Below are 227,375 nucleotides of genomic sequence, written 5' to 3'. Positions count from 1 at the left end.
TCGCCAGGCCGAGGAGATCGGCCAGATCGAGGACCTGCAGGCCGCCATCGTCGACCTCGGCCTGCCCGGACTGGATGGACTGAGCGTGATCGAGCGCTGGCGCGGCAATGGCCGCAGCTTTCCGGTGCTGGTGCTGACCGCGCGCGGGCGCTGGCACGACAAGCTGGCTGGCTTCGATGCCGGTGCCGACGACTACCTGACCAAACCGTTCCAGGCCGACGAACTGGTGCTGCGGCTGCGCGCCCTGATCCGCCGCAGCCACGGCCACGCAAGCCCCCGCCTGCACTGCGGCCCGCTGCAGCTGGACGTCAACGCCGGTCGTTTCGAGCTGGACGGCAAACCGTTGCCGCTCAGTCCGCAGGAGTTCCGGCTGCTCAGCTACTTCATCCATCACAGCGGCCAGGTGATCGGCCGTGATCGCCTCGGAGAACAGGTGTTCGACGGCGGCCATGACCCGGACTCCAACGCACTGGACGTGCTGCTCGGACGTGTGCGCCGCAAGCTCGGCATCGACCTGATCCAGACCGTGCGCGGCCAGGGCTGGCGGCTGGCCGCGCCGTGAGCCGGCAACCATCGCTGCGACGGCGCCTGCTGCTGGCCGGCGGCGTCGGCCTGCTGCTGGTCTCGCTGCTGGCCAGCGCGCTGCTGGGCGAGCTGTTCAAGCGCAGTGCGCGTGACCGCCTCGACCACGAACTGCAGCAGGACATGCTGACCCTGCTGGCGCAGGCCGAAGTGGATGCGGACGGACAGCTGCGCCTGCGCCAGGAACCCAATGACGCACGCTTCCAGCGCGTGTTCTCCGGTGCCTACTGGCAGATCGCCGGGGCCGATGGCCGCGTGTTGCTGCAGTCGCGCTCGCTGTGGGATGAAACCCTGCCGGCGCCGGTTGCCGGGCCGGCCACCCGCAACCTGGCCGGGCCGCTGCAGCAATCCCTGCGCGCACGCGTGCAGCAGGTGCGCCTGCCACGCGCCAGCGAACCGTTCGTAGCCGTGGTCGCCACCGATCGCAGCACACTGGATGCGGATGTTGCCGCGTTCCGCAACCGCACCGCCATCGCCTTGGGCGTACTGGTTGCGGCGTGGCTGGCGGTGCTGGCCAGCCAGGTGCACTTCGGCCTGCGCCCACTGCATCGCCTCGGTGCGCAGCTGGAACAGGTACGGCGCGGTGATGTGCAGCACATCGACACGCAGGAGCTGGGCGCGGAGGTCGCACCGCTGGGGGAAGAACTCAATGCACTGCTGGACCACCAGCAACGCATGGTCGCGCGTGCGCGCACCAGTGCACAGGATCTGGCGCATGCGATGAAAACCCCGCTGAGCGTGCTGGCCACCGAAGCTGACGGCGACGGCGCGGACTGGCGGGCGACCGTGCGCGAGCAGAGTGCGCGCATGCAGGCCAGTGTCGACCGTTACCTGGCTGCAGGACTGGCCGCCGACCATCGCCAGCGCACCGACGTGGCGGCCGTCGCACAGGCGATGTGCCGGCTGATGGCACGCGTGCATGGCGAACGTGGCATCGCGTTCACGGCGGCGGGCATCGATCCGACGCTGCAGTTCGCCGGTGCCAGCGCGGATCTGGAGGAGATGCTGGGCAACCTGCTGGACAATGCCGGGCGCTGGGCACAACGGCAGGTCCAGGTCAGCGCGGAAGCCGACGACGGCCAGTTGCGCATTGGGGTCCGCGACGACGGCCCCGGCCTGGCTGCAGACGCGCTGGAACGGGTCACCCAGCGTGGCGTGCGGCTGGATGAGCGTGTGGGCAGCAGTGGATTGGGGTTGGCGATCGTGGGCGATATCGCCGCCAGTTATGGCGGACGCGTGGCGCTGGAAAATGCGCAGCCGGGCCTGCGCGCGACGTTGTGGTTGCCGGTGGGGTGAAGCGACCAACCTGACGGTGGGTAGTGCCGGCCGCTGGCCGGCAACCACGTAGGCACCGGGAATTCCCTGCGGAAGCCGGCCAGCGGCCGGCTCTACCGAGCGTCAATCCGGCCGGTCGCCGTGCTCCCGTAGGTGTCGACCTTGGTCGACACGCAGCAAGCATCAACGGTGGTGCATCCACCAGCAATCAATTGCGTCCAGCACGATGTGGATGATCAGACCGATGCCGAACAACCGCGTTTTCTTCGGCACGCACAGCCCGGCATAGACCGCAATGGCCGGTGCGGTGTGCAGCGGATGGAAACCAATGCTGCAGCGGTTCGGTGCATAGATCGGGTCGGCCAGCAGATGGTCCAGGTCGATGATCCAGCCCAGCAGCATCAACAACCACGCCGAGGCGAAGCGCTTGCGCCAGAACAACCATGCCAGCAACGCTGGCACGGCGGCATGCAGGAACAGGTGGAAGATCGCGCGCGCGCTCATCGGGGCCGGTAGCGCCGGGCCTATGCCCGGCATTCCCGTTTACCTCAGACCAACGGCTCGTCGGAGAGGTAGGTATAACCGGTCAGGCCGGCTTCCAGCGCCTCCGACAGCTCCTGCGCGCGTTCCGGCGACAGCTGCGCTGCAGCCACGCGCTGCGCATAGGTCGCCCGCAGTTCGTCCAGGCGGTAACCCACGTAATCCAGCATCACGTCGGTGGTGTCGCCGCGGCGCTGCTGGGTAATGGCATAGCCATCGGCATCGGCCAGCACTTCCACCGCGTCGGTATCGCCGAACAGGTTATGGATGTCGCCCAGGATTTCCTGGTACGCGCCGACCATGAAGAAGCCGATGCGGTAGCTCTCGCCCGGCTTCATCTTGTGCAGCGGCAGCGAGCTGTCCAGGCTCTCGTTCTCGACATAGGTTTCTACCATGCCATCCGAGTCGCAGGTCATGTCAGCGATGATGCCGCGGCGGTCCGGGGTCTCGTCCAGGCGCTCGATCGGCACGATCGGGAACACCTGGTCGATCGCCCACACGTCCGGGATCGATTCGAACACGCTGAAGTTGACGAAGTACTTGTCGACCAGGCGCTCGTTCAGTTCGTCCAGCACCGGGCGATGGCTCTTCTCGTCATAGCTCAGGCGCGCACGCACGCCGTGGGCGATGGCGTAGAACAGATCGTCGATGCGCGCACGCTGTGGCAGGTCGATCTGGCCCAGCGCGTAGCTGGCCAGGCCTTCGGCATGGAAATGCTGGGCTTCCTGGAACAGTTCCACCGCCGGGCGCACGTCCAGCTCGTCGTGGATCTCGCGCAGGTGGCGGATCGCTGCCGGCTCGTCATCGTGCTGGTCCGGCACGCGGCCTTCCTGCGCTTCTTCTACTTCCGACACATTGGCGATCAGTACCGCGTGGTGCGCGGTCATCGCGCGGCCGCACTCGGTGACGATGCGCGGCGGGGTCAGGCCGAACTCTTCGCAGGCATTGGCCAGCGGCTGCACGATGTTGCTGGCGTAGGAATGCAGGCCGTAGTTGATCGAGCAGAAGCTGCGCGAACGGGTGCCTTCATAGTCCACGCCCAGGCCACCGCCCACATCGACGTGGGTGATCTTCGCGCCCAGGCGCGACAGCTCCACGAAGTAGCGGGTGGCTTCGCGCATGCCGTTGGCGATGTCGCGCACGTTGGAGATCTGCGAGCCCATGTGGAAGTGCAGCAGGTTCAGGCAGTCGGCGTACTCGGTGTCACGCAGCGACTTCCACAGGTCCAGCAGCTGGCGCGGCGACAGGCCGAACTTGGCCTTGTCGCCACCGCTGTTCTGCCACTTGCCGGCGCCCAGCGAGGCCAGGCGCATGCGCACGCCCAGGCCCGGCTTCACGTCCAGCGCCTTGGACTCTTCCAGCACCAGCTTCAGCTCGGACGGCTTCTCGATGACGATGAAGGTCTGCAGGCCCAGCTTGCGGCCGATCAGGGCCAGGCGGATGTACTCGCGGTCCTTGTAGCCGTTGCAGACGATCAGCCCGCCCGGGCGCGACAGCGCCAGCACGGCCATCAGCTCGGGCTTGCTGCCCGCTTCCAGGCCGAAGCCCTCGCCGTGGTGGCTGGCCAGGGTGCCGGCCACGCCGCGGGTCTGGTTGACCTTGATCGGGTACACGGCGGTGTAGCCGCCGCTGTACTCCCAGTCCTGCTGGGCCTGGGCGAAGGCGGCCTGCAGCTTGCCCAGGCGCTGGCCGAGGATGTCCGGGAAGCGCACCAGCAGCGGCAGCTTGGCGCCCGCCGCGCGCGCCGCATCGACCACCTTGGGCAGCGACACCACCGGGCCGTCCGCCCCGGTCGGTCTCACCACCATGTGCCCGGCCTGATCCACGTCGAAGTAACCGTCCGCCCAATGCGGGATCGAGTAGGTCTTGCGGGCTTGGTCGAGGGACCAATCGGTCATTTCAGTCGGCCTTGTTGGCAATAAAAGGGGGGGCATGATAACGCCTATGTGCCCACAGGTTCGTTATCATGCGCGCCCGCGCCCGTGACAGGTTCCAACCTGAACGGGCCGATCCGTCCGGATGTGGCATCTGTGCCACGCGGCCCCGCCCGCCAGCCCGGCTCCACCCCTCCGAACAGGACCGTTTTCCAATGACTGACAGCAACAACTGGTACATCGAACACTTCGAGCGCACCGGCTCGGCCATCGGCTACCGCATCACCGGCAAGCTGGACGAGGTGCAGTCGCCGTTCCAGAAGATCGAGATCTTCCAGACCACCGACTGGGGCAACCTGATGACCATCGACGGGGCCATCATGTTGACCAGCAAGGACAACTTCTTCTACCACGAGATGATCAGCCACCCGGTGCTGTTCACCCACGCCGCGCCCAAGCGCGTGGTGATCATCGGTGGCGGCGACTGCGGCACCCTGCGCGAAGTGCTCAAGCACACCAGCGTTGAGAGCGTGACCCAGTGCGATATCGACGAGCAGGTCACCGTGATGGCGCGCAAGCACTTCCCGGAACTGTGCGACTCCAACGACGACGCCCGCGCCGAGCTGCTGTTCGACGACGGCGTGGCCTACATGGCCAACTGCCCGGCCGGCAGCGTGGACGTGGTGATCGTGGACTCGACCGACCCGGTCGGGCCGGGTGAAGGCCTGTTCAACAAGGCCTTCTACGAGAGCTGCTTCAAGGCCCTGAAGGACGACGGCATCCTGGTGCAGCAGTCCGAGTCGCCGCTGATGCAGCTGGAGCTGATCAACGAAATGCGCACCGAGATGGGCAAGGCCGGCTTCGGTTCGTTCAAGACCCTGCCGTTCCCGCAGCCGTGCTACCCCACCGGCTGGTGGAGCGTGACCATGGCGCGCAAGGGCGACAGCAGCTTCGACTTCCGCCAGGCCGACTCGGCCGCCAAGACCTTCAACACCCTGTACTACACCGCCGCGCTGCACACCGGCGTGCTGGTGACCCCGCCGTTCGTGCAGGCTGCACTGAAGTAAGGCGTGCCGACCAACGGTCGGCACCCACCAAGGCAAAAGAAAAACCCGCGCTGGCGACAGCGCGGGTTTTTTCATGTTCCGGTAGTGCCGGCCGCTGGCCGGCAACCTCATGTAACGATCAAAGCGCCCAGATACCGGCGATCACCGCCACCACCAGGCCCCACTTGATCAGCTGGTAGGCCACCACGCTGCGCTCGCGCAGTGCCTTGGCCTTCAGGCGCACCTTGTAGACGCTGCCGAATGCCTTGTTGACGCCACCGGTCGGGTCACCCGGCAGGTTCGGCGAGGCGCCGCCGGCCAGCAGCGTGGCCGCCACCGCGCGGTTGAACAGCCCCGGCAAGCCGAAGCGCAGCGGGCGGGCGATGTCGCAGAACAGGATCACGCGGTCCTGCTGCGTCTCGTTGTGTGCATGGTGGATGTAGGTCTCGTCGAACATCATCCACTCGCCGTCGCGCCAGCTCTTCTTGATGCCGTCCACTTCGATGTAGCAGGCATCGTCGTTGGGCGTGCTCAGGCCCAGGTGCAGGCGCAGCGAGCCGGCGAACGGGTCGCGGTGCGGGCGCAGCTCACTGCCCGGCGGCAGCTGCGCGAACATCGCCGCACGCACATCCGGGATCGACTCGATCAGCGCCGTGGTCTTCGGGCACAGCGTCTTCGCCGACGGGTGCGACGGGCCGTACCACTTCAGGTAGAAGCGCTTCCAGCCACGGCGGAAGAACGAATTGAAGCCGGCATCGTTGAACGTGCTGGAGGCGGCGATCTTCTGCGCGTCGCGCAGCGCCAGCGCCTCGTCGCGGATCATCTGCCAGTTCTGGCGCAGCGGCTCCAGCTGCGGAAACTCCTTGCCCGGGTCCAGGAACGGCGTGGTCGGCACCTTCGAGAACATGTACATGACCACGTTGATCGGGGCCATGAAACTGGAGTGGTCCAGCAGCTGGCGCGACCAGCGCGCGCGGACCTTGCCACGGAAGTGGATGTACAGCACGCAGGCTACGAACAGCGCTGCAATGACGATTTTGATGATCAAAGCACTTTCCTCCAGCCGCGGCCGGAACGGGAAACGGGGCGATGCACGGCCAGGCGGCCAGCACCGATGGGGAACGCGGCAGGGGACGGGGACGTGCCGGAGGGGGGCGGCCGCCGATGTCGCGGGTTAACAGCTTATGGTCGGCAGGCCGTGCGCCGGGGTCAAGTTGCCCGTGCGCCGCGTTCAGCCGGTTGTGGACGAGGCGCAGGGCTGAGCGCGCAAGCGGTTGATACTAAAGGCCAACTGGAATAAGTGAGACAGAATTGTCCGATTCTGCGCGACGAACTGTTCCAGCCACGGCCCCGACATTTCTCCGACAAATCGTGGAATAGCGAACTGGCGAGTACTAAAATTAACGAAAACTTAGTAACTCCCTGTAACACCGGTTCGCTTGACGCTTTGCGCCACCCACCGGGTCGTCCGAGACCCCGACATGCATCTTCCTGCCCTGCCCCCCTCCTCCTGCGGCGATGACGCCGCCTCCCCGCTGCTGCTCAAGCGCGGCGAACGTTTCCTGGCCCCCGACGTCTACCGCACCTGCCTGGACGGGCGCGAGGCGGTCATCAAGGACTACTCCCGCTACCGCGGCACTCCCGTTTCGCTGATCGCGCGGCTGATGGTGCGCCGCGAGGCCCGCATGCTGCAGCGCCTCGGCGGCTGGAAGCATGCCCCCGCGCTGCTCGGCACCTTGGGCGGCCTGGCGCTGGGCATGGAGTTCATCCCCGGCCAGACCCTGAGCACCGCGCAGGCCGTGGGCAATGAAGTGTTCGAGCAGCTGCAGCACGCGCTCAGCCGCCTGCACGCCGCCGGCATCACCCACAACGACCTGCATGGCACCAACGTGGTGGTCAGCGGCGGCGTGCCGGTGCTGCTGGATTTCACCTCGGCCTGGCGCGCCCCGCGCTGGCTGCGCCGCAATCCACTGAGCCGGCAGATGCGCCGCAGCGACATGAAGAACCTGCTGAAGATCCGCCAGCGCGTAACCGGCCAGGCCCCGAGTGCCGCGCAGGCTGCACTGGTGGCCGACCCGGGCTGGGTGGCCGCGGTGCGGCAGGGCTGGAAGCGGTTCTACAAGTGGGCGAAGCGCCGGTAAGCGCTGTTCGCCCTGCATTGCTTGCGCGACTGCTGTTTGCCCCTGCATTTGCCCCGGACCACACGCCCGATGTGCTCTGCGATACTCGTCGGCACGCCACTCGCAAGGACGCTGGGGATGCCGACACCTGAACACACCCGCCTGCTGACTGCAGCCGCAAGATCCATACTGCGCCCCTTGGGCTGCGTGCAGAAAGGCCGTTCACGCACCTGGCTTGACGACCAGGGCTGGTGGGTCGGCGTGGTCGAATTCCAGCCTTCAGCATGGGACAGAGGCAGCTATCTCAATGTCGGCGCCTGCTGGCTCTGGGACGAGCAGGATTACCTGTCCTTCGATGAGGGCGGCCGCGTCGCCGGATTCGAGCGCTTCACCGATGCCGTGAGCTTTGCCTCGGTCGCGCAGGCACTGGCCAAGCAGGCCGCAGCCGAGGTGCTGGCCCTGCGTGACCGCTTTCCCACCCCGGGGCACGTGCGTACATTGATGAGCCGTCACCCCAATCCGGGCATCCGCGAACACATCTATGCGGGCATCACTGCCGGGCTCGCGGGCGCTTACGACGAGGGTCGCAGGCACTTGGCACTAGCCGCTACGGAAACCCACCCAGCGCCATGGGTCGATGTGCTGAAGCAACGCTGTGCCGAACTCATGCCGCTGCTGCAACCTGATGGCGGCTTCGAGGCAGAGATCGCCGCCACCGTGACGCGCACCCGCCGTGCGCTCGGTCTGCCGGAGTGGCGGTCGTCACCCCTCATTCCGCCGGGCTGATCACACCGGGAGGGCTCTTCATCGCATACGGGTGTTCGCGCCGCCCGATCCCGGCTGTAGACTCGAGCTTGCTCGACTCAACAACAAAGGGGTCAAGCATCCCGTCGCCCAGACTCCGCAGCGGTCCAGCCCCCCCCCCCCCGCGCTGCAGTCGGCCGCCCCCACCCCTACTTACAACGCGTCCGCGTCCAGTTCACCGGTACGAATACGCACCACGCTGCCCAAGTCGTACACGAACACCTTGCCGTCACCAATCTTGCCGGTGCCGGCGGCCTTCACGATGGCCTCAACCACCGCCTCCACCTGGTCATCGGTCACCGCCACTTCCAGCTTCACCTTCGGCAGGAAATCGACCACATACTCCGCGCCACGGTACAGCTCGGTGTGGCCCTTCTGGCGACCAAAGCCCTTCACTTCCGTCACCGTGATCCCGGTAACCCCACGCTCGGCCAGCGCTTCGCGCACGTCGTCGAGCTTGAACGGCTTGATCACCGCCATGACCATCTTCATCGTCTATCTCCTGTCTTCCCGCGTGGAGGATAGCGCCTGAACGCGGCCCGTGCGAAGCCGCTGCGGCCTGTCCGGGCAGTGGGTGCCAGCAGTATCCTTGTGCCCGAATGGCCTGCCCGCGCCGGATGCACGGGCCCACCCCCACGGAGCACCCCATGATCGACCTGAATCAAATCGATGACCTCGCCCGTCGCCTCAGCGACCTGGTGCCGCCGGGCCTGCGCGAATCGCGCGAGGAACTGCAGGCCACCTTCAAGAGCGCGCTGCAGGCCGGCCTGGCCAAGCTCGACCTGGTCACCCGCGAGGAGTTCGAAGTGCAGCGCGCCGTGCTGCTGAAGACGCGCCAGAAGCTGGACGCGCTGGAAACCGCCGTGCGCGAGCTGGAAGGGCGCGGCGCCGCAGAATGAAAAAAGGAGGCGCACCGCGCCTCCCGTTTACAGATTATTTCCCGGATGGGGCCTTGCAGCAAGGCCCACCGGGCGCCCTAGACTCGCCGGCCTGTCGATCCGGCAGGACAAGCAGGGGCAGCAGCGATGGCGCAGGACACCGAATGGACACCCGTTTCGCATGACACCTGCGACCAGGTCGCCGGGCCGTTCTATCACGGCACCCGCGCTGATCTGGCGGTGGGCGAGTTGCTGAGTGCGGGCTTCCGCTCCAACTATCGCGACAGTGTGGTGATGAACCACATCTACTTCACCACGATTGCCAAGGGCGCCGGGCTGGCTGCCGAGATGGCTCGCGGTGAAGGGCGACCGCGCGTGTATGTGGTGGAGCCGACCGGGCCGTTTGAAGACGATCCGAATGTGACCAACAAGAAGTTTCCCGGGAACCCGACGCGGTCGTATCGGAGTGCGCAGCCGTTGCGGGTTGTGGGAGAGATTGTGGAGTGGGAGCTCTACGACGCGGAGTTCATTCGGCAGTTGAAGGCGTTTGTTGCTTCGGGGAGTGGGGAGATCATCAATTGATGGCCTGCTGGCGCTGGGCGTTGCGCACTTCTTCTTCGGCTTCATAGATGTCCAGCCCGAGCTCGATGCCGCGCTCACCCAAGGCGAGCAGCGCGCGAGGCGAAAGCGAGACACCACCGTTGCTGCTGCCCATGAAAAGACCGCAGAACAGGTCAGGCCGGAACCGTGCCAATGACTGCCATACGGCGAGATCGCCGGTGAGCTGATCGAGGATCTCGAAGATCTGAGCGCCCAGATCTTCAGGCTCACGACGCTCCGCATCAAGCTGCCAGCTGCCAGTCCTGGCGATACGCACGGTGCCTGATTGGCTGCCTTTAAGTTCCTGGCCCTTGTGATGCGATGCGGTCGGGGTCGCCCCGAGCAAGGCACTGACTTCTTCGGGCAGGAGGCTGTCTCCGAAGAATCTGAGGGTTACCAGGGAATGATCCAATGCTGTCATGGGAATCCAGTTGTCCTTTCGGAATTTCTTCCAATCCACACGTCTCATCGACGTTAGATCAGTTACCCGCCATCAACCCTGAATGAATTATTAGACGACTAGCTAACGAAACCTTCAATGCCGCGATCAGAAAAGCGATCCCGGCCAAAGCAGTGCAGAGATATTTGCGCCGCCGATCGCGTGAGCTTATAGGTCAAATCAAACGGCTTCTCGTATATGTCCGACGCAATTTTCAACATATTTGCACCTGACTCACTGCCGCGCGACGGATTCTTTATCCCCATGATCATCAAACCGTTGGCCATGAATATATTCTTCTGCTGGGATGTAGCGAGTCCGCCAGGGTGCGGATCTGAGAGCAGCTCAATGTCTTTCAAATATACTTTCGATATGATATCTGCGAGACGAAGGTACTCATCGACGGCAATATCCCCTCTAGCACATGCATTGAATAGTTTGCCGACGAATTCTGGCTTTTTCTCTGAATCAAGTCTATCAATCAGGTCGAGGATAGCTGTTCCCGCCGCCTCGGTACCGCCCTTTTTTCGGGATATATCGTCAATGACGCGATCCCTCTCCTCTTTTGATGTCTGTCCAATAACCTTAAGAAATTTATATATCTTTGCAGCGAAAATCCTGCCCCTGATTGATGTAAACGCATCATTAGCCTTCATTATTAAGCCAAAGAAAGGGATGTCTTTGGCAAGCCCATCATCGAGAAGGGAGTCGATAGCGACCTCCCCAACCTCCAGGGTGAGGTCAATTAAAGACGGGCTTTTCATTGACTCTACAACAGATGTTTCAATGGTCGCTGGAAGATTGGTCATAGCCTTCTAGAATTTTAGTTAAGCCGCGCCGCGAAGCGGCGTCGGCCTGAACGAATTGTTAGCCGATTTGCTCAATCCACATGTTCGCTTGCCGCTTGCCATTCAACCAATCCGCATAGGTAATCATCCTTTTCCAAGACTGATCATTATCCAACTGCTGGATGCGAGCACTCGACTCATGGGCATTGGAAACCTCAACGAATCTTCTGGCTTGATTGGTGAAACCACGTCGAATCTTCATTGGGCGCCCCATATAGCCGCCCCTCTGATCATCGTCAGCGACAAAAAGAACCCTATCTTCACCATCCGCATTAAAAGTAGGGTCACGAAAAACATCGCCCAGCTTGTGAACTACGTGGCGCTCAGCCTCAATGTAAGACTTGGGCAGGTACCAGATCTTGTACCCAAACACCTTTTCGCCACCAAGCCCTTCTATCAGCTTATCGACATTCATCTCGCAACACGACTGTCGACACCAAAGCTCGGGGATAACATCAACGAATATTGGCGCCCCCCTGCTGATTGACTTGCAAAAGTCTCGAACTTTCGCATCTATTTGCCCCGGGGTTGTCAGCCCATCAAGCTCCATCAATTGCTCCTCTCGGCCAATTATCTAATAGACGATCCCAGGGTCCGGCTATACAGCTTATCCGCAAAACAGCGCATGGCGGCCATTCACCTTAATGCAGTTCGATCCTAGACCGACCATGCGCAGCTGACAAGCCAGCGCGTACCCGGACCCGGCGGTGGGCTCATTGACCGAGCCAATGTCGGTTATTTTTCGCATGACGCCCTGTGGCCAGATGCGGACACTCGCAACCACGCCCAGCCACGAAGCGGTTTGGCCCTGAGAGAATGTTCGAGCCGGCCCCTACTTGAACATGTCCTAAAAGTCCTAGTCTTCATGCTGCCGCTTCCACGAGGAGAGTAAGCAGAGGCTCATCCCACTACGCATGGCAACCACCTGGAACCCTACAAGTTCTTTCTTCGTGACACGCTACTGCAAGGCGATTACCGGCTAGCGCCTTTGGTCTCTGGAGCAGCTCCAAGCCGCAACTAAGCATCTACTTCAGCGATTCGTCATTCCCGCCTTTCCGCCTGGATATGGATAGACGAAACACCGGAAACCAAGGAATGGCTGGACCAAGCATCCAGCTCTTCTGCAATTGAGCCACTCAAGAGCCATCCGCGGCCGGTGGATTGAGCCGATGCCAGGGCAAGAACCACAAATTCAGGCCACGATTGCGCGGCATGACGGGAGCAGGCACTCACCATAAAGCCGCCCTTTTGATAGGGCTCGGCGTGGAGATTGCTGACTTCAAGACCAGCTTGCTCAAACATCCGCGCCGCGACCTTGAGAGCCGCCTGCTGCGATGTGCAATTGGTGAACAAGCGCCAGTACAACTCCATGAGTCCACAATCTTCCAGAAGGCCCTCTGGGCTCGGTTGCGCTACTTATAGCAGAAGGCGCGTGCGACCTTTCCGCTCTTGCCACCCGAGGTGCCAGCCTCAAGGAACAGCTGGGGCCTGAGAATCGAGAAGTCCTTGATCGGTCCTCCATGTTCCTGTCGCGCGCCCACATCAATGCGCAGGCTGCGCCTTCAGCGTGCTTGAACCCCTGCGCAACAGATACAGCACCACCAGGAATGGCCACAGCGAGTTGATCGATGAAAACACACGCTGGGTCAGCCCCCTGAACCCCTCCGGGTCCGCGCCCACCACGTTCAACCAGAGATAGACGATGCCCCCGATGCTCACCAACGAGGTCACGGCGTAAGCCCTTCGGTTGGCCGACCACGCGCTCAATTCGATGTGCGACATTGCCGGTGCAATGATGTTGGCGATACCGATGGTGTAGAAGCCGTGCATCGGATGGCCCATGGGCCAGAGCCCGTTGGTCAGCATGGAGATACCAAAGATCATCCAGCAGATCGCGCCTAGGGCAATCCGGCGGCCGGACTCCCGCCATATCCCGATGGCAAACGCTGCGAAGCCCACACCGGAGCCGATAGCCGCGATCCTGCCGCAGATGCTTGCAAGCATTGGCGCCTGCAGCAGCTCGCTGGCGTGCTGTGCAAGCGGGTTGTAGCCCGGCGCAAACACGGCGGCAACGCTGGTCCAGAACAGGAACCACGGAAGCGGGACCAGACCCGCGCAGAGAAGCAGTCGGCTGCGGCGTGACATGTGCAGTGGTCCTTGTTTGGCCTGCGCCAGTGAGTGGAATCCAGTCGAACGCTGCCGAACCTTCCTACTGCGGGCAGGACGATCTTGAGTGACTACAGCAGTAGTCAGACTGCGCGCGGCACTCGGTAGGTTCAATAGGCAAGAAGTCATTTAAACCATCCAGCCGGTGTCGCAGCGGTTCGGTTGCATTCGCGATCACACATGCCCAATGGGCGAGTGCTGTCGCGTTTGCCGCGCCTGGCATCTCTGGCCGAAGGTTCTGACGACTCCGTTCCAGAAGTGCCGCTGCGCCAAGCACGCCAAGGCTCTCGCCGCTTTCCTCGCTATGCGACAATGCCAAAAGCGTCTCGGGTTTTGGCGGCATTGCCCCCTACCCCTTGGCATTCCCAACTACGTCAGGCAACTCTGGTATCGCCACCGAAAACGGGTGGCCGGGCCTCGAAAACCCGAGCTATTAGGATGTTGTTTGCACTTGCCAGCCGGCATCACCTTGCGTGGTGTCGGCTGGCATTCCGTCTGCCAGCTATGGCGGGCGGGGCGTGGGGGCCTTGTGCCCGCCGGTTTCTTCCTAATAGCCCGGTTTTCGAGCCACGCTCTGCCCGCCACCCTTATCGGTGGCGGCGTCCGCCTGCTTGCACGGAGCCCGCCATGACCACGCCGCACTCCCCTCCCCCGCGCCCGATCCAGGAAGCGCCCTCGGCCGCCCCGGCCCTGGATCCCAACAGCCTCATCGCCATCCTGCACGCCATCGGTGCGGGCGCTGCGGCAGACGGCCAGCCCTGGCCCGAGCGGCACCATCTACGCAGCCGGCAGATGCAGTTGTCCGACGCCGACTGCGCCCTCACCGGCCAGCGCATCGTGCAGGAGATCCTGCTGGCGGCCGAGCGCACGCGCCAGAACGGCGAGCCCGAACAGTACGTCGGCGACCGGGTGATGGAGGGGTTGGTGATGGCCGACCTGGCGCTGACCGCCTTCATCCACGAGCGGATGCGCCCCAAGGACTGAGCGCGCCTATGGCGCTGACCTTTCTGCCTGTGTGCGGGGTGACGAATGAAGAAGCACGGCCTTGCCGCTGCAGCGGTGTGCGTCGCGGTGATCGGCGCGATGTGGGTGGAGTGGCCCGAGCCCGCGGGCGATCAGGTGTGGGCCTACCAGAAGCTGCAGCCAGCCGATTACCGTCTGCTGCACAGTGATGCGCGCGGCTTCGTGACCGCGAAGGCCCACGAGGGCTTTGAACTGCACGCGCGCCATGCCGGGGCGACGTCCTTCGAGATCCGGTGCAAGGGCGTGCTGGTGATGGACGTGGAGAACGCGCCCTCACGCGTGCTGATTCGCATGCCTGCCGATGCACGGTGGCGGGCGCCGGATATCGAACGCCTGCGCAGCAGCTTCGAGCGCTGGCTGGATCTGCACCAGAGCCAAGGGCGATTGCTGGTGGAAAGTGCGGGGCCTTCGTGGGTTGAGGCGCGGTTTGGGCGCTTCAATGGGCTGGTGCTGGATGAGCAGCGGTGTCTGTCTGGGACCCCAGGCCGCCATTGACCGCCCCCCCTAACCGGCCCATTCGCAACAGATGTCTGGAGGAAGCGGCGCCTCCTGGGACTTACCCGCGCCAAAGGCGATGGTCCTGCCACCCAGTCGCAGCCCCGATGCTTCTCGTTCGGACTTCGGTCGTCAGGCCAGCCGAGAGGTGGGTATCGACACGTTCATGCCAATCCCTGAAATCAGCGGTCGTCGCTTCCAGAAGTCTGCGAAGCAGGAGCAACAGAAAGAAGCAACGATTCGGTGCGTATGGCGCCTCGCGCTCAGACCATCCTGCCGACCGTGGGCGAACTGCCGAAACACCGAGCTCCTTGTTCCATAACCTACTGTGGTGTGCAACGACGTTTCGCGCCACGCTGGTGACATGCAGCCAGTTTGCGAAGACTGGCGCGGCCAGCAGCATCTCACCCGCAACAGCCTTCTGTTCTCTGGAGTGCAGCGCTTTGTAGAAACGAGAAAGCGAGCCGAGCGACATGACTTCTGTCGCCATCCAGATCGGTACTCTGGGGAATGCGGGTGAGGCGTACTTGTCCTTGTAGTGCCGAATAAACGCCTCCTTGGAGCGCGTCACTTCACTTTCGACGCCGCCGAGCCAATCCGCATACTCCTGCCCGGTGAATGCCAGATTACGCGGCTCCAAGTGGCCGAAGGCGCCATAGGCATGGGCAAAGTGATACGTGAGCACGGTCCGCGTTGCGACCTCGATATGGCCAATGGCCTCCATTACCAGGTCTCGAAGGGCCCTATCGAATTCATAGAGACTGACCGCTTCTTCGAATGTCGCTTGAGCTCGGAAGCTGTCGCTACCGGGCACACGCTGTGTGTAGAGATACCCCATGAGGCGGTAGTAGCCAACACGCTGCAGATAGCGTTTGGCATTGGCGGCGTCGCCGATGGCCAGCCCGCGCTGCTGGAGGAGATCCAACTGCTCCTGAATCGACAGGGGTGGTTTGCGGTAGTGAGTCATCCTGACTCCAATCAGCGGGCAAAAAAAACCCGCCAATTTGAGCATGTCGCGAACTGGCGCGTCAGAGGCTTGGCGGGTGTGTTGGGTGAATTTTAGCGCCCCTTTTGCTTACCTTCAAGTAAATGTCTGTAGTTCCGGTGAAATGTAAATGCCTGTACGAAAAGCACTTCATAGGGAATTCTCTTGGAATTCCGCAGTCTCCCGGGCGCAGATCCAGTGAGGTGAAAGGCCGGCCCGGGCGAGCGGCAACGGCCTATTCCCCGGCGTTGTTCCACGTCATACCGGTTGAGTTCCGACACTCGATCGCGAACACCGGCCGCTACGAAGCGCACAGGCGCACCCCAACGGTCTGCCGGAATCCCCCTAGCCGCTTCACCAGCAATTCCCGATAGCCCAAGCGGAACGCCCGCCGCACCATCAAGCGCCCTTCCGCAGGAAACCACACATGAGCCTGGCGCTGGTCCACAGCCGTGCCCGCGCCGGGGTCGATGCCCCGCTGGTGCGGGTGGAGGTGCATCTCTCTGGCGGCCTGCCTGCCACCCAGATTGTCGGACTGGCCGAGACCAGCGTGCGCGAATCGCGCGAGCGCGTGCGTGCCGCCTTGCTCTGTGCGCGCTTCGACTTCCCACAGCGGCGCATCACCCTGAACCTCGCGCCCGCCGACCTGCCCAAAGAAGGTGGGCGTTACGACCTGGCGATCGCACTGGGCATTCTGGCGGCCAGCGGCCAGGTCGATCCGCAGTCGCTGCTTCAGTACGAATTCCTGGGCGAGTTGGGCCTGACCGGCGAGCTGCGCCCGGTGGCCGGCGCGCTGCCGGCGGCGATTGCAGCGGCTGACGCTGGGCGCATTCTGGTGGTGCCGCCAGGGAATGCCGCAGAGGCTGCGTTGGCCGAACACGCTGATGTGCGTGTGGCGCGTACGCTGCTGGAATGCTGCGCAGGGCTGGGCAATCCGCGCCTGCTGCCGCCCGTGGAGCGCGTGGACACGACGCCGTTGCCACTGCCCGATCTGGCCGACGTGCGCGGGCAGGCGCATGCGCGGCGTGCGTTGGAAGTGGCTGCGGCCGGTGGGCACCATCTGCTGTTGATCGGCAGCCCTGGCTGCGGCAAGACGCTGTTGGCCTCGCGCCTACCCAGCCTGTTGCCGGATACAGAGGAGGGTGAGGCGCTGCAGCTGGCCGCGATTGCCTCAGTGAGCGGTGAGGGGCTGGATCCGCGGCGCTGGCGACAGCGTCCGTTCCGGGCGCCGCACCACAGCGCGAGTGCGGCGGCGCTGGTGGGTGGGGGCTGTCATCTACACCGGATGGCGAGACTCAACATTGATTGCCGAGAATGGCCGCGGTCGGAAGTAAGGAATGCCCCCCCACTGCAACCATTTGATTCACAAAGACATCGCCACAGCCAGGTGAGGCGGCGCCCCCAAAGTTTGCTCAACTCCGCGTCGCGTCGATTTCAGACTACTGAGCAGGATGGGAGGCAGGCGACAAGCCGGCCTCCACATTCACTGGCCTACAAAGCAGTCATGACTGAGAGTGGAAGTGCTCGGGATAGAGAATGAGCATGAACTTGCTCTTCTCCCCGTCGGCAACGACGCGGTGCAGTAGCGTCGGGTCAAGGTCATCCGACTTGTCGATCAGTTGCTTCAGCAGTGACAGATTCTCCAGCTGCCACTTATTGAGCTTTCCGTACCACTCGGCCAAATACTGATGATCGTGATCGTCCACAAATTGTAGACAGCGAGCTACTAGCCCAGTGATCATGTCAGAGACCTGTACTAGCGGCTCTTCTTTCGAGTCAACAAATCGAAAGCGGACAGGGTCATCCGATCGCCCTGGGCTCTTGTCAAAGATCTCCTTCACGTTCGTTTCCATATCCATGACAACATTGTCCTGGCGTCTGGTGCTCACGGTGTAATCATAGAATGGAGTGAATGCGTCGATCAGCATAGCCTCCTCGCCATCCTCTCCCGTCGCCTGAACGAAGATCATCTCATCGATGCCGCGACTCGCATCCAGCAATTCCAAGAGCCGTTCAACTGCCGGCCTGAGACCAACCTCCTCTAGCTCCTCCTCATGATCCGGCGAAATGAGGAGGGAACTGACCCGCTCGGCAAGCGCGTCAATGAATGAAGCGGTCTTTCCTTCCAGATCCGGGTAGCCGAAGGAATGAGCCAAGTCCAAGAATGAGGCTCGATCCATTCTGATAACTCGATACAGCGTATCTTTGAACTGGTTGGGCTCATCTAGAGAGCGCAACTGGAAGTTCGCCCCACTCTCATGGCACCAAATTAGGCAGTCGTCCACAATGTCGATGAACGCCCAGTATTCAAGGTTTATGTTGAAGAAGTGCAGATGCAGATCTGAGCTTATCAACCACCGCAGCAAGGGGCCAATTCGCTCGGACTTCAGGCATGAGTCAAAGTCGCCCTTGGCAATGCTATTGAACTTAACTTCTTTGACGCTCTTATCTAGGTTGAGTGAATCGATCAGCGCCGGAAAGTCCGCAGAAGATGTCGCGTTGTAGTGCACCACACCACCAAGCACGAAGTTTCGACCTACCGGGACCTTTCGCTGCGTATCTTTATCGATGTTATAGGCTCGCCGCTCTGGGTCTATCCACAGCTTGCGATGATTGTTCGACTCGTCGTAGTAAAACGTTGCCACAACTTCCCCCTCTCTTTCCTTAGAATTGTGTTTCGCGATTCAGCCTAATTGACCATCACCCCATTCCCTGCGCTGCGCAAGAAACGACTTGGGAGCGGCCTGTGAGATAACTTACTGCTCCGCCCCAACAACCTGTGGCGTCGTCCACTCGTCTTCCAGGCGGGCGGAGAACTGCTCAAACGTTTCGTCGAAGACCCGCTGCTCTCTAAAGACACCACTGTCGAAGAATGATCGAAGTTCAGCTCTGGACCTCTCCACCTGATGATCGCTTACCCCCGCCACGTCAGCGAGCCTCAAACAAGTGATCTCCTGCGTAATGACCGTAATGAGAACTGCGATCTCCATGCCTCGATTCCGATCAGTGTGCAAGTCCGATGGTATGTTCGCCTCGTGAACGACCATGTTTCGCACGCGGTTGATGTGCACGACGCGCTTCTTCGCCTCGTCATTCTTAAGGTCAACGAGGCCAATCGAGGCTAGGAACTCTGTTGTTTTGTGTACAGCTGAAACTTCAAAGATGCTGGAGATCTTGTTCTTGTACGAGATCAGTTCGCGATCAACGAAAGACTCCTCAAGAACTGCCTCAATACTCCTACTGACCTCGCTGATCCGCTTCTTGGCTTCTGAAGACCTCTTTGGTATGCCGGTCTTTGCCCAGCGCGTACTGATCGCATCGAAAGCAGAACTTGCGTACAGCATCTGTCCAATCAGGTCTCGCACCCTCTTTGAATTGACCATGGCCCACAGGGCAGGCGTCAGCCCCTGCGCCGCAATTTGGTCAATCTGTGGCCATGTGGTCCCGTTACAGAGGAAGTAGTTTCCTCCAACAACGCGTTCACCATAGTGACTCGACTCGGTCCCCGTTATCATGCCAGGTGTGAGAACCTGCCTACCGGTTAGGAAGGACAACAGTAGGGCGAGATCACCAAAGCCGCCGTCATCGGCGCCAGTCTCAAGCAGATTAGGCGCGTGCGATAGATTTCCTACAAGACTCACGGTGGCGGTCTTGACTATCGCGCCTGGTACGGCATCAGTTTTGACCACGACGGGACGATGATTTTCATCGTAGGTGAACACCGTACGTCCGTGACGCGTCAGTTGCGACTGCGCTTCAACGTCTGCTTGTGTGATGTGAAACTCGTATGGGCCAAACCTATGCGCCCCAGGCTGATCAAATCCGTGGTCAAAGTTGTAGAGTTCTACGGTCGGCCTTTCGTCCATGGGAATCCTTCCTTCAGTGGCTTATCGAGAAATCGATATCGGCAAGCTCCGGGCGATTTTTAGCCCCAGGAATTTGCCTACGACCAAAGTCGAGTCCCTGATCTAGTCTGCAGCCGACCGCTATAGCAGTGATTGGTTCAATACGGGCTATTGAACAACACAGTGAAACCCATTAGGAGGCGATCGGCGCGGCCCTTCGTTCGTATCGCGGTAGCAGTGCCAGAGGCCGATCCGCGTAAGCGTCGTGGAATCCTTCTGCGGACAATACTTCCGCAAGAAGTCGAACGTAATTGACGTTGGTCCCTAAGGGCCCCAGCGCCGTACCGATCGCAGCGACGACGGCGTCAGGTGACGAGTCCGAGCACCAATGGCGAGCGCACCAGGGTCTCTACGTTTAGGTGGCCACAAGTCCCTGAAGAGGCTGCCGTCCATCTGAGCCAGGATGTGACGGCCAGCTCTCCAGATCGAGCGTCTCGCATCGCAGTCAGAGCAGGGCTGACACTTACCGACAGACGGCGACGGAGTGGGCCGGAGATACATCTAAAGACCTGAGACCGCCGACGGTGCAGACTCCATTTCGGAGAGATAGGGGGCTTCGAGCCCCCTATCTTTTGATCAAAGGAGGTCTTCAGTCATCCAAGTCGACACCGACAGATTCAACAACGATCTCGATCTCGGTTGCGCCACCATTTTTTGGCTTGACAGTGACCTCAACAGTCGCGGTGACGACCACACCAGTGACTTCCTGCTGCTCACTCTCGTCTTCGATACTGAAGATCGTACCGTCGCCCTTCGCTTTCACGACGTACCGATCGTTCTCAAAGTCCGATTCGTCGCGATCAATCTCAGACTCGTCGATCTCAATATTGATCAGCGCTCCTTCACCGCTGTCAATCTTGACCCCCTTCCATTCGCCGTTTCGCACTTCCTCTTCGATAGCGTCCTTGATTGCGTCCAGCAGGGTTCCCATGGTCAACCTCATGTAAGCGGATGGATGTAACTATTCAGCTACAAGATGAGTAGCGCTGACAGCATATCGCCTTGTTGCGGTATTAGTGGCCAAGCCCCTTGCCAGTTGCGAGCGTCACGCGTTCCGCCCGGTGTTCGGCTGAAGGGAACGAGCTCCCGTGCCATCACCCATGTTCGCGAAGAGTCCTCTGCCAGTTGGTGATCGGCGCTGATGCTTCCGAAACGATCCCAACGCGAGGGAGCATCGCGTCTCTCGATCTTGTCTCCAGGGCTGCGTTTGAGGCGCACGCCCTTCCACGCCACCGTCGCCCAAACGGGGATCTGAGCAACTTGCTGGCCAGTGTGAGCGCATAGCCCGATCAGCGCACGCGCTTGGCGGTTCCCTGCCATACGTCCAACTGATGATCACCGCAATGTTCGCGGACATGCCGACAACAGCCGTAGCCGCAACGCCCGTCATCGACTGAACGCTAGAAGCGAGCACCGCCGCCGGCAGCCAGGCCTGGAAAATGCCCCTAAGTAGCTGCCACTGCCCATGGCGCGCGGTACGTCGCCGCCATGCAGAACGTGAACATGAGCTCCGTCGGCAGCCACGGTGAAGCTACGCCCTTGTTTTTCATGGTTTTTCCTGAGCGCGGCATCTCAAATGAATGCAGTCTCATCCCATGACACGGGCCTGGGAGACCATGACCAACCCCAGCCGCAGCCCAAAAATTGCCAACTTTCGTCCATCAGATGGTCAGTTAGGCTCATACAGCGTGGCAAATGAATCGAAATTAGATCAAAATTGACCAATTGATGGAGGAATGGCTATGGCCGCGAAGAACAGTAAACGCGTCCTTGATGAGCAATTTGAATATGTACTGGACGTCTGCCGGGCCGCGGTGCAGACCGGCGAAGAAATACCGAAGCATCAGGTCCGCCGCCTGCTCGACTACTTCAATCAGTCCGGCGACGTAGACCAGGCCCGCGATCTGCAGAAGTTGTTCGACAACGCCGCCAAGGGTGTATCGGGCGCTCCGCGCCGGCTCGTCCGCTCGCGAGCCAATCTTCAAGGGGAAGTCCTAGGCAAAGCGGTAAGGCCCCCATTGGACAAGGAGACCTCTGCTCCGCTGGCAGACATCATCTGGCCAGACGACCTGCCCACATCCGGACCGGTGCTCACCAAAGAGCTCCAGCTCTTGGCGGACAACTTTGTTAAAGAATGGCATTTATCCGATGCCTTGCTGGAAGTAGGCGTTCTGCCCACTCGAAGCGCCCTGATCTATGGTGAACCAGGCACTGGCAAGACCCATCTTGCGTTGTGGATCTCCCAGCAACTTGGGATGCCGGTGGTGCTTGCCCGATTGGATGGGATGATCTCCTCGTTCCTTGGAACCACCTCTCGAAATATCGGCAACCTCTTTGATTTTGCAGAGCGCTACCAGTGCGTCTTGCTTCTTGATGAGTTCGATGCCGTTGCCAAGCTACGCGACGACCCACATGAGATGGGTGAGATCAAACGCGTGGTCAACACAATCCTCCAGCGCCTGGACCTGAGACGCGAGGTGGGAGTGACGATCGGCATAACCAACCATGAGCAATTGCTCGATCCCGCGGTCTGGCGCAGATTCCAGATTCAGATCCGGATGCCCAAGCCATCCTTGGAGGGCCGAGCTGCGATCTTGAAGCGCTACCTGCCGCCGTTCGTTCTTCCGGCACCAGAAGAACGTTTCCTAGCTTGGCTGACCACCGAAATGTCCGGTGCGGACATTCAATCTTTTGTCGATTCTTATAAGCGGCTCAAAGTTGTCATAGACAGGGATTTGACTTTAGTTGAACTTTGCAGAATCGCGGCCGATATGCACAATGATCGAATCAGTCAGGAACAGAAGCGGATTCTGTCCCTGACCGACGCTCAGGTGGCTAGAGCTTTGGCTGCGGCCCCTGACGCGGATGGAGACATACAGTCCCTCTCGGTGATCTTCGGGAAGTCCCGAAGCACGATCAAGAGGTGGTTGGACGGCTGATGGAACAGGGGGAAGGAAATGGCATCGCCAGTACAGGTAGTTTTGGACGCGGGTAGTTACGTAAAGGAATTCAGGAAACCGGCAGGGGGCTCCAAGAAGGACGTCTTTGCCGGGAAAGATGATGACTTCCAGGAACACAGGGATCGTCTCGTTCGCCAGGTACGAAGCCTGGCTTCCTCCAAGGGTGCCTTTGAGCGCTCCTCGATTGCTGTAGCGGCTGTCGAATTGAAGCCTGTTGCTCTAGCCAAGAGCAACAGGCCCAAGCAGTTGTTTGATCCCGGTCAGCTTCCCTCTATGGGGACGGCCAGACAGGCAGAGGTGCTGATTCAAGTCACCCCCACGTCTTTGCTTTCACTGGCATCGCGCATCGGCGAGGCGGATGACACCGTGCCAATGAAGCAGAAGGTCGATCCCAAGACAAATCGCAGAGTCGAAGTTCCCAACCCAAGCCAACTGCGTTGCGACGTTGGCGTGGTCGAGAATGTTGTTCTCTGGGATTCAGAGCGACGGCTTTCCCTCCCACTATCAGATATGGCCAACTGGTTCCGTGGATCTGGCACGCCATTGAGCTTGGTGGTACGACTTTTCCGATTCCAAGGCCATGAAGGCAGCGATTTGCTGCACACCGAGTTCAATCGCCTTCAAGATGCCCTGCGAGATTTGGGGTACACGACCGAGCTTGACGCAGACCCACGAGGCAATCCGTTCCGGCAGGACGTCTTGCTCGTCAAAGGCAGCAAGAAGTCGACTGGCGCGTCGGCTAAGCGTTGGATCGAGCGTCTCCCTAAGGTCGTCGATCTCCTATCTCATTGCGCGATTGTCCGCTCGATTCATGTGCCTGCGCGCATTACCAATAGCGTTGGACCTGGGAGTCCACCTCCACCTCCACCGCTTCTGCCATCCTTGCCAACTCTTCCGCCTGCGATCCTTGCACCAACTTCAGGTGCCAGCTACCCGGTAGTTGGAGTAATTGACGGTGGCATCTGCCCCAGCCTGAACGCTTGGGTTGAGCAAAGCGACCGTTTTCTGATGCCATCAGATATTGATCGTCGGCACGGCACCGAAATCGCGGGTTTGCTTGTGATGGGCCAGCAGCTTAACGGTGCTGAGGTCTGCCCCGAGCCGGACGGCTGCTCGATCATTGACATCTGCCTGATTCCGTCTGAACAAGGCGGCATGTTTGGTGTTTATTACGAGAACAGTGCGAACTTCTTCCGAAAGGTTGAAGGCGCAGTTCTGGCTGCCAAGAGGGCACACAACGCACGGGTGTTCAACTTCAGTCTGAACCTTTCAGTGCCATCAAGTAGCGAGTCCGACTACTGCTACGAGACGGAATGGCTAGACCGCATTGCATGGAAACACGATGTAGTGTTCGTGATCTCCGCGGGCAACTTGCCTTCCGGTGGTAGTCGCACCGAGTGGCCTGCCGACAGTGTCAGAGCCCTGAGTGTCTTGGCACAGCGCCTCACGGTCGACGAAGCAATTCGTGCCCCGGCCGACTCTCTCGCCAACATCTCCGTCTCGGCTATCAATCCGCCGCGCGTTTCCGGAAAAGTACCTGGGGCACTAGCGTCTTACTCACGCCGTGGGCCGTCCAGGTTTGGGGGACTCAAGCCGGACGTCGCTCACTTTGGAGGATGCTCGGGATCTCCAAGCGGCCTGCAATCGATCGCACAAGGCGGTATCGTCAAAGATGTCAGCGGAACCAGCTTCGCCGCGCCGCTGGTGGCCAAAACCATGGCGCGCTACTGCCAGCTGGTTGAGGGAAACATCTCGCGCGAGTTGATGATGGGCCTTGTCATTCATCACTCGCAGATTCCCGATCTGTACTCAAAGGCTCCGCTCTCCGATCAGGCCAAGGACCTCATCGGCTTTGGCGTTCCGCTTGCTGCTGAACCCGCCATCGCAGGCAAGGATTCGAGTATCACGCTGATCTTTGAGACGTCGATCCTCAAGGGCCAGCGCATGGATTTCAAGTTCGCATGGCCCAAGTCGCTCGTCAAAAAGGGGAAGTGTCGTGGCCGCGGTCGATTGACTCTTGTCTCCCGGCCGGCCGTCAACGGCGGCGATGGTGACGAGTTTGCGCGGACTCAGCTCGATGCGCACCTCAATCAGCTCGACCTCAACGGCAAGAGCAAGGGCGGAAAGTTTTCTATCGCCCTCCCTGACGCCCTTAGAGGGCAGAATGGCAAGGCCTTTGAGTCTGTCCAACGGCGCCATCAGATGAAGTGGGGGCCGGTCAAGGTCTACGAGTTCGACAGCCCTTCCGGCGTTGGCGAATCCTCCGAATGGCGACTACAGGTTGAGTCCCTGGAACGGGCCGCGGGCGAGACGCCGGAGTACGGCATCCAGTTCGTGGCCATCCTGACAATCGAGGACATCAAGGGTGATGCACCTGTTTTTGATGATCTTCGCCAGGATCTTGTGAGCCGATCAGTCCAGTTGTCTGACCTACGGGTTGCTGGTCGTACACGCGCACGACGCACAGGTCGATCCCCGTAAGACAGCGAAGATAGGGAAGTCAATTGAATGGCACGTTCACAAGTCCATCTACTGGATGTCGGTAGCTCGCAGTATGGCGACTGCATTCTTTGCAAGATCGCCGACAAATGGATTCTTATCGATGGTGGGCATCGTGCGGACATTCATGGGTCCATTTCCCACAAGTCCATCCCCGCCCAGATCAGAGAGATCATGGGGTTGGCCGATGATGACGCGATTCATCTGGACTTGCTGGTCGTATCGCACACGCATGCAGACCACATCGGATGCCTTCCCGAGCTAGTAGATGAATCGCTCAAGGCCAGCTGGGCATTGCTTACAGCCCCGGATCTTGCATGGCCTGACATAGAGCCTGCTGACGCAGACATCAGCACGGAGGGGGCGCGTGTGTATGCGATCCTGCGGGAGGAATACTGTCACTACACAGACAGCGCCTCCTTTGAGGAGGCACTCGCCGACGCCAGTAGCCTGCAACGACGCTATCGCGGGATGATCGAGAAGCTACGCGGTGACGGAACTCATGTTGTGCTTCATGGCGAAGACAACCTTGGCGCGCTTGAGGCTGCCTTTAGCGATGTTGGTATGTCGGTTATCGGACCAAGTCCGGCCGGCATGGCGGCTTGCGCCCATTTCCTCGAAGCCGCGGGTCGTGACTTCCTGGCTGAAGCCGACGCTGTCCTTGCAGACGGGACCAAAACGCGCTGGCTGTATCAGAACATGATGGACGCCTGGCGCGAGAATCTCCAACCAGACGGCCTGTTCGGTCCGGTTGTGAACATGCAGAGCTCGGTTATCGCCTTCGATGATGGCGATCACTCATTCCTGTTCATGGGTGACTCCCAACTGGAGCGCCCCGATGTTCCTGGCCAAGCAATCAAGGACGAAGTTGCCGCGATCAGAGCTGAACTCACCCGACGGAGTCGTCTGAAGCCATTCAGCTTCATCAAGGCTGGTCACCATGGCAGCCACAACTCTATCGGACCGGGTGTTCTTGGCGACCTGGGCAAGGGGGCGCTGAACTTTGGACTATGCACCGGCTCAGACAGCCGACATCATCCCAGCGCGAAGTTCTTGCAAGCTCTTACCGATCACTCCGAGGATGTCGTGCTGGGGCGCACTGACACCAACGGCAAGGTTGCATTTTTCTTTGATGACGGGAGAGCCGACATCAATGTCGAACGTGGCGAGCTCAACGACCGTTCTTCGCCGGAAGGGCAAGGCGCTGAGTCCATCGAACCAGCCAGGAGTCCCGCCCCGCCAACCCTGCCGCCCTATCCGATGCCGCCGTCACAAGAGGCCCCAGCCCCCACCATTACCCCTGTTCCCGTTACAACGGGCACACCCGGCCCGATCGAGATCCGAGTGCCCTACAGCCCAGCTGCAGGGCTGAACATTTCGATCCAGATCAAGATCGAACCATCCCTCCCCGCTGCCCAAGCCGACATCTCACCGGCTGCGTTTCAACTCGCAGGTGGACGGTCCCTGCCCAAGCTCCTCTTCCTGACCCACTCCACGGCACTCAGCCGAAATGTAGGCCAGGCATGCGTCGATAAGGCCCTGGCAGAACTAGCCACTAGGGGGCATACGGTTCTGGACGTAAGTAGCTACCTGGCAATTGACCCAGATTTGGCAGCGGCCAAGACCAGAGATGCCTTCAACGCCGATCCAAGGCTTGAGGGTGTTGTGATTCTCGGAGGCTATGACGTAATCCCCGCAGCCGCCGTGGATGTATACCCTGCGGGGCTCTCGGAAGAGGAGAGGCTAAAGGATGCCGATCACTTCACGGTATGGACCGACAATTTCTATGGCGACGTCGATGACGATGGGCTGCCGGAGAAGCCGGTAAGTCGTATACCTGACGGAAAATCAGCCGAACTACTCTTGGCCGCGCTGGCGGCGTCCCCCGCACCCAAGTCCGACAGTGGGCGGCGCCATGGGGTCTACAACCTCAAACGCCCTTTCGCCAAAGAAGTCTTCAAATTAATCCCGGGACAGGGCCATTCTCATCCGTCCTCCCCGTACTCGGTCGCAGATCGTTCACCCTCCTCGGGCGACTACCTCTATTTCATGCTCCATGGCCATCGTGACGATGCCAGCCGTTTTTGGGGAGAGACAGACCACAGGAAGCCCGTGGAAGCGCTCCAGATCAGCGATCTTAAGCTGAACCCAGGAGCGGTGGTCTTCACAGGGTGCTGCTGGGGAGCCCTGCCGGTCCAGGAGATCGCCCGAGGGTACTCTGGCGGCCAGGTAACCCCAAGAACGGCCAGCAACTCCATTGCCTTGGCTTGCCTGAATCAGGGGGCACTTGCGTACGTTGGCTGTACGGGTGTTCACTATTCACCCACCCTGCCGCCCTATGATGTAGGCGGCGGCGGAATTCACAGAAGCTTCTGGCATAGTGTCAGTAGCGGCAGCCCCCCTTCCAAAGCGCTCTTTGAAGCAAAAAAGGCGATGACCGTGCAACTGAGAGCTCACTCAGGCGAGACCCGGTTGCAGATTCTGGACATGAAGCATTTCCACCAATTTTGCTTGCTCGGCCTAGGATGGTAGGAGGAACCATGAGCGGAATCGATCCCGTGGTGCAAGACATCATTAGAAGCAAGATCCCAAATGCGCACATCGTTGATACCGATGTCATTTCGCCTGCCCAGTCGGCCGGGGCTCGAAAGGCTGTCAAAGCCGAAGCAATGATCGCCAAGTGGAGCTCACCTCAGTTCATCCAGCAAGCATTCGCTGAAGCTGATGGCGCCCCTTACAACACGACCCGCCACGTCATAGATTTCGCTGTGATTGAAGTCGATGACGACTTTGATGCTGGCTCGAAGCGTCGCCAGACGGTGATTGTTGACAAGACCGCTGGCGAGATCATCGCTGTTTCCGGCTAACTGGTCTTTGGGCAACTTGGTATTCGAGAACGGGCCCATTGGGCCCGTTCTTGCATCTCAGGGATGTCGGCACAGCACGCGGTTCGAGCAGCAACCGGCCCTTCCCCAGCACCCGTTGGAATGGCGCCCAACGTCCGCAGACCTGTCTGAAAGACTGAATCAGAACGCTGGCAGGCTGTACACCACCAAGGAGATGTAGAACATGGGAATAGCCAAGGCGATGGCTTTCGATAGGCCCTGGTCAGATGTATCCAACCTGCCTCCTGAGGCTCACTGCGAGCCTGAAGGAGCGCCATTTGAACCGGCCAAGTTCTGGCTCGAGCGTGCGGCCCCCGCGGATCAACAAACTGCAGTTGCTGCATGGTGGTACAGCCGATACTGCGATCCTGCATACGAGACCCCCTACGATGGGCGAGAGGGTGGGTACTTCTTTGTCCACGGTGGACCATTCGATCCTTCTGACATCCTCTGGGACAAGTTTGGAGGAGTAGCCGCCGACAAGGTGATTGAGGCTGTGATTGGCCAACTGCACACCGAAGTCGGCGATGCCTGGGCACCGCTACGATGGGGCAATCCCTATGAGTACGACGAGGACTACGATGTCATCCAGCCCTCTGAGAGGTCCGCCCCCCGGGATCGATTGACGAAGGCGTTGCTGGAGGGGCAGAAGCTGCAGACCCTTAGCGGCGATGCCGCAACCAAAGCGCTCCTCAACAGGCTGGCATTCTCCCACTTGTTCTCTGCCTTTGAGACCTATCTATGGGAAACCATGGTCTATTGGCTGGAGGCCGACCTCGACTCCAGCGGCCGAATTCTTGATCGTCTTCCAGAATTTGCCAACAAAGACTTGAAGGGCAAAGAAGCTCGAGCCTTCATTGAGAAGGGTAAGGAGAACATCAAGGGATACATGCAACGCCTGCCATGGCATCGCTGGTCGGACGTTAGGCCACTGCTGCAGATAGGCCTTGACGTTCCCGTTCCAGAGTTCAAGTCCTTCTCCGCCGATGTAAGGATCCGGCACGACATCGTGCATAGAAACGGAATGACCAACGAGGGCGATCAGGTTGATGTCACAGAGCAGATGCTCAGCGAGTTCGGCGCCCGCATCAATGCTTACGCAGAGCAGCTCGAGGGGGCCTTGGAGAAGAAGGAGGGAGACTTCTGAGCGCCCGCGGTACTGGCCCGACGCAACGACCAGTCACGGCCTCGACATCAGCATTGTGGCAACTGAGAACCACTGCTCTGAAGACCCTATACGCCAGCGTGGAGCGCATCTGTCAGTCGGGGTAGCGCCTCGAAAGCTTCTGCCAGATGCCCCCCCTGGTCCGCATGGAGAGCACCGGTGCTGGATGTCTAGAACAGTTTTCAGGCGCGAGGAAACCTGTGCTGACGATCAACAAGGATGATTGGGACTACACATTGAAGAACAACATTCGTTTTGACCTATCCAACTACTTGATCCACTTCTTCCGCGACATCGACATGGAAAGCTCCAACGCCATTGTCTTGCCGGAGCACATGGGCTGGCCCACGATCATTGAAGGACAGTCGATCCCAGCCATCCTGATGCTGAGGTCAGTCCTGCGCAACGGTCGCCTGTGGGCCACATGGTCTTTCAGAAATGGCATTCGCACGATATATGGCCCGCACCCGGCCGTGTGTATGACGGAAATGCCCATCGCAGCCTTCATTGAGGCCAGTCGTACGCGCCACGCCCGCGGTGAAGCAATGGGTGAGGTCGCCCTGGTCTTCCCCAAGTCGAGAATGAGATCGTTAGGCGCACGCCCAGTAATCTACGGCCTCAGCCGAGAGCTTTCGATTCTGCCCAAGAGCAACGCTTGGTCACCGCGACTACTACCTTCGGAGGCTCTGCCATTCGCTGAGCAGTACCGATATGTCACTGACGGCTCCAGCGTGGACTGGACGCACGAAAGAGAGTGGCGCTGGCCTTGTAGAGTTCCTGACTATCTCGCCACCGATGACTCCGTGAGGACCTGGTACGACATCCCCGGGTTGAACGTCTACGAAGAGAACATTGTCGGCATGGGTGCAATCGTCAAGACGCGCGCACACGCCAATCTCATCATCAGCGACATGGTTGCATTGGTCCTGTCCGGCCAGGCACGCGAGTGGTCCTTCGATTTCATTATTGTTTCAGATGAGCTTCACGATGCAGCTGACCTTCGTGATCACGATGAACTTCAGGCTGCGGTTGACGCGGCGAAGATCGATATCAATCAATACTTCAAGTTCGATCCTGACGAAGCCGCCCGCGTCAAAGAGGAATTCGACCAGCTCCAGCAGCAAGTCGAAGAATCGGCCCCAGATCTGGAGCCAGGAGAGCAGGGAGGATGCTGGCTGTGGCTCCATGATGGCATATCGGATCTATCAAGGCTGCTCGTGGCCAGCGGTCGAGTCAAGGTCTCAAGAAATGGCAGATATCTCGCCAGTCTGCCGAAGTTCTCGACTGACAGGGATCTGCGTCAGCGTCAGGATATGACGGCGCGTCTGGCCGAGCTTGTGAGAGCGCGGTTTGGCGTTGAATGTAGCTACTTTTCAGTGTCAGGCTCATTCAACCCGGATAGGGAGCCCTTCCACGCGGGAGAACACAGCAACAGAATTAGCTTCTACAACGCAACTTGGATGTACAAGTAGCAAGCTCACCAAGAACAGCGTTCTACCGGAGGAGCCATGCCAGTTCCCTCATCCAAGATTGAGCAACCTGGACTCCGAGCTCCTTCCCAACCATTGAGATGCCGCGCCGCATCTCAGTTGAGCCCCCACGGGAGGTACAGGCCCGGTAAGTGTCTTCCTGGATGTATGCATCAACGGTAGTCACTTTCTAGTCGCTTCGCGTATGCATTGACACAGTCCGACCCTGCCTGACGTCCAAGAGAATGTCGAGCGTTCGCGTGGCGATTCGGGCTGCCTGACCTGACACAACGTCCCCTTCCGTCCCTGCCTCAGAGTGCTGCGGCCAGAATTTCAAGGCACATGAGAGGTGATCGAGACTGCCCGCAAGGAGTACGTGGCACACCAGTGACCTCAAAGTGCGATCTGATTTACCCGGAAATCCGCACGCTGTACACGGAGAGGACGCTCCGGCCTTCAAACGCCAAACTGCACTCCCGCGCCGTGGAGGCAGAGCTCGGGTGGTTGACTACAGGAGTGACACGCTCGTCAGGGCTTGGCCATTTCGCCAATGGTTGAGCCCGATCGTCGGGAGTTTCCTTACATCCAAAGAATGACAAGGGTCATCCTTTGCCCAGTTGCGGACCTGCGGCCATGGTCGACGATTGTCCTCAGGCGACGTCCGCGTTCCTAGTGGTCTGTGCCTCATGATCTCGGTGCTTCGTGGCCGCAGGACTCGGTCTAAATTTGAGAGACACGGTGCCGCTACCAAAGGAGCCGCACTCCCTGATGCTCTTGAATGACCGACTTCACGCTCTATCCTGCTGATGATCGAAACTGGTTCATCCGTCACATCGATGGCTTCGTTAAGCCACACCTGGGAACCACCTCGGCCTCTGTCCAGTGTGAATTGGCGCCGATCCCCGCGGAATGGACTGAAGAGCCTTCTGAGCTCAGCCCCTCGAAGGTGGCCCACCTGTTCGGTCGCCGCAATCCGGAGACCATCATCACAACGATCTTGGTCGGCGCGATCCCATCAGTGCTAATTGGCCTCGTTTTCAGACAGGGTGCCTACGTTGGATCCCTGCCGGCGGTGGATCTGTCACTCAATAGCGCGTTGCAGAAGGCTGAGGCCTCAGACCTCCATGGCTACGATAGCGAGTCTGCAGCCAGCCGCGCAGTTCATGCCTGCACCGAGGTTGGCCGCACAAAGAGGGGCCATCCTGTAGTCACGCTCACTGAAGAGCAGCTTTATCTATCCGGGGGTGCCCGTCTTCATAGCGAGTTCCTGGTAGTTAGGGATGACAGCGATCCCAACCCGGGAAACCATGTTGAGTTCGTCATTCCGCGCGTAGTCATCTACCGGACGTACTACGGCTTCAGCACCAAGATGGCCAATCTCTTCACTCAGGGACAGTGGAGTGACGTCGACTCGGAAGCCGTATTCAAAGGAGACTTTGCGGGCAACAAGACGGGAGTGAACCTAGAGACTGGTGCTTGGCACATCGTACTGGCCTTGGGCATGAGCGAAGACGACGCCCATCAGACCGCGCTTCTGTACTTCGATGACTATGCTAAAGCTGAGGCAAACCGCCTGAGCAACCCGATGACCCTGGCAATGGAGCGAGTCCAGGTCACTGGCGGTGCCGACGCTCATTGGTACACGAATGCTCGCTTGCCACTGGATCCAGCTAGGGGGCCTTACACTGGCACTGTGTCTGGCTACTTCCTGGCCCCTCGGCGCGACGGTAGCTTTCGGGGCAAAGTCTTTCTGGTGCGCGCGATTCACTGCCTCAACTTCCCGCAGGGGCTGCCTCCTATTGGCCATATTCTGGTCAATAACAATGATCCCGGCTTGGAGAAGGAGGTCGTTGACGTTCCGCAGACGTGGCCGAGCAAGCCAAAGAACAAGAAGCGCCCTGGAAACATGCCCAACGTGGACAACCACGATGCTTCCACCAGGAAGCCTGGATTCAAGCTTCCCTCGTCCAACTTCCTGATCATCCCACGGCCAGAAAGCTTCCCACTGATCAAGGACAAGAGCACGACTCGGTCCGGCCAGAGGAAGCGCAACTATGAGCAGCCAAGCCCACAAGGATCGAGCGGAAACGCGAACGGACGCGGGGAGTCGCAAAGTGCTCATGAGGGTGAGCTTGAGAAGCGCGCTCCATACCCGTTGTTCGCGGCGCTGATCGAGGCCATGGCGGCGCTAAAGGCGGAAGGGCACATCAGTAATGCGGCGCCAATCGACCCCTCCACCCATGAAGAGCGCGTCATGGTGGGAGGTCGTGAATGCTGGAACTTTCTAAGCGAGGCGCAGCGCTTGGCGCTGGAGACCCATGACATGGGGCAATCAGACGAGCCCTATTGGCCCACACGGTGTTGGCAGTACGTCGTGTCGGGAGGCTCTCCCTATAAGGCATTGGAGCGTGCTGCTCTTGTGCTGCGCGTGGACCTACCCAATGGAAAGACTGGGATCTGGTTCGAGATCGAAACCAGAGAGGCAGAGAGCTACACGTCTGCATTGGTGATTCACGAGACTGGAGACATCCGCAGGGCCGTTAAGGACGGCTTGGACATCATTTGCAGCGCCAAGGGCGTGTCGCTTTCCAAGCATTTCCGGATGAAGGGGAAGGTATGCCACTGCCACCCCCACTACATGGAAAAGCAGGACGACAGCCTGGTCAAAGCAGATGATCTGCAAACGGTAGTACCCGCAGAGCCACCGGCGACACTAGATGAGGGGCAAAGCCATGGGGTCGAATGCCTCGCCAAAAAGACACCCAAGACAGCAGGGGCAACTGAGGAGACGATTGCTTCGGCCAAGAAGGCGTGGAGCATGGGGCCGTTGATCGCTTTCTTTAACGGCGTCACTGCAGATGTTGAGGGAACAAGCCGACCCTAAAGCGCGTCCACTCGTCCTACATCCCTCCACTGCCTAAATCCTGCGCTTGTACCAGACCGGGCGTGTAGCTGTAGGGCCCCAAGACATGCAACGGCGCGATCATGGCGCCCTACGAAAGGACATCGATCTCCATGGCCGATCAGGTAGTAGTGCTACTGCCACAGTCACTGCTGGTGACCGACACGATCCGTGCGACCTTCCACTCCCGCCCAATGAAGCAACAGGGGGGGTATCGCAACGTGTGGAGCACAACCCTTCCCCTGGGTAGACCGGGGCCGTTACCTGCCGACTGTGCATCTCAATGCGTACTACACTTGATCCAAGACAAGCGACTTGGCTGCCCTTGCGCCCTCACTTGGATGCGCGCATTTGTGCGCATTGTTAGCATAATTGCCCTTAACGAGCAGATTTACGCGCAAATGGAGCCGATGCCAATCCAGTCCCCTGGCGAGATCGTTGAGGCGCTGGGCCAACGAGTCAAAGCACGTCGACTCGCCGCAAACGTCTCGCAAGCTTCTTTGGCTGACAAGGCGGGCATCTCCCGGCGTGCCTTGGTGCAGCTCGAAAGTGGTCAAGGATCAACCTTGCACACGCTAGTTAGCGTGCTCAAGGCACTGGGTTTGGATCACCAACTCAACCACGTCGCCCCATCCCCGCTAGTCAGCCCGATGGCCATGCTGAAGGCGAAGCGATCACGTAGCCGCGCAGGCTGATCGGCTCAACCTTCGCCTCGTCCGATCCGGCACCATCAACCTCACATGCCGCCTGCAAGCAATACGAAGCTGTCGGTAGGAAACGGAGGCCTCCCACCTCTCTGGAGCAGTTCATCGCGTCCAAGTGAATCCCAGGAACCTCTATCTTGTTGGTCGGTGCTTTCAGACCGGCTCTCATTGCCCTAACCGGCGCTAGTTCGGCATATAGCTGCAGTTGGGCGTAGCATCGAGCGTGTTCCGCGAGAGCATGGCCTCATGAACGAATCCTTCTCGAGTGAAGACCCGAGGCTTGCAGGACCAGCCCTGAGGTCGTTCACGCAGATCGCTGACTCCTGGTCACTGACAGCTCTGGAGCAGTCTGCGCTCCTAGGCCAACCCGTATCGACCGCCTTCACCGCTGTGGCGGCAGAGGAAGGTGGCGACCGTTGGCGCGAGACGTTGAAGCGAGTGAGTTACCTGGTTGGGATCTATCAGTTGCTGCACACGATCTTTAGCAATCCGCAGCAAGCGGACAGCTGGGTCCGACGCCCAAACAGGGGGATGCTGTTCAAAGGTGACAGTGCTCTGCATCTCATGTGCAGCGGCCGCCTCGCGGACTTGGCGGCGGTTCGCCAGCACTTGGAAGTCGAAGGGCTTGGTCTCGGCTAGTCGCACGTGCATTTCTGGTCGAATGTGCAACTGTAGAGGCGACTTGGGGACCGCTCGGATCAGTGATCAGAAGAACGTCCTCGGCTCAGCCCATCCCCGAAATGCTAGATCTACGGCACATTGGCCAACTATGTACACCTTTGCGCGCAGGCGGGCGTGCATCGTCAGGTACGTCATCCCCGAAAAGACAAAGCCCCCGGTAGCAAGCTACCGAGGGCAAATTCTAAGGCTTACGGAGGACGTGTCATTGCCCATCCCGCCTGCTGCAGCTAGCGCCTAAGGTACGCTCGGTACCGAGGAATCACATGCAGTCTTGAGAGTCGATTGTTCCCGACAGGCGCAAAGTTACGGTACCGCTACGTGGGTGTCAAGCAATTGCTTGCTCATCCCTGTCGGGAATCGGTCCCGTGTTAGCTGCCAATTCAGGCATCCCCTCAACAGGCACTGCCGCCAATTCCTGCCCCGCCGACACAGGCATACCCATCGATCCATTCACTTTTGTGAAAGATCCTGCATGGACGCCCAGGCACTTAGCCGCGGCAATGCGAACAGCCAACAAAACAGCGGGCGGCAGTGTCCCCTTGTCGACTACGCGCTTACCGTTCTGCCCTCTGTGAGCGCGTACCAACTCCAGACGCTCAATGGACATGGTGTAGACCATGTCGCACTTTGCCCACCGAGCCCCCGGCTGGTCGCGCAAGCCCTTCGGTAGATACATACGGTTGATGTCTACGTGATGGGCGCAAACAGTGTTGGGGGCGGTCATGCTGATCGGCACGATGTTCACAAGCGTCGGCCGGGTGTCAATCTTGTTGTTCACAACAATGACCGGACGCTTCTTGATCATCTCCCCATGCATGTACTCCGACGGGAACTCGCACATGAAGATCTCGCCAGGTTTAGGGTGGTAGGTAAGTCCCACAATGCTCAGCCCTTTAGATATGTCGTCACTTTACCTAAACAATTGGGCCGCGCCATGGAAAATTCTGTGGATAAGTGCGGTTAGCTTCAATCAGGGTGAGCTTGACACCAGCCGGAAACGGGAAGTTCTACGGCGCAACGGGCGTCATACACGCAAGCGGAACCAATGCAATAGACATGCCCCCACCTTGGCCCAGCAATGAGTTGAACGACTTAGCCAGGGGCCTCCGGAGGACTTCTTGTTAGCCGCGGTCATCAACAGCAGTGAGCGTTCGTCAGTCACGTAACACTCCAATCTAAACCAAGGCTCACTCTCCAGCAGCCGGCAGGCACGCCGGCAAGACTGTTCACTACCTGCCTGCCCAGAGATCCTGCTTGAACTCGATGCAGGCCGCTCGCAGAACGCGGGCCGGGTCGCTGGCAAGCGCGTCGGCCAGCCGGGCAAAATCCAGCAACGCGTGCGGCGACAGAAACCACTCCACCGCTCCCCATCCAGGACTTCGATTCAGACCATTGGACTCGCGTTGGAAAGGGCCAAAGTCGCGTAATGCGATCAGGATCTCGGCCAAGAGTTCCAAGGGCCGAACATCACGGTCGAACTGCCAGGTCGGATCGCGATAGCAGGGGGCCGGATGACGGACTTACACCCCCAACAGCCGACCTTCGTGATGCAGCTGGCTTACCGACAGCTTTTCGTCGCCTGACAGCGCCGCAAGGCCAGCACTTACATCGGAGGCAGTGAACCACTCCGCGGAACGATCTTCGCGCTGGGCTGCAGCATCAAGCAGAATCCGCTGGGCCGGTTCGGACACCCGCCACACCGATCCGAGCACGCAATCGCCCCAATGCCAGTGCTAGTCCATCGTCATTGCTTAGATAGGGAGAGCCGAAGAGCGGAATCTCAACCCACATATCTTCCTGCCCTGGATGGACATATGCGCCGTGGTCATCCAGCAACAAGGCTCTCCCACAGTCCGGCGAAACGAACCTGAGATCCTTCGTCTTGCCAGACCATTCCACGTACCGCAGGTTCGCAAACCACGCCGGTGCGCGATCTTCGGAAACCAGTAGAGCTGCAATGGTTCTAAAGCGCTCTTCCGGGACCGTTGTAAAGACCACAAGCTGATCGAAGCACAAGCGCGCCTCTTCCAGAAATTGGTATAGCCCAGGCCTAGGAATCTGGCTGATGGCATTGGAGATGAGCGTTCCTTCAAGGTCCAAGGCCAAGATGGTCGGCTTCATGGCACTACCTCGTGACGGCGCGTGCAACCACCTTGCGCCTTCGCAACAGGGCTGTCTATCGCGTGAGCCTACTGGTACGCATCCCCCGTGAGCCTACTGGTACGCTTTTGCCGTGAGCCTGCTGGTGCAGAACAGCACGGCTCGATCTCAAATGCCTTGGGAGCACTTGAATCACACCTCGCTGGTCAGCAACTGAAACGGCAACCACCGCGCTTCGGCAGACCGTCAGGGCACACCATGACCCATGGGTTCCGCCTTGCCCCCGCCAGGTAAGCACGCCTCCCGCGCGCAGCGACCGGGGGGGCTGCATGGAACGCCCACGCTACTAAGCCTAGGCCTGTTCCACTCAAATATTGCGCTTGGCCCACTCCAAGACGACACCCTTCATCTCTGGCCGCACTTTGATTGCACCGTCCCTAGTCTGGATATTGCCTTCCGAGTCCACAGAAATAATGTGTCGCTTCAAATGCGCTGAATCGAACTGATAGACCAAACGCAGGACTTCCACCAGATCCGCATTGGAAGCTCCACTGGGATCGGTAACATGCTGGAGAAGATCACTCAGCTTCAGCGCATCATGCTTAATCCTCACCCTGGCGGGGTGTTTGGGTGGCATGGATACCTGCCATCCGTAGTGAGTGCGCACGAAACTAACCCAGGTACTCAACGTCGCCCGTGCACCAGGCACCTTGGATAAGTACGCCACGAGTTCAGCCTGGCTGAAGGGGCCAGAGATCTGCCCGTCCACGCAAAAGGCCTGTGCGACAGACAGGTACTGAGCTGTGGTTCGCGCCGGCTTTCCTGCAAGAGCTTGTCTGTACTGCCGCAACAATGACTCCCAAGGCTTGCCTGCTGCCTCCTTCAATCCACGCTCAATGCGGGCCAGATCACGACCCTGGCTTCGAGCGGATTGGTCAATCTCAATACCGTAGTGCTCGCAGATGAAGCGCTGTGCATTCAGGTGCTTACGCAACTCTCCGCTATCGAATATGCGCAGCAGATCGCTCGCTATGAGAGGCTGGCGAACGTCATCGTCCAAGTCAATCTTGCGGAAGAACACGGCCGCGACTGCCGCCCTTTCAGGCAATGCTGCGGTTGCAACGCTCCTGGACAGCAGCCACTCCCCATAGGCACGATAGAGTTCGGCCAGCCAAGGGCGCTCGAGCATGCCCGCATTCAAGCTCACCCTCTTACGCAACCTTGCCTTGATGGAGCAGTCCTCGCAGCGTGCGGCGCCAGCACCTTTTACCGTGCACTGACAATCCGGGCACGGATGAACCTTCTCCTCAATACAAGCTGCACATAGTGGTGTTCCTTCGGCAGTAGTGACGGCGACCTTTCTCGACCTCCGGCAGCTGGAACAGGTTGCGTGAGTGCCAGCGGTGCGGCACTTCGGACAAGCTTTTGTGCCCTCTGGGAGGTGCGAAGCACCGGACAACCGCTGGCTTGGTTCCTTGCAGATATCACAAGGAACCGCGGGCACGAAATAGGGATAGCAGGACAAGCACGCAACTACCGTCTCAGTCACAGTCACGTCCCCGCAGGGGCCAGGGCTGGTTACCGTGACCAAGCGAGCGTCAGGTGCGGGTCTACCGCACCTCGAGCAGCAGCGCTCGGAGCGATCACACTCCCCGCACGAGGGAACATGTAACTCTGACTTGTGATAGACCACCGAGCCCGTGCAGGTGGGACACTGGGCTCTCACGAAGTGGCGCTTGTAACAGGTTCCGCAGTAGTCCTGACCCCGATGTACCCGCTTGGCCTTATCGATGCGGTGACCGCAACCGAACCCGTCGCAGGTCCTTCGCCCGTGCTTGTCAGTACTCATACTCTTCTTCCAATCATCTTGAATAACAGATCTGCCCTCAACTCTTGCCAGCCAGGAGTTCGAGACCTCTGTGCATCTACAACAGTCTTTACTTCCTTTCGACCCGCCGCAAAGCGCCTGTTGACTCGACCAGGAACCAGCAGGGCTACCACGGAGTGGAGCCACCCAGGCATCTCCTGCCGGAAGCATCTCTGGGTGACGTGATAATCGGCGGCGACCTGCCCAATCGTCCGTGCATCCGCTGCTAGGAGGCAGTCGAGCAGCTTCATATCTGCATGCCTTGCTTCAACCCTTTTTTTCTCCACTCTTGGGTGCTCATCACCCGCCTGGTCCTCGCGTCGCCCGTGCCCGCAAAAGGCGGATAGCAACACGTCCGCACCCCAAAGTAGCTGGCTCCCTCTACACCGAAAATTGCACGGCTCAAACCAATCAGACGGTCCAACCAGGGCATTGAAGAGCAAAGCTTGGCTGGCTGTCGGCGCCGCGCGCACTGGTGAGCACACGGTCAGATCTCCGCTACAGCTCCAGCACAGCCGAAGGTCAAAGTCCTGACGATGAGGCTGGACCACAGCACCGCAATGAGGACAGGCGTCCATAAGCAGACGATCGTGGAAAGGACAGACCGTCCAGAAGGACAGTCGCCACTGCCTCAAGAATCCACCGCGCTCGCCAAGGCAGTCAGGACAGAACGCCTGGCCATGCAGTCGGCGGGTCCGGTGATACAAGCCTATACAGTCGATCCAGTGATAGACACCTTTCGTTCGGACCTCACTCCTGCGGGTTACTTCGGCCCAACGGGACAGTGTCAACTCATCCAGTAGCTCGGGGGAATGGCCCGATGAGACACATAGCGCATCCATGAACTCCGATCCAGCGCACACATCCAGATCCCGGTTCCAGACAGACGAGCGGGGCAGGATAAGCCTGGTGAACCTGTCAGCTGAGCTCCCCTGCGCGATTGCCTGCCGCATAAGGTAGCTGGTCAGCAGTTCGCCGGGAATTGGCCGACTCCATGAGGCGCACATGACTAGAGCTCGGCGGCCACCGCTTTGCTGTCCGTCGCACTAACTGCACTACGGATAGTCTCCTCCGTGATGCATTCCTCGCCTGTCCTAATGGCGATCGTTGCTGCTTCTCGAAGCAATTTGACAGTACCACCAATGGCCACGCCGCCTAGATCGAACAGCAAAGCCGACAGGTTCTCTGATGCGAGATTGGAGGGATTCGCCAAGGGCAACAGCAACTCATAGGTATTGAGGAAGCTTCGATAAGGCACCTCCAGTTCCCACCGCGGCATCGCCACCGACGTAAATCGTGACTGCATCTGCGGGTCGTGTGACAGCGCGTGAAGCGCAGCCTCAGTACCCGCTGCAGCTATGCTCAGATTCAGGTCATTGCTCAGCTTGCGCAAACCAGCAAGGATGTCCGCCGCCCCCTTTCTGGCCAGCGCGACGTCATTGAATTCATCAATTGCCAGAACCCGGGTCCCGCGGGAGCGCAGGACGGCAACGACCATCGCATACTTCACATGTGCCGGATCGCTCTTACGATGCGTGGTTGCGCAGCGACCAAGAATCTCTGACCAAATCTGGGAGAGATCAGGCGTTGCTGGCATCGCGATCCGAATCACTGGAGCGCACATGGTCCCATCCGGGCGCGCCTTCATTTGGTGGCGCAGCTGGAACTGCCGCAAGAGTGCCGTTTTTCCGTTATCACCTCGAGCAAGGATGAGCCGGCAGGGCGGTCGTTGCGTGATCGGATAGACGACAAGTTGATCAAGATCGTCCAGCACCGACTTTGCTCTGGTGTAGGCAATCCAGCGATCAGCACGGCATACGGCGATCCGCTCTTCGACCGAGCCCCGCATGTAGGGGATGACCTTCTCATGAAGGTGGACGTAAGTGCTCATCAGTCAATTTCTCCGATCTCAAACACTTCTGCCGGCTGGGAGAAGATGCCCCGATCCGGGGCGGTCCGAGACGGCGCTGGTGCCTCAGGGGACTGCTCAGGAGCCTTCGTCTCCGGCCTGGTCTTGGGCCGCTTTTCGCTCTGGCGCCTGGCTGCTTTGGTCCTGGCCACGGATTCATCGATCAACTGGCGATTGGCCTCAATGCTCCGGAAGATCAGGTCTTCGTCGACCGCAGCTTTACCTTCCGCACGGACTCGTTTAGTGGCCTCTCTCAGTTCACCGGCCGACACCGGCGGGAGCCCGACGTTGCGATACGGAATGGGGATGTAGTTACCGACCACCGGGTCCAGGAAGTAGATGGCACTGACGTTACGTGGATCCCTCGCAAATACGAACTTCCTGGCTCGGTCGGGATTGTCAGGGTCTTTGGCGCCGATGTAGCTGTCCAAGATCGGGTCGTAGTAATAGACGTGATCGATGCGAACACCGTACCGCTGGACCGTGGAACTGAAGTAGGGAAGGAAATCCATACGGATGCGATCAGGATTAGACGGCAGCATACGTCCAATGCCGGGCTTGGTACCGCCGAGGATTGCCTCTTCCCAGACTCGCATGGGAGACGAGCCATTGAGCTGGCTATGCGGGCGCTGGTGGTAGATGTTGACGATAAAGCGAACCAAGTACTGCTCCACCTCCCTCAAGGTCAGAGCCGACTCCTTCTCCGAGTCATAGCCTTTTCGCTGCTGGGTGTTGGAGAAGGTCGCGCCAGGGATGTTCCTCATCTCTGTGGCAACCGTGCCCATGTAGCGTTCGATGTGGCCGCCGTAGTGAGGCTTCTTCACCGGTCGCCACTGCATGTCGATGTGATTTGCCTGACAGCCACGGTTGGCAGCCTTGCACTTGAACTCACGTGCATTGTCAGCGTGCAGCGTGCCAATTTGGCCCCAGATCGGCCAGTCTCCCTCAACCCCCAATTCGCGCAGGTAGTCACTTTTGGTGTTCATGCCATGAGAGATGCACATTGCAACCGAGGTCGCCGATGGCGCATCAAGCGTCACATAGAGCCCCACGACGGCCCGACTGAACACGTCGATGGCCAACGTCAGGTACGGACGACCGATCGGCTTCCGGTGCATCTCGTCTACCACGATGACATCTAGCGGGGTGTGGTCGATCTGAACAACGGCCATCGGGAAGTCTGCGCCCGGGAACGCGCCCATGATTGGCTCGAAGCCGTCCCGCGCCTTGTCCTTCTGCCCCCTGCGGCGAAGGGCGCTCGCGGGCCTCAGGTCAGCGATTCGATTTCGGATCGTGTTCTCGTGCGGCGGATCGATTTTCGCCGTGCGGCACCGCTTTAACACCTCCAGGACCACTGCTGCCGGTGTGCGGCGCTGCTTGGTCAGGTACACATCCTCGATCGCTGAGGAGATCACCAGCTCCTGATCCGCCGACAGATATCGTCCGCCTTTATTGGGCCCGGGCTTGCGGGGAACCAGTGACGCAACGTGCTGGTGGTTGAGGTAGATGGCAATCCACTTGTAAAGGGTGGACGTCTTGACGCCGATTCGCAGCCCGGCTGCGGCTACATCACGCTTGGTCCGGTGCGGGTTGTTGATCAGCGGCTTGATCGCCTCAAATCGGCGCTGTGCAACTGCCCAATCCTTTTCGGAGTAGTGGTGTACCGAGTAGTTCGGGCTACCATCCGGCGCCTCTGCCTCGATCACCCGGGACATGGTCTCTACACGCAGGCGCGTCGACTGACCGGTCTCGATGTCTTCTGCCAGTACGCTGTTCAGGTCCAGAGAGTGGGTGATGCGATAGTGGCGCTGGCCGACCATCACCTCCATCCCCGGGGAGATCTCAAAAAAGTTGGATGCGGTCATCTTCTACTCCCGCAGTTCGATAGGACTGAACATGCTCAACGGCTTCTGGAGATCGATCGTGAAGTCACCTCGAGCCACCATTTGCCAAAGAGCAGGGATGGACAGCGCCTGCTCGTCCTTGGGCCAATAGGCGGCGGCCAACAGGGCCTGGGGCGTGGTGGGGCCCAGTGCCGTCGCGGTATAGCGGAGCTGCGCCTGGCGAACTAGGAGAGGCTCCATTGCCCTGAAGATGCGTAGGAACTTGGCATTGGCCAGGTACGGGGTGCGGATGTGGCGCTCGGTCACGATCTTGAACTGCCAGTCCCGCTGGCTGCAGTAAGCCACGGCGGCTTTGAACCGCGGGCGCAAGGCATGCCATTCGGAGCGGAGGACCTCCAGCGGCTTGACCTCGTAAACCACGACCGGGGTGCGCTCACGGTCGTATTCAGCCAGCGCATCCGGGGTGTAGGGCCTTACCCGGCCATCGTGAATATGGGTCAGGGTGAACGGCTGCTCGCGAACGGTCAGTACCTGCGGGTCGAAGTCCAAGACCAAAAAGAGGTCTCGCTCGAGGGAGGACTCAAAGCCCGCAACGCCGCCTGGCTCCAAATTGACCTTCCCAGTCAAGGCGCGCCGACTATTTTTCAATCTTCGGACAGGCCCGGTTGAATCGAGTCTATTCATCTTCTGTGCTCTGCAATCCGGTCTCGCGGATCGGTGTAGACAGTCCGATCCTTCGATGTTGAGCTTAGCCGGGCTACGCGGCGGTGAAGGACTCTAACCGGCCCTCTGAGGCCCGTGGTTCCAGTCATCTGCTGGAAGTGACAGGGGCAATCCGCCCTGCCCCGGCGAGATCTCGCTGGCCCATCACGGCGTGCTGTTCCTGGATGAGCTACCAGAGTGGAACCGCAGTGCGTTGGAAACCCTGCGAGAGCCGCTGGAATCCGGCCACATCCGCATCGCCCGCGCGGCACGCAGCGTGCAGTATCCGGCGCGATTCCAGCTGGTGGCGGCGATGAATCCCTGCCCCTGTGGCTGGGCCGGCGACCGCAGTAACCGCTGCCTGTGCAGTGATGAGCGCATCAACCGCTACCGTGCGCGGGTTTCTGGCCCGCTGCTGGACCGCATCGACCTGCATATCAGTGTGACGCGCATGGATGCCGTGGAGCTGCGGGAGAGCACGCCACTGGGTGAGCCCAGTGCTGCGGTACGTGCACGGGTGGAAGCCGCCCATGCCCGGCAGCAGGCGCGTGGCGGGCTCAATGCGCATCTGCCGCCAGCGGCGCTGCGAGCCTGTACCCGACTCAGCGAGGCAGATCAGGACATGCTGGAGCAGGCCATCGAGCGTCTGCAGCTTTCCGCACGTGCGATGCACCGGATTCTGCGCGTGGCGCGCACGATTGCGGATCTGGCGGGTTGTGAAACGATCCACACGGCGCATCTGGCTGAGGCGATTGGCTATCGGCAGTTGGATCGGGGAAAGCCTTAGAAATGACGGTCGGGTTGGCTATTGGTAGAGTCGACCGTTGGTCGACTCTCGCGCGAAGCGCGGCCTTCTGAGAGGTAGATGCGAAGAGCGGTCGACTAACAGTCGACCCCACCAAGGGCAGGCATCAGGCTGCCGAATGCAACCGTCCCCGCTTCGCCAGCAGCGCCACCCGACGGCTGACCAGCGCGTGCAGCTCCGCCAGCTCCGACGCCCGGCCAGCCGTCATGTTGTCGCCGAACAGCACCCGCGACAGCCCCGCCGCGTCGCTGTCCTCCGGGTGCTGCCAGCGGTCGCGATATACCTTCTGGCACACCAGCCAGGCCTGCGGCAGCCCACCGCCGGGTAGCGGGCGGACCACGCGTTCGTAGACGTGCCAGAAGTGGTACTCGGCCTGCAGGTCGATCACAGGCGCCACGGACGGCGCCTGCCGGGGCCGTCCTGGGCCTCGGATGCCGAACAGCGGGGTTCGCGGGTTGTACTGAGCCATGCCGACAGCATGACCCAGCAACATTGTGGGAACCTTGCGTCGCCGCCAGAAAATCCCTGTTGATTGCGCAAGGCGGGCTTCCGGACGGGCTTCGGGGTCAGAGCCCTTTGCTGCGCAAAGGGATCTGACCCCGATCACGGGATGGCTGCGGGGTCGGATCCCTTTGCGCAGCAAAGGGCTCTGACCCCGCCCTCATCGCCTCAGAACGCCATCGAGGTACTGAACATCAGCTGCCGTGGCGCGCTGCGCTGCAGGGTCTGGTAATCCCCCGAGAACGACGAGCCGGCGATGGTGGCGGTGCCGATGTTGTGGCGGTTGAACAGATTGCTCACGTCCAGCCGCAGCTCCAGACCGGGCACGGCGCTGTCCGCACCGAAGCGGTAAGCGGCGTAGGTGTTGACCTGCCAGAACGTGGGCACGCGGATGTCGTTCTCGTAGGTGAAGGGCTGGCGCAGGTACGAGGTGCTGGTTGCACCAAAGCGCCAGTCACCGAACTGGGCGGACAGGTCGCTGACCAGCGAGATCTGCGGGTAGCCCGGCTGAGCATTGCCCCTGATCGGGTACACCGTGTCGCCCACCACGAAATCGCTGTCGTAGTACGAACGGGCCACGGCCACGCCCTGGTAGAACTGCAGGTGGTCGGTCAGGTCGGCGGTGATGCCAAGGTCGGCGCCGATCACGTGCATCTTCGGCATCAGCCGCACGGTGTTGATCTGCGCGAACTGAGTGCCGATGGCCGCCGACAGCAGGCGATTGCGGATGTCGTTGTAGAACACGTCGCCGGTGATCGTCAGCCGATCGAAGCGATGCGATGCACCCACGGTGAGGATCCAGTTCTTCTCCGGGCGCAACGTGCCGGCCACGCGGTCGAACTCTTCCTGGTCGGTGATGGTCCACGCCGAGGCGGTGTAACCGATGTTGCCGCGCTGAGCGACGCGATAGCCGTTCATGGTATTGGCCAGGTCGATGAAGGCATCGGTGGATTCGGTGGGGCTCCAGAACAGCGAGACGTGCGGCAGGAAGTTGCTCTTCGCGCGCAGCGTGCCGTTCACCGGCCGGTCCTTGGCATCGCCGAGGCCGCCGCCGCGGGTGCGGAAGTCCACGGCCTTGAAACCAACGCCCAGCTTCAGCGTGTCGTTCAACACGATGTCGTCCTGCAGGTAGAACTGGCGCGAGCGGGTCACCCAGCTCGATGCGTTGTCGGTCTTGAACGCGGGGCCGTACACATCGAACGGGCCGGTGGCCTTCAGCGGCGGGCCCTCGCCCAGCAGTGGCTGCGGGTACCACTCGGTCTTGGCCGCAGCCTTGCTCTTCTCCTGCCAGAAGCCGGCGGTGAAGGTGTGCGCGCCGGTCTCGAACTGCAGGTTGACCATGCCACCCAGCCGGTTGAGGCGCGGTGTCTGCACCTGTTCGGAGAACGGCGCACCGTTGGGCGATGGCACGGTCGGGTCGGTCAGCGTGGCCTGGGTGTGGCTGTTGGCGTTGTACAGCTGCACGTTGCCACTCAGCGCCGGGGTGATCTGGAAGCGATGGTTGATCGATGACACGCGGTCGCGGGTGATCTGGCCGGTGTCGTACGGAATCAGTTCGGAAAGCTCGCCGCAGGTGTAGGCGCCGCAGGACTTGTCTGCATTCTCCGGCGAGGCCACGTACCAGGCCCACGCATAATCCGGGTAGAAGATGTCGGCCTTCCAGCCCAGCTTGCGGATCATGTCGAAGGAGATGTTGTTGTAGCCCCAGACCTTGGCCTTGCTGTCGGACAGGAACACGGTGACATCGCCCCAGGCGACGTCCTGCTGCAGCTTCAGGTCGCCGCGCAGGAAGTTCTGCGTGCCCTCGCCCTGGTACTTGTCGGCAGACACGCGCTGCAGGTCGACCAGTACTTTCGGGCCCTGCTCGCCGAGCTGGCCGCTCTGCCCGGATACGGTGGTGACCAACGTGCTGTTGCTGCCCACGCCCTGCTTCACGCGCAGGCTGGGCGTGTCCTGCAGGTCACGCAGGCGGTACTCCAGGCTGCCGCCGTTGACGCTGCTGGAGAACACGCTGACCGGTGCGCCACCGGGGCCGACCGTGATCGCGCCGATGCCATCGGGCACGCCCACGTTCACCACGCTGGTGCCGGTAAGCGAGAGGAAGCCGTTGTCGTTCAGCGGCACGCCCTCGAAGGTGATGCCCATTTCATTCATGCGGAAGCCGCGCACGAACAGGCTGGTGGCCGAGATATCCAGGCCCAGCCCGTCGGTGGCGGTGTAGCTGGCGCCCGGCACCTGCTTGAGCATGGCCAAGCCGTTGTTGCCGGTGACCATCGCGTCCAGGTCTTCGGCCTTGATGATGTAGCGGTTGGGGCCGACCACCTGGGTCGGTGCCACGGCCGCACCGCGCGGTGTGGCGATAACCTGCAGGGCATTGAGCGTGGTGGGCGTGTCGAGCGCGGTGGCGTGCGTTTCTGCGGCATGCGCTGGCGCGGTGATGGCGGCGATGATGGCCAGGGCGAGGCGCGTCGTGGGTGGGGTGTTCATGGGCAGATCCAGGTGCAGGGAGAGAGCGGCGCAGGCGCACGCCCAGCGCGTTGCAGCACCGGTGTCGGCGCCCTGGCTGGCGGTGCGATTGCGTTGAGAGGGTGACGGCGCGGTGCGCGCCGGTCAGCAGACGAAGACGATCATCTGCCGCAGGATTCGATGGCGTGATTTCGACGTGCGAAATTCTTGCATCGCACTGGCGCATCCGCCATTGCACCGTGGTACAGCGCAGATGGTGATGGGGATGTATGGGCTATACGCAGGTATACATCCAAGCCAGGCTAGCGAGCAGTCGTGGACTGCTTCCACTCATCGATCAGAGCCACAACGGCAGCATGCAGCTGGGCGGCATCAAGCTCATACGCATGGCGATCTACATCTTCGTCGCAATACATGTCAGCAGCACAGAAGATGCTGGACAGGCACGTTGAAAGCGCTATGTCATCCAAAGCCGGCAAGTCGAGATCCCGCTCGATCTTCCATAGCTCGATGTAGGACTCGGAGAAAACTTGCGCCGACAACCGCTCGTTGGCGAAGGACTGAGCAAACATCATCAAAGTCCAGCTCATGATGTGCGTCCGATCATTGCAGGACGAAGCGCTCAATGGCACGTGCCACGCCTTCGTCGGCATTGCTGGTGGTCCCGAACCGCGCGACCGCCTTCACTGCGTCGATGGCATTGCCCATCGCCACGCTGGTGCCGGCGTACTGCAGCATGGTCAGGTCGTTCTCCTGGTCACCGATGGCCATCACGTTGGCGCGGTCGATGCCCAGGTGCTCGGCCAGCTTCTGCAGGCTCGGCCCCTTGCCTGCACGGTGGTCGAACACTTCCAGGAAGAACGGCGCGCTCTTCAGTACCGCGAAACGTTCGGTCAGCTCGCTGGGCAGGCGCGCGATGGCGGCATCCAGCACATCCGGCGCGTCGATCATCATCAGCTTGATGAAGGACATCGACGGATCCATGTCCTCCACGCGACGATACGACAGCGGCATCCGCGAAAGATGCGAGTCGGCTACGGTGTAGTAGCTGATGTCCTGGTTGGGCGTGTACATGCGCTGGCTGTCCAGCGCCTGGAAGTGCACGCCGAGGTCGCGGGCCACCTGCTCGCAGAACAGGAAGTCGTCGAAGCTGAGCGGATATTCGACCACGGTTTCGCGCGTGCCGATCCGCTGCACCAGGCCGCCATTGCAGGCGATGCAGTAGTCGTCGTTGCCGGTGATGCCCAGCTCGTGCAGGTACGGCGCCAGGCCCGGAACCGGGCGGCCACTGGTCAGCACGATGTGCACGCCCAGCGCCCGCGCCTGCGCGATGGCCTTCCTGGCGCGGGAGGTGAGCTGGTGCGACGGGTCCAGCAGCGTGCCATCCATGTCGATGGCGACCAGTTCGATGGTCGATTGCCGGCGGCCCATGTCCATTGCGTTCAACTCGTGCGGGGCACGCCAGTTTACCCCCTCATGCCCGGTTCACCTCTTTGCCCACGTTGGCCGGGATACTGCAGGAGCCTGTGCGTCCCCCACCGCAGGACGGCCCCTTGACCGCCCTTCCCTGGAGAACCTTGCGACGCATGACCTACCGTGCCCCTGAAACCAATGACAGCGCGCCCCTGGCCCAGCAGATCGAGCAGATGATCGACGAACTGCCCGGCGACCAGGTGAGCGTCGGCACCCTGCTCAGCGCGCTGGGCGATGAGGGCCTGCTGCTGATCGTGATCCTGCTCTCGGCCATCTTCATCATTCCGGTGTCGATTCCCGGGCTGAGTACGGTGTTTGGCGCCTCGATCCTGCTGATCGGCCTGAGCCGGGTGCGCAACCGCCCGCTGTGGGTGCCACAGAAGCTGGCCCGCCGCGAGATCGCCACCGACAAGCTGAAGACCAACCTCGGCCGTGCGCTGAAATGGGTGCACCGCATGGAGCGGCTGTCGCGGCCGATGCGGCTGGCGGTGATGGTGCGCTCGAAGAAGATGATGCGCCTGAACAACCTGATGCTGGTGTTCGCGACCCTGCTGTTGATGGCGCCGGCCGGGCCGATACCCTTCAGCAACACGCTGCCGGCGCTGGCGCTGATGTCCTTCGCCATCGGTTTCATCCAGCGCGATGGCGCGGCGGTGGCGGCCGGTTATGGCTTCGTGGTGGCCACAGTGGTGTATTTCGGCGTGCTGCTGGGCGGCGTTGGGTTTGCTGCCGAGTCGGTGTTCAGCGGGTTCCGCAGCGGTACTGCGGAACTGTAGAGCCGAGCCCACGCTCGGCTGCTCTTCGACCTGTACGCGAAACCCCGCGCTGCGCGCGTAAGCCGAGCATGGCTCGGCTCTACAGAACTACCTGGCCGACACCCGCCACACCACGTCGCCCACGTCGTCGGCCACCAGCAGCGCGCCCTCGGCGTCCATGGCCATGCCCACCGGTGCGCCCATCAGGGTCTTCTCGTCCTTTGAGGCGAAGCCGCTCACCACGGTCTGCGGGCGCCCGGTCGGCTTGCCGTCCTTGAACGGTACATACACCACTTCGTAGCCGCTCAGCGGCGAGCGGTCCCAGCTGCCGTGCTCGCCGATGAAGGCGCCGCCGTGGTACTGCGCCGGCAGTGCCTGTCCGGTGTAGAACAACAGGCCCAGGGGTGCCACGTGCGAGCCGATGGCGTAGTCCGGCACGATTGCCTTGGCCACCAGGTCCGGTCGCTGCGGCTGCACGCGTTCGTCCACGTGCTGCCCGTAGTAGCTGTAAGGCCAGCCGTAGAAGCCATCTTCCTTCACCGAGGTGAGGTAGTCAGGCACCAGGTCGGCACCGATCTCGTCGCGTTCGTTTGCTACCGCCCACAGCTTCCCGGTACTCGGCTCCCAGTCCAGCCCGGTCGGGTTGCGGATGCCCGAGGCGTAGATGCGGCTGCCGCGGGTGGCCACGTCCACTTCCAGCACCACCGCACGGCGGTATTCGACGGCCAGGCCGTTCTCGGTGATGTTGCTGTTGGAGCCCACGCCCACATACAGCTTGCGGCCATCACGGCTGGCCAGCAGTTCCTTGGTCCAGTGGTGGTTGATGGTGCTGGGCAGGTCGGTGAACTCGCGGCCCTTGTCCGACATGCGAGTTTCGCCGGGCACGTAGTGGTACTGCATGATGTTGCCGGTGTTGGCCACGTACAGCGTGTCGCCGATCAGCTGGATGCCGAACGGCGAATGCAGGCCCTCGATGTAGACATGCTGGGTCCACGTGCTCGTTCCCGGCGTGCGGCGCAGCAGGGTGACCCGGTTCCCGCCCTTGCCGGCCTTGCCCGAGCGCGCTTTGACCTTGCCGGCAATCCACTGCTTGGGCGTGGTGACCGGTTCTTCGCCGGGGCCGTTGCCTTCCACCACCAGTACATCGCCATTGGGCAGGGTCAGCAGGCGCCGCGGATGCTGCAGGTTGGCGGCGATGCGCTCGATCTTCAGGCCCTCGGCCACCGTGGGGGTCTGTCCATCAGACCAGCCGACGCCCTTGGGCACCTGCATCGGCGGCATCAGGAAGTTGGCCGGCTTGGGCAGCGGCGGCTGCGGGCCCGACTGGTCGGCGGGATGGTATTCAGCCTTGCCGGCGCAGGCCGACAGCATCACGGCCAGCGCCAGAGAGCCCACGGTGGGCAGGATGTGCTTAGCCATGACGACCTCCCTGCAGCACCGGCGGCTGCAGTGACAGCAGGATCAGGCCCAGGGCGATCAGGGCCACGGTCAACGCCGACAGGATCGTGCCCGGCACCGCAACGGCGTACGCATCGCGGCTGTGCACGAAGGCGTTCCAGATGGCCAGCACCACCGCGACCAGGTTGAGGAAGAAGTCGATGCGGTCGATGCGGGTGGCGGTGCCGTTGCGGCGCCAGACCGCGAAGAGGTTGATCAGGCGCGGCACGATGGCGATCAGCAGGCCGAAGGTGATCAGCCAGGCAGCGGCCTTGCCCCACATCACCTCGGCGCTGTTGAGATAGATCGCGTCGAAGATCAGTGCGCCGACGAAGAAGCCGAAAGGTATCGGGTTCAACAGGCTGAACAGCGTGGTGCCGAGGCCGCGATGGGCCTGGGCGAGCGGATTGACCATCATCGTGCTCCGTGCGGAAGGGTGCACGGGCTGTAGTAGCACAGCGCGATGTGAGGACGCGCGATGATGCCCCGGCGGGGCTGCCACACCCTCCGCGCAGGCACCGCGCTAAGTGGATTCGTCCTCGCGCACCTCGTGGAAGGGCAGCATCGTCTCGAAGCCGAATTCGTGTTCCATGCTGGTGCGGACCAGGCCGCCGATGGCGTAGCGGCTGGTGTTGGCATGCACGTCTATGCCACCGGGCCGCCACTCGGTGCGCAGATGCAGCGTCTCTGCGCGTCGCATGACGATCCGTTCCTCCTGCAGCAGCGCGCGACGATGCTTCTTCATCAACAGGCGCAGCGGTTTCACCGTGGTGATGCCGAAGGCTGCCAGCTCGGGCAGCAACTCGCTGATATCGGCATCGTCGCCATAGTCGTGGCTGCGCGTATGCACGGACAGCACCACCTTGCGGATGGCGGCAACCGAGAGCGGAGTCTGGTCCGCGTGCGCACGGGCACGCTGGCGTGCGTTCTTCATGTGTGACTTCACTTGTATGTGATTACCCACGTTTCCCGTACCTCGAAGCAAGCGCGCGAAGATGGCGTGAAGGTATTCGCGTGACCTGTCATAACTTGACGTACTAAGCGTTTGTGACGCAATTGGCACATTCGCACATTGCGGGTGTGAAGAGGTAGGGGGTTCTTCGTTGTGTCGCGTTTGGCTCGTTGCGATGGGGCAGTTCCGCCCCGCCGTCCTGCCATGCCGATTCACAACAGAAGGATTCGTGTATGAAGCGACATACGCAACGCACCGCGCCACCGCGCTCCGCGCGGCTGGCCCTCGCCACTGCTTTGGTACTGGGCAGCCTGGCCGTCACCGCCCAGGCCCAACAGGCCGATCCACTGGCGGCAATCCAGTGGCACCTGCTCAACACCGGGCAGACGGTCCCGGCTGACACGCTGCCGGTGGCCGGCAACGATCTGAACGTGGATGGCCTGTTCCGCAACGGCATCCGCGGCCAGGGCGTCACCATCGCCATCGTCGATGACGGCCTGCAGATCGCGCATCCGGACCTGGCGGCCAACGTGGCCGCGGTGGCCGGCAAGAACTTCACCAATGGCTCGAACAACCCCACCCCGACCAACCCGGATGTCGACAACCACGGCACCATGGTCGGTGGCATCGCCGGCGCGGTGGGCGCCAACAACCTGGGCGTGCGCGGCGTAGCCCCGGCGGCGACGTTGAAGGGCTTCAACCCGATTTCGCGCTCGGCCCTGGGCAACCAGCAGAGCAACATCGAGTACGCCTGGTGGGACGGCGCGGAATCAGCCGACGTGCAGGTGTTCAACAACAGCTGGGGCGCCGGCCCGGGCAATCCGAACCTGCCGCTGGCGTACAGCGAAAACACGATTCGTTCGTACGAGCAGGCACTGTCGGGCACGCGCGGTGGCCGCGGCGGCATCTACGTGAAGTCGGCCGGCAACAACTTCAACAATGCCTCGATCAGCCAGACCCAGGATGTCTGCACCACCGACACCAAGAACCGCAACACCGGCTGCGTGCCGGCCGGCCGCGATCCGCGCAACAACCTGTTCAACGTGATCACCGTGGGCGCGGTGCGCGCCGATGGCGTGCGCTCGTCGTATTCCTCCACCGGCTCGGCGCTGTGGGTGTCGGCCTTTGGCGGTGAGTACGGCCTGCAGGCGCAGTACGCGCCCGGCCTGGTGGCACGCGCGTACGACCCGGCGATCGTCACCACCGATGTGACCGGGTGCGCGCAGGGCAGCAACAAGAACACCAACCGCCAGAACACCCTGGACAGCAACCTGTCGGCCATCGACAGCACCTGCAACTACACCGCCAAGATGAACGGCACCTCGGCATCGGCGCCGATGGTATCGGGCGTGGCGGCACTGGTGCTGGAAGCCAATCCGAACCTGTCCTATCGCGATGTGAAGTACATCCTGGCCACCACCGCCACGCGCAACCACCCGAACCAGCCGGCGGTGACGCTGGCCGACGGGCGCACGCTGGTGCCGGGCTGGACGGTGAATGCCGCCGGCCGTGCCTACAGCAACTGGTATGGCTTCGGCGTGGTCAACGCTGCACGTGCAGTGCAGGTGGCCGAGAACTTCCAGTCGCTCGGTGCGCTGGTCGACAGCGGCTGGCGCACCACCACGCGTACCGTGGCCATCGGCAATACCTCGGCCGCCGCCGCACGCCTGACCTTCCAGTTGGCCAACGGCGCGCGCAACATCGAAAGCGTGCAGCTGGGATTCCGGGTCAACCACCGCAACACGCGCCAGCTGCAGTTCGTGCTGGTGTCGCCCAGCGGCACCCGCAGCGTGGTGCAACCGGCGTTCACCGCGATCGGTTCGGGCACGGGTGGCGCGCAGAGCAATTTCACCAGCTGGGACCTGCTGTCCAGCAATGCCTTCCTGGATGAGAATGCCAGCGGCACCTGGACGCTGGAAGTGACCGACATGGGGCAGGCCGCGACCGCAACTTCGCGCGGCAACCTCGAATTCTTCAAGATCCGCGTTCTGGGGCACTGATGATGAAGACCACCATTCTGTTGAGCACGCTCGCCTTCGCGGCGATGACCTCCCCTGCCTGGGCACAGAGCTCGGGGCAGACCCCTCCGGCCAGGACCCTGTCGACCGTGGATGCGCAGGAACTGAAGGCGTCCGCTACCGGCCGCGCGTTCGATGTGGGCGGCACGCGTTTCCAGCTGTCCCCCTCGGCCACGGTGAAGCAGGCCAGCGGCGGCCAGTTCACGATCACCCCGCAGGCGGCGGCGACCACCAGCTCGCGTACCAAGCGTTCGCTGGATGGCGCAGCGGCGGCACCTGCTGATGCCGGTGCCGGCAAGTTCGCGGCGGCGGTCTCCCGTGACGGCGCGCCGGTGGTGGCGACGTCGCGGGTCAAGGTGTTCTTCACCGATGCAGCCTCGGCCCAGCGCGCAGCCGCCGCCACTGGCGGTACCGTGGTGAAGGTCTCCAAGGCTTCAGGCCAGGCCATCGTGGAGTACCCGTCGGTGAACGCGGCGCTGGATGCGACCACCAGGCTGCTGTCCACCGCCGGTATCCGCGCCACCGAGCCGGACGTGGTGCAGTGGGAAGAGACCAAGTAAGGCGTTGAGTGGTGCCCCTGGCCGGTTGGCTCTCCTGGCCGGCCGGGGGATTGATGTCAGGGTGTGCCGACCAACGGTCGGCACCCACCGGACTCATGCATCACGTGTCGACCAAGGTCGGCACCCACCGCGGTAGAGGTGGCGTCAGCGGGCGGCGAGTGTGCCGCTGTGCTTGAGGTGGCAGCTGGCCAGTGCGTCGTTACCTGCCGCTGGATGGGCCGGTTCCAGCAGCAGGCGCTGCACGTCGGAGAACAGCTTGTCCACCGGCATGCCGTACGGCGCGAACAGGCGCAGGCGGCCCTTGCGGTCGAACACGTAGCCACCGGCGATGTGGCTCATGGTGTAGGTCTCCGGCACCTGGCCGGGCTCTTTTTCGTAGAACGCCTTGAAGTCACTGGCCATCGCCGCCAGCTGTGCTTCGTTGCCGACCAGCGCGATTGCCTTGGGATCGAAGGCTTCCACATAGGTGCGCGCAACCTCCGGCGTATCACGCGCCGGGTCGACGCTGACGAACACCACCTGCAGCTGGTCGGCATCCCTGCCCATCAGGTGCTTGACCTGGCTCAGCTCGACCATGGTGGTCGGGCACACGTCCGGGCAGCTGGTGAAGCCGAAGAACAGATAGGTCACCTGGCCCTGCAGGTCCTTCGGGCCACGCACGGTGCCGTGGCTGTCGGGCATCGACCACTGTTGGCCAAGTTCTTCGCAGGCAATGTCCTTGGAATAGAAGTCCATGCGCGACTGCGCACTGCAGCCGGCCAGCAGGCCGAGCAGCAGGCCTGCGGCCAGCCGCAGGCCACGATGGGGGAGCGCAATGCCTTTCACGGTTCGCAGGCTCAGTTGATCATCATGTGGTAGTGCATGCTCCAGATGATCCAGACCGACAGCGCGACGACGATGAACAGGATCACCAGGGTGAACACGAAGCTGGCCAGGTTCCACCCGCCTTCGGACTTGCGGTCCATGTGCAGGAAATAGACCAGCTGCACCAGGATCTGTGCCACCGCCAAGCCGACCAGCAGGAACAGCGTGAGCGGCCGCGACAGCACCGGGTTCATCACCAGCGCGAACGGCACCACGGTCAGCAGCGCGCACAGCACGAAACCGATCAGGTAGGACTTGGTGGAGCCGTGCGCATTGCCGGCGCGCGAGGTTTCGACGTGGGCCATGTCAGAAGGCTCCGATCAGGTAGACGAAGGTGAAGACGCAGATCCACACCAGGTCCAGGAAGTGCCAGAACAGGCTCAGGCACGAAACGCGGGTGATGTTGGTCGGGGTCAGGCCACGGCGGTAGACCTGGTGCATGACCACCGCCATCCAGATCAGGCCGCTGGCGACGTGCAGGCCGTGGGTGGCGACCAGCGCAAAGAACGCCGACAGGTAGGCACTGGTGCTCGGGCCTGCGCCTTCGTGGATCAGGTGCGAGAACTCGTAGATTTCCATGCCGATGAACGAGGCACCGAGCACGAAGGTCACGCCCAGCCAGCGCAGCACCGCCGACGCATCGTGGCGATGCATCGCCAGCACGGCCTGGCCGTAGGTGATGCTGGACACCAGCAGCAGGAAGGTCTCGGCCATCACGAACGGCAACGAGAACAGCTCCTTGCCGGTGGGGCCGCCGGCATAGGCGGTGCTGAGCACCGCATACGAGGCGAACAGCGAACCGAACAGCACCAGGTCGGACATGAGGTAGACCCACATGCCGAACACCTTCATGCCGCCCTGCTCGTGGCTGTGGTCGTGCTCGTGGTGGTCCTCGTGCGCCTGCGTGTCGCTGGCCAGCTCGGGGCGGGTCAACAGGTTCATGCGCGTACCTCCTTCAGCTTGGCAAGGTTGGCCGCTTCAGTGCGCGCCACCTCTTCGGAACTGACGTAGTAGTCCACGTCCTCGTCGTAGGACCGCACGATCAGGGTGACGATCATCGCGATGAAGCTGACCGCGGCCATCCACCAGATGTGCCAGACCAGGGCGAAGCACAGCACCAGGATCCAGATGTTGAGGATCAGTGGCACGCCGGTGTTCTTCGGCATGTGGATCGGCGCGTACTTCTTCGGCGGCGGCGGCAGGCCGCGCTTCTTCGCTTCATGGAAGGCGTCCAGCTCGTCGGCCTTGGGCACCACGGCGAAGTTGTAGAACGGCGGCGGCGACGGCGTGGCCCATTCCAGCGTGCGTGCGTTCCACGGGTCGCCGGTCAGGTCCAGGTTGCGCTTGCGGTCGCGCACGCTCACGTAGATCTGCACCAGCATCAGGATGATGCCCACGAACACGAACAGCGCGCCGATGAAGGCGGCGATCAGGTACGGCGTCCACGCCGGGTTGTCGTACTGGTTCATGCGGCGGGTCATGCCCATGAAGCCCAGCATGTACAGCGGCATGAAGGCCAGGTAGAAGCCGATCACCCAGCACGCGAACGACCACTTGCCCAGGCGCTCGTTGAGGGTGAAGCCGAACACCTTCGGGAACCAGTAGGCGAAGCCGGCCAGGTAGCCGAACAGCGCACCACCGATGATGGTGTTGTGGAAGTGCGCGACCAGGAACAGGCTGTTGTGCAGCAGGAAGTCCGCGCCCGGAATGGCCAGCAGCACGCCGGTCATGCCACCGATGGTGAAGGTGACCAGGAAGGCAATGGTCCACAGCATCGGCACACTGAACTCAACGCGGCCACCGTACATGGTGAACAGCCAGGTAAAGATCTTCACGCCGGTGGGAATGGCGATGATCATCGTCATGATGCCGAAGAAGGCGTTGACGCTGGCACCGGAACCCATGGTGAAGAAGTGGTGCAACCAGACGATGAACGACAGGATTCCGATCGCCAGCGTTGCACCGACCATCGACTTGTAGCCGAACAGCTTCTTGCGCGCGAACGTGGCGGTGACTTCAGAGAAGATGCCGAACGCCGGCAGCACCAGGATGTACACCTCCGGATGGCCCCAGGCCCACACCAGGTTCACGTACATCATCGGGTTGCCACCCAGCGTGTTGGTGTAGAAGTTGAAGTCCAGGTAGCGGTCCAGGGTGAGCGCGCCCAGCGCGACGGTCAGGATCGGGAAGGCGGCGATGATGATCACGCTGGTGACCAGCACGGTCCAGGTGAACACCGGCATCTTCATCAGAGTCATGCCCGGCGCACGCATGCGCAGGATGGTGATGAACAGGTTGACGCCGGTCAGCAAGGTGCCGATGCCCGAAGCCTGCAATGCCCAGATGTAGTAGTCCACGCCCACGCCTGGACTGAACTCGATGCCCGACAACGGCGGATAGGCGACCCAGCCGGTCATGGCGAACTCGCCAACGCCGAGCGAGATCATCATCAGCGCGGCGCCGACCACGAAGATCCAGAAGCTGAAAGCGTTGAGGAACGGGAACGCCATGTCGCGCGCGCCGATCTGCAGCGGCACGATGATGTTCATCAGGCCGACAACAAACGGAGTGGCCACGAAGAAGATCATGATCACGCCGTGTGCGGTGAAGATCTGGTCGTAGTGCTCCGGTGGCAGGAAGCCGTCACTGCCCGGCCCGGCCGCGGCCAGCTGCGCGCGCATCATCAGCGCGTCGGCGAAGCCACGCACCAGCATGACCAGCGCCACCACCACGTACATGATGCCGATCTTCTTGTGGTCCACGGTGGTGAACCAGTCACGCCACAGCGGGCCCCACAGCTTGAAGTACGTCACCGCGCCAAGCAGCGCGAGACCACCCAGCACCATCGCCGCCAATGTGACCACGACGATCGGCTCGTGCAGCGGCACGGCCTCCCACGTCAATTTACCCAACATGTTCGTTACTCCTGGGAAACCTGGGCACCGCCGGCAGCGCCCGCCGGGGTAGCCGCAGCGGTGTTCTCACCGACGCCGATGAACTGGTCGATGACCTTCTTGAACAGCAACGGTTCAACACTGGAGAAGTGCTGCACCGGTGCGTTCTTCGACGGCGCGGCCAGCGCCTTGAACTGGTTGAAATCCAGCGCCTGTGGCGCGCTGCGTACCTCGGCCACCCAGCGCTCGAAGTCCTCGTTGCTGCTGGCGGTGGCAATGAACTTCATGTTCGAGAAGCCATGCCCGCTGTAGTTGCCGGACATGCCACGGAACTGGCCAGGCTCGTTGGCGATCAGGTGCAGCTGCGTGCGCATGCCCGCCATCGCGTAGATCTGCCCACCCAGCTGCGGGATGAAGAAGGTATTCATCGTCGAGTTGGAGGTGATGTTGAACGCCAGCGGGCGGTTGGCCGGGAAGTTGAGCTGGTTGACCGTGGCGATGCCCAGGTCCGGGTATACGAACACCCATTTCCAGTCGGTGGCGATCACGTCCACGTGCAGCGGTTCACCGGCCACGTCCAGCGGCTTGTACGGGTCCAGTTCGTGGGTCGACTTCCACACGATCACCGCCAGGCCGGCAATGATCAGCAGCGGCACGCCCCAGACCACGATCTCCACCTTGGTGGAGTGCGACCAGTCCGGCGTGTATTTCGCTTGGGTGTTGCCGGCGCGGAAGCGCCAGGCGAATACGAAGGTCAGCACAATGGCCGGTATCACCACGATCAGCATCAGGCCGATGCAGATCAGGATCAGGTCGCGCTGGGCGAGCCCGACCATGCCCTTCGAATCCAGCAGCACCCAGTCACAGCCCGACAGGCCGACGCAGGCCAGGGCGACCAGCGCCAGGCGGATGCGGTTCCAGCAGATATTCATTGGAGGTCAACCCTGTTGAAGAAGCGCGCTTGACCGGCTCGCCTGCGCGCAGCGCCCGGGCGTGGAGCGGCTACACTGTGGGTACGAGGTCGCCTACAAGAAGGCGAACCACTCCAATCAAGCCCATACAAGATACATCATTGTATGGACCTGTGCACCTGCACGTATGGAAAAACCTGACCGATGACGCCACCTGCCGCCGGCCGCCGCCTGAAACACCCCAATCGCACCTGGGTTCGCCCCTTCCGCGAGGGCGCAGGCCCGCTGTACCTGCAGATTGCCCAGCAGGTGCGCGAGGCGGTGGATGACGGCGTGCTGCGCCCGGGCGACCGCCTGCCGCCGCAGCGCGACCTGGCCCAGCAGGTGGGCGTGGACCTGACCACGGTTACCCGGGCGTTCGCCGAGCTGCGCCAGGCCGGCCTGCTCGACGCGCAGGGCGCCGGCGGCACCTTCATCGCGCTGTCGGCCGGCAACCGCAGCACCTCGGTGGACCTGAGCATGAACATCCCGCCGCTGCTGGGCAGTGCGCCGTTCGCGCAGGGTATGGAGGCCGGTTTCCAGCACGTGGGCCAGCAGCTGGGCCAGGGCGAACTGATGAGCTACCACGTCGGCGCCGGTACCCGCGAGGACCGCGCCGCCGCGGTGCAGTGGCTGGCGCCGATGCTGGGCACGGTGGGCGCCGACCAGGTGGTGATCTGTCCCGGTGCGCAGACCGCGCTGTGTGCACTGATCCTGGCCTGCACCCAGCCGGGCGAGCTGATTGCCGCCGAGCAGCTGACCTACCCGGGCCTGCTGGCCGCCGCGCGCGTGCTGCAGCGGGGTGTGGTGCCGGTGGCGATGGACGCCGAAGGCATGCTGCCCGATGCGCTGGAAGAAGCCTGCCAGCTGCGCCGCCCGCGCCTGCTGTACCTGGTACCGACCATCCAGAACCCGACCACGGCAACGATGTCGGCACAACGCCGGCAGGCCCTGTTGGCGGTCGCCAAGCGCCACGATCTGACCGTGATCGAAGACGATCCCTACTGGTTGCTGGCCGGGGACGCCGCACCGCCGCTGGCCGCCCACCGCGACGCCGGCTGCCCGGTGTATTACATCTCCACCCTGTCCAAGTGCCTGGCACCGGGCCTGCGCACCGCCTACCTGGTGGTGCCGGCCGGCGAACCGATGGAACCGGTGCTGGACGCCCTGCGTGCGATCGCGCTGATGCCGACCCAGTCGATGGTGGCGGTGGCCTCGCAGTGGATCCGCAGCGGCAAGGCCCAGGACATGGTGCAGCGCTTCCAGCAGGAGCTGCGCGAGCGCCAGGCGATTGCTGCGCAGTACTTGCCGTCCCGTGCCCAGGCCCATCCAGCCGGCCTGCATGTGTGGCTGCCGCTGCCGCCACGGCTGGACCAGTACCGGCTGATCCAGGCCGCGCAGGAACAGGGGCTGGGCATCGCCAGTTCCGACGCCTTCAGCGTGGAAGAACCGCCTCCGGGCAACGCGATCCGCCTGTCACTGGGCGGCGCGGTTGACCAGGGTGCGCTCGCCGGGGCGCTGGCCAAGCTGAATGAAATCCTGTCTGAAGCCCCCGAGGCCCGGCACAACGCCATCGTCTGAACCGGACGCATGGCGCCATATCCATACAAGATGATATTTTGTATGCAATGTATGGATGAAGGGACGTGCCTCGATGCGCGCGGAGAAACTGAAGTTCCACCTGGTGATGGCCGGCTGCGGTGGCTTTGTGGTGCTGATGCTGGCCGCGCTGGCCTGGGTCTGCCTGCAGCCGCAGACCGTGGATGTGCAGGCCGCCGAACGCCACGCCATCGAGCAATGCGTGCAGCGCAGCGAGGATCCGTCGCGTAGCGAGATCCAGCGCCGGGCGCAGGCCGATTCCTGCCGCGAGATGCGCAAGCAGTACGTACACAAGTTCGGCGGGGACGCGTCCTGATGGGCGCAGCCGCGCCGCGTCGCCGCTGGTTGCTGCCGACGATGATCGCCCTCGCCTGCCTGTTCATGGCCGGCGTGGCGGCGGCGCTGTGGCAGTACTTCGGCTACAGCGCGCAGTCCACGTACACCGAACAGGCCATCGTCTTCGACGACTCGCAGCTGCGCCTGCCGGCCGATCTGGCCGGTAATACCGGCCGCATCCGCGTGGTGCATTTCTGGGACCCGGCCTGCGGCGTGTGCAACCGCGAGACCGGTGCGCACCTGAGCTACCTGATCAGCATGTACCGCCGCGCCGGCATCGACTTCTACGCGATCCGTCGCCCTGGCACGCAGGGCGAACTGCCCGAGCCGCTGCGCAACAAGGTGATCAACCTGCCGACCATCGATGGCATCGAGCACATTCCGGCCAGCCCTGCCGTGGCGATCTGGGACCGGCAGGGCCATCTGGCCTACGCCGGGCCGTACAGCATCGGCATGGTCTGCAACTCGGCCAACAGTTTCGTCGAACCGCTGCTGGACAGACTGGTGCGCGGCGAATCCGTGCGCCCGAAAGGACTGCTTGCCGTGGGCTGTTACTGCCCGTGGCAGGCCAAGCGCTGAGGACGCGCAATGATATCACTGGCTCTGGGTGGCGTGGCCGCCGCAAACAACAACGGCGGTCACCTGTCCGAACCGACCGATGGTTATGGACAGGCTCCCGCCGTTGGAAGCAACGATACGCCCCGACATGCTCCGTACATGCCGCGACCGGATGTCGCAGCGCGCGAATGGGTGCAGGACGTGCTCGCGCACAACGGGCCGATCTACCTGCGCATCGTCAATTCGCTGGAACGCACGGTGCGTCGCGGTGGTCTTGCACCGGGGCAACGACTGCCCTCGCAGCGCGCGTTGGCGCAGCAGCTCGGCGTCGACCTCACGACCGTGACGCGGGCGTTCGATGAAGCGCGCAAACGCGGCCTGATCGAAGCACGCGGACCACAAGGCAGTTTCATCGCACCGCCCAAGGCCGGCTTCGATCAGGTGGTGGACCTGAGCATGAACGTGCCGCCGGTGCCCGATGCCGATGCGCTGGCCGAGACGCTGCGCCGCGGTGCCGCCGCCGTGCTTGCGCGCAGCAATGCACCGAACCTGATGACCTACCACCTGGGCGGCGGCAATCCCACCGACCGCCACGCGGCAGCGCGCTGGCTGCAACCGATGCTGGGCGCGGTGGAGGATGCCAGCCTGTTGCTGACCGAAGGCGCGCAGGTGGCGCTTGCCGCGATCCTGGTCAGCCAGGGCCGCGACGGTGATGCGATCCTCTGCGATGCGCTGGTCTATCCGGGCCTGCTGCAGGCCGCAGCGGCGCTTGGCCGGCGGCTGTTGCCGGTGGACTGCGACGAACACGGCATGTGCCCCGATGCGCTGGCCCGGCTGGCACGCGAAAGCGGCGCGCGGTTGGTCTATCTCAACCCCACCTGCCAGAACCCGACCGCGCTGACCCTGCCGCTGCAGCGGCGCGAAGCGCTGGCGCGTGTTCTGGAGAGGGAAGGCCTGCTGGCGATCGAAGACGATCCTTACTGGCACCTCGCCGAGGATGCACCGACACCGCTGGCGGCGCTGGCACCGCGCCATGTGTTCTACGTGGCGACGCTGTCGAAGGTGATCAGCCCGGGCCTGCGCACCGCCTTCGTGCGCTGCCCGAGTGCCGCGCATGCCGAGGCGATGACCGCCGCGCTGCGGGCGACGCGGCTGATGGGCCATCCATTGGTGTCGGCGCTGGCCAGCCAACTGTTGCTTGATGGTTCGGCACAATCGCTGCTGGCGCAGGTGCGTGCCGAGGCGCGCGAGCGCGTGCGCATGGCCCGCTGCCTGCTGGCGCCGTCGCTGCTGCTGCGCGCTGAAGGCCTGCACGCCTGGTGCAGGGTACCAGCGCCATGGACCGACGCCACGCTGGTGCGTACCGCGCAGCTGCAGGGGCTGGCCATCGCTCCTTCATCGGCGTTCTGTCCGCCCGGGGTGCAGCATCAGCACGGCGTGCGGCTGTCGTTGGGGCTGGCGGCGGACCGACGGCAGCTGGAGAGCGCGTTGCGGCGGATTGACCGGTTGTTGTTGTCGGACGCGCTGCCGGCGATCGAGCGGTAGCCCTGGTAGTGCCGGCCGCTGGCCGGCAACGGCGTGCACGGATCATGAGGTTGCCGGCCAGCGGCCGGCACTACCCCAATGCCACCAGCGCCTGTACCAGCGCATCCATCTGCGCCGGCCGGGTGAACACCGAGGGCGTCACCCGCACGCAGGCGCCGGAGTCCAACCCGTCACGATGCGTGGTGAACACGCGATGCTCGTCCAGCAGGCGCTTCTGAAGCGCGATGTTGTCAGCCACGCTGGTGCGCCCGCGCAGGCGGAAGCTGGCCAATGCGCTGGCCAGCGCCGGATCAGGCGACGACAGCACTTCGATATGCGCCATCTGCCGCGCAGGGACGGTCCAGCGCTCGCGCAGGTAGCGCAGGCGCGCCTGCTTGTTGGCCGCGCCGATGCGCTGGTGCAGCGCGATCGCTTCCGGCAGCGCCAGGTAAGCGGCGAAGTTGACCGTGCCGGTGTGCACACGGCTGCCCACGCGGCCATCGTCGGTCTCGCCCATGTACGGGTCCAGGTCCGCAACGCGGCCCTTGCGCACATACATCGCGCCGACGCCGACCGGCGCACCGATCCACTTGTGCAGGTTGATGCCAACGAAATCGGCCTTGAGCTGCGGCACCGCGTAGTCGATCTGGCCAAACCCGTGTGCGGCATCAACGATCACGTCGATGCCGCGTGCGCGCGCACGTTCGGCGATTTCGGCCACCGGCAGCACCAGTCCATGGCGATGGCTGACCTGGGTCAGCAGCACCAGTTTCAGGCGAGGCAGCCGCGCGAACGTGGCCTCGTAGGCCTGCAGGATCTGCGTATGGTCGGGCACTGCCGGCAGCGCGATGCGCTCGGCCTGCACGCCGCGGCGCTGCTGCAGCCAGCGCATCGCGCCGATCATGCTGTCGTAGTCGATATCGGCGTACAGCACCTGGTCGCCGGGCTGCAGGCGGTTGTAGCCGCCGATCAGCGCCAGCATCGCCTCGGTGGCACCGCGGGTCAGTGCGATCTCGTCGGCGCCCACGCCCAGCAGTTCGGCCACCTGCCGCTGCACCGCCATGTACTGCGCCGGGAACTCACGGCGGCCATACCAGGCATTGCCTCGGTTCACTTCCGCGGTGTGGCGCTGGTAGCTGGCCAGCGTCTGGCGGCCCATCGCGCCCCAGTAGCCGTTCTCCAGATGGTTCACTTCGTCGGTGACATCGAAGTGGCTGGCCACGGCGGCCCAGTAGTTTTCATCGCGGGCCAGCACGTCCGGCGCCACGGTCGTTGCGGGAATCTGCATGGACGCAGCGTAACGCGTGGCAGCCATGGCCGGCAGTGAAGAAAGTGCGGCTGCGGCCGGCAGCAAGGTGCCGGCACGCAACAGGGAGCGGCGGGCCGGGTCCATCAGAAGCTCAGCCGGTACTGTGCGTACAGGTTGGCGCCGTCGGTGTCGTACGGCGCGTTGCGCGAGTAGACCAGGCCGCGACTGGCCTGGAAGGTGGCTTCGTCCGGATAGCGGTCGAATACGTTGTCGGCACCCACACGCAGGCTGTGATGTTCGTTGATGCGATAGCCGACGGCCAGGTCGAGGAAGCTCATCGCGCCGAAGCGCTGGTAGATATCGCCCACTGCATTGCCGCTGGAATCGGTCCAGGCGCCGTAGTAGCGCATGCGTGCCATCAGCGACCAGGCGCCGATGTCCCAGCTTCCGGTCAGGCTGCCCTTGTGCTCGGGCAGGCGATCCTCGAACAGCACGCGCTGGGTCTCGTTGGTGGCCACCGAGGTGCTGCCGTTGTCCACGCGGGTGCGGTTGTAGTTGTAGGCCAGGGTCAGCGTCATGCGGCCTGCGCCGAGATCGCGCAGGTAGTTGCCGACCACGTCCACGCCGGTAGTGGTGGTATCGAAGTCGTTGGTGAAATAGTTCACCGAGGTATAGCCCAGCGGATTGGGCGTACCGGCCGGAATGGCGAAACTGGCCGACTGGCTGAAGCGGTCGCTGAGCTTGATCTGGTAGACATCCACCGAGCCGGACAGGCCCAGGTCGGTGCGCCAGGTCAGGCCCAGCGACGCGGTACGCGATTGTTCCGGCTTCAGCGGCCTGGCGCCGAGCAGCTGCGCCAGCGGATCGTTCGGCGACAGACGGCCACTGGTGAAGATCTGCAGCGTGCGCGTATCCAACCCCTGGGTGGTGCTGGTGGTATTGAGCTGCGCCGGCGTCGGCGCACGGAAGCCGCTGGACACGGTACCGCGCAGGGCTACGTCCGGGGTGATCGCGAAGCGCGCCGAGAGCTTGCCGTCCAGCGTGCTGCCGAAGCTGGAGAAGTCCTCGTAGCGGCCGGCTGCACCGATGCTCCAGCGCTCGCCCAGCGGTACTTCCATGTCCACGTAGGCGGCCTTGCTGCGCTGGCTCCACTGCCCGGCCTGGCTGGCCGAGAAGCCGGGCGCGCCATTGGAATTGGCCTCCAGGCCCGCCGCAGCGCCCGGACCCACCGCGTACGAGGCCGGGTCGCCGGCATGCACCTGGTAGGTCTCCTGGCGGAACTCGCCACCGAAGGCGACGTTGACCGGCTGGGACAGCGCGGCCACGTCCCACTCGTAGTTGAAGTCTGCGTTGGCGTTCTTCTCGGTCTGGGTTAGGCGGCCAAGATCGAACGCGGTCGGGCTGGCCGGGCCGAGCGAGGCATTGATCGAGTTCTTCAGGCTGTAGTCGATGGCGTTGCGGCCATACGAGGCGCTGACATCCCAGCGCAGCTTGGGCGTGATCTCGCCGCGCAGGCCACCGACCAGCTGCAGGTCGTTCTGGACGTTGCCGTACTGCGGGCTGAAGCCGACCGGATACAGCGAGCGCAGGTTCCAGCCCGGGAAGATGGCGGTGGTGCGGTACGCGCCGGTGGTGGTGTCCGGGTTGCGCCAGTTGAAATCACTGACGCCATCGCTGTGGCTGTACAGGCCGAAGGCATAGAGCTCCAGCGTCTCGCTGGCATTGGCCTTCACGTTGAAGCCGACGCGGCGGCTTTCCAGCTCCGGCTGGCCCCAGCGCTGCACCGGATTGGGCACGTCCAGCTCCGGATGTGCAGCCTGGAAGGTGATCGCGTCCGGGCGCTGGCGCGTGCGCGAGGTGGCGCCGGAGTTGGACGATTCGGCGAACAGCACCAGGCTGCCATAGTCGCCCAGCGACCAGCCGGTGCGCGCACTGAAGTCGCGCGAGGCACCGTCGCCCTGCGCGTACTGCGAATAGCCGGCGGTGATCTCGCTACCCGGGCCATCCTCGAGGATGATGTTGATGACACCGGCGATGGCGTCCGAGCCGTACTGCGCCGACGCGCCATCGCGCAGCACCTCGATGCGCTTGATCGCACTGGTGGGAATCTGTGCCAGATCAGCGGCCTGCGCACCGCGGTTGCCGAGCAGCGCGCTGCGATGGAAGCGGCGACCGTTGACCAGCACCAGGGTCTGGTCCGGCGACAGGCCACGCAGGGTGGCCGGACGCACGAACACCTGGCCGTCCGCCATCGGCAGGCGCTGCACCACGAATGATGGCACCAGCTGCGCCAGCACGTCCTTCAGGTCGGTGGATTCGACGGACCTGATGTCTTCCTTGCTGAACACGTCCACCGGCGCCAGCGTTTCGAACTGGGTGCGGTTGGACGCGCGGGTACCGGTGACCAGCATCGCGTCGAGCTGGGTGGGCACGGCGCGGCTGCCGCCGGCGGCATCGACCGCATCGGCCTCCGCTGCAATCGCGCCTCCTGCGCTGGCCATGCAAAGGGCAAGGAGGATGGAACGCGAAAGCTTCGAACGATGCACGGCAGGGCTCCGGGAGGACGCGACAGGGCCAGCACCTGCGGGGGTAGCGCAGGCCTGGACAAGGCGCGCAGTCTCGGCGCGATCTGTGAAGGAGGCATGACGTCAGTGCGACAGCTTGAATCCGCACAGGCGCAAGAACTGCTAAACGCCGCGCCTGCCGATCCGCTACTGTGCCGGCATTGGATCCGGGGAACGGCAGGATGAGCGCGACAGGCAAGGCATTGTGGTACATCGAAACCCACGCGGACCGGCCACTGGCGCTGGCCGACATTGCCGCTGCGGCGGGCCTGTCGCCATTCCATCTGTCGCGCCTGTTCCAGGCCCGCACCGGCACCTCGGTGGTGCGCTACCTGCGCGGGCGCCGCCTGACCGCTGCCGCGCAGCAGTTGGCCAGCGGCGCCGGCGACATCCTGGAGGTGGCGCTGGGTGCCGGCTATACCACCCATGCCGCCTTCACGCGTGCCTTCAGCGAACAGTTCGGACAGACGCCGGAGCGCGTACGCGAACAGGGCACCGATGGGCTGGCGCTGGTGCAGGCGATCCGCATGGACGAGGCCCCGTCCGCCTGCATTGAAGCCCCCCGCCTGCTCGAGACGCCCGCGTTCCAGGTGGCCGGCATCGGCGTGCGGCATACCCGCGACAGTGGCGGCGCGATTCCCGGCCAGTGGGCGCAACTCAACCGCGAATGGCCGATGCCGGCGCCGATCAGCTTCGGCGTGTGCTGCAACAGTGATGACAAGGGTGGCTTCGATTACATCGCGGCACTGCCGGTAAGCACGGTGCCGAGCGTGCCTGCGCGCTGGCAACGCGTGGACATCCCGGCGCGCCGCTACCTGGTGGCCTGGCACAGCGGGCACATCTCGGCCATCCGCTCGACCTGGTTCTGGTTGCTGGATCATTATCTTCCTGCTTCCAACCTGAGCCTCGCCGATGCGCCGGATCTGGAGCGGTACGACGCCCGGTTCGACGAGCACACCGGCCAGGGCGGCGTGGAAATCTGGCTGCCCGTCGACGACCGTCCCCACTGACAAGGAGTTGAAGATGCGCATGACCGCTGCTGTGCTGGGAGCGATGCTGATGGCGTTCACAAGCACCGGCGCCGCTCGCGAAAGCGGGGTGGCCGGCGAGCGCCACGGCACAACGACGCTGGCCAGCGCGGCCGTGCGCGACGCAGAGCGCCGCGACGCCTTGCGCTACACGGTCTGGTATCCGGCACCTGCAGGCAGCCGGGAAACCGCGCTGACCATCGGTCCACCCGACGCGCCGCTGTTCGACGTCGGCCGGTCGTCCAAGGATGCGCCGGTCGCCGGTGATCGCCTGCCGACCTTGCTGCTCTCCCATGGCAACGGCGGCAGCGCGCGCATGATGGGCTGGCTGGGCACCGCGTTGGCGCGGGCAGGCTATCTGGTGATCGCAGTCGATCATCCGGGCAACAACGGCGTTGACAGCATGACCCTGCCCGGCAGCGTACTGACCTGGCTGCGCGCCGATGACCTGCGTGCCGCACTGGCGGCTGTGCAGGCCGATCCGGTGCTGGGCCCGCATGTCGATCCTGAGCGCCTGGGGGTCGCCGGATTCTCGGCCGGCGGCTACACCGCACTGGTGGCGGCCGGTGCGCGACCGGACCTGCAGCGACTGCTGGCCTTCTGCACGGCGCATCCGGATGACGGCGTCTGCCGGCCCCAGCAGGAAGCGGCCACGCACACGATGGAGGCGCGTGTTGCCGCTGCGGCGTCGCCCGAGCTGTCGCCGTGGATGTCCCACGCCAACGACGCGCGCGCCATTCCCGGCGTGCGCGCGGTGTTCCTGCTGGCACCGGCAATCGTGCAGGCCTTTGCGCCCGAGCAGCTCTCCTCGCTGGAACAGCCCGTGTCGATCGTACTGGGCGAGGCTGACACGGTTGCGCCACCGCAGAGCAATGGCGAGGCTGCGCGTGCGGTGATTGCGGGCGCTGCACTGCAGGCGCTGCCCGGTGTCGGCCATTACGATTTCCTCGCCGCATGCACCCCGACCGGACAGCGGCGGCTGCAGGACCTGTGCAGGACGTCGGTGCCGAAGGCGCAGACCCACGCGCAGGCAGTGGACGCAGCAATACGATTCTTCAACCATTCACTGCGCTAGTGGCCGCCGGGCAGGCCCCAGCGTTACAGTGAGCGCGTCCATGGAGAATCGGTCATGCGCCTGCTTCACCTCACCCTGCCGGTGTCCGACGTCGCCACCGTCGCCGCGTATTTCCACGATGTGCTGCAGCAGCGCGTGGTCGGCAACCATGTGCACATCGGCTGGAGCACGATCGAACTGCAGGCGGCGGGTGATCACCCCATCGGTGGCGTGCACCTGGCCTTCAACGTACCGGACAACCGCTTCAGCGAGGCGATGGCCTGGTTGCGCGAACGTACCCCGCTGCAACGTAATCCTGAGGGCCTGGATTACTTTGCGCTGGAGAGCAGCTGGCAGTCGCAGTCGGTGTACTTCACCGGTCCCGATGGCCTGATCCTCGAGTTGATCGGCCGGCGCCGTCTGCCAGTCAGCACGCGCGCTGGCGCTTTCCATGGCAGCGAGCTGACCTGCCTGAGCGAGGTTGGCCTGCCCAGCCACGATGTCGATGCGGTGCGCGAACAGTGCAGCCAGCGCTTCGGCCTGCAGCCGATCAGCCCGCCTTCGCCGCAGTTCGCACCGGTGGGCGACGACGAGGGCCTGCTGATCATCGTCGCCGCCGACCGTCGTTGGTTCCCCGAGCAGAAAGACCTGCCCAATGCGCAGGGCGTGCAGTTGCAGGTGGGTGATGTGAGCGGCAGCGGCGAGCTGCGCGATGCGGCGCTGGGCTGGCGGGTGTGGGCGGCCTGAGCTACCAGCTGCCCGAAGCGCCGCCACCGCCGCTGCGACCACCGCCACCGGACCAGCCGCCGGAACTGCTCGAGGACGAACTCGACGACGAGGTGCTGGACGAGGAACGGTAGCCTTGGGACGACCTTTGTCCGCTGCGTGCTTTTTCGCCGGGCAGCAGGGTGAACACCCAGATGAAGTACAGGAACAGCGTGCTTGCGCAGGACACGATCGTCGCCAACACGCGTGCGTTCTCGTCGCCGGCCCGGTCGATGGCCAGCAGCGCGCCCAGCGCATAGCCGCCGGTCAACAGCACCAGCACCACCAGGCGCACGGCGAAGCTGTTGCGGTTCTTCCGCCAGCGCGCGCGGCCGGCCTGCACCAGGAAGAACACCAGCATGGCAGCAATGGCGACCGCCAGGTTCAGCAACGTGTGCAGGGCAAGGCTGGGCGGCAACTGACCACGAACCAGCATCACCATGAAGAAACCGATACTGAGGGCCAACATGCCGGACAGCACGATGCGCACACCACGGCTGCGACGCCAGCACCACCCCAGCAGCGCCGCCACCGGTACGGCCGGTAACAGCACGAAGAACAGCGCAGGCAGCACATGCCGCGGCAGCAGCAGCGTCGCCGAAACCAACCCAGCGGCCATCACTGCCGTTACCAGCAACGGTCTGCCCCAGGCAGGCAATGTCGGCCAATTCGGCCTGGGCATTGCCGCATTGGCTGCCAGTGCCTTGCGCCGCCGCTCACGGCGCTTACCGCTGAACTCGGCCTCGGTCCTGGTGGCCAGCAGGCGTGGCGGTGATCGCCACAGACCGGCCAGGAACCCCACCAGCAACGTCAGGGCAACGACCGAATCCCCTGTACGCCAATCCGCTGGCAACAGGTTGCGTGCGGATGAATCCTGCTCGGGCCGCAGCGGCTCGCCATCGATCAGCGCCACCAGCACCCTGCTGCCGTCCAGCACGCCCTGGTCCAGGTCTCCTTCGCGCAGGCGCGGCACGATCGCCTTGTCGATGATGCGCGCGGCATAGGCATCGGGAATGGTGCCTTCCAGGCCATAGCCGGTCTGGATGCGTACGCGCCTGTCCTGCACCGCCACCAGCAGCAACACCCCGTCATCGACACCGGCGCGGCCCAGCTGCCACTGGTCGAAGACACGCTGTGCATAGGCTTCGATGCCGTCATCGCCAACACTGGGCACCACCAGCACCTGCAGTTGCGCGCCTTTGCGTGCCTGCAGCTGCAATGCCTGCTCGCGCAGCGTGGCGCGGGTGCTGGCGGACAGTGCGTTGGCGGTGTCCACCACCGGGTCGTCCAGTGCCGGAATCGGGGCCGCCGCCAGCACTGGCAGCGGCAGCAGGCAGAGCAGCAGTGCCAGCCCTACCCACTGCCATGCGTTGCGCCACGGCAGCACCCGGCTCATGTGGACGCCGTGCCTTGCAATGGCGGTGCTGTGCATCATGCGAAACGGCATCCGTGTATGTCCTTGCCCCATGAACGGAAAAGCCGGCCGGATTACCCCGGCCGGCCTCCTATACCACACACTTCTTCACACGCAGCGGTCAACGGCCCATGGCCACCCGCTGCTGCTCGTCCTGCACGTGTTGCTGCGAAGGCTCATGCTTGGCCAGCATTGCAGCGCTGGTCTCCTGCAGGCTCGGTGCCGCCTGGGTCATGTCCACCGCAGTACGGAAGCCGGGAACGGTGCCCACGACGAAGGCCTTGCCATCCTGCACGGTGACGCCCTGCAGCTTTTCCGGCGAATCGATGCCGGCGGCCTTGGCCTGGGCGGTCACATGCGCGCTCATCTCGTTGGAGATCATGCCCGGCATGTGGCCACGGATCGCATTGTGCAGCGGCGTATCCGGATGCGCCTTGTCGCCCAGCTGCGGCCCCTTCGGCGCCGCCTCGGCATGGCTGCGGCCTTCGGCCAGCTTGCCCAGCGTCGCCGGACCCGCCACGCCGTCGGCGGAGAGCCCGTGCTGCTTCTGGTAGGCGATCAGTGCGTCCCTGGTATTGGCACCGAACTTGCCGTCCTCGCTCAGCGGATTGCCTTGGCCGTCGCGCACGCCCAGGCGGTTGAGTTCCTTCTGCAGCGCAGTCACTTCCTCGCCCTTGGCCCCCTGGCGCAGCACACCGTTGTGGTCGGCGTCATGCGAATGGCCACCCTTGCCGGTTTCCTTCAGCTTGCCGTGGTCCCAGAAGTCCTGCGGGCTGATCAGCTTGCCGTGCGGATCCTTCAACTGGTAATGCACGTGCTGGGCATACTGACCCGCACCGCCCGGGCCACGCCCGCCCATGGTACCGATCGGCTCACCCGCCTTGATCGGCTGGCCTTCCTTCACCTGGGTCGACTGCAGGTGCAGGATCTCGTGCGAGTTGCCCTGTGCATCCCTGATCTTCACCGTACCGTAGTCGCCACCGACGAACGTCACCGTTCCGGAGATCGGCGCGTTGACGGTCGGGTGCTGCAGATTACGGCCGTGCTGGCCGCCGACATAGTTGAAGTCGGTGCCACCGTGCGGCTTGTGCGCGCGGTGTTCGCCGAACTCACCGGTAATGTGCGGCTTGACCCCGTTCTGCGGGGGCAGCATCACCTGCATCGTCTGCTCGAAGTTGCGGGTCTGGCCTTCGGCATGCGCCGCTGCCGGCTTGGCCTGCGCGTGCGTGGCCGCAGCTACGGCGGGGGCCGCGTGGCTGCCCTGGGACTGGCCGTGGGTCAGTCCCAGGCGCTGCTCCACGAACCGCTCGTACTTGTCCACGTACGGCATCACCTTCTTTTCAGACAGGGCGAGGCCGCCGTAATCGCGGGTCGGGCCGTCGTGATGGTACTTGTAGATGTACTCCTCACCCTGGCCGCGCTTGTGCGCCAGCGTGCGGTTATCGATGTAATGGTCAACCAGTGCATCGGACTGTGCGCCGACGTCGAAGCGGTTGCGGTTGTTGAGGTGGTAGTGGTTGCCGGTCTTGTCGATGAACTGGCCCAGGCCCGAGGCCGAGGTGGTGCCAGCGGCGGCATCGGGGTTGAAACCCGATTCAACGCGGGCGATGGCCAGTACGTGCGCCGTTTCGCGTGGGGTCAGTCCCTTCTCGCGCGCCGACTCGATGATCGTGTCGATCACCCGTGACTGTACTTCCGGGGTCGCATCGCCCCACCGGCGGGAGTTGCCATGCAGGCGGCCGTCGCTCTGGTCGATCGGCTCGCGGTAGTGGCTCCACGATTTGATGCGGTCACTGCTGTAGGCCGCCCCGCGGGGCTGGACCATGTCCTGGTAGATGTCTGCCATGTCTGTGCTATCCATTCTATGAAAAAGGGAATTTCCTTAAGGGGTACTGCTCCTGGTACTTCTGGTACTGCGGTACTGCAGTGCTGCGTTCACAGCGCGCGTGCGACGTCCTGCCGCTGCGCTCAGTCTTCGATGTAGTTCACCTCCGGGTGCTTGATGCCGAGCGAGTCGATCAACTTCTCGTACTCGTCGTTGTTGGGCTCCTGCTCCTCGCCTTCCGCGCCGCGCAGCGGCGGTGTGCTGTGGGTCAACTGGCGGCCACTGGCGTCGTACAGGTAGTACCACTCGCAGAAGCTGCAGCCGAACGGCAGTTCACCGTACTGCACGACGAAGTACGGCGTACCGCTGCGGTCCTGCACGCAGGCCAGGCCAACGGCGGTATAGCCGTCCATCTCCTTGGGCGCAGCAATGGCCTGGCGTGCGCCGTCCTTTTCGATTTCCAGCGTGGTCAGCCGGGAAGCGTCCGTGTCTTGGGTGGGCTGGGCCGCCAGGTGCAGGCGGGTGCCTTGGCAATCGATATGCATGCCGGTCTCGTCGCGCGTAAGAGAGGTGGAATGGTCCGCAACGGCAGCCGCAGGCGCGGCCGGCGTCGCTGCCGGGTCAGTGGAAGCAGGGGCCGCCGGTGCAGCCGCGTCAGGGCCGCTGCAGGCAGCAAGCATCAGGGCCAGTACGGGGGCAACGGGAGACAGACGCATGCGGGGCTCCTTGGGTGAATCACACGACCGCTCGCAGGCGGTCGCTCAGGGATCAGATCGATTCGTCCTCACGCTTGACCAGTTGCCAGCACGGCTTCTGGGCAAAGGTGTAGATCTGCTGGTCACTGGTATCGGGAGTGCGCATCTGCACCTGTACCTGGCCATCGGGCAGGCGGGTGACCTGCATCTCGCGGCCCTGGCGCTGCAGCGTGGCCGGGTCCGGCATCACCGGCCATTCGACCTTGGCAAGCGGCACCTTCTCCTCCACCTTGCGTGGCTCCGGCTCGGCTTCGCTGTCGATGTGGCTGTCCAGCAGCGGATCGGCAGTGGACGTTTCCTGCAGCGCGATCTCGTTGCCGAAATGCTTGAGGAAGTCGTCGAAGACCGGATGGGGGCAGCTGGCAGAAGCCTCTGCCGGGGCCGCGGCAACCGGCGTGGCCGGCGTCGTGGCGGTGGCCGTGCTGGTCGGAGCCGGTACGGCGGCGTCAGCGGGGGCTGCCTGGGGCGCAGGCTTGCAGCCGGACAGCGCAAGCCCCAGGGCAAGCGCAAGCAGGGCAACGGGGCGGAGCTGGTTCACGGGATCCTCCTGATTCCGGGCGGTCGCGCGCGGTTCCGGCGCGGTAGGGAGGCAAGGATAGCCATGCCTCGGTCAATTCAGTTTCAACATCCGCTGTCAGGAATATCCCGACATGTCGAATTGTGACCAATATCACACTAATACTGAAATCAACGTCATCGCAGCCGCCGTTAGACTACGCCGCACACGCTTCGACCCTGGCCCCATGCGCGCATTCCTGCTTGCCCTCTCCCTGCTGCTGCCAACGCTGTGGCCTGGTGGTGCGGCCGCGCTGGAGGTCCGGGAAGGCGATCTGCTGTTCGTCACCGCCGGCCATGCCGGCCTGAGCGCGGCCATCGACGATGCCACCGGCAAGCAGGGCGCACCCAGCTTCGATCACGTGGCCCTGGTCGCTGCGGCGCCAGACGGCTGGGAGGTACTGCATGCGGATGAGAAAGGCTCGCGCCGGCAGACGCTGGATCAGTTCCGCGAGGACGCCCGAGGCAAGCAGCGGCAGGTCGTGGTCTATCGGCTGCGCGCATCGCAGCAGGCTGCCATCAAGGATGCGATCGCGACCGCACGCATGATGCTGGGCAAGCCCTACAACACGTCGTATGTGTTGAATGAGGACAGCTACTACTGTTCGGATTTCATCGAACGTGCGTTCCGTGCGCACCATGTGTTCGCACTGCAGCCGATGAACTTCCGCAACCCGAAGACCGGGCAGATCGCACGGCACTGGGTCGATCTCTACCGCGCCATGGGCATGGAGGTGCCGCAGGATCAGCCGGGCACCAACCCGAACGACATGTCAGCAGCGCCGGTGCTGCAACGCATTGGCGTGCTGGAATAAGCGAAGCCCCGCACGGGGCGGGGCTTCGCGCATCACAGGAAGTGGGTACCGAAGTCACTCCTCCTCGTCCTGCCCACCCTGTTGCTGGTTGCGCTGGTTGCGCTGCTGCTGTTCCTGCTGCTGTTGCTGCTGCTGGTCGCGGCCACGCCCCTGCTGCTGATCCTGCTGGTTCTGCTGGCCCTGCTGCTTCTGGTTCGGGTTCTGGTTCTGCTGTGCCATGTCCGATCTCCAAAGCCACACGCGGAATGCGGTGGACGGGACCATCGTCTGCAGCGAAGAGTTAATCGCGCGTTGGTGGGCGGCTACATTGGTGTGTACGCGCGTGAATGAACGGGCAAAGCCCCTTGCGGCACAAGCCGATGAAGGATTCATATGGGTTCGGCATGTGCTCATGCCGTCAGCGCGACTGCGCGCATTCATGGCGTGCTCTGCTGGAAACACGCGCTGAACGGAGCTGGCGTCCTGCTCGCGCACGGACGCCAGCCCTGCACTCACGGCATCACCGGCGGCACATACGCCAGGGTCATGCCCAGCAGCCACAACAGGCCCAGCACCAGCGGGATGTGCACCAGCAACTGGATGAAGGTGAAGCCCACGATGTCGCGTGCCTTCAGCCCCAGCACGCCCAGCAATGGCAGCATCCAGAACGGGTTGATCAGGTTCGGCAGCGCTTCGGCCGCGTTGTAGACCTGCACTGCCCAGCCCAGGTGCGCCTTCAGCTCGTTGGCGGCCTGCATCACGTACGGCGCCTCGATGATCCACTTGCCGCCACCGGACGGCACGAAGAAGCCCAGCACCGCCGAGTAGATGCCCATCACCAGCGCGAAGCTATCGGTGCTGGCCACGTGCACGAACAGGCTCGACAGCCGGTGCGCCAGGGTCTGCCCGTCACCACCGGCGGCGTGGGTGAGGATCATCGCGATACCGCCGTACAGCGGGAACTGGATCAGCACGCCGGTGGTGCTCGGCACCGCCTTGGCCACCGCGTTGAGGAAGCTGCGCGGGCGCCAGTGCAGCAGCAGGCCCAGCGAAATGAAAAGGAAGTTGTAGGTGTTGAGGTTGGCGATGGCAGTGACCACCGGCTTGTTGGCGAACTCGTTGAACAGCCAGCCGAACGCCAGCAGCGAGAGCAGCACGGTCAGCAGCGGGCTGTATTCCAGCCATTCGCCCGGGCGCGTGCGTCGCTGCAGCGGTTCCGGCTCGGCCTGCGCAGCGCCGGGAAATTCCTCGGCAGTACGCGCACTGCCGGCCGCAGGCGCGGTCAGCCAGGCGATCAGCAGCGAGACAAGGATCAGCACTGCGGTCAGGGCGATCGACTGCCACAGAAAGATGGTTTCGGTGAACGGCAATACGCCGGTGATCTCCACCAGGCCCGGCGGCATGCTGGCCGGGTTGGCCTGCAACTGTGCGGCCGACGAGCTCAGCCCCATCGCCCACACTGCGCCCAGGCCGAGATAGGCCGACGCACCGGCGGCGCGGTAGTCCATGCGCAGTTCGGTACGGCGGGCCAGCGCGCGCACCAGCAGGCCGCCGAACACCAGCGAGAAGCCCCAGCTGAGCAGCGAGGCGAGCATGCTGACCAGGCCCACGTACACCACCGCACCGCGACCGGTGCGCGGCACCCGGGCCAGGAAATCGATGAAGCGTGCGACCACCGGCGCGGTCGCCACGGCGTAGCCGCCGATGACCACGAAGGCCATCTGCATGGTGAAGGGGATCAGGCTCCAGAAGCCGTCACCAAAGGCGCTGGCGGTGGCCTGAGGGGTCGAACCGAAGCCCATCGCGGCCAGCGCGACAATGACCACGCCCAGCACCGCGAACACATACGCATCGGGGAACCACTTTTCCGCCCAGGCGGCCGAGCGCAGCGCTGCGCGCGCCATCCAGCCGTCCTGTACTGCTGCCGTCGAGGCCATCGCCTACCCTCCCAGGTTCGATGGACCGATTCTGGGCGGTGGGGTGTGGGCTGTCTGCCACCTATTGGTCGTAGGTGGCGGTAGTGCCGGCCGCTGGCCGGCAAACTCGGGATCGCGCACGGGTGCAGCCGGCCAGCGGCCGGCTCTACCAACCCCTGGGGTCAACGCAGCGCCAGGTCCACGGCGATACCGGCAAACAGCGCGGCGCCGACCCAGTTGTTGTGCAGGAACGCCTTGAAACACGGGCCGCGCTCGCGGTTGCGGCAGATCCAGAATTCGTACACCACCAGCAAGGTGGCCATGGCCACGCCGGCCAGGTAGTAGCCACCCAGCCCGCCGCGCACGCCAACCAGCGCCATGGTGGCCAGGAACAGCGCGTACAGCACGCCCTGGATGACCAGATCGAGATCACCGAACAGGATCGCGGTGGAGTGCGAGCCCATCTTCAGGTCGTCCTCGCGGTCGACCATGGCATACCAGGTGTCGTAGGCGGTGGACCACAGGATGTTGCCGGCATACAGCAGCCAGCCCAGCATCGGCACCTCGCCCTGCACGGCGGCGAACGCCATCGGGATGCCCCAGCCGAACGACATGCCCAGGTAGACCTGCGGCAGATGGGTGTAGCGCTTCAGGTACGGATAGCTGGCGGCCAGGAACACGCCGATGAAGCTCAGGCCGATGGTCAGCCCGTTCAGGGTCAGCACCAGGCCGAAGGCCACCAGCATCAGTACGGCGAACAGCGCCAGCGCGGCGCGACCGCTGATCGCGCCGGTGGCCAGCGGCCGCGCCTTGGTGCGCTCCACATGCGGGTCGAGCCAGCGGTCAGCGTAGTCGTTGATGACGCAACCGGCCGAGCGGGTCAGCCACACGCCGGCGGTGAACACGAACAGCGTCCACAGCGGCGGCAGGCCGCCGGCAGCCAGCCATAACGCCCACCACGTGGGCCACAGCAGCAGCAACGTGCCGATCGGGCGATCAGCGCGCATCAGACTCCAGTAATGCCGCCAACGCGGCGTCGCCGGCGACTGCGGCGAAGTGAGGGGGGTATCAGCCATGGCGATAGGATACTCCTGCCCCTCTGGCAGGGCTTTGCCGGTGGGGGGAGATTTGTTCGACGAAACTGGATAGAATGCCGGTCCCGCACCGCCTCATGGCGCTGCGATGCCCGCCCCGGCACTGGCCGACGGCGCGGCGGTTCTACAACGCGCCCGTAGCTCAGCCGGATAGAGTAGTGGCTTCCGAAGCCATTGGTCGGGGGTTCGAATCCCTCCGGGCGCGCCATTTTTCCTTCGTTGCCTGGCCGGCGCGCCGCCAGAAATGTCAGGGAATGAACGTTGCCGAGCGATGCTCGCAACCGGCAGTATCCTGTACCACGATGGAGTAATTCGCGCCCGCGCTGGATGCGCCGGGCAGGAACAGGCCATCACCATCGAACAGAACGCTCTGCTGTTCATCCTGCCCGATCGACAGCCCGATCGCTCCCGGTGTGATTTCCTCAAGGATCACGTTGTAAGGCCGCCAGGCATCCTCGCCTGTGCGCCTCATCTCTGCGCGAGCGGTCCTTGGGTTCAACCTGCGTCTCTCATCCACCCACAGCTGAAGCGGCTGATCAGCATTGTGGGTGACCTGGAAGCGCCCGTAGGTCAGTCCGTCGACGCTCTCGGTGCCGACGTAGGTGAAATGGGCCGGCGGACACTTCGTGGTGCGGTTCGGATGCGCCGCACAGGATGTCAGTGCAACCACGAGGCAAAAGGCGTTCAGGTGCTTCATGGCTTCGAGGCCTGACGTGGGTGGTTGTCGCGGCGGTGTTCGGCAGTGAGGGCAACCAGCACTACGCCCCAGAGCGGCGTGAGCAGCACGACGCTCATCACCGTCAGCGAAACCGGTACCTGCCAGAGCAGCGATGGGCTGAATCCGCTGAATCTATAGGCTTCCAGTACAAGCACCACGACCTGGGCCAGAAGGCCCGCGAGCAGCCCCAAGCCAGCCCCCTTGGCAAGCCGCCTGATCGTAAGGCGGCCCGCGGCGGGAACCCGTGCGCAGATTCCCAGCAACAAAAGGCTGACGGCATACAGCCAGAAGAAAACCTGATGTGAGTCGAAGGCGTAAAGCGCCCTGCCCACAAAGTGCAGGAACAGCCAGAGTGCTCCACACGACACCGCGTAGGCCAGCCCGTACCGAAGAATCTGCCTGGCTTTCATCTTGTACCTCTCCGAGGGCGTGCAGCCCGATCGCGTTCTTTTGTGGAGGAGTGCGGGAGCTCATGCACCTTGCCTCCCGCTTGGCACCCTACTCGCGCAAGGCATCGCGCAGCGCTCGAGAGTACCTGCCTGCCTCCAGCGTTCGCAGCTGGGCCAGTGGAATCCGATACCTCCTGAACAATGCGGCCAGTTCCCAGACGTCCTCCTCCAGTACCGCATCTGGATCCAGGGATAGATAGATGACATCCCCTCTGCCGACCACATTCCCGATGCAGCCGATTCGACCGCGCACCCGAGGCGCTCTACGTCTCGTCGCCCGAAGGCGGGTAAATTTCCACCGCCAAACCGAGGCCCAAAGTTGTGACTCTGGTGAGAACTGCACGATCCAGTTCAAATCCGCCAAGTCCGCCCACAAAGATGCTGATATAGAATTCTGCCCTCCCTCCCGTATCTGTGATGTGGCCAATGAACTCACGCTTGTTTATCAGAAAATCGCACCAACGGGAGATCTCCTCATCCAACTCGACATTCACCTTCCTCGCGAGAGGAATAGATAGATAGGTAAATTCATAGAGCTGCTGATCCTCACCCTGCCGAGCTGGTCTAGGCTCGCCTGCACTGCGGGCAAAGCGGGACTCCAAACCAATTTCCTCCCTAATGGATTCAGCAGAAACAGAGGGATGGAAAAACCTAAGTGAAATATTCACCAAAAGACCACTCACGCATCACCTCCCAAAACCATAATCACTAATATTCCCCTCTATTCTACCTTTGCCGTCCTGCGTCCCAACCCAAATATCGCCATTTGGGGCTATACCAGTCCAGTGCGTCGGGCTAGCAGCGGAACCTTCCTTAATGGTTTCAACGGCACCATGATCAAGCCCGAAGGATTTTTTGGCCGTGTCTATAGGGAGTGTTCCTACTGGACAGTTCGTAGGCTTGGATCGCGCACCGTCCTTTTTCTTGCTGAAGTAGAGGTTGGCGAGAGCATCCACGATTACTGGCAAACTTACCGTCGCACCAATGAAAGCATCGATTGGCGAGTGGATCGGACTCATATCAATGTATGGCGCAGGAGCTTGCCCTTCCCCATAGCCCGGGAGGTCAGGATTCCACTGCTGGTAACCACTTCCAGGCCGATACGCTGGAGGTGGCAATCGCATAGCCCGAGCTGCACCGGACTGTAAGCCAAGACGATCCAAAGCAGACGCAGGGTTCCCACTCACATATGAATAAGTACTGATGCCTCCAACCAAACCAATCGGATCACTCTGCGAGTACCGCCCCACCATTGGTTCATACTCACGCTGGTAGTTGTAGAACAACCCACTCGCATCCGTGGCCTGCTGGCCCGGGAAGCGCAGCGCCAGTTCAAACGCCACACCATCGCCATCTGGATCGGCACTTGGGATCTGGTTGCCGAACACTTCGCTCTTGTTGCTCCACTCCCAGATCGCCACATCACGCACCGGATCGATCACCACGCGCGGCGTACCCAGATGATCCGGCTGCACGTAGGTCAGTTCCGGCACGCCGGCGCTCGGCACGTTGATCAGCGCTACCGGATAGTTGTCCAGCCAGATGGCCTGCTGCTGCGCCTGGCCCGTGGCCGAGTAGTTGCCCAGCCACTGCCCCGCCTCGTCGTACAAGGTGATCTGAGCCGCGCCACCAGCCGGGGTGCGCAGCACGCGCTCACCGCGATGGTTGTAACCGTAGCTCTCCAGTGTGGCGTTACCCTGCTTCACCGCGTTCATGCGGTTGGCATCGTTGTAGGTGAACGCCTTGCTGCCAATACTGGTGGTATTGCCCGCTGCGTCATGGCTGCGTGCCTCGCCATCCACAGCAGTCAGGCGATGGCTGGTTGCGGGATAGGTGTAGCTGGCGGCGCCTGCCGAGGTGGTCAGCGCGGTGCGATTGCCGGTGGCGTCGTAGGCATAGGTTTCAATCGGCGTGCCTGTCGTCCCGTCCTGGGTCTGGGTCAGGCGACCCAGCGCGTCGTAGGCGTACTTGGCCAGCACCGTCGAGCCTGTGCCGTTCTTCAGCTCGGTGATCGAACCGACCGGGTCATAGCCGTAGCCCAGTGACAGGCCACCTGCGGCCGGGTCGTGTACCGCCTGCGGGCGGTAATCCAGATCCAGCGGACGCTGCAGCTGGCGGCCGTTGCCGTAGGTCCAGCCGGTCGCCGGGCCGAAGGCCGCATAGGTCACGTTGTTCACCACGATCTGGCGTGCCTGGCCGGGCCGGGTCAGGCCGATCTGGCTGATGCGGCCCTGGGTATCGCGCACGTAGTCGGCCACGCTGCCGTCGGGGTAGGTCAACGCAGTCAGGCGCCCCGACTTGCTGTAGGCATAGCGCAGGGTGGTGGCCACACCATTGACGGTCTGCACCTTGCGGGTGACCTGGCCGAAGCGGTCATGGCAGTACTGGGTGCTGCCATTGGCGTGCAGCACCTGCCCCAGACGTCCCTTGGCAAAGCGTTCGTCGGCGGCACAGGCGGCCGGCGCCACGTCATAGCTATAGCCGATATCCAGATTGGGGTCCGGGTAGGCGATACCGATCAGGCGGTTGAGTGCATCGTAGTGATAGGTGGCGGTGACGCCACGCGCATCGGTAGCCGTCTTGCGATTGCCGGCGGCGTCCACGGTGAAGCTGCTGGCGCCACTGTCCGGGCTGACTTGCCCGGTCAGATCACCGAAACCGTTATAGGCATAAGTGGTGTGCAGACCTTTCGGGTCGGTGACCTGGGTGACCTGATCCAGCGCGTTGTACTGGCTGCGGATCTCCGCCGCCACGCCGCCGACGTCCTGCAGAGTCTGCGCCAGGCGGTTCAGCGGGTCGTACTGCTGGCTGGTCACGCGCTGCAGGGCGTCGGTGATCGTCTGCGGGTTGCCGTTGGCATCGTAGGCAAAGCCGGTGGCGTGGTTGCCCGCATCCTTCAGCGCGGTCAGCTGGCCAAGCGTGTTGAACGTCCGCGCCAGAGTACGGCGCAGGGTGCCGCCTGCATCCAGCGTGTCTTCCTTGAGGCGGTTGCCGGCGTTGTCCAGCGCATAGTGAATGGTGTTGCCCGCACTGTCCGCGATGTCCGTCAGCCGCTGGGCGGCGTCATAGACATAGGTAACGCTGCTGCCGTCAGGCTCGGTGATCTGTTGCACCTGGCCGGTCGGCCAGTAGCTGATCTGGGTCACCCGGTCCTCGGCTGTGGTGGCACCGCGCACGGTGACCGAGGTCGGCCAGCCGCGCGCATGGTAGGTGTAATCGGTGACCACGCCGTTGGCATCCTTGACCGACAACGGCCGCCCGAACGCGTCGTAGGCCAAGGTCTCGACCGTCTGGCCCAGCGCATTGGTCACGCTGCGCAGGTCGCCCTTGCGATAACTGCAGGCACCATTGGCCGCGCATCCCGCGTCGTCCGCGGTGTAGTAGGCATAGGTGGAGACATCCGCCACATCACTGCGTGGGCCATCCACGCTACGCAGCAGTCCCACCAGCGGGCACTCCGGCCCTTCGGCCTCACAGTAGGTCTGCGTGGTGATGCGGGTATCACCGGTCACCCTGTCGCGCACGGTGATGGTGGTTGGCTGGAGGCGCACATTGCGTGCGACGCGGACCTCACGGTTACCGACGGTCTGCTGCACCAGCCGATTGCTGTCCATGGCCACGCGCGTTTCGCTGATGCGCTGGTCCGGAGTACCGGCCGCTTCGGTGGTGGTGGTCACACTGACAGCACCTGCGACAGCGTCGCTGGCCTCCGCATAGGCGTAGTTGGTAACAACGCCACGGCGATCGGTCACCGACTGAAGCCGACGCCGGAAATCGGTGCCCTCAGGCAGATAGGTGCGACTGATGCTGCCGTTGCTCTCGGTGATGCCATTGACCTTGCGCGGAAGGCCGCTGGTACCGCTGGCGGTCAAGGCGTAGGTGCTCTGCTTGCCCAGTGCGTCGGTGACGATGGTGGTGCCTGCCGGCGTGTACTCCAGGCGCACGCCATCAATGCCCACGTCGGCTTGACTGCAATCGCCGGAATGGCGGCTGCAGGTAACCCGCCCCTTGGCGTCGTAGCCGTACCAGCTGTAGCGCCGGGTGTCTTCGGCGGTCACGCCGGTCAGGTAGCCCGGGAAGCGGGCGTCCTCATAGTGATACGTACGGCTGGCACCGTCGGCATAGGTCGCAGTGATCAATTCCCCGGCCGGGGAATAGGCGTAGCTCACCACAGGCTGGCCGGCGATCACCAGGGCCGAGATCAGCGAATCGTCACCCGGCGCGAGATACTGGACGTCCACGCGCCGACCGGTTGAATGGGTGATGCTGAGCAGGCGGCCACGGCTGTCGTGTGCATAGGTCAGCGAAGTACCGTCTTCGAGATCACGGCGCTGCATCAAGCCATCAGCATCAAAATAAATGCGCTCTCCGGCACGTGAAAGTTGCCAGTTGGTGCCCTGCTGGACCGCACGATCGCCGCTTCCGTCCATGGCTTCGTAGCTTGCCCCCACTTTCTGGAATGCGGTCTGCCCGCCATCGGCGCCGATCAGCCCAACTTTCAGTTCGGAGCTGGGAGGGAAGGTGGAATCGTCTACGCCTGCGGTAAGCCGCAGATTGTGGGAATGGGTCCAGCCCGTACCCAACGCGCCGCCCGCCGTGCTCGTCAGGGAGTGATAGTGGCGTTGAAAGCTCACCCATCCAAGGTTGAAATCCGGCTCAGGCTGGGATTTATCGCCAGTGGTCGGATCACACGGGTTACCAACAGGACACTGCTGCGGCGGCAGCGGCCCGCTTGTGTAGGAGAGCATGGGCGACATGTGCGGCTCGTCCTGCTGGACCAGAGAGCACATCTGCAGGGCCTCATTCCACGTCAGGGACGGTCGATTCGGACAAAGCGCCGTTCTGGCCCGGCGCACACGCTCCCACCCCACTATCGACGAGCATTCTTGAGTGCTCTGATGATAGAAGTTCAAGGTGTAATGGAAATCCTTCTCCTCGTTGGTGACGCTACCGTCGTCGCCCCTGCCAAGTCCAAGGAGCTCCACCCAAGGATCCTCCGTGAGTGAAGTCGCCGGGCACTGCGGGTCGCTGACGCGGGTAGCGAGGATCACGCTACGAATCTGATCTTCGGATGAGTACTCCTGCCCTGAGTGGATGTAGACCCAGTCGGTAGTAACGATCTTCTCGGGTCTCACCCGGTAATCGTAGATGACCTTCTTTCCAAGGACGCGTTGGCGTTTGACATGCCAATCGAAGGGTTTGTCCTTTTCGTACTGGGAAAAGAGCGACTTGATGTCCTTCTGCACCGCCGCTTCGGTAGCTCGCGGCTGGCCCATCGACAGGTAGCTCTCCCATTTCTTCTGCACCTCCTGCGCCTGCGCAGCCCAAGGAGCCAAGCTCCCCAGCGCGATCATCGCCAGTGCGGCACACGAAATGGTCTTCAGTCGTTCCAACATCCCTGTTCTCCTTCCTGGACAAACACAGCACCGGCAGGAACGAGAACGTGGGGCGGTTGCCTCACCACGTCATGCTTCGGATCGTCCCTGGTCCGGAATGCGGTCTGACCGCATGGAGGACGTTATCTCCGATGTCGTTTACACATTCAAGTCAGAAACTGTGGAGTGGGTCGGATTTCAGAGTTTTCTGATTCAGGGGGGGGGGAGCGTGTCGGAAACTCAGCCGAGCGTGGGCTCGGCTCTACAAGGCGAATGCCTCCAGAAACAGAAACGCCGGGCATCGCCCGGCATTTCCGTCACAGCATGGAAGGGATGAATCTCAGTATTTACCGTCGAACGCGAAGATCGGCTTGCGCGTCTTCCACGCACCAGCAGTAAAGTCCGGGAACTCCAGCGTCTGGAAGCTGTTGGCAATCGACTGCTCGCTCAGCGGCGTGATCGCACTCCAGGTCACCGCGTCGTAGATGTCGATCGGCATCGGTGCCTTGGCCTTCAGCGCTTCAACAAAGGCATGGATGACGAACCAGTCCATGCCACCATGGCCGGCACTGGCGGCGGTGTCGGCATTCTGTTTCCACAGCGGGTGCTCGTACGCGTCCTGGTATTTCTTGAACTCTTCCCACTGGTGCGGCGGGCTGCGGCCTTCGATGTGGATCGAATGGTTGACGTCCATCCACAGGCCCTTGGTGCCCTGCACGCGGAAGCCCATCGAATACGGGCGCGGCAGCGAGGTGTCGTGCTGCAGCAGGATGGTCTCGCCGTTCTCGCAGGCCAGCGTGGTGGTGACGATATCGCCGAGCTTGAACTTCACCTTGGTGCTGGGGTGGGTGCTGCCGCCACTCTTGGCCACGGTGTATTCGTGCAGGCCGCGTGCCTTGGTCGCGAAGGCGTTGATGTGGGTGAAGCGGTTGCCACGGTTGATGCCGGTATACATCGCGCAAGGGCCGATACCGTGGCTGGGATACAGCTCGCCGTTGCGCTGCACCGAATGCTCGGTGCGCCAGCGAGCTTCGCTCCAGCCCTTCGGACCGAACTCCACGCCGCTGTCGTAGGGCTGGTTGGGGTCGCCGGAATTGAACTTCACGCCGCGCAGGTCGTGCTGGTAGCCGGCCTGCAGATGCACCAGTTCGCCGAACAGGCCCTGGCGCACCATCTGCAGCGCGGCCATCACGTCGCGGCGGTAGCAGACGTTCTCCAGCAGCATGTACGGGGTGCCGGTGCTCAGCTGGGTCTTCAGCACGTCCCAGTGGTCCTGCAGCGTGATGCCGGCCACCACTTCACAGCCCACGGCCACGCCGGCCTGCATGGCGGCAATCGCCATCGGTGCGTGGTACTCCCACGGCGTGGCGATGATCACGCCATCGATGCCCTTCTGTTCCAGCAGGCGCTTCCACGCGTTGGTATCACGATCCTGGCCATAGGTCTTCGGCGCGGGCTTGCCGGCCTTCGCCACCATCTCTGTGGCACGGCCCAGCATGATCGGCTCGACGTCGCACAGGGCAACCACTTCGACGTCGTCGCGGCGCACCAGCTCCTTCAGCAGCACCAGCCCGCGCATGCCGGTACCGATCATGGCCAGGCGCACCTTGCGCCCGCGTGCCCATGCCGGGGTCTGCGGCAGCAGGCTGCTGGCGGCGACAGCGGCACTGGCCGCGATGAATTCCCTACGCTTCATGGCAGACATCTCTCCTCTTGGCAGCGTGCCGGCCGCAGCCGGCACGCCAGGTCACGCAAACGGAATTACTTGAACCGGTAGCCGATGGTCACACTGTAACCACGGCCGAAGATGGTGGCGTAGTCACTGGAGTCACCCAGGAAGCTGTTCGGATCGTAGAACGGCAGGCGGTTGAACAGGTTCTTGACGGTGAAGCTCAGGTTCCACGCATCGTCCGGGCGCCAGGTGACGCTCATGTTGGCGGTCCACCACGACGGTGCACCATCGCACTTGCTCTTCTGCAGGGCCAGGTAGCCGCCGGTGCAGGTTTCCTTGTTGTTGCTCTCTTCGTCGATCTGGTCGGTAGCCCACTTGGTGCCACCCACGTAGTTGACGAACATGCTGGTGGTCACCTGCTTGTACGTCCAGTCTGCATTGAGCGTGGCACGCAGGCGCGGGTTGTTGTAGTAGCCCACCACGTCGCCGTAGTACCAGCCGTTCTCCGCGTCCATGTAGAAGCGGTTGCGGTTGGCGATGGTGGCGGCCAGGCCGATGTTCAGGTTGCCCCAGTCGCCCAGCGAGAAGCGGCTGCGCGCGTCGATGTCGAAGCCGTCGATCAGCGTCTTGCCGCGGTTCTTGTACTGGCCGACCACGCTGGCCACGTTGCCGGCGGAGTAGCCCGGCAGGGTGGCCGGGCAGCTCACGCCGCTGGCCGGATCGGCGCACATTGCCGCCAGCTGCGCCAGGTTGGCGCGGTCGCTGTCGGTGATCGGCGAGCGCGACATCGAGATGATGTCTTCCATGCGGCGATAGTCCGGCGCGACGATTTCATTGTTGCGGTAGATGAACCAGTAGTCGGCCGACACCGACAGCCAGCTCGCCGGCTCGTAGACGAAGCCGAGGGTGGCGATCTTCGCCTTCTCCGGCTTCAGATCCTTGTTCGGCTGGGTCATGCGCGCCACGGTACGGCTGCAATCGACGTTCAGCAGGGTCTTGCCGAGATCGACGTCACCCGGCCGCTGCGACTTCAGCAGCAGGTTCGCGATCGCGTTGGTCTCGTTGCAGCGCAGCTCGTCACGGAAGCCGCCGAGCTGGGCGAATACGCCGCCGTTGCCGGACTCGGCCAGGCTCGGTGCGCGGAAGCCGGTGGAATAGGTGCCGCGCAGCATCAGCTGGTCGAACGCCTGGTACTTGAAGCCGATCTTCGGCGCGATGTTGGCGCTGAAGTTCGGGTACTTGTCCACGCGCACCGCCGCATCCAGTTCCAGCTTGTCGGTGATCGGTGCCACGGTCTCGGCAAACAGCGCGTAGGTGTTGCGCTTGCCGTCGAACCACGAGCCGCCCTGCTGGGTGATCAGGCCATTGGCCGCATCGGCATTGCCCGGGGTGTAGAAGGTCTCACGGCTGGCGTTGAAGCCGAACGCGGCGCGCATCTCGCCTGCCGGCAGCTGGAACAGCGGTCCTTCGATCTTGCCGTCCAGGGTATGCAGGCGGGTCCACGACTGGATGTCGAAGGTCGGGAACGCTTCACGGATCAACGCGGCGTTGGCTTCGCTGATCTCGCCGAACTTGTACGCCGGGTGGTCGGAGATGATCACCCGACCGGTACCAGGATCGATCGTGTACGGCCCGAACGCCTTCTCGAAGCCCTTGGTGTTGACGTTGATCGTCTGGTAGGTGGTGGAGTGGGTACCGGCGCTGGCGAAGGCGGTTTCCCAGTTCCAGTCGCCCCGGTTGCCACGCGCACCGGCCAGCACGCGGTAGCTCTTGTCGGTATTGCGCTGGCCGAAGTAGTTCGGGCCGGCATCCTGCAGCAGGTAGTTCAGGCCGACCACGCCGCCCATCATGGCCTTTAACTGCGGGCTGGCGTGGTTGTACTCGTTGTTCGGGCCCAGGAACGGGTACAGGAACTGGTTGACGGTGTTGCCGGTGTTGCGCGAGAACCAGCTGGTCGGGTTGCCAGTCGTGGTGCCATAGGTGCGCGGCGTGCCGCCGTTGGCGCGCAGGTCGATGTCGGTATAGGTCGCCTCGGCGAAGATCTCGGTGTTGTCACCGACCAGGAAGGTGCCGTTGAGGTAGGCGGTGTTGCGCTCGGACTTGGCGCCGGCATCGATCTCGTTGTTCATCCAGGTTTCCCAGACGCAACGCGGGCCGGCCGCTTCACTGGTCAGCACGTTCCTGCAGCCCGGCGCGGCTTCCTGCACGCGGCGGCCGGTGACCGGATCGAAGGCGAAGTAGGTGCCCGGGTTGAACTCGCCCGGCCTGCTGCCCACGCCCAGGCGCAGGTTGTTGAGGTAGTTCGGGTTGTTGACGTAGTACTGGTCTGGACGCTTGTCGTAGAAATCGCTCAGCGGAATCGCGTCGCGACGGTACATGTTGACCGCGCCATAGATATTGAAGCGGTTCTCGGCCAGGTCACCGAAGCCGGCGGTGATGCTGGCCTGGCGCTCACCGTAGGAATCGATGCGCGAGGAGGTGTCGTTGGTGAAGCTGATCTCGGCACCCTGGAAGTTGCGCTTGGTGATCACGTTGATCACGCCGGCCACCGCGTCGGTACCGTACACCGCCGAGGCGCCGTCGGTCAGTACTTCCATGCGCTCGATGGCCGCCGCCGGGATCGCATCGATGTTGACGAACTGGGTCTGGAACCCGGCCGGTGCGCCGTAGTACGACAGGCGGCGACCGTTCAGCAGCACCAGTGTGCCCTGTGCGCCCAACCCGCGCAGGTTGGCCTGCGAGGCACCATCGGAACCGGTGAACAGCGAGCGCGCATCCTGCTGCGCGGGGCGCGCGGCCGGCAGGTTGTCGAGCACCTGCAGCAGCGTGCGCGCACCCATGTTCTGGATGTCCTGCTTGCTGATCACCTGCACCGGCGAGGCGGTTTCAACGTCGGTGCGACGAATGTTGGAGCCGGTGACCTCGATACGGGCGAGGTCGGTGGCGTTGTCCTTGCTCTCCTGGGCGAAGGCAGGAGCAGCAAGCGAGAACAGCGCGCCGGCAATGGCCAGCGTCAGCGGAGCGATCGGGCGGCAGGGGGGGCGGTGGTGGCGGGCGGGCAACATCGGGGTTCTCTCCTGGCAGGGGTGCGGCGCAACTGAGTGAGCGCGTGGGCGTTCGGCGGGCAAAACGCTCCCGGGCCACGGCCATGAGGGCCGTAGTCGGGATGGGGCGGGGGAGGAGCGGTGTTACGTGGGGGTCATGGGGCGACGATGCTGGCGGAGTCGCCCTCCTGGCCGATCAGTACGGCGTTGGCCCAGTTGGCACAGACCTGGGCGGGTTGGCTGCCCTGCGCACCCAGCGTGCGCAGGCTCAGGGTGGAAAGGCCACGGATGTCCAGCTCCGGCTTGACCACGCCGGGCGCCTTCACCAGGCCGCTGTCGTACAGCAGGCGGTTGTCGCCCCATACCTGGAACTGCAGGCCGCCGGCGTTGCGGCAGGCGTCGTCGATGCCGAGGTCGGCACGCAGCAGGTGCCAGCCGCCCTGCAGGCGCAGGTCGATGCGGCTGTTGGCGCCGACTCCCAGGCCACGGCGGAACTGCAGGCCGTTCATGCGCATGCCGGCGTCGCCACGGAAGGACTGGTCGGTACGCAGCTGGCTGGCCAGCGCGGCCGGCACCGGCAGCTCGGAGAGATAGCGCTGCCGGGCCGGTCGCTCCGGTTCCTGGTGTTCGAGGATGTGGAAGGTGGACAGTGCGATCGGGCCGACGTCGCGCGGCTGCAGTGCATCGAACGCGCGGGCGCTGCCCTGGGCGGCGGTCACCATCGGGTCGGTGCTGCTGGCGCTGTCGCCTTCGGGGTTCTGCACGCTCAGTACGCGGAAGCGCAGCAGGCGGCCGGCATGGGCCGGGAAGTCGATGCGTTGCACGCCTTCCTTCAGCTGCAGGCGGCCACGGGCGATCGGCTCGCCCCACTCGCCATTGCTGTCGCCCAGGTACACCTCGTAATCGCGCACCTGGCCGTGCTTCCAGTTCTTGTCGTTGCGCGGCGCGATGTCGATGCCATCGATCATCCTGCGTTCGCCGAAGCCGATCACCCACTCGTGCGCGCCAGTGCGCACGGCCTGGTTGCGCACGCTGCGGAACCAGGTGTTGGGATCGTCATCGAAGGCGTTCTCCAGCGCATGGCCGGGCTCCTCGGCCGGGCGGTTGACCATCAGCAGGCTGTCTGCGGGCAGTTCGCGGCCGAGTACCGGCGCGGCCGGATAGGCATCGTCGGCGGCCGCAGCGGCCGCCGCGAAGTCCAGCTGCAGCTGCAGCGGCTGGCGGATGTCCTGGACAGCGGTACGCACGTGCAGCGTGCCACGGCGCTCCTTGGCATCGAAGTACCAGCCTTCAGCCGCACCGTTGAACGCCGCCGCATCGGCCAGCGCTGGCAACGCGCGGCCACCGGCCTGCACTGCACGTGGCGCCTGCCGGCTGAGCACGCGCAGGCCATAACGACGCTGCGCCAGCTGGCCGTTGTACTGGCCCTGCACCGCATCGATCTGCACCTGCACCGGGCCACTGCCCAGTGCAGGCGCCTGCACGCGGATTACCTGCGTGCTCGACTCACCCTGCTGGTAACGGCGCGTGTTGCCATCGTCTTCGTACAACGTGTACTGCGAGTCGCCCTGCGGGTACAGGTCGAAGGTCACTTCATCGAGCGGCTTTTCGCCGTCGAACAGCATCGACGGGTACATCGGCAGGATCGCACCGGCGCGCACGAACACCGGCAGCGTGGCCAGGTCCACCTGGCGGTCCAGCTGGCGGCCGTCGGCACCGGCCTGCACGCGACGGCCGTCCCAGTAGTCGATCCACCCCCCGGCCGGCAGGTGGATGTCGCGGCGCCAGCCACGGCTGGCGGCCTGGCTGCGGTACACCGGCGCCACCAGCAGGTCGCGGCCGAGCAGGAACTGGTACTTGTAGGTTTCATCCTGTGCATGCGGGTCGCGCGGGTAGTCCCACATCAGCCCCCGCACTGGCGGTGCGCCGGTCTGCGCGGCCTCGTGCACCAGCCCGTACATGTACGGGGTCAGGCGCATCTTCAACTTCAGGTAGTCGCGGTTGATGCTGCGGTACGGCTCGTCGTACCACCACGGGTGCTTGCGCGCGTTCGACGACCAGCCGCTCATGCCCATCAGCACCGGGGTGAACGCCTTCCACTGCAGGTCGCGGGTGAAGGTCTCGGCGCTGCCGCCGAAGATTGCATCGACGTCGCCACTGGCGTACGCCATGCCGGACAGGCCCGAACCTACCAGGGTCGGCACGTGCCAGCGGATGTAATCCCAGCTGCTGCTCTGGTCGCCGGTCCACGCTACGGCGTAGCGCTGGATACCGGCCCAGCCCATCACCGTCCACAGGAACGGGCGCGAATCGGAGTTGTCGAGGATGCCGTTGAACGCCTGGCGGTTGGCATCCATCGCGAACTGGTAGCCCTTGCCGGTCCAGGCCACGTCCAGCTTCTGCACGCGGCTGCCGGCCTTGCCGACTTCCCAGGCGATCTTGTCGACGCCGTTCTCGGTCCACAGGCCGGTGCGGAAGCCGTAGCCGGCGAGCCCCTTCACCGTTTCCGGCAACTGCTTGTAGCCGCAGCCGTAGCCATCATTGGGCAGGATCCAGCCACCGGGCATGTCGTGGGCGCGGTACTGCTTGGCCACGCTGTCGATCACATCCGGCGTGGTGCCGGTCGGGCCGTCGCTCCAGCCTTCGGGCACGGTGCCGGGCTTCTTGCTGTTGTCGCTGTCGTTGTAGCAGTCGGCATCGCCATAGGACAGCGCCCAGCGCGCCACCATGTTCGGGCGGCCGGTCAGCTGGGTGTAACGCTCGATCAGCTTGGGCAGGTCCGCGCCGACGAAGTAGTAGGCATCGAAGCGGTCTTCGCGATGCAGCAGCGTGGCCTGGTCGGGCTGGCGCAGGTCGTAGCTGCCATCGCTCCAGGTATTGCGCAGCATGCCCCAGCCACGGCTGCTCAGCAGCATGGGTGCCGGGCTGGGGCGGTCGCCCTCTTCCCAGCCGCCGGAATAGGACACCTCCAGCTCGCGGCCCTTGAACTGATAGCGGCCGTTCTGCTGGCCGCCACCGAAGTAGCCCTCATCGGCCTGCGAGGACAGCACCTGCACGCTCTGCGTGGCCTCCAGGTCCAGCGGCTGCAGTTCCTGCCACAGCGCGGTGGGCTGGCCGTTGTCCAGGCGTTCCAGGCGCAGGCGCAGCGGTTGCCGCTGCACATGCAGGACCAGTGCGTCGGTACGCACGCGGATTTCCTGCGCGTCTTCTTCCAGCTGCGCCTGCACGTTCGCCTTGGGCTGCGGCAGCACGATCGGTGCGGCCTTGTCGCCGGCGCCGGTCAACGTGCCGTTGCGGCCGGCCTGCACGCGGATGATGTCGGTCGCCGGCAGTTCAATGCGGATGCGCGCGCCCTTGTCGGTCTGCAGGTCCCAGCCCTGCACGCCATCGCGGCTGGCGCTGGCGCTGACCAATCGCAGGTTTCCGACCGGCTCGGCCCGGGCCGTCATGGACGCCAGCATCAAGGCCGGCAACAGGGCCAGCATCAGCGGCGAGCGACGTACGCAGTTTTCCACGCGGACTCCCAACCCGTTCACCGGGCGTTTCGAAAGCGATTGGGCCGACTCTAGGGCAGCGATTCGAAAGATGTCAACAAATTGAAAGGAAAAAGGAAGATATATTCCATTGAAACGAAAGTTGTTGCGTCGCAATACTTTGTGTAAGCGCTTGCAGTCGCCTGTTAAGCATTGTGCGATACGGCATTTGACCCGTCCTTTCGTTTTCATGGTCATTCCGCGACTGGGAAAGCCACTCGGCCATTTTCTTTCTTTTTACTTTCGATGTTTGACATTTCGAAAGAAAACACAGATGGTGCGCTGGCCCAACTGGAACCTCCGAATGGACGTCACCCTGCTTTCCGATGTGTCCGCCTGGCAGCGCCTTGGCGGAGCCGATACCGCAATCGAAATCGCCCAGCAGCCTGCGCTGTGGGAAGCACTCGCACAGGACCTGTCGCGTGCCCGCGACCGCCTGCAGGCCTTCCTCGGCGACAGCCTCAACGATCCCAACCAGCGCGTGCTGTTCACCGGCGCCGGCAGTTCCGGCTTCATCGCCGAGATGGTGGCCGACGCGATCAACGCACAGTGGGCGGCCGAGGTGCGCGTGGTGCACACCACCAGCCTGCTGACCCACCCGGCGCTGTACCTGCAGCGTGACCGCCCGACCCTGCTGGTGTCGTTCGGCCGCAGTGGCTCCAGCCCGGAAAGCGTGGCAGCGGTGGATCGCGTGCGCAGCGACGTGGACGACGCGCGCTTCCTCGACATCACCTGCAACGCCGATGGCGAACTGGCCCGCCGTGGCGCCGGCCGTGGCGATACGTGCACCCTGCTGATGCCATCGGCCAGCTGCGACCGTGCCTTCGCCATGACCAGCAGCCTGACCTGCATGCTGCTGGCGGCACTGACGGTGTTTGATCGCTCGCCGTGGGATGCGCGCGTGGCGCGCCTGAAGCAGATCGCCGCGCTGGCCCGCGAAGGGCAGGCGCAGTGGGACGCACCAGTGGCAACGCTTGCGCAGCGCCCGTTCAACCGCGTGATCTACCTTGGCAGCGGCCCGCTGGAAGCGCTGGCCCGCGAGTGTGCACTGAAGGTGCTGGAGCTGACCGCTGGCCGCGTTCTGGCGCTGGCCAACACGCCACTGGGCTTCCGTCACGGTCCCAAGTCGACGCTGGATGGCAACACCCTGGTGGTGGTGCTGCGCAGCGTGCAGCCGCTCGCGCGCCGCTACGAGCAGGACCTGCTGGACGAACTGCGCCGCGATGGCGTGGCCGGGCAGGTGCTGGCGATCGGTCCACATTCGGACATCGGCGCCGATGACGATTACACCCTCACCGTACCGGCGCTGGACGATCCGTGGCTGGCACCGGTGTGGCTGGGCTTCGCGCAGCTGTTCGCGCTGCAGCGCTCGGCCGCGCTGGGACTGACCCCGGACAACCCGTTCCCGGACGGCACCGTCAACCGCGTCGTCAAGGGCGTCACCATCCACCATGGCTGAGCTGATCGCCCACGCCTGCTATGGCATCGACATCGGCGGCACCAAGATCGAGCTGGTGGCGTGCGATGCGGCGATGCAGGTCACCTGGCGCCGCCGCGTGGCCACGCCGCAGGGCGACTACGATGGTTTCCTGCAGGCCGTGGTGACGCTGGTGGCCGAGGCCGACGCCGCGCTGGGCCGGAATGATGCGGCCATCGGCATTGCCCTGCCCGGCGTGCGTGACCGCCGCAGCGGCCGCCAGCTCAGCGCGAACGTGCCCGCACTGACCGGTCAATGCGTGGCGCAGGATCTGCAGGCGCGGCTGCAACGCTCGCTGCATTTCGGCAATGACCTGCAGTGCTTTGCCCTGTCGGAAGCGCACGGCGGCGCCGCCGATGGCTACCCCAGCATGTTCGGCGCCATCCTCGGCACCGGTGCCGGCGGTGGCTTCTGCCTGCAGGGCCGGCTGCTGTCCGGCTTCAACGGCCTGGCCGGCGAATGGGGCCACTGGAGCGTGCCCGGCCATCTGCTGCAGCGCCATGGCCTGCCGCTGCTGGACTGCGGCTGCGGCCTGCAGGGCTGCGTTGAGCGCTATGTGTCCGGCAGCGGATTGGCCATGATCGAGCGCCACCTCGGAGGCAGCGCCGTCGACGCCAGTGCGGTGATCACGCTGGCCGAAACCGGCGATGCCCGCGCGCGCAAGGCGCTGGACATCCATCGTGACCTGCTCGGCCACAGCCTGGCCGCGCTGGTGCTGGCACTGGACCCGCACGTGATCGTGCTCGGCGGCGGACTCTCGCAGTACGCGCCGCTGTACCAGCAGCTGCCGGCCGCCATCGCCACCCATCTGTTCAATGGCGTGCAGGTCCCGCCGATCGTGCCGCCACGGTTCGGCGATGCCGGTGGCGCACGTGGTGCCGCCCTGCTCGCCTGCCAACCCTCGTTTTCCTGATCTCCGGAGCCTGACCATGTCCCCGTTGCAGACCCTGCTTGCTTCCCACCGCGCCGGCGCCAACGTCGGCCTGTACAGCGTCTGCTGCAGCAACGAGCAGGTGCTGCGCGCGGCCATGCACGTCGCCCTGGCGCATGGCACCGTGCTGCTGATCGAGGCCACCTCCAACCAGGTCGACCAGTTCGGCGGCTACACCGGCATGACCCCGCCGCAGTACCGCGACTACGTGGGCACGCTGGCCGATGAAGAAGGCTTCCCGCGCGAGCGGCTGATGCTGGGCGGCGACCACCTCGGCCCGAATGCCTGGCAGAAGCGCCCGGCGGCCGAAGCGATGACCCACGCGCGCGTGCTGATCGAAGCCTACGTCGCCGCCGGTTTCCACAAGATCCATCTGGATTGCAGCATGTCCTGCGCCGATGATCCGGTGCCGCTGCCCGATGCCATCGTCGCTGCGCGCTCGGCCGAGCTGGCCGAAATCGCCGAACGCACCGCCGCCGAACATGGCCTGCCGCCGCCGGTCTACGTGATCGGTACCGAAGTGCCGATTCCCGGAGGCGAAGCCTCGCTGGCCGAGGGCCTGCAGGTGACCACGCCGGCCGCCGCCGCGCAGACCCTGGCCATCCACCGGCAGGCCTTCGATACCTCGCAGCTGCGCGATGCGTGGCAGCGTGTGATCGCGATGGTGGTGCAGCCGGGCGTGGACTTCGACCACAGCAGCGTGCACGAGTACGACGCCGCGGCTGCCAGTACGCTGGCCGATTTCCTCGAACAGCAGCCACGCATCGTGTTCGAAGCGCACTCCACCGACTACCAGCGCGAGAGCGGCCTGCACGCGCTGGTGCGCGACCACTTCGCCATCCTCAAGGTCGGGCCCGCGGCCACCTTCGCCTACCGCGAAGCGCTGTTCGCGCTGGCCGCGATCGAGGCCGAACTGCTGCCGGCGGCACAGTGCTCGCGCCTGCCGCAGGTGCTGGACGAGGTGATGGTGGCGCAGCCGAAGTACTGGCAGTCCTACTACCAGGGCGATGACGCCGCGCTGCGCCTGCTGCGCAGCTACTCCTTCAGCGACCGCTGCCGTTACTACTGGGGCGAGCCCGCGCTGGTGCAGGCGGTGCAGACCCTGTTCGCCAACCTGGAACAGCACGCGCCGCCACTGGTGCTGCTCAGCCAGTACCTGCCGGAGCAGTACCGCGCCGTGCGTGAGGGCACGCTGGCCAACACCCCCACCGCGCTGGTGCAGCACCGCATCGGCCTGTGCCTGGGCGAGTACGCGCGCGCCTGCAGCGCCAACCAGGCCGGAACCCGCACGCAGAACGCAGGTTCGGCTGCCGCAGTTGCTGCGAACGGCTAATCTCTACCTTTCCCCGCGAAACCGAGAATGGCCATGCGCAACACCCGCTCCCGCCGGCAACAGATCCTGCAGCTGCTGATCGAGCACGGCTCGGTGCAGGTGGCCGATCTGGTCGAGCGTTTCGGCGTGTCGGCGGTGACCATCCGTGCCGACCTGACCCACTTCGAGTCGCAGGGGCTGGCCAACCGCACCCACGGCGGCGCCACCCTGGTGCGCACGCCGCCGCAGGAACAGGACATCCATGAGAAGGACGCGCTGAACCTGCCGTTGAAGGAATCGATCGGTGCGCGCGCTGCGCGCCTGGTGCAGCCGGGCGACAACATCATCATCGATTCCGGCTCGACCACGATGACGCTGGCCCGCCACCTGCGCGCGCATCGCGACGTGACGGTGATGACCAATGGCCTGAACATCGCCTGGGAACTGGCCAATGCCGCAGGCATCACCGTGCTGCTGACCGGTGGCCTGCTGCGCCAGCAGTCGCTGTCGCTGCAGGGCAGCCAGGCCGAGGCCAGCCTCAACTCGTACAGCTTCGACACCCTGTTCCTTGGCGTGGATGGCCTGGACCTGCAGTTCGGCCTGACCACCCACGACGAGGCCGAAGCCCGCCTCAACCACCGCATGGTCGAGCGCGCGCGCCGCATCGTGGTGCTGACCGACGCCTCCAAGTTCGGCCGTGTCAGCCTGCACCGCATCGCCCGCCTCGACCAGATCCACGCCATCATCACCGACGCCGGCATCGACGAGGCAACCCGCGAAGGGCTGCAGCGGCTGGGTATCGAAGTGATCATTGCCGAGCCTCCCGCATGACCGACATCCGTTCCCTGCATGGCCGCATCCTCACCCCGCTGGGCTGGCGGCGTGGCCAGGTACACTTCGATTCACACGTGCGCCAGCTGCAGGTGGATGACCACAGTGGTGCTGACGACCTGCAGCTGCCGGTCATCCTGCCCGGCTTCATCGACCTGCATGTGCACGGCGCGGCCGGGGTGGACCTGATGCAGGGCGGCGACGTGGCGCGCACCATCGCGCGCACCCATCTGCGCTTCGGTACCACCACGCTGCTGGCAACCACCATGACCGCCGGCCTGGATGAGATCGAGCACGCGCTGCAGGGCGTGGCTGCGACGATGGCGGCGCCCGATGCCGACGCCGCCAGCATCGTCGGCGTGCATCTGGAAGGACCGTTCATCAGCCCGCAGCGGCTCGGTGCACAGCCCAACCGTACGATCGAGGCGACGCTGGCGCTGGTGCAGCAACTGCACGCACTGGCGCCGATCCGGGTGATGACGCTGGCACCGGAAATCGGCGATCACACCGCACTGATTCCCGCGCTTTCGGCGATGGGCATCCGCGTGCAGCTCGGCCACAGCGCCGGCACCTACGAGGAAGGCGTAGCCGCGCTGCAGGCCGGCGCCTCCGGCTTCACCCATCTGTTCAATGGCATGACCGGTGTCGACCATTACCGACCCGGCATCGCCGCAGCGGCGCTGGCGCATGCACAGTACGCCGAGATCATTCCCGACCTGCAGCACATCCATCCCGGCGTGATCCGCCTGGCCGCGCGCGCGATCCCGCGCCTGTATGCGGTGACCGACGCGACGGCCGCCACCGGCATGCCCGACGGCGAGTACGCGCTGGGCGAGCAGCGCGTGCACAAGTGCGGCGGCTGCGTGCGCCTGGCGACCGGTTCACTGGCCGGCAGCGCGCTGACCATGGACCAGGCGCTGCGCAACCTGGTGCGCGTCGGCCTGGAGCTGGCCGACGCCTCGCAACGTGTTTCCACCTTCCCGGCCGACTATCTGGGCCTGGGCGATCGCGGCCGCATTGCGCCCGACGCCCGCGCCGACCTGGTGGTACTGGACACCGAACTGCGCCTGCGGCAGGTGGTCATTGGTGGGCGCGTGATCGATCTGACCTGACGCAAGCGATGCGGCCCGGATGCCGCGCGGGCTCCCTGTAGAGCCGAGCCATGCTCGGCTCACCGCACGAAGCGCGGCATGGGGAACCTCGATATCGGAACGGAAAGCAGCCGAGCATGGCTCGGCTCTACAGAATGCACTCTGCGACGAACCGCCGCCTGGCCTGGCCCGGCGCTACCACAGGAACTGCCGATGACTGCAAGCACCGCTCCGCGCTGGCCCGTACGTTACCTGCTCTTCATCGGCGGCCTCGGTGGACTGCTGTACGGCATCGACATCGGCATCATCGCCGGCGCCTTGCCCTATCTTGAAGCCACCGCCAGCCACGCCTGGCAGCTCAGCAGCCAGCAGCTCGGCTTCGTGGTGGCCGCGGTACTGCTGGGCAGCGTGCTGTCCTCGCTGTTCGCCGGCATGATCGCCGACCTGATCGGCCGCCGCGGCGCGATGCTGCTGGCCGGCCTGCTGTTCACCGCCTCGATTCCGATCATGGCACTGGCCTCCGGTTACACGCCGCTGCTGCTGGGCCGCCTGCTGCAGGGCATCAGTGGCGGTTTGATCGGTGTAGTGATTCCGCTGTACCTGGCTGAAGTGCTCAGCCCCGAGCGACGCGGGCGCGGCGCGGCGATGTTCCAGCTGCTGCTGACCATCGGCCTGGTGCTGGCCGCGCTGATCGGGCTGTACCACGCACATGCGGTGGATGCCGCCGCCGAGACCGTGCGCTCGCTGCCGCTGGCACAGCAGGCGCAGGAGCTGTTCACGGTGAAGGACCACGCCTGGCGCACCATCTTCTGGACCTGCCTGGCGCCGGGCCTGCTGTTCTGCGCCGGCATCTTCTGGCTGTCCGAATCACCACGCTGGCTGGTGCGCCGGGGCCGCATCGATGAAGCCCGCCGCAGCCTGCAGCGCGTACTGCCCGCTGCCGATGTGGAGCCCACCCTTGCGCAGATCCAGGCGCCGGAATCGAGCAGCAGCGACAGCAAGCGCGACCCGCTGCTCAGCCGCCGCTACGTGGTGCCGTTCCTGCTCGCCTGCGTGGTGCTGGCCTGCACCCAGGCCACCGGCATCAACTCGGTGCTGGCCTACGCGGTGAACATCCTCAACCAGGCCGGCCTGTCCGGTTCAGTGGCCAACGGCGCCGACGTGGCGATCAAGCTGCTGAATGCGGTGATGACCGTGGTCGCGTTGCTGCTGGTCGACCGCAAGGGCCGCAAGTTCCTGCTGATGCTCGGCAGCGGTGGTATCTGCGTGGCCCTGCTGGCCGCGGCCACGCTGTTCTTCCAGGCCGAGCGCGGTCGCGCTGATGTGCAGCCGCAGTTGCAGGCGGCGGTCAACGGCGATGGCCTGCAGCTGGTGCTGGATGAAGCCCAGTGGCAGCGCCTCGGTGCTGGCATCGACAGCGAGGGCCGGCCGCTGCAGCTGACCGTGTCGTACGCCTACGGCGACTTCACCAATGTGCGCGCCGTGCGCAGCGACAACCTGATTGATCGCGAACTGCGTATCGACCGCACCGGCACCGTACAGCCAGACAGCGTGATCGGCGCATTCTTCCGCACGCTGCATCTGAACCCGTTCGCCGACCCGGCCAGTGCCGCGCAGGCGCCGCTGCGCATTGAACAGGCGCGCATCGGCCCGGTGCCGCCACCGGCACACGGCTGGGCCGTGGCCGCCTGCATCCTGGTGTTCGTCGCGTTCTTCGCGGTCGGCCCCGGCGTGTGCGTGTGGCTGGCACTGTCGGAGCTGATGCCGAACCGCATCCGTTCCAATGGCATGAGCATCGCGCTGCTGATCAACCAGTTCGTGTCGACCACCATCGCCGCCATCTTCCTGCCCACGGTGGGCCACTACGGCTACGCCAGCATGTTCGTGTTCTGGGCGGCGTGCACCTTCGTGTTCTTCTTGGTAGCCGCGTTCTGGCTGCCGGAGACCAAGGGCAAGTCGCTGGAGGAGATCGAGGCACGGTTCGCCCGGTAGCGGTCGACCTTGGTCGACCTCCGCGCGTAACGCGGTGGTGTTGGCGCGCCCGTCACTGACCGGTGATGTGCTTCGCCAACGCCTGTGCCTCGGCAATGCTCGGCAGCCCGCTCAGCATCATCGATTCACCGAACGGGCCTTTCACCGTCGCCACCATCAGCACGCGGCCGTCCACGCTGAGCGCCGCGCGCTGGCCCACCAGTGCTGCCGTGCCATCGTGGATGCGCTGGTGCGCTTCGGGTCGATAGCGGATCTGCAGGCCAGGTTGCTTGTCCTGATCCAGCACGTAGCGCACATCGGCAATGTCGGCGCTGCCGGCGATCGGCGGCTCGCGCAGGGCCAGGGTTTCGCCCTGCCACTGCGCCTGCCTGCCCTTGCCGTCCGCATCGACCGCGCTCAGGCGTACATCCACACCCACGCGCGGTACGTGTCCCTCGACCGCCTGCACCGCGGGCGTGGCACCCGGCGTGCATCCGGCCATGGCCAGTGCCGCGCCCAGCAACAACGCAAGCACCGTTCTCACTTCAGCTTCCGCAGCTTGAACGCCACCAGCACCTGCAGCAGGCCGTACAGCAGGCTGCCAATGCCGATCCACAGCGTGGTCACCGCCACGCCCGCGTACGGGTTGGCCGCGAACAGCAGGCCCAGCACCACCGCCAGCACGCCGCTGAGAATCAGCAGCCACTCACCCTGGATCTGCTTGCGCACGCGGATCGCGAACACGATGCGATAGATGCCGGCCACCAGCAGCCACGCCGCCAGGAACAGCACCAGCACGCTGGCCGTGGCCAGCGGATTGATGACCGCCAGGATGCCGAAACCCAGCGAGGCGATGGCATACAGTGCCAGCCAGCCACGCGACGCGCCGCTGCCGCCGCTGACCAGTGCGAACAGGCTGATGACGCCTTCAACGATGGCCATCACGCCCAGCGTCCACGCCAATGCCATGGCGGCGGACAGCGGCCAGCCGATGGCGATGATGCCGAAGCCCAGCGCAACCAGCCCATACAGCAGCAGGATCCACCAGCTGCGACCCACCGCCGACAACAAGGGAGACAAGGGGGAATTCATGGCTACTCCTTCAGTCCAGTACCGGCCTCATCCTAGCCCCCGGCGATGAAGAGAGCGATCACGGCACGCGCGCGCAGACCCACACGCGCACTTCTTCTGCGCCTGTGCAGCGCAGTGTCTCGGCGATTTCCACCACCGTGCTGCCGGTAGTCATCACGTCGTCGACCACGGTCAGGCGCGTGGGCACCGGCCCATCGACATCGAACGCATCGAACAGGTTTTCCCTGCGTTGCTCGGCCGTTCGTTCGGACTGCGGTGCGGTATGCCGCCGCCGGTACAGCCCATGCCAGACCGGCAACGGCAGCAGCCGGCACAGCTCGGCGGCCTGGTTGTAGCCGCGTTGGCGCAGGCGGCGGCGGTGCAGGGGTACCGGCGCCAGTGGTGGGCATGACCAGGCGGGCGGTGCCCGCTGCATCAACTGCGCCAGCAGGCGGCCAGCCGCCAGGTCCTGATGGAACTTGTAGCGCACCAACAGTTGGTCCACTGGCGGCAGGTACAACAGGCTGGCATGGGTGGCCGTCTGCGGTGGCGCTTCCTCGCGGCAGCTGCCGCAGACGATCAGGGCGGCGTCCGGCAGCGGCAGCGCGCAACGCAGGCAGGCGCGGCCGGCCCAGGGTAGTTCGGCGAGGCAGGCGCGGCATAGGTCAAGGCCATCATGGCCTGGGTCGTCACAGACCAGGCAGCGCAATGGCAGCAGCAGGCGAAGCACGGCCTGCAGGCTCCAGGCGGCGGGGGTAAAGGCAGGCATACGTTGCAGCGTGAGCACCTCGATGGCGCGATGCCATCGGCGGTGTTCCCAGTGGGCCGTAGGAACTTTCACCGCTCTACCGGATCACTTCATCTCGTGGGCGCCGGCGCGGCATCCACCCGCGTGCGGTACACCATGTACGGCGCCTGCCGCCGATCAACGCCGCCATTGAATCCGGCTTGGCGGTGCAGCTGGTTGGCGGTGAAGTACAGATAGCCGTCCGGCCCCATCGACAACGTATCCGGCCACAGGATGCGCGGGTCGTGAACCACGGTCGTCCATCGCCCTTGCGCGTCGCGGGCATGGATCGCGTTGTGCTCGTAGTCGCTGGCATACAACCGCCCGTTGGCGTCCATCTCCATGCCATCGGAGGCGCCCTTGTCGCCGTGGTCGACCACTGCGGCCGCCAGTTCCGCTTCACTCACCTTCGGATCGCGCAGCAGCGCGGTCGGCGCGCTGTACAGATGACGGCTGGACAAGGGCGTGTAGAACAGCGTGGCGCCATCGGGCGACAGGGCGATGCCATCGGCGGCCACGGTGAACGGCTGGGTCGAACCATCCGCGTTGCGCAGCCGCATCTGCTGCCCTTCCACGATCGGTACGAAGGTCGGGTCGGCTGACGTGGACACATGCCCGATCAGGCGCTTGGTGGCGCTACCGGTAGCGAGGTCGATCACGATGATGCCACCGATACCGCTCAGCGACGAGTCGGTCACGTCGGCCACGCCCTCGCGGCCGACCCGGAAGTCGAAGCGCACATTGTTGACGTAGGTGCGCGCGTCGATGACGTTGGCCGGGAACACCAGTGTCCTGGCCACGGTATTGGTAGCCAGATCGATCGCCACCAGCTTGGCGCCACCGGCCTGCGGTGCGGAGAATGCGGGCGCTGCAGTGTCCAACACCCACAGCCGGCCCTGGCCATCGGCCACCACGCTCTGCACGCTGATGAAGTGTGCAGCCGGGTCGGCTCCGTCCGCGCTGTTGATGCGCGCATCCGGATAGGGAACGGCGCGGCCGTCGCGCCATTCGGCCACGCTGCAGCTCACGTCATCGCCCCAGCGCGGGAAGTTGACGAAGATGCGCCCGGTTTCAGATACCGCCACGCTGGTGGGCATGGCACCCTCGAAACGCGCCACCGGTTCGAGGGTACCGATGCTGCGCTCGCTGGGCAGCATGGGCGCGCCGGACATCGCCAGCGCGGGGGAACTGGCCAGGGCCAGGACGGCAGCCGCCAGGCTGCGGATACGACAGTTAATCATGTTGCTCTCGATGCGGGTCCGGGTGCAGCCCCGGCGTGGACGCATCTTCTGCGGCGCACGCGGCATCGGGTAGACGGTGCAGCGCGGAATCAGCTTCACTACAGGAGTGAAGATTCGAGATGATTGGTTCTGTTGATCAAGGCAATCAGTGAGGCCTGTCAGCTGGCTCTGCTTTCGGCACCATCAACAGCTCCGCCAACCCACGATAGATCGGCACCCGGCACACCAGCCCGGACACGCCGCGCGCGATCAGCACCGTGGCCAGGATCGGCAGGAGCAGATCACCACTGTCGGTCAGCTCCAGCGAGATCACCGCCGAGGTCAGCGGGGCCTGGGTGACGCCGGTCAGGTAGGCACACATGCCCAGCAGCACGAACGCACGCGGATCCACGCCCGGCATCAACATCGCCAGGTTATGCCCAAGACCGGCACCGACCGCCAGCGCCGGCGAGAACAGGCCGCCGGGGATGCCCGCCACGTAGGACGCCAGATTCGCCAGCAGCTTCATCAGACCGAACTCGTGGCCCACCATCGCCTGCCCCTGCACGAGGCTGCGCGCCTGTTCGTAGCCGGTGCCGAATGCGCCTTCTCCGAACGCCAGGGCCAGCAGCACCACCACCAGCCCGCAGCCTGCGGCCAGCAACACGGGATGCCGCTGCCGCAGTTGCCCGAGCCAACGGGGGCGGCCCGCCGCACTGGCCAACACCGCGCGCGCGAACAATCCGCCCAGCAATCCGGCCACTGCGCCGCACAGCAGGATCGCCAGCCAGCCCTGGCCGAGCGGCAGGCGCGCGCTCACATGGCCGAAATAGGTGTAGTTGCCCAACAGACCGAGCGATACCACGCCACCGACGATCACTGCGGTCAACAGGGTACCGGAGAAGCGATGTTCGAAACGGCCACTGAGCTCCTCGATGGCGAACACGATGCCGGCCAGCGGTGTATTGAATGCCGCGGCGATGCCCGCTGCACCACCCGCCAGCAGGAAGTGCGAGAGTTCGCGCGGATCCTTGAAGCCGAACCAGCGGCCGAACAGGTACATCAGGCTGGCACCCACATGCACGGTCGGGCCCTCGCGACCAACGGACGCGCCACCGAGCAGGGACAGCGAGGTCAGCAGCAGCTTGCCCGCCGAGACCGCGGGCGACAGGTTGGTCTTGCGGAAGGACTCGTCCGACCTGTCCAGTGCGGCAATGACCTGCGGAATGCCACTGCCGCGGGTGGGTTTGAGCGCACCCGCGGTCAGCCAGGCCAGCAACGCGAAGATGCCGGGTGTGAGCAGCAGGGCCCACCACGGCGAGTGCGCGGTGATGCGCTGGAACAGATGGAAGGCCGCGTCGCTGGCCTTGGCAAACAGGATGGCCACCAGCGCTACGGCCACAGCACCGCCCCAGAGCGCGGCACGGCGGCGCCAGGCCTCACTGAGAACCAGCGCGGTGATGCGGCCGCGGAGGCGATTGAGATCGGTCATGCAGGACAGTCTGGATGCGGCGGGTGCGAGCGGACAGCGGCTACTGTGGCTGAAGGCCTTGCAGGATGCGGTGAAATGCCCCGATACGGGTCGTCCCGACTGCCTGCCCCGTGCGTACATCGCTGGACGCGCAGGCGCTCCCGCCACCGGCGCTTTTGCACCCCGCACTTCCAGTACGCCGCGCGCGACCCGTTCGCGCACACGCTGGGCGTAGAAGGCATCGGCAATGCCGGGGTGGCGCTGCGGGTCCAGCGGACATCGCCTTCCCCTCGATGCAGGCGATGTTTCGGAACTGTCCGTCGCAGTGGGAACGCAGTTGCGCATCGATCCGGGCGATTGCCTTCGTCGGTCAGCGCGGCGGTGCTTTGCCGCTACTGGTCGGTGAGAGGGACATCGCTGTCAGGACCTTCGTCCGTATCACGCAGGCAACCGTTTATCGCCAACAAGCGAACCAAGACATAGTGACCGAATGCTTCAAGTTCCTCCTTCGGCAGCATCGCCGGATCGAGCTCCCCCGCCGCGTAGTCCTTGAAGGTCACGAAGGTGTGATTCTTCCACTGCCCCGGCGCATCGGCCTGACGCAGATCATCCAGCACCACGCGCAGGCCGCCGTCAGGAAGTGCGGCCAGGCTGCACAGCACCGCGTCGCGGCGGATCGGATAGGTCTGGTAGCTGTTCATGGCATGTACTCGCGCGTCCGTATGCAGCAATGAACTTACACCGTAGCGCCCATTCATGGCGGCCGCTCAATGTAAACTTTTCTATATAGAATTTGGTTGACAGCACTCACCCACCCACCCACACTGCCGCCCTCGCTCCACTCGTACCCAAGGTCCGCCATGGCTGCTGCCATCCGCCACGACTGGCAACACGACGAACTGCAGGCCCTGTTCGACCTGCCGTTGCCCGAGCTGCTGTTCCGCGCCGCGGCGGTCCACCGTGAGCACTTCGACCCGGCGCAGGTGCAGGTCTCCACGCTGCTGTCGGTGAAGACCGGAGGCTGCCCGGAAGACTGCGCGTACTGCCCTCAGGCGCAGCGCTACAGCACCGGGGTGAACGCGCAGAAGCTGATGGACACCGATGCGGTGCTGGCCAAGGCCCGCCAGGCCAAGGCCGCCGGTGCGTCGCGTTTTTGCATGGGTGCCGCGTGGCGATCACCGAAGGACCGCGACATCCCGAAGGTAGCGGCGATGATCGCCGGGGTGAAGGCGCTGGGCCTGGAGACCTGCGCCACGCTGGGCATGCTCAGTGGCGAACAGGCACGCGCGCTGAAGGACGCCGGCCTGGACTACTACAACCACAACCTCGACACCGCACCGGACTACTACGATTCGATCATCCACACGCGCCAGTACCAGGACCGCCTGGACACGCTGGAGCACGTGCGCGAGGCCGGCCTGAAGACCTGCTGCGGCGGCATTGTCGGCATGGGCGAGACGCGCGCGCAGCGCGTTGGCCTGCTGCTGGCGCTGGCCACGCTGCCGGCGCATCCCGATTCGGTGCCGATCAACAGGCTGGTGCAGGTGGCGGGCACCCCGCTGCATGGCAGTGCCGAGCTGGACCCGTTCGAGTTCGTGCGCATGATCGCGGTGGCACGCATCGCCATGCCGCGCTCGATGGTGCGGCTGTCGGCCGGGCGCGAAGCCATGAGTGACGAACTGCAGGCGCTGTGCTTCCTGGCCGGTGCCAATTCGATCTTCTACGGCGACAAGCTGCTGACCACCGGCAACCCGGAGAGTGAGCGCGACCTGGCCCTGTTTGCCCGGCTGGGACTGCAACCGATGGCGGTGCAGGTGGATGCCGAGGGCCACGATCACGGCGGTACAGTGCACGCCGACATCAGCGCCGATGCGCCCGGCTGCGGCTGCGCTCACGCGGCCTGAGACGGGGTACAAGCAGGCGTCGCGGCAACGCGCTACCCTAGCCGCCCCGTCGCCGCATTCAGCCGCCATGGCCCGCCCCGACCTGACCGCCCGCCTCCACGCCCAGCGCGCCCTGCGCGATGCCCAAGGCCGTCGCCGCACGCGGCGCACGGTCAACCGTCGTGATGGCGTCCGCCTGGAAGTGGACGGCCAGTGGCTGACCGGCTTCTGCAGCAATGATTACCTGGGCCTGGCCCAGCAGTTCAGCGTGGTCAACGCGCTGCAGGATGCCGCTGCACGCGAAGGCGCCGGCGCCGGTGCATCGCATCTGGTCTGCGGCCACCACGCCCTGCATGACGCGCTGGAGCGCGAAGTGGCGGAGTGGCTGGGCTACCCGCGCGCGCTGCTGTTCGGTAGTGGCTTCGCCGCCAACCTGGCCGTGCAGCAGGCACTGCTGAGCGAAGAGAGTGATGTCTGCGTGCAGGACAAGCTCAACCACGCCAGCCTCTTGGATGCGACGCGGCTGGCCGGTGCGCGCCTGCGCCGTTATCCGCACCTTGATGCCGAAGGCGCGATGCGCCAGCTCAAGCACGCGCCCGACGGCGCGGCGATGCTGGCCACCGATGGTGTCTTCAGCATGGATGGCGACATCGCACCGCTGCGTGCATTGTCGCTTGTGGCACGCCTGCAGCAAGCGCTGTTCTATGTGGACGATGCGCACGGCGTAGGCGTGGTCGGTGACGGCCGTGGTGCCGTGGCCGCCGCCGGGCTGGGCGTGGACGATGTGCCGCTGCAGCTGGTCACGCTGGGCAAGGCACTGGGCGGTTCCGGCGCGCTGGTGCTGGGCCGCGACGATCTGGTCGAGCACCTGGCTGAAACCGCACGCCCCTACATCTACACCACGGCGATGCCGCCACCGCTGGCCGCCGCTGCACTGGAAGCGGTGCGCCTGGCACGCCGTGACAACTGGCGCCGCTCGAAACTGACCGACCTGATCGCGCTGTTCCGCAGCGAGGCACGCCGCCATGGCCTGGACCTGATGGCTTCGGAAACGCCGATCCAACCGCTGCTGTGTGGTGACGATCACCGCGCCGTGGCGATGTCCAAGGCACTGGAGCAGGCTGGTTGGCTGGTCGGCGCGATCCGTCCGCCCACGGTGCCCGAAGGCAAGGCGCGCCTGCGTGTGACCCTGTCCGCCCTGCACACGCCGGAACAGGTGCGTGGCCTGGTGGCCGCGATCGCCAGCGCGCGCGATCGCGTGGATCTGGCGGTACGTGACGCCGCGCCACCGCCATTGCCTGTCTTTGCCTGAGCCTGCTGTCGTTTTCCCATGCATATCGACGTCACCGGCCAGGGGCCGGACCTGGTACTGATCCATGGCTGGGCCCTGCAGGGCGGTGTGTTCGCACCCTTGGTGCAGCGCCTGGCCGACCGGTTCACCCTGCATCTGGTTGATCTGCCGGGCCATGGCCACAGCCGCGAAGACACCACGCCGTTGCGCCTGCCGTTCGTGGTGAACGCCATTGCCGCGGCCACACCGCCGGCGGTGTGGTGCGGCTGGTCACTGGGCGGCCTGTTCGCACTGCACGCCGCCGCAACGCTTCCGAAAGTGCGCGGGCTGGCGATGATCGCGGCCACGCCGCGCTTCGTGCGCGGCCACGACTGGCCGCATGCGGTGGAGCCGGCGGTGTTCGAGCAGTTCGGGCGCGAGCTGGCGACCGATTTCGGTGGCACCCTGGAACGCTTCCTGGCGCTGGATGTGATGGGCTCGGCGCACGCCCGCGAGGAGCTGCGCACGCTGCGCCAACGCCTGGTTGAGCGCGGCGCGCCCACCGAACGGGCCCTGCTGGAAGGCCTGCGCCTGCTGGAAAGCACCGACCTGCGCGGCGCATTGCCAACACTGGGTAAACCCAGCCTGTGGATCGCCGGCCAGCGCGACCGGCTGGTGTCTCCGGCGGCGATGCAGGCCGCTGCGGCATTGGCCCCGGGTGCGCAGGCGCTGACCATCGCCCATGGCGGCCACGCGCCCTTCCTCGGCCATGCCGACGAGGTGGCCAGCGCCCTGCAACACTTCGTTGCCGGCCTGTCACCGGCCGATGGCGGACAATGAGCGCCTTCCTCATTCCACGGGATTGACGCATGGATCTGGGTATCAACGGCCGCTGGGCACTGGTCTGCGGCGCAAGCAAGGGCTTGGGCCTGGGCTGCGCGCGTGCGCTGGTGCGCGAGGGCGTCAACGTGGTGATCGTGGCCCGTGGCGAGGCTGCACTGCAGGTCGCTGCCGAAGAGCTGCGTGCACTGCCCGGTGCCGCTGAGGTGCGCGCGGTCGCCGCCGACATCACCACCGACGCCGGTGTTGCCGCGGCGCTGGCCGCGTGCCCGCAGGTGGACATCCTGGTCACCAATGCCGGTGGCCCGCCGCCAGGCGACTTCCGCACTTTCGAGCGCGACGACTGGATCGCCGCGCTCGACGCCAACATGCTGGCGCCGATCGCGCTGATCCGCGCCACCGTGGACGCGATGATTGCGCGTGGCTTCGGCCGCATCGTCAACATCACCTCGTCGGCGGTGAAAGCGCCGATCGACATCCTGGCGCTGTCCAACGGTGCACGCAGCGGCCTGACCGGTTTCGTCGCCGGCCTGTCGCGCCGCACCGTCGCGCACAACGTCACGATCAACAACCTGCTGCCCGGCCAGTTCGACACCGACCGCCTGCGCGCCAACTTCGCCCACACTGCGGGCAAGGACGGCGATGCCGGCGAAGTGGCCGAACGCCGCCGCCAGCAGATTCCCGCTGGCCGCTTCGGCACAGCGGACGAGTTCGGCGCCGCCTGCGCCTTCCTGTGCAGCGCACACACCGGTTACCTCACCGGGCAGAACCTGCTGATCGACGGCGGCGCATACCCCGGTACGTTCTAAGAGACTTTCGCAATGCCGTCCCACTTCGATGCCCGCCATGTCCGCCGCGCATTCGCGCGTGCCGCCACCAGTTACGACGCTGCCGCCGCCCTGCAGCGCGAGGTGCAGTCGCGGCTGATCGAATCGTTGGACTACCTGGAGGCACGCAAGCCCGAGGTGGTGCTGGACATCGGCGCGGGTACCGGCCACGCCAGCGCGTTGATGAAGAAGCGTTGGCCGAAGGCGCAGGTGATCGCGCTGGATGTGGCACTGCCGATGCTGGACCAGGCCAAGCGCCAGGCCGGCTGGTGGAAGCCGTTCCAACGCCTGTGCGGCGACGCCGCCGCGCTGCCGCTGGCCGACAACAGCGTGGACGTGATCTTCAGCAACCTGTGCCTGCAGTGGGTGGACGACCTGCCGGCGGTGTTCGCAGGCTTCCGTCGCGTGCTCAAGCCCGGTGGCCTGCTGCTGTGTTCCACCTTCGGCCCGGAAACCCTGATCGAACTCAACGAGGCCTTCGCGGCCGCCGATGACCGCCCGCACGTGAGCCGCTTCGCGCAGATCGCCCAGTTCGGCGATGCGCTGATGATGGCCGGCTTCCGCGACCCGGTGCTGGACCGCGATCTGTTCACCCTGACCTACGACGACCTGCCCTCGTTGATGCGCGAGCTGCGCGCGATGGGCGCGACCAATGCGCGGGTGGATCGCCGCCACACGCTGACCGGGCGTGGCCGTTTCGCTGCGGCGGCAGCGGCGTATGAACCGATGCGGCGCGCCGACGGCAAGCTGCCCAGCAGCTGGGAAGTGATCTATGCCCATGCCTGGGCACCGGACCCGGGCGCACCGATCCGCGAAGGCGGGCATGACGTGGCCTCAGTGCCGGTTTCGGCGATTCCGATCCGGCGCAAGCAGACCTGATCGTCTGGTAGTGCCGGCCGCTGGCCGGCAACCTCACGATTCCATGGTGGGCATCTGCCGGCCAGCGGCCGGCACTACCAAATGCGACGCCATACGCGAATCGCTCTGGTGGGTGCCGACCTTGGTCGGCACAGTGCCGGCAACCTCACGATTCCATGGTGGGCGTCTGCCGGCCAGCGGCCGGCACTACCGCATGGCACCCGCCCAAATCAGGTTTCCGCCTCAGGTGTTGGCCGGCGAACTCAGCGGCGGCCGCACCAGGTCGCGGTGGAAGAAATAGATTTCCTGCACCAGGAAGCGCCAGCTGGTGTGGAAGCTGCGGAAGCGCGTGCTGGGCGTGGACGAGGCCAGTGCATCGATGCCCAGCGCCTTGCTCAGGCGCAGCGCGCGCGCCATGTGCAGCGGGTCGCTGACGATGATCACCCGGTGCAGGTTGCGCTGGTCCATCAGCCGCTTGGCTTCCACCAGGTTCTGCACGGTGTTGCGCGAGGCAGTCTCGATCAGGATCGCATCGTCCGGCACGCCGTGCTTGAGCGCATAGCGCCGCGCCACCTGTGACTCGGAAAAGCGCGCGCCGGTACCACCATAGCCGCCGGTGAAGATCAGCAGCGGCGCGAACTGGGCCTCATAGAGATCCAGCCCATGACGGATGCGTTCTTCGAATACCGGCGACGGCTTGGCGTCATAGGCCGCCGCACCGAGCACGATGATGGCGTCGGCCTTGGCCGCCTGGTCACGCTCGCCGACCCAGACGATCCAGGCAGTCACGCCCAGCAGCCAGATCACCAGCAGGACAAACAACCGCCACAGCCAGCCCAGCAGGCCAGTGCGATGCCGGTGCCGGTCGCGGCTCACGGCGCGCCCCAGCGCAGTGCGGGCAGGTCGACGTTGCCGCCGGACAGCACCAGGCCCACGCGCAGGCCGGCAAAACGCTGAGGCTGCGCCAGCACCGCGGCGAGCACGGTCGCCGATGACGGCTCGACCACCTGCTTGAGGACCTCCCACAGCAAGCGCATCGCCGCCATCGTCGCCGCGTCATCGACCACGATCACCTCGGCGTTGGCCGCACGCAGCAGCTCGAAGTTGGGCGCGCCGATCAGGGTGCGCAGACCGTCGCAGATCGTGTCTGGGGTGAACGGCCCCTGGCGCTCGCCAGCGGCCAACGAGCGCGCGGTGTCGTCCGCGCCGGCCGGCTCGGCCAGCACCAGCCGGGTCTGCGGGCTGGCGAGCTGCAGGGCCCGCGCGGTGCCGCTGGCCAGGCCACCGCCGCCCACCGGCACCACCAGCACGTCGAACGGGCCGTCGCTGTGCAGCAGCTCCAGTGCTGCGGTGCCCTGCCCGGCCATCACCGCCGGGTCCGCATAGGGATGGACCAGGGTCGCGCCGGTATCAGCCTGCACTTTGGCGCAGGTGGCCTCGCGGTCGGCGATGGTTGGTGGGCAGCGCCAGAGCGTGGCGCCATGGCGGGCGATGTTGGCCAGCTTGGCCGCCACTGCACCTTCGGGCACCACCACGTGGCAGGGAATGCCACGGGTGCGCGCGGCCAGGGCCAGGGCGGCGCCGTGGTTGCCGGAGGAATGGGTGACCACGCCGGCGCCGGCGCGATCGGCATCCAGCGACCACACCGCATTGCACGCGCCGCGGAACTTGAATGCGCCACCGCGCTGCAGATGCTCGGCCTTGAACGCCAGCTGCGCGACGGCCAGCGCATCGAGCGTGCGCGAGCGCAGCACCGGGGTCACGCTGGCGTGCGGCGCGATCCGCGCAGCGGCAGCCAGGACATCATCGGCACGGGGCAACAGTGAATCGCTCATGACGCAAGATTAACGTATGGCTCCCTGCTGGCGACCCCGGCACAGGTCATGCCAGCATGGCAGCCTTCACCTCCATTCATCCTGGACAGTGAAGTTAAGGGCCGATTCAACGCCTGCGCATGAAGCTCACTGTACAACCCGTCCTCTGGGGGGACCCACCATGAAAACGCGCCTGATGCTTGCCGGTGGCCTGATGCTGGCCCTGACCGGCTGCACCACCTACGACTATGTCGGCGGTGGCCGCAGCGGCAGCTACTACCACGGTGCGCCGTCGGTGGAGTACCGCTACCCCGCCGGCTATCCCTACAACTACGGCTACCCGTACTACGGCGGCTATGGCGGCTACTACGGCGGCTATGGCAATCCGTATTACTCGCGCCCGATCTACCGCCCGCCGCACAACCACCGCCCGCCACCGCGCCCACCCGGCAACGGCGGCGAGAACCGCCCGCCACCGCCGTCGCGGCCGTCGTACAACGGCGGTTCGCCGTGGCGGAACATGGACTCGATGCGCCGGCCGCCGCAATCGAACATCCAGCCCTCTGCGCCCCCGCCGCCGGCCCGTCCGGCTCCGGCGCCGAGTGCGCCAAGAATGAACGGTTCCCCCTGGCGCAACATGGATCGTGGGACGCAGCGCACAGTTGAGCGCTGAACCGTCTTGCATTTCACACGGTCCAAGCCGCACTCTACGGGGCCAGTGACGGCCCGCGTCACAAAGTGACAAAAACGACACGGGCCGCCGCAAAAAGCTCTACGTCGATATCCGACAGGAACATCTGGATCCCCCCTGTTCCGGCCCTGTCGGATGTCGGCACCTCTGAAAGCAGACGGCCCCGCAGTGCGGGGCCGTTTGTTTTGCGGGGTCGTCAACCGGCGGCCGCAGCTTCCGTAGATCCACGCCATGCGTGGATGGCGGCCTCCCGATAGCGCCAAAAAACAGGGCCGGGCAGTCCCCCGACTGCCGGCCCCCTGCTCCCCCACCGTGCGCCTGTACCGGCCCCTGTTCCAATTCCGGTCACGGGCGCCTGCGGCGCCAGCCACGGTGGGTGCTATTGGGTTATCTGCAAAAATCCTGCCAACTTTAGGGCTGATTTCGACGGGAGCCGGCTGGCGCCGACGTCCCAGCCCCGAATGGCGCTAAAATCGCCACCCCGGTGCCGCCCCGGCCGCGCCCGCCCCCAGCTGAACAGCCCCATGAACCCGTCCTTCCATCGTTACGACGTCATCGTCATCGGCGGTGGCCACGCCGGCACCGAAGCCGCGCTGGCCGCGGCCCGTACCGGCGTGCGCACCCTGCTGCTGACCCACAACATCGAAACAGTGGGCGCGATGAGCTGCAACCCGGCCATCGGCGGCATCGGCAAGGGCCACCTGGTCAAGGAAATCGACGCCCTGGGCGGTGCGATGGCGCATGCCGCCGACCGCGCCGGCATCCAGTGGCGCACGCTCAACGCCTCCAAGGGCCCGGCCGTGCGCGCGACCCGCTGCCAGGCCGACCGCAACCTGTATCGCATGGCGATCCGCGCCATCGTCGAAGGCCAGGCCAACCTGACCGTGTTCCAGGCCGCCGTCGATGACCTGGTCATTGAAGGCGACGCCGTGCGCGGGGTCATGACCCAGACCGGCCTGCGCTTCGACGCCGGTGCCGTGGTGCTGACCGCCGGCACCTTCCTGGCCGGCAAGATCCATGTCGGCCCGACCCAGTACGCCGCCGGCCGCATGGGCGACCCGCCGGCCACCACGCTGGCCGCGCGCCTGCGCGAGCGTCCTTTCCAGGTGGACCGCCTGAAGACCGGCACGCCGCCGCGCATCGATGGCCGCTCGCTGGACTACAGCGTGATGGACGAGCAGCCGGGCGATTCGCCGCGGCCGGTGATGTCCTTCCTCGGCTCGGTGGACGAGCATCCGCAGCAGGTCAGCTGCTGGATCACCCACACCACCGAGCAGACCCACCAGATCATCCGCGACGCGCTGCACCGCTCGCCGCTGTACAGCGGCCAGATCGAAGGCATCGGCCCGCGCTACTGCCCGTCCATCGAGGACAAGGTGGTGCGCTTCGCCGAAAAGGCCAGCCACCAGATCTTCGTCGAACCCGAAGGCCTGGGCATCGTCGAGATCTACCCCAACGGCATTTCCACCTCGCTGCCGTTCGACGTGCAGCTGGAGATGGTGCGCAGCATCCGTGGCTTCGAGAACGCGCACATCACCCGCCCGGGCTACGCCATCGAGTACGACTTCTTCGATCCGCGCGGGCTGAAGGCGTCGCTGGAGACCAAGCTGGTCAACGGCCTGTTCTTCGCTGGCCAGATCAACGGCACCACCGGCTATGAGGAGGCCGCCGCGCAGGGCCTGCTGGCCGGCCTCAACGCCGCACGCCAGGTGCGTGGGCTGGACGGTTGGTGCCCGCGCCGCGACGAGGCCTACCTGGGCGTGCTGGTGGATGACCTGATCACCCACGGCACCAACGAGCCGTACCGCATGTTCACCAGCCGCGCCGAGTACCGGCTGCAGCTGCGCGAGGACAATGCGGACCAGCGCCTGACCCCGACCGGCCGCGAGATGGGCCTGGTGGATGATCGTCGCTGGGGTGCGTTCGAGACCAAGCAGGCCGCTGTTGCTGCCGAGCGCGCACGCCTGGGCGCGCTGTGGGCAACCCCGGCCAATGCGCTGGGCCGCGAAGTGCAGGACACGCTGGGCGTGGCGGTCAGCCGCGAGACCAACGTGCTGGACCTGATCAAGCGCCCCGAGCTGGATTACGCGCAGCTGATGCAGGTGCCATCGCTGGGGCCGGCCGTGGCCGACGCCAAGGTGGCCGAGCAGGTGGAGATCGGCGTGAAGTACGCCGGCTACCTGGACCGCCAGCGCGAGGAGATCGAGCGCCAGCAGCGGCATGAGGCCACGCCGATCGCCGAGGCGTTCGACTATGCGACCGTGCGCGGGCTGTCGGCCGAAGCACTGCAGAAGCTGGAGCGGGTGCGCCCGCAGACCATCGGCCAGGCGCAGCGTATTCCGGGCATGACCCCGGCAGCGATCTCACTGCTGCTGGTGCACCTGGAGCGCGCGCGCCGCGGCCGCGTGGCGTAACGCGGGACCGTCCGCTTCTGGTGGGTACCGGCCAAGGTCGGCACGCACCGGAGCGGAAGACGCACCCACATTGGCGAACGCGCTAGCGTGCGTCGGCGCAGCCGCCCAGCACCTTGAACAACGTCACCCGGTTGCCCGCCTCCTGCTGCTGCAGCGCGATCAGGTCCTGCTGCGCGGCAAACAGGCTGCGTTGCGCATCCAGTGCCTGCAGATAGCCGTCCAGCCCGGTGCGGTAACGCGCATCGGCCAGCGTGTAGCTGCGCTGGTTGGCGGCCACCCGCGCGCGCTGTGCGTCCATCTGCACGGTCAAGTGATCGCGCGTGGCCAGCGCATCGGCTACTTCACTGAAGGCCTGCTGGATCGCCTTCTCGTACTGCCCGATGCCGATGTCCTTGCCGATCTTCGAGGCATCCAGCGATGCCTTCAGCGCGCCGGCGTGGAAGATCGGCGCGGTGATGCTGGGCGCGAACGACCAGCCACGGGTGCCGGCCGAGAACAGCGTCGACAACGCGGTGGAGCTGTGGCCGTAATTGGCGGTCAATGTCAGCGTCGGGAAGAATGCAGCGCGCGCGGCACCGATATCGGCATTGGCCGCCTGTAGTGCGTGTTCGGCGGACAACACGTCCGGGCGCTGCAGCAGCACGCTGGACGGCAGGTTGGCCGGCAGCGGCGCCAGTGCCACGCTGCCATCCAGCGCCTGCGCGGTTGGCAGCAAGGCCGGATCCAGCGGCGCCCCTACCAGCAACTGCAATGCATCGCGATCCTGCGCCTGCTGCGTCTGCAGCTTGGCGAGCGCACCGCGCGCGGCTTCGACGCTGGTCTGTACCTGCGACAGGTCCAGGCCCGAGGCCAGGCCTTGGGCGTGGCGGGCCTCGGTGCGCTGCAGGGTCTGCTGCTGGCTGTCCAGGGTCTGCCGGGTGAACGCCAGTGACTGCTCGTCCGCTGCCAACGCCAGCCACGCCGTGGCCACTTCGGCCACCAGGCTGGTGCGCGCGGCGCGCTGGTTCTCGGCGCTGGCCAGCCAGTTCTGCAGGGCCTCGTTCTTCAGGCTGCGGATGCGTCCGAACAGATCCAGTTCCCAACTGCTGATACCCACCTGCACGGCATCGGATTCGGTTACCTGGGTGGCACCGGTCTCGCTGTTGGCATCACTTACCCGCGAGCGGGTGACACTGCCGCTGGCATCCACCGACGGCAGCAGCGCCGCGCGCTGGATGCGGTACTGCGCGCGTTCCTTCTCCACCTGCAGGATGGCCACGCGCAGGTCGCGGTTGTTCTGCAGCGCCAGCGCGATCACCTGCTGCAGGCACGGCTCGAGGAAGACTTCGCGCCAGGCTGGCACCGCCAGTGCTGGCTCGGCCTCGGCCGTGGCGGCATTGCCGAATTGTGCCGGCACCGGCGCCTCGGGCCTCTGGTAATGCGGCGCCATGCTCACGCAGCCGCCCAGCACGGTGGTCATCGTTGCGGCCGCAATGGCGCGCAGCAGCGTCGGCTTCATGGGCTTGCCTCCGGGGCAGTGGCTTCGGCAGGCGCGCGGCCCGGGAACAGGCGGCGCACGAGCAGGTAGAACAACGGCACGAAGAACATGCCCAGCACCATCGAGGCGACCGTGCCGCCGGCCACGCCGGTACCCAGCGAGCGGCGCGCGGCCGAGCCGGCGCCGGTGGCGAACACCAGCGGCAGCACACCCATCAGGAACGCCAGCGAGGTCATCACGATCGGCCGCAGGCGCAGATAGACGGCCTGCAGGATCGCCTCGCGGGTGCTCCTGCCCTGCTGTTCAAGGATGCGCGCGAACTCGACGATCAGGATGCCGTTCTTGGCCGCCAGGCCAATCGTGGTCAGCAGGCCGACCTGGAAGTACACGTCGTTGTTGAGGCCACGCAGGTTCATCATCAGCACCGCACCGAACACACCCACCGGCACCGCCAGCATCACCGCGAACGGCACCGCCCAGCTTTCATACAGCGCGGCCAGGCACAGGAACACGAACAGCAGCGAGATGGCGTACAGCATCGGCGCCTGATTGCCCGACAGCTGTTCCTGGTAGGCCATGTCCGACCAGGCATGGCTGAAGCCTTCCGGCAGCGCGTCGGCCAGGCGCGCGATCTCGGCCATCGCCTCGCCGGAACTGACGCCCGGCGCGGGCTGGCCGGTGATCTCCATCGCCGACACGCCGTTGTAGCGCTGCAGCGCGGCCGGCGCGCTGGTCCAGTGCGCGCTGACCAGCGACGACAGCGGCACCATCTGGCCGGCCTGGTTGCGCACGCTCCAGCGCTCGATGTCCTGCGGCTGCATGCGCGCTTCGGCGGTGCCCTGGATGAACACCTTCTTGATGCGGCCCTTGTAGATGAAGTTGTTGACGAAGTCGCCGCCCAAGGCCGCATTCAAGGTGTCATTGATGTCCTGCGGATTCACACCCATGGCCTGCGCCTTGGCGTCGTCCACCTTCACCGCATACACCGGCGCGTCTTCCAGGCTGGCGTAGCGCACGTTGACCAGCTTCGGATCCCTGGCGGCCTCCTTCAGCAGCGTGTTGCGCGCGGCCACGGCGGCGGCATGGCCGGCGCCGCCTTCGTCCTGCAGTTCCAGGGTAAAACCGCCCGCATCGCCCAGGCCAAGGATGGCCGGTGGCGAGGTGATGAACACCTGCGCATCGGGCACGCTGGCCATGGCCGCGGTCAACCGTGCGGCAATGGTGTCGGCGTCATCCTTGCGGTCATCCCAGTCCTTCAGGCGGATGAAGGCCTGGCCGACGTTCTGGCCGCTGCCGGTGACACTGAAACCGGCGGTGGCCTGGATCGACAGCACGCCGTCGTCCTTCACCGCGGCGGCACTCAGGCGATCCATCACCGCGCGGGTCTGCTCCAGGGTGGCACCGGCCGGCAGCTTCACCAGCGCGTTGAGCATGCCCTGGTCCTCGTCGGGCAGGAACGCGCCCGGCAGGTGCCACAGCAGCAGGCCGGTGGCCACGCTCAGCGCCAGGTAGAACCCCACGCCCAGCGTGCGCCGGCCAAGGAAGCCATCCACCCGGCGACGCAGGCCGTTGGAGGTGCGCTCGAAACGGTGGTTGAACCAGATGAAGCACTTGCCCAGCAGGCTCGGCTCACCGCCGTGGTCGCCATGCGGATGGCCGCCCTTGGGAATCTGGTGCAGGATGCTGCCGCACAGGGCCGGGGTGATGGTCATCGCCACCAGCACCGACAGGATCATCGCAGCGGCAATCGTCACCGAGAACTGGCGATAGATCACGCCGGTGACACCGCTGAAGAACGCCATCGGCAGGAACACGGCGGTCAGCACCAGCACGATGCCCACCAGCGCGCCGGTGATCTGGCCCATCGCCTTCAGCGTGGCCGGCTTCGGCGCCAGCCCTTCGAAGGTCATCACCCGCTCCACGTTCTCCACCACCACGATGGCATCGTCCACCAACAGGCCGATGGCCAGCACCAGTGCGAACATGGTCAGGGTATTGATCGAATAGCCAAATGCCGCCAGCACGCCGAAGGTACCCAGCAGCACCACCGGCACCGCGATGGTCGGGATCAGGGTGGCGCGCCAGTTCTGCAGGAACAGGTACATCACCAGCACCACCAGGATGATCGCCTCGATCAGGGTGATCACCACTTCCTTCAGCGAGATGGTCACGAACGGCGTGGTGGTGAACGCCACGTGGTAGGTGTAGCCGTGCGGCCAGTACTTCTGCAACTGCTGCAGGCGGGTCTCGATGGCCTTGGACACGGCGATGGCATTGGCGCCGGCATTGAGCTCGATGCCCAGCGACGCTGACGGCTTGCCGTTGAAGGTGCTGATGCTGTCGTAGCTCTCCGGCCCCAGGCCGATCGTCGCCACGTCGCCCAGGTGCACTACGCTGCCGTTGGCATCGGCCTTCAGCACCACCCGCGCGAACTGTTCGGGCGTGTGCAGGCGGCTGCGCGCGGTGACCGTGGCGTCCAGCTGCTGGCCCTTCAGTGCCGGCTGGCCACCCAGCTCACCGGCCGAGACGTCGGTGTTCTGCGCCTGCAGTGCGGTCTCGATGTCCGACGGCATCAGCGCGTACTGGCGCATCTTCTCCGGGTCCAGCCAGATGCGCATGGCGTATTCCTGGCCGATCGGCTGGATGTTGCCGACACCACTGACGCGGCTGATCTGGTCGTCGATGCGCGCTTCCATGAAGTTGGCGACATCGAAGTTGTCCATGCTGCCGTCTTCGCTGGTGAACGACAGCACCTCGAAGATCGAACCACTGGACTTGGTGATGGTCAGGCCGTTCTGCTGCACCGCCTGCGGCAGCGTCGCCATCGCCGCCTGCAGCTGGTTCTGCACCTGCACCTGCGCGGTGTCCGGATTGGTGCCGGTGGCAAACACCAGGTTGACCTGCGCCGAGCCATCGGAGGCGCTGGTGGAGGTCATGTACATCAGGTGGTCCAGGCTCTGCTGGGACTGCTCGATGACCTGGGTGACCGCGTTTTCCACGGTCTGCGACGAGGCGCCGGTGTAGGTGGCGCGGATGGTGATGGTGGGTGGGGCGATCTGCGGGTAGCGGTCCACCGGCAGGATCAGGATCGCGAGCAGGCCGAGCAGGCTGACCGCGATGGCGATCACCCAGGCGAAGATCGGCCGGTCGATGAAGAAACGAACCATGCGCGGCAGGCCTCAGTGCGACGTTTCGTCGGTGTTGCCGGTCGGATCGATCGCCGGCATTGCGGCCAGCTGCGCGGTGGTGGCCGCCACCGCCTGCACCTGCTGGCCAAGCGCTACCGCGCTGCCGTTGCTGACGATCACCCGATCGCCAGCCTTCAGCCCCTGCGTGATCTGCCACTGGTTGCCCACTACCTGGCCGGTGCTGACCCGGCGCTCAACCACGCGGTCCTTTGCGTCGAGCAGGCGCAGCAGCGGCTCGCCACGTTCATTGCGCAGCACCGCCTTCTGCGGCACCAGCAGGGCGCGCGCATCGGTGGCCATCGGCAGCACCGCCCTCAGGTACATGCCTGGCAGCAGCAGGCCCTCCGGGTTCGGAATGACCGCGCGCAGCACCACGTTGCCGGTGCCCGGGTCGACTGCGCTGCCGACAAACTCCAGGGTGCCTTCATGCGCGTACGTGCTGCCGTCCTCCAGCAGCACCTTCACCTGTGCCTTGCCGTCGATGGCTTTCACCCGGCCGGCATCGAGCTGCTTGCGCAGCGCCAGCATCTGCGTGCTGGACTGGGTGACATCCAGATAGACCGGGTCCAACCGCTGGATGGTTGCCAGCGCCGCGTCCTGGCCGGCGGCGACCAGCGCGCCAGCGGTGACACTGGACGTGCCGATGCGGCCATCGATCGGTGCAGTAACCCGGGTGTAGTCGAGGTTGATGCGGGCCGCCTGCAGCGCAGCGCGCGCGGCGATCACATTGGCCTGGGCCTGCTTCAGTGCCGAGGTGGCATCGTCGGCGTCCTGCTTGCTGGCCGCATCCATGCCCAGCAGCGTGCGCGTGCGCTCGGCCTTCGGCTGCGCTGACAACACAGTGGCCTCGGCCTGCGCCAGCTGGCCACGCGCGGTATCGAAGGCGGCCTGGTACGGCGCCGGATCGATCTGGTAAAGCAGCTGGCCGGCCTTGACCTGCTGGCCTTCGGTGAACAACCGCTGGCGGATCAGCCCGCCGACCTGCGGGCGCACCTCGGACACCTCGAACGGTACGGCGCGACCGGGCAGGGTCTGTTGCAGGGCCAGCGGCTGCACGCTGGCAGTGATGACGCCCACTTCAGGGGTGGCCGGGGCCTCGGGCCTGCCCGCCGAGCAGGCCGCCAGGGCCAGCAGCAGGGGCAGCAACAGCGGACGGGGGGAGCGGGACAGCGGGCGCAGGAGTGACATGGGGGGCGTGGGGGCCTTGCGTTGACCCGTGCACGCTGCCGTGGAACTGTGCAGAGAATATGGAGATTGTGCGACCGGCTCAGCGGGCGCTTGCTTTCGGCGCCGCATGCGCCGCTAATGGCCCCGCGATGGCGAAGATTCGACTCAAATTCGGCCTGACCGCGAAGACCTTCCTCGCGATCTTCACCGCCTGCCTGCTGGTGCTGGCAGTGAACGGTATTGCCAGCCGCGTGGCGTTCCAGACCGGCTTCCTGGACTACCTCAATGACCAGGGCGACCTGCGCATGCAGCGCGTGATGCCGCACCTGCAGCGCGAGTACAGTGCGCACGGCGGCTGGGAGCACCTGCGCGGCGACAGTGACCGCTGGGCGCGGCTGCTGCGCCCGGATCTGGCCCATGGGCACGAGGGGCCCGTGCCACCGCTGTCCGACCAGACCGGCGTTCCCTCCCGCCTGGGCCTGTTCGATGCACAGCATCGGTTCGTAGCCGGCAACCCGGACGCCACCAGCGACGACGAGCCGCACGCCGTGCAGGTGGACGGGCACACGGTCGGCTGGCTGGGCATGGTGCCGTTCCAGACCGTCATCGCCACCAACGACCTGAACTTCTACAACACCCAGATGCGTGCGTGGTGGGTGATCGGCATCGCGCTGCTGCTGGTGACGGTGCTGCTGGCCTGGCTGGTATCGCGCGCGCTGCGCCAGCGCCTTGCCAAACTGGCGGCGGCCACCCACCGGCTCGCCGCTGGCGACTACGCCACCCGCATCGAGCGCACCAGCGATGACGAGCTGGATGCACTGGTCAACGACTTCAACCGGATGGCGCAGGCGCTGGACGACACCGAGCGCAACCGCCGTGCCTTCATCGCCGATATCTCGCACGAACTGCGCACGCCGCTGGCGGTGGTTCGTGCCGAACTGGAAGCCATCGAGGACGGCATCCGCCCGCTGGACCGCGCCAACCTCGGTGCCCTGCAGGGCGAGATCCGCCAACTGGGCAAGTTGATCGACGACCTGCACGACCTGTCGATGACCCAGTCCGGCGGCCTGGCCTACCGCTTCGCACCGCTGGACCTGGCGGCGCTGCTGCGCAGCGAGCTCAATGGCATGCGCGTGCGCTTCTCCACGGCGGGGCTGGCACTGGAGGAGAACCTGCCCGCCACACCGCTGCAGGTATCCGGTGACGAACGACGCCTGCAGCAGGTGCTGGCCAATCTGCTGGAAAACGCATTGCGCTACACCCACGCCGGGGGCCGCGTACGTGTGCAGGCAGCGCGCGTGCCTGCCGGTGTGCAGCTGACCGTGGAAGACACCGCGCCAGGCGTGCCGGCGGACAAATGCGCGCTGCTGTTCGAGCGCTTCTACCGGGTGGAGAGCTCGCGCAACCGGGCCAGCGGCGGCAGCGGGCTGGGCCTGGCCATCAGCCACAATATCATCCTCGCCCACCACGGCCTCATCCACGCCGAGCCATCGCCGCTGGGCGGGCTGCGCGTGGTCATTACCCTGCCGGAGCCTGCATGAGCCTGTCCACCGCCGCGTCCTCGAAGATCCTGATCGTCGAGGATGAGCCACGCCTGGCCTCGGTGCTGCGCGACTACCTGGCCGCCGCCGGCATGACCAGCGAATGGGTGGACGATGGCGGCCAGGTGATCGACGCATTCGCGCGCTACCAGCCCGACCTGGTGCTGCTGGACCTGATGCTGCCACAGCGCGATGGCGTGGACCTGTGCCGCGAACTGCGCGCCAGCAGCGATGTACCGGTGATCATGGTCACCGCACGGGTGGAAGAGATCGACCGCCTGCTGGGCCTGGACATCGGTGCCGACGACTACATCTGCAAGCCGTTCAGTCCGCGCGAAGTGGTCGCACGGGTGATGGCGGTGCTGCGCCGCTACCGCCCGGACCCCGCTGCGCGTGCCAACAGCGGGCTGCATATCGACGAACCGGCAGCCCGCGCTACCTGGAACGGCAAGGGCCTGGACCTGACCCCGGTCGAATACCGCCTGCTGCGCACGCTGCTGGCCACGCCGGGCCGGATCTGGGCGCGCGACGAGCTGCTCGACCGCCTCTATCTGGACCACCGCGTGGTGGTCGACCGCACCGTCGACAGCCACGTGCGCAACCTGCGCCGCAAGCTGGCTGACGCCGGCATGGAAGGCGAACCGATCCGTTCGGTGTATGGCATGGGCTACAGCTACGAGCCGTGATCGCGTTCGCCGGGCTTGGCCCGGCGAGCGCAGCGATGCAGACCTGCGCTACAGTCGAGAACGCTCGACATTAAGAACACAACTGCATGGACGACATCCACCCGATCGCGCCGGACAAGCGCGCCGCCATTCTTTCCAGCCTCGCCGACATCGAACAGCGCCACAATGTGCGTGTGCTGCTGGCCTGCGAATCCGGCAGCCGTGGCTGGGGCTTCTCTTCGCCGGACAGCGACTACGACGCACGCTTCATCTACGTGCATCGCCAGCCGTGGTATCTCAGCGTCAACGAGAGCACCGGCCCGGGCGATGCGCAGCGCGATGTAATCGAGCTGCCGATCGACGATGAGCTCGATGTCAGCGGCTGGGACCTGCGCAAGGCACTGCGGCTGGTCTCAAAATCCAATCCGACACTGATCGAATGGCTGCGTTCGCCGATCGTGTACCGGCAGGACGACGCCGCCGTGGCGCAGCTGTGGGAGGCGGCCCAACGCTTCTACTCACCCTTGGGCAGCTGGTGGCACTACATGAGCATGGCCAGGACCACACACAGCCGCCACCTGGGTGAGCCCACCATCAGCACCAAGAAGTACCTGTATGTGCTGCGCGCCCTGCTTGCCTGCCAGTGGATCGAGAGCGAGCCCACGCCGCCGCCGATGGCCTTCGAGGATCTGCTGGACCGGTTGCTGCCGGACGGCCCGGTGCGCCACGCCATCGACGCATTGCTGGTGGTCAAGCGCGCCAGCGCCGAGGTCAGCGCTCGTCCGCGCATCGCGCTCATCAGCGAGTACATTGACCATGCGATGGCCGTTCGCGCGGCGCAGGCCCCGCAGCTGCCGGCCGGACAGGGCGACAGCGCCTGGCTGGACGTGCTGTTCCGGCGGATGCTGGCCGAGCACGCGCCGTCCTGAGCGGTTGCACCCGTTTCTGGTAGCTGCCGACCTTGGTCGGCACCGAGATCACCATCCACGCATGGCGTGGATCTACTGTGTATCCGCGCGGCCCCAGGGCGGTACCTTCCCCAGCGGACGCACGCGTATCATCGTCGCGAACGCCCTGATTGCCGGAGACACCGATGAACCCGCTGCGCCCCTTCCGCGACAAGATGCCCATCCTCGGCGAGCGCGTGTACATCGACCCGGCCTGCACCGTCATCGGTGACGTGGAGCTGGCCGAGGACGTATCAGTGTGGCCGGGCACGGTCATCCGCGGTGATGTCAATTACGTGCGCATCGGGGCGCGCACCAATGTGCAGGACGGCACGATCATCCACGTCAGCCACCACAGCCCCTACAACAAGGCCGGCTACCCGACCCTGATCGGCGAAGGCGTGACCGTCGGCCACGGCTGCATCATCCATGCCTGCACGATCGGCGACTACAGCCTGATCGGCATGGGCGCCTGCATCCTCGACGGTGCGCGCGTCGAGCGCCATGGCTTCGTCGGCGCCGGTGCGGTGGTCGGCCCGGGCAAGGTGGTTGGCGAAGGCGAGCTGTGGGTGGGCAATCCGGCCCGCCCGGCGCGCACGCTGAGCGACAAGGAGATCGAGTCGCTGCACTACTCGGCCGACCACTACGTGCGGCTGAAGGACGAATACCTGGGCTGAGCAGCCAACGCCGCCATGCGGCTCTGCTAAAGTCTGGGCCCGACCAGGACCTGTCGAGACCCCCATGCCTGTGGCTGCCTGCCGGAGAGGACTCCGGCGCCCACAACGAAGGCCATCGCACTGATGGCCGCACCGATGCTCGATACCTACCGCGAGGTGGTGACGCCGGAGGGTGTGCCGCTGCAGCTGCCGGCAGCCGGCCCGGTGCCACGGGCGATGGCGTGGCTGGTGGATCTGGGCGTGCGCATCGCGGTACTGGTGGTGATGTCGATTCCACTGGCACTGCTGGATTCGTTCGGCTCCGGGCTCGGCCTGGTGCTGATGTTCCTGGTGTACTGGGCCTACCCGATCGTCTGCGAAGCGCTGTGGGGCCGTACCCTCGGCAAGCGCGCGCTGGGCCTGCGCGTGCTTGCGCGCGATGGCGCGCCGGTAGGCTGGATGCCTGCCATCACCCGCAACCTGCTGCGCACCGTGGACATGCTGCCGTTCGGCTATGCACTGGGCCTGATCAGCAGCCTGTTCGATCCCCATGGCCGTCGCCTGGGCGATCTGGTGGCCGGCACCGTGGTGGTGCATGCGCCCGTGCTGTACCTGCCGCCTCCGCCCACCATCGACAGCGTGCTGGCCCCGCCGCAGCCGCTGCGACCGGAAGAGCAGGCCGCGCTGATGGCCTTCGCCGAGCGCGCGCCACGGCTGTCGGCGGCCCGCCAGCAGGAACTGGCCGGCATCGCCGAACCGCTGACCGGCACCCACGGCCAGGTCGGCGTACTGCGCTTGTATGCCATGGCCAACTGGCTGTTGGGGCGGCGATGAAGCAGGAGCAGTTCGTCGCCCGCTACCAGCAGGAATGGCAGGACCTGGAACACTGGCTGCTGCTGCGTGCTGGTGCTGCGCGCCGCACGCGGCGCAAGGCCAGCGCGCTGGCAGTGGACGACGCCGCCTTCCCGCAGCGCTACCGGCGCCTGTGCCAGCAGCTGGCACTGGCCCGCGAGCGCGGCTACAGCCCGCAGCTGGTGCAGCGCCTGCAGCAGTTGATGCAGCAGGGCCACAGCGTGCTGTACCGCACGCCGCCGACGCGCTGGCGCGGTGCACTTGAATTCCTGGTGGCCGACTTCCCGCTGCTGGTGCGCAGCCAGGCGCGCAGCATGTGGGTGGCACTGGCGATGTTCGCGCTGCCGGCGGTGGCCTGCTTCGTGCTGGCGCAGCTCTACCCGGACCTGATCCACATGGTGATGGACAACCGCCAGATCGCCGAGATGGAGCGCATGTACGATCCAGCGGCCGAGCGCCTCGGGCGTGACAGCGGCACGGACTGGATGATGTTCGGCCACTACATCCTGAACAACATCAGCATCGCCCTGCGTACCTTCGCCAGTGGTCTGCTGGCCGGCCTGGGCACGCTGCTGGTGCTGCTGTTCAACGGCGTGATCATCGGTTCGGTGGCCGGCCACCTGCAGCACATCGGCCATGGCGATCCATTCTGGCGCTTCGTCGCGGGCCATGGTGCGTTCGAGCTGACCGCGATCGTGATCGCCGGCGGTGCCGGCCTGCAGCTGGGCATGAAACTGCTGGCCCCCGGCCGGCGCAGCCGCCTGGATGCCCTGGTCGAAGGCGGCCGCATCGGGGCCCGGCTGTGCCTGGGCGTGGCGTTCATGCTGCTGGTGGCCGCGTTCATCGAAGCGTTCTGGTCGTCGATTGCCGAAGTGCCGGCGTGGGGCAAGTTCAGCGTGGCCGGCGTGCTGTGGGCCGGCGTGCTGCTGTGGCTGTGGCGCGGCGGGCGCGGAGGCGGCAATGCGCATTGACCGCCTGGACGTGGCGCTGCGCGCGCGCAGTGGCTGGGAAGCAATGGAGCTGGGCAGCGCCCTGTCGCGCCGCCACGCGCGTGCGGTATGGGGCAGCTGGCTGCTGGCCAGTGCACCGCTGTTCGTGATCTTCAACGCGCTGGGCTGGTGGCTGGATGCGTTCGGCTGGGCCTGGCTGGCGATGTGGTGGTGCAAGCCACTGTTCGAGCGAGCGCCACTGTACGTCCTGTCGCGCGGCATCTTCGGTGAGCCGGTGGGCGCGCTGGCAGCGCTGCGCGCGCAGCGCAGCTGGGGCAATGCGGGCTTCTGGGGCTACCTGGGCTGGCGCCGCTTCAGCGTGCTGCGCAGCCTGTGCCTGCCGGTGAACCTGCTGGAAGGCAACGCGCCGGCCCAGCGCGGTGCACGCCGCCGCGCCGTGGCGGCCGGTGCCGCGGGCGCCGCCGTCGTGCTGACCGTGGCCTGCATGGCCTTTGAAGGGGTGCTGGTGTCCGGTGCGATCGGCGCGGTGTTCATGTTCATGCCACTGGAGCTGATGTCCGAATCATGGCGTGCCGCATGGGACATGATCGGCCAGGACACGCCTGCCTGGGCGCAACTGGGCTTCAACCTGGCGTGCTGGCTGGCATCGGTGCTGATCGGACCGTTCTATGTCGGCGCCGGCTTCGGCCTGTACTTGAACCGGCGTACGCAGATGGAAGCGTGGGACGTGGAGATCGCCCTGCGCCGCCTGCGCGAGCGGCTGCTGCCGGCAGCATCGACGCTGGCGCTGCTGCTGTGCCTTGCCCTGCCGCTGGCCTCCGCGCCAGTGCATGCGCAGGACGCGCAGACGGTCGCTGGGCAGGCCGGCGATGCCGAAGGGGACGAGGACAGCGCGGAAGAACCCGCCACTGCGGCCAACGACCCGGCCAATACGCCGGCGATGATCTTTGGTGCGGCGCCGGTGGACACCGCCGGTTTCCGCCAGGCGGTGAACCGCGCCTATGAAGATCCGCTGCAGCGCCCGACCCGCCAGGTCACGCGCTGGAAGCCGATCGAACAGGCCGAGGAAAAAAAGAAGGAAGACAAGGCGCTGCAGAGCGACGGCAGCAGCAAGGGCGAGCGCAGCAACCGCAAGGCCGGCATTGCCTGGCTGGCGCGCCTGGCCGAGTGGGGCCTGTGGGCCCTGCTGGGCGTCCTGCTGCTGGTGCTGCTGCTGACCGCACGGCTGTGGCTGCCGTGGCTGCGCGGCAGTGGCCGGCGCAAGGCCGACGCTGTACCGCAGGTGGTGGAGGAACAGGTGGAGCTGCCGGTCGTGCTGCCGCCGGACGTGGCCACCCAGGCCGGCCTGCTGTGGGACCAGGGCCGGCCGCGTCAGGCGCTGGCCCTGCTGTACCGCGCCAGCGTGCGCACGGTGGGCGAGCGCAGCGGCATCGCGCTTCCGCCCGGTGCCACCGAAGCGCAATGCCTTCGCGCCTCGCGGCGCATGCCCGATGCCACCGACCGTGACCTGTTCGCGCGCATCGTGCGCATGTGGCAGTACGCCGCCTACGGTGGCCGCCTGCCCAGCCGCGCCGATTTCGATGCACTGGCCGACACTCTGCGCCAGCAGTACCGGTGGCTGGCATGAGCCCGCGCCTGTTCTGGTCGCTGCTGCTGGGCGGGCTGGTGCTGCTCGGCGTACCGCTGACGATCCTCTACCTGCGCACGCATGAGCGGGTGACCGAGACCGTGCAGCTGCCGCCGCAGGGCGAAGCTGGCTACAACCCGCTGTACGTGCTTGGGCAGGCCCTGCGTGCCGATGGCATCGACGTGCACTCGCGGCCGCGGCTGGACCTGCAGCAGATGGCGCTGGGTCCGCGCGACACGGTGGTGCTGCTGCAGGACAGCAGCGAACTGCCGGCACCGGCGGCCAGGGCCCTGCTGGCCTGGGTCGATGGTGGTGGCCATCTGCTGGTGCGCACGCCGCCACCCGCAGAGGACGACGCCAGCAGTACGCAGGGACCGCTGCTGGACCAGCTGGGCGTGGACAGCCTGTACCAGCAGAGCGACTGCCAGCCGTTCCACGTCATCGACGATCCCAGCCATGTGGAGTTCTGCGGTGGTCGTCGCTTCACGCTGGGCTTTGCCGCCCGTACACACGCCGAACGGCGTTGGGGCAACGAGCGCAACCTGGTGTTCGCGCGACTGCGCCACGGGCAGGGCAAGGTGAGCGTGCTGGCCGACATGGAGTTCATGCGCGGCGAGGTGGATTCGCCGGCAGCACGCCTGGCGTCGGCTGCGGGCAAGGCCAGCGACGGCCTGCACGATCTCTCGCACCGCGACCTGACCCGCTATCTGCTCGATCCGAACTACGGCAAGGGCACTTTCTGGCTGGTCTACGCCAGCCGCCCGCCGTCGCTGTGGGCGCGCCTGTTCTACCAGGGCTGGCCGGTGTGGGCGCCGCTGCTGCTGGCCCTGCTGGGCTGGCTGTGGGGCCGTTCGCAACGCTTCGGCAGCCGCCTGCCGTCGCCGGTGCTGGAACGCCGCTCGCTGCTGGAACACGTGCGTGCCAGCGGCGAGCTGCTGCTGCGCTTCGGCCAAGGCGCGCGCCTGTATGACGCCGTGCTCGCCCTGTTCCTGCATCGCCTGCGCCTGCGCGCACCGGTGGCCGCCGCACTGGACGGCGCGCCGCGCGAACAGGCCATCGCCGAACTGCTGTCCTGGCCGCAAGGCCGCGTTGCCAGCGCGCTCACGCCCCCTCCGCCGCACGATTCCTCCGCCCTGCGCGAGCGCATCCGCTTGCTGCTCCAGATGAGATCCCTGCTATGACCGAAGTCCCCGAGCTGCCGGCGGCCGCCAACGCCCGCCTGATCGAACGCGTCGATGCCATCCGCGATGCCGTCGGCCACGCCTTCATTGGCCAGGCCGATGTACTGGACCAGATCCTGGTGGCGCTGCTGGCCGGTGGCCACGTGCTGATCGAGGGCGTGCCCGGGCTGGGCAAGACCCTGCTGGTGCGCGCACTGGCACAGGCCCTGGAACTGGATTACGGCCGCGTGCAGTTCACCCCCGACCTGATGCCCAGCGACGTCAGTGGCCATGCGGTGTACGACCCGAAGAGCGAGAGCTTCAAGATCCGCCGTGGCCCGGTGTTCACCAACCTGCTGTTGGCCGACGAGATCAACCGTGCGCCGGCCAAGACCCAGTCGGCACTGCTGGAAGTGATGCAGGAAGGCCAGGTGACCATCGAAGGCAAGGCGTTCACCCTGGCGCCGCCGTTCATGGCGCTGGCCACGCAGAACCCGCTGGAGCAGGAAGGCACCTACCCGCTGCCGGAGGCACAGCTGGACCGCTTCCTGCTGAAGGTGCTGATCGACTACCCGCAGCTGGAGGACGAGAAGCGCATGGTGACCGCGATCACCAGTGGCCGCGCCGCCAGCGATTTCGACCTGAGCCAGGTGCCACGCGTACTCGGTGCCGGCGAACTGCTGGAACTGCAGCGCGCCACCGCGGCGATCACCGTCGATGACGAAGTGATCGACTACGCAGTACGCATCGTCGCGGCGACCCGGCAGTGGCCGGGCATCGCGGTCGGCGCCGGCCCACGCGGCAGCATCGCGCTGGTGCGTGCCTCGCGTGCGCAGGCGGTGCTGGCCGGCCGCGACTTCGTCACGCCGGACGACGTGCGCGACATTGCTCGCCCGGCACTGCGCCACCGCATTGCACTGGCCCCGGAGCTGCAGATCGAAGGCCAGGACGCCGACGACGTGCTGGGCGCACTGCTGGCCAAGGTGGAAGCACCGCGCCGATGAGGCCTGCCCCGCTGCTGCTGGCGCTGCTGCTGGCCTGGGCCGCCCTGGGCGGCCTGGTGCTGGGCGGGTTGCTGCCGCGCTGGAGCTGGGCGCTGGCCGCCGTGGCCATCGCGCTGCCTGCACTGTTCGACCTGTGGCGCCAGTCGCAGCGCCCGTCGCCGCAGGTACAGCGCGAACTGCCCGAAGCGCTGGCGCTGGGCGTGCGCCGCGAGGCGGCGCTGCGGCTGCAGGCCGAGCAATCGATGACGGTGCAGGTGTTCGACCTGGTCCCCGGCGGCTGGCCGCTGGAATCGCTGCCACAGCGCGTGCGCCTGCGGGCCAGTAGCGCCTCCACGCTGCACTACCACCTGCAGCCGCTGCAGCGTGGGCACTTCCGCTTCGAAGGCGTGCACCTGCGCATGCGCTCGCCGTGGCGCCTGTGGTGGCAGCAACGCACGCTGCCGCCCGCACTGGACGTGCGGGTCTATCCGAATTTCGTGCCGCTCACGCGCTTTGCGTTGTTCAGTGCCGACCAGGCCTCGCGGCTGGTCGGTGCACACGTGAAGCGCCGCCGTGGTGAAGGCACCGACTTCCACCAGATGCGCGAGTACCGCGTCGGCGACAGCCTGCGCCAGCTGGACTGGAAGGCCACCGCGCGTGCGCGCAAGCTGATCTCGCGCGAGTACCAGGACGAGAAGAACCAGCAGTTGCTGCTGATGCTCGACAGTGGCCGGCGCATGCTGGCCAGCGAAGGCGGTCTCTCGCACTTCGACCATGCCTTGAATGCCTCGCTGGTGGTGGCCTACCTGGCGCTGCGCCAGGGCGATGCCGCCGGCCTGTTCGCTGCCGGTGGCGAACGCCGCTGGGTCGCGCCGCAGCGCGGCATGGGCACGGTCGAGCACCTGCTGCGCGCCAGCTACGACCTGCAGCCACGCGCGGTGGCCACCGATTACCTGGCCGCTGCCACCGAGGTGTCGCTGCGCCAGCGCCGGCGAGCACTGGTGATGCTGGTCAGCAACGTGCGCGACGAGGACATCGAAGACCTGCTGGCGGCGGTGCGCCTGCTGCAACGGCGCCACCTGGTGTGCGTGGCCAGCCTGCGCGAGCGCGAGCTGGACGGCGTACTGGAGGGGGACGTGCAGACGCTGGAGGACGCCACCCAGGCCGGTGCCGCGGCGCTGTACCTGCAGCAGCGCGCGAAGGCGCACGAAGCGCTGCGCAGCGAGAAGGTGATGGTGCTGGACGTCACCGCCGACGCCCTGCCGGGCGCGCTGGTGGAGCGCTACCTGGCGGTGAAGCGCGAAGGGTTGCTTTGAGCCGAGCGCGGGCTCGGCTGTCGGCCAGCGGCCGGCACTACCCTTGCAGCAAGCGACGCTGCAACCGCTCCACCGCACGCTGCAGCAGCGCCCGGTTGCGGGCCAGCTTCATCCACTGCGGCAGGCGCGAGAACATGGATCGATGATGGCCGCGGCCCTCGCGCAGCGTCGCGCCCGCGTATTCGTGCAGTGCCTGCAGATGTTCGGCGTTGTAGGCCCACAGCAGGCCCGCGCGGGTCGATTCGACCAGGCGCAGCGGCAGACCGAAATGCGGATCGGCAGGCTCGGCGTCACGCAGGGGACGCGTCAACACCGTGACCTCGGTGCTGCGACCGCACTGTGCGCATCGGGCGGGGAAGGATGCAGGCGCGGGGATGCCGGCGGGAATCGGCCGACACACATGCAGCCACTGATGCCCGCAGAATCCACAGGGCTGGCGGCCCAGAATGCGGACCGCACCCACCCAGTCGCCGCTGTCCAATGCAGCGCTGCAAGCGGTGCAGCGGAAACGCGCGGTCCATCGATAGGGTTCCCAGCGGGCGATCACCCAACCGGGGGCATCGCAGCGGTGGCAACGCACCGCGACGCGGTCCGCGAAGGCCTGCAGGCTGCGCCCGTCATCGAAATGCCGGCCCGGCGCGGGCGTGGCACGCCCATGCCGGCCAGGCCAACGCCGCACCGTCATCAGACGTAGATCCGCGTCGGCGCCTCGTCGACGATCGCGTGCGGCACGAACCGCGCACTGTCGCGGGTGATCGCGCTGTCGTCCTCGCGGATGCCGATGCCGCAGGCGTGGTCACCCACCACCCAGCTGCCGATCAGCGGGTAGCCACCTTCGAAGCGGGTCAGCGGATGGGCGCGCTGGATGATCGCCGGGCCGTCGTAGGGACCGTCGCTGCGCTGGGTGCTGCCATCGGCCAGGTGCATCTCGATGTTGGCACCTTCGCGCGAGAACAGCGGCTTGCGCACCCAGCCCGGGGCCAGCGTGCTGCCGTCATCGAAGTGCGCCTCCAGCAGGTTCGGATGGCCTACGTTGCGCTGCCACAGCAACGGCAGGATGCCCTTGTTGCTCAGCACTGCCTTCCACGCCGGTTCCAGCAACTGCACGCCCGAACCGGGCAGCGCGCGGCCGAACTCTTCGGCCATCAGGTCTTCCAGCGGGTACAGCTTGAACAGCGTGCCGATCACCGAATCATCCAGCGCGGTGAAGCGGCCGTCCTCGGACAGGCCAATGTCCTCGATCGCGATGGCCTGGCCATGCAGGCCGGCCTGCGACGCGCAGTCGCGCAGGTAATCGACCGTGCCACGGTCTTCTTCCGAGCTTCCCACCGCGCTGAAGTACAACGGCGGCGGCAGCTGCCTGGCCAGTTCGCCGAAGCGCTCGACCAGCGCCTCATGGATCGCATTGAACTGGTCGGCATGCTGCGGCAGGCGGCCGGCGTTGCGCTGGTCTTCCAGCCACTGCCACTGGAAGAAGCTGGCCTCGAACAGCGAGGTCGGCGTGTCGTAGTTCAGCTCGTACAGCTTGGCCGGGCCGGTGCCGTCGTAGGCCAGGTCCAGGCGGCCGTAAAGGTGCGGCTGGCGCTGGCGCCAGCTGTCGGCGATCCAGTCGCGGTAATGCGACGGAATCGCCAGCTGGTCCATCAACCGCTCGCTGCCGATGACATCACCGACCAGGTCCAGCGCCATCTGGTGCAGCTCGGCACTGGGGTCTTCGATGTCCTGTTCGATCTGGCGCAGGGTGAACGCGTAGTACGCGCTTTCATCCCAGTAGGGCTGGCCATCGATGGTATGGAAACGGAAACCCGCTTCCTCCGCGCGTGCCCGCCACTGGGCACGCTCGGCAATCCGGATGCGCTGCATGGGTCGATCAGCCGCCGTAGCTGCCGCTGGTGCTGCGGCGTGCGCTGGTGTTGCCGAAGCCACCACGGCTGGCAGTGACCGCACGGTTCGGCTCGCTGGTGACCGGCGCCAGGCCGGCCTTGCCGGCACCGATGCCGCTGGCGGTGTTCAGGCCACCGGTGCCGCCCGGTGCCGGGCGCGCCCAGCCAGCGTTCTTGTCCTGGTATGCCGGTGCCGACGCCGGCGCCTGCGGGGCGAGGCCGCCGCGGTTGCTCAGCATCTGCGACATGAAGAAACCCATCATCATCGGGCCGATGAACGAGGTGCCGGCCGAGGTGTGCTGCTGCACGCACTGCTCCGGCTTGTAATCCTTCTCGCAGGCTTCCTTGCTGGCGTACTTCGGCGCCGCATCGGCGGCCTGCTTCTGCGCTTCGGCAAAGGCGTTGCGGCACGACGACGGATCACCGGTGGCCTCGGTGCAGGCCTCGACCGAGGTGTACAGGCCTTCCTGCACCTTCACCTCCGGCTCCTTCTGGCAGGCGGTGAACAGCAGCGGCGCAGCGCTCATCAGCAGCAGCGCGGTGGTGCGGGAACGTTTCATGGCCTCATGCCCTGTCGACGGATCAATGCCCCAATGATGCCAAATCCGGGCCAGCAACCGGAATCGGCAAAGTGGGAAAGATGAACGGCCTTTCATTTTCGTCGGCATTGGGGTCAGAGCCCATCGCGCTGCGATGGGATCCGACCCCGGGCGGCACACCGCACTGGTAGGTGCCAACCTTGGTTGGCACACGCCCCGCGGCGCCGCGCTATGCCCGGCGCGCGCAGCCAAGTCTCCGGCGAGAAGCCCCCTTGTTGTTCAAGGGGGCGCGCCGCAGGCGCGGGGATAAGGGGAAATGCGCGGACCACCAAGCCGCTGCAAGCGGTGAAGGTGGTTGCAGCAGCAACCGAAAAAATTGGCCATGATCGGCTGACCCCCACGTCGTACGGCCCGCCCGTTCCGCCAGCCATGCCCGAATACCGTTCCCGCACCTCCACCGCCGGCCGCAACATGGCCGGCGCCCGCGCCCTGTGGCGTGCCACCGGCATGAAAGACGGCGACTTCCACAAGCCGATCATTGCCATCGCCAACTCCTTCACCCAGTTCGTGCCCGGCCACGTGCACCTGAAGGACCTCGGCCAGCTGGTCGCACGCGAAATCGAACAGGTCGGTGGCGTCGCCAAGGAATTCAACACCATCGCCGTGGACGACGGCATCGCGATGGGCCACGACGGGATGCTGTATTCGCTGCCCAGCCGCGAGATCATCGCCGACGCCGTGGAGTACATGGTCAACGCGCACTGCGCCGACGCGCTGGTGTGCATCAGCAACTGCGACAAGATCACCCCCGGCATGCTGATGGCTGCGCTGCGCCTGGACATCCCGGTGGTGTTCGTCTCCGGCGGGCCGATGGAAGCGGGCAAGACAAAGCTGTCCGAGCACAAGCTGGACCTGGTCGACGCGATGGTGGTGGCCGCCGATGACAGCGCCTCCGACGAGAAGGTCGCGGCCTTTGAACGCAGCGCCTGCCCCACCTGCGGCTCCTGCTCGGGCATGTTCACCGCCAACTCGATGAACTGCCTGACCGAAGCGCTGGGCCTGTCGCTGCCCGGCAACGGCACTACGCTGGCCACCCATGCCGACCGCGAGGCGCTGTTCCGTCGCGCCGGCCGCCTGATCGTCGAGCTCTGCCATCGCTGGTACGGCGGCGAAGACCCGAGCGCGCTGCCGCGCGGGATCGCCACCCAGGCCGCGTTCGCCAACGCGATGACCCTGGACATCGCCATGGGCGGCTCCACCAACACCATCCTGCATCTGCTGGCCGCAGCGCAGGAAGCGGAGGTCGACTTCGACCTGACCCACATCGACGCGCTGTCGCGACGCGTCCCGCAGCTGTGCAAGGTGGCGCCGAACACACCGAAGTACCACATCGAGGACGTGCACCGCGCCGGCGGCGTGTTCGGCATCCTCGGTGAACTGGATCGCGCCGGCCTGCTCGATACCACAGTGCCGACCGTGCACAGCGCCAGCCTGGCCGAAGCGCTGGAACGCTGGGACGTGGTGCGCAGCGACAACGACACCCTGCATACCTTCTTCAAGGCCGGCCCGGCCGGCATCCCCACCCAGGAGGCCTTCAGCCAGGCCACGCGCTGGCCCGCGCTGGACCTGGACCGCGCCGAGGGCTGCATCCGCTCGCTGCAACATGCGTATTCGCTGGAAGGTGGCCTGGCTGTGCTGCGCGGCAATCTGGCCGTCGATGGCTGCGTGGTGAAAACCGCCGGCGTGGATGAATCGATCCATGTGTTCGAAGGCCCCGCACGCGTCTACGAAAGCCAGGACGCCGCCGTCGCCGGCATCCTCGCCGACGAGGTGCAGCCGGGCGAGGTGGTGGTGATCCGCTACGAAGGGCCGAAGGGCGGCCCGGGCATGCAGGAGATGCTGTACCCGACCAGCTACCTGAAGTCGAAGGGACTGGGCAAGCAGTGCGCGCTGCTCACCGATGGCCGCTTCTCCGGTGGCACCTCGGGGTTGTCGATCGGCCACGTTTCGCCGGAAGCGGCCAGTGGCGGCGCGATCGGGCTTGTGGAAGACGGTGACCGCATCCGCATCGACATCCCGGCCCGCCGCATCGACCTGTTGCTGGATGAGGCCACGCTGGTCCAGCGCCGCAGCGAGGCCGATGCACGCGGCTGGAAACCGCGTGCGCCGCGCCCGCGCAAGGTCACCAGCGCGTTGAAGGCCTACGCCCTGCTCGCCACCAGTGCCGACAAGGGCGCCGTACGCAACACCGCCCTGCTCGGCGATTGATGCCGATCCGGTAGTGCCGGCCGCTGGCCGGCATCTTAAAAAAAGGGACGGAGGGGATTAAGTCGTTTGAGGCACAAACGACTTAATCCCCTCCGTCCCCTTTTTTCAGCCGATCACGCGCTTGAACGGCGGCAGCGCGTCGATGATGCGCTTTCCGTAGCGGCGGGTCAGCAGCCGCGAATCGAGGATGATCACGCGGCCGGTGTCGGTGGAGGTGCGGATCAGGCGACCGGCGAACTGGGTCAACGTGCGCAGCGCGTGCGGAATGGCGATCAGGTTGAACGCATTGAGCCCGCGGCCCTCGAACCATTCGCTGAGCGTGGCGGTCTGCGGATCGGTCGGCACCGCGAACGGTACCTGGGTGATCACCACCGTGGTGCAGGCTTCGCCGGGCAGGTCGAGGCCTTCGCCGAACGAGTTCAGGCCGAACAGTACCGAGCCTTCGCCGGCAGCGACGCGGCGCAGGTGTTCTTCGATCAGCCGGGTCTTGGACATCTCGCCCTGTACCAGCACCTGCTTGCGCCGCGCGGCGGGCATCAGCCCGGCCACCTTTTCCATCTTCCAGCGCGAGGTGAACAGCACCATCGAGCCCTTGGCCCAATCCAGCTCGGTGTCGAGGTAGCGCGCCACCTCGCGGGGATGGCCTTCGCGGTCGTCGGGGGTGACCGGGAACCTGGGCACGATCAGCTCGGCCTGGTTGGGCAGGTCGAACGGCGACGACAGCGAGACCATCTCGGCCTCTTCCGGAATGCCGTTGTCGATCGCCAGCGACTGGAAATCGCCACCGCCGGTCAGCGTCGCCGAGGTCATCACCACCGAGTCCACCTCATCCCACAGCAGCTTGCGCAGCACGTGCGCGGCCGATACCGGCGAGCCGTGCAGCACCAGGTCACCGTCGCGGGTGGCGGTGACCCAGCGCGCCATCGGCGGCGCGCCGTCCTTGTCCTCGCGGCGCCAGGCCTGCCACAGGTTGTACTGTTGCTCGATCATTTCCAGCGCCATGCCCAGGTTGCGCTGCAGGCGCTCGCGCGCGGCGTCGTCCGGCTTGCCCTTGGCCACCTGCGCGGTGGCGGCATGCGCCCAGTTGTAGAGGCTGCGGGTCTCGTCGGCCAGTGCCTCGATCGGCTCGCGCCAGGCCTCCGGCAAACGGCCGTTGGCCGCGCGCCACATCGGCTCCTCGTCCGCTGGCGCCGGCATCCACACCCGCTCGATGTGATCGCGGAACGCGCGCAGCTGCTTGGCGACGTTGCTGGCGACCTCGATCGCTTCGTTCGGCAGCAGGTTGCCGAGGCGGTCCTTGTCGACCGCGCGGTAGGCACCGGCAATCAGGATCTGCAGGCGCCCGGTGCGCTTGGCCATTTCATCCAGCGCCAGGCTGGCCGCGCCCTGGTCGATCGCCACGTTGCCGATGTGATGGCCTTCGTCCAGCACCAGCAGCATGTCCGACGGCGGCGCGATCAACGGCTGGCCGTTGTCGCTGTCGCCGATCGACAGCGCCGACAGCAGCAGCGCGTGGTTGGTGACCACGATCTGCGCATCGCGCACGGTGTTGCGTGAACGCAGCACCGCGCACTGCGCCGAATACGCACAACGGCGCCCGGCGCAGCCCGAGGCCGGCGTGGTGATGCGGCTGCGCAGGCCGGGACTGATGGTCTCCGGCGCATTGTCGATATCGCCGTCCCAGCTGCCGCCGGTGAAGGCATCGGTCAGGCGCTTGGCGATGTCCATCTCGATCGGCGCCAGCGGCCGGTCGAACAGTGGTGCATCATCCTCGAACATGCCGCCCTGCGAGCCCTCGCCCTGTGCTTCGGCGGCGTTACGCGTGCACAGGTAGCGGGTACGGCCCTTGGCCAGCGCCACGGTTGCTTCCAGGCCGGTGGCCTTGAGGAAATTCGGGATATCGCGCTCGACCAGCTGCGACTGCAGCGCCACGGTGCCGGTGCTGATCACCAGCTTCTTCTTGCTGGCCAGCGCAATCGGTACGCCCGCAGTGAGGTAACCCAGGCTCTTGCCGACGCCGGTCGGCGCCTCGACCACGCCAACGCCGCCGCTCTTCGACAGCGCGCGTGACACCACGCCGATCATCTGGCTCTGCGAGCGGCGGGTGGAGAAGCCGGGAGTATTGGCCTGCAGCGTCGTGTACGCCTTGCGGATCGCGTCCTTCAAGGGGTCATCGAGCGTGCGCGGAGCGGCGACGGTTTCGGTCACGCCGGGAATTACCGTGGCTGGATCGGGCCGGTCATTGTCGCATGGCCGGCCATGTCCGCCGCCGCTGGCTGCCTGAACGGGGCAGCGGCGACGCCCGGCGGCTGGATGAACACGCCGGACGCTGCTGGCGACGGCCCTGGGCCGTCACCGCGGTGTCACTGCACCGCGTTGCCGCGCAGCCGCAGCAGGCGCACCAGCGCCCACACCAGCAGCACCACGCCGATGGCCTCGACCATTGCCAGCGCGAAATGCAGCACGCCGAGGATGGCGCTCAGGCTCGACACGGCACTGAAATCACCACTGCGGACCATCCACATCGGCAGGATGCCCGCCGCCATCCCACCGAGGCTGGTCAACAGCAACAGCAGCAGGCCGACCAGGGCGCCGGTGCGGGTCGCATCGCGCGGCGCACCGACCACCCAGACCAGGCCGACGCACAGCGCGATCAGCACCGGCAGGCGCACACCGACCATGCTCAGCACGGTCACCATCAAGGTCGTGCCGTCCATCGATCAGTCCTCGCCGGCCAACACAGCCGGGCCCTGGCGCAGCGCCTGGTAGACCTCGTCGGTCTGCGGGCGTACGCCGTGCCACTGCAGGAAGCTCTCGGCAGCCTGTTCGACCAGCATGCCCAGGCCATCCACGGTGTTGCGGCAGTTCGCCGCGCGTGCCCATGCCAGGAAGGCGATCGCCGCCTCGCCGTAGTTCAGGTCGACGGCGGTGGTCATCGAGTTGACCAGCGACAGCGGCAGCTTGAACTCGACATCGCGGTCGCGGCCCGCCGAGGTGGCGTTGACGATCAGTTCAAAGTCGCCCAGGTCGCGCAGGTCCTCCCAGTAGCGGCTGATCGCGCGGCCCGGTTCGCCCATGGCATCGATCAGCTCGTCGGCACGTTCCGGCGTGCGGTTGACCACCACCAGTTCGGTGATGCCGGCATCGAGCAGCGCCGGGGCGACGCTGCGCGCCGAGCCACCGGCACCGATCATCAGCACGCGACGGCCGCGCAGGTCCAGGCCGTGGCGGTCGGTCAGGTCGCGCACCAGGCCGATGCCATCGGTGGTGTCGCCGTGCCAACGGTCGCCCTTGCGCAGCAGCGTGTTGACCGATCCGGCGCGGCGCGCCCGTGCGGTCAGCGTGGTGCACACCGAGAACGCGGTTTCCTTGTGCGGCAGGGTGACATTGGCACCGACACCGCCCTCGGCAGCGAAGGCCTCCAGGCCGGCCAGGAACGCCTCCGGGGCCAGGTCGATCGCGCGATAGTCGATGGCGATGCCTTCCTGGCGACCGAACGACGCATGGATCTGCGGCGACTTCGAATGGGCGACGGGGTGTCCGAAGACGGCGTAACGGTCGGTCATGGAATCCTCAAGCTGGCTAGACTGATGCTCTGTTCGTGCATGGAACCGGATGATGCGCATCACCCCGCCCCTGCTGGTGCTTGCCGCCAGTCTACTCTCTGCCCCCGTGGCGATGGCGTTGAACGAGTACGGCATCGAAGGCATGGGCGTGGTCTCGACCCGCGCCGACGAGGGTCGCGCCACGATCAGCGCCGATGGCCAGCGCATCGTTTTCGCCCGCCGCGACGAAGCCGGCTGGGGCCTGTGGGAGGCACGCGTGGTCGACGGTCGTTGGCAGCAGGCACAGGCACTGCCGGTCGGCGTGGCCGGTGAAGCCCGTGATCCCTACTTCAGCCGTGATGGCCGCTGGCTGTTGTTCGCGGCCGGCCGCGAGGGCGCGCTGGCGCTGTACCGCGCTGCGCTGGCCACCGATGGCCGGCTGGGCCCAGCGCAGCCGCTGGGCGGTGACGGCGGGCGCCGGGAAGAGCGCGGACCGGCCCTGAGCGCGGATGGCAAGCAGCTGTTGTTTGCCCGCCAGCAGGGCCATGGCGCCGGCTGGGACCTGTTCATAGCGACGCTGGATGCGCAGGGCCTGCGTGGCCCGGCCACCGCACTGAGCGCGCTGAACAGCGCCGACGACGAGACCGACGGCGACTGGCTGGGCCATGACGGCGCCGTGGTGTTCAGCCGCGGCCACGGCAGTACTGCGCAGGTCTGGAGCAGCGGCTGTGCGTGGAGCGGTGTGGCGCTGCAGCCGCTGGGACTGTCGTTCAACCAGGCCGGCGGCTGGACCGGCGCGCCGGTGATCGACAACGCCAGGCCCGGCGAGATGATGGTGGCCAGCAGCGCGGCAAAGGCGCCGCGCGCCGGTGGCGTGGACGTGTACCGGTTGGCGGTGCCCAGGGTGGCGGCGGTGGCCGGGTGCGTGCGGTAGATCCACGCCATGCGTGGATGGCGCCCGCGAAGGGGTCAGAGCCCTTTCCTGCGGAAAGGGATCCGACCCCGGGGATTGCCCGTCAGCGCGACAGCACCTTGGCGCGCAACTGCTCGTACTCCATCTCGCTCAGCTGGCCGTTGTCCTTGCGCTGGTTCAACGCAGCCAGCTCGGCCTGCACGCTGTCCGGCAGGGCCTGCTCACGGGCTACGTGGCGGGCGGCGGAAAGCTGCTCCGGCGGGCGCTTGCCCGCCCGCCAGGCGGCGATGAAGACAGCGACGATGATGGCACCGAACACCAGGACACCGGTGCCCCAGATCAGCCATTGCATCCATCCCAGTTCGGGTCCCATCGCGCAGTCCTCCGTCTATCGTGGCGCTATTGTCAGCGCTCGCGCAGCCATCGCGCCACCTGCGGCGCGAAATAGGTCAGCACGCCATCGGCACCGGCCCGCTTGAAGCCCAGCAGCGACTCCAGCACGCAGGCACGCTCGTCCAGCCAGCCGTTGGCGAAGGCGGCCTTCATCATCGCGTACTCGCCACTGACCTGGTAGGCGAAGGTCGGCACGCCGAACGTGTCCTTCACCCTGCGCACCAGGTCCAGGTACGGCATGCCCGGCTTGACCATCACCATGTCGGCGCCCTCTTCCAGGTCCAGCGCGATCTCGCGCAGAGCCTCGTCGCCGTTGGCCGGGTCCATCTGGTAGGTCTTCTTGTCGGCCTTGCCGAGGCTGGCCGCGCTGCCCACCGCATCACGGAACGGGCCGTAGAACGCCGAGGCGTACTTGGCCGAGTAGGCCATGATGCGCACGTTGATGTGGTTGTCGGCATCCAGCGCACGGCGGATCGCGCCAATGCGGCCGTCCATCATGTCCGACGGCGAGACGATGTCCACACCGGCCTCGGCGTGCGACACCGACTGCTTGACCAGCGCTTCGACCGTGATGTCGTTCAGCACATAGCCCTTGTCGTCGATGATGCCGTCCTGGCCGTGGGTGGTGTACGGGTCCAGCGCCACGTCGGTCATCACGCCCAGTTCCGGGAAGCGCGACTTCAGCGCGCGGATCGCACGCTGCGCCAGGCCGTCCTCGGCCCACGCCGCCGACGCGTCCAGCGACTTCAGCGACGGGTCGATCACCGGGAACAGGTCGATCACCGGAATGCCCAGTTCCAGCGCTTCTTCGGCCACCTTCAGCAGCTCTTCGATCGACAGCCGCTCCACGCCCGGCATCGACGGCACTGCGGTGCGGCCCGCCAGTTCGTGCACGAACACCGGGTAGATCAGGTCGTCGGTGGTCAGCGTGTTCTCGCGCATCAGGCGGCGCGAGAACTCGTCGTGGCGCATGCGGCGCGGGCGGTAAAGCGGATGGGACATGGCAGGCTCCGAGGAGTGGCTATTGCAACAGGTAACCCTGCGGCAGCAGGGGTTCGGGCAAGGGGCGTTCGCCGAGCGCGTCGAGCTGGTCGATCTCGATCGTGCGCACCAGCGCGTCCAGCGGCAGGTCGTTCGGCTCCAAGCCGAACGGGTCTTCCATTTCTTCGCCCAGCTGGTCCAGGCCGAAGAAGGCATAGGCCAGCACCGCCGACAGCACCGGCGTGCCCCAGCCCAGCGAACTGGCCAGGCCGAACGGCAGCAGCACGCAGAACATCCACGCGCAGCGATGCAGCAGCAGGGTGTAGGCGAACGGCAGCGGCGTGGTGAGGATGCGCTCGCAGCCGGCCTGGATCGACGACATCGCGTGCAGGCGCTCCTCCAGCTGGGTGTAGAGAATCGGATCGAGCTCGCCGGCGCGCAGCGCCTGGGCCAGCTCGGCAGCGATCATCGACAGCAATGCATCCGGCACGTTCTCGCGCTGGCCCAGCTGCTCGCGTTGCGGCTTGTCCAGCCATGGCAAGGCAGCCAGGGCCACGATGCGTCCACGCAGGCGCGCGGCCAGCGCATGGGCGAACGCGGTGGTGAGGTACGCGATGCGGCGACGGCGGCCGCCGTCATCGGCCAGCAGCAGGTGCACCTGGCGGGCCAGCGAACGTGATTCGTAGACCAGCTGGCCCCACAGCTTGCGGCCTTCCCACCAGCGGTCATAGCAGGCGCTGTTGCGGAAGCTGAGGAAGATCGACAGGACCAGGCCGAGCAGGGTGAACGGCGTGACCGACACGCGTTCGATGCCGGTCGGCGGGGCCAGTTCCACCACGGCCGCCACGGCAATGGACAGGATCAGGATGGCCAGCACCTTCGGCGCGATCGCTTTGACGATCGAGCCGCGCAGGATGTACAGCAGTTGCCAGCCGTGGGGACGGGGTCGGATGATCATCGGGCAGCCGCGCCAGGCGCGGAATCACAGGCACGCGGGGGGCTCGCGCAGCCGCTCATTGTACGCCCCTGCCCGGCCAGCAGCCGTGTATCTGCGACGCCCGGTCGCACCGGGTGCCGGGATTCAGATCACGCCGCCGCCCAGGCCCAGGCGCAGGATGCCGACCACCACCACGATGCCGTTCAGCACCAGCCCGGCCCAGGCCCGACCGCGCTTGGTCGGGTGGGTAAACAGGATGCCCAGCGCGGCGATCACCGCGCCGACGGCGGCGAACGGGATCAGGAACCAGTTGCCCCAGCCAAGCAGCGGAATCAGCGCCAGGATCATCCACAACAGCGCAAGTACGCCCCACAACAGACTGATCACGCCCATTCCGCTCTCCCGCAGTTGGTTCCTGTCTGTCCACCATAGTCGTTCACGCGGTCGCCGCCTACTGCCGTTGGCGGGGCTGTCACCCGACGCGTGCTAGCGTGCTGCCGTGGGTGCCCGGGCCCGGGTGTTGGCGCCGATTCAGAGTGGCCCACCGAAGATCGCAACCAGTCCTACAGGGGTCGTGCCATGAACATCCGTTGGGCCGCGCTGGCGGCCATCCTGCTGGTCGCCGCCGGTTGTGCCAGCACCTCCAAGGTCATGCTGGGGCGCGCCCGCGCGCCGATCGATCCGGCACTGGTGCAGATCTATTCCACGCCACCGGCCGGCTCGCAGGAAATCGCGCAGCTGGAATCGGCATCTGCCGTGGGCTTCGGCACGCAGGGCCAGACCGATGCCGCGGTGGCACGCCTGAAGCGTGAAGCGGCGGCACTGGGCGCCAATGGCGTGGTGCTGATGGGCGTGGGCAGCAGCGGCTCACCGGTGGGCATGTCGGTGGGTGCCGGCACCTTCGGCTCGCATGTGGGGGGTGGCGTCGGCATCGGTATTCCGACCACGCAGAAGCGCGCCGCCGGCGTGGCGATCTGGGTACCCAATCCGGAACCGCCGGCACGGTTGCCGACCCAGGTGATCACGCCGCAGCGGTGATGCAGTAGATCCACGCCATGCGTGGATGGACATTGACGCACGGGGTCAGAGCCCTTTCCTGCGGAAAGGGATCCGACCCCGGCGCGGGCATCACTTGTACTTCGGCACGAACACCTTGTTCACCGCATCGGCCAGCTGGTCCGGCGGCAGCAGGCCCTGGTCGAGCAGGAAGTTGTTGAACGCCAGGCGGTCGAACTTCGCGCCCAGTGCCAGCTCGGTCTGCATGCGCAGTTCGAGGATGCGGGTGTAGCCATAGAAGTAGCTGCCCGCCTGGCCCGGCATGCGCACCATGTAACGGTCCAGTTCCTGGGTGGCCATCGCCTTGGACAGGCCGACCTGCTCCATCAGCACACGTTCGCCGTTGGCGCGGTCGGTCAGGCCGAGGTTGAGCATCGGGTCAAGCATTGCGCGTGCGGCCCGCAGCAGGCGGAACTGCAGGGCGATCATCTGCCCGTCCAGCGGCTCGTACGGCACCATCTCGGCCTCGGCATACAGCGCCCAGCCTTCAACATTCACCGAATTGAACGCGAACATGGTGCGTGCCAGCGAGACACCACGCTCGACCATCGCGGTGAACTGCAGCTCGTGGCCGGGGCGGCCTTCATGCGCGCTCAGCGTCCATGCCGCCGCACCGAAGTTGAAATCGTCGTATTGTGCGCCCGGGCCCGCCGCCGGGTTGCCCAGCGGCAGCACGAAGGTGCCCTGCTGCCCGGTGTTGTTGACCAGCGGCGCCGGCAGGAAATGCGGGGCCGGGCTGGCCGCGCTCTCGGCGGCCGAACCCAGGCGCATCTGCATGGCGCGCTTGGGCACGTCGACGATGGCATGCTCGCGGATCAGCGGATCGATCGCATCGATCACCTTGCGGTAGTGCCCTTCCAGATGGTCGTCGGCGATCTTGTCGGCCTTCAGCGCGCGGATCACCGCCACCGGGTCACTCGGGTCGGCCACCTTCAGACCCTTGTCCTTCACCACCAGCGGCGCCAGCTGCTGCATCGCCGAGCGGGTTTCCATGAACTCCAGCTGCGCGCGCTGCATCAGCAGCTTCGGATCGATATCGATACCGACCTGCTTGAGCTGGTAGGCGTACAGCGGCGCCGGCAGGCGCGCATCGGTGCGTGCCTTCGGCAGCACGTCCTTGCGGGTCCAGGCGGCGTAGTCCTTCATCTGCCCGGCCAGGGCCTTCATCGCCTCATCGGCGCCGGCGATCTGGTACTTCTTCAGCAGCGACTCGATGCCGGTGATGTACGTCTCGACATTGTCCAGCGATTGCTGCACTTCGATCTTCGTCGGCTGCAGCAGGCTGCCGTCCTTCAAGCGCTCTTCGTAACGCTGGCGGGCCAGCGTGGTGAACGCGGTGCCACCCGGCTGCAGCCCGGCGTAGGCCTTGAGGCGGTCGATCGCCTTGGCCCGGCGCTCGGCCGGCACCTGGTCGGACAGCAGCAGGTTGAGGCCGCTGAAGATGGTCTGCGGCGCGTCACTCCATGGCAGCAGGTACTTCTCGTTGAGCTCGCTGCCTTCGATGTTCTGGTTGGCGGCGTGGATCATGATCTCCAGGTCCTGGCGGACGTTGGGATCCTGCTCGGTGGCCAGCTTGGCTTTCAGTTCATCGCGGGCCTTGGCCATCGCGGCGCGGTAGCGCTTGCCATTGTCCGCACCGAGGTCGGCCACCTTGTCGTCATAGCCGGGCACGCCGAAGAAGCCGGTTTCTTCCGGCTGGAACGGGCCCTGCGCATCAAGCAGGATCTGCGCCAGTGCGTTGCTGCGGGCCACCCAGGCCGGGCTGGCCGGAGTAGCGGCCTTGGCGGCGGGTGCCGCCAGCGCCGGCGGTGCGGACATCAGCGGGGCGGCAGTCAGGGCCAGGGCAACGGCCAACGCGATCGGCTTCATGGTGCACTCCAGGACAGGGTTGCCCGCACCCTACGCGCTCAGCGCTGTGGCGACAATCGGCCGGAGGTCACAACGCCGCAGCCAGCGGGCATTCGCCGCGTTCGCGGCAGGCCTGCAGCTCGCATTCCTGCGCGGCCTCGTCATCATCCAGCGCGGTCAGGTCGAACGTCTGCTTGTTCTCGCCCAGCACATACATCACCGGATAGTCCCAGACGTCGTCGCTGCGGGTGCCCTTCACGAACAGCCGGCCGTGCGCGCGCGGGCCTTCCAGGGCCACGGTCAGGCCGACGTCGCGCTGGCCGTTGATCGCGGTCTGCATGCTGCCCAGCGGCATCGACTCGGCACGCAGCGGCTCGCCGAAGGCTTCCACCAGTTCGATGCTGCATCCAGCGCGGCGCATCGCCTCGCGCATCGGCGGGCTCTCGCGTGCGGCCTCGCTCCAGCGCAGCACGCTCCAGGCCACCACGCCACCGGCACCGGCCAACACCAGCAGCACGGCCAGCGGCATCGCCCAGCGCCAGTGACGGGACCACCAGCCGGCAGGCTTCGGGCCATGGGTGGGAATCGGCGGCGGCAGTGTCATCGGCGGGCTCCTTCCCGTTTGTGCATCAGGGCTTCAGGCAGCGTCCCAGGAAGGCTTCGGCCACACGGTAGCGATGCAGGGCATCGGCGCCGGACAGGCCATGCTTGGCACCCGGATAGGTCATCAGCTCGAACGGCTGGCCGCGCTTCTGCAGCGCGCTCATCAGGCTGGTCGAGTTGGTGAACAGCACGTTGTCATCGGCCATGCCGTGGATCAGCAGCAACGGCGAACGCAGGCCGTCGATATGGGTCAGCACGCGCGCTTCGCGGTACCCCGCTTCGTTGCGCGCCGGCAGGTCCATGTAGCGTTCGGTGTAGTGGCTGTCATACAGGCCCCAATCGGTGACCGGTGCGCCGGCCACGCCACAGGCGTACTGGTTCGATGCCTTGGCCAGCAGCATCAGAGTCATGTAACCGCCGTTGGACCAGCCCTGCACGCCGATGCGCGCCGGGTCCACCCACGGCTGCTGCTTCAGCCAGGCCACGCCGCGCAGCTGGTCGGTCACTTCCACCGTGCCCTGCTTGCCGTACAGCGCGCCACCGAAGTCACGGCCACGTCGCGGGGTGCCACGGTTGTCCAGCGAGAACACCACGTAGCCCTGCTGGGCCAGGTACTGGTTGAACAGATGGTCGCCACGGCCGGGCCAGCTGTCGGTGACGGTCTGGCTGGCCGGGCCGCCGTAGACGTACACCGCCACCGGGTAGCGCTTGGACGGATCGAAGCCGGCCGGCTTGATCAGGCTGTAGTTCAACGGGGTCTTGCCGTCGGCAGCCATCAACGTGCCGAACTCGACCGGGCGCTGCGCATCGCGGTAGCGCGCATACGGGTGCTTGGGATCGGTCAGGTCGTTCTCGACCAGCGTGGCGATCTTCTCGCCGTTGGCGCGGAACAGTTCGATCTGCGGCGGCGTGGTGCTGTTGGACCAGCTGTCCACGTAGACGCTGGCATTGCGGGCGAAGCTGGCGCTGTGCATGCCCGGCGCCTTCGACAGGCGCTGCGGCTCACCGCCCTGCAGCGACACCGCGTAGATCTGGCTTTCGCGCGAGGTCTCGATGCCAGCACGGAAGTAGGCCTTGCCGGCCTTCTCATCGACCGCCAGCAGTTCGTCCACCGGCCAGTTGCCATGGGTCAGCGCAGTGGCCTTGCCCTTGTCATCGATGCGGTACAGGTGCTGGAAGCCGGTGCGCTCGGACGACCACAGCACGCTGCCATCTTCAAGGAAGCGCAGGCTGTTGTGCAGCGGCACCCAGGTCGGGCTGGTCTCGTGGGCGAGCACGCGCTGGCGGTTGGAGTCGAGCGCCACTTCGACCAGGTCCAGCTGCTTCTGGTCACGCGACTGGCGCTGGAAACTCAGGTGCTGCGCATCGCGCCAATCGACGCGGGCCAGGTAGATGTCCTGTTCCTTGCCCAGGTCGATCCAGCGCGGCTGCGCATCGGCGGCCGGTGCGATCACGCCCAGCTGCACGCGCACGTTGGCGTCGCCGGCGGCCGGGTAACGCTGTTCGATCACGTCGGTGCGGTCGGCATAGACCTCGTAGCGCTTCTGCACCGGCACCGGCGCCTCGTCGATGCGGGCGAAGGCGATGGCCGAATCATCCGGCGCCCACCAGTAACCGGTGTGGCGATCCATTTCCTCATCGGCGACGAACTCGGCCACGCCGTTGCCGATGGTGGTGCTGCCGTCGCGGGTCAGCTGCAGCTGCTTGCCACTGGCCAGGTCGATCACCCACAGGTTGCGGCCGCGGATGAAGCTGACGAAGCCGCCCTGGGGCGACAGCTTGGCGTCGGTGGCGAAGCCTTCACCGTGGGTCAGCTGGCGCACGGCCGCCTGGCCATGCTGCTTGAGGTCGTACAGGTAGAGTTCGCCGCCCAACGGGAACAGCAGGCGCTGCGCGTCCGGCGACCACTGGTAATCGACGATGCCGGTCATCGCGGCGATGCGCTGGCGCTCGCGTCGGGCCTTTTCCTCATCGCTGAGGGTCTCGGTGCCGGGCAGCACGACCTTGGAATCAACCAGCAGGCGGGTCTGGCCGCTGCCGATGTCGTAGGTCCACAGGTCCAGCTGGTTGCGGTCGCTGTCCTTGCCGCGCAGGAAGCTGACCTGCGAACCGTCCGGCGCCACCTTGGGCTTCATCAGGGTCGGGCCGGACAACGGCAGGGGGCCGGTGATGGCTTCCAGGGTCAGTTTTTCGGCGTGGGCGGCGGTACTGGTGGCGAGCATGAGGGCAAGCGAAGCGAACAGGTGGCGCATGGAGGATCCCGGCAAACGGCAGGTCCGCCTCCACGCGGGGCGCGGGACGGTCGTGCCCCCATCCTAACCAAGCCCGTGCGGGAAGGCAGCATGACCTTCTGCCCATAAGCAGTGCGGACGAGTGCCGACCAACGGTCGGCACCCACCTTCAGATGCCGGGGTCAGCGCTGGCCGAACAGATGCTTGCGCTCTTCGTCGCTGAGCGGCTTGCCGGCGTTCGGGTTCACCTGCTGGCGCAGCGCATAGGCGCGCTGGGTGGCCGGGCGCGCGGCGATGGACTCGTGCCAGCGCTTGAGGTTCGGGAACGCGGCGAAGTCCACCGGCAGCTTGTCGTAGGCGCCGATCCACGGGTAGCTGGCCATGTCGGCGATGGTGTACGCGTCGCCGGCCAGGAAGGCGTGCTGGGCCAGGCGCTTGTCCATCACCCCGTGCAGGCGGCGCACTTCGTTGTCATAGCGCTCGATCGCATACGGGATCTTTTCCGGGGCATACACATTGAAATGCCCCATCTGGCCGCTCATCGGGCCCAGGCCCGCCATCTGCCAGAACAGCCATTCCAGGGTGGTGACGCGGCCGCGCGGGTCGCTGGGCAGGAAGCGGCCGGTCTTCTCGGCCAGGTACAGCAGGATCGCGCCGGACTCGAACACGCTCTGCGGGGCGCCGCCATCGACTGGGGCGTGGTCGACGATGGCCGGCATCTTGTTGTTGGGCGAAATGGCGAGGAATTCCGGCTTGAACTGGTCGCCCGAGCCGATGTTGACCGGGTGGATGCGGTACTCCAGGCCGGTTTCCTCCAACAGCAGGGTCACTTTATGGCCGTTCGGGGTGGGCCAGTAATACAGGTCGATCATGGCGTCGGCTCGGGGTGCGGAAAGGAACCTGAAGTCTAGTGCGTGAGTTGGGTTGGCACCGTCATGGCGGGCCGGTAACCTCGCCTCTCCCCCGAAACGCAGCATCCCCCGCATGAGTGCAAACCGCCCGCCGCTCTCCCCGTTGTCCACGCTGATCTTCGCCTCGCGCTGGCTGCAGCTGCCGCTGTACCTGGGCCTGATCGTGGCGCAGTGCGTCTACGTGTTCCTGTTCGGCAAGGAACTGTGGCACCTGATCTCGCATTCGGTGTCGATGGGCGAGCAGCAGATCATGCTGATCGTGCTGGGCCTGATCGACGTGGTGATGATCTCCAACCTGCTGGTGATGGTGATCGTCGGCGGCTATGAGACCTTCGTCTCGCGCCTGCGCCTGGAAGGCCACCCGGACCAGCCGGAATGGCTGAGCCACGTCAATGCCAGCGTGCTGAAAGTGAAGCTGGCGATGGCGATCATCGGCATCTCCTCGATCCACCTGCTGAAGACCTTCATCGCCAGTGGCGCACTGAATGGCATCCCGCTGTGCACGCCGGAGCAGATGAGCGTGGCCGCCGCCAACATCGGTGTCGCCCGCTGCTCGATGCTGACTCAGGAAGGCGTGCTGTGGCAGACCATCATCCACTGCGTGTTCATCCTGTCGGCGATCGGCATCGCCTGGACCGACAAGCTGATGTCCAACGGCCACAGCAAGTCGCACGACAAGGCGCACGACCACTGAGGTCGGCGCCGGCAACGGCACGGCCGCCGTTGCCCATCCCGGCCACTGCTCTTGTACGCGGCGGCGGCCGGGATGCTAGATTGCACCCTCGCCGTTGCCGGCGGTGGCGTCGGGAAACGTCACCCTGCCGCGCCCGGACCGCAGGTCCCGGCCATGCATATCAATGATTTACGTCACGTCGTCTTCTAGAGGGGAGCAGGATGTCGCACGTCTCAACGATCACCGCCGCGCGCCGGTGGCTGCCGGTTGCCCTGGCACTGGCACTGGCTGCCTGCTCGGGCAAGGAGGAAACCGCCGCACCGGCCCCGGCCGCCGCACCCACCGCCGCTGCACCGGCCGCACCGGTGGTTGCCGCCAAGGTGCAGTCGATGGGCACCGAGCAGCTGCGTGAGTCGGCCAGCCAGGCCCTGCGCGAGAACCGCATGTACGCGCCGGCCGGCGACAACGCCATCGAGTACTACCTTGCCCTGCGCGACAAGACGCCGGACGACGCCTCGGTGAAGAGCGCACTGACCGATCTGCTGCCCTACACCCTGATCGCCGCCGAACAGCACCTGGGCCGCGAGGACTACACCGAAGCGCAGCGCCTGGTGGCACTGATCGAGAAGGTGGACGCCTCTGCGCCGGCGTTGCCGCGCCTGAAGGACGGCCTGGCCAAGGGCGTGCAGAACGCGGCCAAGCGCACCGAGGCCGAAGCCGAGAAGGCGAAGAAGGACGCCGAGGACCGCAGCAAGCAGCAGACCGAACAGCAGCGCCTGGCCGAGCAGCGTGCCAAGGAAGCCGACGCAGCCAAGCAGATCGCTGCCCAGCAGGACGCTGCCCGCCGCGACAACGAGCGCCAGGAAGCCGAGCGCCAGGCTGCGGCCCGCCGCGAAGCCGAGCAGAAGCAGCAGCAGGCTGCCGCCCAGCAGGCCAGCGCCGCACGCCAGGCCGCAGCTCCGGCGGCCGCTGCGGCGCCGAACCTGCGCCCGGTCAGCACCCCGGCGCCGCGCTATCCGTCCGAGGCGCTGCGCGCAGGCACCTCCGGCGAAGTGCTGGTGGAAATCACCGTCGGCACCGACGGTTCGGTGACCAACGCCCGTGTGCTGCGCGCAACGCCATCGCGCGTCTTCGATCGCGAGGCCATGAACGCGGTCAAGCGTTGGCGCTTCGAGCCGGTCAGCGCACCGGTCACCACCCGCCGCACCCTGGTGTTCGCCCCGGGCGGCAGCTGACCACGAAAAGGAGACGGAGGGGATTAAGTCGTTTCCGACCCGTAATGACGACACGGCCCGGCATGTCCGGGCCGTGTTCGTTTCAGGCGAGGCTGTCGATCAGGCGCTGCAGTTCCGGATCGCGCGCGTCCAGCACCTGGAACAGGCCCAGCGCATGCAGGCCCGGCAGCAGCGCACGCAGGTCGGCTTCGGCGGTGGCGCGGGTGGCGTCATCGCCGGCGGGGTCCTGCCAGTCACGGACGCTGGCGAGGAAGGCGCCGACGCTGCCCTTGCGCACGGTGAGGCCGTTCATCTGCACCTCGTTCTGATGGTCGGGAAGGATGTCCTGCGGCTGCATGGGTGATGCTCCTGTGGGATCGGGAGTCCAGTGTGCCGCCCAGCCATTGGCACTTCTGCCGTATAACTGCCATTGGATATGGCAGATCAGACATCACCCACGTTGATTGACCCCGCTTTGGCGAACGCCGAAGGCGGTCCCCTCGTCCTGGCCTCGCAGCTGCGGGTGCCGGGTCGGCGCCGCACCGCACGCCACCAGCACGTGCGCGGCCAAGTGCTGGGTGCCCACCACGGCCTGCTGCGGATCGAGGCCGGCGATCTGCACTGGTTGCTGCCGGCGGGGCACGTTGCCTGGATACCGCCCTTGCTGCCCCACGCCCTGGTAGGGGCAGAGGCATTCGATGGCTGGAGCCTGTACTTCAACGCCGAAGCCTGTCTGGAGCTGCCCGCCGTGCCGCGCATTTTCCAGCCGAACGTGCTGTTGCAGGCGGCGATGATGCGCGCACTGAGTTGGCCACATCAGGCGCTGGACGCCGCGCAGGCACGCCTGGCCGGCGTGATCACCGATGAGATCGCCGCCAGCACGCCTTTGCCGCTTGCCTTGCCACAACCGCAGGAGCGACGGTTGCGGCGGATCGCGGCGGCGCTGGCACGGTCGCCGGACGACCTTTGCAGCGTCGAAGCGTGGGCCGCCGCCAACGGACTGTCCGGCCGCAGCCTCGCCCGCCGGTGGCGGGCCGAAACAGGCATGACCCTGGGCCATTGGCGGCAGCGCCTGCGCGTGCTGCTGTCGCTGCCACGCCTGCTGGCGGGCGAGCCGGTGATCAGCGTTGCGCTGTCGATGGGATACGACACCCCAAGCGCGTTCATCACCGTGTTCAAGCGCGAGATGGGGGTGACGCCTGCGCGGTACGCAAAAGGGGACGGAGGGAATTAAGTCGCTTTTGACTCTTCCGACACGGCATCGCGGCGTTGCCTGATGTCCGGCTTCGCGGCCGCAATGACAGGCTTAAACCCCGTCCAGTCTCCAGATCCGATGCCCCGACAAGCGCGCCTGATGCTGGCAGGCCAGGCCTATCACGTGATCCAGCGCGGTGTGAACAAGGGCGCGATCTTCGTCGACGACATCGGCCGCCAACTGTTCCTGCATCTGTTGCACAGCGCATTCCTCAAGCACCACGTCGCACTGCATGCCTATGTCCTGATGGGAAACCACGTTCACCTGTTGGCCACGCCCTCCACACAGCAGGGTCTGGCTGGTGCAATGCGCATGCAGGGCAACAACTACGTACAGGCCTTCAACCAGCGGCACGGGCGCAGTGGACCTCTGTGGCAGGGCCGCTTCCATTCCTCAATGATCGACAGCGATGCGTATCTTCTCAGCGTATACCGCTATATCGAACGCAATCCCGTCCGTGCAGGAATTGCTGTCAGTGCTGAAGATCACCCGTGGTCCAGCGTGCATGGCAACCTTCAACGACGCGATGATCCGATGTTGACGCAACATCCCGCGTTCGAGGCGCTGGCAGCGACCGCTCTGGGAAGGGCGACGTTGTATGCCGAATTCCTGCGCGATGTGAATGCGTCCGCCGACGTACCCGCGATCCGCAACCACAGCGCCAGACAACGCCCGATGGGGAACGATGCGTTCCTGCGGATGGTGGAGCAGACGTTGGGGCGCCCGGTGGAGATGCGCGGACGAGGACGTCCGCGCAAGGAGGGGACGGGAGAGGCAGAAACGACTTAATCCCCTCCGTCCCCTTTTTGGTCAGCCAGAGATGGCCAGGCGCTCGTTGTGGTAGCGGCGCACGGCGGCGAACCACAGCACGGCGGCGAGGCCGAGGCTGGCGCCGAGGTAGATCGCCCAGACCGCCGGGGTGATGATCTCGTGGCGGATCACCTTCAGCAGCATCTGGTTCTGCGACAGGAACGGCACGGCGTACTGCCACAGCTCGCTCTTCAGCGGATAGGCTACCAGTGCATAGCCAGGCAGCATCGGCAGCAGCATCAGCCAGGTCATGTGGCTTTGCGCTTCCTTCATGCTCTTGGCTGCGGCCGACAGGAAGGTCAGAAGCGAGGTGCCGATCAGCAGCATCGGCAGCATCACCAGCAACATCTGCAGCATCGAGCCGACGTTCATGTTGAACTGGCGGCCGATGTTGCCGGGTGCGATCTGCGCGCTCACCTTGAACGCGACCAGGGTCAGCAGCAGCGACACGAAACCGACCACGCAGGCGGCGGCGATCTTGCCGCTGACGATCGCGCTGCGCGAGCCCGGCGTGGCCAGCAGGGGTTCCAGCGACTGCCGCTCGCGCTCGCCGGCGGTGGCGTCCATCACCAGGTAGGCGCCCCCGATGAACGAGGTCAGCGTCAGCAGTACCGGCAGCAGCATCGACAGGATCATGCCGCGCTTGGCTTCGGCACTGGCCAGGTCCTGGCGTGCCACGTCCAGCGGGCGTGCCACCTGTGCGTCGATGCCGCGTGCCATCAGGCGCAGTGCACCGACCTGGCCGTTGTAGGTGGCCAGCGCCGCTTCCAGGCGTGCACTGGGTACTTCGGCCGCGCGACGCGTGCTGTCCTTGATCACCTCCACCAGCGCCGGCTTGCCCTCGGCCCAGTCCTTGCCGAAGTCATCGCTGATGCGCAGCGCCACATCGATGTCCTGGGTGCGGATGGCCTCGGCCAGGTCCTTCGGTGCCGGTGCGGCATTGAGGCCCTGTGCGGCGAGGAAGCGCACCAGGTTCGGCGCGTTCCCGGCGCCGATGGTCGGGATCTGCAACGGCTCTTCGATCTGGGTGCGTACCCGGCTCTCGGCCAGCTTGCCCATGCCCAGCAGCAGCACCGGGTACAGCAGCGGCCCGAACAGCAGGGTCAGCAGCAGCGTGCGGCGGTCACGCGACAGGTCGCGCAGTTCCTTGCGCATCACCGTCATCAGGGTCGACATCATGCTCATGCGTGCAGGCCCTCTTCGCTGCCGATCAGTTTCACGAACGCGTCCTCAAGATTGGCTTCGCCGGCCTGCGCACGCAGCTCGTCGGCGCTGCCGGCAGCCATCACCGTGCCCTTGGCGATGATCACGATGTGGTCACACAACGCGCCCACCTCCTGCATGATGTGGCTGGACAGGATCACGCAGCGCCCCTCTTCGCGCAGGCCCAGCAGGAAGCGGCGCAGCGCGCGCGTGGTCATCACATCCAGGCCGTTGGTCGGTTCGTCGAGGATGACGTTGCGCGGGTCGTGCACCAGCGCGCGGGCAATCGCGGTCTTGGTGCGCTGGCCCTGCGAGAAACCATCGGTCTGCCGGTCGAGGATGTCACCCATGTCCAGCGCGTGCGACAGCACCTCGATGCGTTCGCGGATGCGCTCGGCCGACAGGCCATGCAGTTCGCCGAAGTAGGCGATGTTCTCGCGCGCGGTCAGGCGCTTGTAGACGCCACGCGCATCGGGCAGCACGCCCAGGTGGCGGCGCACCTCCACCGGATTGAGGGCGGCATCGATGCCATCGACAGTGATGCTGCCCTGGTCGGGCGTCATCAGTGTGTACAGCATGCGCATGGTGGTGGTCTTGCCGGCACCATTGGGGCCGAGCAGGCCGGTGATCAGCCCATCCCCGGCGCGGAAGCCGACGTTGGCGACCGCCTGAATGCGGCCCGTGCGGGTATCGAAGGCCTTGTGCAGGTTGTCGGCGACGATCATGGTTCCCATCCGTTGAACGAGGTGAACGCCGGCACGTAGCTCAGCGTATCCAGGCAGCCGGCATCCAGCGCCTTGGCATCGGTCTTGTCGATGAACTGGCCGAGCAGCCGCGGCATGCAGCCGGCGGTCAACGTGCCATGGCCCTGGCCACGGGCGACCAGCGCACGGCCGTTGGGCAGGCCCTTGAGCACCTGTGCGGCGTAACGCGGCGGCGTCACCGGGTCCAGCTCACCAGACAGCAGCAGTGCCGGCACGTCGCTGCGCAGCGGCACGGCATCGGTTGCCGGCGCCGGACGGTGCGGCCACACCGGGCAGGCCGCGAAGAACGCACTGGCCACTTCGTTGCCGAACAGCCGCTCGGGATCCTCGGCCGGCGCGTGGTAGCGCGGCGCATCCTCGCTGCAGATCACCGACCACTGCATGCCGCGGTTGATCTGGAAATCCATGCTGCGGTTCGCGCCGCGCGCCAGCGATGCCAATGGGGCATAGCGCCCGTGTGCGGCTTCATCCAGCACCAGTGGCAGCAGCGAGGAATACTGCGGCACGTAGGAGAAGGCGAAGGCAAGGCCGACCACGCTGTCCGGGGTCAGGACATCCTGCCGGGGTGCGTTGGTGCCCGGGTCGCGATACTCGACCGAGACCGGTGCACGGCGCAGGGTGTCGACCACGCTGCGCAGCTGCGCGCGGGTATCGGTCGGGAAACGCTTGCTGCACGCAGCATCCTTGCGGCACTGCGCCGACTGCAGGGCGATCGCATCCTCGAAGGTGGTCGCGAAGTCGCCACCGACCACCAGCTCGTTCGGTACCACGCCATCGATGACGATGCTGCGGGTGTGCTGCGGATAGGCCCCGGCATAGCGCTGGGCCACGCGGGTACCGTAGGAGCCGCCAACCAGGTTGAGCTGGTCCACACCGAGCGCCGCACGCACCGCATCCAGATCGGCGATCGCCTCGGTGGTGGTGTAGAAGCGCGCATCGGCACGCCCCTGCAGCGATGCGGCGCAGCGCTGGGCGTAATCGCGCAGCGATGCCTCGGAAGGCGCGGCATCCTCGTCCACCTGCAGCGGCTTGCCGTCCGCGCCCAGGCAGCTGAGCGGGTTGGAGCCGCCGGTGCCGCGCTGGTCGATCAGGAACACGTCGCGCTGCTTGCGCACCTGGCGCAGTGCAGTATCGACGATGACCGCCACCTCGCTGGCCGCTTGGCCGGGGCCGCCGGCCAGGAAGAACACCGGGTCGGGCTGGCTGGCGCCGCTGCTGCCCGATTCCAGCCAGGCGACACGCAGGCCGATCCGGCGACCGTCAGGCTGGGCCCGGTCCTCCGGCACCTGCAGGGTGGCGCACTGCGCCTCCACGTTGGCGCTGGCACCTTCGGTGGACAGTGTGCAGGGCTGGAAGTCGATCGTGCCGAAGCGGCGGCTGGGTGCATCGCTGGCGCTTCCGGCGTCGGCCGGCGTCGGCTGGCTGCACCCGGCAAGCATCAGGCTGGCCAGCATCCCGGCCAGCGCGAGGTGGTGTCTTTGCATCGTGCTCGTTTCCCCTGGAGGACGTTCCTGTCGACCACGACGGGCTGCCGCGGAAGATGTGACCCAACTTACACGGGCAGCGCGCCGACGGCGATGGGCAATGACGAATCCGCAGCCAACGGCGCGCAGACCAGGCGGTCCCGCCTCTCGGCCTTGGCCGGCACAGGGCGGCATCGGCGGCGGCCCGCAGCGCCCCATGGGCCAGTGCACCGGCCCGGCGGCAATGCGGGGTCTGAAAACGGCGAGCACGGCCGCCGGCGCACGCGCAGAATCCGCCGCAGACCCAGGAGACGCTCATGCACACGTGGTACCTCGGTGGCATCGACCATCGCCCCTTCCTGCACCTGTTCGAGATGAGTGACAGCGCGCTCGCCGCGCTCGGCATCCAGCGTCGCTGGGCCGGCGCCAACGGCGGCCATCCCTGCCGGATCAGCCTGAGCGATCCCGCGCCTGGCAGCGAGCTGCTCCTGCTGTCCCACGTCCACCTGCCGCTGCATTCACCGTATCGCGCCGCCGGCCCGATCTTCGTGCAGCGCGGCGTGACCCGTTGCGTCCTGCCGCCAGGCGAGGTGCCCCCGTATGTGCAGCGCCGGATGATATCGATGCGTGCCTATGACCACGCCGCGCTGATGTGCGGTGCCCAGGTCTGTGCGGGCACCGAGGTGGCCGACCACCTGGATGCACTGTTTGCCGACCCGTCGGTGGCGTTCGTCCAGCTGCACAACGCGGCGCATGGCTGTTTCTCGTGCCAGGCAGATCGGGTGGGTACCGTGACTGCGTAGCGTGATCCCCATGACGTGATCGATGCCACGCCGGTCACGTGACGTCCAGCGCATCCGTTCAGCCCTGCGTGAAGCCTGCGGGAAGGGCTTCACATGCGCAGTCACGGATCGGCACTGCGATGGTTCCGTCGCCTGCATCGCGACTCGATACTCGCCGTGGTGCCGCCGGAAGTCCACTGCGCAGCGCAGCGCCTGCGGTCACCGTTCCCTTTCGACGACCACAAGGATGCGCCATGTCATTCCGATCCACACCGCTGCTGCTGGCTACCTCGTTCGTGGCTGCGGGCCTGTCCCTGGCCGGCAACGCGTTCGCCCACGGCACCATGACCACGCCGGTCAGCCGCGTCTACGCCTGTTTCCAGGGCAACCCCGAGAACCCGACCAACCCGGCCTGTGCCGCCGCCAAGGCCATCGGCGGTTCGCAGGCGTTCTACGACTGGAACGGCATCAACCAGGCCAATGCCAACGGCAACCACCAGGCCGTGGTGCCCGACGGCAAGCTGTGCAGCGGCAACAACCCGACCTTCCGCGGCCTGGACGTGAACCGCAGTGACTGGCAGACCACGCCGATCCAGCCCGATGCCAATGGCAGGTTCACCTTCGTGTTCAAGGCGACCGCGCCGCACGCCACCCGTGACTGGCGCTTCTTCGTCACCCGCGAAGGCTGGCAGCCGGGCAGCCCGCTGCGCTGGGCCGACCTGCAGGAGTTCTGCACCCTGGGCAATACACCGCTGTCGGCCGATGGCACCTACAAGCTGCAATGCACGTTGCCGCAGCGCACCGGCCAGCATGTGATCTACAACACCTGGCAGCGCTCGGATTCGACCGAGGCGTTCTATACCTGCATGGATGTGCGTTTCCAGGGCGGCGGCGGAACGGCACCGGCAACGCAGTGGCAGGATGCCGGCCCGGTCACCGCGCGCGGCGAGCTGCCCGTCGGCACCACGTTGGCGCTGCGCGTGTTCAATGCCAACGGCAATGATGTCGAACGCGTGGAAGCCACGCTGGCCAGCGGCCAGACTGCCGCCGCACAGTGGCCGCTGGTGCTGGCACGCAAGGTCAATGCCAGTGCGCAGCACGCACGCGTGGGCGTGCTCAGCAACGGCGTGATCACGCCGGCGGCCTCGGCCACCGACAACCGGGTGTACCTGAAGGACGGCAACCGCTTCCAGCTCGACACCCGGGTGCCCGACGCGGGCACGCCGTCGCCGGGCGGTGATTTCGACCACGTGTACCCCGCAGGCATTGGCAGCTACGTCCCCGGCCAGACCGTGGTAAAGGGCACCGACGGCAAGCTGTACGCCTGCCGCCCGTTCCCGGAAGGGGCGTGGTGCAACGTCAATGCCGAGGCATATCGCCCCGGTATGGGCAGTGCATGGCGCGATGCTTGGGTGCCCTACTGACCCGTTGTAGAAGGCGGTGCGCATCGCGCCGCCTTCTGCCTGAGCCGCAGTGCTTTGAGCAGCGTGCTGCAGATCAGGCACGACAGCCACTGAAATCAAACTTGTCCGATATTGCCGGCCTGTCTGCATGTGAAGACTTCATGGGGTTTCCCATACCTCGCAAAGGAGTCTCTGCATGCACCTGTCCCACCGGGCAGTCCTCGCACTGTCCGTCGTTGCCGGCCTGGCCCTGTCCGGCAGCGCCTTCGCCCACGGCACCATGACCAAGCCGCTCAGCCGCGTGAAGCAGTGCCACGAGGGCAATCCGGAAAACCCGACCAACCCGGCCTGCGCCGCCGCCAAGGCCATTGGCGGCGCGCAGCCGTTCTACGACTGGAGCGCGATTGCGCACGGCAATGCCAATGGCAACCATCGTGAACTGGTGCGCGACGGCGAGCTGTGCAGTGCCAGCATTCCCAAGTACCGCGGGCTCGACCTGAACCGCACGGACTGGCCGACCACGCCGATCCGCGCCGACGCGCGTGGCCGCTACACCTTCGAATTCTATGCCCCGGCCCCGCATGCCACCCGCGAGTGGAAGTTCTATGTCACCCGTGAGGGCTGGCAGCCGGGCAGCCCGCTGCGCTGGGCCGACCTGCAGGAGTTCTGCACCCTGGGCAACGTGCCGGTGGATGGCAAGACCTACAAGCTGGATTGCCCGCTGCCCAAGCGCAGTGGCCAGCACATCATCTACAACACCTGGCAGCGTTCGGATTCGGGTGAAGCGTTCTACACCTGCATGGACGTGCGATTCGAAGGCGGCAATGGCGTGATTCCGCCGCCGCAGTGGCAGGATGCCGGCCCGGTCACCGCCCGCGGTGCGCTGGAGGCAGGCACCACGCTGACCCTGCGCGTGTTCAATGCCAACGGCAACGATCTGGAGCGCCCGGAAATCACCCTGGCTGCTGGCCAGACCGCTCCGGCACAGTGGCCGATGGCGCTGGCCCGCAAGGTCAACGGCAGTGCCCAGCACGCCCGCGTCGGCGTGATGAAGAACGGCGTGATCACGCCGGTGGCGTCCGCCACCGAGAACCGCGTCTACCTGAAGCCAGGCAACCGCTTTGAACTGGAAACCCAGATTCCGGGCCCGGTTGATCCGGTCGATCCGCCGGGTGGCGATTTCGACTTCGTGTATCCGGCCGGCCTCGGCAGCTACAAGCCTGGCGAGACCGTGGTGAAGGGCACCGACGGCAAGCTGTACGCCTGCCGTCCGTTCCCGGAAGGTGCGTGGTGCAACATCAACGCCGATGCCTATCGCCCGGGCACCGGCTTTGCCTGGCGTGATGCCTGGATCGCGTACTGAACTCGACGGGGGTGGCACTTCGGTGCCACCCCTCCTGCATGACGCTTCTTGCGATGGCGGTCGCATGGAAAAAGGCGATGGGTTCCCAGCCTCGTTTTTTTAGGAACCGTTGAATGGAGGACGCTCTATGCTGCGTGGAAACTCGGCGGGTCTTCCACGCGTCAAAGGACGTCATCGATGCAAGCCCACCTACTTGCAGCAGTTGCTGCCTCCCTGTGCGCAGCTCTCTTCGCCTCACAGGAGGCCCAGGCCCACGGCACCCTTTCCAAGCCGATCAGCCGCATCTACGCCTGCCGTCAGGCCAACCCCGAGAATCCGACCAATGCGGCCTGTGCGGCAGCCAAGGCCATCGGTGGCGCGCAGCCCTTCTACGACTGGGCCGGCATCAACCAGGCCGAGGCTGACGGCAACCATCGCCAGGTCGTGCCTGATGGCGAACTGTGCAGCGGCGGCAATGCAAAGTACCGCGGCATGAACCTCAATCGCACGGACTGGTCGACCAGCCCGATCCGCGCCGATGCCCGCGGTCGCTACACCTTTGAGTACCTCGCATCGGCTCCGCACAAGACCCGAGACTGGGTCTTCTATGTAACCCGCGAAGGTTGGCAACCGGGCAGCCCGCTGCGTTGGGACGATCTGGAGCAGTTCTGCTCGCTGGGTCACGTGGACGAGGATGCCAACGGCATCTACCGACTCGATTGCCCACTGCCCAAGCGTACTGGCCAGCACATCATCTACAACACCTGGCAACGCTCGGATTCGAAGGAAGCGTTCTATACCTGTGCCGACGTACGTTTCGAAGGCGGTGACATCATTCCGCCACCAGAGTGGGAGGACGCTGGGGCCATCACCGCGCGGGGTGACCTGGAGACCGGTACCACCCTGACCCTGCGCGTGTTCAACGCCAACGGCAATGACCTGGAAAGCCCGAAGATCACCCTCGCCACCGGGCAGACCTCCGCCACGCAATGGCCGCTGGCGCTGGCCCACCAGGTCAACGCTTCTGCCCAGCATGCCCGGGTGGGCGTGCTGAAGAACGGAATCATCACTCCCATCGCCTCGGCCACCGAGAACCGCGTCTACCTGAAGCCGGGCCATCGCTTCCAGCTCGACACGCAGCTGCCGGATCCGGTCGATCCGCCACCGGGCGACTATGACTTCGTGTATCCGGACGGTATCGGCAGCTACACGCCGGGCGAAACCGTGGTCAAGGGCGCCGACGGCAAATTCTACGCCTGCCGCCCGTTCCCGGAGGGCGCGTGGTGCAACGTCAATGCCGAACCCTACCGCCCGGGCACCGGCTCTGCCTGGCGTGACGCCTGGATCGCGTACTGAGGCCGGGCACCGGGGGCGGCGTGGTGCCGCCTCCGGTTTGCGGGGGGGTGCCGGCCAGCGGCCGGCACTACCGGGGTTCATGGGGTTGCCGGCCAACGGCCGGCACCACCCGGGCCTACTTGCTGCTGACGTACTTCTCGCGGCGGATCTGCGGGTTGCCCAGGCCGGCGGCCTTCAGCAGCTCGGCGCAGGCATCGACCATGTCCGGGTTGCCGCACAGGTAGGCGATGTCGGTGGCCGGGTCCGGCGTGAAGCCGGCCAGCGCCTGCTGCACGTAGCCGTGCTGTACGTCCGGGTGCGGATCAGCCGGGAGTTCACGCGACAGGCACGGAACATAGCGGAAGTTCGCGTGCTTTTCGGCGAAGCTGTAGAAATCTTCGCTGTACAGCAGCTCGCCCGGGCTGCGCGCGCCCTGCAGCAGCACGATCTGCACGCCGCGTTCGGCCATGGCCTTCTCCAGCAGCGGCAGCATCGAGCGGTACGGGGTAACGCCGGTACCGGTGGCGATCAGCAGGTAACGGGCGTTGTGGTCACCGGGATTCAGGCAGAACCGGCCATAGGGGCCGGACGCACTGATCTGGCTGCCCTGCTCCAGCGCCTCGAACAGGGCCGTGGCGGCGCCACCGGGCACGAAACTGACCGCGATGTCCACCGCCTCGCCCGGGCCCAGCGCATGGTCGTGGATGGTCGCCAGCGAGTAGCTGCGCTTGGTTTCGGTGCCGTCGGCGTAGCTGAAATGGACCTGGATGAACTGGCCGGGCTGGAAATCCAGAGGCTGCCCATCGTCACGCACGAACTGGTAGTGGCCGACGGTCGGGGCCAGCATGCGGCAGCCGACCAGCTTGAGGGGGAATTGAACAGGCACGACTTTTCGGGACAGTGTGTAGCCGGGGCAAGCCCTCGGGGTCTTCTATAATAGCCCCTCCCCGCCCCTCTCCAGCGCCAGCCCATGGGCGCGAAGGCTTCGAGCTTGGCATCCCAGAACGATACGGCGCCCGCCCTGCGCGTGCGCGACCTGCGCAAGACTTATGACAACGGCACCCAGGCCCTGAAGGGCGTTTCCCTGGAAGTGGCCCCGGGCGACTTCTTCGCCCTGCTCGGCCCCAACGGGGCGGGCAAGTCGACCCTGATCGGCATCATCAGCTCCCTGGTCAACCTCAGCGAGGGCCAGGTGGAAGTGTTCGGCAGCGACCTGGTGCGCAACCGCAGCGCCACCATGCGCCTGATCGGGCTGGTGCCGCAGGAGATCAATTTCAACCTGTTCGAAAAGCCCTTCGACATCCTGGTGAACTACGCCGGGTTCTACGGCGTGCCGCGCGAGGAAGCCGAGCAGCGCGCCGAGGAAGAGCTGAAGCGCGCGCACCTGTGGGAAAAGGCCCAGGTGATGAGCCGCACGCTGTCCGGCGGCATGAAGCGCCGGCTGATGATCGCCCGCGCGATGATGACCCGCCCGCGCCTGCTGATCCTGGATGAGCCGACCGCCGGCGTGGACATCGAGATCCGCCGCGACATGTGGCGCGTGCTGAAGGAGATCAACGCTGCCGGCACCACGATCATCCTCACCACGCACTACCTGGAAGAAGCCGAGTACCTGTGCCGCCACCTGGCGATCATCAACCATGGCCAGATCGTCGAGCAGGGGCCGATGCGCACCCTGCTGGCCAAGCTGGACGTGGAAGGCTTCCTGCTGGACATCGACGGTGACCTGCCGGCGCAGCTGCCGGTGATCGAGGGCGCGACGCTGACCGCGCCGGACCCGCACACGCTGGACATCGACATGCCACGCGCGATGGACCTCAACCGCGTGTTCGCTACGCTGAGCGAGTCCGGCATCCGCGTGCGTTCGATGCGTACCAAGAGCAACCGCCTGGAGGAGCTGTTCGTGCGCCTCACCGGCAACATGGAGAAGCCTGCATGAGCACCACCGAGCTGACCGACGGCCAGCGCAACCGCATCGCGCTGATGACCATCGTGCGCCGCGAAGTCGCCCGCATCATGCGCATCTGGGGCCAGACCCTGGTGCCGCCGGCGATCACCATGACCCTGTACTTCCTGATCTTCGGCAACCTGATCGGGTCGCGCGTGGGTGACATGGGCGGCTACACCTACATGCAGTTCATCGTGCCGGGCCTGGTGATGATGAGCGTGATCCAGAACAGCTACGGCAACATCAGTTCCTCGTTCTTCGGTGCCAAGTTCGGCCGCCACGTCGAAGAACTGCTGGTCAGCCCGATGCCGAACTGGGTGATCCTGTGGGGCTACGTGGCCGGTGCCGTGCTGCGCGGCCTGATGGTCGGCGTGATCGTGCTGATCATCGCGATGTTCTTTACCCCGGTGCGAATCCCGCATCCGATCGTGATGCTGACCACGGTGATCCTCGGCGCGACGATCTTCTCGCTGGCCGGATTCATCAATGCGGTGTATGCGAAGAAGTTCGATGACGTGGCGATCGTGCCGACCTTCATCCTGACCCCGCTGACCTACCTGGGTGGCGTGTTCTATTCGGTGAAGCTGCTGCCGGGCTGGGCCGAAGCGGCCACGCACGCGAACCCGATCTTCTACATGGTCAACGCGTTCCGCTATGGCCTGCTGGGTAGCAGCGATGTGCCGCTGCCGGTGGCCTACGGCCTGATGATCGGTTTCGTGGTGGTGCTGACGGCGCTGGCCCTGTGGCTGCTGCGCCGTGGCGTGGGCATGCGCAGCTGAGACCTGCGTGGTAGTGCCGGCCGCTGGCCGGCAACACCAGATCCACGCCATGCGTGGATGCAGCAGTCTGTAGAGCCGAGCCTATGCTCGGCTCTTTTTTGCCTGCAATCTCCGGCACAATCGCAGTTCTGATTCCCCCCAGAAAACGGTGAACGTGCAATGCGCATCCTGATCCTCGGCGCCGGCGGTACCGGCGGTTACTTCGGTGGCCGCCTGGCCCAGGCCGGCGTGGACGTGACCTTCCTCGTGCGCCCCGCGCGCGCCGCGCAGCTGGACCATGATGGCCTGGTCATCCGCAGCCCACTGGGTGATGCGCGTTTCCCGGTTCAGCACGTCACGGCTGATGCACTGCCCGCACTGGCCGCGCAGAAGCCCTTCGACCTGGTCATCCTCAGCTGCAAGGCCTACGACCTGGACAGTTCGATCGATGCCATCGCCCCGGCAGTCGGCGCGAACACCACCGTGCTGCCGATCCTCAACGGCCTGCACCACTACAACGCACTGGATCTGCGCTTTGGCCGCGACGCGGTGCTCGGCGGCCTGTGCTTCATCAGCGCCACCAAGGCACCCGATGGCGCGGTGCTGCATCTGGGCAAGCCGGCCAAGCTCACCTTCGGCGAGCGCGACGGCGGCGCGATCTCCGCGCGCGTGCGCGCCTTCGCTGCGGTCTGCGCGAAGGCCAACCTTGATCACCTGGCCAGCGAGCGCATCGGCCAGGAACATTGGATCAAGTACACCTTCCTGACCGCGCTGGCCGCAGCCACCTGCCTGCTGCGTGCGGATATCGGCACCATCGTCGCCACCGATGATGGCGAGGCGATCGTACGTGGCCTTTACGACGAGTGCCTGGCCATCGCCGAAGCCGCCGGTGAACCGGTTCCGGAGGCAGCGCAGGACACTGCGCGCGGCACGCTGACCCAGGCCGGCTCGGCGTTGAAGGCCTCGATGCTGCGTGATCTGGAGGCCGGCCAGCAGGTGGAGGCCGAACAGATTGTTGGCGACATGCTGGTGCGTGCGCGCAGGGCTGATCAGGAAGCCCTGCTGCTGCAGGTTGCCTACAGCAGCCTGCAGGCCTACCAGGCACTGCGGGTCGCGTGAGTCCCGCCTTGCAGGCCAGCCCATTGCCCGCGCGGGTACTGATTCTCGGGCTGGGCTGGAGCGGACGCGTGCTGGCCGCGCAGCTGCAGGCGCACGGCGTAGGCGTGGCCGGCACGGTGCGCGATCCCTCGTTCGCGCCGGACGATGGCCTGCCACGGCATCAGCTGCACGCCGACACGCCACCGTCGCCTGCCCTGCTCGATGAGATCGCGCAGGCCGATGCCGTGCTGTGCAGCGTGCCGCCCGACGCGGAGGGCGACCCGGCACTGCGCCTGCTGCTGCCCGCGCTGCAGGCCAGCCCGGCATTGCGCTGGGTCGGCTATCTGTCGTCGACCTCGGTGTATGCCGACCGCGCCGGCGGTTGGATCGACGAGCGCAGCGCGGCCGACGCCACTGAAGCGGCTGGTGTGCAGCGCCTGCTCGCGGAAGCACAGTGGCGTGCACTGGCCGGACAACGCAGCATCGCCTCGGCGGTGTTCCGCCTGCCCGGCCTGTACGGGCCGGGTCGCAATGCGCTGGTGCAGTTGGCGCAGGGGCGTGCGCGCCACGTGGTTCGCCCGGGCCAGGTGTTCAACCGACTGCACGTGGATGACCTGGCAACCGTCATCATCGCCGCAATGCGGCGACCGGCCCGGCAGGGTCTCTACCTGCCCAGCGACGACGAGCCTGCACCGCCGCAGGATGTGCTGGCCTTCGCCGCGAAGCTGGGCGGGTTTGCGCTGCCGCCCGCCGTGGCCTGGGATGACCCGGCACTGAGCCCGACGCTGCGGCGCTTCTACGAGAGCAACAAGCGCATCGACAGCCGTGGCACGCGTGAAGCATTGGGCTGGGAGCCGAGGTTCCCCAGCTACCGTGAGGGCCTGCGCGACCTGCTTCGGTAGTGCCGGCCGCTGGCCGGCAATCAAGATGTGCTGCCGGCCAGCGGCCGGCACTACCATCAACCCGCGTCGGGCAGGCGGAAGAACGCGCGGGCGGCCGCCGTGGCATTGGCCGCGGTCACCGCAACGTCCTCGCCACGGTCACGTGCCAGCTCTTCCACGATGTGCGACAGGAACATCGGCTCGTTGCGCCGGTCCTTCGGCATCGGCTTCAGCGTGCGCGGCAGCAGGTACGGCGCGTCGGTCTCGATCATCAGGCGGTTGGCCGGGATGTTCTTCACCAGTTCGCGCAGGTGCGCGCCACGGCGTTCGTCGCACAGCCAACCGGTGATGCCGATGTACCAGTCCTGGTCCAGGTAATCGAACAGCTCATCGCGTTCGCCGGTGAAGCAATGCACCACCGCCGGGCCGATGCGACCTTCGAAGTTCTTCATCTGTGCCATGAAGTCGGCATGCGCGTCGCGCTGGTGCAGGAACAGCGGCTTGCCGTTGTCCGCGGCCAGCTGCAGCTGGCGCTCGAACGCGCGGTGCTGCGCCGGGCGCGGCGAGAAGTCACGGAAGTAGTCCAGCCCGCACTCCCCCACCGCCACCACTTCCGGATGCGCGTGCAGCGCGCGCATCTCGGCATCGCATTCCTCGGTGTATTCCACCGCGTGGTGCGGGTGCACGCCGGCGGTGGCGTACAGGAAGCCGGGGTGCTGCTGGGCCAACTGCAGGGCCAACGGCGAGTGCTCGCGGCTGGCGCCGGTGATGACCATCTGCACCACGCCGGCCTGGCGCGCGCGGTCCAGCACGGCATCGCGGTCGCGGTCGAAGGAGTCGTGGGTCAGGTTGGCGCCGATATCGATCAGGTGCATGGTCATCGCGGGGGAAAAGTGCCCGCGCATTGTACCTGCGCCCGCCGTGCCCCCTTATCCTTTGCACATGACCGCCCCGCTCTTCCCGATTTCCCCGCTGTTGCCGCAGATCCAGCAACACCTGGCCACACAGTCGCGACTGGTGCTGGAGGCCCCGCCCGGTGCCGGCAAGACCACCCAGGTGCCACTGGCACTGCTCGACGCACCGTGGCTGCAGCGCCGCAAGATCATCCTGCTGGAACCACGGCGGGTCGCCGCCCGCAGCGCCGCGCTGTTCATGGCGCGGCAGCTGGGCGAGGAGGTCGGTGGCACGGTCGGCTACCGCATCCGCTTCGAAAACAAGGTTTCGGCGCGCACGCGCATCGAGGTCGTCACCGAAGGCATCCTGACCCGCATGCTGCAGGACGACCCGATGCTGGAAGAGGTCGGTGCGATCCTGTTCGACGAATTCCACGAGCGCCATCTCAGCGGCGACCTCGGCCTGGCGCTGGCGCTGGATGTGCAGGCGCAGCTGCGCGATGACCTGCGCCTGGTGGTGATGTCGGCCACGCTGGACGGCGAGCGGCTGGCACGTTTTCTCGATGCGCCGCGGCTGAGCAGCGAGGGCCGCAGCTACCCGGTGGCGATCAGCCATTTCCCGGCGCGCCGCGATGAGGCGCTGGAACTGCAGGTGCGCCGCGCGGTGCAGCAGGCCCTGGCCGAGCACCCCGGTGACCTGCTGGTGTTCCTGCCCGGCCAGCGCGAGATCGCGCGGGTGCAGGCGGGCCTGCAGGAATCGCTCAATGGCGATGTCGAGGTCCTGGCGCTGCACGGTGAACTGCCCGTGGAACAACAGGCGCGCGTACTTCAGGTGGCCAGCGATGGCCGCCGGCGCGTGGTGCTGGCGACCAACGTCGCCGAGTCGTCGGTGACGTTGCCCGGCGTGCGCGTGGTGATCGACAGCGGCCAGGCACGCGAACCGCGCTACGACCCCAACAGTGGTTTCACCCGGCTGGACGTGGTGGCCATCGCGCAGGCATCGGCCGACCAGCGCGCGGGCCGCGCCGGCCGCGTCGCCGAGGGCGTGGCCTGGCGGCTGTGGCCACAGTCGCAGCGGCTGGAACCGCAGCGCCGCGCCGAAATCGACCAGGTGGAACTGGCCGGACTGGCACTGGAACTGGCGGCCTGGGGCAGCAGCGATCTGCGCTTCCTCGATCCGCCCCCGGCGGGTCCGATGGGCGCGGCGCGCGAACTGCTGCAGCGGCTCGGCGCCCTGTCCAGCAGTGGCGCGATCACCGAACTGGGCCGGCGTGTGCTGGCGCTGGGCACGCATCCACGGATGGCGGCGATGCTGCTGGCAGCGCCCGATGCCCGCGCCCAGGCGCTGGCTGCCGACCTGGCCGCGCTGCTGGAGGCGCGCGACCCGTTGCGCCAGGGCGGCGACGCCCTGGCGGCCCGCTGGCGCGCACTGGCCGCGTTCCGCAATGGCCGCACACCGGGCGATGCCAACCGCAGCGGGCTGGCCGCGATCGATGCCGCCGCCAAGCAGTGGCGTCGCCGCCTGCGCTGCGAAGCCACGCCGCCGGCCAGCATCGAGGCCCATGAGCTGGGCGACCTGCTCGCTCATGCCTTTCCCGATCGAATTGGCTTCCAGCATCCCAGCGATCCTCTGCGCTACCTGCTGGCCAATGGCCGCAGCGCGCGCCTGCACGAACTGAGCGACCTGCGCGGCGAGCCCTGGCTGGTGGCCAGCGAACTGCGCTTCGAAGCGCGCGATGCGTTGTTGCTACGTGCCGCACCGGTGGATGAAAGTGCTCTGCGCAAGGCGTGGCCGGAGCGCTTCGTCACCGAAGACGTAGTGCGTTGGGACAGCGAACGCCGCGCCCTGGTGGCGCTGCGCGAGACCCGTTTCGACCGCATCGTGCTCGACAGCCGCTCGGCCGGGCGGGTCGATCCGCAGCATGCCGCGCAGGCGCTGACCGATGCGGTAGCCGAACTCGGCCTGCACGCCTTGCCGTGGACCGAAGGCCTGCGCCAGTGGCAGGCACGGGTCGAATCGCTGCGGCGCTGGATGCCGGAGCTCGGCCTGCCCGACTGCAGCGACAACGCCCTGCTGGCCACGCGCGCGCAGTGGCTGCAACCCGCGTTCGCCGGCAAGAGCCGCCTGGACGCGCTGGATGAGGCCAGTTTCGGCGAGGCACTGAAGTCGCCGCTGGAATGGTCACAACGGCAGCTGGTTGAGCGCAATGCGCCGACCCGCATCACCGTGCCGTCCGGGCTGGAGCGGCCGATCACCTACGCGTTGGACAGCGAGAGTGGTGATCCGCTGCCGCCGGTGCTGGCGGTGAAACTGCAGGAACTGTTCGGCCTGGCCGACACGCCGCGCATCGCCGATGGCCGCGTGCCGCTGACCCTGCACCTGCTCTCCCCCGGCGGCCGCCCGCTGCAGGTCACCCAGGACCTGCGCAACTTCTGGGAAAACACCTACGCCGAAGTGAAAAAGGAAATGAAGGGCCGTTACCCGCGCCATCCATGGCCGGATGATCCGTGGACAGCCACGGCCACGCACCGGGCAAAGCCGCGCGGAACCTGAGGGCGGGGTCGGATCCCATTGCATCGCAGTGGGCTCTGACCCCATACACCGCGCCGGGGTCAGCGCCCTTTCCCAAAAGAAAGGGATCCGCCCCCACCCTGCCTGATCCTGAATGGCTGCGGTAGAGTCACACCACGTGCGTCCCCGGCTGACATACCGTTTACGGGCAACGCGCGACACTGGACTTCGACCCGAGGCAAAGGACCCCCGCATGAGCAAGCTGACCGTAATCACCGACCGCGCCCTGGAGCGCGCCCTGGAGCTGGCCCACACCGCCGGCGATGGCCTGAAGAGCGCCGGTGGCAGCCTGCGCAATGCGGACTGGATCAAGACCGGCGCCGCCATCGGCGCAGTGAAGACCGGCGGCAAGGCCGCGACCAAGTTCGTGCGCCGCAATCCGGCCGTGGCCGTGGCCGCTGCTGCGGTGGGTGTTGGCCTGCTCGGCTATGCGCTGTACCGCAAGCAGCAGAAGAAGAAGGCCGCCAATGGCCACGTGGTGAATGGGCAGGCGCAGCGCATCAGCGCGCGTGACCGCCGCAACGACACCGTCGTGGACGAGCACAGCGATATCGGCAGCGACGCGTGAGTGTGACCGACCGGGTCAGAGCCCTTCCTGCGGAAGGGATCTGACCCCGAGCCAGGGCCGGATGCCGCGAGGTATCCGGCCCTTTCTGTTTCAACCGATCTGCCGCCACTGCCCGGGCTGCAGGTCCTCCAGCCGGTACGGTCCCATCGACACCCGCACCAGTCGCAACGTCGGCAGGTTCACCGCTGCAGTCATCCGCCGCACCTGGCGGTTGCGGCCCTCGCGGATCGTGATCGCCAGCCAGCTGTCCGGCACGGTCTTGCGGAAACGTACCGGCGGATCGCGCGTCCACAGCGTCGGCGCCGGGTCGAGGCGCTCGATCTTCGCCGGCAGGGTCGGTCCATCGTTGAGCACAACGCCATCGCGCAGCTGTTGCAGCTGCTCGTCACCGGGCGTGCCTTCCACCTGCACCCAGTAGGTCTTGTCGGCCTTGTGCCTGGGGTCGGTGAGCTTGTGCGCCAGCGTGCCGTTGTCGGTCAGCAGCAGCAGGCCCTCGCTGTCATGGTCCAGGCGGCCGGCGGCATACACGCGCGGCGGCAGGCCGAACCCGGCCAGGGTCGGCCGCGGCGGCACGCTGCGGTCGGTGAACTGGCAGAGCACGTTGAAGGGCTTGTTGAAGGCGATCAGCATTGCAGGCATGGCGGGCGGCGGGTAAGGCATTGTCCCACGCCGCGCCACGCGCCACGTCCCTGTAGAGCCGAGCCCATGCTCGGCTGCTGTTGTTCCCTGTCGCGCTGCGCGCGATGAGCCGAGCGTGGGCTCGGCTCTACAGGGTCAGCGCATGCCCCCCTTACGGCTTGATGAAGCGCAGGGTCATGCGGTCGCTTTCACCGATCGCCTGGTACTTCGCATCATCGGCCTTGTCGTGCTGGTTGGTCGGCGGCAGCGTCCACACGCCGTTGGGGTGGTCCTTGGTGTCGCGCGGGTTGGCGTTGACCTCGCTGCGCGCGTCCAGCTTGAAGCCGGCGGCCTCGGCCATTGCGATCACCTGCTGCTGGCCGACATAGCCGGTGTCATCGTCGTCGGCCACGTCGGCCTCGGCGCGATGCTCGACCACACCCAGCACGCCACCCGGCTTGAGCACGTTGAAGAAGCCCTGGAACATGGCCTGCGCCTGGCCGGCCTTGCGCCAGTTGTGCACGTTGCGGAAGGTCAGCACCACATCGGCTGAATTGGCCGGGCCGAACACCGGCTTGGCCGGATCGTAGGCGACCACGGCAGTCTTTCCGAACTGCGCGGGTGCACCGGCGTACTTCTTTTCCAGGCTGTCGCGGCTGCGCTGCTGGTAGTCACGGCCGCGGCCTTCGGGCACGGTCATTGGGTCGACCACGGCGGCGACGTATCGGCCCTTGTCATGCAGCAGCGGCGCCAGGATTTCCGAATACCAGCCGTTGCCGGGGGTGATCTCGATGACGGTCTTTTCCGGCGCTACCTTGAAGAACGACAGCGTCTGTGCCGGATGGCGGAAGCCATCGCGCTTGACGTTGTTGGCATCGCGGGTGGGCGCCTTTACCGCCGCATCGATGGCCGGCAAGACCTGGATCTTCGCCGGTGCCACCGTGGCCGGTGCGGCGAACGCAGGAACAGCAGCAAGCAGGGCCGAAGCAAGCAGCAGGCGGCAACCACGCAGGGACGAAGCAGGCATCATCGGGACGACTCCAGCGGAAGATGCGGCGAGACTAGCAGTCGCAGCGTCCCAGGTGTTCACAAAACGTTAGCGGCGTGCGCGTCGCGGAACACTGTTTTGTGGTCGTCGCCGCAGCACGGTCACACATCGCGTTCTATTCTGGAACACTTCCCCCAAGGAGTCCGTGCCCATGACGGCAACCCGCGAACTGGGCCGTTCCGGCCTGCATGTACGTCCGCTCGCCTTCGGTGGCAACGTGTTCGGCTGGAGCGCCGATGAGAAGGCCAGCTTCGCCCTGCTCGATGCCTTCGTCGATGCCGGCTTCAACCTGGTCGACACCGCCGACGTTTACTCGGCCTGGGTGCCGGGCAATTCGGGCGGGGAATCGGAAACGCTGATCGGCAAGTGGTTCGCCCGCAGCGGCAAGCGCGACAAGGTGGTGCTGGCGACCAAGGTGGCCAAGTGGGCCGAACGCCCCGGCCTGACTCCGGACAACATCAATGCGGCGGTCGAGGATTCGCTGCGCCGGCTGCAGACCGACGTGATCGATCTGTACCAGGCCCACGAGGATGACGAGTCGACGCCGCTGGAAGCCACGCTGGCCACGTTCGGCCGCCTGATCGAGGCCGGCAAGGTGCGTGCGATCGGTGCTTCCAACTACAGCGCCACGCGCCTGGCCGATGCGCTGAAGGTGTCCACCGACTACAAGTTGCCGCGTTACGAAACCCTGCAGCCGGAGTACAACCTGTACGACCGCGCCGGCTACGAAAAGGAACTGGAACCGCTGGTGCAGCGCGAGCAGATCGGCGTGATCGGCTACTACGCGCTGGCCAGTGGCTTCCTCAGCGGCAAGTACCGCACGCCGGCCGATGCGGCCAAGAGTCCGGCACGTGGCGAGACGGTAGTGAAGCGCTATCTGAACCCGCGCGGCCTGGACATCCTGCAGGCGCTGGATGACGTAGCCAGCAAGCACAGCGCCAGCGCTGCGCAGATCGCACTGGCCTGGCAGATCGCGCGGCCGTCGATCACTGCGCCGATCGTCAGCGCCACCAGCGTCGAACAGCTGCACGACCTGCTGGCCGCAGCGAACGTATCGCTGAGCGTGCAGGATGTCGCGCAGCTGGATGCCGCCAGCGCCGAATCATGAGACCCGGTAGTGCCGGCCGCTGGCCGGCATGACACAGTCAGGTAGTGCCGGTCGCTGGCCGGCATCGCGCGGTAAAGAAGGAAATAATTCAACAAAATGGTTGCGCGCGACTAAATCGTGGTTTATCGTGCGCACCTCGTTTCAACACCCACTGGAAACTTCCCTTGAACGCGCATTCCGTCGCCATCGCCAAACTGCTGCCATGCCTGCGCATGGACCGGCCGGCGTGTGCGTTCGGCAAGGAAGACCAGCTGACAACGGCCTGATGCCCGCCCTGCGGAGATCGGCCACCCCGATCTCCGAGGCCTGACGACGCCCTCGGAACGCAAGTCCCGGGGGCGTTTTCGTTTGCGTCGGCACAAGGACCCGCGATGCCAGAACTGCACCCCGCGCGGCGACCCGCCGCTCACTGATCCAGGTTTTTCTGCCGTGCCGGAGGATTTTCTCCGCGTGCATGGCAACGCCTGGACATTATCTGCATCGCAACCAAACATTATCGCTCGCCGATAATGTCGGTGGCCTGCACCCTCGACTACCAACGGTCCCGTTTCAACTACGGGCTGGTGCGCGCGGCGTTGCCGTGGCGTATGCCGGAGGTCGCGGACATGCCATCGCCTGGATCGCCTGCTGGAGGCAGGCGCCGGTTCGCCGGCACGCGGTTCGATTCCGCGCGGTTCACCACTGGATAGCTCAGTCGGGTAGAGCAACGGATCCTGATTCCGTCTGTCGTGGGTTCGACTCCCACTCCAACCACATGACCTGTCACGTCATGACTTGAAGCAACACCCGGGGCGCAAGCCCCAGCGGCCATCGTCGCCGTCCACGGTCACTGCCCTCGGGCGGGGCGTGGAAGGCAACGGACCGCACGCCGGGCCTCGGCCCGCCGTCACTGCCAGCCACGTTCCGCCCCGGTGCTGCCTGCCGGGAACGACGATGGCAGCACTGCCGGTGCACCGAAGGCTCCGCGCGCGGACCGTCCGCCGATGGCCGCCCTCTTCCGCTGCCTGCACGTGGTGTGCAGGCGGCCTCGCCACGACCTGATCGACCCGGGTCATGGCGATTCATCTGCAACGGGTCGAACCACCAGAGCCATACAAGGAGAGACTCCCATGTTCTGGACCATCAAGGTCGTGATCGGCGACGGCGAGCGCGGCCTGGTGTATCGCAACCGTCGTTTCCAGCAGATCCTGCTGCCCGGCGTGCACCGCCTGTCGCCGTTCGGCGGCCGCCCGCACGTGGACATCCACACTGCATCGAAGGGCACGGCCTACACCGGCAGCGACCAGGACAGCCTGATCGAGGCACTGGGCGCGCGGTTGGACACGCACTTCGTGCTGGCCAACGTCGGCGCCAGCGAGGTCGGCCTGTTGCTGCGCAACGGCCGCATCGATGAAGTGCTGCCGCCGGGCAGCCGCCGCCTGTACTGGCGCGGTTCTGTCGACACCCAGGTGCGCGTGATGGCACTGGGTGACGAGCCGCGCGTCCCGGCGGACGTGCAGCAGCGGCTGGGCCAGCTGGGCGTGCTGCCGCGTGTGGCGGTGATCAGCACCGTGCCGAGCGAGTCGGTGGGCCTGCTGTTCATCGATGGCACGCTGCGGCAGACCCTGGACGCCGGCCTGCACGCGTTCTGGAACTTCAACGGCAACGTGTCGGTGGAGCGTGTGGAGCTGCGTGCGCGGTCGCTGGACGTATCCGGCCAGGAGCTGCTCAGCCGCGACAAGGTGACCCTGCGGGTGAACCTGGCCGCGACCGTGCAGGTGGTCGACCCGGTGCGCGCACACCGCTCGCTCAGCAATGCTGATGAGTTCATCTATCGTCAGCTGCAGTTCGGCCTGCGCCAGGCGATTGCCGCGCGCAGCCTGGACGAGCTGCTGGGTGACAAGGCGGCACTGGACGGTGAGATCGCCGCCCATGTGCAGGCCGCGATCGAGGGCCACGGTGTACGTCTGCTTGGCGTGGGCATCAAGGACGTGATCCTGCCGGGCGAGATGAAGGAGATTCTCAACGGCGTGGTGCTGGCCGAGAAGCAGGCCCAGGCCAGCGTGATCCGCCGCCGCGAGGAGGCCAATGCCACCCGTTCGCAGCTCAACACCGCAAAGCTGATCGAGGACAACCCGGTGTTGATGCGCCTGAAGGAGCTGGAGGCGCTGGAGAAGGTCACCGAGAAGATCGACAAGCTCACCGTGTTCGGCGGCCTGGACGGCGTGCTGAAGCAGCTGGTGACGATCAGGTAGGGGCTCGCGGTGGCGCAGGGACGCGCCGCCGGCCCATCAAGGACATACACGAAGACATGGACACTCAATACAATTATCAATGGCTGCATGCCGAGGGCAGCACGCCGATCAAGGGCTGGGTCAACGGCGTGCCACTGGAGGCGCAGGCGCATGAGCAGCTGCGCAACATCGCCGCGATCCCGTTCGTCGGGCCGTGGGTGGCGGTGATGCCGGACGTGCACCTGGGCAAGGGCGCGACCGTCGGCTCGGTGATCCCGACCCGCGGTGCAATCATCCCGGCGGCGGTCGGCGTCGACATCGGCTGCGGCATGGCGGCCGTGCGCACCACGCTGCGCGCCAACGACCTGCCCGATGACCTGCGGCAGCTGCGCAACAGCATCGAGCGCAGCATCCCGGTCGGCAACGGGCGCGGCGGCGAGCATCAGCGCATGCCCGACAGCATCCACACCCGGCTGGTGCAGTCCGGGCTGGCCGCCGGCCTGGAGAAGATCAAGGACAGGCACCGCAGGATCCGCACCGACAAGCTCGACCGCCAGCTCGGTACGCTGGGTGGCGGCAACCACTTCATCGAACTGTGCCTGGACGAGACGGATACGGTGTGGGTGATGCTGCACAGCGGGTCGCGCGGTACCGGCAACCTGATCGGTACCTACTTCATCGAGAAGGCGCGCGAGGAACTGGCCCGGCGCGTGCTGGGCTTCCACCTGCCGGACAAGGACCTGGCGTTCTTCATGGAAGGCGAGCCGCTTTTCGATGACTACGTCGAAGCCGTGTCGTGGGCACAGGACTACGCCCGGCAGAACCGCGAGGCGATGATGTCGCGCGTGCTGGCCGAGATGCGCCACCGGTTGCCGAAGTTCCAGCTGGCGGCGATGGCAGTGAACTGCCACCACAACTACGTGCAGAAGGAAACGCACCACGGACAGGAGCTGCTGGTGACGCGCAAGGGGGCCGTCAGTGCCCGCGAGGGTGAGCTGGGCATCATTCCCGGCAGCATGGGCACGCGCAGTTACATCGTGCGTGGCAAGGGCAACGCGGACAGCTTCAACAGCTGCAGCCACGGTGCCGGCCGGGTGATGAGCCGTGGCGCCGCGCGCCAGCAGATCACGCTGGCCCAGCATCGCGAGGCCACCGCGCATGTGGAATGCCGCAAGGACAGCGGCGTGCTGGACGAGTCACCGGCCGCGTACAAGTCGATCGACGATGTGATGGCCGCGCAGTTGGACCTGGTCGACGTGGTGCACACGCTGCGCCAGGTGTTGTGCGTGAAGGGGTAATGGAGCGGTGCCGGCCAAGGTCGGCCGCTACCAGAGCAGCACGTCGCGTCGGGGGTCAGATCCCTTTCTGCGAAAGGGATCTGACCCCGGGACATTCAGCGCGGCATGCTGTCCTCGGCCACCAGCGCGTGGTGCACGCCGATACCTGCCCGCACGCCCTCGGCAGCGGCCAACGTGATGTTGCCGACCGTGGTCGCATCGCCTGCGGCATACACGTTCGGCACCGAGGTCTGCTTCATCGCATCGACCTCGATCAGCACGCCCAACGGGCTCTCGGCCAGCACGCAGCCGAGCTGCTGCACCAGCGGCGTGGCCATCGCCTGGGTGGCCGGCACGAACAGCGCACGCTGGGCGATGCGGCGGCCATCGGCCAGCTCCACTTCCAGCCAGGTCGGCTGGTCGCCCTGCACGCCCAGCACCGGCGACGTCTCGATCCGCACGCCACGCTGCTGCATGGCAGCCCGTTCCTCATCGGTGATCGGCAGGCCCTGGCTGAAGAAGGTGACATTGCCCCAGTCGGCAAAGAGCGGCGCCTTGCTGGCGGACATCGGATGCCCACCAAGCAGCCCGATGGCGCCACCGCCCACTTCGTAACCGTGGCAATAGGGGCAGTGCAGCACGGTGCTGCCCCAGCGCTCGGCCAGCCCGGGCAGCTCCGGCAGCTGGTCGGCGATACCGCTTGCCAGCAGCAGCTTGCGCGCGGCGAGCACCTGCCCATCGGCGGTTCGCACTTCCACACCCTCTGCGCCGGCGGTGGCCTGCACTGCCTCGGCATGCACCCAGCGCACGCTGGGGTAGTCCAGCAGCTGCTGGCGCGCGGCCTTCAGCAGCTCGGCACCGCTGATGCCATCCAGCCCCAGCACCCCGTGCGAATGGCTGGCGAAACGATTGCGCGGCAAACCGGCGTCGATGACGGTGACCGGGCGGCGGGCACGGGCCAGGATCAGGCCCGCAGCAATGCCGGCATAACTGCCGCCGACGATGAGCACATCAGGATTCATGGTGACCTTCCAGGGAGCGGTGATGGGCGAGGTGGCGGGCGAAGTCGGCGCCGAGCTTGTCCAGTGTGGTCGCCCGCAGGCGCTGTTCGAGCAGGCGCTGTGCTTCGCGTGCACCCTCCAGCAAAGCGCTGTTGACCAGCTGCTGGATCGGGCAGCCGCCGCCGGAATCGCGGGCGCCGACCTGCACCAGCGGTGGTGCGCCCACGGCCAGATAGATGTCATGCAGGGTGATCGCTGCAGCATCACGGGCCAGGTGGCTGCCACCGCCATGGCCACGGGCGCTGCGAACCAGGCCCGCCCTGTGCAGCTGCGCCAGCAGGCGGCGGATCACCACCGGATGGGTCGGCAGGCAGGACGCCAGCTGCTCGGAGGTGCGCGGGCCATCCTGGCCGACCAGGTGCGCCATCACGTGCAGAGCGTCAGAGAGCGGGTTCGCGGATTTCATGTAACTACATTAGTTACATTTATATCCCCTGTCCAGGGTCCACATTTGTTCCATACGGACACATTTGTCCTATGAAACAGTTCCTTCACATCACTAAACGAAACGCTAATGTGCTTTACGTCGCACTTCAGCGGGAGCTTGGCGGGTCGATACCGCAATGCCCCTTCCCGAGAGTGCTTCCCCATGAATGCGTCTGTCCGTGCTCCGCGCCTGCAGTCCAAGCTGCTCGGCGCGGTGTCTGTTGGCTTGGCCGTGGTCCTGCTGTGCGCGCTGGCCGGCCTGGCCTCCGCCTGGTTCAAGTTGTCCACCGAGGTTCCGCCCGAAGTCACGCACAGCCGCGACGCCGAACGCCTGCAGCGTGAGTTCCGCGGCCAGGTGCAGGAATGGAAGAACGTGCTGCTCCGCGGCCACGACGACGCGTTGCGTCAGCGCCACCTGGACGCTTTCGACAACGAAGGCCGCCTGGTCGAACGGCTGGCCAAGGGCCTGGTGACCAGCCCGGACGCGCGCACGCGTGAACTGGCGCAGGCGTTCGTTGGCCTGCACGCGCAGCTGCAGCAGGACTATCACGCGGCGCTGCAGGCATTTGCCGCGGCCGGCTACGATCCGGCCGCCGGCGACAACCTGGTGCGCGGCAAGGATCGCGCGGTGGCGACCGCTCTGGATGCACTGAGCGCGCATGCCACGCAGGTGGCCGAAGCGGCGCTGGCGGCACGTGCGCAGCAGGCGCGGCAGACCCTGCTGCTGTGCGCGTCACTGACGGTGCTGGCCGCGGTGCTGTTGCTGATCGGCCTGGCCTGGTGGCTGCGGCGCGCCGTGGTGCAGCCGGTACTGGCGGTGGAAGCCGCTGCACGCGCAGTGGCTGCCGGCGATCTGCAGCACGTGGTGCAGGTGCGCAGCCGCGACGAGATCGGACGCCTCGCCCAGGCGATGCAGGCGTTGCAGTCCACGCTGCGCGGCGTGCTGGATGCGCAGGCCGCGATGGCCCAGGCGCACGAGGCCGGCACCATCAGCCATCGCATGGACGCCGCTGCCTTCCCCGGCGCGTTCGGCACCATGGTGGCCGACTGCAACACGCTGGTCGACGCACACATCCGGGTGAAGATGCGCGCGATCTCGATCATGGGCCGCTACGCCGTCGGCGACCTCAGCCAGGACATGGAACGCCTGCCCGGCGAGAAGGCAGTGATCACCGAAGCGCTGGATGCGGTCAAGCACAACCTCGGTGCGATCAACGGCGAAATCCGCCGCCTGGCCGAAGCGGCGGCCGCCGGTGACTTCAGCCAGCGCGGCGACAGTGCGCGCTTCGAGCATGATTTCCATGCGATGGTCGAGGGCCTCAACCGCCTGATGCAGACTACCGAGCTGAACCTGGGCGAGGTCTCCAGCATGCTGCGTGCCATCGCCGGCGGCCGCCTCGGCGCGCGCATGCACGGCGATTTCCAGGGCGTGTTCGCGCGCATCGCCGGCGATGCCAACACCACTGCCGCGCAGCTGGCAACCATCGTCACCGACATCAAGCATGCCTCCGGCAACATCCATACCGCTGCCGCAGAGATTGCCGCCGGCAACAATGATCTGTCGCGCCGCACCGAACAGCAGGCCGCCAATCTGGAAGAGACCGCGGCATCCATGGAAGAGCTGACCTCCACCGTGCGCCAGAATGCCGAGCACGCGCGCCAGGCCAACCAACTGGCGATCGGTGCACAGAGTGTCGCCTCACACGGTGGCAGCGTGGTCGGGCAGGTGGTGGCGACCATGGGTGCGATCGAAACGTCGTCGCGGCAGATCGCCGAGATCATCAGCGTGATCGATGGCATCGCCTTCCAGACCAACATCCTGGCGCTGAACGCTGCGGTGGAAGCGGCACGCGCCGGTGAGCAGGGCCGCGGATTCGCGGTTGTCGCCAGCGAAGTGCGCACCCTGGCGCAGCGCTCTGCGGCGGCGGCAAAGGAGATCAAATCGCTGATCGAGGCGTCGGTGGAACAGGTCGGTGAGGGTGCGCAGCGCGTGCGCGAGGCCGGTGACACCATGGCCGAGATCGTCGCCTCGGTGCAGCGCGTGACCGACATCATGGCCGAGATCTCCGCGGCGTCGCAGGAGCAGAGCGCAGGCATCGAACAGGTCAGCCAGACGGTGATCCAGATGGACGGCACCACCCAGCAGAACGCCGCGCTGGTGGAAGAAGCCAGCGCCGCGGCGCGCAGCCTGGAACAGCAGGCGAACCGGTTGATCGATGCGGTGGATGTGTTCGACCTGTCGGCCACGGCGACAGCGAAGGACGCGTTGGCGCGCGCGGCCTGAGTGATCCGGTTGCCGGCCAGCGGCCGGCAGCATCCACCGCCGCACGGGTGGCGCCCGGCCGTTGGTCGGGCGATGGCAGGAATCCGTGCGGACCAATGGTCCGCACCCACAAACCGGTCCGCACACACCGCGGCCCGCAGCGGCCTCGTGGTCGTACACGGTGGTGCAATGCACCGTTGCCGGCATGCACACGGGCGCTGGCCTACCCTTTCGTGGATATTCCCGTCTCCCTCCCCCCTGCTGGAGCCCCTCATGACAGTCCCCGCCTTCGGTCTTGGCACTTTCCGCCTCAAAGACCAGACCGTGATCGATTCCGTGCGCAACGCGCTGGATGCCGGCTACCGCGCCATCGATACCGCGCAGATCTACGGCAACGAAGCCGAAGTCGGCCAGGCCATCGCCGATTCCGGCGTGCCGCGCGATGAGATCTACCTGACCACCAAGGTCTGGATCACCGCGTTCAAGCGCGAAGCGCTGCTGGCCAGCCTGCGTACCAGCCTGGAAAAGCTGCGCACCGATCATGTCGACCTGACACTGATCCACTGGCCGTCGCCGAACGGCAAGGTCGACGTGCCGATGGAGGAGTACCTGACCGCACTGGCCGAGGCCAAGGCACAGGGCCTGACGAAGGAGATCGGCATCTCCAACTTCACCATCGCGCAGACCCGCAAGGCGATCGGCATCCTGGGTGCCGGCGCCATCGCCACCAACCAGATCGAGATCCACCCGTACCTGCAGAACCGCCTGCTGGTGAAATTCCTGCAGGACAACGGCATCCACATCACCGCCTACATGAGCCTGGCCTATGGCGAGGTAATCAAGGACCCGGTGATCCAGGCCATTGCCGGCCGCCACCAGGCCACGCCGGCGCAGATCGCGCTGGCCTGGGCGCTGCAGCAGGGCTTCTCGGTCATTCCGTCCTCGACCAAGCGCGAGAACCTGGCCAGCAACCTGGAGGCAGCAGCGATCCGCCTGACCGACGAAGACATGGCACAGATCGCCAAGCTCGACCGCGGCCATCGCCTTGCCAACCCGGAAGGCATCGCCCCGGCCTGGGATTGATTCCAACGACGGCGCGCAACTGCTCTGGTAGACGCCGACCCTGGTCGGCGCAGACGTCTGACCGATCGATGAAACACCGTGCCGACCAAGGTCGGCACCTACCAGAACGCGGGGATCATCCCCTGCCCTGCAACAACCACCCACGCATTGCCGCACTGACCTCGTCCGGTTTCTCCATCGGCGCCAGGTGCCCGCAATCGGGCACCACCACCAGCTGCGAGTGCGGCACCATCGCGTGCATTTCCTCGCTCACCGCGAGTGGCGTAATGCGGTCGTTGGCGCCACACACGATCAACAGCGGATCACGGTAACCGGCCAGCACATCATGGCCGTCACTGCGCTCCAGTGCGCTCTGGCGCAGGAACACCTCCGCGCCCAGGCGGGTGGTCATGTCGCGCACGCGCTGCACCAGCACGTAGTCGTCCAGACGCGAGGCGTCGATGTAGCTGCGCATCAGCACATCGCCGAAGCCGTGGAACTTCCCCGGCAGGCGCACGCTGGCGCGCTGGCTGCGGCGCTGCTCGGCGCGCTCCGGCGAGTCGGCGTGGATCGAGGTGTCAATCAGCGCCAGCTGCAGCACCCGCTCCGGCGCGATGCGCAGGATCTGCTGGGCCACGAAGCCGCCCAGCGAGAACCCGGCCAGCGCAAAGCGCTCCGGTGCCTGCGCCAGCACGTCTTCGGCCACCGCCTGCAGGGTCTCGCCACGGGTCTGGTCGCCCACGGTGCAGTCGGCGATATCGGCCAGGTCGGCCAGCTGCGCGCGCCACAGCTCGGCATCGTTGAGCAGGCCGGGCAGCAGCAACAGGGGGATACGGTCGGTCATGGGGATATTGTCGCGCCAGCACGGTGACGGAACCATGCCGCAACGGGCGATTGCGTTGTAGAGTCGCGCCATGCTCGACTGCAGCACAGCCTGTCGAGCATGGCTCGATTCTACAGAAGGCAGCGACACGGACGCGACCATGGCAGACCCCTACAACAGCGGCACCCCCACCCCACCCGCGCTGCGCTTCGACGATGCGCTGGTCACCACCGCCTTCGAGCTGCCCGGCCATCGCGTCGTGCGCAACCTCGGCGTGGTGCGCGGCATCACCGTGCGCTCGCGTTCGATCGTCGGCAACTTCCTGGGCGGTATCCAGACGCTCTTCGGTGGCAACATCACCATCTACACCGAGCTGTGCGAACAGGCTCGCGAGGAAACCTACCGCGACATGGTCAAGCACGCGCGGCAGCTGGGTGCCAACGCGATCATCGGCATGCGCTACGACGCCACCGATGTGATGACCGGGCTGACCGAAGTGCTGTGCTATGGCACGGCGGTGGTGGTAGAGCCGGTGCGGTGATGCAGCCGCCAAGCGTACGCAAAAGCAGCCGAGCGTAGGCTCGGCTCTACAGGGATTACGCCACCGGCGGCACGTCGGGCACCTCGACCTGCTGCACCGGCAAGGTCACCATCATCACCGTCGGGTCGTCCGGGTCCAGCCTGGTCTTGAATCCCAGGCTCTGGCACATCGCCAGCATGGTGCTGTTTTCGCGCAGCACCTGGCCTTCGACCACGTCCAGGCCCAGCCACTTCGCGTACTCGATCATGATCGCCATCAGCCGCCAGCCGATGCCGTGGCCCTTCAGGTCCGAGCGGATCAGGATGCCGTACTCGCCACGGTGGTAATCGGCATCGGCGTGCAGGCGCACTGCGCCCAGCATCTCGCCGCTGCGCGGTTCGATCGCTACCAGCGCGATCGAGCGCGCGTAGTCGAGCTGGGTCAGGCGCGCGATGAATTCGTGGCTGAAGTGCTTCACCGACTGGAAGAAGCGCAGGCGCAGGTCTTCGTCGCTGACGCGGGCGAAGAACGCGCGGAACAGCGCATCGTCTTCCGGTCGCACCGGGCGGACGAACGCGCGGCCGCCATCGGACAGTTCGATGGTGCGCTCCCACTCCTTCGGATACGGGAACACCGAGAAGCGCGGATGCCCGCGGCCCTTGTGCAGGATGCGCGACGGTGCCACTGCCACGCGCGCGTCGAGGGCGAGGATGCCCTTGCCGTCGACCAGCAGCGGGTTGATGTCCAGCGTACGCACTTCGGGAATGTCGGCGGCCAGCTGTGCCAGCTTGACCAGTGCCAGCGCCAGTGCGCGCTCGTCGGCGGCGGGCACATCGCCGTAGGCCTTGAGGATGCGCGAAGCGCGGGTCTGGCCGATCAGCTCGTGGGCCAGGCGCAGGTCCAGCGGCGGCAGGGCCAGCGCCTTGTCGTTGATCACTTCGACGGCGGTTCCGCCACGTCCGACCACGATCACCGGGCCGAACGTCGCGTCATCGGCGATGCCGACAATCAGTTCGCGCGCCTTCGGGCGGACGATGGTCGGCTGTACCAGCAGGCCATCGATGCGCGCATCCGGCCGCAGCTGGCGCGCACGCGACAGGATCGCGTTGGCCGCGCTCTGCACCGCCGGCAGCGTGGACAGATTCAGGCGCACGCCGTCCACTTCGGACTTGTGCGGAATGTCCGGCGACAGGATCTTCAGCGCTACGGACGCACCGCGTTCCAGCAGTGGCTGCGCCAGGTCCATCGCCTCATGCGCATCGCGCGCATGCATCACCGGCGCGGACGGGATGCCGTAGGCCTTGAGCAGCTCGTGCGTGGCCAGCGGGTCCAGCCACTGCTGGCCGTTGGCCAGCGCGGCATCGACCAGTGCGCGCGCGGTGGCCGTGTCGACGCTGAAGTCCTGCGGCAGGCTGGGCGGCGTTTCCATCAACGCGTTCTGTGCCTCGCGGTAGCGCACCAGGTGCTGGAAGCCCCGTACTGCTTCGGCCTCGGTCGGATAGGTCGGCACTCGTGCTGCGTTGAGCGTGGCGGTGGCCTGGTCGTCGTTGCCCAGCCACACCGCGAACACCGGCTTGTCGCGGTGATGGCGCGGGCGCAGGCCGAGCGTGCGGGTGAGGGCCTGCGCCGCGTCGGCGGACGAGGTAAACGCGGTTGGCACGTTGACCACCATCACCGCATCGTTCTCGTTGTCGGCCAGCAGTGCTTCGATGGCCGACGCATAGCGGTCACCATCGGCGTCGACCACGATGTCCACCGGATTGCTGCGCGACCAGCCCTGCGGCAGCACCGCATCGAGCTTCTCCACCGTGCTGTCGGAAAGGGTGGCCAGCGTGCCACGCAGCGCGATCAGTTGGTCCACGGCCAGGCGGCCGACACCGCCGCCATTGCTGAGAATGGCCAGGCGGCGACCGGGAAAGGTTCCCAGCCGCCCCAGCGATTCGGCAGCAGTGAACAGTTCGTCCAGCGCACCCACGCGCAGCAGGCCGGCACGATTGAAGGCCGCACCATACACATCATCGGCACGCGCCAGGGCCTGCACATGGGTATCGCGGCTGCCCGGCTGCACGCGCTCGGCGCGACCGGACTTCACCACCACCACCGGCTTGGCGCGGGCGGCGGCACGCGCGGCCGACATGAACTTGCGCGCGTCCTTGATCTGCTCGACATACAGCAGGATGGCGCGGGTGCGGTAGTCCGTGGCGAAGTAGTCGAGCAGGTCGCCGAAGTCGACGTCCATCGTGTCGCCCAGCGAAACCACGGCGGAGAAGCCCACCGAGCGCGCCACGCCCCACTCCACCAGCGCGGCGGCAATGGCCGAGGATTCGGAGATCAGCGCGAGGTCGCCGGCCTGCGGGAAGTGCGCGGCGATGCTGGCATTGAGTCGCGCGTGCGGCGCGATGACGCCCAGGCAATGCGGCCCGAGGATGCGCAGGCCATGCTTGCGCGCCACCGCCTCTACCTGTGCGGACAACGAACCCGGGCCTTCGCCCAGGTGCGCGGTGAGGATGATCGCCGCCTGCACACCACGCTCTGCAGCTGTACGCACCACCTGCGGCACGATCGCCGCCGGCGCGGTGATCACCACCAGGTCGGGCACCCAGTCCAGGTCCTTCAAGCGCTTGACCGTGCGGATGCCGTCGATCTCGGCGTGCCGCGGGTTGATCCACGCCACCTTGCCGGGGAAGCCGGTGCCGCGCAGGTTGCGCATCACTGCGCGGCCGGCCGAACGCTCACGCGGGCTGCCGCCGATCACCGCGACCGACTGCGGACGGAATACGGACTGCAGGTGGTAGGTACTCATGCGCCTACGGTACCCAAATTCCGTGGCGATGGGGTCGGAGGAAGGGTCGGATCCCTTTTCGCAGGAAAGGGATCCGACCCCTGCTGCGGATATCCGGGGTCAGAGCCCTTCGCTGCGCGAAGGGATCCGACCCCGGCGTGCACGTTTTGTTACAGCAGCGTGCCGTGCAGGATCAGCGCGGCGATGCTGAAATAGATCACCAGGCCGGTCACATCCACCAGGGTGGCCACGAACGGGGCCGAGGCGCTGGCCGGGTCGAAGCCGAGCCGCTTCAGGACGAAGGGCAGCATCGAGCCGGACAGCGAACCAAAGGTGACGATGCCGACCAGCGCGGCGCCGATGGTGATCGCCAGCAGGATCCAGTGCTCGCCGTAGTCATGCAGGCCACCCAGCTGCCAGATCACGATGCGCACGATCGCCAGGCAGCCGAGGATGGCACCCAGCACCATGCCGGTCGGGATCTCGCGGATGGCCACCTTCCACCAGTCGCGCAGGCGCAGTTCGCGCAGCGCCAGGCTGCGGATCAGCAGCGACGTGGCCTGCGAGCCGGAGTTGCCACCCGAGCTCATGATCAGCGGAATGAACAGGGTCAGCACCACCGCCCGCGCCAGTTCGTCCTCGTAGTGCTGCATCGCGCTGGCGGTCAGCATCTCGCCCAGGAACAGCACGCTCAGCCAACCGGCGCGTTTGCGCAGCATCTCGAAGAAGCCGATCTGCATGTACGGCTTGTCCAAGGCTTCCATGCCGCCGAACTTGTGCGCGTCCTCGGTGGATTCCTCGATCAGCGCGTCGAGCACGTCGTCCACGGTGACGATGCCCAGCATCTGCTGCTGCGCATCGACCACCGGGATCGCCAGCAGGTCGTGGCGGCGGATCAGACGCGCGACTTCTTCCTGGTCCATCAGCGCGTCCACCGTCACCGGCGGATTGACCTGGGCCACGTCCAGGATCGATTCCTCGGGCAGGCCGGTGATCAGCCGGCGCATGGTCACCACCTGCTGTAACTGCTGGGTGGCCGGCTCCAGCACGTAGATCGCGTACACCGTTTCACGCGTGCGCTCGACCTGGCGGATGTGCTGCAGGGTCTGCGCCACGGTCCAGCTGGCGGGCACTGCCACGTATTCGGTGGTCATCAGCGCGCCGGCGGTGTTCGGCGGGTAGCTCAGCAGCTTCTGGATGACTTGGCGGGCGTCGGTGCCCAGCAGCGGGATCAGCCGCGCGCGTTCTTCCTCATCCAGCTCATGGACGATGTCGGTGGCGCGGTCGTCAGCCATCAGCCCGAGCAGGGCAGCGGCGCGTGCCGGCGGCAGCGCGGCCACCAGCTCACCGCTGCGGTGCAGCTCCGGCGCTTCCAGCATCTTCACTGCACGCGGCAACGGCAGCGCGGCCAGCGTTTCCGCGGCGCGGGCCAGTTCCAATGTGTTGAGGAATTCCACCGCATCGGCGGTGTTGTAGTTCGCCAGCGGTGCGGCCAATGCGGCGGCATCGGCCACCGGGCGCAGCAATTGCTTCTGGTTCATCGGTTTTGCCTTGTGGGGGTGCGACCTCGCGCAACGCCAACGCAGGCAAACCGTCCCGATGTCAGGCGGTGGCCATCGCTGGCGTCGAACGAGGTCGACTTCTACTGTCGCTGGACATGGGTTGGGGACTCCGGAATGCGCGTGCCGGCGGTGCGCCGCCAGCGGCGGGCAGTCTGGACCCGCGGGCCATGCAGGTCAACCCGGCATCCCTGCGCCGGGCGCCTGCCGGCCGGTTGTTCTCGTGCATAAACCAACCGGCGCGCATAATGGCCGGGTGGCGCTCGCCACGCTTTCCCCACCCGAACGGACGCACTGCGGGCTTCCCCGATGACCAGGTATTCCCATGCATAGCGGCGGTCTGGAACTGGCCCTGGTGCTGCTGCTGGCGGCGGTCATTGCCGTGCCGGTGTTCAAGAAGTTCGGCTTCGGCGCGGTGCTGGGCTACCTGGCGGCCGGCGTGGTGCTGGGCCCGGACGGGCTGGGCTTCGTGCAGGACGCCGACCGCATCCTCGGCGCGGCCGAGATCGGCGTGGTGATGCTGCTGTTCGTGATCGGCCTGGAGCTGTCGCCGGCACGCCTGAAGGTGATGCGGCGCTCGGTGTTCGGCGCGGGCGCGGCGCAGGTGGCGATGTCCGGGCTGGTGCTGGGCGGCCTGCTGCTGCTCGACCACTTCCAGTGGAAGAGTGCGCTGGTGGTCGGTGTTGCGCTGGCGCTGTCATCCACCGCGGTAGGCCTGCAGCTGCTGTCCGAGCACAAGGCGATCAACAGCGACCATGGCCGGCTGGGTTTTGCCATCCTGCTGTTCCAGGACCTGATCGCGATCCCGCTGCTGGCGGCCATCCCGCTGCTGGGCGGAGCGAAGAACGAGACCCTGCGCTGGGAAGACGCCGCCGTGGCCCTCGGCGCGCTGGCCGTGGTGATCCTGTGCGGGCGACCGGTGCTGCGCAAGGTGTTCAGCATCATCGCGCGCACCCGCAGCCCGGAAGTGTTCACCGCCACCGCCCTGCTGGTGGTGCTGGGCACTGCCTGGTTCATGCAGGAAGCGGGCCTCAGCCCCAGCCTGGGCGCGTTCCTGGCTGGGGTGCTGCTGTCCGATTCGGAGTTCCGGCACGAACTGGAAGCGCAGATCGAGCCGTTCAAGGGCCTGCTGCTGGGGCTGTTCTTCATCGCGGTGGGCATGGGCATCGATCTCGACCGCATCGCCGCAGAGCCGTGGCTGATCGCAGCCGGCGTGGCGATCCTGCTGGTGGTCAAGTTCAGCCTGCTGTATGTGATTGGCCGTATTGCAAAGCTCAGTCCGCGGCAGTCGCTGCTGCTGGGCAGCGTGCTGTGGCTGGGGGGCGAGTTCGCCTTCGTGGTGTTCAACGAAGCGCAGCGCGCGCACCTGCTGGGCAACGCCAATCACGATCGGCTGGTGGCGATCGTCGGCCTGTCGATGGCGATCACGCCACTGCTGATGATCGCGCTGCTCAAGCTGCTCGGCCAGGAGAAGGCTCCACCGCGCGGGACCGCCGAGGCCGACAAGGTGGTACCGGACAACCGGCCCAAGGTGCTGATCGCCGGCATGGGCCGCTTCGGCCAGGTGATCGCACGCCTGCTGACCGCACAGAAGGTGCCGTTCGTGGCGCTGGAGGCGAACCCGGACACGGTGGCCGACCTGCGCCGCTTCGGCAACCAGCTGTACTACGGCGACCCGACCCGCCCGGAGATGCTGCGTGCAGCGGGTGGCGAGCACATCGATGTGTTCGTCATCACCGTGGACGACCCGGAGACCAACCTGCGCGCGGTGCGCATGGTGCGCCGGCTGTACCCGGACGCGAAGGTGCTGGCGCGAGCGCGCAACCGCCAGCATGCGTGGCGCCTGATGGACATGTCGGCCGAGCCGTTCCGCGAAGTGTTCGGCACCAGCCTGGAGATGAGCGGGCGCGTGCTGACGGCGCTGGGCGTGGCACCAGACGTGGCCGAACGCCATGTGCAGCGCTTCCGTGAGCATGATGAGCAGCTGCTGCGTGACCAGTACCTGGTGTACGACGACGAGGCCGCGGTGATCCAGACCTCGCGTGATGCGCGCAACGACCTGATGCACCTGTTCGAAGCCGACGCGGAAAGGGACGAAAAGTAGATCCACGCCATGCGTGGATGCTTTGGCTTCCGGGCATGATCATCCACGCATGACGTGGATCTACTGAAAGCATCCTGGCGACCTTGGTCGACACAGTGGCTCCGGCGGGGGCAGGGTCAGAGCCCTTTCCGTTGGAAAGGGATCCGACCCCGGCCTTTCAGCCGTTGTCGCGCAGGAACCGCGCCATCGAGGAAACGCCCGGCACGCGCGGCTCGAACTCGCCGGCCACGTCGATGAAGCCACGCATCACCGCGATCTCGCGCGGGCTGCGGTTGAGGCTGTCGCGCGCTTCAGGATCGGCGCCGGCGCGCAGCAGGCGCTGCACCAGCAGCGGCAGGCCATGCAGCGCGGCCAGATGCAGCGGGCCGAAGCCACGCGGGTCGCGTACATCCAGGCTTACGTCCTCGTCCAGCAGGCGCTCCACTGCGGCCATCACCACCTGCTCGTCGCAGGCGGTACCCGGCTCGGCGCGCGCGCCCAGCAGCAGCAGCAGCGGCGTGACAGAACCAGCGGCGGCCTGGTCCGGTTCGGCACCGGCCAGCAGCAGGGTGTCGAGCAGCGCCAGCAGGCGCGAGCGGTCGCGGGCACTGAAACCGTACAGCGCGGCACAGTGCAGCGGACCCAGCTGCTGCGCGTCACCGGCATGCACGTCGGCACCCGCCGTGAGCAGGCGCGCGACGATGTCCGGAAGGCCCAGCGCGGAGGCCAGCATCAGCACCGTCACGCCACCCGGCAGGCGGTGTTCCAGCTTGGCGCCAGCGTCGAGCAGGGCCGAAACGATGTCCACCTGGCGCATGCTGACCGCCGCCGACAGCGGCGTCGCGCCACTGGCCGCCGCGTGCTGCGGATCGGCGCCGCGCGCCAGCAGCAGGTCGGTTACCGCCAGGTGGCCGCCACCGGCAGCACGCAGCAGCGCGGTGCAGCCCTGTGCGTCGACGGCGTCGACGGCGAAGCCCAGATCGATCAGGCGGCGCACTGCATCGACGTCACCGGCCATTGCGGCGGCCGGCAGATCGGCCTCGCGCAGGGTGCGGCGCGGCAACGGCCACACCCGCCAATCGAGCCAGTCGGCCAGATCGCGGCGACCGATCGACAGCGCCACGCCCAGCGGTGTCTGGCCGTCGGCGGCACGTGCTTCCGGCGAGGCACCATGCTGCACCAGCAGCTTAAGCGCGCCTTCGCGGGCCAATGCGGTGGCCAGGTGCAGTGCGGTCATGCCGTGGCTGTCGCGTGCTTCGCGATCAACGCCGGCCTTGAGCAGGGCCTGCTGCAGCCGCAGCCACCCCAGGCGCACCGCCAGCGACAGCGGCGGATCGCCCGCCGGCGAGGCGGCGAACGGATCGGCGCCACGCTCAAGCAGTTCCAGTGCCAGCTGTTCCAGGCCACGCGCGGCCTGGTCGTGCTGTGCGCAGGCAGCAAGGAAGCGCGCCAGGCCACCGCGGCCGGCCGGCGACAGGCCACGCTGCAGCATCACCTGCAACGCCGGCACCGCATCGATGCCGCGCGACAACAGCGCGAACATCGGCGTGTCGGAGCAGGCATCACGCACATAGGGATCGGCGCCGTGGCCCAGCAGCCAGTCCACCGCACGCGGTTCCAGCGCCAACTCCGGATCGAGCAGCAGCCCGCCCAGTTCCTCCGGCTGGCACAGCCTGGCCAGCGCCGCCATGCCGTCGGTGTTGCCGAAGCCCAGAGCCTCGCGCAGCAGGGTCAGCGGCGGACGGTCCGGCAGCAGGCCGCTGGCACTGGCTGCTTCGCCACGATCGGCCAGGCCATCACTGACCGCGGCCGGCAACGGATAGGACGGGTCCAGCAGGGCTACGATCGCCCAGCGGCCGGCCTCGGCGGCGTAGTCCACCGCACGGCGGCCGACCGGATCGGTGGCATCGGCCGCGATGCCCAGTTCGACCAGGCGCTTGATCAGCAGCGGCGAGACATCCTCGGCCATCGCCGCCAGCTGCACCGCATTGCGGCCTTCGCCGTCCACCGCGACCAGGTCCGGCTTGTGCGGCAGCAGGTGCTCGATCACGGCGGCGCGACCGGCACGGGCCGCTTCCAGCCACGGCGTACGCCCCAGTGCATCGCGCGCCTCCAGATTGGCGCCCGCGCCGAGCAGCACGCCGATGATCTCGACATGGCCGGCCAGGGCCGCCTCATGCAACGCACTGCGGCGCTGGCGATCGCGGGCGTCGGCCCGTGCCTTGTGCTTGAGCAGCAGCTGCACGCCCGCCGGATCGTCATCCTCGGTGGCGGCGGCGGCCAGCAGCACCGGGGTGCCATCGGCCGGTTCGCAGCGTGCACCGCGTTCGAGCAGGAAGCGGGCCAGACGCCAGTTGCCCACCTGGCAGGCCACCGCCAGCGGCGACCAGCCATCACGGTTCAGCGCATCGACTTCGGCAGCGGCATCGCGCAGCAGCGCGGCCACGCCCGGGTCGGAACTGCGTGCGGCATGGTGCAGCGGGGTGTTGCCATCACTGTCGGTGGCACGCGAGTCGGCGCCGTTGGCGAGCAGGGTCATCACCGCTTCGGGGCGGCCATGCCAGCTGTCGCGGGTCGCCGCCAGCAGCGGGGTCATGCCCCGGTGCGGCGCATTCACATCGACGCCGCGGGCAATCAGTTCGCGCAGCAGGCGCAGGTCCGGCAGCACCGCGGCCAGCACCGCCAGGCTGCGCTGGTCACGCCAGTTCGGGTCCGGCAGCGCATACGGATCGGCACCGGCCTGCAGCAGCTGCAGGCCCCGGTCGATGCGGCCCTGGCGGGCGGCTTCATACAGCGCCGGTGTCAGTTCCTGCGGCGCCATCGCCTCCAGCGGCAGGGCGTCGGCCGCCGCTGCGAACATCGGTTCGGGTTCAGCGCTGGACGCCACCAACGGGCTGGAGCGCAACGACACCAGCGGCGCAGGCGCGACCCGCTGCAGCAGCAGGTGCAGCACCGGCGACAGCAGTACGACCGCCAGCGCGGCGGGCCAGCGCGCGCTTTCCGGCAACAGGCCCGGCCAGGCCGGCAGCACCACCAGCGCGGCCAGCGCAATGACCAGCGCGGCCACGCCGAGGCCACGCCAAGCAGTCAGGTCGCGCCCCGCCAGCGCCTGCCAGTGCTGGGCCAGGCTGCCATCCAAGCGTTCGACATCGTTCCACAATGGCCAGGTGCGCCAGGCCGCCAGCAGGCCGGCACTGACCAGTACGCTCAGGCCAAGCACTGCCGCCAGGCTGCCGCTGTCACGCAGCGCTGCGAGCGGCCAGGCCAGCAGCAGCGCCAGCAACAGCGGGGCGGCTGCCCACAATGCCAGCAGCGCCGGCAGGTCCTGGCGTGCGACCACCTTCAGCGGCAGCAGCGCGCGGCTGCGGCGCCACCACGATATCGCCAACGCGAACGCGGGCTGCGCCAGTGCGGCAAGGACCGCACCCGGAACGCCGCCCACGGCGGCGCCCAGCGCCAGCACCGCGCCCGCGGCGAGGGCAATTGACAGAATGCGCGGACGGGAGGCGTCAGTCATAGTGGCGCGGCATCAGGCTGGCCACCGACGGCGGCACCTGCAGGTAGAACCCGCGCTCGCTCATTTCGCTGCGGACCTTTTCCGGGTCAGCCTGCGCCAGGCGGCGCTGGGCATCCAGGACCACCTCCAGCACGAAGGCGAGCGTCCCCAGCGAGGTGAGCAGCGGCGCGGGCAGCGCGCTGAAATCATCGCGTCGGGGAACGTAGACGTAGGTGTCCGGCTTGAGTTGGCTTTTATAGACGTAGGCGTGCATGTCCGCGGGACGATAACCCGGGAAGAGCCATGATTGTGTCGGAAAGCCGACACCGGGGAAAGCCGTCAGCCGACGATGGCGGCGCGATCGGCGGCGTTTCGCCTGTGGGGTTCAGCAATGTGGCGGCGACGTTCAGGCTGCGCCGCCGCCACACGGGCGCTTACTTGACCTTGGCGTAAGTGCCCTTCAGCGCGACACCCGCGAGGATGGCACCGGCGTAGCACTCGTAGTTGGTGCTGCTCTTGAACTCGTTCTTCTTGTAATAGCTGACGATGTCGACCACGGCGTTGGCGCCGCGCGACTTGGCACCGTCCTGCAGCGCGCGCAGTGCCGACAGCGCAACCCAGCGGCAGGCCTCGGCATCGCTCTTGTTGGCGGCGTTGGTCTTCTTGTTGGTCACGTCTTCGCCCAGGCGCTGCTGCACGCTGACCGGCTGGCCGGCCAGATAGAAACGCACGCTGCCGTCGATGCCGGCGTCCTTGGCGGCCTGCGAATTGACCAGTTCCTGCAGGGACTGTTCGACACGCGTGTCGCGGGCGGAAGCGGTGGAAGTCAGGGCCAGCAGCGCGGTAGCCGTGGCGATCATGAGAGTGCGGCGCATCGGAACATCTCCTTGTCGAGGGTGCGGGGGTAACGGGAACGGTGTGTTGGCGCAGTGGATCACTCGCTCCAGCGGCGGAACACCAGCGAGGTGTTGATGCCGCCGAAGGCGAAGTTGTTGCTCATCACGTACTCGGCCTGCAGTTCGCGGCCCTGCCCGGTGATGAAGTCGAGCTGGCCACAGCGCGGGTCGACCGCGGCCAGGTTCAGGGTGGGCGCGAACCAGCCGGCACGCATCATCTGGATGCTCACCCAGGCCTCGAACGCGCCACAGGCACCCAGCATGTGGCCGACGTAGCTCTTCAGCGAGCTGATCGGCACGCGGCTGCCGAACACCTGTGCGGTGGCCTGGGTCTCGGCGATGTCGCCGTGGTCGGTGGCGGTGCCATGGGCGTTGACGTAGTCGATCTGCGCCGCGTCCAGGCCGGCGTCCTCCAATGCCAGGCGCATGGCCTGGGCCATGGTGTCGGCGCTGGGCTGGGTGACGTGCTGGCCATCGCTGTTGGTGCCGTAGCCGACCACCTCGGCAAGGATGGTGGCGCCGCGCGCCTGCGCGTGTTCCAGGTCTTCCAGGATCAGCGTGCAGGCGCCCTCGCCCAGCACCAGGCCATCGCGGCCGGCATCGAACGGGCGAGGCGTGGTCTGCGGCGCGTCGTTGCGCACGCTGGTGGCGAACAGCGTGTCGAACACCGCTGCAGCGGTGGCATCGAGCTGCTCGGCACCGCCGGCCACCATCACCGTCTGCTTGCCGCTGCGGATGGCTTCATAGGCCGCGCCCACACCCTGGCTGCCTGACGTGCAGGCGCTGGAGGTGGTGTACACGCGCCCGGACAGGCCGAAGAACACGCCGATGTTGACCGGCGCGGTGTGGCTCATCATCTTCAGATAGGTCGTGGCGCTGATGCCATCGGTGGTGAATTCGTTGAGCATGCGCCCGAATTCGCCGGTGGCCTCGTGGCTGCCGGACGAGGAGCCATAGGCCACGCCGGTACGGCCACTGCGCAGCACCGGATGCTCATTCAGGCCGGCCTCGCGCAGCGCCACCTCGGTGGCGCGCACCGACATGATCGCGACCTTGCCCATCGAGCGGGTGGTCTTGCGGTTGTAGTTCGGCGGCAGCTCGAAGTCCTGCGCCGGCGCGGCCAGCTTGGTGTTCAGCCCGGCATAGACATCCCACTCGGGCATCGCACGCACCGCGTTGCGGCAGCTGCGCAGGTGCGCTTCGATGGTCGGCCAGTCGTGGCCGAGTGGACTGATGGCAGCGGCGCCGGTAACCACCACGCGACGATCGGCGGCCATCAGAGCATGCCTCCGTTCACCGAGATCACCTGGCGGGTGATGTAGCCGGCCGGTTCGGACAGCAGGAACGCCACGGTAGCCGCCACTTCGTCCGGGCGGCCAACGCGGCCGGCGGGAATCAGCTTGAGCGCGTGTTCAACCACTTCGTCGTTGAGCATTTCGGTCTCGATCAGGCCCGGGGCCACGCAGTTGACGGTGATCTGGCGGCTGGCCAGTTCCAGCGCCAGGGCCTTGGTGGCGCCGATGATGCCGGCCTTGGCGGCACTGTAGTTGACCTGCCCGCGGTTGCCGGCCAGTCCGGAGACCGACGACAGGGTGACGATGCGGCCCGGCTTGCGCCGCCGCACCATCGGCATGATCAGCGGATGCAGCACGTTGTAGAAGCCATCCAGGTTGGTGTGGATGACCTGGTCCCAATCGTCCGCTGACAGCGCCGGGAAGGCGCCATCGCGGGCGATGCCGGCATTGCAGACCACGCCGTAGTAAGCGCCGTGCGCTTCGACATCGGCCTCCAGAGCGGCCCGCGCAGACGCGCGGTCGGCCACGTCGAACACCAGCACGCGGGCCTGCTGGCCCAGTGCCTGGATCTCGGCGACCACCGCCTGTGCTTCATCCACGCGGCTGCGGCAATGCACCACCACGTCGAAGCCATCGCGCGCGATGCGCAGCGCGATGGCCCGGCCGATGCCCCGGCTGGCGCCGGTCACCAGCACGCTTCGATTCCCTGTCATGCCTGTCCACTCTCCAGATAGGCCATCGCGTCGGCCGGTTCGAACACCGACACGTTGGCTGTCGCCCATTCTTCCTCGCCTGCCAGGATGCGGCAGGCGAACATCCCCAATCCATTGTCACCCAACAACTCGCAGCGCGCCTGTACGCGCAGCCGCGAACCGCTGGGGAAGCTGCTGCGCGCGCTGCTGTAGCGGCGGCTGCCGAGCAGGAAGCCCAGCTGCGGTGGCCTGCCGGCCGCACGCGCTCGGCAACCGGCCCAGGCCGCGATGGCCTGCGCCATGTACTCGATGCCGACCCATGCCGGCACCTGGTCATCCTCGACGAACAGGCCGGCCTCGGGCACCACCAGTTCGGCCTCGATGGCGTCCTGGTCCCACTGCGTGATGCGCTCCAGCAGGCACATGTCCTGGCGGTGCGGCACCACGTCTTCGATCGCGTACAGCGTGTTCATCGACGCTCCAGTGCCAGCACGGCATTGCTGCCGCCGAAGGCGAACGAATTGCTCAGCACCCGCCGCGGCGGCTGCGCAAGGCGCGTGCCCGGTGCGACCAGCGGCAGCACCGGCAGTGCCGGGTCGGCCACGCCGTCCCACCAGTGCGGCGGCAGCAGCTGCTGCGGGTTCTCGGCCAGCACGATCCAGCACAGCGCCGCCTCGATGGCACCCGAGGCACCCAGCGTGTGGCCGGTCAACGGCTTGGTCGAACTGGCCGGCACGTGGCAGCCCAGCACCTGCGACACGGCCAGGCTTTCCATCGCATCGTTGTGGCCGGTCGCGGTCCCATGCAGGTTCACATAGTCCACTTCGCCGGCGGCCCAGCCAGCACGCTGCAGCGCCTGCTGCAGGGCGTCGATGGCGCCCAGGCCCTGCGGGTCCGGGGCGGACATGTGGTGGGCGTCGGCCGACTCGCCCCACCCCGCCAGGCATACCGGGCCGGGTTCGCGGGTGAGCAGGAACAGCGCGGCGCCTTCGCCGATGTTGATACCAGTACGATGCTGCGAGAACGGATTGCAACGTTGGGCCGAGACCGATTCCAGTGCGCTGAAGCCGGCCACGGTGAAGCGGCACAGCGAATCGGCGCCACCGGCGATCACAGCATCGACGATGCCGGCGCGCAGCATGCGTGCGGCCGACATCAGCGCCTTGGCACTGGACGAGCAGGCAGTGGACAGGGTCCATGCCGGCCCCTGTGCGCCACTGCGCTGGCGCACGAACTGCGCGGCGGTGCCCATTTCCTGCTGGGCGTAGTCAAAGCCCTGCGGCCACTGGCCCTGTTCGGCATGGCTGCGCAATGCCTGCTCGGATTCACCAATGCCCGAGGTGCTGGTGCCCAGCACCACCGCTACGCGCTCGGCGCCATGGCGGGCGATCGCCGCGGCCACTGCCGGCGCGATCTGAGCCAATGCCACGTCCAGCAGGGCATTGTTGCGCCCGCGCAGGGCCACCGGCAGGTCATCCAGCGCCGGCAGCGGCGTGCGTACTTCCCCCAGCGCCAGGGTGCGCCCCGGCAACAGGCTCTCGTTGTCGCTGAGCCCGCCCGGCGCGTCGGCGAACAGTGCCGACGTCACGGCGGCGCGGTCAGCGCCGAGTGCACAGACCACACCCAGGTCGTTCAGGTAGATCGGTGCGCTCATCGGTCCGGCCCGGCCATGTCGATCGATTCGATGCGCAGCGCATAGCCTTCGGCGCGGTTGTCCAGCTGCACGCTGCCATCGTCCAGCCGCTGCAGGTGCAGCCACACGGTGCCCTCACGCGACAGGCTGCGCTGATGGCCATCATCACTGACCTGCCAGCCCGCCGGCAGCACGGCGGCAATGGCCGCGGTCGGCCACAGCGCGAACTGCAGGTCATCCAGCACGCGCTCGGCGCGCACCTGCGGTGGCAGCCATGGCGCGCGCTGCTGGGTCAGCTGCTGGCCGTCCCATTGCAGGCGCACGCCGGTCTGGCCCATCGCCTGCACGGCCAGCTGCACCTGCTGGGCGTCGGCTTCCAGCAGCGCGTCGAGATCGCGCTCATGCGTGCCGAAGCGGAAATGCAGCTGCTGCTGCAGCGCCAGCGGCGCCGGCAGGCTGGCCGGCGCCAGGCGCAGCGGCGGCAGTTCCACCTGCGGTTTCGGCATGCGGCCGGCACAGGCGGCCAGCAGCAGGCACAGCAGCAGCACCGCAGTACGGGCAATCACGCGCCGCACAGCTGCTCCAGCACGCGCATGCGGCGGCCGCTGTCGTCGGCCACGTAAGGGTTGTTGGTGTCCCAGGCGTAGCCGGCCAGGATGGAGCTGATCATGTCGCGCACTTCGGGCTGCTGTTGCGGGTGGTAGATGATCTTCTGGAAACCGCCCTCGTACCAGCTTTCGACGAAGCGCCGGAAGGTCTTCACGCCGGCACGCAGCGGGATCGAGAACTCGGCCTCCCAGTCCACGGCCTGGCCGGCATAGCGGCGCTTGAGGCATTCACTGGCCAGCTGCGCGGACTTGAAGGCAATGGTCACGCCGGAGGAGAACACCGGATCGAGGAACTCGCCGGCGTTGCCCAGCAACGCGTAGCCGGGCCCCCACAGCGAACTGACGTTGGCCGAATAGCCGGTGATGCGGCGCACCGGCAGCACCGCCCATTCGGCGTTGGCCAGCAGCCCGGTCAGGTTGGGGTCCTCGCCGACGATGGCCTGCAGCTTCTGCAGGTCGTCACCCTCGTAGCGCTCGAAGAACGACGGCTCGGCGACCACGCCCAGCGAACAGCAGCCGTTGGAGAACGGAATCGTCCAGTACCAGACGTCGATGTGCTCGGGGTGGGTGGTGATCAGGATCTTGTTGCGGTCGAAGTCCGCTTCGGCCGGAATGTTGTCGCGCACGTGGCAGAAGATCGCGCCGCGCACCGGGAAGTTGGACGGCGACTCCAGCTGCAGCAACCGCGGCAGCAGCCGCGCGAAACCGGAGGCATCGAGGATGAAATCGGCCTCGATGCGGTATTCACTGCCGTCCGGGCGGCGCACCGTCACCGCCGGTTGCTCGCCCGGCTCGGCCGCAAGCACTTCGTCGCCGAAGCGCAGCGTGGTGCCCATGCGCTCGGCACCGCGTGCCAGCACGTTGTCGAAGTCGGCGCGCTGCACCTGGTAGGTGGTGCCCCAACCCGGCGAGAACTTCTTCCTGAAGTCGAATGCAGTGCGCGCTTCGCCGTGCACGAAGGCGGCACCGTTCTTGTACTGGAAGCCCGCCTCGACCACATCCTGCAGCAGGCCGGCCGCCTCGATGTACTCCATGCTCTGCGGCAGCAGGCTTTCGCCGATGGAGAAGCGTGGGAACTGCTGGCGTTCCAGCATCAGCACCTGGCGGCCCTGCTGGCGCAGCATCGCCGCAGCCACCGAACCGGCCGGGCCCGCGCCGATGATCAGGATTTCAGTACGTTCGACAGCATCCACAGCAGTGTTCATCGGTGCGTCCTTGTTGCTCGATCAAGTGGAAAGAAGGAAGTCGGAAACAGGTTCAGGCCGGCGGCAGATCGTGCGGCGGCGGACGGAACAGCGGCGAGATCAGCCAGACCAGGCCGATGCCGAACAGCAGGGTCAGGCCGAACGCGCGCAACGCCGGGGTCTGCGACAGGCCCAGCAGGCCGAACGACAGCCAGGTGCTGGCCGCGCCCACGCACACGGCCAGCCAGGCACTGGCGTCGCCGCGGTGCTCGATCAGGAAAATGCCGTAGTCGATGCCCATGCCCAGCAACAGCATCAGTGCCAGCACGTTGAACAGCTGCAGTGGCTGGCCGAACAGGCCCAGCAGGCCCAGGGTCAGCGCACCGGCAATCAGGGTCGGCGCGAACACGCGCCAGGCCTGGCGGCGATAGCGCAGCCACAGCGCGCCGAACACCAGCACGATGCCGACCAGCAGCAGCCCGCCCATCAGCTTGCGGTAGTGGCCCAGCAGCTGCGAGAAGTCGGCGGTGCGGTCCACCCAGCGCACACCCGGCAGGCCTTCGGCCGCCCCGCGCAGGGTGGCCAGCGCATCGGCGCGCGACAGGTCATCGACCATCACCACGCTGATCATCTGCCCGCCGACCTCGCCCACCCACAGGTGGCGGAACGGCTGCGAGGCCGGCGAGGCCAGGAACGCCTCCGCGGTCAGCGGCGTAGCGGCGAAATCCGGGCGCGGCAGCGGTTCGCCGACCGCCTCGGACACCGCGTCCAGCACGCCCGGTTCCACCTTGGCGGTCAGCGCGGCATCGGCCTGCTGGCGCGACGGCGACGGCAGCCAGTCGCTGATCGCACGGTAGCCACCAATGCGCTTGTCGTTGGCCAGTACACGCAGGCGTTCGGTCAGCGCTTCTTCGCGCTGCAGCAGCTGTGCGGCGTCACTGCCCTGCACCAGGTAGAACTGCGCCGGGCTGGGCATGCCCAGCAGCTGGCTCAGGCGGATCTGCTGGGCCATCAACGCCGGCGGCGAGGACTGCAGGCTGCGCAGGTCGTCGTTGCTGTTCAGGCGGGCAATGCCGATGGCAGACAGCGCCAGCGTGATCACCACGAACACCGTCACCGGCCGGCGGCCATGCAACCGCGGGAAGCGCTCCAGCGTGTTGCCCAGCCACTGCGAGAAACGGGTCTGGCGGATCTCACCGCCATCCAGCCACGGGAACCAGAAAATCACCGTAAGGAAGGCGGCGGCCAGGCCGACCACCGAGAACAATGCCATCTGGCGCAGGCCCGGGAACGGGGCCAGGCCCAGTGCCAGGTAGGCCAGCGCGCTGGTCAGCAGGGCCAGCCACAGGCCGGGCAGCAGGTGCCGCAGCAGCTTCCAGCGACGATCGGCCGGTTCGGCCTGGCGCGAAGCGAACCAATGGATGCCGTAGTCCTCGGCCACGCCCACCAGCGACGCGCCGAACACCAGGGTGAGCACGTGCACCTTGCCGAACACCAGTACGGTCACCGCCAGCGCCACGCCGCAGCCGATCAGCAGTGAGGCGGCAACCAGCAGGATCGGCCGCAGCGAACGGAACGCCAGCCACACCAGCAGCAGCACCGCGGCCAGCGAGCCCCAGCCGATCGTGTTGATCTCCTGGTTGGCCTGCACTGCGGCCGCTTCGGCATGCAGCGGTACGCCGGCATGCAGGATTTCCAGCTCGGGCGCCGCCGCCCTGGCGGCCTGCCCGGCACGTTCCAGCAGGCCATCGAGATGGCGCTCGCCGTCAAGCTGGAACGCCGAACCCGGCGTATCGAACTGCAGCGCGGCCCAATGCTTGCCCTCGGCTTCGAGCAGGCCATCATCGCCCAGCCGCAACCCCGACCCCTGCGCCTGCTGCTGCCACCATTGCGGCCACAGCGAGAGCGGGTCTTGCCGCCAATCGGTCAGGCGCGGTGCGCCCATCGGACCGTACAGCGCAGCCAACGCCTGCTCGGCCAACGCGCCCGGCTCGCTGCCCTGCAGCTGCTCGCGCTGGGCCGGGGTCAGCAGGCGGTCGCGGTACGGCGCGTAGAACGCGCGCGCCTCGTCGAACCAGCCTTCGATCGAACCACTGGGCACCAGCAGAGCACGGTCGTTGTCCTTGGCCATCGCCGCAGCGAACGCCGCCTGTGCGCGCTTGGCGGCGGCGCCATCCTTGCTGCCCAGCAGCACCACCACCTGGCGCGAGCTGCCGTCGGCGATGCGCCGGGTGACGTCACTCAACAGGCGGTCATGCGCGTCCTGCGGCAGCAGGGCGAGGATGTCGGTGTCGATCCGCGACTGCTGGCTCCACAGGCGCCATTGCTGCGCACCCAACACCAGCAGGAGCACCAGCCAGGCGATGCCCAGCCAGTGCCACCAGCGCCGCAACCGGTCCGGCCCGTTCGATGCTGCCCCCTCACTCAAAGCGGCGTGCCTCGTCGGCAGTGAGCGTGGCCGGCGCTTCGCTCAGTGCACTGAACTGGATCTGCGTGCGGTCCTTGTTGGCCTCGACGATCTCGACCTGGCGCACGTAGCGGTCACCTTGCAGGGTCAGCGACTGGAACGCCTTGGCCAGCATCGCCGACTTCGGCGTCAGCCGCAGCCGCCAGCCCTGCCCTTCACGGCTGGCCGCCACGTTGAACTGGCCGGACAGCGCCTGCACGTCGCCACTCATCAGCGCGAACATGATCGCGTTCACCGAACGCATCGCCGGCTGCTGCCGTGCATCGAGCTCGACACGGGTGCTGCCATCGCGCTGGCGGCTGAGGATGCGGTCGGCGGTGACCACCACTTCGGAGGGGAACGGCTTGAGCGTGGTCCAGATCACGCCGTGCTGGCGCGCGACCACGAACTGGCCCTGCGAGCGCAGCGGGTTCTTGAAGCCGCTGACCTGCTTTTCCTGGCTGAACTGGCCGCGCAGCACGTCCGGCCGCGCCACCGCCTGGGTGATCGCATCGATGGCGGGGTCGGCGGCCTGCACCTGCGGTGCGGCAATGAACATCAGCGCGCACAGCAGCACGCTGGAAAGACGGGCAAGCATGTTCACGGCGCAGGCACTCCCAGGCGTTCCCACAGTACCGGCGGGCACTGGTACAGCATTTCCTTGCTGGCCGCGTCCACCGCGACCTGGATGGTCATCGCGCGGGTCAGCACCTGGCCGCTTTCCGCATCAAGGATCTCGTACTCGATCTTCAGCCGGTTCTCCCATTCCACGATGCGCGCAACCACGCGCAGCGCCTGGTTGAACAGCAGCGGGCGCACGTACTTCACCCGGGCATCGACCACCGGCCACAGGTAGCCCGATTCGAGCATCTGCGGGTAGTCGTAGTCATAGCGCCCGAGCAGCGCGCAGCGCGCGATCTCGAAGTACTTGAAGTAGTTGCCATGCCAGACCACGTTCATCGGATCGCAGTCATGGAAGGCGGGGGTCAGCGCAATCTCGCCGACCCGTTCGATGGCCTCATTCACCGGCATACAGCTCCCAACGTTGCGCGCGGATCTCCACCAGCAGTTCCCGCAGTTCGCGATCCAGCGCGCGGTCTTCTTCAACCAGGGCGATGCGCTGCCCCAGGTCGGCGTACATGTCGGCCAGACTGCCATGCAGCTGCGCGTTCAGGCCAACCCGTTCGCGCAGCGCCAGGCCCTGGCGGGCGGCGATCAGCATCGCGGCCACCACTTGCTCGGTCAGCTCGATCACGCGCAGGCAGTCGCGCGCGGCGATGGTGCCCATGCTGACCTTGTCCTGGTTGTGGCACTCGGTGGAGCGCGAAAACACGCTGGCCGGCAGGGTCTGCTTCAGCGCTTCGGCCGTCCAGGCCGACACGCTGATCTGCAGCGCCTTCAGGCCGTGGTTGATGGCCGCGCGCGGGCCCGTGGCCGCCGACAGGTTGGCCGGCAGGCCATGGTTGTAGCGGGCATCGACCACCAGCGCCAACTGGCGGTCGAGCAGATCGGCCACGTTGGCTACGGTGTTCTTCAGGGTGTCCATCGCCAGCGCGATGTGGCCGCCGTAGAAGTGGCCGCCATGCAGGATGCGCTCGCCATCGGCATCGATCAGCGGATTGTCGTTGGCGCTGTTCAGTTCGGTTTCGATCAGCTGGCGCAGGAACGGCAGGCTGTCCTCCAGCACGCCGATCACGTGCGGCGCGCAGCGCAGCGAGTAGCGGTCCTGCAGGCGCTGTTCATTGCGCGGCGGACGCTCGCTGTGCAGGTCGCTGCGCAGACGCGCGGCGATGCGGCCCTGGCCCGGATGCGGCTTGGCCGCGAACAGGGTTTCGTCGAAGTGGTGCGCGTTGCCGTCGCTGGCCAGCACGTTGAACGCGGTCAGGCGCGTGGCCATGCGCGCCAGGTAGTCGGCGCGCTGCCAGGCCAGGCAGGCCAGGCCGGTCATCACCGCTGTGCCGTTCATGATCGCCAGGCCTTCCTTCGGCCGCAGCTTCAGCGGGGTCATGCCGATCTTCGCCAGCACCTCGGCCGCCGGCTGCACGCGGCCATCGTGCAGCACCTCGCGCTCGCCACACAGCACCGCAGCCACGTACGACAGCGGGGTCAGGTCGCCGCTGGCACCGACCGAGCCTTCGGCCGGAATCATCGGCAGCACATCGTGCTGCAGCAGCGTGGCCAGGCCTTCCAGCAGCGGCACGCTGACACCGGACATGCCGCGCACCAGCGATGCCAGGCGCGCGGCCAGCACCGCACGGGTCTCGACCGGGTCCAGGTAGCGGCCCAGGCCGCAGCCATGGTAGGTGTACAGGTGGTGCGGCAGTTCAGCCACCAGCGCCGGCGGGATGTTCACCGTGCACGAATCGCCATAGCCGGTGGTCACACCGTAGATCACGCCATCCTCGCGCAGCAGGCGGTCAAGGAAGTCGGCACCGCGCTGGATGTGTGCGCGGAACGCCGGCGCGTCGCTCAGTGCGGCCTCGCACTGGCGCTGGGCCAGGGCAACCACGTCTTCGATGGTCAACGGTGCATCGCCAAAGCGGCACACGGGTACGGCGTCAGTCGTCATGCGGAGCCTGATCCCAGAAGGGGAAGAAATTGAACCAGTCCAACGGGGACTGGATGACCTGGAGTTCCAGCCAGCGCGCGAAGCGCTGTGCCTGTTCGGCAAGTGCCGCGTCGCGCGAGCCACGCGGCAGCACGATGCGTTCGGCGAATTGTTCAAATGCCACGCGATAGCCCTCGCCCTGGTGCAGGCAGGCCATGGTGTAGACCGGGCAGCCCAGCGCCGCGGCCAGCACATAGGCGCCGATCGGGAATGGCGCGCGATGGCCGAGGAAATCGGCGGTGACGCTGCGGCCGCCCTGCACCGGCGTGCGGTCGCCGACGATGGCGACGAAGCCACCGGCCGCCACGCGCTCGGCCAGCATCACCGCGGTGGCCGGCCCCATTTCGGTGACCTGCACCAGCTCCACCGCCGCCAGCGGGTCCAGCCGCTGCAGCAGGCGATTGAAGCGCTGCGCATGCGCCGTATGCACCAGCACGGTGATGCGGAACCCCGGCACCTGTTCGGCCAGCACCTGGCACAGTTCCAGGCAGCCGATGTGCGCGGTGAGGATCAGACCGCCTTCGCGGCGCGCGATCTTCTGCAGCACCAGGTCGCGGTGCAGGTGAATACGGTTGGCCGGGTAGCGCCCGCCCAGGCCGAGGATCTTGTCCAGCATCGTGTCGGCGAAGGCGAAGAAGTGGCGCAGGCTGTCGCGCCGGGTCGGCGCGCGGCCGAGCACACCGCTGTATGCCTGCAGCCGCTGCAGGTACTGCATCGAGGCCTGTCGCCCCACACGGTTGCCCAGCCAATGGCAGGCCACCACCGGCCACGCGCACAGGCGGAATGGCCAGCGCCCGAACCAGCGGTGCACCCAGCACAGGAACAGCACGCCGGCCACCGACGTCGATTCGCCGATATCGGCCCAGTGCGGGGCATCCTGCGCGGTCGCCATCTCAGCGCTGCCCCTGCAGGCGGCGCCACAGCAGCCGCGGTGCGCGCCAGAGCATGCCGAAGAACAGGCGGGTGTGCATGCGGCTGATGCGCACGTTGTCGCGCCACACATCGAAGTGCGACACGCCATCGGCGGGATAGGTCACGCGCGTGGCCAGGTGCTCGACCGGCAGCTGGCGCCAGTACAGGCGCACCATCACTTCAGTATCGAAATCCATGCGCCGGCCGATGGTCTCTTCACCGATCAGGCGCAGCACCGGTGGCAGTGGATACACCCGGAAGCCGCACATGGTGTCGCGCAGGTGCAGCGACAGCGTGTTGATCCAGACCCAGACGTGGGTGGCGTAGCGGCCATACAGGCGTGCCTTGGGAACACTGGCGTCGTAGGCCGGAATGCCGCAGATCACCGCGTCGGGATGCACACGCGCGGCCTCGATGAAGCGTGGCAGGTCAGCGGTATCGTGCTGGCCGTCTGCGTCGATCTGCAGCACGTGGCTGTAGCCACGCGCGCCGGCTTCAGCAAAACCGGCCAGCATCGCCCCACCCTTGCCCTGGTTGGCGTCCAGGCGCAGCAGGTCGACGCCCTGGCGCTGTGCCAGCGTGCTCAGCACCGCCGCGCACGCATCATGCGAACCATCGTCGACCAGCAGGCAAGGCAAGCCAGCGGCCTGCACACCGTCGACCACCGCCACGATGGCGTTCTCGTGGTCGTAGACGGGAATCACCACCAGTGGCGCAAACGCGGCACCGGCAACGGCCGGGTCAGTCCGCATCGGCGAACACCACCCTGCCGCTGGCATGTACACCGTGGCTGGAGGTATAGCGGAAGGCCAGCACGTTACGTGCGGCATCCCAGTCCAGCTGCAGGGTCAACTCATCGCCGGGGCGGGCCACGTGCTGGAACTTCACCGCGTCCATGCGCAGGAACGCGCGCGGCATCGCAAATGCCTGGCGGCCGAAACGCATCGCCCAGTCCAACTGCGCCACACCGGGCAGGATCGCCGCCTGCGGGAAGTGGCCCTGGAACGGCCGCAGCGCCGGGTCGAGGGTCATGCGCAGCGTGGCGCTGGCGGCGTCGCGGCGGTCCCAGACCGGCACCGGCATCAGTGGCTGGAACAGCGCCGCCAATGCCGCCTGGGTCACCTTGCCCTGCGCGTTGATCGGCAACGCCTGCACAAGGCGCCAACGGCGCGGCCGGGTCACCGCGTCATGCGCATGCGCCAGGCGCGCGCCCAGGCGTTGGCCCAGCGCACGGCGCGCGGCGTCGCCGCCCTCCAGCAGCGCCGGATCGGCCGGAACCACCACGGCGGCCAGCTGCTCGCGCTGCCCGGGCAGCACCAGCACGCGCACGTCATCCACTTCGGCGTCTTCGCGCAGCGCGCGTTCCAGCGCATCCAGCGAGACGCGGCGCTCTTCGATCTTGACGATGCGGTCGGCGCGGCCCAGCAGCCGGAAACGGCCATCGGCCAGGGCTTCCACGCGGTCCTGGGTGCGCCACCAGCCGGGGGTTTCCAGATGCGCCGAGGCCACCGCCAGGCAGCCGTCGTCGATCCGCCACTGCACACCCGGCAGCGGCTGCCACGGCGGCAGGTCGGTGTCCCAGCGGCGCCAGGCGATACCGCCGGTCTCGCTGCTGCCATAGACCTCGGTCGGGGCCACGCCCAACCACTGCCGCACGTGTCGCGCCGCGTCCTCCGGCAGCGGGCCACCGGAGGAGAACACCGCGCGCAGACGGCCATGCAGGCTGGCCCAGTCGAGCTGCTCGGGCAGGCGCTTGAGATGGGCCGGCGTCGCCACCAGCACCGTGTCGGTACCGGCCAGCGCACCCACCAGGTCTTCGTGGAAGAACCGACGCGGATGGATCAGGCGGCCGGCGGCCAGCGGCCACAGCACGCGGAACAGCAGCCCGTAGATGTGCTGGTGGGACACCGTGCCGTGCACCTGCGCGCCATCCAGCTGCGCACCGAACGCGGCCTGCAGCGCTTCCACCTCGCGCGCCAGCTGGTCCAGGCGCTTGCCGATCGCACTGGGCTGGCCGGTGCTGCCGGAGGTGAACACGCACAGCTCGCAGGCGCGCTCGTCCAGCGCCTGCAGTTCGTCGTCCAGTGTGGCGTCCAGCGCCGCCAGCGGGCGGTAGTCGGCCGGTACGTCGCCCGCGAAACCGCTCACCTGCGGCTGCAGCGCCTGCAGCGTGGCCGGCAGGTTGTCAGCGGCCAGGAACACCCGCTTGCCGGCATGCCAGGCGCCGAACAGCGCCGCAGCGAAGGCCACGGCGTCATCGAAATACAGGGCCCAGTCGCGGCCTTCAGCCGCCGCAAAGGCGGCGCGCCAGCCCCGTACGCGCTGGCGGAAGCAGGTGTGGTCAACCATGTCTCCGTCGCACAGGCCGACGCTGCGCTGCGGCCGCGCCTCCAGCAGCAGCCGGTCCAGGGCAATCCACTCAGCCATGCGCGTGCGCCGCCTTCACCCGCCGCCGCACCAGCCACTCACCTGCGAACAACACGCCCATCATCACGTACGCCAACAATCCGTTGTAGAGCATCCAGGCCCGGTCCGACGCGTACAGCGCGGTCAGCAGGGCCAGGCTGCCGTTGAGAACGAAGAAGCCGCACCACACCTGGGTGACGCGGCGGGTATAGGCCACCGCGAACGGGGGCAGGTCCGGCTCCTGCAGCCGCGCCAGGCGCTCCACCAACGGCGGCCCGAAGCGCAGGCTGGTGCCGAACACCGCCAGCATCACCGCATTGACCAGCGCCGGGTACAGCTTCAGCGGCAGGGCCTGGTTGAGCACGGTGGCCAGCACCGCCAGCAGGCCGGTGCCGGCGGCGGCGGCCCACCACAACGGCTGGCGCGTGCTCAGCGCACGCAGCAGGGCCAGGGTGAACAGCAGCAGCGACAGCCAGCGCGGCTCGAAGCGGCCCATCGCCAGGTACACCAGCAGCGGGTAGGCAAGCGAAATCGCTGCCACCACGACGGTACGTGCGCGAGCCATGGCGAAGCCGCCGGCGCTGCGGTCAGGCGGCTGCCTGGTCCGGCAGCAGTCCATACACGACATCAACGATGTCCTGCACGGTGCGCACGGCCTTGAACGCTTCCGGCTGCAGGTTGCGGCCGAGCAGTGGCTTGAGCTGCACGATCAGGTCGACCGCATCGATGCTGTCGATGTCCAGGTCGTCGTAGAGCCGGGCCTCGGGGGTGATCCGGGCGGTTTCAATCTCGAAGCTGTCGGTCAGGATGCTGACGATGCGTTCGAACAGTTCATTCTTGGTCATGGCTATTCCTGGCGCCGTTACGACTGGCGGGCGGCGACGAACTCGCCGAGCGCGCGCACGCTGGAGAAATGGCGACGGGTTTCTTCCGAATCGGCCGAGAGGCTGACACCGTACTTCTTCTGCAGCGCCAGGCCCAGCTCCAGCGCGTCGATCGAATCCAGGCCGAGGCCCTCGACGAACAGCGGCGCGGTCGGATCGATGTCCTCCGGCGTGATGTCCTCCAGCGAAAGGGAGGAAATGATCAATTCCTTGATCTCGTGCTCAAGTGCTTGCACGGGGCGGATCTCCAGACAGGTCGAAATAACGAGAAAGGTGCTCGGTGACGCGGCGGGCTGCCAAGGCATCCCCCCTCGGCGAGTCGTCATCGGCCAGGAAGGGCGCGATCGGGATATCTTCGCCGATCTGCAGCCGAACGTGAAAGCGACGTGAGGGGACACGATACCACTTCTGTCCCTTGGTCAACGTGGGCGGGGTGCAGGTGATCCGCACCGGGGTGATGTCCAGCCGGCCACGGACGGCGATGTTGGCGGCCCCGCGCTGCAGCCGCGGCGGCTGGCCCGGCACGCTGCGGGTGCCTTCGGGGAAGATCACCAGGGTGCCGCCGGCGTGCACCGCCGCCACGCAGTCATCGACCAGGCCAGCGCCATCGTCATTGGAGATGTAGCCGGCCGCCCGCACCGGACCGCGCATGAACGGGTTGCAGGCCACGGCCCGTTTCACCACGCAATCGGCGTTGGGCAGCAGCGAGATCAGGCAGACCACGTCGATCAGGGTCGGGTGATTGGCCAGCACCAGCAAACCGTCGCGCTGCAGGCGTTCACCGCCCTCGATCTGGTAGGTCATCACCCCCAGCGCGCGCATCAGGCGCAGATGGCTGGCAAAGGCAACCTGAACCACGCGGCGGGCCCGGCGGCGACGGACCACCGGGTCGCGCATCAGCAGCAGCACCGGCATCACCAGCACGCCCAGCAGCAGGCCGCCCATGCCGAATGCGGCAAAGCTCAGGCCGGTGCCGAGCACCCGCCAGGCATGATCGAGACGGCGCAGCGCCTCAGCCACGGCGCCCCCAGCGCCAGCGCTGGCCCTGGGCCACGTGCTCAAGCGCCGGCGCACCGGACAGCAGGAAGCGGTGCAGGTCCAGCGCGTGCGGCAGCGCGCCCGGGGCGGTGGCAGGGGCCTCCGGCGCCGCCTCCCACTGCAGGGAGAGGGTCGGCTGGCCCGGCATCGGCGCCGTCAAACGCCAACACCAGGCAAAGAACGGGTCGGGTTCGTCGGCGAACGTCGAGTAAATCTCGGGAAGGCGCGACTCATACACCACGACCCGCACTTCGCGGGCGTCATCGGCGAGCAGACCGGCCGCTTCCAGACAGGCGGTCTCGACCGTGGCCTGGCCGGCGGCCAGCGCCAGGTAGTTGCCACGGTGGCCGCGCGCGATCGAGTACAACGCCGCGATCGCGTTGTGCACCGACAGGCCGAACCCCGTCGGTGACAAGGGCTGATCACTGGCCAGCGCCCCCAGCAGCTCCATCGAACGGGCCACGTCGCCGTGGCGGCTGGCGAACACCAGCGGGACCTGGTTGTCCGCCCCCTGCCCATCCTCGCACCAGCAGGCAGCCTGGATCGCCATCCGGCCCAGCCGCTCGATGCGGCGGCGCTGCATTGCCGGGATCTCGGCCAACGCCGGCGTGTCTTCGCCAACCGGCGGATACGGCGCATCGGCCCAGCCCAGCCACTGGCTACGCTCGCTCAGGCCGGGCGCCCAGGCAGCCCAGTCGACGATGGAGAATTCGATCATTTAGCGAAGGTGCTTCAACGGGAGAACAATAGGCACGAGCCATTACGGCGACGCGCGGCGGCCCCCCATTCCTGCAGCCGTGCGTCCGTCCAGGACGTCGCCGGCCGCCCCCCTGGCTGCCGGAAAGGAGCGCACGCTAGCACGTCCTGCACGGGGTGTGCAGGTTTCACATTCCCCAACACGGGAGCCGGCACCGGCGGCCCCCGCTTCAATCGATCAGTGGTAACCGGTATCGGCGTGCACCTTGCCGCGGAACACCCGGTACGACCACGCCGTGTAGCCGAGGATGACCGGCAGCAGAATGACCAGCCCGACCAGGGTGAAGCCCAGCGAGGAGGCCGGCGCGGCGGCCTGCCACAGGGTCATCGACGGTGGCAGCAGGTAGGGCCACATCCCCAGCACCAGGCCGAGGAAACCGAGTACGAACAGGGCCAGGCTGAGCAGGAACGGCGGCAGGTCACGGCGCGGGTGGGTGGCACTGCGCCACAGCGCAGCGGCTACCGCCAGGGTCAGCAGCGGCACCGGCGACAGCCACCAGAAGTTGCCGTCGCTGAACCAGCGCGCCATCAACCGCGAATCGAGGAACGGCAGCCAGCTGCTGACCAGGCCCATCGCCGCGATCACCGCCACCACCAGCGGCCGGGTCATCTGCCGCGCCAGCGCCTGCACGCGCCCTTCGGTCTTCAGGATCAGCCAGGTGCTGCCCAGCAGCGCATAGCCGGCCACCAGCGCGGCACCGGTCAGCATCGCGAACGGGCTGAACCAGGCGAACGGCCCGCCCTGATAGACACCGTCCACCAGCGGGATGCCCTGCACCAGGGTGCCCAGGATCACGCCCTGGGCGAACGTCGCCAGCAGCGAACCGAGGCCGAACGCCACGCTCCACAGCCGGCGTGACCGATGTGCCTTGAAGCGGAATTCAAAGGCCACGCCACGGAACACCAGCGCCACCACCAGCACCAGCACCGGCAGGTACAGCGCCGACAACAGCACCGCATAGGCCCTGGGGAAGGCCGCCAGCAGGCCGGCACCACCCAGCACCAGCCAGGTCTCGTTGCCGTCCCAGATCGGCGCGGCGGTGTTCATCATCAGGTCCAGCTGCTCCTCGTCCTCGGCGAAGGGGGCGAGGATGCCGATGCCAAGCACGAAGCCGTCCAGCACCACGTACATCAGCACGCCGAAGCCGATCACCGCGAACCACGCCACCGGCAGCCAGGTCATCAGGTCCATGTCAGCGCTCCTCCAGCGGTTCGTCGGCTGCCGACAGCGGGCGCGCCGGGGTGTGGCTGCCGTGGTCCAGCGACGGCCCTTCGGCGTAGGGCTGCGGTCCGTGGCGCAGGATCTTCACCAGGTACCAGATGCCCCAGCCGAACACGAAGGCATAGCCAACCACGTAGACACCCAGCGACAGCGCGGTCATCCACGCGCTCTGCGGGCCGACCGCATCGGCGGTGCGCAGCAGGCCATACACCACCCATGGCTGGCGCCCCATCTCGGTGACGAACCACCCCGACAGCAGCGCGATGAAACCGCTGGGCAGCATCCAGTTCCAGCCGCGCAGCAGCCATGGCGAATCGAGCAGCTTGTTGCGCCACAGCTGGAAGGCCGACACCCAGGCCAGCAGCAGCATCAGCGTGCCCAGCCCGACCATGATGCGGAAGGCAAAGAACACCGGCGTCACCGGCGGCCGCTCGCTGGCCGGTACCGCGGTCAGCGGGTCGAAGGTGCCGTCCAGGCTGTGCGTCAGGATCACGCTGCCCAGCTTCGGGATGGCCACTTCGAAATCGTTGCGCTCCTCCTTCTCGTTGGGCAGCGCGAACACCACCAGCGGTACGCCCTCGCCTTCCCGGGTCTCATGCCAATGCGCTTCCACCGCCGCGATCTTCATCGGCTGGTGCTTGAGCGTGTTCAGGCCATGCATGTCGCCGACGAAGATCTGCACCGGCACGGTCAGCGCGGCGAATGCCACAGCGGCGATCAGCATGCGCCGGCCCGCTTCCACGTGCGTGCCCCTGCGCAGGTACCACGCACCCACGCCACCAATCACGAAACAGGTGGTGATGAACGAGCCCAGCGCCATGTGCGCGAGGCGGTAGGGGAACGAGGGATTGAACACCACCTGCCACCAGTCCACCGGATGCACGATGCCGTTGACCATCTCGTAGCCGGCCGGCGTGTGCAGCCAGCTGTTGGACGACAGGATCCAGAACGTGGAGAACAGCGTGCCCAGCGCAACCATGCAGGTGGACAGGAAATGCAGGCGCGGCGAGACCCGGCCCCAGCCGAACATCATCACGCCGAGGAAGCTGGCTTCGAGGAAGAACGCGGTCAGCACCTCGTAGGTCAGCAGCGGGCCGATGACCGTGCCGGCCACCTCGCTCAGCCGCGGCCAGTTGGTGCCGAACTGGAACGCCATGACGATGCCGCTGACCACGCCCATGCCGAACGACACCGCGAAGATCTTCTGCCAGAAGAAATACAGCTCGCGCCACACCGGCAACTTCGTGCGCAGCCAGCGCCATTCGATGAAGGCCAGCCAGCTGGCCGTGCCGATGGTGAAGGCGGGGAACAGCACGTGGAAACTGATGACGAATCCGAACTGGATCCGGGACAACAACAACGCGTCCAAGGGACGCCTCCTGCCTGCGACCGGTGGGATACCGGACCACTTTAGGAGGATTTCGTTAAGACGGGATGCGACCGGGTGACGCGCTGCTTCACTTTGTCGCAGGTGGACCGGCTCAGGGAAGGGTCCAATTTCAGATGGGCCGGACAAATTGCAACTCGTTGCATATCTGCGGGTCCTTTGACGTGAGAGCTTCTTGCCGTCCTGGGTTGCTGACTGCAGTCGGCCGAGTTCGGCAGGCAGCACTGCAACTTTCGCCGGTTCCTCACGAAACATCGCCAAAATCAGCCAAATCATTTAGAGAACCAATGATCACAACTTCCCAACGCCGTGAGCTTCTGCGCGCGCTTTACTCCACCGAAAGGCTCTACCTTGGCTTCTCAGCCTCATCGATTTTCCAAGAGCAGCCAGCGCGCAACTTTCTGGATTCGTTGTGGAACTTGGTTGCGACTGGCGACATGCCTTCACAACGTCTAATGAGCGAGACCCATCTCTATCTCGAGAACGCCGTTCCACTCGACCAGTACGGTGTTTCAGCCGCTGACAATAAAGGCGAGGCGTTCGTTCTGGCCTTGGATTCACTGGTGCTTTTCCTGACCGATGAATCTTCAGAATCGCTTGACTTCATCCCTGAGGAGTTCGAAAGATTCGTCGTCGAGGAAGTGGTGACCGATGAGATGATCGATCAGCAGGGTCCAACACGACAAACGCTGCTGGTCACGACGGAGGTCCGAGCAGAGATTGATAATCATCCGCTGATCAGGGCGTTCCTCAGCCAGATTCAGCTGGATGAATGGAAGTCGAGGAGCATCGATCTGAATCCTGAAGATATCGAAAAATCGAAGGGATGATCCAAGTGGTCCCCGTGGACGGGTTGCAGAAGGTTTCGATCGGGCTTGAGGCACGGCGGCTCCATAAAGGGCCCCGGGTTTGATCTTCAATCAGTGCCAGAAGTACCAGGCCGCCGCAGCCAACAGCGCGCCAAACAACAGCACCTGCACCACCACATAGCCCACGCCACTGTCGCGCGACTCGGCGGCAATGCGCTTCTGCAGCGCCTCACTCACGTCCGGCGCTTCTTCCTGCCGAGCCTGCTTACGCAACGCCTGCGCCAGCGCGCGCTCTTCCGCATCGCGAGGGTCGGTGGGTGGGTTCACAGCAGCTCTCCGGCAGTGGCATGCCGCGTCAGTTCCTGCTTCAGGACCTGGCGCGCACGGTGAAGGTGGCTCTTGATGGTACCGCGCGCCAGCCCAGTCACCTGCTCGATCTCGGCCAGATCGAAATCCTCCAGGTAATGCAGGCCGACGATCAGCCGCTGCGGTGCACTCAGCCGTTCCAGCGCCTCGCCAAGATGGCGACCAGCCTGCAGCGCCTCGCTCAGTTCAGCCGGCCCCGGCCCTTCATCGCCGATCCCCAATTCCTCCGGCACCTCCACCGCCACCATCCATTGCGCCTCCAGCCGCCTCCGGCGCAGGTGCTGCAGCGCGGTGGTGTAGGCCACCCGCGAAACCCAGGTACGCAACGAAGATTCAAAGCGGAACCGGTGCAGCTGGCGGAACACCGCCAGGAAGGTTTCCTGCAGCAGGTCGGCCACCTGATCACGGTCGCCCACCATGCGCCCGATCACATGCGCGCAGGTGCGTTGATGGGTCTCGACCAGCTGCGAAAACGCCGCCTGCGAGCCATCGATGATGGCCCGCACCAAGGCTTGGTCCGCATCCAGCGGTGCAGCGGGTGCCGCCGTCGCCGCTGCATCGTGGCGGCGACGGCCCCGAAGTGCCGACAGCGCTTCGCCGAGCAGGCTCATGCGCGGGGCGCCCCCTGTGCCCGTGGCATGCCTGCCTCAGCCCTTGCGCGCGGCAGGCCGGGTGAAGTGCCAGGCCAGCAGCTGGCCGAGGCCGGCACTGCCGACCAGCGCGGCAGCGGCACCAAAGGTCAGGTCGCGGGCCCCGATGGCTTCCAGCAGGGCCATGGCCAGGGCCAGGCAGACCAGGCTGATGCCCCAGCGCAACGCACCCTGGCGGCGGCGCTCTTCTTCCAGCACGGCCAGCGAGCGGATCACTTCCTCCGGTACGTGCGGGGCCACCAGCTTGCTGCGCGCGCGTGCATCGGCAATGGCATGGATCGCGTAGGCGATGCAGATGAAGAGGGTGATCGGGATCAGTTCCTGCATGGTCGGGCTCCTGTTCGGTGGATGATGCGGGTTCAGGAGAATGGATGCGCGACCACGGCAACCGGTTGCGCCACTTTGCCAATGCCGCTGCCATGACCTGTGGCCCCTGCCCCCGGCCCGGACGGCTGCTACCCTTGCCCGGTTTCCTCTTCTGGTGCCGTCCGCCCATGTCCCGAGTGCTGCCCCTGTCCCTCCTGCTGTCGGCCGTGCTGGCCGCACCGGCCGCGCATGCCGCGCCGACGCCGATCACCATCGAACAGGCCATGGCCGACCCGGACTGGATCGGCCCGCCGGTCGAGAAGGCCTGGTGGTCGTGGAACAGCCAGCAGGTGGAATACCAGCTCAAGCGCAACGGCAGCCCGGTGCGCGACACCTTCCGCCAGCCGGTGGCCGGCGGCGTGGCCGCGCAGGTGGCCGATGACCAGCGCGGTACCCTGGACGTCGCCGATCCGGTCTACGACCGCAGCCGCAGCCGCAGCGCCTTCGTGCGCAATGGCGATGTGTTCGTGCGCGACCTGCGCAGTGGCGCGCTGACCCAGCTGACCCGCAGCAACGAGCGCGCGGGCAATGTGAACTTCGCGGCCGACAACGGCGTGATCTGGCGCGTCGGCCAGAACTGGTTCCACTGGACCGCCGCCAGCGGCGTGCAGCAGGTGGCCAGCCTGAAGGCCGAGAAGGACCCGCGCACGCCGCCGAAGGCCGACGTGCTCCGCGACCAGCAGCTGCGCACGCTGGAAACCCTGCGCCGCGACCGCGAGCAGCGCGAGGCATTGAAGGACCAGGACCAGCGCTGGCGCCAGGCGGATCCGACCCGCGCACCGGGCCCGGTCTACCTGGGCGCCGACGTCGAGATCGGTGACAGCGTGCTGTCGCCGGACCTGACCCACCTGATCGTGGTGACCAAGCCGAAGGACTTCGACGACGGCCGCACCAGCAAGATGCCGCTGTACGTGACCGAGTCGGGCTACGAGGAAACCGAGGACACCCGCACCCGCGTCGGCCGCAACGGCTTCGAGCCACACACCCTGTGGTACGTGGACGTGCGCACCGGCAAGGCCGAGAAAGTCTCGCTGTCCGGCCTGCCGGGCATCAGCACCGACCCGCTGGCCGAACTGCGCCGCAAGGCCGGCAAGGATGCACTGAAGGGCGAGCGCAGCGTGCAGGTGATGAGCGACTTCATGGGCGGCGGCATCCGCTGGAGCGCCGACGGCCAGCAGGCCGCGGTGATGCTGCGTGCCAACGACAACAAGGACCGCTGGATCATCAGCGTCAACGCCGCCGACGGCCGCGTTCAGAACCGCCACCGCCTGACCGACAACGCCTGGATCAACTGGGGCTTCAACGATTTCGGCTGGATGGCCGATGGCCGCACGCTGTGGCTGTTGTCCGAGGAATCGGGCTTCTCGCACCTGTACACCCAGGCCGGCACCGCCAAGCCGCAGGCGCTGACCAGCGGCAAGTGGGAAACCTCGGCACCGGTGCCGTCGGCCGATGGCAAGGGCTTCTACTTCCTGTGCAACCAGCAGGCGCCGCATGATTACGAAGTCTGCGCGGTCGACACCGGCAACCGCCAGGTGCGCGAGCTGACCAGCCTCAACGGCGTGGAAGACTTCTCGCTGTCGCCGGACGGCCAGCAGCTGCTGGTGCGTTACTCCGGCGCCTACCTGCCGCCGCAGTTGGCGGTGCTGCCCAGTGCCGGTGGCCAGGCGCGCGTGCTGACCGACACCCGCACCGCCGACTACAAGGCACGCCAGTGGATCCAGCCGAAGCTGGTGGCAGTGCCGTCCAAGCATGGTGCCGGCGTGGTCTGGGCCAAGTACTACGAACCGGAGAACAAGGAACCGGGCCGCAAGTACCCGATCGTGATGTTCGTGCACGGCGCCGGCTACCTGCAGAACGTGCACCAGCGCTACCCGGCCTATTTCCGCGAGCAGATGTTCCACAACCTGCTGGTGCAGAAGGGCTACATCGTGCTGGACATGGACTACCGCGGCAGCGAGGGCTACGGCCGCGACTGGCGCACGGCGATCTACCGCAACATGGGCCACCCGGAACTGGAAGACTACAAGGACGGCCTGGACTGGCTGGTCGACACCCAGCAGGGTGACCGCGACCACGCCGGCATCTACGGCGGTTCCTATGGCGGCTTCATGACCTTCATGGCGCTGTTCCGTGCGCCGGGCACCTTCAAGGCCGGCGCCGCGCTGCGCCCGGTGGTGGACTGGCACAACTACAACCACGGCTACACCAGCAACATCCTCAACACCCCGGACATCGACCCGGAGGCGTACCGCGTGTCCTCGCCGATCGAGTACGCACAGAACCTGCAGGACAACCTGCTGATCGCCCACGGCATGATGGATGACAACGTGTTCTTCCAGGACTCGGTGAACCTCACCCAGCGCCTGATCGAACTGCACAAGGACAACTGGTCGATCGCCCCGTACCCGCTGGAACGCCACGGCTATGTGCGTGCCGATTCCTGGCTGGACCAGTACAAGCGCATCCTCAAGCTGTTCGAGCAGAACCTGAAGTGAGCAATGCCGCAGCCACGATCCGGATCGTGGCTGCGGTCATCCTGGATGACCGCGGCCGGGCGCTGGTGGTGCGCAAGCAGGGTGCGCGCCGCTTCATCCAGCCCGGTGGCAAGCCCGAACCCGGCGAGGCGCCCCTGCAGGCGCTGGCCCGCGAGCTGGACGAGGAACTGGGCGTGCAGCTGCGCGCCGATGCCGCCATCGCGCTGGGCACGTTCGAGGACTGGGCTGTGAACGAGCCCGGCCACCGCGTGCAGGCACAGGCGTGGTGGGTGCAGGTGGACGGTGCGCCGCAGGCGCGCGCCGAAATTGCCGAACTGGCCTGGGTGCCGCTGCAACCGCCGCATGGCCTGCCCTTGGCACCCTTGAGCGAACACCATATCCTGCCGGCCGTCGCCACCCGGGCGACGGCCCGCTGAGCAGGCGGGCGCCGACTGCAAGGACATCGGATGTCAATGTCGATCCCGTCGATCCCCTCGCCGCTTTCCCCGGCGTATCACGCCTGGGTGCGCCCGGTCGCACAGGCTTCGTTCTGGCTGTCACTGCTGCTGACGATCTACTTCGTGCTGCAGGGACTGGTGCTGTGGCCGCTGCAGAACCTCAGGCTGTGGCGCCTGGTGGAAAGCGAAGTGCAGCAACAGCAGCTGCACAGCCTGGTCTGGCTGCTGGCGCACCCGGTGGCCGCGTCAATGGTCGTCGCGCTGTTGTGCCTGGCCTCGACCGTGTCCAGCTGGGGCCTGCTGCGTGAACGTCGCTGGGGCCTGTGGAGCTTCGTGGTACTGCTGCTGCTGAGTGCCCTGACCAACTTCGCAGCCGCCTGGTGGCTGGACCTGTTCATGGGCGACTTCATTCCGCTGCTGGCCGATGACCCGGCCCTGCTGCAGGAGCTGCAGCTGAAACGCTGGCTGATCACGCTGACCGTGGTCGGCATGTCGTTCGTGCTTCTCGGCCTGCAGGGCTGGCTGGCCTGGCGACTGCTGCGCCCCGACGTGCGCGCGCGCTTCCACTGAGTTCTGCCGGGCGTGGGCCAGGGCCTCCGGCAGCACCCGGCGTTTGCCTTTGATCGTCAAGGAGATGACATGCTCTCACGCGCACCGTACCGCCACTGGCTGGCCTGGGCGTTGCTGCTGGCCACGCCGGTGGCCGCGGCACAGTCACCGCAATGCGGCCTGTTCGAGGCCGAGGAAGGCAGCAGCACGCTGCGTGTCAGCTCATCCAACCGCGGCGAGCAGAAGCACTTCGGCAGCGCACCGACGCCGGTCGCGTTCCAGCAGATCGACGGAAAGCTGCAGCTGGTGAACCTGGAGTACGGCCTGCCCAGCGTGCTGCAAGTGCGCGATCGGGGCCGCACGGTCGAGGTGGATGGCACGGTCTACACCCTGCAGGCCCCCGCACAATGCGCCGCAGCCGCCACCCCGGCTGAAGGCAGCTGCCTGGCCGATGCGGCGGCGTGCCTGGACAACCGTCGCGAAGCGACCCCGACCGTGCTGGCAGCGGCTTGCCGGGAGGGCGTGCCCGGCATGTGCCTGCAGCTGGCCGATCGCTGGCATGACGAGGCCAGGGCGCCGGCCACGCCGGATGAGGCGCAGCAACGGGCCATCCTCGATACCGCACTGGCCGGCATCGAACTGCCTGTGCCGTGCCGGAATGGCGGCTTCAGCAACGAGACACCGGCCTGTGCAGCGGCGCTGGAAGCGGATCCGGCGCTGCAGGAGCAGATCGTCAAGGCCGCGATGGGTGCGGCGATGGTCGAAGCGGTGAGCTCCGTGCTGTCACCCTCCACGCCGGTGGTGGTGCCGGCCGCGCAGCGCCAGCAGCTGTTGCAGTTGTGCCAGCAGGTCGGCCATGGCGGCTTCTGCAGCCGCGTGGCCGAGCTCTCGTGGGAATCCGGCGACCCCTTGCAGGCGGTGCAGGCACTGGCCACAGCGTGCGCGCCCGGCAAGGACAGCGCCGCCTGTGAGCGCCTGCCTGCGTTGCGGGCGCTGGGCGCCTCGTTGCGGCCGCAGCCGGCTACGGCGCTGCCCTGCGGTACCTTCCGCGCCGCAGGTGGCCTGATGGATACGCTGGACTTCGGCGATGCAGGACGGGTCGGCATCGGCTGGGACAGCCAGCTGCGTGCCCGTGTCGAAGAGGGCGACATCCGCATCCGCCACGACAAGGGCGGCGACTTCGTGCTGCGGCCGTTGCCCGGGGGCCAGCTGCTGGGCCTGGACACGTGGACACGCTTCCAGGTGTTCGTGCCGACCGGCGAGGGCGCGAGCACCTGCAGCCCGCCGAAACACTACACGGTGCTGCCGCTGCCGCAGGACTGCCCACTGGCGCTGGCCAACGAGGACGGCGCCGACGCCTGCTGTGCGCAGGGCAAGCTGCAGGGCTGCAACATACTCGGCAACCGGCTGGCGCTGTCCGGGCACTGGCTGCAGGCCGCAGAGCACTACACCACGGTCTGCCGCGCCGGCGTCCGCGAAGGGTGCGAGAACCTGGTCACCGCGCAGGGCAATGGGGCGGACGTGGATGCACGCGCCATCCTGGGGCAACTGTGCGAGGCCGACCGCAGCGGCCTGCATGTGGCCTGCGATGTGCTCGGAACCCAGAACTGGGAGCTGATCACGCTGGGCGGTGCCCTGCAGAAGGCGGTTGATGAAGCGGCCGTGGACGACGCTCCGGCGCCGCGCACTACCAACCGCAAGCGCTGAGCCTGCCAGGGCCTGTCCGCGGCGTTGGCCGGGCCCTGCGGTAAAGTACGCGCCATGAACGAATTCGAGCGCGTTCGCGCCTACCTCACCGAGCTGCAGGACCGCATCTGTGCGGCGATCGAGGCCGTCGATGGCCGGGCCCGCTTCCAGGAAGACCTGTGGCAGCGTGCCGAGGGCGGTGGCGGGCGTACCCGCGTGCTGCGCGACGGTGCGGTGTTCGAGCAGGCCGGCATCGGCTTCTCCGACGTGGCTGGCAGCCGCCTGCCACCGTCAGCCTCGGCCAACCGCCCGGAACTGGCGGGCGCCTCCTGGCGCGCCACCGGCGTGTCGCTGGTGTTCCACCCGCTCAACCCGTACGTGCCGACCACCCATGCCAACGTGCGCTTCTTCCAGGCGCAGCGCGACGGCGAAGTGGTGGCCAGCTGGTTCGGCGGCGGCTTCGACCTGACCCCGTTCTACCCGTTCGACGAGGACGTGCAGCATTGGCACCGGGTCGCACGCGACCTGTGCACGCCGTTCGGCGAAGAACGCTATGCCGCGCACAAGCGCTGGTGCGACGAATACTTCTTCCTGCGCCACCGCAATGAAACGCGCGGCGTCGGCGGCCTGTTCTTCGATGACCTGCACGGCGACTTCGAGCGCGATTTCGCTTATCTGCGTGCGGTCGGCGATGGCTTCCTCGATGCGTACCTGCCGATCGTGCAGCAGCGCAAGGACGCCCTCTACGGCGAGCGCGAACGTGAGTTCCAGCTGTACCGCCGCGGCCGCTACGTGGAATTCAACCTGGTCTACGACCGCGGTACCCTGTTCGGGCTGCAGAGCGGTGGCCGCAGCGAAAGCATCCTGATGAGCCTGCCACCGCGGGTGCGCTGGGAATACGGCTTCTCGCCCGAACCGGGCAGCCCCGAATCGCGCCTGGCAGACTATCTGGTGCCGCGCGACTGGCTCTGAGGGGTGCCGTCGCGCGGGGCGTGGGCTCGGCGCTGGTCAGCTGCCCTTCCGCGCGATGATGGTGATGTGCCCGGTGGTCTCCAGCAGGGCAATCTGCACGTCTTCAATCTGCAGCCCGCCCTGCTGGCGCAGCGCGGCATCGAAGTCGGCGCGGCTGATCAGCTCGCGGCGAAGTACCGCCTCGAACAGGCGACCATCGCGCGCGATTACGGTGGGTTCTCCTTCGATCAACCGCTCCATCCGCCGGTTCCGGGTGGTCAGCCAGCCCACCCCGTAGTTCAGCAGGATCAGGGTCGCCGCCAGCAGCAGGCCGCCGCCCAGCGAGGTGTCAGCGCCCAGCAGCGCGTTCTGCACCGCGTTGCCCAGCAGCACGATCAGCAGCACGTCGAAGGGCGTGATCTGCCCCAGGGCCCGCTTGCCGCCCAGTCGAACCATGCCCAGCACCACGACATACACCACCACCGCGCGCAGGATGAATTCCCACCACGGCATGGCCAGGGCGAACAGGTCGGGCATGGTCTTCCCCTGCGGAACGGTGGCCCAGCCTAGCACCTGGGGTCAGATCCCTTTGCCCGACGGGCAAAGGGATCTGACCCCATCCGAGGTTCCGTTGGCGCAAATAAAAAGCCCCGCTGACCAGGGGGAGGTCAACGGGGCCGGGGAACGGGCACTTGGGGAGGAGTCCCCGTTCCGAGATCTGCTCCAGGGGATGGGAGAGATCCACAACAGGCATTGCGCCTGTCGGGAGTTATAGAAGCACTCCGAACACTAACGGTTCGTGAAGGGGCCCCATTTAATGAATTTCAATCGGGGCAACATTCATGGTCGAGTCAGAAACCCCCGACTCATGAACACATTCACGTCGTTTTCGGCCTGAATTCCGTCAGTGCGCCTCATCCCAGTTGCTGCCGACGCCGGTATCGACCACCAGCGGCACTCGCAGTTTGGCCGCTTGCGACATGCGCTCCACCACCTGCAAACGCAGGTCTTCAACGAAACTGCTTTCGGTTTCGAAGACCAGTTCATCGTGCACCTGCAGGATCATCCGCGCTGGTGCCCCGCTGTCGCGCAGCCACTGGTCCACATCCACCATTGCACGCTTGATGATGTCGGCGGCGGTGCCCTGCATCGGCGCGTTGATCGCGGCGCGCTCGGCACCGGCCCGCAGGCCCTGGTTGCGGGCGTGGATGTCGTTCAGGTACAGGCGACGGCCGAACAGGGTTTCCACGTAGCCCTGGTCACGGGCCTGCTGGCGCATCCGCTCCATGAAGTCGCGCACGCCCGGATAGCGGCTGAAGTACAGCGCCACGTAGTCCTGTGCCTGGCCACGGTCGATGCCCAGATTGCGGGCCAGGCCGAAGGCGCTCATGCCGTACATCAGGCCGAAGTTGATCGCCTTGGCGGCGCGGCGCTCGTTCGGGGTCACTTCCTCCAGCGTGCGCCCGAACACCTCGGCGGCGGTGGCACGGTGCACGTCGGCGCCCTGCTCGAAGGCGCGCACCAGGCCCGGATCCTCGGACAGGTGGGCCATGATCCGCAGCTCGATCTGCGAATAGTCGGCGGCCAGCAGCTGGAAGCCCTCCGGCGCCACGAACGCGCGGCGGATGCGGCGGCCGTCCTCGGTGCGGATCGGGATGTTCTGCAGGTTCGGGTCCGATGAGGACAGGCGGCCGGTGGCGGCACCGGACTGGTGGTAACTGGTATGCACCCGGCCGGTGTCCGGGTTGACCATCTCCGGCAGCTTGTCGGTGTAGGTGCTGCGCAGCTTGGCCAACCCGCGGTAGTCGAGGATCACCCGTGGCAGCTCGTGCTGGTCGGCGATTGCCTCCAGTGCCTCTTCATTGGTGCTGGGCTGGCCCTTCGGGGTCTTCACCACCGCCGGCAGCTTAAGCTCGTCGAACAGCACCGCCTGCAGCTGCTTGGGCGAATCCAGGTTGAAGCTGCGGCCGGCCAGCTCGGTGGCCTTCTGCTGCGCGGCCAGCATGCGCGAGGACAGGTCCTGGCTCTGGCGGCGCAGTTCGTCGGTGTCGATCCGCACGCCGTTGGCTTCAATGCTGGTCAGCACCGGCACCAGCGGCATCTCGATGTCGCGGTACACGCTGTCCAGCGCCGGCTCGGCCAGCAGCTGCGGCTGCAGCGCGCGATGGAGGCGCAGGGTAATGTCGGCGTCCTCGGCCGCATAGCGGCTGGCTTCGTCGATGCCCACCTGCGAGAACGGAATCTGCTTGGCGCCCTTGCCGGCCACGTCCTCGAACTTGAGGGTGGTGTAGCCCAGGTAACGCAGGGCAAGCGAATCCATGTCGTGGCGGGTGGCGGTGGAGTTGAGCACGAAGCTCTCGAGCATGGTGTCGTCGTGGTAGCCCTGCACCTCCACGCCGTGGCGGCGCAGCACATGCAGGTCGTACTTGCCGTGCTGGCCCAGCTTCTTCTTCGCCGGGTCCTGCAGCACCGGCCGCAGCGCATCCAGCACCTGCTGCATCGGCAGCTGGGCCGGCGCACCCGGGTAATCGTGGCCGACCGGAATGTAGGCCGCCCTGCCCGGCTCGACAGCCAGGCTGACGCCGACCAGGCGCGCGCGCATCGCGTCCAGCGCATCGGTTTCAGTATCGAAGCTGATCAGCTCGGCCTGCTGCAGGCGCTCGACCCAGGCCTGCAGCTGCCCGCTGGTCAGCACGGTCTCGTATTCACCCGGCGCGGACAGTGCCGGATCCAGCGTGCCGGCGGCGGGCGCCTCGACGCTGCCACGCGCGAAGCCGGCCGCAGTGCCGCGCAGGCTCGGGGTCGCCTCGCTGGCGGCCACCGGTGCCGGCACAGGCGCGCCCAGCTCCTTCAGCGCCTGGGTGAAACCATAGCGCGTATACAGCTCGGTCAGCGCCGGAACATCCTGCTCGCGCAGCGCCAGCGTGGTCGGGCTGGCCTCCAGTTCCACATCGGTGCGGATCGTCACCAATTCGCGGTTCAGCGGCAGGCGTTCCAGCGCAGCGCGCAGGTTCTCGCCGATCTTGCCCTTCATGGTCGGCGCGGCCGCCATCACCCCGTCCAGGTGCTGGTACTCGGCCAGCCACTTGGCAGCGGTCTTCGGCCCGCACTTCTCCACGCCCGGCACGTTGTCGACCGCGTCGCCCATCAGCGCCAGCAGGTCGATGATCTGATCGGCGCGCACGCCGAACTTGTCCATCACCGCCGCGTCGGAATCCATGCGGCTGCCGGTCATGGTGTTGACCAGTTCGATGCCCGGCCGCACCAGCTGGGCAAAGTCCTTGTCACCGGTGGAAATGGTCACCTTCAGGTCCTGCGCCAGGCCCTGCAGCGCAAGCGTGCCGATCACATCGTCGGCTTCCACGCCGGGGATGCGCAGGATGCTGATGCCCAGCGCTTCGACGATGCGGCACATCGGCTCGACCTGGCTGCGCAGTTCATCGGGCATCGGCGGGCGGTTGGCCTTGTACTGGTCGTACAGGTCATCACGAAAGGTCTTGCCGGGCGCATCGACCACGAACGCGACGTAGGCCGGGCGCTCCTTCAGCGTCGAACGCAGCATGTTGACCACGCCGAACAGCGCGCCGGTGGGTTCACCCTGTGCATTGGACAGGGGCGGCAGCGCGTGGAACGCGCGGTACAGGTAACTGGACCCGTCGATCAGGACTAATCTGCTCATGCGCCGATTCTACGCGCCCGTGCCTGCACCGCGGCGACACGGCGCGCACACCGCGATGGGGCATAATCAGGGCTCTTTCCAGGCAAAGGCCCCCGCCGATGAAGACCCTGATGCTGGCTTCCCTGCTCCTGCTCGCTGGCTGCGCCAGCATGGGTGGCGCGGGTGCTCCCCCGGTGGACGTCAAGGGCGCGGATGTGTCCAGGCGTACCATGGACAACGGCGATGTCATCGAGGAATACCGTGTGTCCGGCCAGCTGCGCATGGTCAAGGTGACCCCGTCGCGCGGTGCCCCGTTCTACATGTACGACAAGAACGGCGATGGCCGATTCGACAACGACAAGGATGGCGTGTCGCCGGTCTACTGGAAGCTGTACAGCTGGTGAGGTGACCGGGGTTGTGACCGGGGTCGGATCCCTTTCCACAGGAAAGGGCTCTGACCCCCTCGAAGCCATCGGCACGGCCGCCGATCCCCCCACAAAAAAACAACGCCGGCGCGCATCCTGCGGCCGGCGTCGGGTCCCTCCCCGGGAACGCTTGAATCTGCGGGTATGGATCAGCGGATGACCAGTACCGGCAGCGTGCTGCGTGCCAGCACCTCGGCAGTCTGGCTGCCCAGCAGCACGCGGGTCACGCCACGGCGGCCGTGCGAGGTCATCACGATCAGGTCGCTGTTGCGCTCGGCCGCCGTCTCGATGATGCCGTCGGCCGCGTAGCGGTCCAGCACGTGCACCGGGTTGGCGGTGATGCCCTGCTCGGCAGCCTTGGCCAGCGCCGGCTGCAGCACCTTCTGCGCGCCTTCCTCGCGGTCAGCCTTGTATTCCGGGCTGTTCATGTAGCCCACGCTCCAGCCCATGGCGTCGTACATGCCGACGGCCCACGGCTCGGAGACAGTCACGATATCGACCTCGGCGTTGAGGTCCTTGGCCAGCTCCAGGCCCTTGGCCAGGCCCTTGTCGGCCAGCTCGGACCCGTCGGTGGCAATCAGGATGCGCTTGTACATGGTGGGGCTCCGTGGCGGTCTGCCAGATGGGAACGCCACCATTGCACACCGGATGTGGAGGCGGCGCCTTGAGCAGGATCAATCCGGCGCTGTGCAGGGGCCCGTGCGCACCGTCGCGTGGCCCGAGGGACGCGCTCGGCCGGCCCCCTTCTGTAGAGCCGAGCCCATGCTCGGCTCCACAACAATGTCGCTCAGGCGATCTGCACCACGCGTGCGTTCTGGCACAGGGGGTAGCTGCCCACGAATTCAGCGATCGCATCGCGCATCGCCTCGAACGTTTGGCCGTACATGTACAGCGCGGTCTCGCTCGGGCCCTGCCACCAGCTGCAGATCTCGCCAAGGCCATCAATGCGCTCGGACAGCTGCTCGAACACGTGGTTGGAATCGCACTGTTCGTAGACCTCGTCCGGCAGGTTCAGGCCATCCAGGTAGATGCCCAGGCCCTCGGTCACGCCGAAGCTGCGATCAGCTTCGCCTGCCCCCTGGATCTTCGACCCCTTCGGCGCACCCAGCTGCTCCAGCAGGTCGATCAGCTTGGGCACCCCGGCCACGTCGACCAGTGCCACTTCGATATCGCCGTATTCGACCTCGCCGTCGTCGGACATCGCGGTGCCGCCACCGGTGATCTCGCCGACATTGGCCGCCTGCAGCAGCGCATCGAGCGGGTCTTCGAACAGCTCGTGGCGATGCTCCGGCTGCAGCCGGGCGTTCAACTTCACGGTGACGTGGAGCGTGGGTTCGGTCATGGGAGCGGTCCTGGTAGAAGTGCCGCCTATTGTAGAGCCGAGCCCATGCCCGGCTGCTTTTCCCGCCAGAAGCAGCCGAGCATGGGCTCGGCTCTTGTGTCTCGGATGGTGCCCTGATCAGGCACAATTCCCCGGTGACCCGGGAGGCTCCGATGACGCTGCCTCGGCTCTTAAGCCTTTGAGCTTGCAAAGTAGATTCAGCGCGTCGGCG

200 protein-coding genes, 2 tRNA genes and 2 pseudogenes (1 of these 204 running past the window's edge) are annotated in these 227,375 nt (G+C 66.0%); 87 read left to right on the top strand and 117 right to left on the bottom strand.

Annotation, left to right across the window (positions count from 1 at the left end; genetic code table 11):
* Positions 1-562: the 3' portion of a response regulator transcription factor gene (locus tag AC5P7S_RS01020; protein ID WP_095378378.1), read on the top strand. 98 nt of this gene lie to the left of the window's left edge; the window shows 562 of its 660 coding nt (coding positions 99-660); its start codon lies off the left edge, out of view; its stop codon occupies positions 560-562.
* Complete coding sequence (locus tag AC5P7S_RS01015) at positions 559-1,878, top strand: sensor histidine kinase (RefSeq protein ID WP_095378377.1); 1,320 nt, start codon at positions 559-561, stop codon at positions 1,876-1,878. The genes AC5P7S_RS01020 and AC5P7S_RS01015 overlap by 4 nt, the downstream gene beginning before the upstream one ends.
* Positions 1,879-2,040: 162 nt before the next feature.
* Here AC5P7S_RS01015 and AC5P7S_RS01010 read toward each other — a convergent pair whose 3' ends face one another.
* Together AC5P7S_RS01010 and speA are read right to left on the bottom strand one after the other, a co-directional pair.
* A complete protein-coding gene (locus AC5P7S_RS01010; RefSeq protein ID WP_005411369.1) occupies positions 2,041-2,361 on the bottom strand; it encodes a DUF6122 family protein in 321 nt (106 codons plus the stop codon).
* A gap of 44 nt (positions 2,362-2,405) precedes the next feature.
* Positions 2,406-4,295, bottom strand: a complete 1,890-nt coding sequence (gene speA / locus AC5P7S_RS01005) for an arginine decarboxylase (RefSeq protein WP_049417051.1) — start codon at positions 4,293-4,295, stop codon at positions 2,406-2,408.
* Between the two features lie 191 nt (positions 4,296-4,486).
* Here speA and speE point away from each other — a divergent pair, with 191 nt between their 5' ends.
* The gene (gene speE, locus AC5P7S_RS01000) at positions 4,487-5,338 is read left to right on the top strand and encodes a polyamine aminopropyltransferase (RefSeq protein ID WP_005419974.1); all 852 of its coding nucleotides are present in this window, start codon (positions 4,487-4,489) and stop codon (positions 5,336-5,338) included.
* Positions 5,339-5,456: 118 nt separating this feature from the next.
* Here speE and AC5P7S_RS00995 read toward each other — a convergent pair whose 3' ends face one another.
* Positions 5,457-6,362: an aspartyl/asparaginyl beta-hydroxylase domain-containing protein gene (locus AC5P7S_RS00995; RefSeq protein ID WP_032954620.1), complete on the bottom strand. Its 906-nt coding sequence runs from the start codon at positions 6,360-6,362 to the stop codon at positions 5,457-5,459.
* Between the two features lie 436 nt (positions 6,363-6,798).
* On the opposite strand from AC5P7S_RS00995, the gene AC5P7S_RS00990 reads away from it, so the two are divergent.
* Together AC5P7S_RS00990 and AC5P7S_RS00985 are read left to right on the top strand one after the other, a co-directional pair.
* A complete protein-coding gene (locus AC5P7S_RS00990; protein ID WP_005419978.1) occupies positions 6,799-7,458 on the top strand; it encodes an RIO1 family regulatory kinase/ATPase domain-containing protein in 660 nt (219 codons plus the stop codon).
* Between the two features lie 117 nt (positions 7,459-7,575).
* Positions 7,576-8,223, top strand: coding sequence for a VOC family protein (locus AC5P7S_RS00985; protein WP_242441370.1), 648 nt, complete (start codon positions 7,576-7,578; stop codon positions 8,221-8,223).
* Positions 8,224-8,394: 171 nt separating this feature from the next.
* Here AC5P7S_RS00985 and AC5P7S_RS00980 read toward each other — a convergent pair whose 3' ends face one another.
* On the bottom strand, positions 8,395-8,733 hold the full coding sequence (locus AC5P7S_RS00980; RefSeq protein ID WP_005411374.1) for a P-II family nitrogen regulator: 339 nt from the start codon (positions 8,731-8,733) through the stop codon (positions 8,395-8,397).
* 155 nt (positions 8,734-8,888) lie between these two features.
* Here AC5P7S_RS00980 and ubiK point away from each other — a divergent pair, with 155 nt between their 5' ends.
* On the top strand, positions 8,889-9,140 hold the full coding sequence (gene ubiK, locus AC5P7S_RS00975; RefSeq protein WP_005419983.1) for a ubiquinone biosynthesis accessory factor UbiK: 252 nt from the start codon (positions 8,889-8,891) through the stop codon (positions 9,138-9,140).
* 126 nt (positions 9,141-9,266) lie between these two features.
* The gene (gene arr, locus AC5P7S_RS00970; RefSeq protein WP_095378978.1) at positions 9,267-9,701 is read left to right on the top strand and encodes an NAD(+)--rifampin ADP-ribosyltransferase; all 435 of its coding nucleotides are present in this window, start codon (positions 9,267-9,269) and stop codon (positions 9,699-9,701) included.
* On the opposite strand, the gene AC5P7S_RS00965 is transcribed toward arr, so the two are convergent.
* From AC5P7S_RS00965 to AC5P7S_RS00945, 5 genes are all read right to left on the bottom strand, one after another.
* On the bottom strand, positions 9,694-10,140 hold the full coding sequence (locus AC5P7S_RS00965; protein ID WP_095378975.1) for a DUF4279 domain-containing protein: 447 nt from the start codon (positions 10,138-10,140) through the stop codon (positions 9,694-9,696). The two genes, arr and AC5P7S_RS00965, sit on opposite strands and share 8 nt — an antisense overlap.
* Positions 10,141-10,238: 98 nt before the next feature.
* Positions 10,239-10,967 (bottom strand): hypothetical protein, encoded by a 729-nt coding sequence (locus AC5P7S_RS00960; RefSeq protein WP_141239392.1) that lies wholly within the window; start codon positions 10,965-10,967, stop codon positions 10,239-10,241.
* Between the two features lie 58 nt (positions 10,968-11,025).
* Complete coding sequence (locus tag AC5P7S_RS00955; RefSeq protein WP_141239391.1) at positions 11,026-11,421, bottom strand: hypothetical protein; 396 nt, start codon at positions 11,419-11,421, stop codon at positions 11,026-11,028.
* A 626-nt stretch (positions 11,422-12,047) separates the two neighbouring features.
* A complete protein-coding gene (locus AC5P7S_RS00950; protein WP_095378968.1) occupies positions 12,048-12,377 on the bottom strand; it encodes a hypothetical protein in 330 nt (109 codons plus the stop codon).
* A 171-nt stretch (positions 12,378-12,548) separates the two neighbouring features.
* Positions 12,549-13,151 (bottom strand): DUF998 domain-containing protein, encoded by a 603-nt coding sequence (locus tag AC5P7S_RS00945; protein WP_095378965.1) that lies wholly within the window; start codon positions 13,149-13,151, stop codon positions 12,549-12,551.
* Between the two features lie 648 nt (positions 13,152-13,799).
* Between AC5P7S_RS00945 and AC5P7S_RS00940 the strand changes: the two genes are divergently transcribed.
* Positions 13,800-14,156: a hypothetical protein gene (locus AC5P7S_RS00940; RefSeq protein ID WP_094001232.1), complete on the top strand. Its 357-nt coding sequence runs from the start codon at positions 13,800-13,802 to the stop codon at positions 14,154-14,156.
* A gap of 45 nt (positions 14,157-14,201) precedes the next feature.
* The gene (locus AC5P7S_RS00935; protein ID WP_095378962.1) at positions 14,202-14,690 is read left to right on the top strand and encodes a cold-shock protein; all 489 of its coding nucleotides are present in this window, start codon (positions 14,202-14,204) and stop codon (positions 14,688-14,690) included.
* 61 nt (positions 14,691-14,751) lie between these two features.
* On the opposite strand, the gene AC5P7S_RS00930 is transcribed toward AC5P7S_RS00935, so the two are convergent.
* On the bottom strand, positions 14,752-15,657 hold the full coding sequence (locus tag AC5P7S_RS00930; RefSeq protein WP_095378960.1) for an Abi family protein: 906 nt from the start codon (positions 15,655-15,657) through the stop codon (positions 14,752-14,754).
* Positions 15,658-16,102: 445 nt separating this feature from the next.
* Between AC5P7S_RS00930 and AC5P7S_RS00925 the strand changes: the two are divergent.
* Positions 16,103-16,945: pseudogene (locus AC5P7S_RS00925) on the top strand (magnesium chelatase domain-containing protein); the annotation flags it as partial.
* Positions 16,946-17,177: 232 nt separating this feature from the next.
* Here the strand turns inward: AC5P7S_RS00925 and AC5P7S_RS00920 are convergent.
* The 3 genes from AC5P7S_RS00920 to AC5P7S_RS00910 form a co-directional block, all read right to left on the bottom strand.
* Entirely contained in the window at positions 17,178-18,320 is a 1,143-nt protein-coding gene (locus tag AC5P7S_RS00920; RefSeq protein WP_495213588.1) for a DUF3800 domain-containing protein, read from the bottom strand.
* A gap of 111 nt (positions 18,321-18,431) precedes the next feature.
* Positions 18,432-19,541 carry a hypothetical protein gene (locus AC5P7S_RS00915; protein ID WP_457894591.1) on the bottom strand — a complete coding sequence of 370 codons (1,110 nt, stop codon included), beginning with the start codon at positions 19,539-19,541 and terminating at the stop codon, positions 18,432-18,434.
* 628 nt (positions 19,542-20,169) lie between these two features.
* Positions 20,170-20,511, bottom strand: coding sequence for a hypothetical protein (locus tag AC5P7S_RS00910; RefSeq protein WP_457894592.1), 342 nt, complete (start codon positions 20,509-20,511; stop codon positions 20,170-20,172).
* Between the two features lie 811 nt (positions 20,512-21,322).
* On the opposite strand from AC5P7S_RS00910, the gene AC5P7S_RS00905 reads away from it, so the two are divergent.
* The 9 genes from AC5P7S_RS00905 (at position 21,323) to AC5P7S_RS00865 (ending at position 34,803) form a co-directional block, all read left to right on the top strand.
* A complete protein-coding gene (locus AC5P7S_RS00905; protein ID WP_457894593.1) occupies positions 21,323-22,519 on the top strand; it encodes an AAA family ATPase in 1,197 nt (398 codons plus the stop codon).
* Between the two features lie 18 nt (positions 22,520-22,537).
* The gene (locus AC5P7S_RS00900) at positions 22,538-25,021 is read left to right on the top strand and encodes a S8 family serine peptidase (RefSeq protein WP_457894594.1); all 2,484 of its coding nucleotides are present in this window, start codon (positions 22,538-22,540) and stop codon (positions 25,019-25,021) included.
* 27 nt (positions 25,022-25,048) lie between these two features.
* Positions 25,049-27,571: an MBL fold metallo-hydrolase gene (locus tag AC5P7S_RS00895; RefSeq protein ID WP_457894595.1), complete on the top strand. Its 2,523-nt coding sequence runs from the start codon at positions 25,049-25,051 to the stop codon at positions 27,569-27,571.
* A gap of 8 nt (positions 27,572-27,579) precedes the next feature.
* Positions 27,580-27,906: a hypothetical protein gene (locus tag AC5P7S_RS00890; RefSeq protein ID WP_457894596.1), complete on the top strand. Its 327-nt coding sequence runs from the start codon at positions 27,580-27,582 to the stop codon at positions 27,904-27,906.
* 202 nt (positions 27,907-28,108) lie between these two features.
* On the top strand, positions 28,109-29,071 hold the full coding sequence (locus AC5P7S_RS00885; protein ID WP_495213587.1) for a hypothetical protein: 963 nt from the start codon (positions 28,109-28,111) through the stop codon (positions 29,069-29,071).
* Between the two features lie 218 nt (positions 29,072-29,289).
* Positions 29,290-30,561, top strand: coding sequence for a DUF4427 domain-containing protein (locus AC5P7S_RS00880; protein ID WP_457894598.1), 1,272 nt, complete (start codon positions 29,290-29,292; stop codon positions 30,559-30,561).
* A 775-nt stretch (positions 30,562-31,336) separates the two neighbouring features.
* Entirely contained in the window at positions 31,337-33,442 is a 2,106-nt protein-coding gene (locus AC5P7S_RS00875) for a hypothetical protein (protein ID WP_495213586.1), read from the top strand.
* A gap of 101 nt (positions 33,443-33,543) precedes the next feature.
* Positions 33,544-34,155 (top strand): helix-turn-helix domain-containing protein, encoded by a 612-nt coding sequence (locus AC5P7S_RS00870; protein ID WP_495213584.1) that lies wholly within the window; start codon positions 33,544-33,546, stop codon positions 34,153-34,155.
* Between the two features lie 255 nt (positions 34,156-34,410).
* Positions 34,411-34,803 (top strand): antitoxin Xre/MbcA/ParS toxin-binding domain-containing protein, encoded by a 393-nt coding sequence (locus AC5P7S_RS00865; RefSeq protein WP_457894601.1) that lies wholly within the window; start codon positions 34,411-34,413, stop codon positions 34,801-34,803.
* Between the two features lie 367 nt (positions 34,804-35,170).
* On the opposite strand, the gene AC5P7S_RS00860 is transcribed toward AC5P7S_RS00865, so the two are convergent.
* The 8 genes from AC5P7S_RS00860 to AC5P7S_RS00825 form a co-directional block, all read right to left on the bottom strand.
* Complete coding sequence (locus AC5P7S_RS00860; protein WP_457894602.1) at positions 35,171-35,725, bottom strand: type II toxin-antitoxin system PemK/MazF family toxin; 555 nt, start codon at positions 35,723-35,725, stop codon at positions 35,171-35,173.
* Positions 35,726-36,074: 349 nt separating this feature from the next.
* Complete coding sequence (locus tag AC5P7S_RS00855) at positions 36,075-36,293, bottom strand: hypothetical protein (protein ID WP_457894603.1); 219 nt, start codon at positions 36,291-36,293, stop codon at positions 36,075-36,077.
* Between the two features lie 211 nt (positions 36,294-36,504).
* A complete protein-coding gene (locus AC5P7S_RS00850) occupies positions 36,505-36,966 on the bottom strand; it encodes an NIF family HAD-type phosphatase (protein ID WP_457894604.1) in 462 nt (153 codons plus the stop codon).
* 346 nt (positions 36,967-37,312) lie between these two features.
* Positions 37,313-38,134, bottom strand: a complete 822-nt coding sequence (locus AC5P7S_RS00845; RefSeq protein WP_457894605.1) for a hypothetical protein — start codon at positions 38,132-38,134, stop codon at positions 37,313-37,315.
* Positions 38,135-38,790: 656 nt separating this feature from the next.
* Positions 38,791-39,819 carry a TniQ family protein gene (locus tag AC5P7S_RS00840; protein ID WP_457894606.1) on the bottom strand — a complete coding sequence of 343 codons (1,029 nt, stop codon included), beginning with the start codon at positions 39,817-39,819 and terminating at the stop codon, positions 38,791-38,793.
* Positions 39,820-39,821: 2 nt separating this feature from the next.
* Positions 39,822-40,703, bottom strand: coding sequence for a TniB family NTP-binding protein (locus AC5P7S_RS00835; protein ID WP_457894607.1), 882 nt, complete (start codon positions 40,701-40,703; stop codon positions 39,822-39,824).
* Entirely contained in the window at positions 40,703-42,586 is a 1,884-nt protein-coding gene (locus AC5P7S_RS00830; protein WP_457894608.1) for a TnsB C-terminal domain-containing protein, read from the bottom strand. The genes AC5P7S_RS00835 and AC5P7S_RS00830 overlap by 1 nt, the downstream gene beginning before the upstream one ends.
* A gap of 3 nt (positions 42,587-42,589) precedes the next feature.
* Positions 42,590-43,249, bottom strand: coding sequence for a TnsA endonuclease N-terminal domain-containing protein (locus AC5P7S_RS00825; RefSeq protein ID WP_457894609.1), 660 nt, complete (start codon positions 43,247-43,249; stop codon positions 42,590-42,592).
* Positions 43,250-43,394: 145 nt separating this feature from the next.
* Here AC5P7S_RS00825 and AC5P7S_RS00820 point away from each other — a divergent pair.
* Positions 43,395-44,054, top strand: a pseudogene (locus tag AC5P7S_RS00820) (ATP-binding protein); the annotation flags it as partial.
* Between the two features lie 124 nt (positions 44,055-44,178).
* On the opposite strand, the gene AC5P7S_RS00815 reads toward AC5P7S_RS00820, so the two are convergent.
* From AC5P7S_RS00815 to yidA, 4 genes are all read right to left on the bottom strand, one after another.
* Positions 44,179-44,565 carry a hypothetical protein gene (locus AC5P7S_RS00815; RefSeq protein WP_095378955.1) on the bottom strand — a complete coding sequence of 129 codons (387 nt, stop codon included), beginning with the start codon at positions 44,563-44,565 and terminating at the stop codon, positions 44,179-44,181.
* 176 nt (positions 44,566-44,741) lie between these two features.
* Positions 44,742-47,060, bottom strand: coding sequence for a TonB-dependent receptor (locus AC5P7S_RS00810; protein WP_095378953.1), 2,319 nt, complete (start codon positions 47,058-47,060; stop codon positions 44,742-44,744).
* A gap of 281 nt (positions 47,061-47,341) precedes the next feature.
* Entirely contained in the window at positions 47,342-47,629 is a 288-nt protein-coding gene (locus AC5P7S_RS00805; protein ID WP_170944952.1) for a colicin immunity domain-containing protein, read from the bottom strand.
* A 13-nt stretch (positions 47,630-47,642) separates the two neighbouring features.
* The gene (gene yidA, locus AC5P7S_RS00800; RefSeq protein WP_095378951.1) at positions 47,643-48,476 is read right to left on the bottom strand and encodes a sugar-phosphatase; all 834 of its coding nucleotides are present in this window, start codon (positions 48,474-48,476) and stop codon (positions 47,643-47,645) included.
* 149 nt (positions 48,477-48,625) lie between these two features.
* Here yidA and AC5P7S_RS00795 point away from each other — a divergent pair, with 149 nt between their 5' ends.
* A complete protein-coding gene (locus AC5P7S_RS00795) occupies positions 48,626-49,288 on the top strand; it encodes an exopolysaccharide biosynthesis protein (protein WP_005420011.1) in 663 nt (220 codons plus the stop codon).
* A gap of 87 nt (positions 49,289-49,375) precedes the next feature.
* Here the strand turns inward: AC5P7S_RS00795 and AC5P7S_RS00790 are convergent, their stop codons facing one another.
* The 3 genes from AC5P7S_RS00790 to AC5P7S_RS00780 form a co-directional block, all read right to left on the bottom strand.
* Positions 49,376-50,686: a PQQ-dependent sugar dehydrogenase gene (locus tag AC5P7S_RS00790; protein WP_005420013.1), complete on the bottom strand. Its 1,311-nt coding sequence runs from the start codon at positions 50,684-50,686 to the stop codon at positions 49,376-49,378.
* On the bottom strand, positions 50,679-51,119 hold the full coding sequence (locus tag AC5P7S_RS00785; protein WP_041863928.1) for a DUF2231 domain-containing protein: 441 nt from the start codon (positions 51,117-51,119) through the stop codon (positions 50,679-50,681). Before AC5P7S_RS00785 ends, AC5P7S_RS00790 begins: the two co-directional genes overlap by 8 nt.
* Before the next feature lie 108 nt (positions 51,120-51,227).
* Positions 51,228-51,638 (bottom strand): hypothetical protein, encoded by a 411-nt coding sequence (locus AC5P7S_RS00780; RefSeq protein WP_095378948.1) that lies wholly within the window; start codon positions 51,636-51,638, stop codon positions 51,228-51,230.
* A gap of 251 nt (positions 51,639-51,889) precedes the next feature.
* On the opposite strand from AC5P7S_RS00780, the gene AC5P7S_RS00775 reads away from it, so the two are divergent.
* A complete protein-coding gene (locus AC5P7S_RS00775; protein WP_095378945.1) occupies positions 51,890-53,656 on the top strand; it encodes a S8 family serine peptidase in 1,767 nt (588 codons plus the stop codon).
* Positions 53,656-54,234 carry a DNA breaking-rejoining protein gene (locus tag AC5P7S_RS00770; RefSeq protein ID WP_095378942.1) on the top strand — a complete coding sequence of 193 codons (579 nt, stop codon included), beginning with the start codon at positions 53,656-53,658 and terminating at the stop codon, positions 54,232-54,234. The genes AC5P7S_RS00775 and AC5P7S_RS00770 overlap by 1 nt, the downstream gene beginning before the upstream one ends.
* Positions 54,235-54,378: 144 nt before the next feature.
* Here the strand turns inward: AC5P7S_RS00770 and AC5P7S_RS00765 are convergent, their stop codons facing one another.
* Genes AC5P7S_RS00765 through cyoA form a run of 5 tightly spaced genes read right to left on the bottom strand, consistent with a single transcriptional unit; the run spans position 54,379 to position 58,924 of the window.
* Entirely contained in the window at positions 54,379-55,059 is a 681-nt protein-coding gene (locus AC5P7S_RS00765; RefSeq protein ID WP_095378940.1) for an SCO family protein, read from the bottom strand.
* A gap of 11 nt (positions 55,060-55,070) precedes the next feature.
* Positions 55,071-55,403: a cytochrome o ubiquinol oxidase subunit IV gene (gene cyoD / locus AC5P7S_RS00760; RefSeq protein ID WP_005420031.1), complete on the bottom strand. Its 333-nt coding sequence runs from the start codon at positions 55,401-55,403 to the stop codon at positions 55,071-55,073.
* Between the two features lies 1 nt (position 55,404).
* On the bottom strand, positions 55,405-56,040 hold the full coding sequence (gene cyoC / locus AC5P7S_RS00755) for a cytochrome o ubiquinol oxidase subunit III (RefSeq protein WP_005420033.1): 636 nt from the start codon (positions 56,038-56,040) through the stop codon (positions 55,405-55,407).
* Positions 56,037-58,013 (bottom strand): cytochrome o ubiquinol oxidase subunit I, encoded by a 1,977-nt coding sequence (gene cyoB, locus AC5P7S_RS00750; RefSeq protein WP_095378937.1) that lies wholly within the window; start codon positions 58,011-58,013, stop codon positions 56,037-56,039. Before cyoB ends, cyoC begins: the two co-directional genes overlap by 4 nt.
* Positions 58,014-58,018: 5 nt before the next feature.
* Positions 58,019-58,924, bottom strand: a complete 906-nt coding sequence (gene cyoA / locus AC5P7S_RS00745) for a ubiquinol oxidase subunit II (protein ID WP_095378935.1) — start codon at positions 58,922-58,924, stop codon at positions 58,019-58,021.
* A 183-nt stretch (positions 58,925-59,107) separates the two neighbouring features.
* Between cyoA and AC5P7S_RS00740 the strand changes: the two genes are divergently transcribed.
* From AC5P7S_RS00740 to AC5P7S_RS00725, 4 genes are read left to right on the top strand one after another with little or no spacing between them, the layout of a single operon-like run.
* A complete protein-coding gene (locus tag AC5P7S_RS00740) occupies positions 59,108-60,523 on the top strand; it encodes an aminotransferase-like domain-containing protein (RefSeq protein ID WP_065179383.1) in 1,416 nt (471 codons plus the stop codon).
* 55 nt (positions 60,524-60,578) lie between these two features.
* Entirely contained in the window at positions 60,579-60,857 is a 279-nt protein-coding gene (locus tag AC5P7S_RS00735) for a hypothetical protein (RefSeq protein WP_005420041.1), read from the top strand.
* Positions 60,857-61,456, top strand: a complete 600-nt coding sequence (locus AC5P7S_RS00730) for a DUF6436 domain-containing protein (RefSeq protein WP_005420043.1) — start codon at positions 60,857-60,859, stop codon at positions 61,454-61,456. The genes AC5P7S_RS00735 and AC5P7S_RS00730 overlap by 1 nt, the downstream gene beginning before the upstream one ends.
* Positions 61,457-61,465: 9 nt before the next feature.
* Entirely contained in the window at positions 61,466-62,980 is a 1,515-nt protein-coding gene (locus AC5P7S_RS00725) for an aminotransferase-like domain-containing protein (protein ID WP_095378931.1), read from the top strand.
* 70 nt (positions 62,981-63,050) lie between these two features.
* Here the strand turns inward: AC5P7S_RS00725 and AC5P7S_RS00720 are convergent, their stop codons facing one another.
* A complete protein-coding gene (locus AC5P7S_RS00720) occupies positions 63,051-64,352 on the bottom strand; it encodes an aminotransferase class V-fold PLP-dependent enzyme (RefSeq protein WP_095378930.1) in 1,302 nt (433 codons plus the stop codon).
* Positions 64,352-66,754 carry a TonB-dependent receptor plug domain-containing protein gene (locus tag AC5P7S_RS00715; protein WP_095378927.1) on the bottom strand — a complete coding sequence of 801 codons (2,403 nt, stop codon included), beginning with the start codon at positions 66,752-66,754 and terminating at the stop codon, positions 64,352-64,354. The genes AC5P7S_RS00720 and AC5P7S_RS00715 overlap by 1 nt, the downstream gene beginning before the upstream one ends.
* Positions 66,755-66,954: 200 nt before the next feature.
* On the opposite strand from AC5P7S_RS00715, the gene AC5P7S_RS00710 reads away from it, so the two are divergent.
* From AC5P7S_RS00710 to AC5P7S_RS00700, 3 genes are read left to right on the top strand one after another with little or no spacing between them, the layout of a single operon-like run.
* Positions 66,955-67,782, top strand: coding sequence for an AraC family transcriptional regulator (locus AC5P7S_RS00710; RefSeq protein ID WP_495213583.1), 828 nt, complete (start codon positions 66,955-66,957; stop codon positions 67,780-67,782).
* A gap of 13 nt (positions 67,783-67,795) precedes the next feature.
* Positions 67,796-68,875 (top strand): alpha/beta hydrolase family protein, encoded by a 1,080-nt coding sequence (locus AC5P7S_RS00705; protein WP_095378922.1) that lies wholly within the window; start codon positions 67,796-67,798, stop codon positions 68,873-68,875.
* A 54-nt stretch (positions 68,876-68,929) separates the two neighbouring features.
* Complete coding sequence (locus AC5P7S_RS00700; RefSeq protein ID WP_065186580.1) at positions 68,930-69,601, top strand: VOC family protein; 672 nt, start codon at positions 68,930-68,932, stop codon at positions 69,599-69,601.
* Between the two features lies 1 nt (position 69,602).
* Here the strand turns inward: AC5P7S_RS00700 and AC5P7S_RS00695 are convergent, their stop codons facing one another.
* From AC5P7S_RS00695 to AC5P7S_RS00680, 4 genes are all read right to left on the bottom strand, one after another.
* Positions 69,603-71,015, bottom strand: coding sequence for a TPM domain-containing protein (locus AC5P7S_RS00695; protein ID WP_095378982.1), 1,413 nt, complete (start codon positions 71,013-71,015; stop codon positions 69,603-69,605).
* A 139-nt stretch (positions 71,016-71,154) separates the two neighbouring features.
* Positions 71,155-72,879 carry a peptidoglycan-binding protein gene (locus tag AC5P7S_RS00690; RefSeq protein ID WP_095378919.1) on the bottom strand — a complete coding sequence of 575 codons (1,725 nt, stop codon included), beginning with the start codon at positions 72,877-72,879 and terminating at the stop codon, positions 71,155-71,157.
* A gap of 122 nt (positions 72,880-73,001) precedes the next feature.
* Positions 73,002-73,574 carry a hypothetical protein gene (locus AC5P7S_RS00685; RefSeq protein ID WP_242441387.1) on the bottom strand — a complete coding sequence of 191 codons (573 nt, stop codon included), beginning with the start codon at positions 73,572-73,574 and terminating at the stop codon, positions 73,002-73,004.
* A gap of 52 nt (positions 73,575-73,626) precedes the next feature.
* Complete coding sequence (locus tag AC5P7S_RS00680; protein ID WP_005420058.1) at positions 73,627-74,151, bottom strand: hypothetical protein; 525 nt, start codon at positions 74,149-74,151, stop codon at positions 73,627-73,629.
* A 205-nt stretch (positions 74,152-74,356) separates the two neighbouring features.
* On the opposite strand from AC5P7S_RS00680, the gene AC5P7S_RS00675 reads away from it, so the two are divergent.
* On the top strand, positions 74,357-74,983 hold the full coding sequence (locus AC5P7S_RS00675; RefSeq protein ID WP_065186583.1) for a YiiX/YebB-like N1pC/P60 family cysteine hydrolase: 627 nt from the start codon (positions 74,357-74,359) through the stop codon (positions 74,981-74,983).
* A 54-nt stretch (positions 74,984-75,037) separates the two neighbouring features.
* On the opposite strand, the gene AC5P7S_RS00670 is transcribed toward AC5P7S_RS00675, so the two are convergent.
* From AC5P7S_RS00670 to ubiA, 3 genes are all read right to left on the bottom strand, one after another.
* Positions 75,038-75,202 (bottom strand): hypothetical protein, encoded by a 165-nt coding sequence (locus AC5P7S_RS00670; protein WP_005414774.1) that lies wholly within the window; start codon positions 75,200-75,202, stop codon positions 75,038-75,040.
* Positions 75,203-75,474: 272 nt separating this feature from the next.
* Complete coding sequence (locus AC5P7S_RS00665) at positions 75,475-76,899, bottom strand: short-chain fatty acid transporter (RefSeq protein ID WP_170944951.1); 1,425 nt, start codon at positions 76,897-76,899, stop codon at positions 75,475-75,477.
* A gap of 161 nt (positions 76,900-77,060) precedes the next feature.
* Positions 77,061-77,954, bottom strand: a complete 894-nt coding sequence (gene ubiA, locus AC5P7S_RS00660) for a 4-hydroxybenzoate octaprenyltransferase (protein WP_065186584.1) — start codon at positions 77,952-77,954, stop codon at positions 77,061-77,063.
* A 149-nt stretch (positions 77,955-78,103) separates the two neighbouring features.
* Here ubiA and AC5P7S_RS00655 point away from each other — a divergent pair.
* Positions 78,104-78,180, top strand: a tRNA-Arg gene (locus AC5P7S_RS00655).
* Positions 78,181-78,219: 39 nt separating this feature from the next.
* Here AC5P7S_RS00655 and AC5P7S_RS00650 read toward each other — a convergent pair.
* The 7 genes from AC5P7S_RS00650 to AC5P7S_RS00620 all read right to left on the bottom strand — a co-directional run bounded on the left by AC5P7S_RS00650 (position 78,220) and on the right by AC5P7S_RS00620 (position 92,745).
* Positions 78,220-78,669 carry a Rossmann-fold NAD(P)-binding domain-containing protein gene (locus tag AC5P7S_RS00650; RefSeq protein ID WP_005420071.1) on the bottom strand — a complete coding sequence of 150 codons (450 nt, stop codon included), beginning with the start codon at positions 78,667-78,669 and terminating at the stop codon, positions 78,220-78,222.
* Complete coding sequence (locus AC5P7S_RS00645; protein WP_005420072.1) at positions 78,666-79,100, bottom strand: hypothetical protein; 435 nt, start codon at positions 79,098-79,100, stop codon at positions 78,666-78,668. Before AC5P7S_RS00645 ends, AC5P7S_RS00650 begins: the two co-directional genes overlap by 4 nt.
* A 302-nt stretch (positions 79,101-79,402) precedes the next feature.
* Complete coding sequence (locus tag AC5P7S_RS00640) at positions 79,403-79,822, bottom strand: DUF4279 domain-containing protein (protein WP_134955282.1); 420 nt, start codon at positions 79,820-79,822, stop codon at positions 79,403-79,405.
* A 3-nt stretch (positions 79,823-79,825) separates the two neighbouring features.
* Complete coding sequence (locus tag AC5P7S_RS00635; RefSeq protein ID WP_242441386.1) at positions 79,826-84,535, bottom strand: RHS repeat-associated core domain-containing protein; 4,710 nt, start codon at positions 84,533-84,535, stop codon at positions 79,826-79,828.
* 319 nt (positions 84,536-84,854) lie between these two features.
* Positions 84,855-86,210, bottom strand: a complete 1,356-nt coding sequence (locus AC5P7S_RS00630; RefSeq protein ID WP_095378916.1) for a Gfo/Idh/MocA family protein — start codon at positions 86,208-86,210, stop codon at positions 84,855-84,857.
* A gap of 65 nt (positions 86,211-86,275) precedes the next feature.
* Positions 86,276-89,251 carry a TonB-dependent receptor domain-containing protein gene (locus AC5P7S_RS00625; protein WP_495213582.1) on the bottom strand — a complete coding sequence of 992 codons (2,976 nt, stop codon included), beginning with the start codon at positions 89,249-89,251 and terminating at the stop codon, positions 86,276-86,278.
* A 134-nt stretch (positions 89,252-89,385) separates the two neighbouring features.
* Entirely contained in the window at positions 89,386-92,745 is a 3,360-nt protein-coding gene (locus AC5P7S_RS00620) for a TIM-barrel domain-containing protein (RefSeq protein ID WP_095378212.1), read from the bottom strand.
* 322 nt (positions 92,746-93,067) lie between these two features.
* Between AC5P7S_RS00620 and AC5P7S_RS00615 the strand changes: the two genes are divergently transcribed.
* From AC5P7S_RS00615 to AC5P7S_RS00590, 6 genes are all read left to right on the top strand, one after another.
* On the top strand, positions 93,068-94,222 hold the full coding sequence (locus tag AC5P7S_RS00615) for an SIS domain-containing protein (RefSeq protein WP_005420100.1): 1,155 nt from the start codon (positions 93,068-93,070) through the stop codon (positions 94,220-94,222).
* Complete coding sequence (locus AC5P7S_RS00610; protein WP_053496824.1) at positions 94,215-95,153, top strand: ROK family protein; 939 nt, start codon at positions 94,215-94,217, stop codon at positions 95,151-95,153. Before AC5P7S_RS00615 ends, AC5P7S_RS00610 begins: the two co-directional genes overlap by 8 nt.
* Positions 95,154-95,169: 16 nt before the next feature.
* Positions 95,170-96,504 (top strand): D-tagatose-bisphosphate aldolase, class II, non-catalytic subunit, encoded by a 1,335-nt coding sequence (locus AC5P7S_RS00605; protein ID WP_095378213.1) that lies wholly within the window; start codon positions 95,170-95,172, stop codon positions 96,502-96,504.
* 33 nt (positions 96,505-96,537) lie between these two features.
* Entirely contained in the window at positions 96,538-97,314 is a 777-nt protein-coding gene (locus AC5P7S_RS00600; RefSeq protein ID WP_005420109.1) for a DeoR family transcriptional regulator, read from the top strand.
* Entirely contained in the window at positions 97,311-98,426 is a 1,116-nt protein-coding gene (gene nagA, locus AC5P7S_RS00595; RefSeq protein ID WP_095378214.1) for an N-acetylglucosamine-6-phosphate deacetylase, read from the top strand. The genes AC5P7S_RS00600 and nagA overlap by 4 nt, the downstream gene beginning before the upstream one ends.
* A 192-nt stretch (positions 98,427-98,618) precedes the next feature.
* Entirely contained in the window at positions 98,619-100,397 is a 1,779-nt protein-coding gene (locus AC5P7S_RS00590) for an MFS transporter (RefSeq protein ID WP_095378215.1), read from the top strand.
* Between the two features lie 52 nt (positions 100,398-100,449).
* Here AC5P7S_RS00590 and AC5P7S_RS00585 read toward each other — a convergent pair whose 3' ends face one another.
* The 6 genes from AC5P7S_RS00585 to AC5P7S_RS00560 all read right to left on the bottom strand — a co-directional run bounded on the left by AC5P7S_RS00585 (position 100,450) and on the right by AC5P7S_RS00560 (position 105,626).
* Positions 100,450-100,878, bottom strand: coding sequence for a SecDF P1 head subdomain-containing protein (locus AC5P7S_RS00585; protein WP_050562723.1), 429 nt, complete (start codon positions 100,876-100,878; stop codon positions 100,450-100,452).
* Positions 100,879-100,916: 38 nt separating this feature from the next.
* Positions 100,917-101,468, bottom strand: a complete 552-nt coding sequence (locus tag AC5P7S_RS00580) for an HdeD family acid-resistance protein (RefSeq protein WP_049400854.1) — start codon at positions 101,466-101,468, stop codon at positions 100,917-100,919.
* Between the two features lie 58 nt (positions 101,469-101,526).
* Positions 101,527-102,216 carry a ComF family protein gene (locus tag AC5P7S_RS00575; protein WP_095378216.1) on the bottom strand — a complete coding sequence of 230 codons (690 nt, stop codon included), beginning with the start codon at positions 102,214-102,216 and terminating at the stop codon, positions 101,527-101,529.
* An 89-nt stretch (positions 102,217-102,305) separates the two neighbouring features.
* Complete coding sequence (locus tag AC5P7S_RS00570; RefSeq protein ID WP_095378257.1) at positions 102,306-103,475, bottom strand: L-dopachrome tautomerase-related protein; 1,170 nt, start codon at positions 103,473-103,475, stop codon at positions 102,306-102,308.
* Between the two features lie 145 nt (positions 103,476-103,620).
* Complete coding sequence (locus tag AC5P7S_RS00565) at positions 103,621-104,946, bottom strand: chloride channel protein (protein ID WP_095378217.1); 1,326 nt, start codon at positions 104,944-104,946, stop codon at positions 103,621-103,623.
* 371 nt (positions 104,947-105,317) lie between these two features.
* Positions 105,318-105,626, bottom strand: coding sequence for a hypothetical protein (locus AC5P7S_RS00560; protein WP_095378218.1), 309 nt, complete (start codon positions 105,624-105,626; stop codon positions 105,318-105,320).
* 159 nt (positions 105,627-105,785) lie between these two features.
* Between AC5P7S_RS00560 and bioB the strand changes: the two genes are divergently transcribed.
* The 5 genes from bioB to bioC all read left to right on the top strand — a co-directional run bounded on the left by bioB (position 105,786) and on the right by bioC (position 110,624).
* Positions 105,786-106,829 carry a biotin synthase BioB gene (gene bioB, locus AC5P7S_RS00555; protein ID WP_005420125.1) on the top strand — a complete coding sequence of 348 codons (1,044 nt, stop codon included), beginning with the start codon at positions 105,786-105,788 and terminating at the stop codon, positions 106,827-106,829.
* 67 nt (positions 106,830-106,896) lie between these two features.
* The gene (gene bioF, locus AC5P7S_RS00550; protein WP_069138788.1) at positions 106,897-108,120 is read left to right on the top strand and encodes an 8-amino-7-oxononanoate synthase; all 1,224 of its coding nucleotides are present in this window, start codon (positions 106,897-106,899) and stop codon (positions 108,118-108,120) included.
* Positions 108,121-108,138: 18 nt separating this feature from the next.
* Entirely contained in the window at positions 108,139-108,918 is a 780-nt protein-coding gene (gene bioH / locus AC5P7S_RS00545) for a pimeloyl-ACP methyl ester esterase BioH (RefSeq protein WP_065177890.1), read from the top strand.
* 29 nt (positions 108,919-108,947) lie between these two features.
* Positions 108,948-109,727: an SDR family oxidoreductase gene (locus AC5P7S_RS00540; protein WP_095378219.1), complete on the top strand. Its 780-nt coding sequence runs from the start codon at positions 108,948-108,950 to the stop codon at positions 109,725-109,727.
* A gap of 12 nt (positions 109,728-109,739) precedes the next feature.
* The gene (bioC, locus tag AC5P7S_RS00535) at positions 109,740-110,624 is read left to right on the top strand and encodes a malonyl-ACP O-methyltransferase BioC (RefSeq protein WP_005420131.1); all 885 of its coding nucleotides are present in this window, start codon (positions 109,740-109,742) and stop codon (positions 110,622-110,624) included.
* A gap of 222 nt (positions 110,625-110,846) precedes the next feature.
* Here the strand turns inward: bioC and AC5P7S_RS00530 are convergent, their stop codons facing one another.
* Both AC5P7S_RS00530 and AC5P7S_RS00525 read right to left on the bottom strand, forming a co-directional pair.
* Positions 110,847-111,491 (bottom strand): YdcF family protein, encoded by a 645-nt coding sequence (locus AC5P7S_RS00530; RefSeq protein WP_061479043.1) that lies wholly within the window; start codon positions 111,489-111,491, stop codon positions 110,847-110,849.
* Complete coding sequence (locus AC5P7S_RS00525) at positions 111,476-112,438, bottom strand: pyridoxal-phosphate dependent enzyme (RefSeq protein ID WP_095378220.1); 963 nt, start codon at positions 112,436-112,438, stop codon at positions 111,476-111,478. The genes AC5P7S_RS00530 and AC5P7S_RS00525 overlap by 16 nt, the downstream gene beginning before the upstream one ends.
* Positions 112,439-112,598: 160 nt before the next feature.
* Here AC5P7S_RS00525 and AC5P7S_RS00520 point away from each other — a divergent pair, with 160 nt between their 5' ends.
* Positions 112,599-113,090 (top strand): hypothetical protein, encoded by a 492-nt coding sequence (locus AC5P7S_RS00520; RefSeq protein ID WP_049415731.1) that lies wholly within the window; start codon positions 112,599-112,601, stop codon positions 113,088-113,090.
* A 542-nt stretch (positions 113,091-113,632) separates the two neighbouring features.
* Positions 113,633-115,522 carry a tRNA uridine-5-carboxymethylaminomethyl(34) synthesis enzyme MnmG gene (gene mnmG, locus AC5P7S_RS00515; protein WP_005420137.1) on the top strand — a complete coding sequence of 630 codons (1,890 nt, stop codon included), beginning with the start codon at positions 113,633-113,635 and terminating at the stop codon, positions 115,520-115,522.
* 82 nt (positions 115,523-115,604) lie between these two features.
* Here mnmG and smeC read toward each other — a convergent pair whose 3' ends face one another.
* The 3 genes from smeC to smeA are packed head-to-tail and all read right to left on the bottom strand — an operon-like array spanning position 115,605 to position 121,375.
* Positions 115,605-117,020: a multidrug efflux transporter outer membrane subunit SmeC gene (gene smeC / locus AC5P7S_RS00510; RefSeq protein ID WP_095378221.1), complete on the bottom strand. Its 1,416-nt coding sequence runs from the start codon at positions 117,018-117,020 to the stop codon at positions 115,605-115,607.
* On the bottom strand, positions 117,017-120,166 hold the full coding sequence (gene smeB / locus AC5P7S_RS00505; protein ID WP_095378222.1) for a multidrug efflux RND transporter permease subunit SmeB: 3,150 nt from the start codon (positions 120,164-120,166) through the stop codon (positions 117,017-117,019). Before smeB ends, smeC begins: the two co-directional genes overlap by 4 nt.
* Positions 120,167-120,178: 12 nt before the next feature.
* Positions 120,179-121,375, bottom strand: coding sequence for a multidrug efflux RND transporter periplasmic adaptor subunit SmeA (gene smeA / locus AC5P7S_RS00500; RefSeq protein WP_065177884.1), 1,197 nt, complete (start codon positions 121,373-121,375; stop codon positions 120,179-120,181).
* A gap of 128 nt (positions 121,376-121,503) precedes the next feature.
* Between smeA and baeS the strand changes: the two genes are divergently transcribed.
* The 10 genes from baeS (at position 121,504) to AC5P7S_RS00450 (ending at position 132,051) form a co-directional block, all read left to right on the top strand.
* Positions 121,504-122,895, top strand: coding sequence for a sensor histidine kinase efflux regulator BaeS (baeS, locus tag AC5P7S_RS00495; RefSeq protein WP_005420145.1), 1,392 nt, complete (start codon positions 121,504-121,506; stop codon positions 122,893-122,895).
* A complete protein-coding gene (locus AC5P7S_RS00490) occupies positions 122,892-123,581 on the top strand; it encodes a response regulator (RefSeq protein ID WP_005420147.1) in 690 nt (229 codons plus the stop codon). The genes baeS and AC5P7S_RS00490 overlap by 4 nt, the downstream gene beginning before the upstream one ends.
* Before the next feature lie 86 nt (positions 123,582-123,667).
* Positions 123,668-124,489, top strand: coding sequence for a nucleotidyltransferase domain-containing protein (locus tag AC5P7S_RS00485; RefSeq protein ID WP_095378223.1), 822 nt, complete (start codon positions 123,668-123,670; stop codon positions 124,487-124,489).
* A gap of 164 nt (positions 124,490-124,653) precedes the next feature.
* Positions 124,654-125,184 carry a gamma carbonic anhydrase family protein gene (locus AC5P7S_RS00480; RefSeq protein WP_005420152.1) on the top strand — a complete coding sequence of 177 codons (531 nt, stop codon included), beginning with the start codon at positions 124,654-124,656 and terminating at the stop codon, positions 125,182-125,184.
* A gap of 123 nt (positions 125,185-125,307) precedes the next feature.
* Entirely contained in the window at positions 125,308-125,997 is a 690-nt protein-coding gene (locus AC5P7S_RS00475; RefSeq protein ID WP_005420157.1) for an RDD family protein, read from the top strand.
* Positions 125,994-126,986: a stage II sporulation protein M gene (locus AC5P7S_RS00470; RefSeq protein ID WP_065177881.1), complete on the top strand. Its 993-nt coding sequence runs from the start codon at positions 125,994-125,996 to the stop codon at positions 126,984-126,986. Before AC5P7S_RS00475 ends, AC5P7S_RS00470 begins: the two co-directional genes overlap by 4 nt.
* On the top strand, positions 126,976-128,592 hold the full coding sequence (locus tag AC5P7S_RS00465) for a DUF4129 domain-containing protein (protein WP_095378224.1): 1,617 nt from the start codon (positions 126,976-126,978) through the stop codon (positions 128,590-128,592). The genes AC5P7S_RS00470 and AC5P7S_RS00465 overlap by 11 nt, the downstream gene beginning before the upstream one ends.
* A complete protein-coding gene (locus AC5P7S_RS00460; protein WP_005420168.1) occupies positions 128,589-129,773 on the top strand; it encodes a DUF4350 domain-containing protein in 1,185 nt (394 codons plus the stop codon). The genes AC5P7S_RS00465 and AC5P7S_RS00460 overlap by 4 nt, the downstream gene beginning before the upstream one ends.
* Complete coding sequence (locus tag AC5P7S_RS00455) at positions 129,770-130,756, top strand: AAA family ATPase (RefSeq protein WP_005411535.1); 987 nt, start codon at positions 129,770-129,772, stop codon at positions 130,754-130,756. Before AC5P7S_RS00460 ends, AC5P7S_RS00455 begins: the two co-directional genes overlap by 4 nt.
* The gene (locus AC5P7S_RS00450) at positions 130,753-132,051 is read left to right on the top strand and encodes a DUF58 domain-containing protein (protein ID WP_005420169.1); all 1,299 of its coding nucleotides are present in this window, start codon (positions 130,753-130,755) and stop codon (positions 132,049-132,051) included. Before AC5P7S_RS00455 ends, AC5P7S_RS00450 begins: the two co-directional genes overlap by 4 nt.
* Before the next feature lie 37 nt (positions 132,052-132,088).
* On the opposite strand, the gene AC5P7S_RS00445 is transcribed toward AC5P7S_RS00450, so the two are convergent.
* The 3 genes from AC5P7S_RS00445 to AC5P7S_RS00435 are packed head-to-tail and all read right to left on the bottom strand — an operon-like array spanning position 132,089 to position 134,494.
* Positions 132,089-132,736: a hypothetical protein gene (locus tag AC5P7S_RS00445; RefSeq protein WP_005420170.1), complete on the bottom strand. Its 648-nt coding sequence runs from the start codon at positions 132,734-132,736 to the stop codon at positions 132,089-132,091.
* Positions 132,736-133,914: a glutathionylspermidine synthase family protein gene (locus AC5P7S_RS00440; RefSeq protein ID WP_095378225.1), complete on the bottom strand. Its 1,179-nt coding sequence runs from the start codon at positions 133,912-133,914 to the stop codon at positions 132,736-132,738. The genes AC5P7S_RS00445 and AC5P7S_RS00440 overlap by 1 nt, the downstream gene beginning before the upstream one ends.
* Before the next feature lie 7 nt (positions 133,915-133,921).
* Positions 133,922-134,494, bottom strand: coding sequence for a DUF1190 domain-containing protein (locus tag AC5P7S_RS00435; RefSeq protein WP_005420172.1), 573 nt, complete (start codon positions 134,492-134,494; stop codon positions 133,922-133,924).
* 408 nt (positions 134,495-134,902) lie between these two features.
* Between AC5P7S_RS00435 and ilvD the strand changes: the two genes are divergently transcribed.
* A complete protein-coding gene (gene ilvD / locus AC5P7S_RS00430) occupies positions 134,903-136,741 on the top strand; it encodes a dihydroxy-acid dehydratase (RefSeq protein WP_065177877.1) in 1,839 nt (612 codons plus the stop codon).
* Between the two features lie 105 nt (positions 136,742-136,846).
* Here the strand turns inward: ilvD and dinG are convergent, their stop codons facing one another.
* The 3 genes from dinG to aroE form a co-directional block, all read right to left on the bottom strand.
* Positions 136,847-138,949, bottom strand: coding sequence for an ATP-dependent DNA helicase DinG (dinG, locus tag AC5P7S_RS00425; RefSeq protein ID WP_005420175.1), 2,103 nt, complete (start codon positions 138,947-138,949; stop codon positions 136,847-136,849).
* Positions 138,950-139,104: 155 nt separating this feature from the next.
* The gene (locus tag AC5P7S_RS00420) at positions 139,105-139,458 is read right to left on the bottom strand and encodes a hypothetical protein (RefSeq protein ID WP_005420176.1); all 354 of its coding nucleotides are present in this window, start codon (positions 139,456-139,458) and stop codon (positions 139,105-139,107) included.
* A gap of 3 nt (positions 139,459-139,461) precedes the next feature.
* On the bottom strand, positions 139,462-140,307 hold the full coding sequence (gene aroE / locus AC5P7S_RS00415; RefSeq protein ID WP_005420177.1) for a shikimate dehydrogenase: 846 nt from the start codon (positions 140,305-140,307) through the stop codon (positions 139,462-139,464).
* Between the two features lie 49 nt (positions 140,308-140,356).
* Here aroE and AC5P7S_RS00410 point away from each other — a divergent pair, with 49 nt between their 5' ends.
* On the top strand, positions 140,357-141,220 hold the full coding sequence (locus tag AC5P7S_RS00410; protein ID WP_095378226.1) for a TolB family protein: 864 nt from the start codon (positions 140,357-140,359) through the stop codon (positions 141,218-141,220).
* Positions 141,221-141,302: 82 nt separating this feature from the next.
* Here AC5P7S_RS00410 and AC5P7S_RS00405 read toward each other — a convergent pair whose 3' ends face one another.
* The 4 genes from AC5P7S_RS00405 to AC5P7S_RS00390 form a co-directional block, all read right to left on the bottom strand.
* Complete coding sequence (locus AC5P7S_RS00405) at positions 141,303-141,572, bottom strand: hypothetical protein (RefSeq protein ID WP_095378227.1); 270 nt, start codon at positions 141,570-141,572, stop codon at positions 141,303-141,305.
* Positions 141,573-141,604: 32 nt separating this feature from the next.
* Entirely contained in the window at positions 141,605-142,594 is a 990-nt protein-coding gene (gene hemB, locus AC5P7S_RS00400; protein ID WP_005420181.1) for a porphobilinogen synthase, read from the bottom strand.
* A gap of 19 nt (positions 142,595-142,613) precedes the next feature.
* On the bottom strand, positions 142,614-143,531 hold the full coding sequence (locus tag AC5P7S_RS00395; RefSeq protein WP_069138806.1) for a bestrophin family protein: 918 nt from the start codon (positions 143,529-143,531) through the stop codon (positions 142,614-142,616).
* A gap of 123 nt (positions 143,532-143,654) precedes the next feature.
* Positions 143,655-143,903, bottom strand: a complete 249-nt coding sequence (locus AC5P7S_RS00390; protein WP_005420185.1) for a hypothetical protein — start codon at positions 143,901-143,903, stop codon at positions 143,655-143,657.
* Between the two features lie 186 nt (positions 143,904-144,089).
* Here AC5P7S_RS00390 and AC5P7S_RS00385 point away from each other — a divergent pair, with 186 nt between their 5' ends.
* Positions 144,090-144,548 carry a hypothetical protein gene (locus tag AC5P7S_RS00385; RefSeq protein WP_005420187.1) on the top strand — a complete coding sequence of 153 codons (459 nt, stop codon included), beginning with the start codon at positions 144,090-144,092 and terminating at the stop codon, positions 144,546-144,548.
* Positions 144,549-144,638: 90 nt separating this feature from the next.
* Here the strand turns inward: AC5P7S_RS00385 and AC5P7S_RS00380 are convergent, their stop codons facing one another.
* The 4 genes from AC5P7S_RS00380 to AC5P7S_RS00365 form a co-directional block, all read right to left on the bottom strand.
* The gene (locus AC5P7S_RS00380) at positions 144,639-146,435 is read right to left on the bottom strand and encodes a DUF885 domain-containing protein (protein ID WP_005420189.1); all 1,797 of its coding nucleotides are present in this window, start codon (positions 146,433-146,435) and stop codon (positions 144,639-144,641) included.
* Between the two features lie 67 nt (positions 146,436-146,502).
* A complete protein-coding gene (locus AC5P7S_RS00375) occupies positions 146,503-147,018 on the bottom strand; it encodes a cytochrome c oxidase assembly factor Coa1 family protein (protein ID WP_049414402.1) in 516 nt (171 codons plus the stop codon).
* Between the two features lie 25 nt (positions 147,019-147,043).
* Entirely contained in the window at positions 147,044-149,269 is a 2,226-nt protein-coding gene (locus AC5P7S_RS00370) for a S9 family peptidase (protein ID WP_188239005.1), read from the bottom strand.
* A 161-nt stretch (positions 149,270-149,430) separates the two neighbouring features.
* Entirely contained in the window at positions 149,431-150,120 is a 690-nt protein-coding gene (locus AC5P7S_RS00365; protein WP_095378229.1) for a glutathione binding-like protein, read from the bottom strand.
* A 112-nt stretch (positions 150,121-150,232) separates the two neighbouring features.
* On the opposite strand from AC5P7S_RS00365, the gene AC5P7S_RS00360 reads away from it, so the two are divergent.
* The gene (locus AC5P7S_RS00360; RefSeq protein ID WP_065177871.1) at positions 150,233-150,853 is read left to right on the top strand and encodes a TIGR00645 family protein; all 621 of its coding nucleotides are present in this window, start codon (positions 150,233-150,235) and stop codon (positions 150,851-150,853) included.
* Positions 150,854-151,053: 200 nt separating this feature from the next.
* Positions 151,054-152,067: an energy transducer TonB gene (locus tag AC5P7S_RS00355; protein WP_061478999.1), complete on the top strand. Its 1,014-nt coding sequence runs from the start codon at positions 151,054-151,056 to the stop codon at positions 152,065-152,067.
* 82 nt (positions 152,068-152,149) lie between these two features.
* Here the strand turns inward: AC5P7S_RS00355 and AC5P7S_RS00350 are convergent, their stop codons facing one another.
* Complete coding sequence (locus AC5P7S_RS00350) at positions 152,150-152,404, bottom strand: hypothetical protein (RefSeq protein WP_095378230.1); 255 nt, start codon at positions 152,402-152,404, stop codon at positions 152,150-152,152.
* A 78-nt stretch (positions 152,405-152,482) separates the two neighbouring features.
* Between AC5P7S_RS00350 and AC5P7S_RS00345 the strand changes: the two genes are divergently transcribed.
* Positions 152,483-153,280 (top strand): AraC family transcriptional regulator, encoded by a 798-nt coding sequence (locus AC5P7S_RS00345; protein WP_095378231.1) that lies wholly within the window; start codon positions 152,483-152,485, stop codon positions 153,278-153,280.
* A gap of 99 nt (positions 153,281-153,379) precedes the next feature.
* Positions 153,380-154,090, top strand: coding sequence for a transposase (locus AC5P7S_RS00340; RefSeq protein ID WP_095378232.1), 711 nt, complete (start codon positions 153,380-153,382; stop codon positions 154,088-154,090).
* Between the two features lie 21 nt (positions 154,091-154,111).
* Here the strand turns inward: AC5P7S_RS00340 and AC5P7S_RS00335 are convergent, their stop codons facing one another.
* The 3 genes from AC5P7S_RS00335 to AC5P7S_RS00325 are packed head-to-tail and all read right to left on the bottom strand — an operon-like array spanning position 154,112 to position 157,562.
* Positions 154,112-155,296 carry an ABC transporter permease gene (locus AC5P7S_RS00335; protein WP_069138817.1) on the bottom strand — a complete coding sequence of 395 codons (1,185 nt, stop codon included), beginning with the start codon at positions 155,294-155,296 and terminating at the stop codon, positions 154,112-154,114.
* On the bottom strand, positions 155,293-156,039 hold the full coding sequence (locus AC5P7S_RS00330) for an ABC transporter ATP-binding protein (protein WP_005420209.1): 747 nt from the start codon (positions 156,037-156,039) through the stop codon (positions 155,293-155,295). The genes AC5P7S_RS00335 and AC5P7S_RS00330 overlap by 4 nt, the downstream gene beginning before the upstream one ends.
* Positions 156,036-157,562: an alpha/beta hydrolase gene (locus tag AC5P7S_RS00325; protein ID WP_053496784.1), complete on the bottom strand. Its 1,527-nt coding sequence runs from the start codon at positions 157,560-157,562 to the stop codon at positions 156,036-156,038. Before AC5P7S_RS00325 ends, AC5P7S_RS00330 begins: the two co-directional genes overlap by 4 nt.
* Positions 157,563-157,858: 296 nt before the next feature.
* On the opposite strand from AC5P7S_RS00325, the gene AC5P7S_RS00320 reads away from it, so the two are divergent.
* The 4 genes from AC5P7S_RS00320 (at position 157,859) to AC5P7S_RS00305 (ending at position 162,424) form a co-directional block, all read left to right on the top strand.
* On the top strand, positions 157,859-158,344 hold the full coding sequence (locus AC5P7S_RS00320) for a DUF1203 domain-containing protein (protein WP_005420217.1): 486 nt from the start codon (positions 157,859-157,861) through the stop codon (positions 158,342-158,344).
* A 233-nt stretch (positions 158,345-158,577) separates the two neighbouring features.
* A complete protein-coding gene (locus AC5P7S_RS00315; RefSeq protein WP_095378233.1) occupies positions 158,578-159,747 on the top strand; it encodes a lytic polysaccharide monooxygenase in 1,170 nt (389 codons plus the stop codon).
* A 175-nt stretch (positions 159,748-159,922) separates the two neighbouring features.
* A complete protein-coding gene (locus AC5P7S_RS00310) occupies positions 159,923-161,089 on the top strand; it encodes a lytic polysaccharide monooxygenase (RefSeq protein WP_065177863.1) in 1,167 nt (388 codons plus the stop codon).
* Between the two features lie 177 nt (positions 161,090-161,266).
* Positions 161,267-162,424, top strand: a complete 1,158-nt coding sequence (locus tag AC5P7S_RS00305; protein WP_095378234.1) for a lytic polysaccharide monooxygenase — start codon at positions 161,267-161,269, stop codon at positions 162,422-162,424.
* A 115-nt stretch (positions 162,425-162,539) separates the two neighbouring features.
* Here the strand turns inward: AC5P7S_RS00305 and AC5P7S_RS00300 are convergent, their stop codons facing one another.
* On the bottom strand, positions 162,540-163,289 hold the full coding sequence (locus tag AC5P7S_RS00300) for a ferredoxin--NADP reductase (RefSeq protein WP_072168039.1): 750 nt from the start codon (positions 163,287-163,289) through the stop codon (positions 162,540-162,542).
* A gap of 84 nt (positions 163,290-163,373) precedes the next feature.
* On the opposite strand from AC5P7S_RS00300, the gene AC5P7S_RS00295 reads away from it, so the two are divergent.
* From AC5P7S_RS00295 to AC5P7S_RS00280, 4 genes are all read left to right on the top strand, one after another.
* Positions 163,374-164,342: an ABC transporter ATP-binding protein gene (locus tag AC5P7S_RS00295; protein WP_170944938.1), complete on the top strand. Its 969-nt coding sequence runs from the start codon at positions 163,374-163,376 to the stop codon at positions 164,340-164,342.
* The gene (locus AC5P7S_RS00290; protein ID WP_005420226.1) at positions 164,339-165,130 is read left to right on the top strand and encodes an ABC transporter permease; all 792 of its coding nucleotides are present in this window, start codon (positions 164,339-164,341) and stop codon (positions 165,128-165,130) included. Before AC5P7S_RS00295 ends, AC5P7S_RS00290 begins: the two co-directional genes overlap by 4 nt.
* 159 nt (positions 165,131-165,289) lie before the next feature.
* Positions 165,290-166,228, top strand: coding sequence for a 2-dehydropantoate 2-reductase (panE, locus tag AC5P7S_RS00285; protein WP_095378235.1), 939 nt, complete (start codon positions 165,290-165,292; stop codon positions 166,226-166,228).
* Complete coding sequence (locus tag AC5P7S_RS00280; RefSeq protein ID WP_095378236.1) at positions 166,225-167,109, top strand: NAD-dependent epimerase/dehydratase family protein; 885 nt, start codon at positions 166,225-166,227, stop codon at positions 167,107-167,109. The genes panE and AC5P7S_RS00280 overlap by 4 nt, the downstream gene beginning before the upstream one ends.
* Positions 167,110-167,165: 56 nt before the next feature.
* On the opposite strand, the gene AC5P7S_RS00275 is transcribed toward AC5P7S_RS00280, so the two are convergent.
* Positions 167,166-167,963 carry a TatD family hydrolase gene (locus AC5P7S_RS00275; protein WP_005420232.1) on the bottom strand — a complete coding sequence of 266 codons (798 nt, stop codon included), beginning with the start codon at positions 167,961-167,963 and terminating at the stop codon, positions 167,166-167,168.
* Positions 167,964-168,030: 67 nt separating this feature from the next.
* Here AC5P7S_RS00275 and hrpB point away from each other — a divergent pair, with 67 nt between their 5' ends.
* Both hrpB and AC5P7S_RS00265 read left to right on the top strand, forming a co-directional pair.
* The gene (gene hrpB / locus AC5P7S_RS00270) at positions 168,031-170,535 is read left to right on the top strand and encodes an ATP-dependent helicase HrpB (RefSeq protein WP_095378237.1); all 2,505 of its coding nucleotides are present in this window, start codon (positions 168,031-168,033) and stop codon (positions 170,533-170,535) included.
* A gap of 211 nt (positions 170,536-170,746) precedes the next feature.
* Positions 170,747-171,121 carry a hypothetical protein gene (locus tag AC5P7S_RS00265; RefSeq protein ID WP_005420251.1) on the top strand — a complete coding sequence of 125 codons (375 nt, stop codon included), beginning with the start codon at positions 170,747-170,749 and terminating at the stop codon, positions 171,119-171,121.
* Between the two features lie 90 nt (positions 171,122-171,211).
* Here the strand turns inward: AC5P7S_RS00265 and AC5P7S_RS00260 are convergent, their stop codons facing one another.
* Complete coding sequence (locus tag AC5P7S_RS00260) at positions 171,212-171,751, bottom strand: pseudouridine synthase (RefSeq protein WP_005420252.1); 540 nt, start codon at positions 171,749-171,751, stop codon at positions 171,212-171,214.
* Positions 171,752-171,911: 160 nt separating this feature from the next.
* A complete protein-coding gene (locus tag AC5P7S_RS00255; RefSeq protein WP_005420254.1) occupies positions 171,912-172,769 on the bottom strand; it encodes a class I SAM-dependent methyltransferase in 858 nt (285 codons plus the stop codon).
* Between the two features lie 169 nt (positions 172,770-172,938).
* On the opposite strand from AC5P7S_RS00255, the gene AC5P7S_RS00250 reads away from it, so the two are divergent.
* From AC5P7S_RS00250 to AC5P7S_RS00235, 4 genes are all read left to right on the top strand, one after another.
* A complete protein-coding gene (locus tag AC5P7S_RS00250) occupies positions 172,939-173,895 on the top strand; it encodes an aldo/keto reductase (RefSeq protein ID WP_095378238.1) in 957 nt (318 codons plus the stop codon).
* A gap of 682 nt (positions 173,896-174,577) precedes the next feature.
* Positions 174,578-174,648 (top strand) — tRNA-Gln (locus AC5P7S_RS00245).
* Between the two features lie 356 nt (positions 174,649-175,004).
* On the top strand, positions 175,005-176,129 hold the full coding sequence (locus tag AC5P7S_RS00240; protein WP_095378239.1) for a slipin family protein: 1,125 nt from the start codon (positions 175,005-175,007) through the stop codon (positions 176,127-176,129).
* Between the two features lie 56 nt (positions 176,130-176,185).
* Positions 176,186-177,406, top strand: a complete 1,221-nt coding sequence (locus tag AC5P7S_RS00235) for an RtcB family protein (RefSeq protein ID WP_095378240.1) — start codon at positions 176,186-176,188, stop codon at positions 177,404-177,406.
* A gap of 95 nt (positions 177,407-177,501) precedes the next feature.
* Here AC5P7S_RS00235 and AC5P7S_RS00230 read toward each other — a convergent pair whose 3' ends face one another.
* Both AC5P7S_RS00230 and AC5P7S_RS00225 read right to left on the bottom strand, forming a co-directional pair.
* Positions 177,502-178,407, bottom strand: a complete 906-nt coding sequence (locus AC5P7S_RS00230) for an NAD(P)/FAD-dependent oxidoreductase (RefSeq protein ID WP_005420261.1) — start codon at positions 178,405-178,407, stop codon at positions 177,502-177,504.
* On the bottom strand, positions 178,397-178,852 hold the full coding sequence (locus AC5P7S_RS00225) for an Rrf2 family transcriptional regulator (protein ID WP_095378241.1): 456 nt from the start codon (positions 178,850-178,852) through the stop codon (positions 178,397-178,399). The genes AC5P7S_RS00230 and AC5P7S_RS00225 overlap by 11 nt, the downstream gene beginning before the upstream one ends.
* A gap of 183 nt (positions 178,853-179,035) precedes the next feature.
* On the opposite strand from AC5P7S_RS00225, the gene AC5P7S_RS00220 reads away from it, so the two are divergent.
* Positions 179,036-181,156, top strand: a complete 2,121-nt coding sequence (locus tag AC5P7S_RS00220; RefSeq protein ID WP_005420264.1) for a methyl-accepting chemotaxis protein — start codon at positions 179,036-179,038, stop codon at positions 181,154-181,156.
* A gap of 252 nt (positions 181,157-181,408) precedes the next feature.
* The gene (gene dkgB / locus AC5P7S_RS00215) at positions 181,409-182,218 is read left to right on the top strand and encodes a 2,5-didehydrogluconate reductase DkgB (protein WP_095378242.1); all 810 of its coding nucleotides are present in this window, start codon (positions 181,409-181,411) and stop codon (positions 182,216-182,218) included.
* A gap of 115 nt (positions 182,219-182,333) precedes the next feature.
* Here the strand turns inward: dkgB and AC5P7S_RS00210 are convergent, their stop codons facing one another.
* A complete protein-coding gene (locus AC5P7S_RS00210; RefSeq protein ID WP_065177848.1) occupies positions 182,334-183,041 on the bottom strand; it encodes an alpha/beta fold hydrolase in 708 nt (235 codons plus the stop codon).
* 139 nt (positions 183,042-183,180) lie between these two features.
* Between AC5P7S_RS00210 and AC5P7S_RS00205 the strand changes: the two genes are divergently transcribed.
* A complete protein-coding gene (locus AC5P7S_RS00205; RefSeq protein ID WP_005420270.1) occupies positions 183,181-183,561 on the top strand; it encodes a YbjQ family protein in 381 nt (126 codons plus the stop codon).
* A gap of 55 nt (positions 183,562-183,616) precedes the next feature.
* Here AC5P7S_RS00205 and AC5P7S_RS00200 read toward each other — a convergent pair whose 3' ends face one another.
* The gene (locus tag AC5P7S_RS00200) at positions 183,617-186,343 is read right to left on the bottom strand and encodes a bifunctional acetate--CoA ligase family protein/GNAT family N-acetyltransferase (RefSeq protein ID WP_005420272.1); all 2,727 of its coding nucleotides are present in this window, start codon (positions 186,341-186,343) and stop codon (positions 183,617-183,619) included.
* Between the two features lie 149 nt (positions 186,344-186,492).
* Positions 186,493-187,863, bottom strand: a complete 1,371-nt coding sequence (gene mgtE / locus AC5P7S_RS00195; protein ID WP_095378243.1) for a magnesium transporter — start codon at positions 187,861-187,863, stop codon at positions 186,493-186,495.
* 343 nt (positions 187,864-188,206) lie between these two features.
* Here mgtE and AC5P7S_RS00190 point away from each other — a divergent pair, with 343 nt between their 5' ends.
* The gene (locus tag AC5P7S_RS00190) at positions 188,207-189,985 is read left to right on the top strand and encodes a monovalent cation:proton antiporter-2 (CPA2) family protein (RefSeq protein WP_095378244.1); all 1,779 of its coding nucleotides are present in this window, start codon (positions 188,207-188,209) and stop codon (positions 189,983-189,985) included.
* Between the two features lie 157 nt (positions 189,986-190,142).
* On the opposite strand, the gene AC5P7S_RS00185 is transcribed toward AC5P7S_RS00190, so the two are convergent.
* The 23 genes from AC5P7S_RS00185 to AC5P7S_RS00075 all read right to left on the bottom strand — a co-directional run bounded on the left by AC5P7S_RS00185 (position 190,143) and on the right by AC5P7S_RS00075 (position 213,409).
* Positions 190,143-193,481 (bottom strand): ankyrin repeat domain-containing protein, encoded by a 3,339-nt coding sequence (locus AC5P7S_RS00185; RefSeq protein WP_095378245.1) that lies wholly within the window; start codon positions 193,479-193,481, stop codon positions 190,143-190,145.
* Positions 193,474-193,734, bottom strand: a complete 261-nt coding sequence (locus tag AC5P7S_RS00180) for a YcgL domain-containing protein (protein ID WP_065177845.1) — start codon at positions 193,732-193,734, stop codon at positions 193,474-193,476. Before AC5P7S_RS00180 ends, AC5P7S_RS00185 begins: the two co-directional genes overlap by 8 nt.
* Positions 193,735-193,894: 160 nt before the next feature.
* Entirely contained in the window at positions 193,895-194,335 is a 441-nt protein-coding gene (locus AC5P7S_RS00175) for a hypothetical protein (RefSeq protein WP_005420284.1), read from the bottom strand.
* Positions 194,336-194,394: 59 nt separating this feature from the next.
* On the bottom strand, positions 194,395-195,633 hold the full coding sequence (locus tag AC5P7S_RS00170) for a beta-ketoacyl-ACP synthase (RefSeq protein ID WP_005420285.1): 1,239 nt from the start codon (positions 195,631-195,633) through the stop codon (positions 194,395-194,397).
* A complete protein-coding gene (locus AC5P7S_RS00165) occupies positions 195,633-196,364 on the bottom strand; it encodes a 3-ketoacyl-ACP reductase FabG2 (RefSeq protein ID WP_049416034.1) in 732 nt (243 codons plus the stop codon). Before AC5P7S_RS00165 ends, AC5P7S_RS00170 begins: the two co-directional genes overlap by 1 nt.
* A complete protein-coding gene (locus AC5P7S_RS00160) occupies positions 196,361-196,816 on the bottom strand; it encodes a hotdog family protein (protein ID WP_005420287.1) in 456 nt (151 codons plus the stop codon). The genes AC5P7S_RS00165 and AC5P7S_RS00160 overlap by 4 nt, the downstream gene beginning before the upstream one ends.
* Complete coding sequence (locus AC5P7S_RS00155; protein WP_095378246.1) at positions 196,813-197,997, bottom strand: beta-ketoacyl-ACP synthase; 1,185 nt, start codon at positions 197,995-197,997, stop codon at positions 196,813-196,815. Before AC5P7S_RS00155 ends, AC5P7S_RS00160 begins: the two co-directional genes overlap by 4 nt.
* Positions 197,994-198,551: a DUF3261 domain-containing protein gene (locus AC5P7S_RS00150; RefSeq protein WP_005420289.1), complete on the bottom strand. Its 558-nt coding sequence runs from the start codon at positions 198,549-198,551 to the stop codon at positions 197,994-197,996. The genes AC5P7S_RS00155 and AC5P7S_RS00150 overlap by 4 nt, the downstream gene beginning before the upstream one ends.
* Positions 198,539-199,789: an NAD(P)/FAD-dependent oxidoreductase gene (locus tag AC5P7S_RS00145; RefSeq protein WP_095378247.1), complete on the bottom strand. Its 1,251-nt coding sequence runs from the start codon at positions 199,787-199,789 to the stop codon at positions 198,539-198,541. Before AC5P7S_RS00145 ends, AC5P7S_RS00150 begins: the two co-directional genes overlap by 13 nt.
* A gap of 52 nt (positions 199,790-199,841) precedes the next feature.
* The gene (locus tag AC5P7S_RS00140) at positions 199,842-202,196 is read right to left on the bottom strand and encodes an MMPL family transporter (protein ID WP_095378248.1); all 2,355 of its coding nucleotides are present in this window, start codon (positions 202,194-202,196) and stop codon (positions 199,842-199,844) included.
* Positions 202,189-202,812: a LolA family protein gene (locus tag AC5P7S_RS00135; RefSeq protein ID WP_170944939.1), complete on the bottom strand. Its 624-nt coding sequence runs from the start codon at positions 202,810-202,812 to the stop codon at positions 202,189-202,191. Before AC5P7S_RS00135 ends, AC5P7S_RS00140 begins: the two co-directional genes overlap by 8 nt.
* Before the next feature lie 2 nt (positions 202,813-202,814).
* Positions 202,815-203,246, bottom strand: a complete 432-nt coding sequence (locus AC5P7S_RS00130) for an acyl-CoA thioesterase (protein WP_005411603.1) — start codon at positions 203,244-203,246, stop codon at positions 202,815-202,817.
* Positions 203,233-204,783, bottom strand: a complete 1,551-nt coding sequence (locus AC5P7S_RS00125) for an HAL/PAL/TAL family ammonia-lyase (RefSeq protein WP_032954644.1) — start codon at positions 204,781-204,783, stop codon at positions 203,233-203,235. The genes AC5P7S_RS00130 and AC5P7S_RS00125 overlap by 14 nt, the downstream gene beginning before the upstream one ends.
* Positions 204,773-205,714 (bottom strand): lysophospholipid acyltransferase family protein, encoded by a 942-nt coding sequence (locus AC5P7S_RS00120; protein WP_005420301.1) that lies wholly within the window; start codon positions 205,712-205,714, stop codon positions 204,773-204,775. Before AC5P7S_RS00120 ends, AC5P7S_RS00125 begins: the two co-directional genes overlap by 11 nt.
* A 1-nt stretch (position 205,715) precedes the next feature.
* A complete protein-coding gene (locus AC5P7S_RS00115) occupies positions 205,716-206,486 on the bottom strand; it encodes a glycosyltransferase family 2 protein (protein WP_095378249.1) in 771 nt (256 codons plus the stop codon).
* Complete coding sequence (locus AC5P7S_RS00110) at positions 206,476-208,161, bottom strand: ApeI family dehydratase (RefSeq protein WP_095378250.1); 1,686 nt, start codon at positions 208,159-208,161, stop codon at positions 206,476-206,478. The genes AC5P7S_RS00115 and AC5P7S_RS00110 overlap by 11 nt, the downstream gene beginning before the upstream one ends.
* On the bottom strand, positions 208,154-208,705 hold the full coding sequence (locus tag AC5P7S_RS00105) for a COG4648 family protein (protein ID WP_049416044.1): 552 nt from the start codon (positions 208,703-208,705) through the stop codon (positions 208,154-208,156). Before AC5P7S_RS00105 ends, AC5P7S_RS00110 begins: the two co-directional genes overlap by 8 nt.
* Before the next feature lie 22 nt (positions 208,706-208,727).
* A complete protein-coding gene (locus AC5P7S_RS00100; RefSeq protein ID WP_005420312.1) occupies positions 208,728-208,985 on the bottom strand; it encodes an acyl carrier protein in 258 nt (85 codons plus the stop codon).
* Positions 208,986-209,002: 17 nt separating this feature from the next.
* The gene (locus tag AC5P7S_RS00095) at positions 209,003-209,260 is read right to left on the bottom strand and encodes a phosphopantetheine-binding protein (RefSeq protein WP_005411610.1); all 258 of its coding nucleotides are present in this window, start codon (positions 209,258-209,260) and stop codon (positions 209,003-209,005) included.
* Positions 209,247-210,044 carry a lysophospholipid acyltransferase family protein gene (locus AC5P7S_RS00090; protein ID WP_005420313.1) on the bottom strand — a complete coding sequence of 266 codons (798 nt, stop codon included), beginning with the start codon at positions 210,042-210,044 and terminating at the stop codon, positions 209,247-209,249. The genes AC5P7S_RS00095 and AC5P7S_RS00090 overlap by 14 nt, the downstream gene beginning before the upstream one ends.
* Positions 210,037-210,780, bottom strand: a complete 744-nt coding sequence (locus AC5P7S_RS00085) for a beta-ketoacyl synthase chain length factor (protein WP_095378251.1) — start codon at positions 210,778-210,780, stop codon at positions 210,037-210,039. Before AC5P7S_RS00085 ends, AC5P7S_RS00090 begins: the two co-directional genes overlap by 8 nt.
* A gap of 216 nt (positions 210,781-210,996) precedes the next feature.
* On the bottom strand, positions 210,997-212,010 hold the full coding sequence (cydB, locus tag AC5P7S_RS00080; protein WP_065177835.1) for a cytochrome d ubiquinol oxidase subunit II: 1,014 nt from the start codon (positions 212,008-212,010) through the stop codon (positions 210,997-210,999).
* A gap of 1 nt (position 212,011) precedes the next feature.
* A complete protein-coding gene (locus tag AC5P7S_RS00075; RefSeq protein WP_005420319.1) occupies positions 212,012-213,409 on the bottom strand; it encodes a cytochrome ubiquinol oxidase subunit I in 1,398 nt (465 codons plus the stop codon).
* 305 nt (positions 213,410-213,714) lie between these two features.
* On the opposite strand from AC5P7S_RS00075, the gene AC5P7S_RS00070 reads away from it, so the two are divergent.
* Complete coding sequence (locus AC5P7S_RS00070; RefSeq protein ID WP_095378252.1) at positions 213,715-214,257, top strand: hypothetical protein; 543 nt, start codon at positions 213,715-213,717, stop codon at positions 214,255-214,257.
* A gap of 90 nt (positions 214,258-214,347) precedes the next feature.
* Here AC5P7S_RS00070 and AC5P7S_RS00065 read toward each other — a convergent pair whose 3' ends face one another.
* Genes AC5P7S_RS00065 through AC5P7S_RS00055 form a run of 3 tightly spaced genes read right to left on the bottom strand, consistent with a single transcriptional unit; the run spans position 214,348 to position 215,579 of the window.
* The gene (locus AC5P7S_RS00065) at positions 214,348-214,563 is read right to left on the bottom strand and encodes a hypothetical protein (protein ID WP_095378253.1); all 216 of its coding nucleotides are present in this window, start codon (positions 214,561-214,563) and stop codon (positions 214,348-214,350) included.
* Complete coding sequence (locus AC5P7S_RS00060) at positions 214,560-215,213, bottom strand: RNA polymerase sigma factor (RefSeq protein WP_095378254.1); 654 nt, start codon at positions 215,211-215,213, stop codon at positions 214,560-214,562. Before AC5P7S_RS00060 ends, AC5P7S_RS00065 begins: the two co-directional genes overlap by 4 nt.
* Before the next feature lie 36 nt (positions 215,214-215,249).
* Positions 215,250-215,579, bottom strand: a complete 330-nt coding sequence (locus AC5P7S_RS00055) for a hypothetical protein (protein WP_005414880.1) — start codon at positions 215,577-215,579, stop codon at positions 215,250-215,252.
* A 167-nt stretch (positions 215,580-215,746) separates the two neighbouring features.
* Here AC5P7S_RS00055 and AC5P7S_RS00050 point away from each other — a divergent pair, with 167 nt between their 5' ends.
* From AC5P7S_RS00050 to hemF, 5 genes are all read left to right on the top strand, one after another.
* The gene (locus AC5P7S_RS00050; protein ID WP_065177831.1) at positions 215,747-218,116 is read left to right on the top strand and encodes a S9 family peptidase; all 2,370 of its coding nucleotides are present in this window, start codon (positions 215,747-215,749) and stop codon (positions 218,114-218,116) included.
* Positions 218,113-218,532, top strand: a complete 420-nt coding sequence (locus AC5P7S_RS00045; protein ID WP_005420325.1) for an NUDIX hydrolase — start codon at positions 218,113-218,115, stop codon at positions 218,530-218,532. Before AC5P7S_RS00050 ends, AC5P7S_RS00045 begins: the two co-directional genes overlap by 4 nt.
* A 30-nt stretch (positions 218,533-218,562) precedes the next feature.
* Entirely contained in the window at positions 218,563-219,123 is a 561-nt protein-coding gene (locus AC5P7S_RS00040) for a hypothetical protein (RefSeq protein ID WP_032954647.1), read from the top strand.
* Positions 219,124-219,192: 69 nt separating this feature from the next.
* Positions 219,193-220,809 carry a hypothetical protein gene (locus tag AC5P7S_RS00035; protein ID WP_095378255.1) on the top strand — a complete coding sequence of 539 codons (1,617 nt, stop codon included), beginning with the start codon at positions 219,193-219,195 and terminating at the stop codon, positions 220,807-220,809.
* A gap of 54 nt (positions 220,810-220,863) precedes the next feature.
* Positions 220,864-221,760, top strand: coding sequence for an oxygen-dependent coproporphyrinogen oxidase (hemF, locus tag AC5P7S_RS00030; RefSeq protein ID WP_069138869.1), 897 nt, complete (start codon positions 220,864-220,866; stop codon positions 221,758-221,760).
* Positions 221,761-221,796: 36 nt separating this feature from the next.
* Here hemF and AC5P7S_RS00025 read toward each other — a convergent pair whose 3' ends face one another.
* Positions 221,797-222,276 carry a DUF421 domain-containing protein gene (locus AC5P7S_RS00025; RefSeq protein WP_053498330.1) on the bottom strand — a complete coding sequence of 160 codons (480 nt, stop codon included), beginning with the start codon at positions 222,274-222,276 and terminating at the stop codon, positions 221,797-221,799.
* Between the two features lie 367 nt (positions 222,277-222,643).
* Positions 222,644-225,418 (bottom strand): DNA polymerase I, encoded by a 2,775-nt coding sequence (polA, locus tag AC5P7S_RS00020; protein ID WP_053498328.1) that lies wholly within the window; start codon positions 225,416-225,418, stop codon positions 222,644-222,646.
* 98 nt (positions 225,419-225,516) lie between these two features.
* On the opposite strand from polA, the gene AC5P7S_RS00015 reads away from it, so the two are divergent.
* Entirely contained in the window at positions 225,517-225,801 is a 285-nt protein-coding gene (locus AC5P7S_RS00015; protein ID WP_049443782.1) for a DUF2782 domain-containing protein, read from the top strand.
* Positions 225,802-225,971: 170 nt separating this feature from the next.
* Here AC5P7S_RS00015 and AC5P7S_RS00010 read toward each other — a convergent pair whose 3' ends face one another.
* Positions 225,972-226,418 (bottom strand): universal stress protein, encoded by a 447-nt coding sequence (locus tag AC5P7S_RS00010; protein ID WP_005420335.1) that lies wholly within the window; start codon positions 226,416-226,418, stop codon positions 225,972-225,974.
* Positions 226,419-226,609: 191 nt separating this feature from the next.
* Positions 226,610-227,164: a hypothetical protein gene (locus tag AC5P7S_RS00005; protein ID WP_095378256.1), complete on the bottom strand. Its 555-nt coding sequence runs from the start codon at positions 227,162-227,164 to the stop codon at positions 226,610-226,612.
* Positions 227,165-227,375 lie beyond the last annotated feature (211 nt).

This window comes from Stenotrophomonas sp. YJH_SMC_32 (assembly GCF_059369975.1).
The sequence above is the reverse complement of the archived record's forward strand: the minus strand, read 5'-3'. Positions and strand labels throughout refer to the sequence as shown.

Excerpts from the sequence above, each read along its gene's own strand:
- AC5P7S_RS00915 (WP_457894591.1), bottom strand. The coding sequence starts at position 19,541 with ATGGACGAAAGGCCGACCGTAGAACTCTACAACTTTGACCACGGATTT.
- AC5P7S_RS00360 (WP_065177871.1), top strand. The coding sequence starts at position 150,233 with ATGAGTGCAAACCGCCCGCCGCTCTCCCCGTTGTCCACGCTGATCTTC.
- AC5P7S_RS00265 (WP_005420251.1), top strand. The coding sequence starts at position 170,747 with ATGAGCAAGCTGACCGTAATCACCGACCGCGCCCTGGAGCGCGCCCTG.
- cyoA (WP_095378935.1), bottom strand. The coding sequence starts at position 58,924 with ATGAATATCTGCTGGAACCGCATCCGCCTGGCGCTGGTCGCCCTGGCC.
- bioC (WP_005420131.1), top strand. The coding sequence starts at position 109,740 with ATGCCGTCCCACTTCGATGCCCGCCATGTCCGCCGCGCATTCGCGCGT.
- AC5P7S_RS00240 (WP_095378239.1), top strand. The coding sequence starts at position 175,005 with ATGTTCTGGACCATCAAGGTCGTGATCGGCGACGGCGAGCGCGGCCTG.
- AC5P7S_RS00040 (WP_032954647.1), top strand. The coding sequence starts at position 218,563 with ATGTCAATGTCGATCCCGTCGATCCCCTCGCCGCTTTCCCCGGCGTAT.
- AC5P7S_RS00635 (WP_242441386.1), bottom strand. The coding sequence starts at position 84,535 with ATGTTGGAACGACTGAAGACCATTTCGTGTGCCGCACTGGCGATGATC.
- AC5P7S_RS00650 (WP_005420071.1), bottom strand. The coding sequence starts at position 78,669 with ATGAAGCACCTGAACGCCTTTTGCCTCGTGGTTGCACTGACATCCTGT.
- mgtE (WP_095378243.1), bottom strand. The coding sequence starts at position 187,863 with ATGAACCAGAAGCAATTGCTGCGCCCGGTGGCCGATGCCGCCGCATTG.
- AC5P7S_RS00895 (WP_457894595.1), top strand. The coding sequence starts at position 25,049 with ATGGCACGTTCACAAGTCCATCTACTGGATGTCGGTAGCTCGCAGTAT.
- AC5P7S_RS00220 (WP_005420264.1), top strand. The coding sequence starts at position 179,036 with ATGAATGCGTCTGTCCGTGCTCCGCGCCTGCAGTCCAAGCTGCTCGGC.
- AC5P7S_RS00275 (WP_005420232.1), bottom strand. The coding sequence starts at position 167,963 with ATGCACCTGATCGATATCGGCGCCAACCTGACCCACGACTCCTTCGAC.
- AC5P7S_RS00320 (WP_005420217.1), top strand. The coding sequence starts at position 157,859 with ATGCACACGTGGTACCTCGGTGGCATCGACCATCGCCCCTTCCTGCAC.
- AC5P7S_RS00450 (WP_005420169.1), top strand. The coding sequence starts at position 130,753 with ATGAGGCCTGCCCCGCTGCTGCTGGCGCTGCTGCTGGCCTGGGCCGCC.
- mnmG (WP_005420137.1), top strand. The coding sequence starts at position 113,633 with ATGAACCCGTCCTTCCATCGTTACGACGTCATCGTCATCGGCGGTGGC.
- AC5P7S_RS00830 (WP_457894608.1), bottom strand. The coding sequence starts at position 42,586 with ATGACCGCATCCAACTTTTTTGAGATCTCCCCGGGGATGGAGGTGATG.
- AC5P7S_RS00015 (WP_049443782.1), top strand. The coding sequence starts at position 225,517 with ATGAAGACCCTGATGCTGGCTTCCCTGCTCCTGCTCGCTGGCTGCGCC.
- AC5P7S_RS00985 (WP_242441370.1), top strand. The coding sequence starts at position 7,576 with ATGCCGACACCTGAACACACCCGCCTGCTGACTGCAGCCGCAAGATCC.
- AC5P7S_RS00980 (WP_005411374.1), bottom strand. The coding sequence starts at position 8,733 with ATGAAGATGGTCATGGCGGTGATCAAGCCGTTCAAGCTCGACGACGTG.
- AC5P7S_RS00525 (WP_095378220.1), bottom strand. The coding sequence starts at position 112,438 with ATGAGCGATTCACTGTTGCCCCGTGCCGATGATGTCCTGGCTGCCGCT.
- AC5P7S_RS00720 (WP_095378930.1), bottom strand. The coding sequence starts at position 64,352 with ATGGACCCGGCCCGCCGCTCCCTGTTGCGTGCCGGCACCTTGCTGCCG.
- AC5P7S_RS00840 (WP_457894606.1), bottom strand. The coding sequence starts at position 39,819 with ATGTGCGCCTCATGGAGTCGGCCAATTCCCGGCGAACTGCTGACCAGC.
- AC5P7S_RS00230 (WP_005420261.1), bottom strand. The coding sequence starts at position 178,407 with ATGAATCCTGATGTGCTCATCGTCGGCGGCAGTTATGCCGGCATTGCT.
- AC5P7S_RS00825 (WP_457894609.1), bottom strand. The coding sequence starts at position 43,249 with ATGAATAGACTCGATTCAACCGGGCCTGTCCGAAGATTGAAAAATAGT.
- AC5P7S_RS00370 (WP_188239005.1), bottom strand. The coding sequence starts at position 149,269 with ATGCGCCACCTGTTCGCTTCGCTTGCCCTCATGCTCGCCACCAGTACC.
- AC5P7S_RS00435 (WP_005420172.1), bottom strand. The coding sequence starts at position 134,494 with ATGAAACGTTCCCGCACCACCGCGCTGCTGCTGATGAGCGCTGCGCCG.
- ubiA (WP_065186584.1), bottom strand. The coding sequence starts at position 77,954 with ATGGCTGATACCCCCCTCACTTCGCCGCAGTCGCCGGCGACGCCGCGT.
- bioB (WP_005420125.1), top strand. The coding sequence starts at position 105,786 with ATGGCTGCTGCCATCCGCCACGACTGGCAACACGACGAACTGCAGGCC.
- AC5P7S_RS00850 (WP_457894604.1), bottom strand. The coding sequence starts at position 36,966 with ATGAAGCCGACCATCTTGGCCTTGGACCTTGAAGGAACGCTCATCTCC.
- AC5P7S_RS00815 (WP_095378955.1), bottom strand. The coding sequence starts at position 44,565 with ATGTTGCTGGGTCATGCTGTCGGCATGGCTCAGTACAACCCGCGAACC.
- AC5P7S_RS00165 (WP_049416034.1), bottom strand. The coding sequence starts at position 196,364 with ATGACAGGGAATCGAAGCGTGCTGGTGACCGGCGCCAGCCGGGGCATC.
- AC5P7S_RS00585 (WP_050562723.1), bottom strand. The coding sequence starts at position 100,878 with ATGGCCGGATGCACGCCGGGTGCCACGCCCGCGGTGCAGGCGGTCGAG.
- AC5P7S_RS01010 (WP_005411369.1), bottom strand. The coding sequence starts at position 2,361 with ATGAGCGCGCGCGCGATCTTCCACCTGTTCCTGCATGCCGCCGTGCCA.
- AC5P7S_RS00875 (WP_495213586.1), top strand. The coding sequence starts at position 31,337 with ATGACCGACTTCACGCTCTATCCTGCTGATGATCGAAACTGGTTCATC.
- AC5P7S_RS00005 (WP_095378256.1), bottom strand. The coding sequence starts at position 227,164 with ATGACCGAACCCACGCTCCACGTCACCGTGAAGTTGAACGCCCGGCTG.
- AC5P7S_RS00955 (WP_141239391.1), bottom strand. The coding sequence starts at position 11,421 with ATGAATGTCGATAAGCTGATAGAAGGGCTTGGTGGCGAAAAGGTGTTT.
- AC5P7S_RS00410 (WP_095378226.1), top strand. The coding sequence starts at position 140,357 with ATGATGCGCATCACCCCGCCCCTGCTGGTGCTTGCCGCCAGTCTACTC.
- AC5P7S_RS00130 (WP_005411603.1), bottom strand. The coding sequence starts at position 203,246 with ATGCCGGTGAATGAGGCCATCGAACGGGTCGGCGAGATTGCGCTGACC.
- AC5P7S_RS00575 (WP_095378216.1), bottom strand. The coding sequence starts at position 102,216 with ATGCCTGCCTTTACCCCCGCCGCCTGGAGCCTGCAGGCCGTGCTTCGC.
- AC5P7S_RS00405 (WP_095378227.1), bottom strand. The coding sequence starts at position 141,572 with ATGGGACCCGAACTGGGATGGATGCAATGGCTGATCTGGGGCACCGGT.
- AC5P7S_RS00310 (WP_065177863.1), top strand. The coding sequence starts at position 159,923 with ATGCACCTGTCCCACCGGGCAGTCCTCGCACTGTCCGTCGTTGCCGGC.
- AC5P7S_RS00835 (WP_457894607.1), bottom strand. The coding sequence starts at position 40,703 with ATGAGCACTTACGTCCACCTTCATGAGAAGGTCATCCCCTACATGCGG.
- AC5P7S_RS00870 (WP_495213584.1), top strand. The coding sequence starts at position 33,544 with ATGGCGCCCTACGAAAGGACATCGATCTCCATGGCCGATCAGGTAGTA.
- AC5P7S_RS00930 (WP_095378960.1), bottom strand. The coding sequence starts at position 15,657 with ATGACTCACTACCGCAAACCACCCCTGTCGATTCAGGAGCAGTTGGAT.
- AC5P7S_RS00990 (WP_005419978.1), top strand. The coding sequence starts at position 6,799 with ATGCATCTTCCTGCCCTGCCCCCCTCCTCCTGCGGCGATGACGCCGCC.
- AC5P7S_RS00940 (WP_094001232.1), top strand. The coding sequence starts at position 13,800 with ATGACCACGCCGCACTCCCCTCCCCCGCGCCCGATCCAGGAAGCGCCC.
- aroE (WP_005420177.1), bottom strand. The coding sequence starts at position 140,307 with ATGACCGACCGTTACGCCGTCTTCGGACACCCCGTCGCCCATTCGAAG.
- AC5P7S_RS00795 (WP_005420011.1), top strand. The coding sequence starts at position 48,626 with ATGACCTACCGTGCCCCTGAAACCAATGACAGCGCGCCCCTGGCCCAG.
- AC5P7S_RS00445 (WP_005420170.1), bottom strand. The coding sequence starts at position 132,736 with ATGACGGTGCGGCGTTGGCCTGGCCGGCATGGGCGTGCCACGCCCGCG.
- arr (WP_095378978.1), top strand. The coding sequence starts at position 9,267 with ATGGCGCAGGACACCGAATGGACACCCGTTTCGCATGACACCTGCGAC.
- AC5P7S_RS00050 (WP_065177831.1), top strand. The coding sequence starts at position 215,747 with ATGTCCCGAGTGCTGCCCCTGTCCCTCCTGCTGTCGGCCGTGCTGGCC.
- AC5P7S_RS00290 (WP_005420226.1), top strand. The coding sequence starts at position 164,339 with ATGAGCACCACCGAGCTGACCGACGGCCAGCGCAACCGCATCGCGCTG.
- yidA (WP_095378951.1), bottom strand. The coding sequence starts at position 48,476 with ATGGACATGGGCCGCCGGCAATCGACCATCGAACTGGTCGCCATCGAC.
- AC5P7S_RS00805 (WP_170944952.1), bottom strand. The coding sequence starts at position 47,629 with ATGAGCTGGACTTTGATGATGTTTGCTCAGTCCTTCGCCAACGAGCGG.
- AC5P7S_RS00690 (WP_095378919.1), bottom strand. The coding sequence starts at position 72,879 with ATGGCAGACATCTACCAGGACATGGTCCAGCCCCGCGGGGCGGCCTAC.
- AC5P7S_RS00465 (WP_095378224.1), top strand. The coding sequence starts at position 126,976 with ATGCGCATTGACCGCCTGGACGTGGCGCTGCGCGCGCGCAGTGGCTGG.
- AC5P7S_RS00570 (WP_095378257.1), bottom strand. The coding sequence starts at position 103,475 with ATGATTAACTGTCGTATCCGCAGCCTGGCGGCTGCCGTCCTGGCCCTG.
- cyoD (WP_005420031.1), bottom strand. The coding sequence starts at position 55,403 with ATGGCCCACGTCGAAACCTCGCGCGCCGGCAATGCGCACGGCTCCACC.
- AC5P7S_RS00605 (WP_095378213.1), top strand. The coding sequence starts at position 95,170 with ATGTCCCCGTTGCAGACCCTGCTTGCTTCCCACCGCGCCGGCGCCAAC.
- AC5P7S_RS00105 (WP_049416044.1), bottom strand. The coding sequence starts at position 208,705 with ATGGCTCGCGCACGTACCGTCGTGGTGGCAGCGATTTCGCTTGCCTAC.
- AC5P7S_RS00070 (WP_095378252.1), top strand. The coding sequence starts at position 213,715 with ATGATCACAACTTCCCAACGCCGTGAGCTTCTGCGCGCGCTTTACTCC.
- smeC (WP_095378221.1), bottom strand. The coding sequence starts at position 117,020 with ATGAAGCCGACGCTGCTGCGCGCCATTGCGGCCGCAACGATGACCACC.
- AC5P7S_RS00295 (WP_170944938.1), top strand. The coding sequence starts at position 163,374 with ATGGGCGCGAAGGCTTCGAGCTTGGCATCCCAGAACGATACGGCGCCC.
- AC5P7S_RS00085 (WP_095378251.1), bottom strand. The coding sequence starts at position 210,780 with ATGATCGAATTCTCCATCGTCGACTGGGCTGCCTGGGCGCCCGGCCTG.
- AC5P7S_RS00055 (WP_005414880.1), bottom strand. The coding sequence starts at position 215,579 with ATGCAGGAACTGATCCCGATCACCCTCTTCATCTGCATCGCCTACGCG.
- AC5P7S_RS00120 (WP_005420301.1), bottom strand. The coding sequence starts at position 205,714 with ATGGCGACCGCGCAGGATGCCCCGCACTGGGCCGATATCGGCGAATCG.
- AC5P7S_RS00135 (WP_170944939.1), bottom strand. The coding sequence starts at position 202,812 with ATGCTTGCCCGTCTTTCCAGCGTGCTGCTGTGCGCGCTGATGTTCATT.
- AC5P7S_RS00225 (WP_095378241.1), bottom strand. The coding sequence starts at position 178,852 with ATGAAATCCGCGAACCCGCTCTCTGACGCTCTGCACGTGATGGCGCAC.
- AC5P7S_RS00460 (WP_005420168.1), top strand. The coding sequence starts at position 128,589 with ATGAGCCCGCGCCTGTTCTGGTCGCTGCTGCTGGGCGGGCTGGTGCTG.
- bioF (WP_069138788.1), top strand. The coding sequence starts at position 106,897 with ATGGCCCGCCCCGACCTGACCGCCCGCCTCCACGCCCAGCGCGCCCTG.
- AC5P7S_RS00180 (WP_065177845.1), bottom strand. The coding sequence starts at position 193,734 with ATGCACGCCTACGTCTATAAAAGCCAACTCAAGCCGGACACCTACGTC.
- AC5P7S_RS00540 (WP_095378219.1), top strand. The coding sequence starts at position 108,948 with ATGGATCTGGGTATCAACGGCCGCTGGGCACTGGTCTGCGGCGCAAGC.
- AC5P7S_RS00625 (WP_495213582.1), bottom strand. The coding sequence starts at position 89,251 with ATGTTGCCCGCCCGCCACCACCGCCCCCCCTGCCGCCCGATCGCTCCG.
- bioH (WP_065177890.1), top strand. The coding sequence starts at position 108,139 with ATGCATATCGACGTCACCGGCCAGGGGCCGGACCTGGTACTGATCCAT.
- AC5P7S_RS00775 (WP_095378945.1), top strand. The coding sequence starts at position 51,890 with ATGAAGCGACATACGCAACGCACCGCGCCACCGCGCTCCGCGCGGCTG.
- AC5P7S_RS00600 (WP_005420109.1), top strand. The coding sequence starts at position 96,538 with ATGCGCAACACCCGCTCCCGCCGGCAACAGATCCTGCAGCTGCTGATC.
- hrpB (WP_095378237.1), top strand. The coding sequence starts at position 168,031 with ATGACCGCCCCGCTCTTCCCGATTTCCCCGCTGTTGCCGCAGATCCAG.
- AC5P7S_RS00965 (WP_095378975.1), bottom strand. The coding sequence starts at position 10,140 with ATGACAGCATTGGATCATTCCCTGGTAACCCTCAGATTCTTCGGAGAC.
- AC5P7S_RS00440 (WP_095378225.1), bottom strand. The coding sequence starts at position 133,914 with ATGCAGCGCATCCGGATTGCCGAGCGTGCCCAGTGGCGGGCACGCGCG.
- smeA (WP_065177884.1), bottom strand. The coding sequence starts at position 121,375 with ATGTCACTCCTGCGCCCGCTGTCCCGCTCCCCCCGTCCGCTGTTGCTG.
- AC5P7S_RS00375 (WP_049414402.1), bottom strand. The coding sequence starts at position 147,018 with ATGACACTGCCGCCGCCGATTCCCACCCATGGCCCGAAGCCTGCCGGC.
- nagA (WP_095378214.1), top strand. The coding sequence starts at position 97,311 with ATGACCGACATCCGTTCCCTGCATGGCCGCATCCTCACCCCGCTGGGC.
- AC5P7S_RS00480 (WP_005420152.1), top strand. The coding sequence starts at position 124,654 with ATGAACCCGCTGCGCCCCTTCCGCGACAAGATGCCCATCCTCGGCGAG.
- hemF (WP_069138869.1), top strand. The coding sequence starts at position 220,864 with ATGAACGAATTCGAGCGCGTTCGCGCCTACCTCACCGAGCTGCAGGAC.
- AC5P7S_RS00345 (WP_095378231.1), top strand. The coding sequence starts at position 152,483 with ATGGCAGATCAGACATCACCCACGTTGATTGACCCCGCTTTGGCGAAC.
- AC5P7S_RS00890 (WP_457894596.1), top strand. The coding sequence starts at position 27,580 with ATGAGCGGAATCGATCCCGTGGTGCAAGACATCATTAGAAGCAAGATC.
- AC5P7S_RS00945 (WP_095378965.1), bottom strand. The coding sequence starts at position 13,151 with ATGTCACGCCGCAGCCGACTGCTTCTCTGCGCGGGTCTGGTCCCGCTT.
- ubiK (WP_005419983.1), top strand. The coding sequence starts at position 8,889 with ATGATCGACCTGAATCAAATCGATGACCTCGCCCGTCGCCTCAGCGAC.
- AC5P7S_RS00865 (WP_457894601.1), top strand. The coding sequence starts at position 34,411 with ATGAACGAATCCTTCTCGAGTGAAGACCCGAGGCTTGCAGGACCAGCC.
- AC5P7S_RS00885 (WP_495213587.1), top strand. The coding sequence starts at position 28,109 with ATGGGAATAGCCAAGGCGATGGCTTTCGATAGGCCCTGGTCAGATGTA.
- AC5P7S_RS00910 (WP_457894592.1), bottom strand. The coding sequence starts at position 20,511 with ATGGGAACCCTGCTGGACGCAATCAAGGACGCTATCGAAGAGGAAGTG.
- AC5P7S_RS00305 (WP_095378234.1), top strand. The coding sequence starts at position 161,267 with ATGCAAGCCCACCTACTTGCAGCAGTTGCTGCCTCCCTGTGCGCAGCT.
- AC5P7S_RS00380 (WP_005420189.1), bottom strand. The coding sequence starts at position 146,435 with ATGAAGCCGATCGCGTTGGCCGTTGCCCTGGCCCTGACTGCCGCCCCG.
- AC5P7S_RS00355 (WP_061478999.1), top strand. The coding sequence starts at position 151,054 with ATGTCGCACGTCTCAACGATCACCGCCGCGCGCCGGTGGCTGCCGGTT.
- AC5P7S_RS00960 (WP_141239392.1), bottom strand. The coding sequence starts at position 10,967 with ATGACCAATCTTCCAGCGACCATTGAAACATCTGTTGTAGAGTCAATG.
- AC5P7S_RS00780 (WP_095378948.1), bottom strand. The coding sequence starts at position 51,638 with ATGAAGAACGCACGCCAGCGTGCCCGTGCGCACGCGGACCAGACTCCG.
- AC5P7S_RS00125 (WP_032954644.1), bottom strand. The coding sequence starts at position 204,783 with ATGACGACTGACGCCGTACCCGTGTGCCGCTTTGGCGATGCACCGTTG.
- AC5P7S_RS00740 (WP_065179383.1), top strand. The coding sequence starts at position 59,108 with ATGACGCCACCTGCCGCCGGCCGCCGCCTGAAACACCCCAATCGCACC.
- dkgB (WP_095378242.1), top strand. The coding sequence starts at position 181,409 with ATGACAGTCCCCGCCTTCGGTCTTGGCACTTTCCGCCTCAAAGACCAG.
- AC5P7S_RS00365 (WP_095378229.1), bottom strand. The coding sequence starts at position 150,120 with ATGATCGACCTGTATTACTGGCCCACCCCGAACGGCCATAAAGTGACC.
- speA (WP_049417051.1), bottom strand. The coding sequence starts at position 4,295 with ATGACCGATTGGTCCCTCGACCAAGCCCGCAAGACCTACTCGATCCCG.
- AC5P7S_RS00685 (WP_242441387.1), bottom strand. The coding sequence starts at position 73,574 with ATGCGTCTGTCTCCCGTTGCCCCCGTACTGGCCCTGATGCTTGCTGCC.
- AC5P7S_RS00730 (WP_005420043.1), top strand. The coding sequence starts at position 60,857 with ATGGGCGCAGCCGCGCCGCGTCGCCGCTGGTTGCTGCCGACGATGATC.
- AC5P7S_RS00350 (WP_095378230.1), bottom strand. The coding sequence starts at position 152,404 with ATGCAGCCGCAGGACATCCTTCCCGACCATCAGAACGAGGTGCAGATG.
- AC5P7S_RS00250 (WP_095378238.1), top strand. The coding sequence starts at position 172,939 with ATGACGGCAACCCGCGAACTGGGCCGTTCCGGCCTGCATGTACGTCCG.
- AC5P7S_RS00790 (WP_005420013.1), bottom strand. The coding sequence starts at position 50,686 with ATGGCTAAGCACATCCTGCCCACCGTGGGCTCTCTGGCGCTGGCCGTG.
- baeS (WP_005420145.1), top strand. The coding sequence starts at position 121,504 with ATGGCGAAGATTCGACTCAAATTCGGCCTGACCGCGAAGACCTTCCTC.
- AC5P7S_RS00420 (WP_005420176.1), bottom strand. The coding sequence starts at position 139,458 with ATGGACGGCACGACCTTGATGGTGACCGTGCTGAGCATGGTCGGTGTG.
- AC5P7S_RS00950 (WP_095378968.1), bottom strand. The coding sequence starts at position 12,377 with ATGGAGTTGTACTGGCGCTTGTTCACCAATTGCACATCGCAGCAGGCG.
- panE (WP_095378235.1), top strand. The coding sequence starts at position 165,290 with ATGCGCATCCTGATCCTCGGCGCCGGCGGTACCGGCGGTTACTTCGGT.
- AC5P7S_RS00255 (WP_005420254.1), bottom strand. The coding sequence starts at position 172,769 with ATGATGCCTGCTTCGTCCCTGCGTGGTTGCCGCCTGCTGCTTGCTTCG.
- AC5P7S_RS00200 (WP_005420272.1), bottom strand. The coding sequence starts at position 186,343 with ATGAGTACCTACCACCTGCAGTCCGTATTCCGTCCGCAGTCGGTCGCG.
- cyoB (WP_095378937.1), bottom strand. The coding sequence starts at position 58,013 with ATGTTGGGTAAATTGACGTGGGAGGCCGTGCCGCTGCACGAGCCGATC.
- AC5P7S_RS00770 (WP_095378942.1), top strand. The coding sequence starts at position 53,656 with ATGATGAAGACCACCATTCTGTTGAGCACGCTCGCCTTCGCGGCGATG.
- AC5P7S_RS00235 (WP_095378240.1), top strand. The coding sequence starts at position 176,186 with ATGGACACTCAATACAATTATCAATGGCTGCATGCCGAGGGCAGCACG.
- AC5P7S_RS00735 (WP_005420041.1), top strand. The coding sequence starts at position 60,579 with ATGAAGGGACGTGCCTCGATGCGCGCGGAGAAACTGAAGTTCCACCTG.
- AC5P7S_RS00785 (WP_041863928.1), bottom strand. The coding sequence starts at position 51,119 with ATGGTCAATCCGCTCGCCCAGGCCCATCGCGGCCTCGGCACCACGCTG.
- AC5P7S_RS00615 (WP_005420100.1), top strand. The coding sequence starts at position 93,068 with ATGGACGTCACCCTGCTTTCCGATGTGTCCGCCTGGCAGCGCCTTGGC.
- AC5P7S_RS00670 (WP_005414774.1), bottom strand. The coding sequence starts at position 75,202 with ATGGCACAGCAGAACCAGAACCCGAACCAGAAGCAGCAGGGCCAGCAG.
- AC5P7S_RS00060 (WP_095378254.1), bottom strand. The coding sequence starts at position 215,213 with ATGAGCCTGCTCGGCGAAGCGCTGTCGGCACTTCGGGGCCGTCGCCGC.
- AC5P7S_RS00115 (WP_095378249.1), bottom strand. The coding sequence starts at position 206,486 with ATGCGGACTGACCCGGCCGTTGCCGGTGCCGCGTTTGCGCCACTGGTG.
- AC5P7S_RS00675 (WP_065186583.1), top strand. The coding sequence starts at position 74,357 with ATGCGCGCATTCCTGCTTGCCCTCTCCCTGCTGCTGCCAACGCTGTGG.
- AC5P7S_RS00845 (WP_457894605.1), bottom strand. The coding sequence starts at position 38,134 with ATGCTCGAGCGCCCTTGGCTGGCCGAACTCTATCGTGCCTATGGGGAG.
- AC5P7S_RS00185 (WP_095378245.1), bottom strand. The coding sequence starts at position 193,481 with ATGACTGACGCCTCCCGTCCGCGCATTCTGTCAATTGCCCTCGCCGCG.
- AC5P7S_RS00565 (WP_095378217.1), bottom strand. The coding sequence starts at position 104,946 with ATGACCGATCTCAATCGCCTCCGCGGCCGCATCACCGCGCTGGTTCTC.
- AC5P7S_RS00385 (WP_005420187.1), top strand. The coding sequence starts at position 144,090 with ATGAACATCCGTTGGGCCGCGCTGGCGGCCATCCTGCTGGTCGCCGCC.
- polA (WP_053498328.1), bottom strand. The coding sequence starts at position 225,418 with ATGAGCAGATTAGTCCTGATCGACGGGTCCAGTTACCTGTACCGCGCG.
- AC5P7S_RS00035 (WP_095378255.1), top strand. The coding sequence starts at position 219,193 with ATGCTCTCACGCGCACCGTACCGCCACTGGCTGGCCTGGGCGTTGCTG.
- smeB (WP_095378222.1), bottom strand. The coding sequence starts at position 120,166 with ATGGTTCGTTTCTTCATCGACCGGCCGATCTTCGCCTGGGTGATCGCC.
- AC5P7S_RS00145 (WP_095378247.1), bottom strand. The coding sequence starts at position 199,789 with ATGAACACTGCTGTGGATGCTGTCGAACGTACTGAAATCCTGATCATC.
- AC5P7S_RS00725 (WP_095378931.1), top strand. The coding sequence starts at position 61,466 with ATGATATCACTGGCTCTGGGTGGCGTGGCCGCCGCAAACAACAACGGC.
- AC5P7S_RS00340 (WP_095378232.1), top strand. The coding sequence starts at position 153,380 with ATGCCCCGACAAGCGCGCCTGATGCTGGCAGGCCAGGCCTATCACGTG.
- AC5P7S_RS00025 (WP_053498330.1), bottom strand. The coding sequence starts at position 222,276 with ATGCCCGACCTGTTCGCCCTGGCCATGCCGTGGTGGGAATTCATCCTG.
- AC5P7S_RS00580 (WP_049400854.1), bottom strand. The coding sequence starts at position 101,468 with ATGAATTCCCCCTTGTCTCCCTTGTTGTCGGCGGTGGGTCGCAGCTGG.
- AC5P7S_RS00485 (WP_095378223.1), top strand. The coding sequence starts at position 123,668 with ATGGACGACATCCACCCGATCGCGCCGGACAAGCGCGCCGCCATTCTT.
- AC5P7S_RS00710 (WP_495213583.1), top strand. The coding sequence starts at position 66,955 with ATGAGCGCGACAGGCAAGGCATTGTGGTACATCGAAACCCACGCGGAC.
- AC5P7S_RS00260 (WP_005420252.1), bottom strand. The coding sequence starts at position 171,751 with ATGCTGATCGCCTTCAACAAGCCCTTCAACGTGCTCTGCCAGTTCACC.
- AC5P7S_RS00900 (WP_457894594.1), top strand. The coding sequence starts at position 22,538 with ATGGCATCGCCAGTACAGGTAGTTTTGGACGCGGGTAGTTACGTAAAG.
- AC5P7S_RS00695 (WP_095378982.1), bottom strand. The coding sequence starts at position 71,015 with ATGAGCCGGGTGCTGCCGTGGCGCAACGCATGGCAGTGGGTAGGGCTG.
- AC5P7S_RS00395 (WP_069138806.1), bottom strand. The coding sequence starts at position 143,531 with ATGATCATCCGACCCCGTCCCCACGGCTGGCAACTGCTGTACATCCTG.
- AC5P7S_RS00590 (WP_095378215.1), top strand. The coding sequence starts at position 98,619 with ATGACTGCAAGCACCGCTCCGCGCTGGCCCGTACGTTACCTGCTCTTC.
- AC5P7S_RS00520 (WP_049415731.1), top strand. The coding sequence starts at position 112,599 with ATGAAAACGCGCCTGATGCTTGCCGGTGGCCTGATGCTGGCCCTGACC.
- AC5P7S_RS00390 (WP_005420185.1), bottom strand. The coding sequence starts at position 143,903 with ATGGGCGTGATCAGTCTGTTGTGGGGCGTACTTGCGCTGTTGTGGATG.
- AC5P7S_RS00170 (WP_005420285.1), bottom strand. The coding sequence starts at position 195,633 with ATGGCCGCCGATCGTCGCGTGGTGGTTACCGGCGCCGCTGCCATCAGT.
- AC5P7S_RS00160 (WP_005420287.1), bottom strand. The coding sequence starts at position 196,816 with ATGAACACGCTGTACGCGATCGAAGACGTGGTGCCGCACCGCCAGGAC.
- AC5P7S_RS00455 (WP_005411535.1), top strand. The coding sequence starts at position 129,770 with ATGACCGAAGTCCCCGAGCTGCCGGCGGCCGCCAACGCCCGCCTGATC.
- AC5P7S_RS00110 (WP_095378250.1), bottom strand. The coding sequence starts at position 208,161 with ATGGCTGAGTGGATTGCCCTGGACCGGCTGCTGCTGGAGGCGCGGCCG.
- AC5P7S_RS00175 (WP_005420284.1), bottom strand. The coding sequence starts at position 194,335 with ATGCGCCGCACTCTCATGATCGCCACGGCTACCGCGCTGCTGGCCCTG.
- AC5P7S_RS00470 (WP_065177881.1), top strand. The coding sequence starts at position 125,994 with ATGAAGCAGGAGCAGTTCGTCGCCCGCTACCAGCAGGAATGGCAGGAC.
- cyoC (WP_005420033.1), bottom strand. The coding sequence starts at position 56,040 with ATGAACCTGTTGACCCGCCCCGAGCTGGCCAGCGACACGCAGGCGCAC.
- AC5P7S_RS00610 (WP_053496824.1), top strand. The coding sequence starts at position 94,215 with ATGGCTGAGCTGATCGCCCACGCCTGCTATGGCATCGACATCGGCGGC.
- AC5P7S_RS00155 (WP_095378246.1), bottom strand. The coding sequence starts at position 197,997 with ATGAGCGCACCGATCTACCTGAACGACCTGGGTGTGGTCTGTGCACTC.
- AC5P7S_RS00205 (WP_005420270.1), top strand. The coding sequence starts at position 183,181 with ATGGCAGACCCCTACAACAGCGGCACCCCCACCCCACCCGCGCTGCGC.
- AC5P7S_RS00330 (WP_005420209.1), bottom strand. The coding sequence starts at position 156,039 with ATGATCGTCGCCGACAACCTGCACAAGGCCTTCGATACCCGCACGGGC.
- cydB (WP_065177835.1), bottom strand. The coding sequence starts at position 212,010 with ATGGACCTGATGACCTGGCTGCCGGTGGCGTGGTTCGCGGTGATCGGC.
- AC5P7S_RS00630 (WP_095378916.1), bottom strand. The coding sequence starts at position 86,210 with ATGAAGCGTAGGGAATTCATCGCGGCCAGTGCCGCTGTCGCCGCCAGC.
- AC5P7S_RS00645 (WP_005420072.1), bottom strand. The coding sequence starts at position 79,100 with ATGAAAGCCAGGCAGATTCTTCGGTACGGGCTGGCCTACGCGGTGTCG.
- AC5P7S_RS00210 (WP_065177848.1), bottom strand. The coding sequence starts at position 183,041 with ATGACCGACCGTATCCCCCTGTTGCTGCTGCCCGGCCTGCTCAACGAT.
- AC5P7S_RS00905 (WP_457894593.1), top strand. The coding sequence starts at position 21,323 with ATGGCCGCGAAGAACAGTAAACGCGTCCTTGATGAGCAATTTGAATAT.
- AC5P7S_RS00335 (WP_069138817.1), bottom strand. The coding sequence starts at position 155,296 with ATGAGCATGATGTCGACCCTGATGACGGTGATGCGCAAGGAACTGCGC.
- AC5P7S_RS00665 (WP_170944951.1), bottom strand. The coding sequence starts at position 76,899 with ATGGCCTCGACGGCAGCAGTACAGGACGGCTGGATGGCGCGCGCAGCG.
- AC5P7S_RS00325 (WP_053496784.1), bottom strand. The coding sequence starts at position 157,562 with ATGCAAAGACACCACCTCGCGCTGGCCGGGATGCTGGCCAGCCTGATG.
- speE (WP_005419974.1), top strand. The coding sequence starts at position 4,487 with ATGACTGACAGCAACAACTGGTACATCGAACACTTCGAGCGCACCGGC.
- hemB (WP_005420181.1), bottom strand. The coding sequence starts at position 142,594 with ATGTCCCATCCGCTTTACCGCCCGCGCCGCATGCGCCACGACGAGTTC.
- AC5P7S_RS00490 (WP_005420147.1), top strand. The coding sequence starts at position 122,892 with ATGAGCCTGTCCACCGCCGCGTCCTCGAAGATCCTGATCGTCGAGGAT.
- AC5P7S_RS00935 (WP_095378962.1), top strand. The coding sequence starts at position 14,202 with ATGAAGAAGCACGGCCTTGCCGCTGCAGCGGTGTGCGTCGCGGTGATC.
- AC5P7S_RS00100 (WP_005420312.1), bottom strand. The coding sequence starts at position 208,985 with ATGACCAAGAATGAACTGTTCGAACGCATCGTCAGCATCCTGACCGAC.
- AC5P7S_RS00315 (WP_095378233.1), top strand. The coding sequence starts at position 158,578 with ATGTCATTCCGATCCACACCGCTGCTGCTGGCTACCTCGTTCGTGGCT.
- AC5P7S_RS00705 (WP_095378922.1), top strand. The coding sequence starts at position 67,796 with ATGCGCATGACCGCTGCTGTGCTGGGAGCGATGCTGATGGCGTTCACA.
- AC5P7S_RS00700 (WP_065186580.1), top strand. The coding sequence starts at position 68,930 with ATGCGCCTGCTTCACCTCACCCTGCCGGTGTCCGACGTCGCCACCGTC.
- AC5P7S_RS00810 (WP_095378953.1), bottom strand. The coding sequence starts at position 47,060 with ATGAACACCCCACCCACGACGCGCCTCGCCCTGGCCATCATCGCCGCC.
- ilvD (WP_065177877.1), top strand. The coding sequence starts at position 134,903 with ATGCCCGAATACCGTTCCCGCACCTCCACCGCCGGCCGCAACATGGCC.
- AC5P7S_RS00560 (WP_095378218.1), bottom strand. The coding sequence starts at position 105,626 with ATGAACAGCTACCAGACCTATCCGATCCGCCGCGACGCGGTGCTGTGC.
- AC5P7S_RS00010 (WP_005420335.1), bottom strand. The coding sequence starts at position 226,418 with ATGTACAAGCGCATCCTGATTGCCACCGACGGGTCCGAGCTGGCCGAC.
- AC5P7S_RS00475 (WP_005420157.1), top strand. The coding sequence starts at position 125,308 with ATGGCCGCACCGATGCTCGATACCTACCGCGAGGTGGTGACGCCGGAG.
- AC5P7S_RS00190 (WP_095378244.1), top strand. The coding sequence starts at position 188,207 with ATGCATAGCGGCGGTCTGGAACTGGCCCTGGTGCTGCTGCTGGCGGCG.